This window comes from Pontivivens insulae, from assembly GCF_900302495.1.
Taxonomy (GTDB): domain Bacteria; phylum Pseudomonadota; class Alphaproteobacteria; order Rhodobacterales; family Rhodobacteraceae; genus Pontivivens; species Pontivivens insulae.
On record NZ_OMKW01000004.1, the window covers coordinates 56,277 to 282,926 of the forward strand.

A 226,650-nucleotide genomic window follows, 5' to 3' on the forward strand; every position below is an offset into this window, starting at 1 on the left:
TTTTGGCGGCGGCTCCCTTTGCCCTGCCACGTGCACAAGTCATCGAGCGTACTGCGGTCGTTGCCGCTGACCCCAGCATTGTATTCGATCTGATCGAGAGCTCTGCCGGATATCAGCGGTTCAATCCCTATCGGGATACCGATGCCGAATTGCAGATCACGCCTTTTGGGCCTGAGGCCGGCGTCGGGTCAGGCTTTGCCTTTGAAGGACGGGAAGGGACTGGGACACAGACCGTGACCGCCGTGACCCCGGACCGAGAAATTGTCCATCTGATCGACCTGGGCGCGATGGGGCAGCCCGTTCAAACTTTCACGCTGACCCCGGTTGCCGGAGGGACGGAGGTGCGTTGGGCGATCCGCTCGGAATTCGGACTGAACCCGATTGGTCGCGTGTTTGGCCTGTTTATGGACGGGATGCTGGGACCACGGCAGGAGGCGGGGCTGGAAAACCTTTCCGCAACGCTCACCCCTCAGGCATAATCAACTATAGGAAAAGGAATAAACTCATGCGCTACACCCTGTTTCTCTACAGCAATGAAGCTGACTTCGCCGATGTTTCCAAAGCCGATATGGACGAGAGCAAAGCCGCGTTCGGTGCCTATATCGGCGCATTGAAAGAGGCCGGCGTCTTTGTTGATACCGATTGGCTGCAACCCAGCATGACCGCGACGACGATCACGCTGAAAGGTGGTGAACGTCGGGTGCAGGACGGGCCTTATGCGGACACCAAGGATCAGTTGGGCGGCTATTTCGTGCTGGATGTCGCGGATCTGGATGCTGCACTCGACTGGGCGGCCAAGTGTCCGTCGGTTCACTATGGCTATGTCGAGGTGCGTCCGACGGCCTTTCCTGCATGACTGATGCGGCGGCCCGCGCGACAGAGGTGGCGCGGGCGTCTTATGGGCGGCTTGTTGCGTTGCTTGCAGCCCGAAGCGGCGACATTGCCGGGGCTGAGGATGCGCTGGGCGATGCGTTTGCGCGCGCGTTGCAACGGTGGCCTGAAGAGGGTGTTCCCGACCGGCCGGACGCCTGGCTGATGACCGTCGCGCGCAACAGGATGAAGGATCGGTGGAAAAGTGCAGCCGAGTGTCGCCGCGCGCCAGAAGCGGCTGCAGAGGACATCATGGCCGAAATCACAGCGATAGACCCGGAGGGCATTCCGGATGCGCGATTGCGTCTGATGTTTGTCTGCGCACATCCCGCGATAGACGCCAAGGTACGGACGCCGCTTATGTTGCAAGTCGTTCTGGGTCTGGACGTCGCCACAATCGGCCCTGCCTTTTTGGTTCCACCAGCCACATTGGCGCAACGCCTGGTGCGGGCGAAGCGCAAGGTGCGCGACGCGGCCATTCCGTTTTCCCTGCCCGGTCGGGAGCATATGCCAGAGCGGCTCGACGCGGTGCTTGAGGCGATCTATGGCGCGTTTTCTGTCGAAGCTGGTGAAGAGCTGCGGGAAGAGGCTGTCTATCTGTCGGACATGATGGCCGCGCTCATGCCTGAAAGCGCAGAGGTGTTGGGGCTGGGCGCGCTCTTGCTGTTTGCGTCTGCCCGCGATGCGGCGGCGCGGGTGGAGGGTCGGTTCGTGCCATTGGCAGAGCAGAACGTCGGTCTGTGGGACCGGATGCGCTTGCGACGTGCGGAGGTGATGCTTGCGCGCGCGGGGGCGATGGGGGATCTGGGACGGTTCCAATTGGAAGCTGCAATTCAGGCCGTGCATTGTGATCGGGCCAAGACGGGGGAGACCGACTGGCGCGCAATCGAGCATCTTTATGTGGGCCTGATGCAGACCGCACCGACCGTAGGCGCGGCGGTCGGGCAGGCCGCCGCGGTTGGCGAGGTGCATGGCCCCCGCGCCGGTTTGACCGCACTCGATCGGATCGAGGCAGACGCGCTTGCCGTGCACCAGCCCGGTTGGGCCGTGCGCGCGCATCTTCTGGCGCGGGATGGCCAGACGCGGGCGGCGGCGGCCGCTTATGATCGAGCGCTGGGCCTCAGCTCGGACGCGGCGGTTCGGGCGTGGCTTTCTGCGCGGCGCGATGCGCTTTCACCGCAACGGATTTGAGCGGAATTTGGCTCAACACTGGACCGGAGGGGTGTCGGGCGGCTATTCTGCACTCAACGGGACGCCATGATCCCGAACCATGAGGCCAGTTATGCAGTATCCCCAGCGGTTTTCAGACCTGCCGGAATACGCCTTTCCGCGTCTGCGCGCGCTGCTTGCGCCGTTGATTCCGGGTGGGGCGGAATTGCCGATGTCAATTGGTGAGCCAATGCACCCGTTGCCCGCGATGTTGGGTGAGGTGTTGGCCGCGAATGTCGGGGGCTATGCGAAATATCCCCCCAATGAGGGTCTTCCCGAGTTGCGTGCCGCGCAAGCGGCGTGGATCAAGCAGCGCTATGGTGTCGAGAAGGATCCCGAGACCGAAATTCTGCCGCTGAACGGGACACGCGAAGGTCTGTTTGCGGCCTGTGTCGCGCTGGTTGCGGAGCGCAAGAACGGGGACCGGCCGGTCGTGCTGCTGCCCAATCCGTTCTATCAGTGCTATGCCGTGGCGGCGCTGACAGCGGGGGCGGAGCCGGTCTATGTGCCGGCACTTGCCCAGAACGGCTTTCTGCCCGACTTTGCCAGTGTGCCTGCCGATCTTTTGGCACGGACGGCGGCTGTTTACATGTGCTCTCCCGCGAACCCGCAAGGCGCGGTTGCGGATCGTGCCTATTGGAGCGCATTGCTGGATCTGGCGGAGACGCATGATTTCCGGATCTTTGCGGATGAATGCTATTCGGAGATCTGGCGCGAAACGCCTCCGACCGGGGCGTTGGAGGCGCTGGGCCCGCATGATCCTGAACGGCTGATGGTGTTTCATTCCCTGTCGAAGCGCTCGAACCTGCCTGGACTGCGCTCCGGCTTCTGCGCAGGGGGGGCACGCAGTATCGCTGCGATGAAGCAGTTGCGGTCTTATGCAGGGGCACCCTTGCCCATTCCGGCCCAGAAGGCGGCCACGGCAATCTGGTCTGACGAAGCGCATGTTGAGGACAATCGGGCGCTGTACCGTGAGAAATTCGCGATTGCGGATGAGGTTCTGGGCAATACGCCGGGTTACACCAGCCCGGAGGCTGGGTTCTTCCTGTGGATCGCGGTGCGCCATGATGAGGAGATGACGCGGCGCCTGTGGACGGAGCATGGCGTGAAAGTGCTTCCGGGGCGCTATCTGAGCCGCAACACCGATACTCGCTTTGGCGGTGGAAACCCCGGTGCAGGGTATATCCGCGCGGCCTTGGTCGCGCCCGCCGATGATGTGCGGCGCGGGCTTGAGGCCATTCGGAACGAGATTGAGAGGGAGCGGCAGCCATGACGTTTTTCACAGAGTCCGCGCCGCGTGAGCCTTTGCTGGGCAAGACGGTTCATGCCTTTCTCAGCCGGATTGCTGGACGGGCCTTGGGGGCTGCGTTTCTGGCGCTTTCGGTTGTGCTGGCTGTCGTGCTCTATACCTGGTCACCGGATGATCCGAGCTTCCTGAACATCGTGGATCGCGCGCCGCAAAATGCGCTTGGCGCGTTCGGGGCCAATTTGGCGGGGCTGCTGATGCCCGCCATTGGTCTGGCTGCCTGGGTGCTGCCGATCAGTCTTTTGGTGTGGGGCGCGCGCCTGGTCTTGCGGCGCGGAGAGGAGCGGCTGTTTCTGCGCTTTTTGTTGTTGCCCTTTGCGCTGCTGGTCACGGCCGTCTTTGCGGCGGCGCATGTTCCCTTCGTCAGTTGGCTGCCCGACTACGGTCTTGGTGGCCGGGCGGGTGATGGGCTTGCGGGCTGGTTGCTGGGCCTTTTGCCTATGGCGCCCGGCACTGGGGTTCGGGCCATCGCCTTTGTGGGCATCGTGGCCTTTGTTCTGATCAATGCGCTGATGTTGGGGGTGTCGCGGGCAGAAGCGCGCCTTGTGCTGAGGGGCTTTGCGCGCGGATTGCGGCGGGTCTGGGTCGTCGCCCTTGCTATGCTTGCATGGCTTTGGTCCAAGCGTGGATCGGTCGTGCCCGCCCGGCGCGCGCGGGCGGATGACGCGGAACCTGCCGCGCCCGTGTCCCGTGTACGGCGCGAGCCGGGATTTGACGCCGGTACGGCGGACCCAGCGCCTGCCCAATCGTTTGGTGCAGATGATGGGGTTGCCGAAATCGATCACGATGCGGACGAGGAAGAAGCGCCTGCAAGTTCGCCGATGAGGTTGATGGAGCGGATCAATGCGGCCATGGCGCGAGACGCCGAGCCGCAGACCGCATCTGACGCCGATCTGTTGGACGAAGAGGATCAGCCCGAAGCGGTCACGACTTACTCCGCGCCGGACGCGGCGCGCACAGAGCCGGTATTCAAGCCGGTGGTGCAGCATCCGCCAAGCCGCCCGGTCGCCAAGTCCCAGCGGGCACAGGCCGAGGAGCAGCCGCGGTTCAAGCTGGACGACGAGGAAGACGGATATGAGCTTCCGCCGCTGTCGCTGTTGGAGAGCCCGCAGGGCCTTGTGCGCCACCAGTTGAGCGAAGAGGCGTTGGAACAGAACGCCCGTATGCTTGAAAGCGTATTGGATGATTATGGCATTCGCGGAGAGATCGTCTCTGTCCGGCCCGGCCCCGTTGTGACGATGTATGAACTGGAGCCAGCGCCGGGTCTGAAAGCATCCCGTGTGATCGGGTTGGCGGACGATATCGCACGTTCGATGTCGGCCCTTGCGGCACGTGTCTCGACCGTGCCGGGCCGCTCGATCATCGGAATCGAACTGCCCAATGAGAACCGCGAGAAGGTGTTGTTGCGCGAGATGCTGTCGGCGCGGGCCTATGGTGACAGCAATCACAAGCTGCCGCTGGCGCTCGGCAAGGATATCGGCGGGGAGCCGGTGATCGCGAACCTTGCCAAGATGCCCCACTTGCTGATCGCAGGGACGACCGGTTCGGGTAAGTCGGTGGCGATCAATACCATGATCCTGTCGCTGCTCTATCGTCTGACACCCGACGAGTGCCGCCTGATCATGATTGACCCCAAGATGCTGGAACTGAGCGTCTATGACGGCATCCCGCATTTGCTCTCGCCCGTTGTAACCGATCCGAAGAAAGCGGTGGTTGCACTGAAATGGACGGTTGCGGAAATGGAAGAGCGCTATCGCAAAATGTCCAAGATGGGTGTGCGCAACATCGACGGCTATAACAGCCGGGTCGAGGACGCCCTGTCGAAGGGAGAGAATTTCTCTCGCACGGTACAGACCGGTTTTGACGAGGATACCGGGGAGCCGATTTTCGAAACGGAGGAATTCGCCCCCGAAAAAATGCCCTTTATCGTGGTGATCGTCGACGAGATGGCGGACCTGATGATGGTTGCGGGCAAAGAGATCGAAGCGTGCATTCAGCGCCTTGCGCAGATGGCGCGGGCGTCAGGTATTCACCTGATCATGGCGACGCAGCGCCCGTCGGTCGACGTGATTACCGGCACGATCAAGGCCAATTTCCCGACGCGGATTTCGTTCCAGGTCACGTCGAAAATCGACAGTCGCACGATCCTGGGTGAGATGGGGGCCGAACAGCTGCTGGGCATGGGCGACATGCTCTATATGGCGGGTGGCGGTCGCGTGACCCGTGTACATGGCCCGTTCTGTTCGGACGAAGAAGTGGAGGAGGTCGTCAACCACCTCAAGGCGCTGGGCGCGCCCGAATATGTCTCGGGCGTTGTCGAGGGGCCGGATGACGGGGCCGAGGCGGATATTGACCTCGTGCTCGGTCTTGGCGGCAATACTGGTGGGGAAGACGCGCTCTACGACCAGGCTGTTGCCATCGTGGCGCGGGATCGGAAGTGTTCGACCAGCTACATCCAGCGCAAGCTTGCCATCGGCTATAACAAGGCCGCGCGCCTCGTTGAGCAGATGGAGGATAATGGTGTGGTCAGTCAGGCCAATAAGGTCGGCAAGCGCGATATTCTGGTGCCCGAGCCCGTGTCCCACGGATAGATCGGGCGTGGAGGTCGTATGCTGATTGAGGATCTTGGCCTGCTCATCGTGGCAATTGTGGTCTTTGCGTTGAACCTGTGGCTTTTGCGACGGGTGGCTCGGGATGAGGCCCAAGATGCGGCGGGTGCGGATCTGCCGCCATGGGAGCAGGTGATGGGCGTCACTGTGCTCGGAGGGTTGATCGCACCGGCCTATATCTGGATTGCGCGCGGAGCGGACCGACCGCGTGCGCGGAAGAATGCGCACTTGCGGATCGCGCTCTATGCGCAAGCGGCGTTGGCGGTGTTGGTTGCGGGTCTTGTCGGTTCGCTCATTCTTTATCCGTCCTGACGCGAAGCGGCGGTTTCTGCGTGAAACCCTCCTGCCAGTATTGGAACTGGATTTGCTGCTTTTCGCGCACTCTCGCCAAAGTGACATTGACCGTCTGGAACCAACCGCGGCGCATGCGCATATATATGCCATGAAACGAAGAACATTTATCGCGGGCTCTACGGCCCTGGCTGCACTGGGCCTCGCGTCGGCGGGTCACGCGCAGGGAGCTGAAGAGCTGGCCCGGATCGACACCTATCTGAATGCGATGCGCGAGGCGGGCGGCCGTTTCGTGCAGTTCAACAGCGATGGTAGCCGATCCGAGGGAGAGCTATGGATCCGCAAGCCGGGGCTGATGCGTTTCGAGTATGATGCGCCGCATTCCCATGTGGTGATTTCTGATGGCGTCTGGGTGGCTGTTGTCGACCGCCGATCCAATGACGATGCGAACCGCGTGCCGTTGAGCCGCACGCCGCTTAACCTTATCCTGCGGGACAATATCGACCTGCTGCGCACGGGGGCCGTTCAGCGGATCCGCAAGAGCGGGGCGGAGACGCGGTTAATCATGATTGATCCGGACGAGCCGGATTCTGGCACGTTGGAGATGGTGTTCACAGAGAACCCGCTGAGCCTGAGCCGCTGGATCACGACCAACCCGCAAGGTCAGCGGACGGAAATCCAGCTGACCGATTTGCAGGAAGGTGTTTCCATTCCGCGCGGCATGTTCTCAATCGAAGCGGCCCTGACCAACCGGGGCTAAGGAATCGGGGGTGCGCGGGTTGTCTCTCTGACCCGCGCGCGCCACAATGCAGCCCTGACGCGCCACCTGCCGCGAAAGGGCTGAAATGCAGCTCTACCTTCCTATTGCCGAAGTCTCGGTCAACATGTTCCTGCTGCTCGGGCTGGGCGGAGGTGTCGGTGTGTTGTCCGGCCTGTTCGGGGTCGGCGGCGGATTTTTGCTGACACCGCTTTTGATCTTTATCGGCATTCCGCCCGCGGTGGCGGTTGCAACTCAGGCCCCACAGATCGCGGGGCTTTCGCTGTCTGGGACGCTCGCGCATCTGCGACGGCGGACTGTCGACCTTCGCATGGGGACAGTGCTGTTGAGCGGGGGCCTGGTTGGATCCGCAACCGGTGTTTGGGTCTTCCGGTTGCTGACGGAGTTGGGGCAGGTCGATCTGCTGGTCTCGCTGGCTTACGTGATCTTTCTGGGCGTCGTGGGCGGCTTGATGTTCTGGGAGAGCGTCGGGGCGCTGCGGCGAAGCAAAGGTGGCACGGTTGTCGTCAAACCGCGAAAGCGGCATGGCTGGGTGCATGGATTGCCGCTGAAGATGCGGTTTCGGGCGTCGCATCTCTATATCTCTGCGATCCCTCCGTTTGTGATCGGGCTTTTGGTTGGGGTGTTGTCCGCAATCATGGGGGTTGGTGGCGGGTTCATCATCGTTCCCGCGATGATCTATATCCTTGGGATGCCAACGGCTGTCGTGATTGGGACGTCGCTGTTTCAGATCATTTTCGTGACCGGGTTCACGACCCTTCTGCACGCCACGCAGACTTACTCGGTGGATGCGGTGCTTGCCCTTTTGCTGTTGGTCGGTGGTGTTGTCGGCGCGCAGATCGGCGCCCAGATCGCGGTTAAGCTGCGAGCCGAACAGTTGCGCATCCTTTTGGCGGCCATGGTTCTGCTGGTCTGTGCAAAGTTGGGCTATGATCTGATTGTTGAGCCGTCAGAGCTTTACTCCCTCGGGCGGATCGCGCTGTGAGGGGGGTGCTTGCCGCTCTATTCTGGTTGTGCAGCCTGTTGCCGGTATTGGCGGAGCAGGTCATTGCAGACCTCAATCAAAATCAGGTTGCGATCACCGCGACATTTGATGGTTCGGAAATCTTCGTTTTCGGTGCTGTGCGGCGGGACGCGCCTGTGCCCGCTGGGGCGGGGCCCCTTCAGGTTCTGGTTTCCATCGTCGGCCCAGAGGGGCCGATTGATGTGCGGCGCAAGGAGCAGGTCGCCGGTATCTGGATCAACGCCGATACTGTCGAGATAGACAGCGCCCCCTATTTCTACGCAATGGCCACAACTGCGCCCTTGCGCGAGGTCATCAGCCATACAGAGCAGATGCGTCAGCGGATCGGGTTGGAGCATCTGGTCAAGCTGATCGACGCACCGGCCGACGTGGCCGATACCCCAGCCTTTCGCGAGGCGCTGATGCGCGTGCGCAGCCGCGAAGGGCTGTATGAGGAATTGGTTGGGGCTGTCACGTTGCGGGATGAGACCCTTTTCGACGTATCGGTGCGGTTGCCTGCAAACCTCGTGGAGGGTGATTACCGCGCGCGTGTCGTTCTGACCCGTGATTTGGAGGTCGTCGACAGTGTCGAGCAGACAATTGCTGTTCGGCGCAGTGGATTTGAGGATTGGGTGTATACGTTGGCCATGGACAAGCCGTTGATTTACGGTCTGCTTTCCTTGGCCATTGCTCTGTTTTTGGGGTGGGCCGCCGCGAGCGTGTTTCGATATGTACGCTCTTAGTTAGTGCAATATTGCACTTGATTGGTGCGATATCGTACCATATATCTCTTTCAGTCATCTGAAGGAGAAGCCCATGTCTATTTCACGTCGTCAGACCCTCGCCCTGTTGGGGGGAGGCGTTGTCATCGCTGCCGCCGGTGGTGCTGCTACATTTGCGGGAACCCGGACGCCACACCGGGCGCTCGCACCCTGGGCCGAGGCGGGTACCTATGGTGACGTGCGCCTGAATGCGCTGAGCCACGCGATCCTTGCGCCCAATCCCCACAATATGCAGCCTTGGGTGGTAGAGTTGGTTGGAGAGGACTCATTCCTCCTGCATGTCGATCGTAGCCGCCTGTTGCCGCAGACGGATCCTTTCAATCGGCAGATCACCATCGGTTTGGGATGCTTTCTGGCTCAGATGGAGATTGCGGCATCTCAGACAGGTCACGGGATCGAGTTGACGCCCTTCCCCGAGGGCACGCCGGAGGATTTGCTGGACGACCGGCCTGTCGCGCATGTGCGGTTCATCCCGGATGCTGTGGACCCCGATCCGCTCTTCGCTGCGATCCCGCACCGCCGCTCAACCAAAGAGCCGTTCGACATGACGCGCCCGGTGTCGGCATCCGATCTTTCGGGCCTGACCGGTGGTTTCGGAGCTGTGGACATCCGCGCAACAACAGCGTCCGACCGGGTTGCCGGTATTCGGGAACTGATGTGGGATGCCTGGCTGATCGAATATGAAACGCCAGCAACCTTGAAGGAAAGCGTTGACGTGATGCGTTTTGGCCGGGCTGAAATCAATGCCGCCCCGGATGGTATCGATTTGGGCGGAGCGTTTCTGGAAGGCCTGATGATGGCCGGGCTCCTGAATGCTGAACAATTGCTGGAGCCGGGCACGACGGCCTATTCCACGGGGATCACGATGTATCGCGAGATGCTCGATGCGACCCCCGCTGCCATCTGGCTGACCACGCCTGGAAATTCGCGGGTTGAACAATTGGCGGCTGGGCGTGCGTGGTTGCGCCTGAACCTTCAGGTGACGGCAGCTGGACTGGCGCTGCATCCGGTCAGTCAGGCGTTGCAGGAGTTTCCGGAAATGGCAGAACCCTATGCGCGTGCGCATGCGATGCTTGCACCAGACGGGGGGACCGTGCAGATGCTGGGGCGGATCGGTTTTGCCGATGCCGTACCGCTGACGCCACGCTGGAGCCTGCATGACAAACTCGTCACCTCCTGACCCGCAGGGTGTTGGACAGATCTTTGCGCTGTTCAACGAAATCGGGATCATCGGACAGTTGAGCCGCACTTTGTTCGAGGCGCGGCTCGAACCGGGTATGACGATCCACCAATTCTCGGTTCTGAACCATTTGATGCGGGTCGGTGAAGGCACGACGCCGCAGCGTATGGCTACAGCCTTTCAGGTTCCCAAGACCTCGATGAGCCACACGGTGGCTGGCTTGGTCAAACGCGGCTACGTCACGCTTGAACCCTCACCCACTGATGGGCGGTCGAAATGCGTATTCACCACCGAAGCGGGACGCGCGTGCCGCGACCGTGCGATCGCAGCCTTGGCGCCCGATATTGCAGAGCTTGCGCCGCAACTGCCCGAGGGGCTGGTCGAGGCACTGCTGCCGCACCTTGTCACCTTGCGCGAGGTGATGGACGCCGCGCGCGACTGAACGGAGCGCAGTTTCACGGCCAAAGCGTCGCGATTGTCTGAAAACGACCCGTGCCCGTCGAATTAGAACTTGCCCCTGCCTGCACCGCCGCGCTTGGCTGTGACAAGGACAGGGGAGTGCGATGGGTTATTCCGGTTTCAAGGTTTTCTGGGAAGGACTGCGCGGCAATACCGGGTGGAAACCCGTCTGGCGTGACCCGGCCCCGAAGCCGCATTACGATGTCATCATCATCGGCGGTGGCGGGCATGGGCTGACAACGGCCTATTACCTCGCCAAGAATCACGGCATCACCAATGTCGCCGTGCTGGAGCGCGGCTACCTTGGCGGCGGCAATGTCGGTCGCAACACCACGATTGTGAGGGCCAACTACCTCTTGCCGGGCAATTCGGAGTTCTATTCCCATTCGCTGAAATTGTGGGAGGGCATGGAGCAGGAGCTCAACTACAACACGATGATGTCGCAGCGGGGTGTCCTGAACCTTGCCCATTCGGATGGACAAATGGACGCCTTCGCACGGCGCGGGAACCAGATGTTGATTCAGGGTGACGACGCGGAGCTGTTGGACGCGGATGGCGTCAGGGCCCATGCGCCATTTCTGAATTTCAAAAGCCAGCGCTTTCCGATCCGTGGTGGCCTATTGCATCGGCGCGGTGGCACCGCACGGCATGATGCGGTGGCGTGGGGATACGCGCGTGGCGCGGACCGGATGGGCGTCGACCTGATCCAGAACTGCGAGGTGACCGGCTTCCGTATCGAGAATGGCAAAGTGCGCGGTGTTGAGACGTCTCGCGGCTATATCGGAGCGGGCAAGGTCGGGATGGCTGTCGCGGGGCGTACGGGGCAGGTGGCCGCGATGGCTGGGCTGCGACTGCCGATTGAGAGCCACGTCTTGCAGGCTTTCGTTAGTGAGGGCCTCAAGCCGATCATCCCTGGCGTCGTCACCTTTGGCATGGGCCATTTCTATATCAGCCAGTCGGATAAGGGCGGCTTGGTGTTTGGTGGCGATCTCGACTTCTACAACTCCTACGCGGCACGCGGAAACCTTCCGATGCTCGAACATGTGATGGAGGCGGGCATGGCGATGGTGCCCATGATCGGCAATGCGAGGATGCTCCGCGGTTGGGGCGGCATCATGGACATGAGCATGGATGGCTCCCCCATCATCGACCGGACGCCAATCGACGGGCTCTTTCTGAACGGGGGCTGGTGTTATGGCGGCTTCAAGGCGACCCCAGGATCTGGCTGGTGCTTTGCCCATCTGCTGGCAACCGGGGAGTACCACAAGGCTGCGACACGGTTCCGGCTCAATCGGTTTGAGACGGGCCATGTGCTCGATGAAGAGGGCACAGGCGCCCGTCCAAACAAGCATTGAGGGCGGGATCATGCGTATTTGCGGAACGATCAAGGTGAAGGTGCGTCATGCGGATTGAGTGCCCCCAGTGCGGCGCGCGGGATGTACGCGAGTTCACCTATTTGGGGGCTGCTGTCCTAGCGGATCGACCGGATGCCGATGCAACCACTGAGGCGTGGCAGGACTATGTGCATCTGCGCGACAATCCCGCCGGGCCGCACGATGAGCTGTGGCATCATGCGATGGGATGTTCTGCATGGTTGCGGGTGCGGCGGAACACCCTGACGCATGAGATCCTGACGGTCACGATGGCGCAGGAGGACCGGACATGAGGGTTCGCGAGGGCTCACGGATCGATGCCGAACGCGTCGTGCGCTTCAGCTTGAATGGCAAGGCGGTTGTTGGTCGGAAAGGCGACACGTTGGCCTCCGCCCTGCTGGCCAATGATCAGCGTCTCATGGGACGCTCGTTCAAATATCACCGGCCACGCGGCGTCGTCACCGCAGGGTCGGAAGAGCCGAATGCGCTGTTCGAGATCGGCACGGGTGCGGGGCAGGTTCCAAATGTGCGTGGAACCGTGCAGGAGATCTTTGATGGGATGGTGGCGCGGTCGCAGAATTGCTGGCCCTCGCTAGAGCGGGACGCCCTGGCGATCAACGATCTGATGTCGCGGTTCCTGAGTGCGGGGTTCTACTACAAAACCTTCATGTGGCCGCAAGCGTTCTGGGAAAAGCTCTATGAACCGATAATCCGGCGCGCGGCGGGGCTGGGGGCGCTGTCTGGTGACGAACCTGTCGGGGATTTTGACAAGGCGTGGGCGCATTGCGATCTGCTGATCATCGGCGGCGGTCCGGCGGGATTGATGGCAGCATTGACTGCGGGACGTACCGGTCAGCGTGTTCTTATCGCGGATGAGGATGTCAGGTTGGGCGGACGTCTCGATGCCGAGAGCTTTGAGCTTGGCGGGATGGCGTCAACCGATTGGGCGCGGGAAGCTGCTGCCGAACTGGACAGCTTACCCAATGTGCGCGTGATGACGCGCACCACCGTAACCGGCGCCTATGATGGCAGGACATTCGGTGCCTATGAGCGTGTCAGCGAACATCTCGCCAGCCCACCTGCGGGTGCGCCGGTTGGCACGTTTTGGCGGATCGTAGCCGATCGGACCCTTTTGGCTGGCGGCGCGCATGAGCGCATGATCGCGTTTCCAGACAATGATCGCCCCGGCATTATGCAGGCGAGCGCTGTGCGGTCCTACCTTCACCGCTATGGTGTCGCGCCGGGTCGCAAGGTCGCGGTCTTTACCAATAATGACGATGGCTGGCGAACGGTTGATGATCTGCAGGCGGCAGGTGTTGAGGTCTCTGCCCTCATCGACACCCGGCCTGATGTCGAGCCGGGCCGAGACGTGCGTACGGTGACCGGTGCGCAGGTGGTGGCAACGCGCGGGCGGCTGGGGCTGGAAAGCCTTGATATTAGCAAACCGGGCGGGGGGCGGCAGTTCATTTCGGCTGATTGCCTTGCCGTATCCGGGGGTTGGAACCCGTCCGTGCACCTGACCTGCCATATGAACGGACGCCCCATTTGGCGTGACGACATCGCTGCCTTTGTCCCAAAGCCCGGCGCGGTGCCTGGATTGGAAGCGATTGGTGCGGCAAATGGGGCGTTCTCAACCCACGAAGCTTTACGTGCGGGGGCTGACGCGGCTGGTGGTGGAGAAATACCGGCCGCCGAGGATGCGCCTGTCAATGTCACACCTTTCTGGCATGTAACTGGCGTGAAGGGTCGTCAGTGGCTCGACTTGCAAAACGACGTGACCGTGAAGGACATCAAGCTCGCGCATCAGGAGAACTTCCGTTCGGTCGAGCATATGAAGCGCTACACCACCTTGGGTATGGCCACCGATCAGGGCAAGCTTTCGAATATGGGCGGTCTGGCTGTCATGGCCGAGCTAACGGGCCAGCCGATCCCGAGCGTCGGAACGACCACATTCCGCCCGCCTTATACGCCCATTCCGGTTGCGGCCCTTGCGGGGCGCGCCCATCGGGCGCATTTCGCACCGGATCGCTATACGCCCTCTCATCAATTGAGCGAGGAACGTGGCGCATCTTATGTCGAGGCGGGCTTATGGCATCGTGCGGCTTGGTTCCCGCAAGGCAATGAGACGACGTGGAAGCAAAGTGCGGATCGCGAGGTGGGCTGGGTCCGCGGTGCGGTCGGTGTTTGCGATGTCACCACCCTTGGCAAGATCGATGTGCAGGGTCCGGGCGCGCGTGATCTGCTCGACCTGCTCTACACCGGCAAGATGTCGACATTGAAAGAGGGTCGGGTCAGATACGGGTTGATGCTGCGTGAAGACGGTTTTGTCATGGATGACGGCACCTGCGCGCGGCTTGGCCCTGATCACTATGTCATCACGACAACGACCGCGGCGGCGGGCGAGGTCATGGCCTATATGGACTTCTGCGCGCAGGTGCTGAAGCCTGATCTGCCCGTTCGCTTTATCTCTACGACCGAGCAATGGGCGCAATTCGCGGTTGCCGGGCCGCAATCGCGCGCGCTGCTGGAAGGGCTGCTCGATCAGGGCCTGAACGACGATGTGTTGCCGTTCATGGGCTATCTTCCGGTCCAGATTGGGGACGTTGCGGGTCGGCTGTTCCGTATCTCGTTTTCCGGTGAGCTGGCCTATGAGCTGGCCGTCCCGACCCGATATGGTGACGCTCTGATCCGGGTGCTGGAGGATCGGGCCAAGGCGCTGGGCGGCGGGCTTTACGGGATGGAGGCGCTGAACATCCTGCGGATCGAGAAAGGCTTTATCACCCATTCCGAGATCCATGGACGGGTGACGGCGGACGATATCGGGTTTGGCCGGATGGTCAGCCCTGCCAAGGATTGCATTGGAAAGGTCATGAGCCAGCGGCCCGGACTGCATGGCGCAGAACGCCAGCAATTGGTTGGGTTGCGCGCGAAGGATGGCGCCTTGAAGGCGGGGGCGCACATATTTGGGCAAGGAAAGCGGGCCTCTGCCGAAAATGATCAGGGCTACATAACCTCGGCCTGCACATCGCCCACGCTAGGGCATCTGGCGCTCGCATTCGTGGTGAACGGGCGCGCCCGGCACGGGGAGCAGGTCGTGGCGCATGATGGCCTTCATGGCACTGATATTGCCTGCGAGATTGTCGATCCGGTGTTCATGGATCCGGATGGGGAGAAAATGCGTGGTTGAATTGAGTGCCGTAAGCCCCTTTGCGGGTGCCGAGCTGCCTGTTTCCTGTGGCGGGATGCACCTTGCCGAAACGGAGATGCCAGTTCTGTTCAGCGTCGCGCCCTATCCGGGCCAGCGGACTGCGGTCGAGGGCGTGTTGGGTCAGTTGCCGATCGGACGCCGGAACGGCGATCTGATCTGGTCCGGTCTCGATCAGTGGTTCCTTTCGGCAGACCCCGAAGGACTCGACGGCATTGCTGCGGTGACGGATCAAAGCGATGCCTGGGCGATGCTGGACCTGACTGGAGAGGGATGGCGCGACGTGCTGGCGCGCCTATCGCCGCTTGATGCAGACAGGTTCGAAGCTCAACAGGTTGCCCGAACCGAAGTGGCGCACATGGCCGGTATCGTGATCGGACTGGAGGAGGGCGTCAGGCTGGGCATTCTGCGGTCATTCGCCCGCACACTGCATCACCATCTGGTCGACGCGATGCAATCGGTGACAGCGCAATCAGTTCTTTCTGAGTGATGGTACCGACACCCCGGCTCGAACGGGGGACCTCTTGATCCACAATCAAGCGCTCTAACCTACTGAGCTATGTCGGCACTGAGCCGCGTCCTACCGTTGGTGAAACATGATTGCAAGGGGTGATCTGGACAGGATGCGTGATGGGCGTTAGGGCAGCGGCAAAGGAGTGATCCCATGAGTATCAACCGCGAAAGCGACATCGCCGCAAATCTGCAAATCGGTCCGACGACATTGGGCATGGTGCGTCTCTATGTGGAGGCCGAGGGCGTCGACTTGCCGCTCGACTTCGACCCGGAGGAGGCCGAGGAGATCGCCGAGGAACTGCGCACGGCCGCGGCGCAGGCCCGGAAAATGTCTGCGGGCAAGGGCAAGAAGGGCACAAAGTAACGGTGTGCCATACGCCGCCGAGATGGTGAGGGACGGAACCGGAGGCGTGACCGCAAGCGAGCACGACACCGTGCTGCAAACCGGGCGTTGCGCGTGCCGCACACCTTTGGCGCATGCCACTATCGCACCTGCCGCCAATGGGCGGGAGGGGTCTGGATGGCCGTACAGTCTGCCGAACCTCCGCAAATCGACGGCCCGCTGACTGTTTGGCAGTCCGCGCATCATGGGGAAAGGGCCAGCTGCGCGACATGTGGCGGGGCAGTCTACTTCCGCTCCCGCCTCGGCTCTGGCCTCTTTGACGACCAGGACGGCTGGACAATGACCCGGCAGATCTGCGCGGAGGGCCGACCTGATCACTATGCCTTCGGCGCCCCTGCCCCCGCTTTCACCGGTTGGGGCACGATCTGGGCGATCCTGACCGGACGCCTGCCGCGCTGATCCGCGCCTTCTTCTTGGTCCAAATATCCTCGCCGAAGGCGCTCAGCCCAGATGACCTTCGGCCCTCGCCCAGTGAAGCGTCGCGTCGAGGCACGCGCCGATTGGCGCAAAGAGTTCATCCAGCTCGCCTTCCGTAATTGTCATGGGGGGGCAGAACACGAGGCTGTCGCCTGCCGCACGCAGGATTACGCCATGCTCTACAAGGCGGGTCGCGAGATGGGCGCCCACCTTCCCGGGCTGGCTGAACATTGCATTGCCGCCGGGGGTGAGCTCCAACGCGCCGAGCAGTCCGATCTGGCGCGCCTCACCCACCAAAGGATGGTCCTTGTGGGTCATCAGGTGGTTGCGGAAATGTGGCTCGATGGCCCGAACCTTCGCGGGGATGTCCTCACGCATATAGATATCGAGTGCGGCGGAACCCACGGCGCAGCCCATCGGATGGCCGCCATAGGTGAAGCCATGGCCGAATATGCCGATCTCGCCTGAATGATTCTCGATCACATCGGCCATCTCGGCATTGATCGCGACAGCCGACAGGGGCGCGTAGCCGCTGGTCAACTGCTTGGCCATAGAGATCGAGGTTGGCTGCATGTTCAGTCGCTGGTGTCCGAACCATTCGCCCGTGCGCCCGAAGCCGCAGATCACCTCATCCGCGATGCACAAGATGTCATAGCGGTTGAGCACAGGCATGATCGCCTCGAAATAGCCCTCTGGCGGAACGATCACTCCGCCCGCACCCATCACGGGTTCCGCGATAAAGGCGGCGATGGTGTCGGGGCCCTCGGCCTCGATCATCTGTTCGAGTTCAGTGGCGAGCCGCTTTGAGAACTCTAGCTCCGTCTCGCCTGCGTGCGCGCCGCGGAAGTGGTGTGGTGTCGCTGTGTGGTGAATGCGATCAACGGGCAGGTCGAAGCTTTTGTGATTGTAGGGCAGGCCGGTCAGCGATGCCGACACAATGCTGACACCGTGATACCCCTTCACCCGGCTGATGATCTTTTTCTTATCCGGGCGGCCAAGCGCGTTGTTGTAGTACCAAGCGAGCTTGATCTGGGTCTCGTTCGCCTCTGATCCGCTTGACTGATAGAAGACACGGGACATGCCCGGTGCGAGATCTTTGATCTTCTCGGCCAGCTCGATTGCAGGCTCGAAGGAACGGCCCGCGAAGAGGTGGTAGTAGGGCAGCTTGTCGAGCTGAGCCTTCGCAACCTCGACCAACTCGGCATTGTTGAAGCCGAGGCCGCAACACCACAGGCCAGCCATACCTTCAATGAAGCGCTTGCCTGTGTTGTCGTAGATGTAGACGCCCTCTCCCCGCTCAATGACGTGTGCGCCTTGTGCACGGTGGGTTACGGCATTCGTGTAGGGATGAAGCAAAGCTTCGACATCACGGGTCTGCATATTCGTGAGTTGTACGGTCATGATCGGCGCCTCCTTGATGCGAGAGCGTGACCGGCAGCGATGTTTCGGGCAACCCCGCTTATCGTGATGACCCCTATCACAGGAGCTTCACAGAGTGACGTTATGGCGGACCGCGCAACGAATTGACCTTTTGGTCCAGCCCGCGCACCATCACGGTCATAATTCAAAACAGTGAGGTCCATATGTCTTTGAAACCGATGCTTGCCGCGACAGTGGCCCTGTCTGCATTGACCACGGCGGCCTATGCCGACGGCCATGCGGCACCGCTTACCATGACGATCATTCACACCAATGACGTTCACAGCCGCATTGAGCCGATCAACCGCTTCGATTCGACCTGTTCCGCCGAAGATGATGCGGCAGGCGAGTGCTTTGGCGGCGTTGCACGCGTGGCGACCATGATCAACCAACTGCGCGGTGAGGCGACCAACCCTGTTGTGCTGGATGCGGGCGATCAATTCCAAGGCTCGATGTTCTACACGACCTATAAGGGGTCAGCAGCGGCTGAGTTCATGAATATGACCGGCTATGACGTCATGGCCGTGGGCAATCACGAATTTGACGATGGTCCGGCGAAACTGTCCGATTTTGCCGATATCGTCGATTTCCCCGTGATCTCTGGCAACATCAATGTCGGTCAGGAAGCCTCGCTCGAAGGCGATGTTGAGCCTTACGTGGTTCTCGATGTGGACGGGCAGCAGGTTGCTGTCGTTTCGGTTCTGGCGACGGATACGGCGGAAACCTCCTCGCCGGGTGACAACGTCATCTTCACGGATGAAATTGAGTATCTTCAGCAGGTTGTAAGTGAGCTGGAAGCAGAGGGGATCGACAAGATCATCGCGCTGACCCATGTCGGCTTCGCCGTCGATCAGCGCATTGCGGAGAATGTTGCGGGCCTTGATGCAATTGTCGGCGGCCATTCTCACACCTGGTTCTCGTCATCGTCCCCGGATGCGCCGGTGACCTATCCCTATTGGGCAAGCGGCCCTGAAGGTGCGCTTGTGCCGATTGTGCAGGCCTATGCCTATTCCAAATATGTGGGCCAGCTTGAGCTTACCTTTGATGCCGAAGGTAACGTCATCGATGCGGTTGGTGACACGATCCTTCTCGACGCATCTGTCGAAGCGGATCCGGCCATTGCGGCACGGGTTGCAGAGCTTGCCGGGCCTCTTGAAGAGATCCGTCAGCAGGTCGTTGCGTCAACCTCTGCTCCTATCGATGGGGATCGCTCTTCCTGCCGGGCTGGCGAGTGCGAAATGGGCGTTCTGGTCACTGATGCGATGTTGGATCGTGTTGCAGATCAAGGCGTTAGCATTGCCATTACAAATGGCGGCGGTTTGCGCGCATCCATCGATGCGGGTGAAATCACGATGGGTGAAGTCCTGACGGTTCTGCCGTTCCAGAACACTCTGGCGACCTTTGATGCGACGGGTGCGATGATCATTGAAGCCCTCGAAAACGGTGTCAGCCGTGTCGAAGATGGCGCGGGCCGCTTCCCGCAGGTTGCCGGTCTTCGCTACACTTGGAACGCTGCGAACGAGCCGGGAAGCCGCATCGTTTCGGTTGAGGTGGCTGACGGGGACGGTTGGGCCCCAATCGACCCTGATGCGACCTACGGCGTTGCCTCCAACAACTACATGCGGGGCGGTGGCGACGGATATTCTGTCTTTGAGAATGCCGAAAACGCATATGATTTCGGCCCGGGTCTTGAAGTGGTCGTCGCCGATTTCCTGGCTGAGTCGGGTGAATACACGCCTTCCTTGGCTGGCCGCGTGATCGCAGAGTAAGTCTGACCGCCCAGAATTGGGCAGATACAACCTATGGGAGCGCCGAACAAAACTCGGCGCTCTTTTTCGTTGTAAAACGCCTTAAAAATAAGGGATTCTCGTCGTTTTTTGTGGACTGTGACAAAAGACACCAATACGCAGAATAAGACGAAAAAAGGCATGGTCCGCCTAATTGAGAACATCAACTTTCTCTAAAAATGGATCCATCTGATAGGGCCTGTGGGGGCAAGCCTTTGAAATCGCAGTGAAAGCTGCGAGTCGTTTTTATTTGGGCTGCGGCTCATTTGTGAGGGAACAAAGACTATGGGCTACAAGTGGAATAGCTTCTCGGTCATCGACGAAAAACAAATCGGCGACGGCAATGTGAATGTGGGCGACAGCTTCGTTTACGGTGGCGCACACGCTGAGATGTATGTCTACGACAATGATCGCGGCCTTGCCGGTGATCGTGGTCGCGGCAACAATGAAAAGGGATCCGACTACCAGCCTGGTTGGATTCACCAGGATGGTGAATGGATCCAAGGCGGCAACATGTATTGGGAAGGTTACTTCACAATGCGTGGCTCGGACGGCCGCACCTACTACATGATTGAGATCGAGGGCACGTGCCTCGACAACTCTCAGGACTACTTTGCGTTCTATGGCGCTGTCCCCCCTCAGGGCGTGACGCTGACCGCGCAGTGCTACTATGGTGACTGCGGTTCCCTGTCCTATGCTTGCCTTGATGGCGGCGAAATCGGCTCCACTCCGGTTTCCCCCGAGGCAGCGAACGACTTCCTTGCTGTGCAGCAGGGTGAAGGTGTTGATGGCGCGGACATCAACATTCTGCTTAATGACGACTCCAACACTGGCGAAGCGCTGGTCGTTAAGGAAGTCGACGGTTCCGCTTCCGTCGTTGGCGTCTGGGTTGATCTGGACGACGGCGGCCGCATCATGATCGCAGCCGATGGTTCGGTCGACTTCGATGCAGCTGGCGACTTCGACTCGCTGGGCGAAGGTGAGACGGCGACCGTTTCCATCGACTACACCGTCATCAACTCTGACGGTCTGGAAGACACTGCAACGCTGACCATCGAAGTCACCGGCGTAAACGATGCGCCTGTAGCTGTTGATCAGGCTGTGCGCACTGACGAAGACTCTGCTGTTTCTGGTAACGTACTGACCGGCGCATTTGACGTGGATGGCGACGCTGTTTCGCTTGATGGTCTGTCCATTGGCGCAATTGGCGAGGAAATCGCCGTCACCACCGCAAGCGGATATACCGGCACAATCGTCGTGAACGCGGACGGCACCTTCACCTTCACTCCTGGTCCTGATGCGGACGACATGGAGACGGGTGAGATCGACACGTTCACCTTCGAGTTCACGGTCAAGTCCCAGAATGGCACGAAGGAAGTCGCGACCACGCGCACAATCGACTTCGAAACGGCTGCAGGCACTGCGACCCAGTCTGGTGGCCCAGGCAATCCTGGCAACGACAAGCCTGTCGGCAATGCAGGCGAGAACCCGAATGGTACGGGTCAGGCCGGCAACTCCGGCGCACAGGGTAATTCCAACGGCTTTGCAATTGATCCGGTTACGACGACCGGCGGCGGCGAGCTGAACGCTGGTGACGTGATCACCACCCAAATCGAGGGTGTCACGATCTCCGTCTGCGCAAATGGCAAAGGCGGTCGCTATGACGAGGCGATGATCTTCGACTCCGAGTCGCCCACCGGTGGTGACTGGGATCTCGCGACCTCCACGCAGGGCAACATCCTCATAATATCCGAGGATGGTCACTCCCACGACCCGGACGACAACGCGAAGGGTGGCGAAATCCACTTCACCTTCGACGAGCCGACCGATGTCGACAGCCTGACGTTGATCGACAACGAAGAAGGCACTTGGATTGGTTTCTATGACGCGCATTGGAACCAGATCGGCTCCAAGTGGGTCGGCGGAACCGGTGACAATTCTGTCAACAAGGTTTCCTTCGACGGCGTTAATTCGGACGACGTAAAGCACATGCTTGTCGTTCTGAAAGGCTCGGGCGCGATCGATGATCTGGTGATCTCTGACACGGAAGAAGTGCCTGATTACCTCTACGACACGGCGACCGTGACGGTCACCATCGAGGGCGTTTCCGACAACACTGCGCCGATCGTGGAAGCTCAGACGGCTATCACCGATGAAAACACAACTGTGTTCGGCGATCTGTTGGATGGTGCTACCGATGCGGAAGGCGACGATATTACTGTTGTCTCCACTGAATTCGGCGCGCCGGGCTCCTACTCTGTCACGACGGATGGCGGCAACACCGGCACTCTGACTGTCACGGCGGACGGAATGTTCTCGTTCGCGCCGGATGGTGTGGATCTTGACCTCGGCGAGACGGACACGATCACGTTCTCCTTCACGGCCTCCGATGGTGAGTTGACGTCGTCCGCGACTGCGACTGTGACCATCACGGGTTTGAATGCGGCACCGACTGTGGCCAACCAAGCGCTTAGCGTGAACGAAGCCAATGCGGCCGGCCTCTCGGCGACGGTTTCCGGTGGTCTTCTGGATGGTGCGGCTGACGCCGACGGTGATGTGATCTCGCTGGCCTCCGTCGATGTCGGTGCGATTGGTTCCACCGTTTCGGTCACGACGACCAACGGCGGTACTGGTGACCTGACGATCAACGCGGACGGCACCTTCACCTTTGTGTCGACCTCCGATGGTCTGAACACTGGCGACGAAGACACGCTGGTCATTAACTTCACTGGCGAAAGCTCTGGCGGTACCACTGTACAGTCTGCTTCCGGTCAGGTCGTGATCACGATCAACGGCGTGAATGTCGATCCGGTTGCTGTGGATGTTGCTGTCTCCGGCAACGAAGCGGACTTCGCAGGCAATGCCTCTGCAATCGAAGGTAACCTGCTCGCGGATGCATTCGATGCAGATGGCGACGCGATCAGCGTTGTTGCGACATCGCTCGGCACGGTTGGTGAAACGGTCTCCGTCACCACGATTGGCGGTAACACCGGTGAGCTGACGATCAACGCAGACGGCTCGTTCTCCTTCCTGTCCACCGACAATTCGCTGGACCTGGGTGAGACTGACACGATCGTATTCACCTACACGGCAGGATCCCCTGACGGTGACGCGACGCGGACTGACACGGCTCAAGCCACGATCACGATCAACGGTCTGAATGTTGCACCTACAGTCGAGAACCAGGCGGTCAGCGTTAACGAGGCAAATGATCAAGGCCAGCTCGCAGAAGTCTCCGGCTCCCTGCTTGCAGGTGCCGCGGACCTCGACGGCGAAGCAGTCTCTCTGCAGAGCGTCAGCGTTGGTACGATCGGTTCCACCGTTGCTGTGACCACGGACGGTGGCAACACCGGCGAACTGACAGTTAACGCGGATGGTACATTCACCTTCGTGTCCACCTCCGACAACCTCGACCTGGGCGAAACAGACACGCTCACCATCGACTTTGTTGGCGTATCGACCGGTGGTGTCACCGAGCAGACGGCGGGTGCGCAGGCTGTGATCACCATCAATGGTGTGAACGTGGCGCCGGTCTCTGTTGGTCAGAGCTATGTGATTTCCGAAGTGAACAACTCCGGCATCAACCCGACAGAAGCCAGCGGCAACTTGCTTGATGGTGCGACGGATGCAGACGGCGATGCTGTCTCCCTGTCCGGCGTCACTGCAGGCGGCGTTGCTGTCGCAATCGGCGTCGCGACGCTGATCGACACGGCTGAAGGTGCGCAGGTTGAGCTTCTGGTGCAGGCGAACGGTGACTTCACCGTCACGGCGCTTGATGACAGCATGGACATCGCTGAAAGCGACTCGGTGAGCTTCCAGTTCACTGTTGAAAGCACTGGCGGCACGACTGTTCAGCAATCGAACACTTCCGAGGTGAACATCAGCATCCTCGGCGTGAACGTGAAGCCTGTGGCCGGTCCTGTGGCCGTCGCAGTCTCTGAGCAGAACGATCAGGGTGAAGCGTCGAGCGTCACTGGCAACCTGCTTGCCGAGGCGAGCGATGCGGATGGTGACGCGGTCTCCCTCGCATCCTTCTCGGTCGCGGGTGTCGAAGGCACGTTCGGTGAGGCTATCGCAGTCGACACGGCATCTGGCGGCACCGGTACCCTGGTTGTGAACGCAGACGGTACGTTTGAGTACACTTCCACCAGCACTGGACTGGATCAGGGTGAGCCAGACTCGTTCGATTTCGACTTCACGGTCCAAAGCTCTGGTGGGTTCATCACGCAGACGGCGTCCTCTTCGGCAACTGTGAACATCTCTGGCGTGAACGTGGCTCCTGTCGCGATCAACCAGGCGTACACGATTGATGAAGACGCGACGGCGGTTGAAGCTCTGCTGGTCGGCGCAACGGATGCTGACGGTGATGCGGTCAGCTTCGTGTCTGCAAATAACGCGGATACGGGCGCTGCATTCAACATCACGACGTTGTCCTTCCTGCCGCAGCCGAACCCGGTCACAACGGATGGTGGGTTCAGCGGTACGCTGTTGGTTTCGCCGACCGGAGGCATCACCTTTATTCCGGGGCAGGATCTGATCGATGCTCTGAATGACGGTGACACCGACTCGTTCACCTTCAACTACACGGTTGCGTCCAATGGTGGCGTGGTCACGCAGCAGTCGCAGGCTTCTGCAACGATCACGATCAACGGCATCACCCCGAACCAGGCGCCGATTGCAGAGATGCAGACGGTCACCATATTCGAGGATGAGGTTGCGTCTGGCGATCTGAGCCTTGTGACTTCGGACGCTGATGGCGACGCGCTGAACTACACGCTGATTGATGGCAATGCGTTCACTGCGGGCCAGCCGATCACGCTGACCTCCGACACGAATGGTTGGGACGGTGAGCTGACGGTCAACGCAGATGGCACGTATAGCTTCACGCCGGGCGACAGCTTCCTGGGCCTCGACGATGGTCAGAGCGAAGAAGTCTCCTTCACCTACACTGTCTCGGACGGTGACCTGACGGCGAGCAACACTGTAACCATCACTGTTGATGGTAAGGATGACGATACCGGTGGTCCGGTCGTTGATCCGGACGATGGTGCTGACGTCAACGTCATCTACCTGTTCAGTGCATCTGCATCGATGTTCACACCGACCTTCGACTGTGACGATGATGGAACTGCTGACACGTCCTACTTCTCGGCCGCCGCCAAGGAGGCGAACGAGCTGCAAGCCAACATCGACATGATCTACGGTGGCTTCACCGGTCAGACAGTTGACGATGACTACTACAGCTACGGTGACTTCGCGGTTGAAGCGTCGGGGACGGATGGCATGAGCCAGCTTGCTGGCGCAGGTGATCTTGCGGCGGCACTGCAGACGATCTCGCTGGATACGACCAAAGAAACCCGTATCTACATCTTCACGGACAATGTTGAAGATGCGTTGGCTGCGGACGCTGCTGCGCAGGGTATCGTGGATGCATTCGCAGCTGCGGGCACTGCCCTGAGCATCGATGGTGTTGCCATCGGTATTCAAGAGACGCTGCAGCTGAGCCAGACGGTCGATGATCTCGAGCTGATCGACACCGATGCGCCTGCTGGCGGTATCGGCATCGGTATCGGCGGTGGTCTTGGTGGCGGTGGCCTCGGTATCGGCATCGATTTGACCGTGACCTCCGACTACGTGGACATCATCGCGCATTGTGATGACGACTACTCTGAAGATGAGACCAACCAGGTCATCGAAGACATCTTCTCGGTCAGCTGATCGAAACAGAATCTAAGACAGAAGGGGCGCCCATCGGGCGCCCCTTTTTTGTATCCGCTGAAAACATCGGGAAAATTTTTGGCAGAAGCTGTTGCAGCACGCAGTTGCTGCGTGCCGCAAATCTGCCGGTGATGGGAAGCCTATCGGCTGAAGAGTACAATCAAACCGATGCCCAATGCGGCGAGCAGAGCTGCAAAGGCAATCTTCCATGGGCTGTATGGGCGTTCGCCCGCTACTTGACCCGTCCGTGCGTTGACGACAAAGCGATAGCTCTTCCCCCGGAACTTATAGGCAGCGATCCAGACGGGAAGAAGGACGTGCTTGAACGTCACGTCAGAAACACGAAGCTGCATATCGTCGATGCGTTGACGATCCCCTCCGATATCCTGACGGATCAATTGCCTTACGCCATCTTCGATCTGTCTATCGGCTTCAATGCGCGCGCTTGGAAGATCTACGGAATAGCCCTCTGCGCGAAACCCGGCCAGAAATTCGGGCCGATATGGCTCTAGTGCACTGAGATCATATTGAGCGATCTTTCGTGCGTGATTTTCCGGCAGGGTCTTTGAGCCGATCACGAGAAGATCGTCGAAGAAATGGGAGATATGACCCTTTACGGGGCGCCACTTCACCACCGTCTCCGTCCGCTTGTTGTCGCCACTGCCCACGGTGCGGCGATGCTCTGTCCCGCGCTGACCGCGATAGGGCGTCTCTGTTTGCGCGTCGAACGTCCAGTAGGGCATGTAGATGCCCTGGAGCTTCTGGTTGGATCGCGCATACTTCTTTAGCGCATTCGGCGCGAACCAAAGACCCTTAAGCCACGTCTTCATCGCGTCGCTGCCATCTTGCTCTGACAGCGTGAAGGGAAGCACTCCGCGTGGTTTGATGTGCCGATGCGTGCCGGTATCTGTGACAACGGGCGAAGCGCAGAAGGGACATTCGGCCGCGTGTTCATCCGGATTGAACTCAACTTGAGCTCCACATGACGAGCACGAGATGACCTCCGTCTCTTCTATCGCAGCCTCAGGAACATCACCGGCGGCAGCCTCGGCATAGGGCAGTTCTTCCAGCGCGGAACGATCCCAAGGCGATGGCGGGCCCAAAGCGTCGGTGGCGCCACAATGATCACATTGCAGGAAGCGTTCGCCGGGCGCGTAGCGAAGATCGGAGCCACAGGTCCCGCAAGGGAACCTGTGCAATTCTGGTTCTGGCATTTGTCAACTTATCCGGCTGGGGGCGGCGGAGGAGGAGGGGGTGGCATTACGGTAAACAATTGAGCCAATTCTGTCACTTCGCCCGCAGGCTTCCAACCATCCTGCCCGGCGGTCCACACAAGAGTATCGCGGGTCAGACCGCCTTCTTGTGCCATACGGCCAAGGCGCGCCTTTGAAAACGGGCCTTGGGTCTGACCGTTCTCAGCAATATGCCAAACGTGCTCAACTGGAGGCGGAGGAGGTGCCATTGCCGCGGGCGCTGCTGCGGCTGGTGCGCTGCCCCATGGGCCCGACTGGGCCATGGACTGTGCCATACCCATGCCCATACCCATCCCAAGTCCGGCACCCATACCGCCACCTGGGTTCTTGGCAGCTTCTGCCATGGCCTCAGCGGCCTGGAACTGCGTGTAGCGGCCCAGGTCGCCAATGACGCCCATGGAGGTGCGCCGATCCATGGCCTGCTCTACCGCTTCGGGCAGGGAGATGTTCTCGATCATCAGCATCGGAATTTCGAGGCCGTATTCAGCGATCTCCGGCGCGATCTTCGCGGCGACGAATTTCGACAGATCCTCGGTGTTCGCAGCCATGTCGAGCACCGGAATACCCGAACCTGCAATCGCGGCAGAGAAGCGTGAAACGATGATATTGCGGATTTGATAGGTGATCTCGGCCGTCGTGAAATCCCCATCCGTGCCCACGATCTCCTGAATGAAGCGCGCGGGGTCCACAACGCGGATCGTATATGTTCCGAAGGCGCGCAGACGAACGGGGCCAAACTCCGGGTCACGGCACATGATCGGGTTCTTTGTGCCCCATTTGAGGTCGGTGAACCGGGTCGTGTTGACGAAGTAGATTTCCGACTTGAACGGGCTCTGGAACCCGTGGTCCCAGTGCTGGAGGCTCGTCATGATCGGCATGTTGTTGGTTTCGAGCATGTAAAGGCCCGGCGGAAACACGTCTGCCAACTGTCCTTCATGCACGAATACGGCGGCTTGCCCCTCACGCACGGTCAGCTTGGCGCCATACTTGATCGCGTGGCCTTCCCGCTCGAACCGGGAAACGATGGTGTCGCGGCTGTCATCCGTCCAATGGATGACGTCGATCAGCTCGCCGCGCAGAAAATCGAAAATCGGCATGGTTTTGCCTCCTTGAGCTGAGGGAGGGGGGCCTCCCTGACCCTCCCCCAACATGCGGGGGAGGGTGGGAACATGTTCAGATCTGTTCGCCTACCGGCTGAGCAACCGGGGTTGCCTTCGCGGCGGCGAGCGTGTCTTTCAGCTTTTGCTCCATCGCCTGAAGCTCGGTCTCTGCTGCGGCACGTTTTGCCTTACCCTCATCGGCAATCTGCAGGGACTCTTCGATTGTGGCGATCAGGCGCTGGTTGGCTTCCTTCACGGCCTCGATGTCGAAGACGCCGCGCTCCATCTCGGTGCGGATCTCGCGGTTCGCCTCCTGAAGGTTTTCAGCGTTCTGACGCAGAAGCTCGTTCGTCAGGTCATTTGCTTCGCGGACGACCGTTGCAGCTTCACGTGAGCGATGGATTGCAATGCCCTGAGCAAGCTGGTTCTCCCAAAGCGGGACCGTGTTAACGAGGGTTGAATTGATCTTCGTGACGAGGGACTTGTCGTTCTCCTGAACCAGTCTGATCGAAGGCAGGGATTGCATCGTGACCTGACGGGTCAGCTTCAGGTCGTGGACACGACGCTCCAGATCGTCGCGCGCGGCGCGCAGGTCGCGCAGCTCTTGCGCACGGATCACGCCCTGCTCCTCAGGCGCATCCTGAACTTCCTGCTCCTTTGCGGGAATGTCGACGGTGTCGAGTTCATTGATCTTCGCCTCACCAGCGGCAATGTACAGCGCCAGTTCGTCATAGAAATCGAGAGTCTTTTCATAGAGCAGATCGAGGGATTTGATGTCCTTGAGCAGCACTTGCTCATGATCCAGAAGCTCTTCCGAGATGCGGTCAATCTGCCCCTGCACCTCTTCAAATTTTGCAGTGAAATCTGCGAGCGGTGCGGCACGCCCCATCAGTTTCTGCCACCAGGTCCGCTCGGCAGAGGGATCCAGTTCAGCAGCGGAAAACCCGCGCAGGCTGGACACCATATCGCGCAAAGAGTTTCCGGCAGGACCGATATCCTTGTTGCGCACGCCTTGCAGCATTTGCTGGCTGATGACCTGAAGTTCGGACTGCGCGCCCGAACCGAAGCGAATGATCGACTGTGTGTCGGTCATGTCGAGTTCCGCCATGCGCTGTTCGATCGCTTCTTTCGGCAGGTTGTCCTGAATGGCCGGAACCTCTGCCGGGGCGGGTTCTGGCAGCAGAACCTCCGTCACTGCCTCCGCTTCCTTGAGGGCTTGTTCCGCTTTGGCGCGTCGCGTCTCAGACATTCAGTCACTCCATGTTGCGAGGGCGGACACCCTCTTGTTTCAGGCGGTCACTCAAGACCTCGATTTCGATATCGAGAGCAGAGCGGTCATTCAGGAGCAGGGCTTCATCCTGCGCCTGGAATTGTTGTTCGAGATCATCGAGCAAGGCCAGATATTTCTGTTTTGCCTGCTCATCCCGCGCACGGCCCCAAAGGTCTGCAAACTTGGTCGTGGCATCGCGGGTGCCGCGCAGATAGACGCCCAAGAACTTGCGGGCCCGCCCAAGATCGCGCGGATCTGCCTCAACTTTGCGGAACATGGCGCGCGCGGTGGCGGCAAATCCTTCAACGCGTGCCTGAACCTGACGATCCCCGGTGCGCTCAGCCTCTGAGATAATTTCGGCGAGAGTATCTTCGGCCCGGTCCACGGCGCCTGCGACGCGATCCCGCTCAAATTCGCTATGTTCGTCCAGTCCCTTGGCCTTCATCGGGTCCAGTCCAAAACTGATCAGATGGGCCGCGACGGCGAGTGCGCCGTAGAGCGCGCCCTGCACCATCCCCAGTGGCCATGAAAATGCAGCAGCGAGGCCTACGCCAACGCCGATGCCAAGACCACCGATGATCTTGCGCGGGATGCGCGGGGGGCGGGCTACTGTTCTGGCGTCATATGCTGCTTCCGCCTTGATCCCCTCGCGGGTCATCCAGATGCCGAACATGAGCATGCCAAAGGCGCCCAGCTCTCCGAGTATGGCGAGCGCGTCGCCAGAGCCGATCTGCAAAATGCCTGCAATCAGCAGGGGTATTGAAGCGGCACTGAGGAACCAAAGGCGTGCACGTCCCTGGCTAACGGCACGCCCTTCAAGGTTTGACCGCTTCTTACCGATGTTGAGGTTTAGATCGACCTCAACACGTCCGCGCGTGTCTCCCGCAGGGGTATCAGGGCTGAATTTCCCACCAAAGCGCTTGGCCATCAGAGAGTGGCCCCAAATGCATTGAAGGCCACCATGGCCACGATCACGATCAGAACCACACCTGCGATCCTGCGCGTTGTCTTGCTCTGCATGCCTACTCCCAATTTGGCGTCAAATAGAGAATAGGCAGTGCAGGGCGCTCACGCTAGGGTGAACACAACTCAATGTGGTTGATCGGTCCCCGCCATCTTGGCCTTTCGGTGCGCGCGGACCGCTTCCAACTTTCGCCGGTAGCCCGTCTGCAAGATTTGTACGACGAAGAGCGTCACAACCGAAAAGTAGAAGGTTGATTTGGACATCGGCACGACTTCATAGCCGAACAGTTTGAGATGTGCCTGATGCCCGCCCTCGCCAAGCAAGACCACACCGACGATCAGGAGGACCATCAGTCCAAGAACCTCATACATGCGGTTCTTCTCAATAAATTCAGAGACGGTGTCGGCCAAGAGCAGCATGCCAAGGCCAGAGACGAGGATCGCAGCCACAAGGATGATGAACACATCCGTAATCGCGATCGCCGACAGAATGGAATCGAAGCTGAAGATCAGGTTCATGAAGACGATCAACGCGATAACCGAGGCTGCCGATTTCCGGTTCTTGCTTTCCACCCCTTCGCCCAAATGATCCTTGGACAGAAGGTGCGCGATTTCCTTGACTGCGGTGTACATGATGAAGACACCACCAAACAGGAACACAAGGGTCGCGAAGTTGAATTCGCCCGTGACGATGCCTTCGAACTCCAGTGAGAAGAACGGATCGGTTAGAAGTGTCAACAATTGCAGCATCGCAAATAGCAGGACGATCCGAAGCACAACCGCCACGATGATCCCGATCCGCCGAACCCGCGCCTGCTGTGCGATGGGCGCTCGCTGTGATTCGATGGAGATATAGAGCAGATTGTCGAAGCCGAGGACGGCCTGCAGGAAGATCAACATGACCAGATTGCCAAGGTTTTCGAAGCTCAGCAGTTCCATTTCAGGACCTCCTCGGGATCTATTGAGACAAATGGCACACAGCAGCGTGTGATTCCTGCACTTAGCAGGCTGTAGAGGTGAGTAAACGCGGTTTCGTTGAAAGAATCCGCTTTTTCGGGTACGCTCTTATCAGGTTCGAAGGGTTCGGCGCGATGAAATGTGTCCCGCATGGCTTGCCGGACTCCTCCAACGGGAGGGCGCTGTTGCTCCCCGTGCGTTACTAAAGGACCGTCAGAAATGGCAAAAGGCACCGTCAAGTGGTTCAACTCTGAAAAGGGTTATGGCTTTATTCAGCCGGAAGATGGGGGCAAGGATATCTTCGTTCACATCTCCGCAGTTCAGCAAGCGGGGCTTCAGGGCCTCGAAGAAAACCAGCCGATCGAATACGAACTGATCGATGGCCGCGACGGTCGGATGAGTGCGGGTGAACTGAAAGTCTGAAAAGCGCCCTTGCGCCGGAATTCAATGACGGGATGCCTTAGTCAGGTGTCCCGTTTTTTGTTGCGGATCGACAAGCCGGCTCTCTTTGCGTGTTGAAGGAACATCCCAAGCGCGATCAATGTTAGCAGAGCGGACATCGCGAATGGTGCAGCAGGCAGGTAGACGGGGGCGTCTTGTGCGGTGAACACACGGAATAGCCAGGTCATCAAAAGCTGTGCGGTGATCGCGGCAAGGGCGTTCATAGAACTGATGACGCCTTGCAATTCCCCCTGTTGGTTTTCTTCAACCTCATTCGACATGATGCCCTGCAGGGCAGGCATAACCACCACACCCAGGGCGCTGAGCGGCAAAAGCATGAACAGGATTGGGGTGTTGGGCACCCAAATGATCAGCAAATAGACGACAATGTTCATCGCAAGGCCTGCTGCGGCAAGTGTTGCTGCGCTCAGCCGACTTAGGAATACCCGGATCAACACGCCCTGTACCAGCGCCGTGCTGAGGCCAAATACGGTCAGCGAGACGGAGACCAGCCACAGCGTCATGCCGAACTGTTCCTGTGTGAAATAGGCCCAGATCACCGGATAGACGTTTGATCCGATCTGGTAGAACAGCAATGCAAATATCAGTAGACCGATGCCGGGGAGGCGTTGGACAGCGAGAATGGCTGCAAACGGGTTCCCTTCCCGCCAACGGAACGGCCGGCGTTTTGACTCGGCAAGTGTTTCCGGCATGACGAAATATCCGAACGCGGCGTTCAGAAGTGCAAGTATTCCAGCCGCGAAGAACGGGGCCTGCGGGCCGAGCTGTCCGATCAGGCCGCCGAGCATCGGTCCTGCGACGAAGCCAATTCCGAAACCTGCACCAATCAGGCCAAAATTTGCAGCGCGCTGTTCCTTGGGTGAAATGTCAGCGATGAAGGCATAGGCGACCGAGAACGTGGCGCCCGCGATACCGGAAATCGTCCGCGCGATGAAGAGTAGCCAAAGCGCTCCGGCGAACCCCATCAGAATGTAGTCGACCCCCATCGCAATCAGGCTGATCAGAAGCACGCGGCGACGCCCGAACCGATCGGAGAGATTGCCCAAAGTGGGCGAAAACAAGAATTGCATAGCAGCATAAGTGAATGCCAATGCGCCGCCCCAGACCGCCGCCTGAGAGATGGAGCCGCCTTGTAGGCTGCGGATCAAATCCGGCATGACCGGCAGAATGATCCCGATCCCCATCGCATCGATGACGATCGTGACAAAGACAAATATGAAGGGCAGACGGGATGACATGGACGGCTTAACCTGCGAGACAGCATTTTTGCTCTAACGGATTTCCGCCATGACCGCACGACTTCTTCTGGGTCAGACCCTCGAATTCACAGCCAACCCGTTTCTGGAGGGGAAGGATTCGGCCCGGCATCGCGAGCGTGGCGGTATTCTCATTGAGCACGGCGTCATCGTCGCCGTCGATCAGGCGGAAACTTTGCGCTCCGACCACCCCGAGGCTGAGGTCGTTGATCACGGTATGGATCTCATCTTGCCCGGCTTCGTCGACGCCCATGTCCATTATCCGCAAACTGGCATTATCGCGAGCTGGGGTCGCAGGCTGATCGACTGGCTAAACACCTACACATTTCCCGAAGAATCCCGCTTTGGCGATCAGGACTACGCGGATCGCATGGCCGCGCTGTATCTCGATTTCAGCCTCGCCAATGGCATCACCACGGCCGCGAGTTACTGCACGATCCATCCTGAAAGTGTGGACGCGCTGATGGGGCAGGCTGCAAAACGCGGGATGCGGATGGTTGCGGGCAAGGTCATGATGGATCGAAACGCGCCGGACACACTGAGGGACGATGCGCAGACTGGGTATGACCAATCGAAGGCGCTCTTGCAGCGTTGGCACGGGCGCGACCGACTAAGCTATGCGATCACGCCCCGGTTTGCGCCAACGTCAACCCCGGCACAGTTGGAGGCCGCAGGCGCATTGTGGGCAGAGCACCCCGATTGCGCAATGCAGACCCATCTGTCTGAGCAGCATGAAGAGATCGCGCTTGTACGCGAACTCTTCCCGCAGGATCCAGATTATTTCGGTGTTTATGAGCGTTTCGGGCTGACCGGGCCGGGCGCGATCATGGGGCACGCGATCCATCTGCAGCCGCGTGAGATTGAGGCAATGGCGAGCACCGGTACAGGCGTCGCTCATTGCCCAACATCCAACGCGTTCATCGGCTCTGGCCCCCAATGTGATGTGCGCGGGCTGGTTGAACGGGGAATTCCCGTGGGGCTTGCAACCGATGTGGGGGGCGGGTCGAGTTTTTCGATGCTCCACACAATGGCAGCAGCGTATGAGATGGGCCAATTGCGCGGCGACAGCCTTCATGCGCGGGAATTGCTGTGGTTGGCCACTGGCGGCGCAGCGGAGGTTTTGCGCCTTGACGGCAAGGTCGGGCGTCTCGCGGCGGGAGTTGAAGCGGACCTGACTGTTATCGATCTTGCTTCAACGCCGATCATCGCGGAGCGCGCTTCGCGGGCCCGTGATATCTGGGATGCGCTGTTTGCGACGATCATGCTGGGGGATGATCGCGCCATCGCCCGGACCTATGTGGCCGGTAAGCCAGTGGAGCAGATGGGCTGAGACTCTGACTGCGCGGCGTATTGAACCTCTGCCCGGTCACGGCTACACCCAACGCGACGCCTGAAAGGGAATGATGATATGGCTATCGATACTGATACCGCGCGCCGGGTGGCGCATCTGGCCCGGATCCGGGTCGCGGAAGATGACCTGCCCGCGCTCGCGACCGAGCTGAGCTCTGTCCTGGCATTTATGGAGCAACTCTCGGAAGTCGATACGGACGGTGTTGAGCCAATGACCGCTGTCTCTCCGATGCCGTTGAAACGTCGTGACGATGTCATCACCGACGGTGATCGACAGCCCGACATTCTTGCCAATGCCCCCGACGCCCGTGAGGGCTTCATGGCTGTTCCCAAAGTGGTGGAGTGATCATGGCTCTCAACGAATTGACGATTGCCCAGGCCCGCGACCTTCTTGCGAAAGGTGAGGTTACGAGTGCTGACCTGACCGAAGCCTGTCTGACTGCGATTGAAAGTGCGACGACGCTGAACGCTGTAACCACGGTCACTGCAGACAAGGCGCGCGAGATGGCGAAGGCCGCGGATGCCCGCATCAGTGCCGGTGACGCGACCGCGATGACGGGCATTCCATTGGGCATCAAGGATCTGTTTGCGGTTGAAGATGTGCCGACACAAGCTGCATCCAACATCCTTGGCGGGTTCAAGCCCCGATATGAAAGCACGGTGACACGGAACCTTTGGGCATCTGGTGCTGTCATGCTCGGCAAGCTGAACATGGACGAGTTCGCCATGGGCTCATCGAACGAGAGCTCTGCCTATGGGCCTGCAATTTCCCCGTGGCGGGAGGATGGGTCTGACGCGGCAATCACACCTGGCGGTTCGTCTGGCGGGTCTGCGGCTGCGGTTGCTGCGGATCTCTGCCTTGCGGCCACAGGCACTGATACAGGCGGATCCATCCGCCAGCCTGCGGCTTTCACCGGAACGGTGGGACTGAAGCCAACTTATGGGCGGTGTTCGCGGTGGGGGATTGTCGCCTTTGCGTCCTCCCTCGATCAGGCCGGGCCGATGACGAAAACCGTGCGCGATGCGGCGATCATGCTCGGCGCGATGGCGGGCCATGACCCAATGGATTCAACGTCGGCGGATCTGCCGGTGCCAGATTTCGAAGCGGCACTGACCGGTGACATTCGCGGCAAGAAGATTGGCATCCCACGTGAGTATCGCGTCGAAGGCATGTCGGCTTCTGTCGACACGCTCTGGGCGGAGGGCACGGCCAAACTGCGCGACGCCGGTGCTGAGGTCGTGGATATCTCGCTGCCCCACACCAAACACGCACTGCCGACATACTATATCATCGCTCCGGCAGAGGCGTCGTCGAACCTGTCGCGCTATGACGGCGTGAAATACGGCCACCGGGCGACGCTGTCGGCGGGTGAGGGCATCAATGACATGTATGAAAAGACCCGCGCCGAAGGGTTCGGGCCGGAGGTTCAGCGCCGCGTCATGTTGGGCGCCTATGTGCTGAGCGCGGGGTATTATGACGCCTACTACAAGAAGGCGCAGCGCGTGCGCGCATTGATCAAGCAGGACTTTGAAGCGGTCTTTGCGGATGGTGTGGATGCTATCCTCGCACCCGCGACGCCGTCCCCGGCCTGGCAACTGGGTGCTATGAAGAGCGCGGATCCAGTTGAGATGTATCTGCAGGACGTCTTTACGGTCACGCTGAACCTGGCAGGTCTGCCCGGCATCTCGGTTCCTGCGGGTCTGTCGTCGAAGGGTCTGCCGCTTGGACTGCAACTGATCGGGCGTCCGTTCGAGGAGGCTGATCTGCTCAACACGGCCTATGCGCTAGAGCAAGCGACGGGTTTCTCCGCCAAGGCGGACAAGTGGTGGACTTGATATAAGCCACCCTCAATTGATTTTGACGGCGTGCCTGCGATCAGCGGCGCGCCGTTTGTGTATTTGAGGAAAGATACAGGCCTACCAATGTGGCGGCTTCTGATCGGCCAGCGGAGCTGCGGAGAGCTGATCTGCCTCTTGCTCGGCAGCGCGCTGCAACAATAGTGCCACCCGCCGTTCCAGCACATCGATACGGGCGGCTTGATCGGTTACGACCTTGTTGAGATCATCAACGGTTCTCATGGCCTCCGCCAGCGCCTCTTCCAGACGGGTCACATCGCTCATACGGGATTGGGCACCTGACGCCCGTTTAGAAACGCTTCGATATTGTCGAGTGCCATGTTGCCCATTGCCTCTCTCACCTCGAGCGTTGCCGATCCGAGATGGGGCAGAAGCGTCACGTTCTCTAGCGCACGCAGCTCGGCCGGAATATCCGGTTCGCCCTCATAGACATCGAGTCCTGCAGCAGCGATTGCACCAGATTGAAGCGCTGCGATGAGTTGTTTTTGGTCAACGACATCGCCACGCGCTGTGTTGATCAAAATGCCGGTCGGTTTCATCGCTTCAAAAACATCCCGATTGATCATGTGCCGCGTGGCTGCGCCGCCCGGTGCATGGACGGCTAGGACATCTGCCGTTTCCGCGAGAGTCTGGAGGTCAACGCGGTCCGCTAGAAAGTCGAGCGCCTTGTCGCCGCGCGCCGTGTAGCAAATCTTCATGCCAAAGCCGAAATGGGCCTTGCGCGCCATGGCTTGGCCGATCCGTCCCATACCCGCAATGCCCAGCGTTGCGCCCGTTACACCGCGGCCCAGCATCTGAGTGGGTGTCCACCCCGTCCAATCACCCGAGCGGGCAAGGCGTTCGCCCTCAGACGCGCGGCGCAGCACCATTAGCATGAGCGTCATCGCCAGATCGGCCGTCGCGTCGGTGAGGACACCGGGCGTGTTGGTGACTTCCACACCGGCAGCCCGCGCCGCCGCCGCGTCAATATGGTCGTACCCAACACCAAAATTCGCGATGATCTTGCAACGTGTCGGCTCGGCAAACATGTCAGACGAGAAGCGATCCCCTAAGGTGCAAAGGATCGCATCATAGGTCTGCAAGGCTTCGCTGCGCGCATCGCTGGTCAACGGCACGTCGCTGTCATGAATTGTGGCGCCAAGCGCATGTGCACGACGCATTACCGTCTCTGGCAGGCGTCGGGTAACAAGTATTTTCATCAGTGCATCCGCCCGCCCTTAGGCACTGGTCCGTCCGGCCCGATCAGCACGATTTCTCCGTCAGCATCAGGGAGGCCGAGCACCAGTACCTCGGACATGAAGGGTCCAATTTGGCGCGGGGGGAAGTTCACGACAGCCATCACCTGCTTTCCTACCAACGACTCAGGTGTGTAATGCGCCGTGATTTGAGCTGACGATTTCTTCACACCGATTTCGGCGCCGAAATCTATCCGAAGCTTGATCGCCGGCTTGCGGGCTTCGGGAAACGGGTCTGCTTCGACAATTTCGCCAACACGAATGTCGACCTTCAGGAAATCGTCGAAGCTGATCTGATCGCTCATTGACCGCCCATCTTCTTGAGTTCTTCAACAGAGGCCTGCATCCGGTCCATTACGATCCGGGCAGCCTTCGCATTCGCGCTCTGCGCTGCGGTTGCCAATTCACCCATATGGGCGGTGGCCTGTTCATAGGCTTTGGCCATCATTTCCTGCCGGGCCTGCGGATCCATGGTGGCGGAAGCTTGTGTCTGCGCCTCTGTCATCATGGTCTGGAAGACCTCAACCTGCTTGGTGAAGAGATCGCGGTAGCCCTCGGCAGCAGCCTGGGACGCGGCCTGCATGGCTTCCATGTTGCGCTGTTGCAAACCCATCATGTCTGACGGTGCCATTTGTGGCATCTTTTGCATCATGTCCTTGAAGGGCATGTCTTCCATCATCTTCATGAAGTTTGCGGGATCAAATGGATTGGTTGGGTCGGCCATGTCAGTCTCCTAAGCTCCTAGTTCGCGGGATCGATCGGCAGCAGCTTTGACGGCCCGGCGTAACAACGGCGGGAAGCCGTCTGCTTCGTTCATCAGCACCTGCAACGCGGCGGCTGTCGTTCCGCCTTTTGAGGTTACGTTGATACGAAGCTCGTCTGGCGATTCCGTAGCTTGCTCGGCCAGTTCGCCTGCACCCCCGACCGTCGCTTTGGCGAGCGCCATCGCCATTTCAGGTGGCAGCCCTTCTGCTTCCCCAGCGGCTGCCAATGTTTCGATCAAATGGAAAACATAGGCCGGGCCTGAACCGGATACCGCGGTGACGGCATCCATTTGTGTTTCATCTTCCAGGCGAACTGTCTGGCCGATCGCGCGAAGCAACTCGTCTGCCAGATCAAGTACGGTGGCATCGGCATTTGCGTTGCCGACCAAAGCCGTGATGCCACGACCGACAGCGGCGGGCGTGTTCGGCATGGCACGGACAATCACAGCCTTCGTGCCAAGCATCCTTTCAAAGAAGCTGATCGGTGTTCCTGCCGCAATCGACAGGAACATTGTGCCACCGGCTGCCATGTCGCCGATCTGTGGAAGGGCGTCCTCCATCATTTGCGGTTTAACCGCAAGCACACAGACCGCCGGATCACCGACAGAGTCCGGGTTCAAACGCAGCCCCTGGGTCGTCAATTCCTCCAGACGCCGAGACGGATAGGGATCGATGACGCTGACGGCATCCGGACGAACCCCCTTTGCCAGCCAGCCTTCGAGCATGGCAGATCCCATTTTCCCGCAGCCCAGCAAAACCAGGCCGCGCGCGTTGATGTCATCGACAGACATGTTTCCTCCGCAAGAAAGCTGCGCCCGGGTTCAATCCCAGGTCGGTTCAAGCCCGACCATACGCCTCTGTCATTGCGATGCCCAGCGCCTCTTGCGGGGTTCCGTCGCCGTGGACGGCAAGTTGGAATGCTGGATAGAAGCGCTCGCAAGCCTCGACCGCTGATGCAATCATTTCATCAATCTGCGCGCCAGAGGCGCTGGCCCCGCCAGCGAGGTTGAGGCCATAGCGGAAGACAATCATTTTTTGCTCTGGCCACGTGGTGAAGCTGCCGGACCAGATGCAGTCATTCGCACCGTCAATCGCCTCAAGCAGGGCCGCTCGTGCATCCGCCGCAACCTCGATATCAAAAGTGCAGACAAGGCGCAGGGTCTCGTCATAAGGACTCCACGCAAGGCTCAGTGAATATGTCTGCCACGTCCCCTCTATGCCCATGGCGATTTGGTTTTCCGCAACACGATCAAAATCCCATGCATTGTGCGACGCAAGTGTCTCCACAATGTCGATCGGGTCTGCATCCTCTGCGGTGAGATACTGCTCTAGCGTGTCCATGCCTGCGCTCCAATTCTGGATGCGCCCTTGCAAGGATGCCCCCGCAAGGGCTGGTGAGCTTGTATGTAGATCGCGGCACAGTGTCCGGGACCTACTACATATCGTGGGGCGCAATGGATGATCTGTAAAGGGACTTCACGCGCTATTCGCAATTTTAGAAATTCTGCTTCAGCACGCTTCGCATCGCATAAGTCACAGGCCGGTCTGCACTGCGACGCGGAAGACTTCGCGAAAGACCATGTCTGGATCGGTCAATGGCAAGGTGTGCCCGGCATCCTTGAGCCGTACGTGTTGACCGTGCGGGAGGGTGCGCGCCATCTCAGCCACCGCGGCGGCGGAGACTGTTCCACTGCGGTCCCCATGGAACAGGGTCGCCGGGACGTTCACCCGCTGCAGCAAGTCACGCCAATCGAAATTGGTCAGCCGCATATCGTTGCGGAATCCAACTGCATCTTGAGCGGCCATCATGCGGAAACTGTCTGCCAGTACGTCTGCCTGCTGGCGATCAGCAAAGGCGTCACGATCAAAAGCGCTATCGGAAAAGACCAGATCCGGCGTCACGCCGATGCCTTTACGCTGAATATGGCTTACCCCGAAGCGCACGATACGGTCCATCAGACCCGGCATCTGCTGGGCCGCCCACGCGTTCACCCTGTGTTTGCGCGGCATGTCGGCGGTCTGCGACCATGTTGTCATCGGTGGAGTTGTCGGTGCGCAGACAAGGCCCGCGACGCGGTCGGGGAAACTGGTGGCAAATTTGAAGCCGAAATAGGTGCCAATATCGTGGCTCAGCACAACGGCCTTTTGCCAGCCAAGCTGGTTCATCAATGCGTCCAGATGGTCACAGACCCGTTCTGCTGTTTGCTCCGGGCCTGTCCAAGCCGTAGCGCCATATCCCGGCCGCTCCGGCATCGCGATGTCCAGGTTCATGACGTCGGCGGCCCGCCGCGCCTGAACCGTTGCCGCTGCTCCAAACAACGCACCATGCAGCAACAGCACGGGCGTTCCGCCCCGCCGCCCATATCGATGAACGCTCACATTCACATCTGCGAGGGTCATCCGTTCCCGTGTTACACCCGGAACGCTGGCCTCAATCTGGGCCAACTCCACCTTGTCGACAGTCGCCTCGATCGCGGCAGCGCGTGAAATGGCCTGACCCTGGCTGCGGGCGTTGAGTTTTGCGAGAACCGATTTGATCTGCTGGCGGACGGTGCCCACCGAACGACCGTAATCTTGCGCAATCTGCTCTGCGCCATCACCAGCCAGCAGCCCGCGTAGCACGTCCCGTTCTGACGGGATCAGACCAAAGCTGCCCATCAACATGCTGAGCGTTCGCTCACGCCCCGGCGGGCCAACTTCATAGAGGGCGATTTCGGAGCGGTCGTTCATTGCGACTGCGACGAGGTCAATCAGTTGTCCCTCATCACCGGCGAGGCAAATCGGGGCAGGTGCACCGTGGCTCAGATCCGGGAGGTCGTAGATCTCATCATCAACCTTCATGCCCAGCAGGCTGTGTGCACGTTCGTCGAGCGCCAGAATCCGTCCGCCCCGGGACACTCGTAGGGTGGCCGGCTGCTCTCGCTGCACCTGAATCGGCTCCTTGCCGATCAGGTAGCCATCCAGCTTTCGCAGACTTTCAAGCAAGCGTGGGGTCCGCTCGTCATGCGTCATTGCGACAGCCGCTGCCTGAATCACGTTTCTATAGACTTGTGACATCCTAGGGTTCCAAGAAATCGGTCATGCGCGTCATGATAGCGAGTGGATTGCCTGAGTGCTGTGTCGGTCCGCACCAGTTCAAGGTGAAGCATAACAAACATACCCCATCGGCTTCAAATCAAGTGGTTGTGCCGATGATCAAGACCACTGACGCTTTGACAAATCCTTCAAACTCACCGATGCACGAAGGGGTAGCCGGAAGGATATGTCAGGACGCATGGGTAGGGTTAGGCGATCAACACGGGAAGATATGCGGCTTGACGACGCCGCCCGCGCGGGCTGGTTGTATTATGTCGCGGGAAAGACCCAGGACGAAATTGCCCGCCAGCTTGGCGTCTCACGCCAGACGGTTCAGCGGCTTGTGTCGGTTGCGATCAATCAGCGGCTTATCAAAGTGCGGATGGAGCATCCTATTGCGCGTTGTATGGAGCTTGGCCAGGCCATCCAGCAGAAATACGGGCTGGATGCGTGCGATGTCGTGCCCACGGACCCATCGGTGCCGAAGCGATTTCGAGGTGTTGCGCTCGCAGGAGCCGCGGAATTGGAACTGGCACTGCGTAAGCCAGAACCGATCATAGTTTCGATGGGGACGGGGCGGGTGTTGCGCGCGCTTGTGGAAGAGTTGCCAGAGCTGACCTGCCCTCAACACCGGATCGTGTCCCGTCTTGGCAATGTCATGAGCAATGGGTCGGCGACGCCGTTCAATGTTGTCGTCCGGCTTGCCGACAAGGTTGGGGCGCCGCACTGGCCTATGTCCCTACCGGTTCTGGCGGAAACGGCTGAGGAACGCAGGCTTTTGCATAGTATTGGCCCCATCAGGGCGACGCTGGACCTGTGTGCACGCGCTGATGTCAGTTTTGTTGGTATCGGTCAGATGAACGAGACTGCGCCTGCGCTGAAAGATGGATTTCTGACGGATCAGGAGCTTGATGCGTTGCGTGAAAACGGCGCGGTGGGGGAGATAACGAGTTTCGTCTACAACGCCCAGGGACAGCTTTTGACCGGGCCTCTGAACGCCCGCGTAGTGTCTGCGCCTTTGCCGTCACCTGAGGCGGGCCGGGTTATCGGTATCGGGACCGGCCTTGCCAAGATCGAGGCCATTCTGGGCGCGCTGCGCGGCCACCTCATTTCGGAATTCATCACGGACGAGGCAACCGCGCAGGCTGTACTGGACGCTTAATCGTTCCAGGCTTTGTCTTCTCCGCCCAAGCCACCGAGTTGCACCCGCGTTGGCAATCCGATCCGATCCAGAATCGTGAAGAACGGCTTTGGGTCGAGCTCTTCGACATTCTTCATCGTCTTCGCGTCCCACTCACCACTCGCAACGAGCATGGCAGCCGCTACGGGCGGGACGCCCGCCGTATATGAAATGCCCTGAGAGCCGACCTCAAGATAGGCTTCCTTGTGGTCGGCGACGTTGTAGACGAACATCTCGACAGGTGCGCCGTCCTTGGTGCCCTTTACCAAATCACCAATGCAGGTCTTGCCTGTGTAATCTGGTGCCAGGCTTGCAGGATCGGGCAAGCATGCCTTTACGACTTTCAACGGAACCACCTCCAGCCCTTCGGCTGTCGTCACGGGCTGTTCGGAGAGCAGGCCGATATTTTGCAGAACTGTGAAGACGTTGATGTAGTGATCGCCAAAACCCATCCAGAAGCGAACGTCGGCTTCGGGATAATTGGTCGCAAGCGAGTGTACTTCGTCATGGCCGGACATGTAGGATTGCGACGGGCCGACGACGGGCAGGTCCCAAACGCGGCCAACCTCGAACATCTTGTTTTCCTGCCAAGCGCCTTCCTGCCATGAGTAGACCGTCCCGGTGAATTCACGGAAGTTGATCTCAGGATCAAAGTTCGTCGCGAAATACTTCCCATGTGAGCCTGCATTGATATCGACGATATCAATCGAGTGGACCTCATCCATATGGTCGATGGCAAAGCGGGCATAGGCGTTCACAACGCCCGGATCGAAGCCCGCACCAAGGATCGCGGTGATCCCCTTCTCGGCGCACAGGTCCCGCTTTTTCCACTCGTAGTTGGCGTACCAAGGTGGCGTCTCGCAGATCTTGTCGGGTTCTTCGTGAATGGCGGTGTCGATATAGGCGGCACCCGTCTCGATACAGCCGTCGAGTACGTGCATATTTACGAACGCCGTGCCTACATTGATGACAATCTCAGAGCCGGTCTCACGGATGAGAGTGGCAACCGCCGCGCTGTCGGTCGCATCGACGCCGTGGCCCTTGAGGACACCTTCAACTTTCATCGCGCCCTTCTCATGGACAGACGCAATGATGTCGTCGCCTTTTGAGGCCGTCCGGCTGGCAATATTGATGTCGCCAAGCACATCGTTGTTTTGCGCGCATTTATGCGCGACGACCTGAGCGACGCCGCCGGCGCCAATGATGAGAACGTTCTTTTTCACTGCAACAGACCTCTTCGATTTGTGCTGGGAGATAGAATCACGACAGCGCGGCCGCAAAGTCGTCATAGCCGAAATCGCGAACCATGCGCACGCGGCCGTCCAATTCCTTTATGGCGATTGCGGGCATCTTCACGCCGTTGAACCAGTTTTTCTTGACCATCGTGTACCCGGCTGCGTTCTGGATCGAGAGCCGATCGCCGGCTGCCAGCGGGGCAGGGAAGCGAAATTCACCGAAGATATCACCGGCAAGACAGGACTTACCGCAAATCATCCACTCCTCTGGCCCGTCATTCGGGGTGACGGTCGCGCTTTCGCGGTAGATCAGTAGATCGAGCATGTGCGCTTCGATGGAACTGTCCACGATGGCAAGGTTCTTTCCGTTGTGAAGCGTGTCGAGCACGGTCAGTTCAAGCGTGGTGGAGTTGGTGATCGCCGCCTCGCCCGGTTCAAGATAGACCTGTACCTCATTGTCACCCGCGAAGCGTTTGAGCCGCTCAGCCAGCTGGTCCAGCGGGTAGCCTTCCCCCGTGAAATGGATGCCGCCGCCAAGGCTGATCCAGTCCATGCGACGGATAAGATGACCGAATTTCTGCTCGATTTGCCCGAGCATTTCATCGAAGCGCGCAAAGCTGCCATTCTCACAATTGTTGTGGAACATGAAGCCACTGATCAAATCGGCAACAGGCTCTATGTCCCTCGGATCCGCTTCACCAAGGCGAGAGAATGGACGCGATGGATCGGCAAGATCAAACTCGCTCGTCGATACGCCCGGATTGACGCGCAGCCCACGGATATGGCCTGACGTCTCTGCCTCGAACCGCCGCAACTGGTTGGCCGTGTTGAAAATGACCTTGTCTGAGTTTGCGAGCATTTCGGCGATTTCATCCGGTGCCCACGCGACCGAGTACGCGTGTGTTTCGCCAGGAAATTTCTCGCGTCCCAACTTCACCTCGAAGAGAGATGAGGAGGTCGTGCCGTCCATGTACTCGCTCATCAAGTCGAACACGGACCAAGTGGCAAAACACTTGAGAGCTAAGAGTGCCTTGGCGCCCGATTGCTCCCGCAAGGCCGCGATCTTCTCCAGGTTCGGGAGCAGCCGAGATTTGTCGATGAGGTAATAGGGCGTCTGCATCTGTCCGGCCTTCGGATGTCACTTTACTGTTGTTGGTCCACCTAGTGCGAAGCGTTGAGAAGAGCAACGGTCGCTACACGGCACGGATATGTCCTTTTGATGATTGCAACTGACGGCTCCGCACGGGAAGATTTGCAGTCGGTGCACATCGCGCCCAGCAATTTGAGGAATTCCGATGGCGCGCCTGGCCCCCTTCACAAAGTCATTTACGCAGCAGGAACCGCTTCCGCCCGCCGCGATTGAGGCTGCGGTTGCGGTGATGCAATCAGGTGCATTGCATAGATACGGCGCCAATCCATCCCGCGCCGCAGAGCTAGAGCGTGCTTACGCCCAGTGGCTGCCGGCGACCTTTTGCCTCGCAACCGCATCGGGAGGGCAGGCGATGCAGATTGCCCTGCGCGCCCTTGGCGTGAAACCGGGCGACAAGGTTCTAACCAATGCGTGGACCCTTGCACCCGTACCCGGAGCGATCGCATGTGTCGGGGGAGAGGCGGTTTTGGTTGAGACCACGGATGATCTCGTCATCGACCTGACGGATCTTGAACAAAAGATCCGTCACAGTGATGCAAAGATATTATTGCTGAGCCATATGCGCGGACACCTCGCCGATATGAATACGCTTATGGCAATCGCTGATGCACATGGTGTGAATGTTGTCGAGGATTGCGCGCATACGATGGGCGCCGCTTGGAATGGCAAACGATCCGGTACATTCGGTGAGATAGGCTGCTTCTCCACTCAGACTTACAAGCACATCAATTCCGGCGAGGGCGGTTTCCTGACGACCTCTGATCCTGTGATTGCCGCGCGTGCTACGGTCTTGTCGGGCAGCTATATGCTCTGGTCGCGACATGGGGCGGGGCCTGGGCCTGAGTCTTATGTTGATGCGGCGCTCGATATGCCGAATGGCTCCGCGCGGATGGATGAATTGCGCGCCGCCATCCTGCTGCCGCAAATCGCAACGCTAGACGAGAATTGCGACCGTTGGATCGAGCGTCATTCACTGGTGCGTGCGGGCCTGCTTGGGGTCGATGGTGTTGCCTTGCCAGCAGAACCTGATGGCGCGCGGCGGGTCGGTTCCTCCATACAGTTTCGTCTTCCTTCGCTCTCGGAAGACGGGTGTCGGGCCTTTATCGATGAATGTGCCGCCGTGGGCGTGGAGGTGAAGTGGTTTGGATCGGCGCAGCCGATGGGTTTCACATCCGCGCATAGCTCGTGGCGCTATCGTGGACGGGTGGATACGCTGCCAAACACCGATCGTGTGCTTGCGACACTGTTTGACATGCGGGTCCCGTTGACCTTTTCGCTTGACGATTGCCGCCAGCTTGGCGCGCTGCTGGCCGAATGTGCGCAGGTCGTGTTGAACCGATAACGCGCATCTTTTCTAGTTGTGCGCCGCTCCCGCCTGTTCTGTGTCATGGCCTTGAAGCCGATGATGCTTCAACCAGCGGCGGCGCAGCCAGACCACGCTGTAGGCCAGCAGCGCCAGCATGATCGCGAGGCCGAAAAAGTTGCTTAGGATGGTTGCGACTTGTGTCAGCTGATTGGCGAAGACAAATCCCAGCATGACATAGGCGACGGCCCATATCGCTGCGCCAAGTGTCGCCATGACGCTGAAATCGCGCCAATCCATGTTCCCGACACCGCACAGATAGCTCACATAAGGACACGTTGGGCTAAGCACAGTGTGACTCAATAAAACTGCAATGCGGCCCCGACGGTCGAGTAGAGCTTGGCCAGAGGCCAATGCGTCCGTCAGGCGTTCGCTACGTGACGCGGCCATTTGCAGACGCCTGCTGATGTGACTGGCGAGGTGGAACGCAGTCTGATCGCCAATCACAAAGGCGCAAAAGGCAACCACTAGAACCTGCCACAGCACCAAATCACCCGACGCGGCAAACGCACCAGACGCGAGCACCAGAACCGAGGACGGAAGCGGAATGGCCAGACAGGCCAGCATGACAATGATGAAGATCAATGCCAGACCATAGTCGGGCACGAGGCTGATTATTGTATCAGTCACCTCTTTGCGCCCTGTGCTCGGCTGCGCCTTCGCGCACGATCTCGGTCAGCTCTTCAAGGGTGATCCCCATCCGATCGGCAATTTCGCGCATCTGAAGGTTGCGTTCGCTCAGATCTGCGAGCCCCAGCAAGTCTGCGACGACAGGGCGGGGCAAATCGTAGGACATGACAACGTAACGGGGTGTCATCCAGCCTCGCAAATCCCGATCACGGTTCGCATCGTCCCTGAAATAGACAAGATCCGCGATCATCTGACCCGCAAAGAAGATCGCGGATACCGATGCGATGACGATGACAACGGCTGCCTGCCAATGAGACCGCAGGAACGGAAGAAGCTGGGGGCGCGACGGCACCTAGTGCGCCTCTGCCCAGTTGCTGCCGGTTCCGCCATCCACCGTGAGCGGTACATCGAGGTGCACCGCCGGAGAGGCTGCATTCTCCATGACGTCCCGCACGGTTTCGATCAGGTCATTCGCGGCGTCTTTCGGCACTTCAAACAACAGCTCGTCATGGACCTGCAACAACATCCGCCCTGGGAGCTTTGCAGCCTCAATAGCTGGCGGAACGCGGATCATGGCACGGCGAATAATATCGGCTGCCGTGCCTTGGATCGGCGCGTTGATTGCGGCGCGATTGGCAAAGCCTGCGCGTGGACCTTTCGCACCGATTTCCGGCGTATGTATGCGGCGGCCAAACAGCGTCTCGACGTATTTGTGCTCCTTGGCGAAAGCGACCGTCTCGTCCATGTATTGCCGAATGCCCGGGAACCGCTCGAAGTAGCGGTCGATGAAGGCCTTGGCGTCCTCGCGCGGGATCCGCAGGTTGTTGGCGAGGCCAAAGGCGGAGATCCCGTAGATCACACCGAAATTGATTGCCTTCGCCTGTCGCCGCACATCCGGTGTCATCTCATCGAGCGGAACGTCGAACATCTCGCTCGCGGTCATCGCGTGAATGTCGAGCCCGTCGCGGAACGCCTGCTTTAGTGCGGGAATGTCGGCAATATGGGCAAGGATGCGCAGTTCGATCTGACTGTAGTCGAGGGAGACGAGTGTGTTGCCCTCCTCGGGGATGAACGCCTCGCGGATGCGGCGACCTTCCTCGGTACGCACAGGAATGTTCTGCAAGTTTGGATCGGTGGAGGCGAGGCGGCCCGTATTTGCACCCGCAATCGAGTAGGACGTGTGCACACGTCCCGTCTCTGGATGAATATGCTCTTGCAGCGCGTCGGTGTAGGTTGATTTGAGCTTGGACAATTGCCGCCAATCAAGCACACGCGCAGGAAGGTCATGTCCCTGGGCTGCGAGGGTCTCAAGAACATCCGCGCCCGTGGAATAGGCGCCGGTTTTGCCCTTCTTTCCACCCTCCAGCCCCATCTCGTCAAAGAGAATTTCGCCCAGCTGCTTGGGCGAGCCGACATTGAATTTGCGGCCTGCAAGCTTCTGAATCTCGTCTTCGAGGCCGGCCATCTTCTGCGCAAAGCTGTTGGACATTCGGCTCAGATGGTCCCGGTTTACCTTGATCCCGTACCGTTCCATCTGCGCGAGAACGGGGACCAGGGGGCGCTCCATCGTCTCATACACAGTGGTTACATGCTCGGCGGCCAGACGTGGTTTCAGCGTTGTCCAAAGCCGCGCAGTGATGTCTGCGTCCTCGGCCGCATAGGGTGCGGCCTCATCGATTTTCACCTGGTCGAAAGTGATCTGCTTCTTACCGGACCCGATCAGATCTTTGATTGGGATGGGTTTATGATCGAGATAGCGTTCGCTGAGCGCATCCATTCCGTGCGTATGAAGCCCCGCATTCAGCGCGTAGGATATCAGCATCGTGTCATCGATGGGCGTGAGTGTGATCCCTTCATTGGCAAAGATCTTCAGATCATATTTCGCATTCTGAAGAATTTTCAGGATCGACGCGTCTTCCAGCATCGGCCTTAGCATTTCGAGCGCGCGGTCAAAGTCCATTTGGCCCTCAGCACGCTCGGCACCACCAAGCAGATCACCCGTCCCGTTCACATGGGCCAGCGGCACATAGCACGCACGTCCCGGATCGATAGCAAGACAGACGCCGACCAGACCAGCGCGCATCTCGTCAAGTCCAGTCGTTTCCGTATCCACGGAAACGTACCCACGCTCATAGGCGCGATCGATCCAGACCTGCAGCGCGGCCTCATCCCGCACGATCTCATAGGCGGAATGGTCCATCGTAGGCAAATCCGGCTCCTTGCCTGCCGTACTGCCTTTGGGAGTGTCGTCAATTGTTGGTGCGTCTGCCCCCAGCTTTTCCGCGACACGGTTGGTAATGGTGCGAAATTCCATCTCTGCCAAAAACGGAAGGACCTTCTCAGCCTCTAGCGGCTGCACTTCCATCGCATCGATGCCGACTTCTACCGGGACATTCTGTTCAAGTGTGACGAGTTGTTTCGAGATGCGGATCTGCTCTGCGTTTTCAATCAAAGACTGCCGTCGTTTGGGTTGCTTGATCTCTTCTGCGCGCTCCAGCAACGTTTCGACGTCACCGTATTCGTTGATGAGCAAGGCCGCTGTTTTGATTCCGATACCGGGCGCGCCGGGCACATTGTCGACACTGTCGCCTGCAAGCGCCTGAACATCGACGACCTTTTCGGGGCCTACGCCGAACTTCGCCTCAACTTCCTCCGGGCCGATGCGGACATTTTTCATACCGTCCATCATTTCAACGCCGCCGCCGACCAGCTGCATCAGATCCTTATCAGAAGAGATGATCGTGACCCGTGCGCCCGCATCGCGGGCCTGAACCGCGAAGGTTGCAATAAGATCATCCGCTTCCCAACCTTCCTGCTCAATGCAGCACAGTCCAAAAGCCCGCGTGGCTTCTCGCGTCAGCGGGATCTGAGGGCGCAGATCCTCAGGGAGAGGGGGGCGCTGGGCTTTGTATTGCGGATAAATGTCATTTCGGAAGGTTTTGGAGGAATGGTCAAAGATCACGGCAAGATGTGTGGGGGCATCGTCGCCGGTATTCCCCTCAACCATCTTCAGCAACATATTGCAAAAGCCAGAGACCGCACCGACCGGCAAACCGTCAGACTTGCGAGTGAGCGGGGGCAGGGCATGGAAGGCCCGGAAAATGAAGCCTGATCCGTCGATCAGATGAAGGTGATGCCCCTTGCCGATGCTCATATGTATGCCCTCCGGAATTGTAGAGCGAACTTAGGCCAGCGCGCCCAGATTGGCGAGGGCCGCTTACCTATTCTCTCGATCGTGCAGGTAGAAGGCGCGCAGGTTCTTGTCCGGCTCATCGGGAAACGGGTCTCCGGTGCTCAGCGCATCAATGCGGTCGACGCGAAACATGCGAAAGTCTCGGCGCAATTCACACCAACTGACGAGTGTCCAGGCACGTCCCCAGAACCATAGGCCCAGAGGTCTGATCTGGCGCTCGGTCGGCTTATCATCCTTGTCCCGATAGTGGAGAGTCAGGCGCAGTCGGGAGTCCGCTGCGATCTGTATCTCGTCGAGCATTCCGCGGGCCCGGCCTGTCTCCTCTCCCGCGCCGATCGCGTGGATATTTATTTGCCCGGCTTCGCCCTGTCGTGCCTCGGGCAAGACCGTCTCGATCTTGGCAAGCGCATCTTCTGCAGCCAAGCCGAGGGAGGTGCTGCCGAATGCGCGCGCCATGCGGATGCCCGCGACGAGCGCGTTCAGCTCTGCGCGTGAGAACATGAGCGGCGGCAGATCGTAGCCCTCGCGCATCATGTAGCCGACCCCGGCCTCGCCTTCTACAGGAACGCCGGACCCGATCAGATGTGCGATGTCGCGGTAGATCGTGCGTTCGGAAACCTCAAGCCTCTCTGCCAAGTCCCGCGCAAGGGTGAGCCGACCGCTCCTGAGGATCTGAACGATCTGAAAGAGACGGTCGGCCCGGCGCATCACGCAACTTTCGCTTCGAACAGGCCAATCGAATTGCCGTCCGGGTCTTGCGCATAGGCAAATCGGCCGACTGGCAGCGGGATTGGCTCTGAAACGACCTTGCCGCCCGCCTCCTGACACCGCGCCATGCTATCCTCCAGTGTGTCAGGAACAGCCAGATGGATCGTGGGTCCGTGCTCGCTCGGCGTTCCGGGATAGAGGTGTCCGGACACACCCGGCTGCATCGGATCTCCGAAATTTGCGATCATGTTGGGGCCGCCGTCTACGATACTCATCTCCACGTTGAAAACTTTAGAATAAAACGCGACGCCCGCGTCCAGATCGGTGACGGGGATCTCTGCCCAGACGACTGCATTTTGTGCTTGAGAGGTCATAGTGTTTTCCTTCGTATCATCGTTGCGATGAGAAGGGGATAGCAGGGGCCTCCTGACAGCATTGTGTCAGGAGGATTGCGGGGCGGTCGCGTTTTTTGTGTCTGCTTGCTTTTATGCTGTTGTCGATGCTCATCTTGATATCCGGGCGAGGGTTTGCATCGCTATTGCTTTGACGTGCATTTCATGCCGAAATACAATGTAAGCGTGTACATTGGGCTTGCTGTGTTCCTGCAAGCACCGGGGAGGGTGTGGACGAATGGCAGAATTTACGTTTTTCGCGAAGCCTGATGGCTCCAGCGCAAATAACTCATCACTCAATATTGACCCGCCAAAGGGCCAGACAACTGAAATTACGTTCCTCCCAAATACTAGCGCTCTGGGTGGAGGGGATGTGTTTCTGGACGATTTTGGGACAACTGATGGTGCTGGCGATATCATTGATGACGGAACCATCGATCCAAACACTCAGGTCTATATTAACGGCGACAGTTCGAATCTCTATACCTTCGAGGTTGAGTTTTCAGGTACGGTGAACGTTACAACAAAAGCGACAAATAACGGCATCGCTGGAGAGCAATTCACGATTATCACCATTGATCCAGGTGGATTAAACCTTCGCTTGGTGTTCTTTCCGAATGCAGAGTTCACACAAGCCCAGGCTGCTGCAATCAACAATGGCGCCTACGCGACAAACGCCGAGAACAACGCTCAGGTCGAAATCTGCTTTCGATCAGATATGCGTGTGATGACCAATACTGGATACCGCAAGATCGGATCAATTCGACCCGGCGATCTTGTCCAAACGATCCCTGACGGTGGGTTTAAGACGGTGCGTTGGGTGGGCGGCTTTCAAGTCACTGCTCTCGATGCACTGTTGAAGCCAGACCTCCGCCCTGTTCGCATTCACTGCTGCTCCGGCCCCCAATGTCAGTCCGGCCAGTTGGTCGTTTCGCAGCAGCATCGTATTGAACTAGCAGATCCATATCTTGAGCTGCTGTTCGGCATCCCTGAAGTGTTCGTACCAGCGCACTGGTTGTTGAGGTCTGGACACGCAACGCGCGTCGATGTCGTCGAGCCAATTGAATACGTTCACCTGCTTCTGGATAGCCACGAGGTTTTGTGTGTCGAGGGGTATGCTGCGGAGAGCCTATATTTCGGGAAAGTCTTAAAGGAGTCTCCTGATCCCGTCTTGGAGGTGTTTTCTGAGCAAGTGGCCGGGCATGGTGCTACCATTCCTAAAGCGGCAATTTTGTCGCGCTCCTACCTTCGCTATCCAGAGTTTGAGCTGCTGGTTCGGCGCTATCCCGAGGTTCTGGAACGTGCTTTGATGCCCAAGGTGCTCACCAAAGCTTAGCGATTATCCGCCGGGCCGCCCTCCAGCACGAACTTCTTGTCGCAATAGCCACACTCAACGAAGCCCTCATCTTCGGCAATCGTGTACCAAACACGTGGATGTCCCAGTGCGCCTTCTGCTCCGTCGCAGGCAATGCGGGTCTTGGTGACATACTCGGTTTCTGGGGCGGAGCGGGTCATATGAGCCTCTTGATGCTTGAGCGGGCGCGCGTCCGGCTTACGTAGCATTTTGGCGCACCGGTTGGCGCGCATAATAGGCATACCGCGCGCGTCGGCAAGGCAGCGCGTTCTTCGGAGGCATCATGTCATGGCAGAGAATGCGATCGAGCTTGTTGGATTGCGCAAGGTTTACCGCGCACAGGGAACAGGTGTTGAAAAGGTGGCGGTCAAGGACCTGCATCTGGGCATCCCGAAAGGATCGATCTTTGGTCTTCTTGGGCCGAACGGTGCGGGCAAATCAACGACAATCAACATCATGGCGGGGCTGGTCAACAAGACGGCCGGGACGGTCAAGATTTGGGGGTTCGATCAGGACAAGAACCCCCGTATGTCCCGAGCGTCCATCGGCGTCGTGCCGCAGGAACTCAACGTTGATCCGTTTTTCTCACCGCGCGCAGCTCTCGAAGTCCAGGCAGGTCTCTACGGCGTTCCGCCAGAGCATCGCAGGACGGAGATGATTCTCGAAAAGGTTGGCCTGCTAGACAAAGCAGAGGCCTATGCTCGCACCCTTTCAGGTGGCATGCGCAGGCGCCTGCTTGTTGCAAAGGCACTGGTACACGCGCCGCAGGTGCTTGTGCTTGATGAACCCACGGCAGGTGTCGATATCGAACTTAGGCAAATGCTCTGGGACTACGTTCGCGAGTTGAACGCAGCCGGAACGACGATCATTCTGACCACGCATTACCTCGAAGAAGCGCAAGAGATGTGTGACCGCATCGGGATCATTGCAGATGGCACACTGGTCGCGTGTGATGAGACCCCGAACCTTCTGGGCCGCCTCGACACAAAAACGCTCGTTGTAACGCCTGACACTGCGTCGACGCTGCCCGAGTTACCACCGCAAGTCGATGGAGAAACGCGCGAGGATGGCGCGCTGATCCTTCGCTATCCAAAATCCGTATACACCGCGATGGATCTGCTTGATCACCTGCGCGCGAAGGGTGTGACGATCCGCGACATGGCAACAGAAGAGCCAAACCTTGAAGACGTATTCCGCAACATCACGCAAGCTGCGTAAGCGGGCTTGAACAAACACTCGGGCTGGGGCCTGACAGGGAGATCTTAGATGGCAAATACCGAAACCAACCTCGCGCATTCCATTCCGTTTTTTGGCTGGATGTTGCGCGACATGAAAGCTGGCCATAAGGACGCGCCCTATTGGTTCCTTGCGGTCATGGTTTTGCTTTGGGCCGTTTCCTGCTTTGTGTTTGGTTTTGCAGCTCTCGTTGCTGGCGTGCTTGTCCTGACGCCGATCGTCTTGATTGGGTATGCTGCCATCATTTTTGCGATGGTTTCGCCAGAGAAGACGGCGGTATTCAGCGACGATTGATAGTCTGTGTTAGGCTTCGCGGGCAGGGGGTTATACCTTTGGCCGCGCCGCCTTTTCCGCAATCCCTGACTTGCCCGTCCTGCGGGCAAGCTCCGCTTCGACCTCGTCCCAACTTATGTCGCGGGCTGCGAGCATGACCATCAGGTGATAGACGACGTCGCCGGCCTCATAGACCAGGTTGTCACGATCATTCGTCGCGCAGGCAACGATGGCCTCTACGGCTTCCTCGCCAAATTTCTCTGCGCATTTGGCCGGGCCTTTCGACAGCATTCGAGCGGTGTGAGAGCTGTCTGGGTCGGCATCACGCCGGGCTTCAATCGTGGCGAATAAATCGTCCAGGATAGTCATGTCAGCCTCATAGGAATGCCAGCGGCGGCCATGTGGGCCTTCGCCTCTCCGATTGTGTATGTTCCAAAATGGAAGATCGACGCGGCGAGAACCGCGTTTGCGCCGCCCTCGGTCACACCTTCCACGAGGTGATCGAGTGTTCCGACACCGCCCGAGGCGATCACTGGCACATCGACAGCGTTTGAGATGGCACGGGTGAGCGGTAGGTTATATCCCGACTTGGTCCCATCCTTATCCATGGACGTGAGCAGGATCTCACCGGCACCGCGAGAGACCATATCCCGTGCAAACTCGACCGCGTCGATCCCTGTGGGACGCGTGCCGCCATGCGTGAAGATCTGCCACTCCCCCGGTGCCACGGTTTTGGCATCAACCGCGACAACAATGCATTGCGCGCCGAACTTGTTGGCGGCTTCGTTGATGCAGTCCGGGTTGGCAACGGCAGCAGAGTTGAAACTGACCTTGTCTGCCCCGGCCAATAGAAGTGCCCGTACATCGAGGGCAGAACGGACTCCCCCACCAACTGTCAGCGGCATGAAGCAGGCTTCGGCCGTGCGACGTACGACGTCAAACATGGTGCCACGATTCTCAAGCGTGGCAGCAATGTCGAGAAAACACAGTTCATCAGCACCCGCGGCGTCATATGCGATGGCAGCCTCAACCGGGTCGCCAGCATCAACGAGGCCTTTGAAGTTCACGCCCTTGACGACGCGTCCGTCCTTCACGTCGAGACACGGAATGATACGGGTTTTTAACATTTCGATGGTGTCCTGCTGACAACGACGACAGTCGTCGTCTTAGCGGTCGGAAGGAGGGAATTCAAATGGGTGAGGAAGTGATCCAACTGGTCTTTGGGGTCCTCGCAGGGGCAATGCTGATCGGCGCGGCTGCGTTTTCATAGATACTCACAGCTTGCCTCTTCTGAAAAAGATCAGCCCCTCAACAACTCCATCGCTTCAGCAATGTCCAATTTCCCATCGTAAATGGCCCTTCCAGAAATCGCACCATTCAGTGGCGCGCCTGTTTCCTTAAGCGCGGCGAGATCCTGAAGGGATGAGACGCCCCCGGATGCAATCACAGGAATTGATACCGCGCGGGCAAGGGCTGCTGTTGCAGCCACGTTTGGACCCTGCATGGCGCCGTCACGTTCGATGTCGGTGTAGATGATTGCCGCAACGCCGGCATCTTCAAACTGCCGGGCAAGATCCAAAACCGTAATGTCGGTCGTCTCAGCCCATCCTTCGACGGCGACCATTCCCTCGCGCGCATCGATACCTACGGCAACCTGGCCGGGGAAAAGACGGGCGGCTTCCCTGACAAGGTCCGGGTCACGTACCGCGACCGTGCCAAGGATGACCCGGCGCAGCCCCCGGCTCAGCCAGCTTTCAATGGTCGCGATGTCACGAATCCCCCCGCCGAGCTGTGCGGGCACATTGGTTGCGGCAAGGATACCTTCGACGGCCTCAGCATTTACGGGAGCACCGGCAAAGGCGCCATTGAGATCCACCAGATGCAACCATTCCGCGCCCTGCTCAACGAAAGAGGCTGCTTGCGCCGCCGGATTGTCGCTGAACACCGTGGCTTGAGACATTTCGCCCTTGAAGAGCCGTACGCACGCTCCGTCCTTAAGGTCGATGGCAGGGTAGAGGATCATGGTGCGGTCCTAACTGGCAATGGAATGCATTTGCGCCGGGCTTACCGCCGCGCGCGTTGAAATGCAAAACGGATAACTCACCCTGCGTAACGCTTGACCTAAAGCCAGTGCGTGATCGAACCTAAAGCAAATTCTGGGAGGAAAATTCATGAAACGCATTACGGCACTGGCACTGTCGCTGGCCTTTGCGCCGCTCTCCGCCATCGCTCAGGACGCAACCGGTTTGTGGCAATCGGCACCGTCCGAAGAGACTGGCGCTTACATCACCGTTCAAATTGGCGCCTGTCAGGGCGCACCTGAAGAGCGCTGCGGTGTGATCCGTGGTGTCTTCAACGCAGATGGGACGCCCGGCGCGCAGGACATCGTCGGCGAACCGATCATCTGGGGTATGGAGCCGGATGGCGCTGGCGCATGGTCCGGCGGCACAATCTGGGCTCCGGACCAGGACAAAACCTACAACTCAAAAATGGAGCTTTCGGGCGCCGATCTTGAAGTCTCCGGCTGCGTTTTGTTCATTTGCCGCGCACAAACGTGGACCCGCGTGAACTGACGCACGTTCGTATCTGCATGCATATCGATGCGCGTCGCGATCTGAAATCGCGGCGCGCTCTTTACTTTCAGGGAGCCCAGCGCAGAAAATTGCCAATGACAGTCAGGCCGGTCTTTTGGCTTTTTTCAGGATGGAACTGGGTTCCGACGATGTTGTCCCGTCCAACGCAGGCCGTCACGGGTTCGCCATAGTCGACTGTGGCAATCACGTCAGCTTCATCAGCGGGCGCCATGTGAAATGAATGAACGAAATAAGCATGCGCGCCCTGCTCGACGCCTTCAAAGAGGACGTGGGATCGGTTGAGCCGCAGCTCATTCCAGCCCATGTGCGGCACTTTCAATGTCTCGTCCGATGGGCGAAGGGCGGTCACGTCTCCGGCGATCCAATCGAGCCCCGATGTCTCCCCAAATTCGAGTCCGCGGGTTGCGAGCAGTTGCATGCCTACACAGATGCCCATGAATGGAGTTCCGGCCTGAACACGCTCACGCAGCGCGTCGACCATGCCGTCCACCGCCATCAGGCCCGCCTGACAATCCGCAAAGGCTCCGACGCCAGGAAGCACGATGCGTTCGGCCCCCGCCACAACGTCCGCATCCCCTGAGACAACGATTCGCGGACCGTTGATTTCACGGCTCATCCGCTCGAAGCTCTTTTGCGCTGAGTGGAGGTTGCCGGAGCCGTAGTCGACAATCACACAGGTCATAGCATGCCTTTGGTCGAGGGGATCGCATCCGCCTTGCGCGGATCTGTTTCCAGAGCGTCCCGCAAGGCCCGAGCGACCGCCTTGAATGCTGCCTCGGCAACATGGTGCGCGTTTATCCCGTCGATCCGCTCAACGTGCAGCGTGATGCCGCCATGAGTCGAAAACGCCTGGAAGAATTCGCGAACCAGTTCGGTATCGAATGTCTTTATCTGCGGCGCGGAAAAATCGACCTTCCACACGAGGTAGGGTCGAGCGCTCAGGTCGAGGGCGGCGCGCACCAAAGTATCGTCCATCGGCAATAGGCACGAGCCGTACCGAACTATGCCCCGCTTGTCCCCCATTGCGGCTGTCAGCGCTTGGCCAAGTGCAATGCCGACGTCTTCAACGGTGTGGTGATCATCAATGTGCAGATCGCCTTCGCAGCGCACTTTCATATCAATCAGCGCATGGCGTGCCAGTTGATCGAGCATATGATCGAAAAAACCAACGCCGGTTTGATTGTCATAGCTTCCGGTCCCGTCGAGATTGATCTCGACGCTAATATCGGTCTCAGCGGTCTTTCGCGTGATCTTTGCCGTGCGCATCTTCTAACCCCGTATCGTTCAACCCGCTTATAGGTCCTCTTCTAATGCTTGGTAAGGGCGCACGATCAATTCGCCTGTCGCAAGATCTGCGCCATCTGAAAAGAGGCCAACACAGGCATTGCAAATTAAATGAACGTGTGTTCATATTTGTCTAAGGCTGCAGTAAGGCGGCGATCAGGGAGATGAGAGATGTTCCATGCATCTATGAACTTCGCACTCGATGAGGAGATCGAGGCCCTGCGTGATATGGTTCATCGGTGGGCCCAGGATCGCGTTGCGCCAATGGCGGCTGAAATTGACCGCAAGAACGAGTTTCCCAATGAGCTTTGGACCGAAATGGGGGAGCTTGGTCTTCTAGGCATCACGGTTCCCGAAGAGGACGGGGGGGCTGGAATGGGATATCTCGCCCACTCCATCGCGGTTGAGGAGATGGCCCGCGCCAGCGCATCTGTTTCTCTCAGCTATGGTGCGCACTCGAATCTTTGCGTGAACCAGATCGCCCTGAATGGGAATGCTGACCAGAAGGCGAAATATCTGCCGAAACTCATTTCGGGGGAGCATGTCGGCTCGCTTGCCATGTCCGAAGCCGGCGCCGGCTCGGACGTTGTGTCGATGAGCTTGCGTGCCGAGAAGCGCAATGATCGCTTCGTGCTGAATGGAAACAAGTACTGGATCACCAACTCGCCGGATGCATCAACGCTCGTCGTATACGCCAAGACAGATCCTGCCGCGGGGCCGAAGGGCATCACTGCCTTCTTGATTGAGCGAGAAATGGCGGGCTTTGCCGTTGGGCCGCATTTCGACAAGCTCGGCATGCGCGGCTCCAATACGGCGGAGCTGATCTTCGAAGATGTCGAAGTGCCTTTCGAAAACATCCTGGGGGAAGAGGGGCGCGGCGTGAACGTTCTTATGTCCGGTTTGGATTATGAGCGTGTTGTGCTCTCCGGCATCGGTGTTGGGCTGATGCACGGTATTCTGGACCATATCATGCCCTATATGCATGAGCGTAAGCAGTTCGGGCAAAAGATCGGTGATTTCCAGCTGATGCAGGCCAAGATTGCGGACCTCTACACCGCAATGAACACCGCACGGGCTTACCTTTACGCTGTGGCGGCTGCGTGCGATCGCGGGCAGGTCACACGTCAGGATGCGGCGGCCTGCGTGCTTTATTGTTCAGAGCAGGCGATGCTGCAGGCCATTCAGGGCGTTCAGGCCATGGGTGGGGCTGGTTTTATGGCGGACAGCCCGCTCGCGCGCATTATGCGCGATGCCAAGCTGATGGAAATTGGCGCTGGCACGTCTGAAATTCGCCGGATGCTCTGTGGTCGCGAGCTGATGAAAGCGACGGCCTGATGAACTCAGCCTGCCTGATATTTCCAGAAGCCTTGGTAGACGGTTCCCGTGCCATTAGCTTTTGGGTGAGCAATTCTGGCTCGATCAGGCGGGTGGAGGATCCGGTATGAAGGACTTGATTTGGGTTTGCGGATTGATGGGACTTGCCGCAGCTGTTCCAGCAGCAGGGCAGGATTTTGCCTATTCAGACGACGCGACAGTCCAATGCCTCAACCAGGCGGAGGCGAATGCGACAACGCCACTCTATTGTATCGGAGCATCTGCCGATCAGTGCATCGACGACAATCCCCACGGAAGTTCGACAATCGGATTGGGCGTCTGCTTCTCGGAGGAGGCGGGTTTCTGGGACTCCGTTTTGAACGCCGAATATCAGCGCCTGCTTGGCGAAACGGCGGAATTTGAAAAAGCGAATGCAGATGCCGGTATCAATGCACCGCCGCTTGAACCCTCTTTGCGGGACATGCAGCGCCGCTGGATCGACTATCGTGACCAGCGTTGCACATTCGAGGCCGCGCAATGGGGCGGCGGCACCGGTATGGGACCGGCAACGGCGGAGTGCTTTATGCGCGCAACGGCAGAGCAGGCTCTCTATTTGCGCACCCAAATCGTGGAGACGTGGGAATGAACGGGCCCAAGGACACCCCAGGGCATCCGCTCAGCGTGGCGGTTGAGCGCGTACTGGCCGAACAGCGGAGTTTCGAGCAACAGCGCGCGACCCGGATGGGACGTGGTGTAGAGGCTGCAACAGCTCCGATCGGGGAGGTTGCCCGTCGCTTGATACCAGCGTCCGTCGTGCGAACCGCCCTCGATGGAGCTGACCGGGCGGCAGGCTATACCGTCCCGGAAGATATCAGTGGGCATGATGTGAACGATATTGCGGCCTGCGATGCGGCGGCGTTGCGTGCGCAGGGTTGGGCCATGGGGATGAATGCGGCAACCGGTGCGGGTGCTGGGCTGTTTGGGGTTGTCGGTCTTTCGGTTGATATTCCAGGGTCCATCGCCATTGCCGCTCGAAATGTACGCGCCACAGGGTTGGCCTATGGATTCACAGGTCAATCGGAAGAAGAGCGCATCTTCCGACTGGCAATTCTTGAACTGGCAGCAACAGGCGGGATGGAGGAGCGGGCGGCCTCTGTCGCGCGCGTCAACCGTCTTGCCCAGGCTTTGGGCCAAGCGGGTGGTGAGGCAACTCTTGAAGGTATTGACTGGGCGCTCGACAAGGTGGTGGAGCGGGCGACGCGTGCGCTCGGCATGAACCTGGCTCAGCGCAAGGCGGCACAGGTTGTCCCGATTTTGTCTGCGGCTCTTGGTGCCGCAGTCAATGCCAGCTTTCAGACGGATGTGGCCCGTGCGGCCCGCTACGCCTATCGTCAGCGCTGGTTAGCGACCCGCCAGATGCTGCCAGCGCCGGAGACGGCCGCATGAAGCTGATTGCGCTTTTCATGTTGATACCAATTGCGGCCTCCGCGACAGGCTGGGACGCAGAGCGCGCGCAGACGCATCTGTTAACCTGTTCCGGTCCGGGTATCGCGTGTGCTGTCGAAGGCGATGCGCGCTGCGTCGCGAGTGGCGGCGAAGATTGCACACGGTTCAACGCAGATGTTGCAGAGACCGCAATGCGCGTTGCCTACGCAGATTTTCTTGCGGTGTCCGAACGCGAGACAGTCTCGGAGGGGATGGCGGCCAATTCGACTATAGCGCAAATCGCACATGGGCAGGATGTCTGGGTGGCGGAACGTGATCGGCGTTGCTCTGAAGATCCGCTGTGCCTGACGGGCTACAACATTGAGCGTGCGGGATTTTTCCGCGATCAAATACAGGCACGTTGAGCATGAATTTACATCCTAACGACAGGCAGGAGTGGTCTCTATGACCGTGCTTTCGACAAGTGCCATCCCCGGCAGCGACGCGTTCGAAACGAACCGGACCGCTCATGCAGAAGCGGCTGCGCAGATCGCCGAAGCGGCGCGTGCTGCCGCCGCTGGTGGGGGCGAGCGTGCGCGCGAGCGGCACCTGTCCCGGGGAAAGATGCTGCCGCGCGACCGGGTCGCAAATCTGCTGGATCCGGGCACTCCGTTTCTGGAGGTCGGCGCAACGGCTGCCCATGGCATGTATGATGGCGCAGCGCCGTGTGCCGGCGTGATTGCAGGTGTCGGACAGGTCGAGGGCCGCCAGTGCATGATCCTGTGCAATGACGCCACGGTGAAGGGTGGTACCTACTACCCGATGACGGTGAAAAAGCACCTCCGCGCGCAGGAGATCGCGCAGGAGAACCGACTGCCCTGCATCTACCTCGTGGACAGTGGCGGGGCGAACCTGCCCAATCAAGACGAGGTGTTTCCCGACCGCGACCATTTCGGCCGCATCTTCTTCAATCAGGCGAATATGAGTGCAGAGGGCATTCCTCAGATCGCGGTTGTGATGGGAAGCTGTACCGCGGGCGGCGCCTACGTACCTGCGATGAGCGATGTCACGATCATCGTGAAGGAGCAGGGCACCATCTTTCTCGCCGGTCCCCCGCTGGTGAAGGCCGCGACGGGTGAGGTCGTGAGCGCAGAGGATCTCGGCGGCGGCGACGTTCATACGCGATTGAGCGGTGTGGCTGACTATCTGGCCGAGGACGACGCCCAGGCGCTCGCGCTTGCGCGGCAGGCGGTCAGCCATCTGAACACAGTGCCGCCGGTGACGGTCGAGTGGAAGGAGCCGCGCCCGCCCGCCCTCTCACCCGACACGATCACGGGCGTCGTGCCCGCCGATCTGCGCACTCCTTATGACATTCGCGAGGTTATCGCGCGCATCGTTGATGGTTCCGATTTCGACGAATTCAAACCGCGTTTCGGCAACACGCTCGTCACCGGCTTTGCGCACATCGAGGGCTGCCCGGTCGGCATTATCGCCAACAATGGCGTGCTGTTTTCCGAGGCGGCGCAGAAGGGTGCCCACTTCGTGGAGCTGTGCTCGCAGCGGAAGATTCCACTGATCTTCCTGCAAAACATCACCGGCTTCATGGTGGGCCGGAAGTATGAAAATGAGGGGATCGCGCGCCACGGTGCGAAGTTGGTGACGGCCGTGGCGACGACGAAGGTTCCCAAGATAACAGTGCTCGTCGGTGGCTCCTTCGGCGCTGGCAACTACGGCATGGCAGGCCGGGCATATTCGCCGCGCTTTCTTTGGACATGGCCCAACAGCCGTATCTCGGTCATGGGTGGTGAACAGGCTGCAGGTGTTTTGGCGACCGTTCGGCGCGACGGGATCGAGCGCAAAGGCGGCACATGGTCGGCGGAAGAAGAAGCCAAGTTCAAGCGCCCGACAATCGAGATGTTCGAGGAACAGAGCCACCCGCTCTACGCAAGCGCCCGCCTCTGGGATGACGGCGTGATCCCGCCGGAAAAGACCCGCGACGTGCTGGCACTGAGCCTGCGCGCATGCCTCAACGCGCCCATCGAGGAGACACGCTTCGGCGTGTTCCGGATGTGATGCGAAGTGCCCTCTCTGCTTTAGGAGAATATTTGCCATTCGGGAGCGTGATGCGGCGCGTGAATATTCCCGTGTACATGATTCACAACAGTCTCGATCCCGAAGACTACCTCTTTCTGTTTGATTTCGAGGTTTTTACGGATCGGGCGGGTCGTGGTTTCTTAACCCGTCCACGCCTTATGATTTGGGCGGGGCGAGACGACTTTGACAGGCATCGTTTTGCGCGACAATTCCGCGAGGTCTTTGTTACCGAGTTCGACAAAATGCGAGCCGAGTTGCGCAAGGCAAGGCGCTGGAAGCTGGACTCAAACTGGCTCGCTCCGGTCGCGCTGCTGGCGTATTGGATCCTCTACCTTGCACTTTCGCCGATCTCAAACCGCCGGATTGCAAGGCGTGAGTTGAAGTTGGAGAACGAGATAGAAGAAACGCAGGGCAAGGTGGATCACCTCCTCTCCGTGGCTGAAGTGCGGCTTCATGCAGAGCTCTTTGCCCACGCGCGGCGGAGCACCGATGGCGCCGGAGGTGATCATGTCGATCGCGAGGCTTGGCCGCTTCCCGCCTATGTGGGCGAGCACATCTATGACGAAAAGAGCGGAGCGTGGTGGTAGCAATGTTCTCTAAGATCCTCATCGCCAATCGGGGCGAGATTGCCTGTCGGGTCATGCAGACCGCTCGCCAACTCGGCGTGCGTACGGTCGCCGTCTATTCCGACGCAGACGCCACGGCCAAGCATGTGGCGATGGCTGACGAAGCCGTCCACATCGGCCCTGCGCCTGTGGCTGAAAGCTATCTCAAAGGCGACCGCATCATCGCCGCCGCGCTCGCCACGGGCGCGCAGGCCATCCATCCCGGCTATGGCTTCCTTTCCGAGAACCCGGATTTCGTCGGGGCGGTGGAAGCCGCAGGCCTCACTTTCATCGGCCCGTCCGCCCGTGCAATCCGCGCCATGGGCCTTAAGGACGCCGCCAAGGCGCTGATGGAGGAGGCGGGCGTGCCCGTCGTCCCCGGTTATCACGGGGCGGAGCAGGATCCGGCCTTCCTCGCCGCCGAGGCTGACAAGATCGGCTATCCTGTCCTCATCAAGGCTCGCGCGGGCGGCGGCGGCAAAGGGATGCGCAAGGTCGATGACCCCGCCCAGTTCCGCGCCGCGCTTGAAGGGGCGCAGCGTGAGGGTCAGGCGAGTTTCGGCGACGCAGCGGTGCTCATTGAAAAGTGGATCACTACGCCGCGCCATATCGAGATTCAGGTTTTCGGTGACGGCACCAACGCGATCCACCTTGGAGAGCGCGACTGCTCCTTACAACGTCGCCACCAAAAGGTGATTGAAGAAGCACCAGCGCCGGGCATGACCTCTGAGATGCGCGAAGTGATGGGGGCCGCAGCAGTCCGCGCGGCGGATGCCATCGGCTATTCCGGTGCTGGCACTATTGAATTTATTGTGGACGGCTCAAACGGCCTCGATCCTGAAAAGTTCTGGTTCATGGAAATGAACACGCGCCTTCAAGTCGAACATCCTGTCACTGAAGCGATTACCGGCATCGACCTTGTTGAATGGCAGCTTCGTGTAGCAAGCGGGGAACCTTTGCCCGCGACTCAAAGCGAGATTACGTTGACGGGGCATGCTTTCGAAGCGCGTCTTTATGCCGAGGACGCGACCAAGGGCTTCCTGCCGGCAACAGGGACGCTGACCGCACTTCGGTTCCCGAACGGCACCCGTGCCGATAGCGGGGTGCGCGCTGGCGATGCAATTACCCCCCATTATGACCCGATGATTGCGAAGCTGATCGTGCATGGTGCTTCGCGCGATATTGCGCTGGGCCAATTGCGGACAGCGCTTGAGGACACGATTGTCGCGGGGTCTGTCACGAACCTGCCGTTTCTCGTCGCGCTGACGCGCCATGCTGGCTTTGCTGCTGGGGACATGGACACCGGCCTGATCGAGCGTGATCAGGACGAGCTGACCAGAGTAGGCACACCGTCAATCGAACTGCAGGCGCTCGCCGCGGTTCTGGCTCTTGAGCTGCTCCCGTCGCAACCGCTTCAGGGCTTCACTCTTTGGACGAAACTTGCCCAGCGGGTTGAACTTGATTGTGGCTCGATCGATGTGACTGTCGCTTCACCGGGGTGTTACGAGTGCCGTACCTCGGACGAGCAGGTCGTCTTGAAAGATGTGGCGCTGGAGGGCTGTGCTGTTCACGTAAATGGGCGAAGGTTGCTCTATGCGCAGTCTGGTCCTGTTGTTACGCTGTTTGAGGGCGCAGTCGGCCATGTCTTCGAACGGCTTGATCCACTGACCGCCGCAGTCGAAGCCACCGGAGGCGGTGATCGACTGGTTGCGCCGATGCCGGGCCTCGTCAAGCTCGTAAACGCACAGGCGGGGGCTCATGTCACGCAAGGTGAGGCGCTGATCGTCATGGAAGCCATGAAGATGGAGCACACATTGACAGCTCCTCGTGACGGTATCGTTGCGGAGCTTGCTGTGAAGCAGGGTCAGCAAGTGGCGGACGGAGATGTTATGCTGGCTTTGGAGCCTTTGGCGGACGCATAGGCGTCTCAGTTGGGAAAGGGCCAGTCGATGCAGGATCATGTCACCGTTTTCGAGGTTGGCCCCCGCGACGGGCTTCAGAACGAAGCAAACCTCATACCAGCGCGGGACAAGATTTCGTTGACGGATATGCTCAGCGAAACTGGCCTTTCTCGGATCGAGGTCACCAGTTTTGTCAGCCCCAAATGGGTCCCTCAGATGGGTGATGCGGCAGAGGTTATGGCCGGTATTTCGCGTAAAGAGGGGGTGCGCTATGCGGTCTTGACCCCCAATCTGCGCGGATTGGAGGGCGCCATTGCGGCTAAAGCCAGCGAAGTTGCGATCTTTCTGTCGGCCTCGGAAGGGTTTTCTAAAGCGAACATCAACGCGACAATGGCGGAAAGTGTGATGCGGGCACGAGAGGTTGCATCTGCTGCAATGGACGCGAACATGCCTGTGCGCGGCTACGTTTCGTGTGTCACGGACTGCCCCTATGATGGCCCGACCCCGCCCCACAATGTTGCCTTCATGGCGGAGGCACTGCTTGCGATGGGATGCTATGAGGTGAGCCTTGGCGACACCATTGGCAAGGCTGTGCCGCGTTCGCTGACTTATATGTTGGATTCTGTACTCGCCGTAGCGCGCCCGGATCAGCTTGCAGGCCACTTCCACGATACGGACGGACACGCTCTCGCGAACGTCGAAGTGGCGCTCGACCACGGGCTGAGGGTTTTTGACAGTGCTGTCGGTGGTCTGGGCGGCTGTCCCTATGCCCCTGGTGCGGCCGGGAATGTTGCGACAGAGGCGCTTGTGGCCCGATTGCATGCGCTCGGCTACACTACAGGTATCGACTTGGCCAAACTGGAGGAGGCTGGCCGCTTCGCAATCGAACTGAGGGAAGGGAATTGACGATGAAATGGATTGTACTCACTGCAGCCATGACGGCCACGACACTTTCTGCACAAGAAATCGAACGGAGTGTTGCGTTCGAAGATGCGCTTGCCTTGTGGCTCTCTGATGACGATGCAGCCGCGATACCGACGCTCTCGGAACTTGCCCAGTCAGGTGACCAAGCAGCACAGCTTTTGCTTGGCACGATCGAACACATGGGCGAGGTGCAGACCAATTGGTCGCTGAACCTTGACCGCGCAGAACGCATCGCGACGTACCGTCAGCCTGAGGGAATCTCTGGACGTGGCTGGTTGCTTGATCTCGACACACCTCTCGCAGCTCTGATGCGCGATCTGGATGCTGTCGACACGTCCGTCTCAACCATCTTGGAACTTGAGCGAATGGGAGAGGGACGTCTGGCACGTGAGGGGCTGCGCCTGATGGCACGGCGTGAGCAATATTCCGATGCACGGGCTGTTGTGGAGGCATTGCCGCATTACGATCACATCGCAGCACCCCTTGTCACAAACATCGAGGTGACGCGACAGATTGCACCGCATGATCTCGTGTACGCCTGGTGCGATGCGACGTGCCCAGCTGTGGCGAGTTGTGCGCAAGTCGCTGCGGATATGTTGGACAGTCCGATCGATTCCTGGTCACTTGGCTCACCCGTTACTGCGCTGATTTCTGAGGAAGTCTGGCGGGCGAGCGCCAAGGGTCTTGCATCGGTTCCGCGCCTTGGTGATTTGCGCGATCCCGGTGTGGATGTGACGCAGGCCTGCATTGCTGAATGATGACCTTCACCACCCTCGATCTCTCGGTTGCCTCTGACGGTATAGCGACGCTTCGGCTCAATCGGCCGGAAAAGCATAATGCGCTGTCCGAACAGATGATCGGCGAACTGACTGAAGCGGCGAATGCGCTCAACGATGATGACGCTATTCGCGTCGTCATCTTGACGGGAGCAGGGCGCAGTTTTTGCGCCGGTGGTGATCTGGGGTGGATGAAGTCGCAATTTGCGGCGGACCGGGCAGGGCGTATGGCGTCCGCCCGGGCGCTTGCGGGGATGCTGCATACGCTCAATACCCTGCGCAAACCCTTGATTGGCCAGATCAACGGTGCGGCTTTCGGGGGTGGCGTTGGTATGGCGTCAGTGTGTGATGTTGCGATTGCCGCAGAGAGCGCGATGTTCGGTCTGACAGAAACCCGACTTGGGCTGATCCCGGCAACGATCTCCCCTTACGTTCTCGCCCGAATGGGGGAGGGAAAGGCACGCCGTGTCTTCATGTCGGCACGCCGATTTGGTGCTGACGAGGCGCGCGCCCTCGATCTGGTTGCGCGCGTGGTTCCTGATCAGGACTTAGAAGCAACCGTACGTGCGGAGGCTGAAGATTACCTCAAGGTCTCTCCCGCGGCTGTCGCATCCGCTAAGGCACTGGCGCGGCGATTGGGGCCGGCCATTGACGAGCACGTAATCGAAATGACGGCCAACGCATTGGCCGACACGTGGGAAAGCCCGGACGCGCAAGCGGGTATTTCCGCATTCTTTGATCGTGTTGATCCACCGTGGGTTCAGCAACCGGCATCTTGATTTCAACCGCAGCAGCTCCACCGTTTGAGCCGTTCCGGTTACTGAGAGAGAACGTCGAATGACAACGATCGTTATTGGCGCCGGGCTCGCTGGGTTGAGCCTTGCCATAGCACTTCAAGACGCAGGGCGGTCTGTTCGCGTGCTCGACAAAGGGCGCGGACCGGGCGGGCGCTGCTCGACCCGCAGATCGCCCGTAGGCCTATTTGATCACGGCGCACCGCTGTTGCACGATCTGCCCCAGGATTTGATCGAGAGATATTCACAGCATCTGAGTGTCAGCCGTGACGGGCATCTGCCGGTTCCGTCGATCAATGCGCTGCCAAAGGCGATGGCAGAGGGCCTCGATGTTCGTCTCGATTGCCGGGTGACTGGACTTTTCGAGACGTCTGGCCACTGGCGGGTAGAGACGGAGGATGGGACACATGAGGCCTCTACTGTTGCGCTGTGTCTGCCCGCACCCCAAGTCGCTCAGCTGTTGCCGCCCGATGTAGCTGAACACTTCGACGCCCCTCCAATGTCCCCGCAATGGTCGCTGATGTACTGCGCGCCTGCAATGGCGGACGGGCCAACTCGGCGTATGCTGACGGCGGGCCATAGTGCGACACGGCAAAATGACCTCGAACGACGCGACGCGTCGGGGGATGAACGCTGGGTTGTTCACGCTGATCTCGACTGGTCAGCCGCCAACGTGGATCTTGACCGGAACGCTGCTCAAGATGCACTGGTCAACGCATTGAGGTCCGAAATCGAATTGGCGGACCCGACACATGTCGCAATTCATCGCTGGCTTTACGCACGGACCATTCAGCCCATGGGTGCGCCCTATTTTTGGTCCGCAACAGGCGGGCTCGGCGCTGCCGGGGACTGGTGCATCGGGCCCAATGCGGGGGATGCGATCGCCAGCGGTCGGGCGCTGGCCGAGCGGATACTTGGCGCGAAAGAAGGTTGATTGTCATGGCGTGCATTTTGCGCCGCAATCGCCCTTGACGCCCCCCGACCCCTCGGCTATCCAGCGCCACGGTTTGGCTGGGTAGCTCAGCTGGTTAGAGCGCGCGACTCATAATCGCGAGGTCGGGAGTTCAAGTCTCCCCCCCGCCACCACCGAACCTCCTGAAAGACATGGCGCTGATTGGGATAGTGCACTTGCGCTCTCTCACGGTTTCCGTCATTTCGTTTCTATGATCCGAGCAGCAGTGACATCAGTGCGCCTTGCTGTCGCGACGCTTTATTGCCTCGCGACGATGCTGGTCGGGTTTGCGCACGCGGCACCGGTCACGCCTGATCAAGATCCTGCCAACTTTGTACTGCCTGGCACCTCACTCGCAGATTTTTGTGAGCCGTCGGGTGGGCATCACGCACCCTGGGCTGAGCATTGCGCGGCCTGCCAGATTGCCAAAGCCGCTGCGCTGCCCCCGGTCGGCACGGTTCCGGCAGCTGGTTTTGCAGGTTCTCTTGCATTGGAGACGGTGGCTGACAGCATCACCTGGGTGCAATTGCGCCCGTATCTGCACCAGTCACGCGCGCCACCGGTCACTCTTTGAACCCATTCAAGCATGCAAAACGCATGCGATACATTCCCTGTTTCAAAGAGTGCAAAAAATGATCCGCTATGCCTTGAGCGCTGCGTTTGCAGCCCTGTTCGCCCTTCCCGCCGCTGCGCATGATTTCACCACGGGTGATCTGACCGTCGAGCATCCCTATGCCCGCGCGACGACCAGCCAGGCGCAGATGGCCGGTGGTTTCATGACCATCACCAACAATGGCACCGAATCCGATCGCCTGATCGGCGTGGAAGGCGCATTTGCCCGCGATTTCCAGGTCCACCTGACGGAGGACAATGACGGCGTCATGCGCATGCGTGAGGTCGAGGCCGGTGTCGAAATCCCAGCGGGAGAAAGCGTTGAGCTGATGCGCGGCAGCTATCACGTGATGTTCATGGGCTTGGACAACGCATTGGCTGAGGGGGAGACCTACGACGCCACACTGATTTTCGAAAATGCCGGCGAGCTACCAATTACCTTCAAAGTCGAGGCTTTCAATTATCAGCCGGAACACTCAGACGGATCGATGGCGCATGGCGAGATGAGCCATGACAGCATGGGTCACGACGAAGACTCTGATAATCATGCCGGTCACGGCCATGGTCATTCCGGTCATGATTGACCGCTAGAACCAGTCGTTCGACAGAAAAAAGCGGGGCCCCGATTGTAGGCCCCGCTCTTCGTGCAATTATCCAAGATGGGCGCGCAGGATCCACGCGAACTTTTCGTGGACTTGCGCACGGCCGATCGCCAGGTCTTCAGTCAATGGATCGCCGTTGCTGGTCGCGGCCTCTGCCAGCTCTTTCAGAGCAGCGGAGATCGTTTCCTGCGACACCGCCATGTCCTCGACCATTTGCTCGGCAGAGACGACTGTCTTCGCCTCGCTGACCGTCGTGCGGTCGAGCGCCTCGGCATAGCTGCCCTCGGTAAACGCGCCCAACGCGCGGATCCGCTCCGCTACCTCGTCCTGCGCCGCGAAATGATCGTTGTAGATCTCCTCAAACAGCGCGTGGAGCGAGCCAAAGCTCATCCCGGTGACGTTCCAGTGAAAGAACTGCGCCTTCTTGGTCGTGACGGACAGGTCCGCCAGGGCTTGATGAAGCCCCTCGACAACTTCCGTTTTCTGGGTGGCGTTCAGATCGTGTGCTGTATCTTTCATACTCAAATCTCCCAATCAAAATCGGGTGGCCCAAAACGAGCCACCCGGTGTTTCGTGGGATCAACGATGTTGGGCGCGGAAGCGTTCCCGCTTCACTCTGCCGCGTCGAGATATTCTTCCAGCGGCGGGCATGAACAGACCAGGTTTCGGTCACCGTAAGCATTGTCGACCCGGTTTACGGGCGCCCAATACTTATCGACGCGGAACGCACCCGCCGGGAAGCAAGCCTGTTCTCGCGTATAGGGCCGGTCCCAATTGCCAACGAGATCCTCCATCGTGTGCGGAGCATTCGACAGCGGGTTGTTGTCACGATCCAAGGTGCCGTTTTCGATCAAGCGTGCCTCCTCACGGATCGAGAGCATCGCTTCGCAGAAGCGGTCCAATTCCGCCTTCGGCTCACTCTCTGTTGGCTCGATCATCAGGGTGCCCGCGACAGGCCAGCTCATCGTTGGGGCGTGGAACCCGCTGTCGATCAAGCGCTTCGCCACATCATCGACCGTGACGCCCGCTGCATCTTTGAGGGGGCGCGTGTCGATGATGCATTCATGCGCCACATTGCCTGACGTACCGCGATAAAGCACGTCATAGGCCCCTTCGAGCCGCTTCGCGATGTAGTTGGCGTTCAGGATTGCGATCTTGGTGGCCTGCGTCAGGCCCTCACCGCCCATCATCAGGCAATAGGCCCAGCTGATTGGCAGCAGCGACGGGGAGCCGAAGGTCGCAGCACTCACCGCGCCAGCGCCGCCCTCGTTCACATGACCGGGGAGGTAGGGTGCCAGATGCGCCCCCACGCCAATCGGTCCCATGCCGGGGCCGCCACCGCCATGCGGGATGCAGAAGGTCTTGTGCAGGTTGAGGTGGCTCACGTCAGCGCCAATTTTGCCCGGCTGACTGAGGCCGACCATCGCATTGAGGTTCGCCCCGTCGAGATAGACCTGCCCACCATGCGCGTGAGTGATCTCGCAAACCTCCGTCACAGTTTCCTCAAACACGCCGTGGGTCGAGGGATAGGTGATCATGCAGGCTGCCAGCTTGTCGCCCGCCGCCTCGGCTTTCGCGCGGAAATCCTCCACGTCGATATCACCCCGTTCGGTGCATTTCACCACAACGACCTTGTAGCCGACCATCTGGGCCGATGCGGGGTTGGTGCCATGTGCGTTGACCGGGATCAGGCAGATATTTCGCTCCGCCCCGCCATTGGCCGCGTGATAGGCGCGGATCGTCAGCAGACCGGCATACTCGCCCTGCGCGCCAGAGTTCGGCTGCATCGAGATCGCGTCATAGCCAGTAATCTGGCAGAGCTTGTCGGACAGGTCCTCCACCATCTCGGCATAACCGGCACGTTGATGCGCGGGGGCAAAGGGGTGGATGTCTGCGAACTCCGGCCAGCTGACGGCCATCATCTCTGCCGTTGCGTTCAGCTTCATGGTGCAGGAGCCGAGCGGGATCATTGCCCGATCAAGTGCCAGATCTCGATCCGCAAGACGACGCATGTAACGCGTCATCTCTGCCTCGGACCGGTTGTGATGGAAGGTGGGATGGGTGAGATACGCGCTCTGTCGGATCAGACCTTCGGGCAGCTCGTAGCCGGGCAGGGGGCCGCTATCGACCCCGCCCATGACCTTGAGCAGCGTGGTGATCTCCGCATTCCAGGTTGCTTCATCAAGCGCGATGCCGATGCGGGTATTGCCGACGCGGCGCAGGTTGATGCCGGCTTCCTCTGCGGCGTGCAGGATCGCATCGCGCGGCGCGCCGACCTCGACCGTAATCGTGTCGAAATAGGTGTCGTTGACGATGGTGTAGCCTGCTTCAGCCAGCGCCCGCTTCACGCGGACGGCCTTCTGGTGCACCTGTTCAGCAATCGCGCGCAGGCCCTTCGGTCCGTGGAACACGGCATACATCGACGCCATCACAGCCAGCAGCGCCTGCGCCGTACAGACGTTCGAGGTCGCCTTCTCCCGCCGGATATGTTGCTCGCGCGTTTGAAGGCTAAGGCGGTAAGCACGGTTGCCCCGCGCGTCGATGCTGACGCCGACGATACGCCCGGGCATGGAGCGCTTATAGGCATCGCGACACGCCATATAGGCCGCATGCGGACCACCGGCACCCAGCGGCACGCCGAAGCGCTGCGTGTTGCCAATGGCTATGTCCGCGCCCATCTCACCGGGCGATTTCAGCAGGCAAAGTGCAAGCGGATCTGCGGCGACTACGGCAAGCGCCTTCGCGTCATGCAGGGAGGCGATGACATCCGTGAAATCGTGGCAGTGCCCATAGGTGCCAGGATACTGGAAGATCGCGCCGAATACCGCGCTCGGGTCCAGATCGGCAAACGGATCGCCGACGATCACGTCCCAGCCCAACGGCTCGGCCCGCGTGCGGATCACATCGATGGTCTGCGGATGACAATCCTGATCCACGAAAAATGCCGTCGCTTTCGATTTCCCCGCGCGCTGGGCGAGCGCCATAGCCTCTGCTGCCGCCGTTGCCTCGTCCAGAAGGGACGCGTTCGCAATCTCCAACCCTGTCAGGTCCGCGATCATCGTCTGATAGTTCAGCAATGCCTCTAACCGGCCCTGGCTGATTTCGGGCTGATAGGGGGTATAGGCAGTGTACCAAGCGGGATTCTCGAAGATATTGCGCGCGATAACCGGAGGCGTGATCGTCCCGTGATAGCCCTGCCCGATCAAAGAGCGCATCACCATGTTTTTGTCCGCGACCTCACGCAGGCGGCGTAGGACTTTTTGCTCGCTCATCGCTTTTCCAAAAGACAGCGGTTCTTTCTGTCTGATGGTTTCAGGCACTGTGGCGTCGATCAAAGCGTCTAGGCTTTCGACGCCCAGCGTGTCGAGCATCGCCTGCATTTCCTCAGGCGAGGGGCCGATATGGCGGCGATTGGCGAAATCATAAGGGGCGTAATCAACGGGCGTGTAGGGCATGAGCGTGCTCCTGTGATGTGTCCTCCCCCGGAGCTGATCCGAGGTCATATCCTGCGGGTGACGCCCCGGACCGGATCCGGGGCGGCCATGTTCAGCACGGTCCCGGGACAAGTCCGGGACATCTCAACTAGCCGACCAGTTCCTTGTAGGCTGCCTCATCCATCAGGCCGTCCAGTTCGGACATGTCGGCCAACTTCATCCGAAAGAACCAGCCGTCGCCAAGAGGAGCGCTGTTGACCAGCGTCGGATCTTCCACGATCGCCTCGTTGATTGCGGTGATTGTTCCGTCGAGCGGCGCTTCAATGTCAGAGGCCGCCTTGACGCTTTCGATCACGACGACCTCATCGCCTTTTTCAACATCAGTGCCCGCTTCGGGCAGTTCGACGAAAACGAGATCGCCAAGCTGGCTTTGCGCATGCTCCGTGATGCCAACAATGACCTCGTCACCATCGACGCGCAGCCATTCATGCTCTTCGGTATATTTGACGGACATCTGATTTACCTCTTGTAGGTCTGTTGGACGAATGGCGTTTCCGCCACCGCGAGGGGGATAAACTTGCCGCGAAGTGCGGCGAAAACGGTGGTGCCTGGGGTGCTGAGCTCCGTCGGAAGATAGCCCATTGCGACAGGGCCGCCGACACTGGGACCAAACCCGCCAGAGGTAACGACGCCGATCTGCGGGCCCTCAATCTCGGCATGCAGTGTGACGCCCTGGCGTACGGGCGCGCGCCCTTCAGGGCGCAACCCAACCCGTTTGCGCGTGGGTCCGTCGGACAGTTGGCCTTGGATCACATCAGCGCCCGGGAATCCGCCATTCTCACGTCGGCGCTTTTGCATGGCCCAGATAAGATCAGCCTCAACCGGTGTGGTTTCCGTATCGATGTCGTTCCCGTAGAGACACAGCCCAGCTTCCAGCCGCAGGCTGTCACGCGCGCCCAGCCCGATTGGCTCCACACCATCCTGTTCCAATAAAGCTTCGGCAAGCGCGACGGCCTCCTCCTTGGGTACGGAAATCTCGAAGCCGTCCTCACCGGTATAGCCAGAGCGCGTCACGATACATGGCCCGTCAATCAGCGGCATAGTGCGTGCGTCCATGAATTTCATATCCCGCACTTCGCCGTTCAGTGTGGCCAGCGCTGCCTCAGCTGCGGGACCTTGCAGCGCAAGCAGCGCGCGGTCGAGCACCTCAACCTCCGTAGCGGCGGAAATATGGGGAATGTCGTGATCAGCCCGCGCCGCGTTGACGACGACATAGTGCCAGTCGCCCATATTCGCGAACATCAGATCGTCGAGGATCCCACCATTGGCGGCAGTCAGCAGACCATAGCGTTGCCGGCCGGGTTTCAGCTCGGCGACGTTGACGGGCATCAACGATTCGAGTGCCGTCACCCGATCCGCCGCCTTCAGGCGCAGCTGCGCCATATGGCTGACATCGAAAAGCCCGGCTAACGCTCGGGTGTGAAGGTGCTCCTTCATCACTCCCACTGGATATTGGACCGGCATTTCCCACCCTGCAAAGGGCACCATCTTGCCGCCAAGCTTGACGTGCAGATCGAACAGAGGCGTTCGCTTAAGGTCAGTCATGCCACCCTCCCGTCACGTCCGGAAAAATATCCTGCCGAAGACGAAGGCGAGCGGCGCAACTTGGCCGTATCTGCGCAAATGGAGCAGCCAAATCGGCCACATCTGAAGAAGGGTACGGCATAAAGTCTTAGCCCCGCAGCATCTGACCGCGCGATCATCGCGCAGCTTCAAATGCCCCCTCTGTCCTTTGGCCTGAGATCGTTATCCCGTCGGCGGATGCGCTCGCATCACTCTCCAGAGTCTGTGTTCCCCGTGCCGGTCCTGAGGCCTGAGAGTTTCCGGGGCGGTTGCTCCTTCGGCAGCGGCGGACCGCTTCTCCCGGCTGGGAATGTCTTTTCGATAGCGCGACCTGTCGCATCGGGCAAGGATTCTTAGTGCGCGCATGCAAAGGGCAGGGTATGCGCGGGGTCATGACAGAACTGACGATCAGCAAATTGGGGCACCGTGGCGACGGCATCGGTCGCGATGCAATCGGGACGGAACACTTTGTCCCTTTCACGTTACCGGGAGAGCGGGTTCTGGCCGATCCGCTTAGGGTGCTGGACCCAAGCGTTGCGCGGGTGACCCCGCCATGCCCGCAATTCGGGAGTTGTGGCGGCTGCGTTGTCCAACATGCGTCCGACGATTTCGTTGCCGATTGGAAGGTCGGGATCGTGCGCACAGCATTGGAGGCGCAAGGTTTGCCTGCGCCTATTGCCGGCATTGCGACTTCACCCGAAGCCAGCCGACGTCGTGCGACCTTCGCGGGACGTCGCACCAAAAAAACGGTTTCCATTGGCTTTCACGAGCGTGCTTCCGACAGGATTGTGCCAGTGACCGGATGCCGCACAGTCGCGCCAGCAGTTCTGGCGACCCTCCCAGCATTGGAGGCCCTTGTGCATGCGGGTGCCAGCCGCAAAGCCACTTTGCGTCTGACGGTCACGGCGAGTGAGGCCGGTCCAGATATTGCTGTGGAAGGCGGGAAACCCACCGATCCTGAGCTTGTCCAGACTCTGTTGGCAATTGCCTCGGATCACGATGTGGCGCGGTTGAGCTGGTCTGACGAAACCCTCGCGACATTCAGGTCGCCGACACAGACATTCGGGCCCGCACGCGTGGTCCCGCCAGCGGGTGCGTTTCTGCAGGCCACGGAGCATGGCCAAGCTGCGCTGATTGCTGCCGTTTCGGATGTGATTGGCGATGCGAACCGAGTTGTCGATTTGTTTGCGGGGTGTGGCACGTTCACCCTTCCGCTTGCAGTTGGTGCGGATGTTTTGGCGCTTGAGAGTGAAGCGCCAATGCTGGCAGCGCTCGATGCCGGGTGGAGAGGGACACCGGGCCTGCGCAAGATTGTCACCAAAACGCGTGACCTGTTTCGCAACCCGGTTCCGGGGGCGAATCTCAGGTCGTTCGACGCTGCAGTCATTGACCCACCGCGTGCCGGCGCGCTCGCACAGACGGAGGCCTTGGCCGAGAGTGGAATCCCCAAGGTCGCGGCGGTCTCATGCAATCCCGTAACCTTCGCGCGCGATGCGGCCGTTTTGGTCAACGCCGGATATAGTTTGGATCGAGTGCTTGTGATCGACCAGTTCCGCTGGGCGGCTCATGTCGAACTGGTTGCCGCCTTTAGCCGGTAAGCTGATCAACAAGATCGCTTAGGTCCGTCGCAACGATGTCCCAAGCATCTTCAGCCGCCAAATCGGTGTCTTGCCCCGAGCCATATTCGGTTGGGCGTGGGAAAAAGCCCGTTCGCAGGCCCGCTGCCCGAGCTGCGCATAAATCATCATTATGCGCCGCGATCATCATCACCTCTTCAGGAGCCAGACCGAAAGCTGCAACACTTTGCGTGTAGACGGTCGGTAGCGGCTTGTAGGCCCGCGCCAGCGGTGCACCGCCAATGAAATCCCAATGCATGCCATTGCGCCGTGCAATGCCCAGTATCATCGCGATTGATCCGTTCGAACATGGCGCAATCAGGTGTGTTTTGCGCAACTCCGCCAGTGCTGCAGGAGCCCCCTGCCAGCATGGCAAATTGGACCAGGCATTGTTGAGCCGGACCTGATCCTCATCTGGAAGGTCCAAATTTTGCTCGGCGAGAACCCGGCGCAAATTCTCCAAATGTAGCTCTTCGAGTGCAACATAGGGGCGGCGACCAGCACGCACGCGTTCCATGCCCGGCTGATACTGCGCTCGCCATGCTAGAGCGAACGCTTTCGCATCAACTTGAAGGCCGCGAGCGGCGAAAACCTGCTGGGCGACTGCGGAAACTCCACTTCGCCAGTCGCAAATCGTCCCGAAAATATCGAAAAGACAGGCTTTCACCACCATCTGCGTTCCCTCCTGTCAAACAGCGTGATAGCTCTGGGCAAACAAGCAGCCCCACTTGTCTCGGTCAATTCTTCATGTCGTGGGCCAGCTGAGGATATTAGAGAACGCATGTCGGCATACGACTTCGCCCTTCCGCTATTGCAACTGCCCAGAAATGCGAAGCGCGCGATTGTGCTTTCGCTCGATGCGTTGATTTGCATCTTTTCGGTGTGGTTCGCACTTTATCTGCGCCTTGGCGAACTGGTGACACTCAGCGGACCCTATCTGATACCGGTATTCGCCTCTCTCGTGATCGCCATCCCAATTTTTGTGCGCATGGGTTTGTATCGTGCGATTTACCGTTATTCTGGGATAAATTCGATTTTGATTATTGTGATGGCAACTGCGCTATACGGCGTGTTGTTCGCAACGATATTCACGGTCATCTCTGTGACCGGCGTCCCGCGAACGATTGGCATAATACAGCCCATCTTGGTGATGATCCTCGTCGTTGGGTCGAGGACCTTGGCGCGCCTGCTTCTCAACTCTTACGCCAATGCCGAAGCTTCAAAAGGTGTTCGTGTAAGAATCCTGATTTATGGTGCCGGTCAGACCGGGCGACAGCTTTCTGCGGCGCTGGCTATGGGGGGTGACGTGAAGGTCGTTGGTTTCGTCGACGACGATCCCCGGCTTACGGGCAGTACGATCGACAGACGTCCCATCTATTCTGCGGAAGACTTGCCTGATCTTGTTAAGTCTCTCGACATCGCGCACGTCGTGCTCGCGCTTCCTGACGCGACACGGGCGCAGATGCGCGCTGTTGTCGACAGGCTTCGCGATGCTCAGGTTAGCGTGCAAACATTGCCTGACATGGCCGCTATGGCGAGTGGGAAGGTCACACTCTCTGACGTGCGCCCGCTTTCGATTGACGATCTGCTAGGGCGGGACCCGGTCGCCCCCGATGTCTCTCTGATGCAGCAAACCATCAAGGGAAAATCTGTCGCGATCACGGGTGCCGGTGGTTCGATCGGGGCCGAGTTGTGCCGGCAGATTTGTACCCTTGAACCAGCACAGCTGATCCTGATCGAGCAGAGTGAATACAGTCTCTATGCAATCCATCAGGAGCTTGAGGCACACGCCACACGCACCGGGATTTCCCTTATACCGCTTCTTGGCTCCGTAACTGATGGCCAATTTTTGTCGCAGGTCTTCGCCCAACGAAGCGTGGACACGGTCTTTCACGCTGCCGCCTACAAACACGTACCGTTGGTCGAGCAAAACGTTGCAGCCGGAATTCGAAACAACGTTTGGGGCACGTGTGTTGCGGCAGAGGCTGCGGCTGCCGCAAATGTCTCGCAATTTGTGCTTGTCTCAACGGACAAAGCTGTGCGCCCCACGAATTTCATGGGGGCCAGCAAACGCTTGGCCGAATTGGTCCTGCAGGCCTTCGAGACCCGGTTTGAGAATACCCGTTTCTCCATGGTGCGTTTTGGTAACGTGCTGGGATCTTCCGGTTCAGTCGTGCCGCGTTTTCGCAAACAGATCGAAGAGGGGGGGCCTGTAACGCTGACCCATCCTGAGATCACGCGCTTTTTCATGTCGATTCCAGAGGCTGCACAACTGGTTGTCCAATCCAGCGCAATGGCGCGGGGGGGCGACGTATTCGTCCTGGATATGGGCGAAGCCGTGAAGATCCTCGATCTGGCCGAGCGCATGATCGAGCTTTCGGGCCTTACCATAAGGTCGGATGAGTTTCCCGAAGGTGACATTGAAATTCAGGTGACTGGCTTGCGCCCTGGTGAGAAACTCTACGAAGAGCTCCTGTTGGGCGACGATCCCCAACCAACCCGCCACGAACGGATCATGCGCGCACAAGATGCCTGTCTGAGTTGGGATGAGCTTGAGCCAAAGCTGAACGAGTTGGATCAGGCCCTTGCCGCAAATGACATTGAAACGGTCAGACGCCTTTTTGTGAGCCTACCTCTCAAATATGGTCCTAACGATCCAATTGCGGATCTCCTCTCAGCCGATCCTAAGCCTTGAGTACTGTCTGGGTCGGGTAGGGAATATCAATGCCGACGCTGTCAAAGCGCTCTTTGACCCGACGCTGAAGGTCTCCCTTCACCTCGAAATAATCAGCCCGCGCAACCCAAACCCGCACAGTGAACTCAACAGCACTGTCGGCGAGGCCCGTCACCAGCACCATGATCGGCCGATCATCATGGACGCGCATGTCATCGGCGATGACTTCCCGGATCGCAGCCTCCGCCTGCGCAAGATCTGTTCCATAGGAAACACCGAACAGCAGATCGACGCGCCGCGTCTCATGATGGCTGTAGTTTAGTATCGCACCCGACCACACATCTCCGTTGGGTACGAACACCTGAACATTGTCGGGGGTGGACAGCTCTGTCGCGAACAGCCCAATTTCCACGACGGTGCCAGAGCGTCCGCCGACCTCAACGAAATCGCCAATCTTGAACGGGCGGAACCCCAGCAGCATCAAGCCGGACGCCAGGCTCGACAATGTGCCCTGTAGGGCAAGGCCAATGGCCAGACCTGCGGCACCGATGACCGCAATCAAAGACGCGGTCTGGATGCCGAAGCGCGCAAGGATAAAGATCGCCGCGAAAACGAGGATCGTATATCGCGCCACCGTGCCCAGAAAGTTGAACAGGGTCTCGTCAAATCGTTCTGAGTTGCGTCCGATCCTGCGGACTTGCCGTTGCGCGATCCCTGCCACAACGACGGCAACCACCGCGATGACGCTGGCAACCAGCACGTCAAAGATAAGATCCAGCCACCAAGCCATCGCGCCACCTCCTGTCAGGTCTTCTGCTGCAGATACGCCGCAAAAGCGCATTTGCAAAGGGGCTGCTGCTGGTGCCTTCGCGTCCAAGCCGTTAGACGATGCGCATGAGTGATTTGTCCCCCTTGCTTTCTTCCATTTTCGGCTTTGACAGCTTTCGCCCCGGTCAAGCGGAGATCGTGACGGCGGTCGCCGCAGGTGAAGATGTGTTGGCGATCATGCCAACAGGGGGCGGCAAGTCGCTGTGCTATCAGCTGCCGGCACTGGCCCGTGATGGTGTCACCGTCGTGATTTCCCCGCTGATCGCTCTGATGCGCGATCAGGTACGCGCGCTAAAGGCCGCAGGCGTCTGCGCGGGGCACCTGACCTCGGCAAATACCGAGGAGGAGACCGAGGAGGTCTTTGATGCCATAGATCGCGGTGACTTGCGCCTGCTCTATATCGCGCCAGAGCGTCTCGCCTCTGGCGGGACCGAGCGGTTGCTGCGGCGGGCCGGCGTCATGATGATCGCGGTGGACGAGGCGCATTGCGTCAGCCAGTGGGGCCATGACTTCCGCCCCGACTACCTACGGATCGGCGAATTGCGCCGCGCGCTCGGCGTACAGACCACCGCCTTCACCGCTACAGCGGATGCGGAGACGCGGGCCGAGATTGTGGAGCGGCTGTTCGACGGGGCGCCACCGCGCACGTTCCTGCAAGGTTTCGATCGCCCCAACCTGTCGCTCGCCTTCCTCCCCAAGAACCAGCCACGGCGGCAGTTGCTGGACTTCGCCTTGGCGCGCAAGGGACGTTCCGGGATCATCTACGCCGCGTCGCGCAACAAGACGGAAGTTCTTGCGCAGGCGCTGCGCGAAGCGGGGATCGCCGCAATCTCCTATCACGCTGGCATGGATCCCGACGACCGGCGCGACGCCGAGGCACGTTTCCAGACCGAGGATGGGCTGGTGGTGGTTGCGACCATCGCCTTCGGCATGGGTGTCGATAAGCCTGATATCCGCTACGTGCTCCATGCAGATCTGCCCAAAAGCATCGAGAGCTACTATCAGGAGATTGGGCGTGCCGGGCGGGACGGCGATCCGGCGGAAACGCTAACCCTCTACGGCCCCGACGATATCCGCCTGCGTCGGGCCCAGATCGAGGAAGGGCTGGCTGCGCCCGATCGCAAGCAGGCCGACCATGCGCGCCTCAATACTCTGCTGGCATTGGCCGAGGCCCCTGTTTGCCGCCGCCAGACGCTTCTGGCCTATTTTGGGGAAACGCTGGCCGAGCCGTGCGGCAACTGCGACCTTTGCCTCGAAAAGCCTGAGACCTTCGACGCAACGGATGTAGCGCGCAAGGCGCTGTCGACTGTATTCCGGGCGGAGGAATGGTTCGGCGCGGGCCACCTGACCGACATTCTTCTGGGCGAGGAGACGGAGAAGGTACTGGCCCGTGGGCATGAGCGGCTCTCGACCTTTGGGATCGGGCGGGAGTTCAGCCGGAAACAGTGGCAAACGCTCTTCCGGCAACTGATGGCGCTCGACCTCGTGCGCCCCGACCCCACGCGACACAACGCGCTTAGGTTGACCGAGGCGGCCCGGCCCGTTTTGCGCGGCGAGCAGTCGCTGACACTGCGCAAAGACAGTCTTCAGCGGCGTGACCGCAAACGGCCAAGGGTTGAGGCTATTGTGCAGGAAGCCGACGAGCCGCTGCTCTGGGCGCTCAAATCCAAGAGACGTGAACTTGCTGAAGCAGCCAAGGCCCCGGCCTATGTGATCTTCCCGGACCGTACCCTTGTCGCCATGGTCGAGGCCAAGCCAAAGACGCTGGATGAGTTCGCTGCGCTTCCGGGCGTCGGGGCGAAGAAGCTGGAGAAATTCGGCCGCACGTTCCTCGAAGTTTTGACCGGAGAGATCGAGCCAGAGGCGCATCCCGCAAGGATGAGAGCGGCGGCAAAGGGCGCGGGCGAGTTGCTGGATCGCCTGCAGGCAGCCCAACTCTCCCTCACCTATGGCGTGGATGGCACCGAGAAGCCGCTGAGCGTCACAACCACTACCTTGGCCAAGATCGCCGAGGTCCGCCCGGCTAGCATCAGCGCCCTTGCCTCGATCAAGGGGATGGGTGACGCCAAGGCCGAACGGTTTGGCCCGGCCTTTCTGTCGCTGATTGCCGAAGAAGGCTGACCGCCCGTTGCAAGGCTGCGCCTCCGGCGGGGATATTTAACGAAAGTGAAAGAGGTGCCGTGGCACGACCGAACGACGGTACAGGCGGGGACGCCGATGACCGTGGAAGTGAAAGCCGCCCTGCGCGACCCGGCTTCGGGCGACGCGGGGCGGTGGCCCGGCTTCACTTCCTACAAATATCCCTGCCGGAGGCATCCGCCCTTACGGCAGATCCGAAGCTTGGACCTGAAGCGTTCCCGCCGGGGCAGAGGTCAGCTCGACCGGATCACCGGCGAGCCACGCAGAGGGGTCCCGCAGGATCACCGGCATTCTGTGATGATAATCGCGGACATCCGGGTTTGGCTCGCAGGTCAAAGTGGCGAAGTTGAGCACCTGCCGGCCGCCGGGTGCGTCCCAAATGTCGTATATTGCGGCAAAGCACAGCAGCCGCTTATCGATTGCGCCAATGCGCCATCGTTGCTTTTTCCGTTTCTCGCCCGTCCATTCGTACCAGCCGTCACAGGGCAGGATGCAGCGATTCTGTTGAATGCGCTCAAACGCGGTTTTCTCATGCAAGGTTTCAGAGCGGATGTTGATCAACGGTTCCAGCATGGGGCGTCCGCGGGCGTTGACCGCCCCCGTGGGGATCATGCCCCAGCGCGCGCTCTCTAGACGATCAGGCAAGACAATCCCGAGCATTTGGGCCGGGGCAAGATCGGGGCCCGTTGCGATTTCTGCCGCCGGTACCCCGAAGCATCGCGCAAGCGCCGCGCCATCCTTTTCCAGGAAAACGCGGCCCGGCATCCCGTCAGAGACCTGCTTCTGCAGCGATCTGGGCGCGGGATTTTCGCGCCCGCTCGGTCGCGGATTTCAACTGTCCACACGCCGCCATAATATCCTCGCCCCGCGGCCTGCGCACCGGAGACGCATAGCCGGCGGCATTGACGATATCGCCAAATGCCTTGATGCGCGCCTTTGTGGACCGCTCATAGGGGGAGCCTGGCCACGGATTGAACGGGATCAGGTTGATCTTCGCGGGGATGCCTTCGATCAGCTTCACCAGCCTGCGCGCATCCTCGTCGCTGTCGTTCACATCCTTGAGCATCACATATTCAAACGTGATCCGTTCGGAATTGCTGAGGCGCGGAAAATCGCGGCAGGCCTGCAAGAGCTCATCAATATTCCAACGTTTGTTGATCGGAACCAGCTTATCGCGGACGTCATTGGTGGTTGCATGGAAAGAGATGGCGAGCATGCAGCCGATCTCCTCCCCGGTTCGTGCAATCTCCGGCACCACGCCCGATGTTGAGAGCGTGATCCGCCGCCGGGATAGGGCGACCCCTTCAGGATCCATCGCAATCTTCATCGCATCACGGACCGCCTCGAAATTATAGAGCGGTTCGCCCATTCCCATCAGAACGATATTGGACAGCAGCCTCGGATCGTCGGGACCCTTTTCCCATTCCCCTAGATCATCACGCGCCAGCAACACCTGTCCGATGATCTCGGCCGGGGTCAGATTGCGCACGAGCTTTTGCGTTCCAGTGTGACAGAAGGAGCAAGTCAGCGTGCAGCCCACCTGCGAGGAAATGCACAATGTTCCGCGATCTGTTTCCGGAATATAGACAGCCTCGACCTCGTGCCCACCTTCGATTTTCAGGAGGTATTTGCGGGTGCCATCAGTTGAGACCTGCTTGGTCACGATGTCGGGCAGGGCAATCCGAAACCGCTCCGCCAACATCGCGCGGAAGGGCTTCGCAAGGTTGGTCATTTGCGAAAAGTCGTAGACGCCCTTGTTGTAAATCCAGCTCCAGATCTGGCCTACACGCATCTTGGCCTGCTTTTCCGGGGTGCCCGCCTCGATCAGGACGTCGCGCAGTTGCGCACGGGTCATGCCCACCAAATTCGGCAGGTTTGGTTCCAGCTTGCGCGGGATGGTCAGCATATCTTGCGTGATTGGGGCGGTCGGCTCAGTCATCATACACTCCAAAACGAGCACGCCTCCCCGGTGGAGGGGGAGGCGTCTTGTCCGGTGACATAGCAAATCATCACACCTCTTTCCAGATGTGCTCAGATGAAGCTGAAATCCGGGGCGTAACTGTGTAGTCCGTCAAAGTCTTCCTTCCCCACCGGGACGCCGTGATGACGCAAGATCGCGTAGGCACAGGTCATATGAAAGGTGAGGTTGGGCAGAATGTAGCGGATCATGAATCGGTCTGCTGGCAGTCGAATGGGGCTATCGCCTGCCATATCCTCCAGCACGCGTGTCGCGGCTTCTGAGAAATCACCTGGATGAAGGCTTTGAAGATGGTCTCGCGCAGTTGCGATGGCGGCGGCGGGTGCAGCGGTCTCATCCAATTCCGGGACGATGCGCCCGCACAGCGGAAATGCTCCACGCAGCGTGAATCCCGCCGCGATCTGCACCTGATCGCTGAAGCCGAACATATCCTTCGCCAAAGAGGCGTGGAGCGGGACGCCGTATTCGGCGCCCCGCTCCACAAACTGTTCAAGGCGATCAAGCAGCGCGACGGCGTCGACCACCGCGACTTGATACCAATCCATTACCGCGCGCTGACGAACATCTCGATGCCAACACGGGTGATGCCCGGTTCGCCATAGAAATAGTCAGCAGGGCGTCCAACGGCGAGAACATAGGTCCCCGGCTGAACACGCGCTGCAATCTGGGCATCAAGGGACTGCCCGTAATCGTCATTCTGGGTGATCATGCGCCCGAAATCATCGAACAGTGTCAGCATCGCATCTACACCGCCGGTGCCGATCCCTTCAATCAGGATCAGGCCGGGCTGATCGACCTGGAACTGATGCCAGATCAGATCGTCGTCGACACGGACATCGGCGCGCGCACGTGTTGAAATCAGGCCCAGATCCGTGACCGGATAGCTGCCGTCCAGCGGCGGGCTGGTCTCAGCATTGTTGTAGAGCGTCTCAAGATAGTCCTGCTCACTGAACGCATTCGCGGTGACCGTTACCGGGGCGCCCGGGTCAGACAGTGCGATCAGACCGATGCAGTATGTGCCTGCTTCGAGCGGCTGCACAAAGTCGAGGCGCGAGTTCAGCCCGTCATAGTCGTCATTCTCAGCCAGCATGTAGCCGGTATTGTCGAAGATCCGCAGGATCGGATCCGCGCTCTGGTTTTCGGCCGTGAAGCTGATCGAGGTCGGCTCGGACAAGTTGAAACGGTAGAACGGCGTGTCGCCGATGCTGGCTGTGGCCGCAACACCTGCTTCGAGGCCCTCGTTGAGATTCGTGCCACCGAAGCTGACCGCCTCGGTCTCTGGCAGACAAACAGCATCATAATCGTTGAAACCACCCGATGTGATCGGATCATGGACCGTCAGCCCGACCCGAACGTCGGCAGTCAGTGCAGCATCGTCATAGCTCCGTGTTGCAAGGCAATACGTGCCGGGATCGAGGCTGATCTCGCCACGGGAAGCGAGGAACCCGCCCCCATCATCGTCCGAAAGGATCACAACGCCGGATGCGTCGAGCAGATCGATGACAGTGTCGCCATCAGCGACCGGTGCGGCTTCGACGCGCACATCGCTGGCTGTGCTGACGTTGAAGATGGCCACATGCTCGCCACCGGCGGGCACTTGAGCGGTCATGTCGAACGGACCGAACCCCGACGCGATGTCAGAGGTTTCGTCGGATCCACCAATCCAGGTTCCGTTTGCAGCTGCACCACCGCAAAGATCCTGCGCCGCCGCCGGAAGGGCCGCTGCCGCTGTCATAAGCGCCGCGATGGCTGTTGTTTTGCTGAAAGACACGTTTTTCTCTCCTGGGTTCGGATTAGGGGCGATTAACCTTGGCACCTGCGCGTTGAGTTTTCCAGTGCGGCAGTAAATCCAATCAGAGAGATTGTATCTGTCGTTTGATTGCCGCGAGATGAGATGCCGACAACGCGCGCTTCTGCACCCCGGCGCATGGCTTGAACCAGTCGCTGATCATCGGCGGGGGAAGCGGACCATGCCCACTCGCCGTCTGTGCTGAAGTCGAAGCTCTCAGACCCGATCGTGACGTTGACGGTGCTGCCGCCACGGAATGGATAGCCGCCGGTGAAGCTGACCTCGTTGCTGACATTCGTGCCGGGTTGTTGGCGCACCATCAGGCGAATATCGCCACGGTTCACCGCAATTGCAGTTCCGTTCCGGGTCGCAGTAGATGCGGTGGGGGCCGATGCGATCCAGCACACCTTTTCGGCGCCGCTCCCATTTTCGAAAACGGACCAGAACCGCTCCCGCTCCACCCGCTCGACATTGTCCTGCGCCAAAACCGGTGCCACGCTCAGCAGTGTCGCGGCAACAAAGGCGGAGAAGTTCAGCTTAAACGACATTCCAAATGCTCCATTCCTCAAACTGTGTTCGGTCCACTCTGACGTTGAATCCGACTACTTTGGCGCAGGGTGCATCCATCGCTTGCCATCCCCGGGCCACACACGAATAATGTAGCTTGCGCGGGCGGTGCATGACCACCCCAAACAGACCAACCTTTTGAGCTTCGCCCTATCTGGGATGCGAAGGGATGACGAAGACCACTTGACCCGACAAACGCCGGATAATGCCCCATCCAAAGCGGATGAACTGGAAGCGCTGCCTGACAGCGAGCTGATGCAGCGCATTGCTGCTCGGGACAAGGCTGCATTTCAGGCCATTTTTCAGCGATTTGCGGGGCGGGTGAAGTCTTTCATGCTGCGGTATTCCATGCCCGATGATGAGGCCGAGGAGATCGCACAGGAGGTCATGGTTCAGGTCTGGCGCAAGGCCGAGAGCTTTGATCCAGCCAAGGCCGCGGCCTCCACCTGGATTTTCGCCATTGCCAGAAACCGGCGGATCGACCGCATCCGCCGCTCGGCACGGCGCGAACCAGATCTGAACGATCCGATGTTCCACCCTGATCCAGAGCCGGATGGCAGTGCAGCCGTTTCGGCACAGGAACGGCAGGACATCGTGCGAGAGGTGCTGGCCTCGCTGCCAGAGCCACAGCGCCTCGTCCTGCACGCCACCTTCTTCGAAGGGTTGAGCCAGGCGGAAATTGCCGAGCGTGAGGGCCTTCCGCTTGGGACCGTCAAATCCCGCGTGCGCCTTGCCTTCGGTCGAATGCGTGCGGGCCTGCCAGATCGCATTGCCGAGGAACTTGAGGATGACTGATCGCTCAGCCGAAGCCGTCGAACTTGTCGATGTCTGGCGTGGTGGCCTGCTGGAATCCGTTCACCGGGGCCATGCCATCATTATGCACGCGGACGGCAATGTTCTTGCAGAGTTCGGTAATGCGGATGCCACGATTTTCCCGCGGTCATCGTGCAAGATGCTGCAGGCTCTTCCTCTGCTTGAGAGTGGTGCCGCTGATCGCTTCGGGCTTGGCTCTGAACAGCTCGCACTCGCTTGCGCGTCGCATCAAGGTGCATTGTTACATACCGAACGCGTATCTGATTGGCTCGGCACACTTGATCTGGCTGAATCTGCTTTGCGGTGTGGGGCGCAGGCCCCCTCGGACCGGGCCGAGGCAGATCGGCTTCGTACGGCGGGCGAACGGCCTTGTCAGTTGCACAACAACTGTTCGGGCAAGCATGCCGGATTTCTGACCCTTTCAAAACATCTCTCAGGTGGTCCTGACTATCATGAGGTGGACCACCCCGTTCAGCAGGCGGTGAAGGATGCGTTTGAGGAGATGACGCAAGAAACGTCTCCGGGTTTTGGCATTGATGGTTGCTCCGCGCCGAACCATGCGACGTCACTTCGTGGCTTTGCCAGAGCGCTGGCGACGATGTCTGATCCCGCGCGCCTCTCGGGCAAACGCGGTGATGCGGCGACACGGCTCGTAGCTGCCATGCGTTCTCATCCCTTGCTCGTGGCGGGCGAAGGGCGGGCGTGCTCCGAATTGATGGCCGCGATGCCGGGCGCCGTTGCGCTGAAGACAGGTGCCGAGGCGGTCTTCGCCGCGATCCTCCCTGAACAAAAGCTTGGCATCGCTCTAAAGATCGAGGACGGCGCGACCCGCGCGTCGGAATCCGCAATTGCTGCGCTTCTTGTGCGGCTCGGTGTTGCTGATCCGGGCCATCCGCTTGTGGCGAAACGACTCAATCCGCCTCAGATGAATTGGAATGGCATCGTCACCGGACACATTTCGCCTGCTGAAACGCTGTGGCAGGACGGAAAAACACTGGCATAGCGCGATTGCGCCCAGTGCTGCGCATGCTAGGGTTGCAAAATGCCCCATTTCAGCGAGTTTTAGTCGCCTTTTCGCCGTATTAGAGGCAGATAGTTCCCAATCGAGCGAAAGTTTGGGACAGACACGTGAGCATAACGGCCTTCATCACGGAAGAACGCGGCGCCACGACCATGGAATGGGTCGCCCTGACGGCTGGCTTGCTCGTCGTTGGGTCTGCGGTTGTCTATGCAATCGAGACCGGGCTTGGCGACGCCGCACAGACAATGACAGCTGTCGTGGAAGAGACGGTCAATATTCCCGTCTCAACTGTTGGACCAACGATCAATGTTCGCATGAGCACTCCCGAATTCGACGGTGCTGCACCTGTCGAGAACGAGGCGAATGGTATTGAGTGGGCTGCCCCTCATGTCAGTGACAATCTGGGAATGACGCAAGTCACACCGTGGTCGGCAATTGCGTTATCTGCAGATGAAGTCGATCAGGGCCGTGCACGACTTGCGACACTCGAAGATGAAGAAGTCTTGAAATTGGTTCAGGACTACGGACCGCACGCGGGCGCATCTGTGACGTCAGACCCGTTGCATCGGGTCTTATGCGATAAATACCACATTGCTTTAAATGAGTCTGAGATTCGTGGTCTCAACATTACAGCAATTCAGTAATTCAGCGCTCAGTATTGCTAAGTAATTGCCACGATCTCGCCAGATTGAATGCGTAACGTCAGTCTAGGGGGCGAGTCGTATTTGGAGAGCTGAGAAATGTTGAAGCTGTTTCTGAAAGACGAGTCTGGCACTGTCACCGCCGACTATGTCGTACTTGCCGGCGCCGTCATTGCAATTGCTGTCGGTGTCGTTGCTGTCGTTGAGTCTGCTGTCTCCGGAACGGCAGACAATGTGAATACTTCGGTTCTAGCTGAGATTCAGCTGAACGGTGGCTCCAACGCGGCCGAGCCGTGGGAGCCGATCGCCCTGCATGGCGATTCCTTACAAGGGTATCGCGATTGGATGGGCAACTTTGAAGACGATCAGCTGATTGCGCACATGAACAATCAAGAGCAGTACAAGGATGTAGAGGCCGGTGCCGGCCATCCATACGAGACCTATCGTGACGAGTACTACGTCGCGCGGGACGAAGCGACATCACGCGGCTTGCTCTGATCCCGCCGCATGACGTCGGATTTCCCTTGTAATCGGGACGGGCGGCATTTTTGATGCAGCCAGTCCAAGAATTATAATGGGAGATCTCAATGAACCGCTTTTTGATCAGCACGGCTCTGGCCGCAGCAACTGCAACCGGCGCGCTTGCCGACGGTCACGCAACCACGGCCAATATCGGCGTGATCCTTGGCTTCACCGGCCCGATTGAATCGCTGACCCCTGACATGGGGGCATCCGCTGAGCTGGCCATTGCTGAAGCGAACGCTTCGGGCATGTTCCTCGATGGATCGGTAACGCTTGCTCCGGTGCGCGCGGACTCCACCTGTATCGACAGCGCGGCAGCGTCCGCTGCGGCAGAGCGTCTGGTGACTGGCGACAACGTGATCGGCATCATGGGAGCGGACTGTTCCGGCGTCACCGGTGCGGTGGCCTCGAACGTCGCCGTTCCGAATGGCGTCGTCATGGTCTCGCCGTCTGCGACCTCCCCGGCGTTGTCCACCATCGAAGACAATGACCTGTTCTTCCGCACGGCACCTTCCGACGCCCGTCAGGGTCAGGTCCTTGCAGACATCGTCACTGAGCGGGGCGTCGACAGCGTCGCAATCACTTACACCAACAACGACTACGGCCTTGGCCTCGCGGATGCCTTCCAGGCAGCGTTTGAGGCGGCTGGCGGCTCGGTTGAGATCGTCGCAGCCCACGAAGACGGCAAAGGCGATTACTCCGCAGAAGTCGGCGCACTTGCGGCCGCTGGTGCCGATGCACTCGCCGTGTTTGGCTATGTTGACCAGGGTGGCCGCGGCATCATCCAGTCGTCCCTCGACACCGGCGCGTTCGATACGTTCATCCTGGGCGACGGCATGATCGGTGACAGCCTAACCGAAACCTTCGGCGGCGACATCGACGGCACGTTCGGCACCGCACCCGGCTCCGACAGCGCAGGCTTCGCCTTCTTCGACGCGATGGCTAAGGCCAACGGCATCGAAGGTGACGGCCCCTACCGTGGTGAGAGCTATGATGCGGCAGCGCTGATGATCCTCGCCGCACAGGCAGGCGGTGCTGCAGACCGTGCGACGATCGCGGCCAACCTGATGGACGTGGCAAACGCACCAGGTGTTGAGGTTGGCCCGGGCCAGCTCGGCATGGCGCTGTCCATCCTCGCGAATGGTGGTGAGGTGAACTACACCGGCGCGACCGGCGTGGAACTGATCGGCCCGGGTGAGGCGGCTGGCTCCTACCGTGAGCTGGAAGTGATGGATGGTGCATTCTCCACTGTATCCGTCCGCTAAATTCACCTAAGGGACATGCAAATCGCGGCCCGGGGGTAACCTCGGGCCGCTTGTATACGGGGTGGCACATGATCCGGGTCGAAGACCTTCACATGCATTTCGGCGGCATCAAGGCCGTGAACGGCGCGAGCATCGAGATTGCCGAAGGCTCGATCACGGGCCTGATTGGCCCGAATGGCGCAGGAAAGACGACGCTCTTCAACGTGGTGGCCGGGCACTACACGCCGACTTCCGGTCATGTTTGGCTTGATGGTGAGGAGATTACGGGCCTTTCACCGCATGAGCTGTTTCACAAGGGACTTCTGCGCACTTTCCAGATCGCCCATGAATTTTCGACGCTGACCGTGCGGGACAATCTGATGATGGTGCCCGGCGATCAGGCGGGGGAGGGGCTGTGGTCTGCATGGTTCCGCTCGGCAGAGGTCAAACGGCAGGAGGCCGCCATCCGCGAAAAGGCCGACGAAGTCATCGATTTCCTCGAAATCCCCCATGTCGCTGACGAGCTTGCGGGCAACCTCTCAGGAGGTCAGAAGAAGCTGCTGGAGCTGGGCCGGACGATGATGGTGGACGCCAAGATCGTGTTTCTTGATGAGGTGGGCGCAGGCGTGAACCGGACGCTGCTCAACACCATCGGCGATGCCATTGTCCGCCTGAACCGCGAACGCGGCTACACATTCTGCATGATTGAGCACGACATGGATTTCATCTCCCGGCTCTGCGACCCGGTCATCGTTATGGCCGAAGGGCAAGTTCTGGCGCAGGGGAAGGTTGAAGACGTCAAAGCAGATGAGCGTGTGATCGAGGCCTATCTGGGCACCGGCCTGAAGAACAAGGAGGCGTCGGTATGAGCTTTCTGAACGCCTCTGCGATGACGGGCGGCTATGGCGCAGCCGACATTCTGCATTCATGCGACATCACAGTCGAACAAGGCCAGATCGCCGTGATTGTCGGCCCCAACGGCGCGGGCAAGTCCACGGCAATGAAGGCCGTGTTCGGCATGCTGCCGCTACGCGAAGGCTCCGTCACGTTGGACGGGCAGGACATCACAGGGCTGACACCGCAGGAACGCGTGGCCATGGGCATGGGGTTTGTGCCCCAGACCAACAACGTATTCGTCTCCATGACCGTGCAGGAAAACCTCGAGATGGGGGCCTACCTGCGCAGGGATGATTTCCGATCAACGATGGAACAGGTCTTCGACCTCTTCCCCATCCTGCGGGAGAAGCGCCGCCAACCGGCTGGCGAACTCTCTGGCGGCCAGCGTCAGCAGGTTGCCGTTGGGCGCGCATTGATGACGGAACCAAAGCTGTTGATGCTTGATGAGCCGACGGCGGGCGTCTCCCCCATCGTGATGGACGAGTTGTTCGACCGGATTATCGAGGTGGCCCGCACCGGCATCGCCATTCTGATGGTGGAGCAGAACGCGCGGCAGGCCCTCAACATCGCTGATCGTGGCTACGTTCTGGTGCAAGGCCGCAATGCCTATACCGACACGGGCGAGGCTCTCCTGGCCAACCCCGAAGTGCGCCGCACCTTCCTGGGAGGATGAGGATGTGCGTGAACCCCGGTCCAGACGGTTCAGCAAGGCGCCGATGCGGAAATATTCCGGCAAAGCGCCCGGTGGATGGGGGCGGGGTAGTCCAAACCGGACCTTTGCAATTTTCCTCGTCAGCTTCTTTGCCCTTATTGCTGCGGGCGTCTGGTGGAACGTGTCGCGGGTTGCAGCCAATCGTGAAGCCGCAGCAGCCGCTGCGCCACGCATGGAATGTACCTTCGCCCAATGGTGCGTGGACGGTGACTGCGCCCGGGCAGCCCCTCCCACACCCTTCCTCATCATCACGCAAGGCGCGTTCGGTCGCGCCTATTTGCGGATGGAGGATCGCGGTGGTCAGATCCGTGGCGTTTTCTCGGACGAGCGAGACCCGAGCTACTGGCGCCAATACGTTCAGTGGAGCCCGGATCGGGGAGAGATCACCGTGAACCTGACCGAAGCGCTCTCATTTGACTTCGTCTACGATCTTCAGGACGGGCAGGAGGCTGACATCGCCACTGCATCCGCGACCGGATCGGGACAGTGCATTTGGATCGTTGAAGAGGGATGAGGCATGAAGATGCAAAATAGAGCATCCAAAGTTCACTGTTCGGAATCGCAATTTCCGCGAGAGGATTTAGCAAAGCCAAAACGACCTTCCTATATGGGGCAGATCCACGGACAAGATTATTACCTTGAGTACGGAAGATCCGTGCCGAAGATTTTCGTCTTGATTTTTTTGTTGTTTATTTCACCGCCAGCATTGTCATCCGAGAGTAGTTTTTTTCGATGCAATTTTTCGCAGGAGTGTGGATCTGAAATAGGATGTCGTCCAGCCAGTATGAGTTTTGATTTTGCGATCAATGGAAGCACCGGGGAAGCTACGATGCTGGGAAATATTGGTAGTGTTTCGGTCGTCCCAGTGTTTGGTAGCTCTGCAATATCGTTTGTGCATATACTTGATACTGGCGCAGTCCAGACTACGACAATTTATCCAAACAACTCTGCGGTGCATAGTAGGCATACTATTTTCTTGAATGATCCAATTCCAAGTCAGTGGCACGGAACCTGTGAGTCCATAACATGACCGACATCCTCAACGCGCTCGTCCTCTTTGCGAACTTCGTCTTCATCCCCGGTCTTGCCTATGGCAGCCAATTGGCGCTCGGTGCGCTGGGTGTGACGCTGATTTACGCGGTCTTGCGGTTTTCCAACTTTGCACATGGCGACCTCATGGCATTTGGGACTGCCGCGGTGATCCTGTTTACGTGGTGGCTGCAAAGCCTCGGCGTCAGTGCGGGGCCCTTGCCAACCGCGCTGATCGCCCTGCCCATCGGCATCGCGGTTGCGGTCGCGATGAGCCTTCTGATGGATCGCACCGTCTACAGCTATTATCGTAAGGTGCGGGCCGCGCCGGTGGTCTTCGTGATCGCCTCTGTCGGCGTGATGTTTGTGCTCAACGGCCTGACGCGCCTCGTCATCGGACCGGATGATCAGCGCTTCGCGGATGGAGAGCGCTTCATCATCCGTGCACGTGACTTCAAGGAAATGACCGGGTTGGATGAGGGATTGGCCCTGCGGACAACGCAGGTTCTGACCGTCGTGGTCGCCATCATCATCGTGATTGCACTCTTCCGGTTCCTAAACCGCTCGCGAATGGGCAAGGCGATGCGCGCCTATTCGGACAATGAGGATCTGGCGCTGCTTTCCGGCATCGACCCGAAGAAGGTCGTGTTCTGGACCTGGGTGATTGCAGCCGGCCTCGCCACCGTGGCGGGCACGCTCTACGGCCTCGACAAAAGCTTCAAGCCCTTCACCTATTTCCAGCTTCTGCTGCCGATCTTCGCGGCGGCCATCGTCGGCGGCATCGGCAACCCGGTGGGGGCTATCGCGGGCGGCTTTGTCATCGCGTTCAGCGAGGTGACAGTGACCTATGCCTATAAGAAGTTCGCAGATTACCTGATCCCGGGATGGGAACCCGAGGGTCTGCTGCAATTGCTTTCAACCGATTACAAATTCGCCGTCAGCTTCGTCATCCTTGTCGTGGTGCTGCTGGTCCGGCCCACGGGTCTCTTCAAGGGGAAAGTGATATGAGCCAGACCCTTCGTATCATCGTTCTTTATGCCGCAATGCTCACGGCCATCGCATTGGTTGGTTTCGTGCAAAGCTGGCCGCTGGCCCTGTCGATCCTCAACCTGTGCCTGATCTCTGCCATCATGGCGCTGGGCGTTAACATGCAGTGGGGCTATGGCGGGCTGTTCAATGTCGGCATCATGGGCTTTGCTGCCCTTGGCGGCGTGGCGGGTGTTCTTGTCAGCCTGCAACCAAGGCCCGAGGCCTGGGCGGCGGGCGGGGCAGGCCTGTTCGCATCTCTTTTGGCGCTCGGCGTCACGATCGTTCTGGTCGCATGGCTTCGCCCCAGACTGCCCAAGCGCATCCGGGGTATCGCGACCTTTGCCATCGTCATTGCGGGCTATTTCACGATGCGCAGCTTCTTCGGCCCGGCCGTCGATGCGATTGAGGCGCAGGACCCGGCCCAATTCGGCAATATCGGCGGCGCAGGACTGCCCATCATTCTCAGCTGGATCGTGGGCGGCCTCTTTGCGGCTGGCGCGGCCTGGCTCATCGCACGCATCGCCCTTGGCCTGCGATCCGACTACCTGGCTATCGCGACACTCGGGATTTCAGAGATCGTTCTGGCAATCCTGAAGAATGAAGACTGGCTGGCGCGTGGGGTCAAGAATGCGGCGGGCCTCGATCGGCCTGTCCCTTATGAGGTCGATCTGCAGATCAACAAGACCTTCATGAACTTTGCCGACACGATCGGCATGGATCCGGTGACCGCGTCCACGGTGTTTGTGCGCCTGTGCTATGCTGGGCTGTTCCTCGCCGTGCTCGCAATCATCCTTTGGCTCGCCGAGCGGGCCCTCCATTCCCCGTGGGGGCGCATGATGCGTGCGATCCGCGACAACCGCGACGCGGCAGAGGCGATGGGCAAGGATGTCGTACGTCGCCACCGACAGATTTTCATCCTCGGCTCCGGTGTAGTTGGCGTTGCAGGGGCGATGCTTGTCACGCTCGACGGGCAGTTCACGCCGGGTACCTACAATCCCCTGCGCTTCACCTTCCTGATTTGGGTGATGGTGATCGTCGGTGGATCGGGCAACAACTGGGGCGCGATCCTTGGGGGCTTCCTGATCTGGTTCACCTGGGTTCAGGCTGAAAACTGGGCCCCGATGGGTATGGAACTGATCACGTCCGGCATGGCCGACGGCAATGCGCTCAAGAGCCATCTGCTGGACGCAGCACCGCATATGCGGCTGTTCATCATGGGGTTGGTACTGCTGCTGACGCTGCGCTTCTTCCCAAAGGGGCTGATACCGGAGCAAATCCGCCGCTAGCGTGCGGCGCGCGAAATGCGGGAAAGGCCCCTGCGCTACTGCCCCTGAAATTGGGCGGTGCGCTTTTCCTTTCTGGCTGAAAGCGCCTCTGCGTGATCTGCACTCTCAGCGCATGCTGTGACACGGGCCGCCGCATCATCGCGGTCGTTCACACTGCGCTTCATGCCACTCACAGAAAGAGGGGCGAGCGAGGCGACTTTGCAGCCGAGTTCGCGTACCGTCTGACCAAAGCTCTCAGCATCGGTACAGGCGGTCACCCAGCCCCCCAACGCCGGATCGGGCAGGGTAAAGGTCTCCGCCGCCAGCAACAGACGCTTGGCCACGGCTGGGCCAAAGGATCGTTCGATCCGGGCAATTGACGCGCCGGGATAGTGCACACCGATCATCGCCGCCGGAATTGCGAGGCGCGCGCCAGTCACGGCCACGCGCAAATCGCATGCAGCCGCAATATCGACAGCAGCACCCATCACGGCCCCGTTTAATCCGGCAACAACCGGCAGTCGCATCGCCTCAATTCGGGCGCTCAATTCAGCAAGCGGAATGTCGGGCCGCTCTCCAGCGGTCAACTCGCCAAAATCGGCACCGGCACTAAACACCTTGCCTTGGCCTGTCAGGATGCAGACCCGGACATTCGGATCGTTGTCGGCCTGGTTCAGCGCATCGCCAAGAGCCTGCATATCCGCGATGCGCAAGGCATTTCGTCGCTCCGGCGCGGCAAGCGTGATCGTAACGACTTGCCCGCTCTGGCTGACCTCAATCATGGGTCGAAGCTTGCAAACAGCGGGGCGTGATCTGACGGCTTTTCCCATCCGCGCGCATCACGCAGGATCTTTGATGAGCCGGGCACGTGGCCTGCGCCATCCGTCGCCCAGATGTGGTCCAACCTGCGGCCTTTATCTGCCGCCGACCAGTCCTTCGCGCGGTAGGACCACCACGAATAGAGCTTCCCCTCCGGTATGTCGGCGCGGGTCACATCCTCCCATCCGCCATCGATCATGACCTTTTCCAGTGCCTCAACCTCAACCGGTGTGTGGGAGACGACCTTGAGCAGCTGCTTATGCGACCAGACATCGTCTTCACGAGGTGCAATATTGAGATCGCCTACCAGAACAGATTTGGAAACATCTTCCTCACGGCCCCATTTCGCCATGTTAGCCAGAAATTCGAGCTTATGGGCAAATTTCGGATTCGTGTCCGGGTTCGCCTCGTCCCCACCGGCGGGGACATAGAAGTTATGAATCGTCAGTCCTGATTCGAGTCGCGCTGCACAATGGCGCGCATGGCCTGTGTCACAGAAGGTGCGCTTTCCCGCATCTTCCAGCGGCAAGCGCGACAGGATTGCGACGCCGTTATATCCCTTGTTTCCATCCGCGACGATGTGCGGATATCCCGCCTGTGCAAACAGCTCCATCGGGATCTTGTCTACGGGGGATTTCGTCTCTTGCAGGCACAGGACGTCTGGTGCCTCTTCTTCAAGTAATTTCAAGACGATAGGCGCGCGCAGACGCACTGAGTTGATATTCCAGGTGCAAAGTCGGATCGTCATGTCGGGCCTCTTCTCGCGCAGCTATCGTCTGTCTGTGATGAAGAAGCGCACACCGTAACGCAAGGCCCAGAAAGAGAAAGCGCCCGTTCGGTTATTCCTAACCGACGGGCGTCAATCCCTTAGGGGTCACCTTTGGAGGGGGATTCAGTGACCGGGGCATCACTTCAATGTGGGGGAGAAGTAATGCCCCTTCTTTATGTCCGAGCGAATTGCATTTTTCAACTCCAAACGTCACAAAGTGGCAATTTCATGTGAGTTTAAGGCAGTCGTGTTACAGTGTCAGGCGGTATCCACCAGATTCAGTAACAAGTAGCGACGCATTCTTTGGGTCAATCTCGATCTTTTGTCGCAACCGGTAGATGTGTGTTTCCAACGTATGCGTCGTCACCGCCGCGTTGTATCCCCAGACTTCGTTGAGCAGAACATCGCGGGCAACGACCGCATCATTGGCGCGGTAGAGGAACTTGAGGATGTTGGTTTCCTTTTCGGTCAACCGGATCTTCTTCTCATCCTCAGTGATCAGCATCTTGGCAGAGGGTTTGAACGTGTACTGGCCAATTGAGAATACGGCATCCTCGCTCTGCTCATGCTGGCGCAGTTGCGCGCGGATGCGGGCCAGCAAAACAGGGAACTTGAAGGGCTTCGTTACATAGTCATTCGCGCCGGAATCGAGGCCAAGAATTGTATCTGCGTCGGTCACGTGCCCGGTCAGCATCAGGATCGGACATTTGACGCCCTGTTTGCGCATCAGGCGGCACAGCTCGCGGCCGTCGAGATCCGGCAATCCCACATCGAGGATGACGAGGTCATAGATTGCCTGCTTTGCCTTCTCCATCGCTTCAGAGCCGTTCCCGGCTTCGAATACGTCGAATTCTTCGGTGAGGACGAGCTGGTCGGCCAGAACTTCGCGCAGATCTTCGTCATCATCCACAAGCAGGATTTTCTTCAGGCCACTCATCGCTATTTCCTCTCTGGGTTCGTTGTTGGGGATGAAGGTGCGGATGACGCCTCACCATCGCAAGGCAGTGAAACGTGGTTTCACGGATGCGTGTACGATGGCATGCTTTTGTTTCACATTTAGCGGGGCAATGCCTATATCCGGGCTACTGTTCGTCACCCGCGGAGCCCTCGAATGACCCTGACACCGACGCCGGAGGAGCTGTTTTCCCGCGCGCGAAACGAGTTGCGGATGGGCGTTCCCGTCCGCGTCGGGGATCATCTGATCGCCGCGGTCGAGACGTTGAGCCCGCAGCGGCTTGCCGATCTGCGGTCAGTCGGCGGCGAAGTCTCGATGGCGCTTACGCCCTGGCGCGCCCGCACTCTGAAAGTGACGGGCTACGACGGTGATGTTGTTCGCATTGCCGTCGCGCCCGATGCCGACTTCCGCTGGATGCTCGCCACAGCGGATCCCGCGACTGACCTTGCGAACCCGCTCAAGGGACCCTTCCGGGCATTGCGTGGGGGAGCGGCAGAAATCCATCGCATGGCCATCCAATTGTGCAAGGAGGCGCACCTGCTTCCCTCAGCACTCGTGGTCGGGCCCATTGCAGAACCCATGTCATCGGGCCTGGTTGACGTTCCGCTGGACGCGATCCTTCCTGCGGGCGCTACCTCGCCATTGGTTGCCGTATCGTCTGCGCGCGTGCCGCTGGAAATATCGGATGCGGGCCGCGTGCACGTTTTCCGCCCACGCGATGGTGGAGAGGAGCATTACGCAATTGAGGTTGGACAACCCGACCGATCTAAACCAGTCCTGTCGCGCCTGCACTCCGCCTGCTTCACCGGCGATCTGGCCGGATCGCTGAAATGCGATTGCGGCCCTCAATTGCGGGCCGCGCTCGATCAAATCGGGCAAGAGGGCGCCGGTGTCTTGCTCTATCTCAACCAAGAAGGCCGTGGCATCGGGCTCGCCAACAAAATGCGCGCCTATGCGCTGCAGGATCAGGGCTTCGATACGGTCGAGGCAAATCACCGGTTGGGGTTCGAGGATGACGAGCGCGATTTTCGCCTTGGAGCCCAAATCCTGAAACTGCTCGGTTTCAATTCGGTTCGGCTCATGACCAACAATCCAGCGAAGACGGCAATGATGGATGCCAGCGGTGTGAACGTCGCAGAGCGCGTGGCGCTTAAAGTTGGGGAAAATCCACAAAATGCCGCCTATCTCGCCACGAAGGCTGCAAAAAGCGGTCACCTTCTTTGAGGGCGAGATCGTCTGATCTCTTGGTCGGCCATTGGGGCGCACGCTTCATGGGCCGCAGTATGCCCTGTGCTGTGGGGCGGGGAGGGTTTGCAACGTCAAAGCGCGAGGGGGATGGCTGCACACCGATCGCGGAGCTGAGGCTTGCGCACGGATATTATCGTGCCGATCGGTTGCGGCGCCCCTTAACGCGGATACCGCTCGATCCCATCAGTGTGCGCGATCTTTGGTCTGATGATCCGAGCGATCCAAAATACAATCACCATGTCACGACGGCGCCCCAGTCATTCAGCTATGAGAGGTTGCGGCGGGGCGACCCGCTTTATGACATCGTGCTTGTGACGGACTGGAACTGGCCTGTTGCAAGCCCCGGCCTGGGCTCTGCAATCTTTGTGCATTGCTGGCGGCGGGCGCGGTTTCCGACAGAGGGCTGCATTGCCTTCAACCGTTCGGATCTGCTTTGGCTACTGGCGCATTGGCAGGCGGACAGCCGAATCCTTATTCAGCCATAGTCACGTGCGCCAAAGATAGCGGACCCAACCCGCACATGGGTGGCACCCAACTTAATAGCCTGTTCGAAATCACCGCTCATGCCCATGCTCAACCCGGTAAGTCCATTGCGCTCCGCCAACTTGGCGAGCAGCGCGAAATGCAGGCTGGGTGTTTCGTGGACAGGGGGGATGCACATCAGCCCCGCAACGGGCAAATCCATCGAACGCGCATTTTCCACCAGTGCGTCCAGTTCATCAGGTGCAATACCGGCTTTTTGGTCTTCCAGACCGGTATTCACCTGAATGAATAACTCGGGACAATGCCCGATCTCCTGCGCAATATCCGCAAACTTGCGTGCCAACTTCGGCCGATCCAGTGTGTGGATCGCATCGAATAATTGCATCGCCTGACGCGCTTTGTTGGATTGCAGCGGACCGATCAGGTGCAACTCAGTGTCTGGAAAGCTCTCGCGGAAACCGGGCCACTTGCCTGCTGCCTCCTGCACTTTGTTTTCACCATAGACCCGGTGACCCTCTTCAAGAACCGTTTGAACACGATCATTCGGCTGAACTTTTGACACCGCAATTAACGTGACGTCTGAAGTCGGGCGACCGCATTCAGCACAGGTCTTTCCAACTCGATCCGAGATTTCTGAAAGGGACATTTGCAATCCTCTCCGCTGAGCTTGCTCGCGGTTTAGGATGCAGGTGACGGTATTGCAACATGACCATCAAACGAAAAGAGCGGGCGCAAGGCCCGCTCTTCCGTAGTTCTATCCAATCCGAAGATTAGAAGGACATGGAGACGCCCACGCCGAACTCGTCGCGGTCCTGGGACACGCCGCCGACGAACACTTCCTGAGAGCCCGCTGCAACGTTCAGGGTCGCGCCGCCGCCGAGCGGCATGTTGTACCACACGCCGAAGCCATCGACGTCCTGGCTTACGCCAGCAGCAGTCGTACGCTCAGAGAAGTTCGCCATCGCGCCAACGGTACCTGCGCCAGCTGCGAAGGTCACGGAGACATCGATGTCTTCCTGATCGTTCGCGGTGCCAGTGTCTTCCTGCTCACGATACTGCAGAGCAACGTTTGCCGGGCCGATGGAGCCGCTCACGCCGATGCCGTATGCGTCGCGGGTGCCTGCTTCAGCGTAGCCTGCGCCGATCGTCCAGCCGCCAACAACGTAACGGATGCCGACTGCGCCGGTGTCGTTTGCGTTGGTGGACTGACCCTGGATGCCGTAGGACGCGTAGAAGGTCGCACCGCCGAAGGTCGGGGAGGTGTAGAGCACTTCATCCGAGCCGAGGCCGGTGTCGGTGCGGTCGTAGTCGCCGATGGATGCGTTAGCAGCAACACCGTATGCGCCGGAACCACCTGGGTTGTCTTCGAGGCCAGCGGTGGAAACGCCAGGCAGAGCTGCGTCCATGCCGTCGTCCGCATCACCGAACTCGATGCGGCCCCAGGAGCCTGCGAGGTAAACGGTCGGGGTCGTGTCGTCGTCGAGCTGACCGGACGCGCCGAACTGGAGACCAGCATCGGTGGTGCCGTTTGCAGCCCAGGAGATGTCGAAGTCGTGGATGAAGTAGGTGTCAGTGTTGCTGCCCTGGCTAACAGATGCAACGCCGAAGTCCGCGGAGCCGGAGAGCGTCAGCGGGGAAGCGTGGCCGTCTGCGAATGCAGCGCCTGCGAATGCGACGAGCGCCGTGGAGGCGATCAGAACGTTTTTCATGGGTTGTCCCTCATAAGGTATAAAGGTTACCGACACTCACACCCCTGTGAGCCGGATAAGGTGAAAATTGCGAAAGTGGCCTCTCAGGTCAAAGGGATTCGCAAAGACTTCATTTCAATCCAAGGTATTGATGCAGCTATGTCACAGTATGGCGCTCGGGCCCTATTAGACAGGTGTTGCGTTCCGCCACGGCAAAGCCCTTGTCGGTTTTGAGGCACCCCTATAATACTCGTCACAACTAAACATATGACGTGCGCACGAGCGCGCGACGCGCACGAGGGAGGGCTTTTGGTCCCATGCAGAAAAGCGTCAAGTATCTGATGGCCTTGGCCGCCGTCGCGGTGATCGCGGGCTGTGACACGCTAGCCTCGGGCGAAGCTCCGGGTGTCCCTGAGAGCGCTAATCCTGAGCGGGGTATCAACGTTGCCGAACTGCTTTCTGGCGAACTGGCGGAAAGCGCGGGCCCTCCGCTTAACGTGAATTCCTACATGTGGCGCGCTGCGCTCGACACCATTGATTTCCTGCCGATCGCGTCTAGCGATCCGTTTGGTGGCGTGATTACGACAGATTGGGGCACACCCAGTGGATCCGCGGCGGAACGATTCCGTGCGACAGTCTTTATCCAGTCGGCAGAGTTGAGTGCGGGGGCTCTGAATGTCTCCGTTTTCCGGCAGGTCAATGGCGGTCAGGGTTGGGTCGATGCACCCGTTTCCGCCTCCACCGTGCGACAGCTTGAGGACGCAGTTCTGCTCCGTGCGCGTGAGCTGCGGCGCGAGGCTGCGGCAGCCGCAGACAACTAAGCAACGAACTGGCCGGTCAGGATCGACTGATCTGCCCTAGACGAGAGTTGAGTTATGTCCCGATATAACGCGCGCGTGGTCGAGCCGAAGTGGCAGGCCGCGTGGAAGGAAGCTGGCGTATTCGAGGCCAGCGAGGACCGCGAAAAACCGAAATATTATGTGTTGGAGATGTTTCCCTATCCCTCGGGCAAGCTCCACATGGGACATGTGCGCAACTACACGATGGGCGACGTGGTTGCGCGCTATAAGCTGAGCACGGGCCACGCCGTTCTGCATCCGATGGGGTGGGATGCTTTCGGTCTGCCGGCCGAAAACGCCGCTATGGAGCGGAAGGTCCACCCTGGTGACTGGACGTATGAGAATATCGACGCGATGCGCGCGCAGTTCCAATCCCTTGGATTCTCGCTCGATTGGACCCGTGAGTTCGCGACCTGCGACCCGGAATATTACGGCCAGCAGCAGGCCCTGTTCCTCGACATGCTCGAAGCCGGGCTGATCACCCGCAAGAACGCGGTCGTCAACTGGGACCCGGTGGACATGACGGTTCTGGCCAATGAACAGGTCGAGGACGGCAAGGGCTGGCGCTCTGGCGCGATGGTTGAGCGTAAGGAGCTCACCCAATGGTTCTTCAAAATCTCCGATGAGGCCGACGAGCTGCTCACCGCAATCGACGGGCTGAAGGACTGGCCAGAGAAGGTCCGCCTGATGCAGTCCAACTGGATTGGCAAGTCGCGCGGTCTGCAATTCAGCTTTGACTTTGCCAGCGGCATGGACGGGTTCGAGCAGCTCGAAGTCTACACGACCCGCCCGGACACGCTGATGGGCGCAAGCTTCGCTGCGATCTCCCCCGATCATCCGCTCGCCAAGGCGCTGGAAGCGCAGCGCGATGACATCAAGGCCTTCAATGAAGAATGCCGCCGCACCGGCACCTCCGAGGAAGCGCTGGAAAAGGCGGAAAAGCGCGGCATCGACACCGGCTTGACCGTCACGCACCCGCTTGATCCTGAATGGGAACTTCCGGTCTGGATCGCGAATTTCATCCTGATGGACTACGGCACCGGCGCGATTTTCGGCTGCCCGGCACACGATCAGCGCGACCTCGACTTCGCCCGCAAATATGATTTGCCCGTGCAGGACGTCTACCTGCCTGCGGAGGGTGGCGAACCCGTTGAAAACGAAGCCTATGTCCCGCTCAAGACCGAGGCGGTCCGCTATGTCCGCCCGCTGGGCGCTGTGCGTACAATGACGGGTGAAGAGGCGGTCAACGAAGCGATCGACTATTGTGAGACGCAGGGCATCGGCCACGGTGTCACCAAGTTCCGCCTGCGCGATTGGGGCCTTTCCCGCCAGCGCTATTGGGGTTGTCCGATCCCGGTCGTCCATTGTGACGATTGTGGCGTGGTGCCGGAGAAAAAGGAAAACCTGCCCGTCGAATTGCCCAAGGATGTCACCTTCGACCGTCCGGGCAACGCGCTCGATTGGCACCCAACCTGGCGCGACACGGCTTGCCCGTCCTGTGGCAAGCCCGCCAAGCGCGAGACGGACACGATGGACACATTTGTCGATTCGTCCTGGTATTTCGCCCGCTTCACCGCCCCCCGCAACGAAACGCCGACCGATCTGGACGCGGCGAAATACTGGATGAATGTCGACCAGTATATTGGCGGGGTGGAGCACGCGATCCTGCACCTGCTCTATTCCCGCTTCTTCGCCCGCGCCATGGTCAAGACCGGCCACCTTCCCGAAAGCGCAGTGGAGCCGTTCGATGCGCTCTTCACGCAAGGCATGGTGACGCATGAGACCTATAATACGGTCGACGCCAATGGCCGTCCGGTGTGGCTGACGCCGGATGAGGTTGTCCGGGGTGAGGACGGCTCGGCCCGTACTGAAGATGGCACGGACGTGATCGTCGGTCCGGTCATCAAGATGTCGAAGTCCAAGAAAAACACCGTGGATCCGGTGGAGATCGTCGACAAATATGGCGCCGACACCGCCCGCTGGTTCGTCATGTCCGACAGCCCGCCAGAGCGGGACGTGGAGTGGACGGCCGCTGGTGCCGATGCGGCGTGGAAGCACCTTCAGCGCGTCTGGCGCCTTGTTGCGGAACTGGAAGAAGCGGCACCCGCTGTGGACGAAAAGGATGGCGAGGCTGCGATTGCCCTGCGCCGCCTCATGCACCGCACCATTGCCGATGTGACCCACTCGATTGAGACGTTCTCCTTCAACAAAGGCGTCGCGAAACTCTACGAACTGACCAATGCGATTGCGAAGGCAAAGGGCGGCGCAGACGTTTCCCGCGCAAAGCGTGATGCGCTGATCTGCCTGTCACAGCTGATGCAACCCATGACGCCCCACTTGGCGGAAGAGATTTGGTCTGCGCTGGATGGCGACGGCCTTGTGGTCAATCAGCCATGGCCCGTGGCTGATGAGGCCTATCTGGTTGAAGACACGGTCCTTTTGCCAATCCAGATCAACGGTAAGAAGAAGTCCGAGATCACAGTCGCCAAGGATGCAGCCAAGGCTGATATCGAGGCGCTCGTTCTGGCGGACGAAACCGTGCAAAAAGCGCTGGATGGTGGTAGCCCTAAGAAGCTGATCGTTGTCCCGGGTAGGATCGTCAATGTCGTCATCTGATCGTCGCAGCTTCCTCGCCGCAGTTCTCGCCACGCTTCCATTGGCCGCGTGCGGGTTCGAACCGCTCTATTCTCAGGGCGGGCGCGCCGTGGCGCTGCAAAATCAGATCGACGTTGATTTCATCTCGGGCCGTGCTGGCTACTTCATCAAACAGCGGCTTGAGCAGCGATTTGGCGCGCCCGACACCGGGGCGCGCTATGATCTGGCTATTCAATACTCGACTTCGGCCCGCGCGCTGACCATCACGACGGCGAACGACACGGTGCGTTTGTCTGTCGAGGGGACTGCGATCTTCACGCTGACCGATCGCACAACCGGTCAGGTTGTTGCGAATGACACCGTGACGGCGGATGCCAGCTATGCTGCGCCGACAAATGCGGGTGCGACGCTCAACACCTCCCCAGCTGCCACGCGCGTTTCGCAAGAAAATGCGCAAGAGCTCGTGGCCCAGGCGGTGGCCGAGGGGATTGCTGACCGGATCCTTCTGGCCTCTGACCAGTTCGCGTCGTGAAGCTTTCGGCCCGCGATGCGCCGGGTTTCATCGCGCGGCCCGACGTTTCGCGCAGCGGTATGCTGATCTTTGGCGCAGATGCCATGAAGGTTGCAGCCCGCCGTAAGGCCCTCACCGACGCTCTGATTGGCCCGGACGGTGTTGATGAAATGCGGTTTGACCGCATGACCGGCGCTGACCTGCGATCCGAACCGGCGCGGCTGCTGGATGCCATCAAGGCGCAGGGCTTCTTTCCCGGCCAACGTGCCGTGCTCGTCGAAGAGGCCACGGATGGGTTGGCCAAGACCTTCAGCGCGGCTCTCGACGAATGGCAACAGGGTGACGCGTTTATCATTGCAACGGCAGGTCAGCTGACCGCCCGCTCCGCCTTGCGCAAGCTTTTCGAGGGGGCACCTAACGCGCTGGCCCTCGCGCTTTATGACGATCCGCCGGGTCGGGCAGAGATTGAGGCCGCAATCGCATCTGCCGGGCTGACCAATGTCCCAACCCCAGCCTTTGACGCGCTCAGCGCAATGGGGCGCACGCTCGGGCCTGGCGACTTTGCGCAATTGCTCGAAAAGATCGCGCTCTACAAGCTGAACGATCCGGAACCGCTTACCGTGGCAGAGGTTGAGGGACTTGCCCCGCAGACAGCTGATGCGGCCATTGACGATCTGATCGCCGCGGTGGCGAACGGAGCTGTTCCAAAGGTCGGCGTTGCGATGATGCGGCTCGCGGGTCAGGGCGCCAACCCAACGACGCTTTGCATCGGGGCCACGCGCCATTTTCGGACATTGCATATGGCTGCCGCGATGGGCGGTGGCCGACCGGAAGAGGCTCTGGGCCGTATGCGTCCGCCGGTCTTCGGGCCCCGGCGGGACGCAATGGCCGCGCAGATCCGCGCCTGGGGGCCAGCGCGGCTGGAGGCCGCCCTGTCAGCCCTGATTGACACCGACTTGCAGTTGCGGTCTGCTTCACGCGCTCCGGCCCTGTCATTGCTGGAGCGCGCCTTCATCCGTGTCGCGATGATGCGCCCCCGGGGTTAGGCGGCCGCCCGAAAGGAAACGACATGGAATACACCCTCATCGGTCATCCGCACACCCGCGCCATGCGTGTCATGTGGATGCTTGAGGAAGTGGGCCAGCCCTACACGCTGATCCCCGCCAAACCGCACCAGGAGGCCGTTGTCAGCCGCTATCCCGTCGGCAAGGTCCCGGCCCTCGTCGTGGGCGAAACAGTGCTGACGGATTCCGCTGCAATCTGCACCTATCTTGCCGACCGGTTCGAGGCGATGACGCTGACGGCCGGCACGGTTGAGCGTGGGCAGCAGGACGCACATTTGCAGTTCATCCTCGATGAGCTCGACGGCACGCTGTGGCAAGCGTCAAAGCACAAGTTCGTGCTCCCCCCCGAATTGCGGGTCGAGGGGGTACACGCCACAGCACATCATGAGTGGAAGCGCGGCGTGAAAGAGTTGGAGCGTCGTTTGGGCGACCAACCCTTCCTGATGGGAGAGGCATTCACCGTGCCCGACCTGATCGCCGCCCATTGCCTGGTCTGGGCGATCTCCGCGAAATTCGATGTAGAGAGCGATCTGGTCATGGCCTATGGCAAGCGCTGCCGCTCTCGCCCGGCGTTCAAGGCCGCCCGTGCACGTGGCGCGGAAGAGATCGGGAAAATAACCTCCTGACAGGAAAAAGGGCGGCCCGAAAGCCGCCCCTTTCAATGCATCCTAGCGTGCGCCCGGCTCAGAAATCGTCCTGACCAGAGCCGAAGACCGCCTCCGCCGCGTCGCGCCGTGCGAAATAGGCTGCGAAGCTTTCAGAGTTCCACTCCATCAAGCCGCGCTGGTAGTTCAGGAAGCTCTCGTTGATCCGCGCGCCAAGCTCATCTTCCTCCGCCACGCTGCCGCGCACGCGATAGGCGATGTCGGCCAGCTGGTCGAACACATCGTCGGGAATGCGCGTCGGCTCTGTGCCGTATTCCATCAACATCTGGCTAAGCGCCTTGCCATTGCCCGCATAGTAGTCAGAGCAGGATTGCGAATTCTCGATATCCGCAGCCGTCTGAATGATCGCTTGATCGCGCGCATCCAGCCCGTTCCACATGTCGAGGTTCATGCCAAGGCCCGACACTGTGCCCGGCTCCTGAAACCCTGGGAAGATGTAGGTGGACAGCAGTTTGGGGAAGCCGAAGGCGAGGTCGTCATTCGGGCCGACCCATTCCAGCGCGTTGATGTCGCCGTTGAACAGCGCTTCCACGATTTGACCGCCGGGGGTGACGACCGTTTCCGCGCCCAGTTCGCGCAGCACCGCGGCGCCCAGGCCGGGAATACGCATCTTCAGATCGGCAATATCATCGATACTCTCGATGGCATTGTTGAACCAACCGCCCATCTGCACACCTGTGCCACCGCACGCGATGGTGCGCACGTTGTAGCGGCCCGAAAGCTCTTCCCACAGTTCCTGACCTCCGCCGAAACGCAGCCAGCCGTGGATCTCAGTCATCATCAGACCCAGCGGAACGGAGGTGAAGAAGTTGAAACCGCGGTGCTTGCCCTGAAAATAGTAATCGGCGGAGTGATAGAACTCCACATCACCGGCCCCGACCGCATCGTGGACATCAAACGCGCCCATCAGCGTACCAGCCGGGAAAACTTCTACCTGCAAGCGGCCATCGGACAGCTCACCGATGGTATCGGCCGTCCGCTGGGCGGAGCCAGAGAGAATCGCCAGATCCGCAGGCCAGGACGTGACCATGCGCATCTGACGCACACCTTGTGCATAGAGTGGTGCGGCAAGGGCTGCGGGGGCAGCGGCGGCGGCGCCAAGGGCCGCGCGGCGGGATATCGACGTGTGGGGCATCGCTATCTCCTTTCTGAATGTCATTGGATCAGGAGGGCACGTTGCGTGCGCGGTTTTCGGTGAAGGCAGCTTCGCTCACGCGGGTCCAATTCTGGACCGCTTCGGCAAACCGACCATAGGCGCGGAACGCCCTCCGGCCCTGACCACCCTCATCACCGAGGCTCTCATAGACGGCGCGTGACGCTTCCATCATCGCATCCCAAGTGCCTTGCGGCATTGCCTCGATTGCAGCACCTTGCGTCAACTTCAGCGCCTGATAAGCCAGCGCATTGCCTTGCATGGACTGTGCGTTGTTCAGATGCGTTTCCGCCTTTGCCGCGGCCTCAAGAACCGCGCGCGCGGCATCATCCAGACCGTCCCAGGTGGCTTTGCCAAAAGTCAGCGACATTGCACTGCTGGGCCGTGTCGGCGTGTTGGTGTACAGGCGTCCGGGCGCGTTGTCCCGGCTCTGATACTGGGCTGCAAGCGGCCCGGTTTCATAGATATCTGCTCCACCCGCGAACGGGCCGGACAGCGATGCGGCCTCAACTGCGGCTCCCAGCGCTGAATAGACCTGCCGGGCCAGTCCGCTGGCCGAAACGGTCTTGCCCGAAAGGGCATCGGCCGAATCGAGCGCTTCACCCGACCACAGCATCTCTCCACCCGAATCGCCGATCAGAAGGCTTTTCATGCCGTATTCTGCGGAAAGAGCATCCCAGCGTTCCTGCCCCGTGTCGGAGCGAATCCATGCCTCCAGCTCACGTTCCATCATGCCACCGGGAACCGAGCAGAACAGACCGAATGCAGGGTCGAGGTCGAACCAAAGATCCTCGTTGCCGGCCACACACCCGATGGAGCCGTCATTCAACGCAGCATTCAGATCACCGCCCGGAAGGGCCTGAATATCAAGCGTCAAAGCTCCATTGGTCAGGGCCGAAACACGTTCGGCCATTCGTGCCGCCATGTTTGCCCGCGCGTCTCCGTCGCCAAACGCTACGGCTGCTGTCAGCTGTTGCGTGCCCTGCGCAACCGCAGGCGCGGCGAGGGCCATGCCGCCCACACCCGCACCTGCGACGAGAAATCCCCGTCTATCCATTTAAGTGTCCTTCCCCAGACCTATTTTTCCCTGTCACTGCCTTGCGGCCACACCCCCAAACAGGTCGGAAGACCTTGGCGTTAAAATGACGAGGCCACAATTGTGGAAAATACTGAGACAATCTGCCCGCTTTGCCACCGTGTGATCCCGCCACATGCGCGGCAGAGCCGTCACCACCTTATCCCGCAATTGCGTGGCGGCAAGGGTGGTGAGACGGTGCTGCTTCACCAGATTTGCCATAACGAGATCCATTCGGTGCTCACCGAGACAGAGCTGGTCCGCGCATTCAATACGATTGACGCACTGCGTGCCCATCCGCAATTGGCCCGCTTTATCAAGTGGATCGCTAAGCGCGATCCGGCCTTTCATGGCCGGACCGTCGGAAATCACCGCAAGCGGCGACGCTAGGCACGTTCAGTCAATCAGGCCAATCGCCCGCCGGATTTCCTCATCGCGCAGGCTCACATCCTGCCCGGCAAATTTCGCACCAGCCGGACCGCAAAGCCACAGGATCGCTTCGGCGGGCCATTCAGGGGGAATGTGATCGGACCAGTCGAGTGTCGACACCGGGTTCACACCGCTCGCCTTGATCTCGCGCTGCATCTGCGTGGCAACGGTGCCGGGGGACAGGCCAACGCAGCGAATGCGCTCTCCTTCTTCCTTCGCGACGCATGCGGTCAGCATCTTTGCCGCGGCTTTCGACGCACAATAATGGGACCAGCCCTCCAGCGCACTGTTGGCTGCACCAGACGAGATATTGATGATCGTTCCGCCATCCGAAAGGACTGGCAGAACCGCTCGGATTCCGTTGAATGTGCCGGTCGCATTGATGTTGAAGGCTTGCGCCCAGTCTGCCGGATCGCTTTGGGCAATGCGGGCAATCGGCTCGATAACGCCTGCATTGTTTACCAGCACATCGACCGTGCCAAATGCCTCACGTGCTTGGGACACAAGCCCCGCGACCGAGCCATAGTCCGAGACATCGCACGTCACCGCGAGCGCGGCGCCACCGTCTTGCCGAATGGAGTCGGCGATTTGCCCGATGGCGCCTGCCGATCGGGCGGCAAGCACCACATTCGCGCCCTCACGCGCAAAGGCGCGTGCTGCGGCCTCTCCGATCCCGCGCGAGGCACCTGTGACAATGGCGGTCTTTCCGCGGACATGGTTCATGGCGTTTCTCCAATTCTGGCTTCGGGATCACTGCTTGGGGAAATAGTCCTGCAATCCACCTTCGCGCCGCACATCTGCCGTGCAGCAATGCAGGCCACCGCCAAACGCATAAGCGTCCCGCAGATCGACCGGCACGACCTCAAATCCCAATTTGTCGAGCTGATCAGCCTGATACACCTCGGACGCTTCTACACAGACTGTCTTGTCATCGAGGGCCAACACGTTCATCGACAGCCAGACGCTGGAATAGCACAGCGCAGGCGGCTGATTGTGCGCCGGTTGCGCCGCATCCACAATTTCCCAGCCATTGCGCTCGAAAAGTCCGCGCTGATCGTCGGGCAGACGGCGCTGCGGGTTGTTGAGGATCAGTCCCGGGCGCAGAGGCGTGAAGGTCGCGTCGATATGGATCGGATAGGGATCACCGGGGAAGTTCACCGTGTGCACGCGATGATCGGGGAAATGACGCTTGAGCCATTCGATCCCCTTCAGGTTCGTCGTGAACCCATGCTGCACGACAAGGTCCTTGCCAAAACGCAGCACATCCGCAGCATCGAACAGCGGTTCTTCCTCTGTCGTCACGAAATGTTTCTCAGCCGCCCATTTCAAGCGCTGCTCCACCCCGATCTTCTCGCTGAGGTAGTTGTCGTGATAATCCGCGTCCGTCAGCCGTGGCTTGGGCGCTGCTTCATGGCGGAAGCCCGGATCCTCGTCGAAATAGCGCTGCATGAGCGGGCGATAGCACAGATATTCGAACCAGCGACACCGATAGCTCATCGTCGCTTCGAGGATCTCCTTGCCGACCGTCAGCAGCACGTCGCGCGGCGGCATGCACCCAAACTGACTGTCCGTGTGGAAGTCTGGTGTCGTAACCGGCAACGAAAAATCGGTCGGCGTCGGTCGATCCACAATGATCCCGCGCCCCTCCAGCATCGCCGCGAAATTGTCGAGCAGTTCGTTGCCCTTGTCGATCATCTCCTGCGGACGCTTGCCATGCTGACCGCGCATGTCGCTATCCTCAGGAACCTTCGCTTCCAGCGCTGGCTCATTGGGCGGAATGTGACAATCAGTAGCGCGTCCCACGATGACGTGGCGAAGCGGATCCCATTCTGTCCAGCTTTCGACGATTGTTCCCATGACGGCCTCCCTATGCATTGCTCAGCGCGAGACAAGCACCGGCCAAGTCGCCTTGCAAGCCTATTCACTCACAGCCGTCATACCGTCGCGCTCACTTGGGCAATCTCTCAATCGTCCCCTCAATTGACAGCGCTTGGCGATAGCGATGCCGCCTTTTGTAAAGATACCGTGCAAACTGCGCCATGAAGGCCGTCTGAACCCCGGCATCAATGTCGACACGATCAGTCCACACTGCCGTCCCATCATCGCGGGGCTGCACGCTCAGGCGATGATCCCAGTGCCGTATGGCGCCGCCTGCCTCCCGACTTTGCAGCCAGCGCCCGGCCCGATCCATCTCGACCACTTCCATCCTGTGGCCCTTTATCTTCAGGACACCCCAAAAGGTGACATCCACGGTCATCGGCTTGCCGACTTCCACCACCGTGCCATCTGGCACGCCTTCGTAAACGGCAAGTCCACGCATGGCCGCCCGCATCTCGTCGAAATTCAGCGCGGCTGCAAATATCTCATCTGCTGACCCATCATAGACGGCTGATACGGTGACACGTCGCATGTGATCTCCTTTTAATTGCGGCAGTTCTATCACCTGTGTTGCAACGCACAACGACTGCGCGCCCTTGACCCGCCGTGCGGCGCACGCCAAGTCAGCGTGCATGACACAGAACCTCTCTGACCTCACCGAAAGCCTGATCGACGCGGCCCGCCGCGCGGGCGCTGATGCAGCCGATGCCATCGCCATCCGCGATGACAGCCAGTCCATCGAAGTGCTCAAGGGCAAGCTGGAACATGCCGAGCGCAGCGAAGGGACGGAGGCCGGTCTGCGCGTCTTCGTGGATGGCCGTCAGGCGAGTATCTCCGCATCCGATACGCGCCCGGCGATGATCGACACACTGGCCCAGCGGGCCGTCGCAATGGCGCGCATCGCGCCGGAAGATCCACACGCCATGATCGCCCCGGCAGAAATGCTGGCGCGAACGACAGAGGCGACTGCACTCGATCTCGTCGACACCGCACGCCCCGATCCAGCCGCGCTCGAAGCCATGGCCCTCGAAGCTGAGGAGGCGGCGCTGGCAGTGTCCGGCGTCGCGCAAACGCAGGCGTCTGGGGCCGCCGCATCTTATCGGGATATGCATCTTGCCACTTCGAACGGATTTTCCGGGGGCTATGCGCGTACGGGCTATTCACTCTCGACCGTGGCGATTTCTGGCGAAGGCCTGTCGATGGAGCGGGACTATTTCGGTGACAGCCGCACCCATCTCTCTGATCTGATGAGCGCGGGGGAGATTGGCCGCCGGGCTGGCGAACGCGCGGTTGAGCGGGCAGGGGCAACAAAGCCCCCCACGGGCCGCTATCCCGTCCTTTATGATGAGCGGGTCTCTGCCACGCTGATCGGACACCTCGTCGCCGCGTTCAACGGGGCATCGGTGGCGCGCGGGGCGAGCTGGCTGAAGGACGCCATGGGCGAACAAGTGCTGCCCAAGGGGCTAGATCTCATAGAGGATCCGCATCGGGCACGCACGACCGGGTCTCGCCCCTTCGACGCAGAAGGATTGGCCACGCGCCGCCACGTCTGGGTGCAGGACGGCCAATTGACGGGATGGACCCTCGATCTGGGCACCGCCAGCAAAATGGGGCTCGAAAGCACGGCCAGTGCAGCGCGCGGTTTGTCCGGCGGCCCATCGCCCTCGGTCGGCAATCTTGCATTGACCCAAGGCGGGCAAAGCCGTGAGCAGTTGTTGTCCGATATGGGAACGGGCCTCCTGATCACGTCGATGATCGGGTCTTCGATCAACTCGACCACTGGCGACTATTCTCGCGGCGCGTCTGGCTTTTGGGTCGAAAACGGGCAGATCAGCCACCCCGTGAATGAATGCACCGTTGCAGGCAACCTGCGCGATATGCTGATGACCATCCGTCCGGCCAATGACGCCCGCACCCACCTCAGCCGTGTGGTGCCGTCGCTCCTCGTCGAAGGGTTGACCATTGCAGGGGCATAAGGCGGACCGCCTCCTGCTCGAACAGGCGGCCCGTGATGCGGGCGCGCTGGCTTTGACCCATTTCGGCAATCGCCCGAAGCGCTGGTCGAAAGAGGATAATTCCCCCGTCAGCGAGGCTGATCTCGCCGTTGATGCACGTCTGCGCGATATTCTGCTCGCGGCGCGTCCCGACTATGGCTGGCTGTCCGAGGAAACGGCCGACACGCCCGACCGGCTGGCATGTGAGCAGGTCTTCATCGTGGATCCGATTGATGGCACGCGCGCGTTCCTGCGCGGGGAGCAGGGATGGTGCATCGCTCTTGCCGTCGCGACCGGTGGAAAGGTCACGGCCTCTGCGATCTATGCACCGGTGACGGATACGCTTTACAGTGCGGCCTTGGGCGATGGTGCCTACCGCGATGGCGCTGTGCTCTCAGGATCGGGCCGCACCTCCATTGAGGGGGCAAGCATTTCCATCCCACGAGACTATCTCGCCGCCAACCATTGGCCTGGAGGCGCGCCACCAGTAACCGCCGCACGCAGCGGTGCGCTCGCGCTCCGTCTTGCCCGCGCGGCCAGTGGAGAGGTGGACGGCTCCGTCTCTCTGCGTCCTGTCTGGGAGTGGGATAGCTCTGCGGGCACACTTCTGGCGATGGAGGCTGGCCTGTTGGCGACCCGCGAAGATGGTCAACCGACGGTGTTCAACTCGGCCACACCGCGCCATCAGGGCCTGATCGTTGCACCCCCACCCCTTCACGCCGCGCTCGTGGCCGCACGGTCGGGGTAATTCTGCGGTTTATCTGAGCCGGTTCCGACAGGTGACGGTGCAAAATTCGGTGCACGGGTTGTGCACACATTGTGCACGGGTGGTGTACGCCCCATCTTGACCTTGCGGGGCGGGCCGGTAGGTTGCGCCGCAACGTCGCCTTTAGCGGAGAATGACCATGACCCAGCGCCTTCACCTCGTCTTCGGAGGGGAGCTCGTGGACACGCAGACGACCCAGTTCGTCGATCCTGAGCAGATTGATATCGTTGGAATTTTCCCAAATTACGCAAAGGCTTACGCGGCGTGGAAAGACGCCGCCCACCGCACCGTCGACAGCGCGCAGACCCGCTATTTCATCGCCCATCTTCACCGCCTGCGCGACGAAGAGGCTGCTGCCTCCTCAACTGAAGAGCTGGGCTGACTTGGCACGGTCCGCGAAAGCAGGATTCCAAGGCTTTCTCCTGCGCGTTGCGGGTTGGATTGTGCTGCAATATCTGAGACTTGTGTGGAAAACGGCACGACTTGTCGTGACGGATCACAGCGGCCTGCGGGCGGATGCCGCCAACGCAAAGGTCGTCTATATCTGCCAACACGGACGGCTGTTGATCGTCACCGGCGACGCCCATTCCGGCATCCCGATCATTGGGATCGCGTCCCGCTCGGGCGATGGCGATTTTGCCCTGCAGTTCCTCGAGCCCTTCGGGTGCAAGGCAATCCGCGGATCATCAGGTGACCCGCGCAAGCCTGATAAGGACAAGGGCGGCCGGGCCGCATTGCGGGCTGCGCGGGACTATATGAAAAACAACGACAAAGCCGTTTTCGCATTGACGCCGGACGGCCCGAAAGGTCCGCGAGGGCGCTGTAAACCGGGGGCTGCTGTCATTGCGGCCTCGTCACAGACCCCGGTCATTGCGAGCGCGTTTTCTGCGCGCCACACCTTGCGGTTCAAGAGCTGGGATCACTTCATGATGCCGCTTCCTTTCTCACGCATACAGGTTGTCTGGTCCGCGCCACTGATGCCACCAGATCAGTCGGATCGGGAGGCGATTGGCCAGTTCAATCAGCAGATCGAAGAGCTTCTGATCGAAACAACGCGTGAGGCCGACAGGCTCGCCGGGCGCCCGGATCTATTTGAGCCAGCGGAGCCGGCATGATCTCCCCCGTGCTCAGTCTCTATATGCTGGCGACCCGGCTTGCGGGACCGTTTGCTGAGCGCAAGCTGGATCGCCGGCTGAGCATCGGCAAAGAGGATGCGGCCCGCCTGCCAGAGCGGCTTGGCGCACCTGGGGCGGCGCGTCCAGACGGCCCGCTTGTCTGGTTTCACGCGGCGTCCGTGGGCGAGTCCCTTGCCGTATTGGATTTGATCCGCCGCGTGCGCGAAGGCTGGCCGCAGTTAAATGTGATGATCACAACCGGAACGGTCACATCTGCAGAGATGATGGCAAACCGTCTGCCTCAAGGTGTGATCCATCAATATGCGCCGCTTGATGTAAAAAGCTCCGTCGACCGGTTTCTTGCCCATTGGTCGCCTGACCTTGTGATCTGGACCGAGAGCGAACTCTGGCCCCGAATGTTGCGGACTCTTTCGCGTCGGGGGGTGCCGCTTGTTCTGCTGAATGCTCGCATGTCCGCACGGTCTTTTGCCCGCTGGCGATGGATTCGCGGGACTGCACGACGCATTCTGTGCTGTTTTTCGGACATCATGGTGCAGGATCAGGATACGCTGACACGCTTGCAACGACTGGGTGCGCCGCAAGAGCGTATGGTCCTGACCGGGACGTTGAAGGACAGCGCGGCACCGCTGCCGCATGATGAAGGCACCCGGAAATCCTATGCCCAACTTCTGGGCGGCAGACCGGTCTGGGCGGCGGCTTCGACCCATCCGGGGGAAGAGAAACAGGTGGTTCTGGCGCATCAGGCCGCACGCCGTGCCTTGCCAGGACTTTTGCTGATCCTGGTTCCGCGCCATCCTGAGCGTGGCGCGGAGCTTGTTCGAGAGTTTCGCGGACAGGGGTGGAGTGTCGCGCATCACAGTGAAGGCGATCGCCCGGGCCCCGAAACCGGTATTCTGGTGGCCGATACGCTGGGGGAACTCGGGCTGTGGTATCGACTTGCGCCAGTCTCCTTTGTCGGCGGTTCGTTGACGGAGAATGGTGGCCACAACCCATACGAGCCCGCAGCCCTCGGCAGCGCAATCATTCATGGTCCGCATGTGGCCAACTTCCGCGACGCCTATAGTGCGCTCGGCCGTGTCGACGGCGCGCGCGAGGTCAACAACCCTGATGAGTTGTCCCACGTCGTCACCGTGCTGATGCAACCCGATGCGGCCGCTCGCATGGCGACCGCGGCGTGGACCATCGTTTCCGATGGGGCAGGCACGCTCGATGCTGTTTTGGAGCGGATGACCCCCCGTCTGGACGCATTGTCCAAATGATGCGCACGCCGAAATTCTGGTCGCGCCCTCCGGGTTGGCAATCTTTCCTGCTGTCTCCGCTCGCCATGATCTGGGGCATTGGGGCTGCACGCCGTCAGCGCGAGGGTCAGCCCCGCAAGGCTGATTGCCCTGTCCTGTGTGTTGGTAATCTGACGGTTGGTGGTACGGGTAAAAGCCCAACAGTTATCTTGCTGGTCGAAAAGCTGCGCGCACTGGGTGCCTCGCCCGTCATTCTGAGCCGTGGGCATGGCGGGTCTGTTGACGGCCCGCACGTTGTGACGGAGGCGGACACCGCTGCCAAGGTGGGGGATGAGCCGGTGATGTTGTCGGCCTTTGCGCCGGTCGTGGTCGCGCGTGACCGCGTTGACGGGGCGCGATGCGCCGTTGAGCAGGCCGGCGCTGACATCATCGTCATGGATGACGGATTTCAGGATCCCTCGCTGCACAAGGATCTGTCGCTGCTCGTGGTCGATGGGCAGATCGGTTTTGGGAATGGGAAGCTGCTGCCCGCGGGCCCGTTGCGTGAGAAAGTGGCGGACGGGCTTGTGCGCGCGGATCTGGCCCTGTTGATCGGTGGGCAGGCTGGTCGCGCGGCGTTGGGCGCACTGCCCGTCTCAACGGGAACGGTGGCACCTCTTGCGACCGGGATGCCATGGAAAGGCCTTCGCGTGATCGCCTTTGCGGGGATCGGACGGCCCGAGAAATTCTTCGATACGCTGAAAGAATTGGGGGCTACGATCGTCAGAACCCACGCTTTCGCGGATCATGAGCCCTACAATTCGACGATCCTTGACCGCATGCGCGGGGATGCCAAAGTTGCACGGGCGCAGCTAGTCACGACTGAAAAAGATGCCGCACGTCTGCCGCGCGGTTTTCTCAAATTCGTCCTTCCGGTGCCGGTCCGGCTGACGCTTGAGGATGGGGCGGCGCTGGACGCCGCCCTCACCGAACTTGTGGGCCAGATCACTCCGCAGTGATGCGGACTTCTTCCAATGGGTAGCCCAGATTGTCCTGGTCGGAATAGGCAACGTGGCAGTCGTGGCAGAAGGCCTGACTGATGCCCATCGCATTGCCGTTCGGCTGAACAGCGGAATAGACCCAATTGTCATATTCGTCTGCCGTGCCTTCGGCGACTTTCTCCATGATGAAGAGCGGTCCACGGCGCAGCCCACCATCGTCGTTGAAGCGGAAGCTCTCCTTAGCCAGGATCGAGCCTACGGGCATAACGACGCCTTCGAATGCGTATTCCATATAGGTCCCTGCGCCGATCTCATTGGCAAAGGTCATCAGGAAACGCTCCCCATGCGGGCCGGCAAGGCCCGGGCGCGTCGCTGTGGGCACCCAGTCCCGATAGACTGCGGCAACCGGGTTGTCGCCATTCTGGTATCCGGCAACCAGCGCACCCTCCAGGCATTCGTAGACTGCGGTGACTTCCTCACCGGTCAGATCCCAGGGGTCCTTGTCGATGGAACAGTCCTGCGCTGCAGCAGCCCCTGCGGAAAGAAGGAATGCTGCGATTGCTGTTGTCGTGGTGCGGGTCATGCGTTTTGTCCTTGCGCTCGTCACGGGATAAGATGCGGTAGACTGTCGCATCATATCCCGCTCGCAAGAAACTCATATCCGTACACGGATGCGTGAGCGCCCCTAGCGCAGGGCAGGCAGGTCCACGATCAGATCGTCGATGTCACCGCCCCGCTGGTCGAGCCAGCGCCCCACTGCCGCACGCTCTGACGCGAGGAGGGAGACGCCTTCGGCCACGATATCGACGAGCCGGTCTTCGCCGGAGCGGTCGGAGAACTGCCATTCGACCCGCACTGGTGGGCCGGACGGGACGTTCACCCGCGTTTCCACAACAATGCCACGGCGGCCAAGATCACGCGCATTCAGCACGTCGATGCTGCTGCCCTCGTAATCTTCGAACTGTGAGCCGTACTTGCCAGCCACATATTCTGAGAACGCGGTTTGAAACGCGGCGCGCTGCGCCTCGCTCGCCCCACGCCAAGGCGCGCCGAGCACATAGCGCGAGATGGCATCCATGTCCGCATAGCGGTCCATCAGGTTCAAAAAGACCTCCGGATCACCGGCAGCGGCCACAACCTCGGTCTGCACTTCTTCGACGATAGAGCGCGTCAACGCCTCCGCCTCGGTCGTGGTCAGCGCGGTTGCTTGAACTGGGGTGAGTAGAACGGAAATCAGCGCGACGGGGGCAATCTTGCGCAGCATATCGGGGGTCCTCAGTTTTCGTCGTAGAGATCAATGAACCCGTCATCGCGGGCTTCGGTTCCGCCCAACTGGGCGCGACGGTTCTGGATGTAGGTGTCGCGCAGGGCGGCGTAGCTGTCCTCGGTCTGATAGAGCAGACGGTCGATGACCGCGCGCTGCTCATCCCGCGTGGACAGTATGGTGATGCCCGTCGCAGCGAGGCGCGCCTCACCGGTATCCGGCTCCTCACCCGCGTTCAGCGGATCGCTTAGAGCGTCAATGACGGCGCCCGCGTGACTGCGCACGGTGCCCGGCCCTAGCAGGGGCAATTCCAGATAGGCGCCTTCGCCCGCCCCCCACAGCGCGAGCGTCTGGCCGAAATCGGCCTCCTCGCGGTCGAGCCCGGCTTCGGTTGCAATGTCGAGCAGACCACCCACGCCGAGGGTGCTGTTCAACGCGAAGCGGCCGAAATTGCTCATGAAGCCTTCCACGTCGGCTTGCAGCGCGTTGTTCACCATGTCCGAGGGCAGGGCGAGGTTGCCCGCGAAATTTTCGAGCCCAGTCTCAACCGGCGAAGGCAAAGCCCCAAAAGCATGGGCGAGCGGTGAGATGACAACCGTGTCGACGCCGCGGTTGATGTGGTGACTGACGCGGTTCACGCCCTCTAGCGGATCGGCCACAAGCGCGGTTTCGTTCTGTGCAGGCGCACAGGCCACAAGGGGCAGGATCAGTGTGAGGGCGATAGGGGCTTTCGCAATTCTCGACATGGGGGCTCTTTCGGTAGTGTCGTTGTGACCTCATGTAATGCGCGCCGTACGCGACGCCACGCTTTGCAGTGAGTCTTTCTCAATGATACTCTTGTTTATACAGGTTTAAGAGTGCGAAAGCCTACACTCCGACACAATTGCGTGCGAACAGCACGTAAACATCTGAGACGTTGAGCGAGCAGGATCATCGGCATGGCCGCAAAACCCCCAAACGGACGCAGCGAACTGCGCGCGGTTCTGCGGAAAAGCCGCGTTCTTTTCTGGACGGTCGCGCTGTTCAGCATCTTTTCGAATCTGCTGGTTCTGACAGGGCCAATCTTCATGTTGCAGGTCTATGATCGGGTGTTGTCGAGCCGGTCCGAGGCGACCTTGGTGGCGCTTTTTGCCCTTGTTGCAATGCTTTATGCAATTATGGGCATTCTGGACTATGCCCGTGGCCGAATCCTGGCGCGGGTCGGGGCACGCTTTCAATCGATGCTGGACGAGCGGGTCTTTGACGCGTTGTTGCGGCGATCCGTCGACCCGGCCTTCCGCAATCGACCCGCCACACATTTGCGCGATCTGGAATCGATCCAGCGGTTGCTGTCTTCTCCGGCGCTGCTGGCGATCAACGACCTGCCGTGGACGCCGATCTTTATCTTCGCGATCTTTCTGTTCCATCCGCTGATGGGATGGCTGGCGGTCGTGGGGGGATCGATTCTCATCATCGTCACCGTGCTCAATCAGCTGATGTCCAAATCCAAGCAGTTGAAAGGATTGCAGGCCACCGCAGCGGCAGAGAATTTTGCGGAAGCGGTGCGCCGCGATGCGGAGGTGGTGCAAAGCCTCGGCATGCGCCAATCGGTGCTGGCCCGGTGGCGTCAGCAACGCGACACCGCGCTCGATGAATCGATGGGTGCGGCGGACGTTTCGGGCACGTTCACCACATTCTCAAAGACGTTCCGGCTGTTCCTTCAATCGGGCATGCTGGCGCTTGCGGCCTATCTGGTGCTGCAAGGACTGCTGACGCCGGGTGCGATGATCGCAGGCTCAATCCTGATGGGACGGGCGCTTGCCCCCGTCGAACAGTCGATTGCCCAATGGTCGCTGGTGCAGCGTGCGCGGCAGGGTTGGCTCTCGCTTGCCGAACTGCTGGAGCGCACGCCTGAAGAAGAGGAAAAGACAGAGCTTCCCCGACCGAAGGCCCGGCTTGATGTGAAGGGGATCATAGCGGCCCCACCAGGTGAGCAGGTCCCCACCCTGAAATCCGTCAGCTTCCACATTGAACCCGGAATCGCCCTGGGTGTGATCGGTGCCAGTGCCAGCGGTAAGAGCACGTTGGCGCGCGTCATCACAGGCATCTGGCCGCCCGCACAGGGCAAGGTCCGCCTCGACGGTGCGGCGATTGATCAATACGAAACAGAGGTTCTGGGCCAGCATATCGGTTATCTGCCGCAGGACGTTAACCTCTTCGATGCCTCCGTTGCCGACAATGTCGCCCGGCTCAGCGCCCAACCCGACCCCGCAAAGGTTGTGGCGGCTGCCAAAAAGGCGGGTGCGCATGAAATGATCCTGAAACTGCCCGATGGCTATGACACGGTCATTCAGGGCGGCGGCGGACGCCTCTCGGGTGGTCAGCGTCAACGGCTGGGGCTGGCACGTGCCCTTTATGGCGATCCGGTCATTCTGGTGCTGGATGAACCGAACGCCAATCTGGATGTCGAAGGCTCAAACGCACTGAACGCAGCGGTCGAGCAGATGAAGAAAAACGGCGGCTCGGTCATCATCATGGCGCACCGGCCTGCGGCGATTGCACGGTGTGAGATGTTGCTGTTGCTCGATCAGGGCCAGGTCAAGGACTTCGGCCCACGTGACGATGTCCTGAAGAAAAATCTCAAGAACTACGATCAGGTCGCTGGTGGTCTGAAGGCCCCAGCCGAGGGGGCGGCGCTGCCAGCACAGGGCGCAGCCCCCGCCATCGCCGCGAAACCGCAGGATCAAAGACCCGCGCCACGCCCCGACGCACAACCTGCGGAACCCGCGCGGCGTGTGGTGCCGATGACGGCAACCAAACCTGGAAGTGGCAAGACAACCAGTCAGGCCATGACCCCTGTGGCGGCAAGCAGTGCTCCGGGCGTGGCGGCAAAGGCGACGGCTGGCACGCGACCGGCTGCGCCTTCCAAACCGGCCGAGCCCCCCGTTGCAAAGAGTGACGATCCGAAGACAAGTGAGCGTAAGTCATGAGTGAGCCAACAAAATGGAAAGCGGGACGTCCGATCCTGCTGGGTCTCGTGGCGCTGATCTGCCTTGTCGGCGGGCTGGGCTATTGGTCGGTTGCGACCAATATTTCAGGCGCCGTGATCGCATCGGGCCAGTTGGAGGTCGAATCCAACCGTCAGGTCGTACAGCATCTCGAAGGTGGGATGGTCGGGGCGATTTATGCGGATGACGGTGACTTTGTTGAGGCCGGCGCGGTTCTGATGCGCCTCGACGATACGATCCTGCGGTCGGAACTGACGATCATCGAAAGCCAGTATTACGAGCTGATCGCGCGCCGTGGCCGTCTGCGGGCGGAGAGCGAGGGGGAGAGCCAGATCCGCTTTGAGACTGAGCTGCTGATGCTCGCTCAGGAATATGACGAGATCGCTGAATTGATCGGGGGTCAGATCAGCCTGTTCAACGCACGTGCGCAAAGCATTGCGCAGCAGACCAATCAATTGCAGGAACGACAGACCCAGATTGAGGAGCTGATTGTCGGGCGCGAGGCACAGCTTGATGCGCTTAGCCGTCAGCGGGAATTGATCGCTTTGGAACTTGTCGATCAGCAAAGCCTGCTGGATCGCGGTCTGGCGCAGGCCTCTCGCGTGTTGGCCTTGCAGCGCGAAGAGGCGCAGCTTGAGGGGCAGGTGGGTGAGTTGACGGCGTCGATTGCGGAAAGCCGGGGGCGCATCGCAGAGCTTGAGATTGAGATCATCCGCCTGTCGTCGACGCGTCAGGAAGAAGCGATCACCGAATTGCGCGATCTCACCGCGCGTGAGGCAGAATTGCGGGAGCGGCGCCTTTCCGTGCTCGACACCATGGCGCGGCTGGAAATCCGTGCGCCGATGACCGGCCGGGTCTTTGGGCGCACAGTGCATGCCGTGAACTCTGTCATTCGTGCGGCGGAACCTGTGATGTTCATCGTGCCGGAAGACAGCCCGCTGGTCATAACCAGCCGGATCGAGACGATCAACATCGATCAGGTGACAGTCGGACAAGAGGCAGCGCTGCGCTTTTCTGCCTTTGACCAGCGCACGACACCGGAACTTTATGGTGTGGTGACGAATGTGTCTGCGGACGTGATCCTGGATGAGGCGACGGGGGCCCCTTACTATGAGGCGGAAATCCTGCCTTATGATGGGGAGATCGATAAGCTTGCCGGATTGGCGCTGGTGCCCGGCATGCCGGTGGATGCGTTCATCCAAACCGGCGAGCGAAGCCCGCTTACCTTCCTCACCAAACCGTTTACCGACTATTTCACACGCGCTTTCCGCGAGACCTGATCGGGTACAATTCAGCCCCTTCTGGGGCTGGACCGTCCGCGGGCGGGGCCATACGCTTCGCACAATTCAGTTGTGGAGAGGATGACCCATGCCCGGAACAATCGACGCGCGGCTTGCAGAACTTGAGATCACATTGCCCGAGGCACGCGCGCCCGCGGCCAATTACGTGCCCTTCGTGCGGACGGGAAACCTGCTCTATGTCTCCGGCCAGATTCCGGCGAATGAAGATGGCTCCCTGATCCTTGGCAAGCTGGGGGACGGGATGAGCATCGAGGATGCGCAGGGCGCGGCCCGGCGCTGCGGCCTCTTCCTGATCGCGCAGGCCAAAGCCGCCTGTGACGGCGACCTCGACAAGGTATCGCGTGTCGTGAAGCTGAACGGCTTCGTCAATTGCACCGGCGATTTTGCAGACCACCCCAAGGTCGTGAACGGCGCGTCCGACCTGATGGTTGAGGTGTTTGGGGAGCAGGGCCGCCATGCGCGCGCGGCTGTCGGCTCATCTTCCCTCCCGCTGAGTGTGGCGGTTGAGGTTGAGGCGGTGTTTGAGCTGGCCTGATGCTGCCCCGCGCCTTTCTCGACACGCCAATTGCCCATCGCGGTCTGCATGACCGCGCGCAGGGTCGCATCGAAAACTCCATGGCAGCCGTGAAGGCTGCCATCTCTGGCGGTTGGGGGATCGAGATCGACATCCAACCTGCCGGTGATGGCACGCCCATGGTGTTCCACGACTATGATCTGGAGCGGTTGACGGGGACTCGGGGCTTTATCTCGACCACTACGCCGCAGGCATTGGCGCAACTGCGCCTGACAGATTGCGATGAGGGCATTCCGACACTGGAGGCGGTGTTGGCAGAGGTTGGCGGTCGTGTGCCGCTTCTGATCGAGATCAAGGATCAGGACGGCACGCTTGGCCCCGCCGTGGGCGCGTTGGAGCAGCGGGTCTGCGCGCTGGTGAACACCTATACCGGCCCGGTCGCGCTGATGAGCTTCAATCCTAATTCGGTGCGTCAATGTCGCGGCCATGCGCCGGATATTCCGCGTGGGCTCGTCACGGATCCATTCACGAAAGAGGACTGGCCCATGGTGCCCGCGCCCCGTCGGGCAAAGCTGGCGCAGATGCCCGATCTTGACCCTGTGGGGGCAACGTTCATTTCGCACAATCGCTCTGATCTCGACAGTGCGGCCGTCGCGCGGGCGAAGGCACGTGGGCTTTCCATCCTGACCTGGACGATCCGAAGCGCGGAGCAGGAGGCTGAAGCGCGTCAAATTGTCGATAACGTCACTTTTGAAGGCTATGCGCCCCTTCAATCTGCCTGAAACGGTTGACCGTTGAAACCGATACACCATTTGGCCCCGGTGGAAGCTGGGGAGCTCAAATGTCCGACGAGACGACGATCGAAGTCAGTGTGATCAGCGACATATCCCAGATCGCGGCAGCGGACTGGGACGCCTGCGCCGCGCCGGAGGAGGCCGGCGGCGGGCGCCCGCTCGATCCCTTCACCACGCACCGGTTCCTGTCGGCGTTAGAGCGCTCCGGCTCGGTCGGTGACGGCACCGGATGGGTGTCGCGCCATCTGATCGCGAAATCGGATGGGCAGGTGCTTGGCGTGATGCCGCTCTATGCCAAGGGGCACAGTCAGGGCGAGTATATCTTCGATCACAACTGGGCCCATGCGTTTGAGCGGGCCGGCGGACGTTATTACCCGAAATTGCAGGCTGCGGTGCCGTTTACCCCTGCAACCGGACGGCGCTTCCTGACCCGCCCGGGGCGGGAGACGGTGGCCCTTCCCGCGCTTGTACAGGGGGCGGTTCAACTGGCCGATGAAAACCAGCTCTCGTCGCTCCACATCACGTTTTGTACGGAGTCGGAATGGAAGCTGGGTGCGCGCGTCGGGCTGCTCCAACGCACAGGGCAGCAGTTCCATTGGGAAAACAAAGGGTACAAAGATTTCGAGGGGTTTCTGGCCGATCTCAGTTCCCGCAAGCGTAAGACGATCCGACGCGAACGGCGTGGTGCGCAGCAATTTGGCGGGACGATTCATCAGTTTCAGGGGGACGACATCCAGCCTGAACACTGGGACGCTTTCTGGCAGTTCTATCAGGACACCGGCGCGCGCAAATGGGGCACTCCCTATCTGACCCGCGCCTTTTTTGAGGAGGCGCAGGCGCATCTGCGCGACGACCTTTTGCTTGTGTTATGTGAGCGGGAGGGGCGCTGGGTTGCGGGCGCGATGAATCTGATCGGGGCCGATACGCTCTACGGTCGGTATTGGGGATGTGTCGAGGATCATCCCTTCCTGCATTTCGAGGTGTGCTACTATCAGGCAATCGACTATGCGATTGCCAACGACATGATGCGCGTCGAAGCAGGGGCACAGGGGGAGCATAAGCTTGCCCGCGGATATGTGCCCACGCCAACATATTCCCTTCACTGGATTGCGGATCCGGGCTTTCGCACAGCGGTCGAAAGGTTTTTGGTGGCGGAGCGTGAAGCGGTCGGAGAGGAGATCGAAATCCTCAAGGAATACACCCCATTTCGCAAAACGAGAGAGGACAGCTGATGGCTGAGAAATTGAGCGGAGACGCACGCGACGCCGCATTGGCCGGGTTGTCCGGCTGGGATCTGGTCGATGGACGCGATGCGATCATCAAGACCTACAAGTTCAAGGACTTCTCCGAAGCCTTTGGCTGGATGACCCGTGCTGCAATGCTGGCCGATGCGATGGACCATCATCCAGAATGGTTCAATGTCTATAACAAGGTCGAAGTGACGTTGACGACCCACGATGTTGACGGGTTGAGCAATCTTGACGTGACGCTTGCCGGAAAGCTCGACGCCCTCTGAGCCGAATGCGGGGGCGGCACCGTGGACCGCCCCCGCAACCGGATCACATCTGAGCCAGCAGTGCTTCGCCCGCGCTCAGATCGCACTCACCCGGATTTGCATCGACGCCAACGGCTGCGACCTCACCGTCCTTGATGATGCAGGCATAGCGCTGCGAACGGTCGACAAAACCAACAGGCGGGGCCGAGAAGTTCATGCCAACGCCCTTGGTGAATTCGGACTCGGGATCGGCCAGGAACTCAATACCGGCACCCGATGCTCCAGTCGCATCGTCCCATGCCTTCATGACAAAAGGATCGTTGACAGAAACGCAGACCACACGGTCAGCTCCCTTTGCCTTGAACTGGTCTGCGGTGCGCATAAAGCTGGGAACATGTGCGGTCGTGCATGTGCCGGTGAAAGCCCCGGGCAGCGCGAACAAAACAACGGTCTGGCCATCGAAAATCTCGCTGGAGGGCACAGCCGCTGGCCCCTCGTCACCCATCTTCAGGAAGGTCGCGGATGGAACTTTGTCCCCTTTGGCAATGGTCATGTCGTCAACAGCCTTTCGGTTTGTTTGGTTTTGATGCAGGGAAGGTAGGGCGTGATGCAGGCAAAAACGATAGGAACCTGACGGAATGAGCGGATATGTCGTAATCGGGGCCGGACAGGCTGGCGCATCCATGGTTGCAAAGCTCCGCGCGCTCGATGACAGCACGCCGATCACACTGATTGGGGCAGAGCCTGTTCCACCGTATCAGCGCCCGCCGCTCTCTAAGAAATACCTGCTGGGCGAGATGGCATTGGAGCGCCTCTTCCTGCGGCCAGAGCAATTCTATGCGGATCAACGCATTGATCTGGTGACAGGCCGAACGGTGACGGCCATCGACCGGGCGGCGCGGAAGGTCACGCTCTCGGATGGGGCGGAGCTTGGCTATGACGCGCTCGCGCTTACGACGGGTTCTGTCCCGATCATGCTGCCTGCCGCGATCGGTGGCGATCTGGGAAATGTGTTCCCGGTCCGGGACCTGGCCCATGTCGATGCGATGGCCCCGGCCTTCACCGAGGGCGCACATGTTCTGATCGTGGGCGGCGGCTATATCGGGCTGGAGGCGGCAGCGGTTGCAGCGTCCAGAGGCTTGCAGGTGACATTGGTTGAGCAGGCCGACCGCATTCTGGCGCGGGTCGCCGCACCGGCGACGTCTGACTATTTCCGCGCGTTGCACAGCGATCATGGCGTGACGATCCTCGAAGGGACCGGTCTAACCCGCCTTATCGGCGAGGACGGTCAGGTCACTCAGGCCGAGCTGAGTGATGGCCGCCTCGTCGACATCGACTTTGCGCTTGTCGGTATCGGGATCCGACCAGCGACGTCTTTGGCCGAGGCGTCTGGTCTGACAATCGACAACGGAATTGCGGTGGATGCACAGGGGCGCACCTCGGATCCGGCGATCTTTGCCGCCGGTGATTGCGCCTCCTTCCCCTATCAGGGTGGGCGAATCCGGCTGGAATCCGTTCCCAATGCCATCGAGCAGGCCGAAGCAGCGGCAGAGGTGATGGTGGGCGGTTCGGCTGAGTATGTTGCAAAGCCTTGGTTCTGGTCGGACCAGTATGACGTGAAACTGCAGATCGCAGGGTTGAACACGGGCTATGACCAGACGGTCACTCGGCCCGGATCACGCCCCGGCGTACAGTCCGTCTGGTATTTCGCCGGCGATCAGCTCTTGGCAGTCGACGCGATGAACGCCCCTCGTGATTACATGGTCGGCAAACGTATGATCGAGGGCGGCATGCACCCGGCTGTCAGCGATGTAGCGGATCCGGAGGTAGATCTGATGGCGGTGCTCAAGGCTGGCTGAGGCCGAGGAACTGCACGCTGGTATCGCCGTAGGAGCGGCGCTCAAATTCGACGAATCCCTCTGGAACGTCCTGCGGCTGCGCCTCCTCCCACAAGATCAGCGCATCAGGGGCAATCCAGCCATTTGTTCGGGCGGAATGCAGCGCCGCTGCGCCCATATTGCGGCCATAGGGCGGGTCAAGAAAGATCAGGTCACACGGTGCATCCGCGGCGAACAGTTTGCGCGCGTCGCGGCGGATCATCCGGGTTTCCGCCGCCACATCGAGCGTGGCGATATTGCGCTTGAGCAGCGATTGCGCCTTCGCGCCATCATCCACGAATGTTGCATGCACTGCGCCGCGTGACAGCGCCTCCAGCCCCAATGCGCCAGTTCCCGCGAACAGGTCCAGGATACGGGCACCGTCTGGCAGGTCATAGCCACGCAGCACGTTGAACAGCGTCTCACGCACCCGATCCGTTGTCGGACGAAGCTGCGCCTTACCGTCCCCCGCCCCCAAGGCGGCAAGTGCACGTCCGCGAAAGCGGCCCCCGACGATCCTCACGCCTTCAGCTTCCGGCCATAGAGCTCAAGCCTGTGGTGAACGATTTCATATCCCAGCTCGCGGGCAATCTCGCGCTGCAATTCCTCGATCCGGGGGGAGGAAAATTCCACAACCGCGCCCGTATCGACGTCGATGAGGTGGTCGTGGTGATCACGATCCGCCTGCTCGAACCGCGCAGGGCCATCGCCAAAGGCGTGGCGATCAACGGTTCCCGTCTCCTCCAGCACTTTCAGCGTGCGATAGACCGTAGCCAGAGAGATGCGCGGATCGCGCTCCACCGCGCGTCGGTGGATCTCCGTCGCATCCGGGTGATCGTCATGCTCGGTCAGAATGCGCAGAATCACACGGCGCTGCGCGGTCAGGCGCAGCCCCGCCCGTTTCAGGCGACTTTCATAGGGCGTCAGATCACTCATCTTTCGCAATAAGGCTCAGATCTTTCTCAATAACAAGGGCGGGCGGCCTTAGTCTCCATCTGGCGAGGGCATCGCTTTCTTGCCATCGGTCACGCGATCCTCGTCGTCACCTGCGGCCGGAACCTCCTCGACAACAAGGGTCGGTTCAGGCAGGGGGGCCTCATCCTCAGATGCAGAGCGTAGGTGCAGGGGCGGCGCGTTGCCGTTCTTGTCCTCACCAAAATAGATCGTCTGGTGCGGGAACGGAATCTCGATACCGCGCTCGTCAAACAGACGCTTGATGATCTCGTTATAGGCGCGTCCGATCCCCCATTGTTGACCGGGAAGCGTCTTGATCCGCGCACGCAGGACGATGGCACTGTCGCCGAAGGTATTGAGGCCGAACCATTCGAACTCACCCAGAATGTTCATGCCAGCCTCACTGGCTTTCAACTCGTCAAACGCGTCGAACATGGCTTGCTTGCCCTCGGAAATATCCTCCCGATAGGCAACGCCCATGTCGCAGACGAAATAGGAAAACTCCCGCATGTAGTTCGAGACCAGATCGACGGACGAGAAGGGGATGATGTGGAACACACCGTGCAAATCGCGGATCGAGACAGAGCGCACGGTCAGCTTCTCAACCGCTCCGGTGATCCCACCGACAGAGATGACATCGCCCACATTGATTGCGTTTTCAAACTGGATGAAGACGCCCGTGATAACGTCCTGCACCATCTTCTGCGCGCCAAAGCCAATAGCCAGACCCAGCACACCGGCGGAGGCGATCAGAGGGCCGATGTTCAGTCCCAATTCGCTAAGCACGATCATCGCCGTGATGGCCAACAGAGCGATCGCAAACGCATTGCGCAAGAGGCTGAGCAAGGTCCGCTCTCGCGCTGTTGGGACCGAGCCGAAATTGGGGTTCAACCGGTATTCCACCCAGGAACTGAAGACGATCCAGATGGCGAGTGTGAAGATCACGATGATTGTCACCGTGGCCACAATCCCAAGCACCCGCAATCCACGGTCAGACGTGATCCAGCCACTGATATCGGCGATACCAGTCAGATCCAGCACAACGGCGATGACGCCAGCCACGACCAGCAATCTGATAATCATAAGCGCACGCGGGATAACCCCGTTCAGCCGTGCTTCGAGCAACGGGAACCGCTCGGTTGCGGAGTCGGGCAAAGAGATGCCTGAGCTGATCACGTCGCTCAGGATGCGAACGATCAGTGATGCAATGGCAGCAGCTGCAACGATGATACCGGTTGTCTGCAACAGCGGCAGCAGAACCCCAGCGGGGCGCGTCGCGACAACGGCCAGCAGGCCCAGAAGGTAGAGCAGGATTGGAATCCAAAGCAAGCCACCCACACGGTCGCGGAACCGTGTGCGGTTGTCCGGTTCATTAAACAGGTAATTGGTCGCGCGCTTGCGATAGCGCAGCAACATGAAGATCGCATAGAGCACCACGATGATGCTGAGCAACGTGCCAACCGCATTCCCTGTCAGGATCGAGACGCCGCGATTAATGATCGGGACTGCTAGCAGATGTCCGTACCCGACCACCATGATTGAGCGGACCAGCCAGCCTGACAAGATTGCCGCGGCATTGTCCGGCAGACGTGTCAGGCGAAGCGCGGGAACCCGCGGGGCGAGGATTGCCCGCGCCACGATCTTGCTGATCTGCACCACCACAAACGCATTGAGGTAGAGCGATTTGGTTACATCCAGCACCCCATCGCTCGACAGGTAAATCGTCGCCGCATAGCCCCCTGCGGCGGCGAGGGCGACGATCACCGCATCAATTGCAAGAGAGCCGAGGAGCAACAGCAATGTGATGGAAAAACCGTAATTCGTCGCGATCCGACCAATGCGGTCGTGCAAGCCACGGGCAAGGAATTTCAGCGACAGGTAAACGCCGTAGGTGACAACGATAACGATGCCGAGGGATTTCAGAACGTCCATCAGCAGGTTGCCATCGACAGCATTCGCCGCACGGGTAAAGACACGCGGCAACTGCGACAGGCCAATCCAATACCGCTCGACGGTTTCTGCCGTCTGCATCGCGACCTCCGAGGTGGTCAACGCGATAGAGCGACCGATGCTGATTGTCGTGGCCGGAGCGTCTTCCGCCGAATCGGTGGCATCCTCTGCGCCCTCCACAACCACACCGCCCAACCGTTGGGCCAACTCAGTGGCCACTTCCGGGTTGGACAGAAGCTCAACAATCGTATCAACGGCAGCGCCTGTCGTGTTTTCTTCTGCCGGTGCCGCGTCCTGTGCAAAGGCGGTCGTAATCGAAAAGCAGAGCGCGAAAATGCAGCCCAAAGCCCAGCGAAGAGCAATCATGCCTGTCTTCCTTTTGTCATCAGCGACAGTGTTTGCCTTCAGGCGCGTGCGAAGGTCAACCTGTCCATCTCTGATGATGGATACCAATTCGTGTCAATGCTGGTGTGCCGGTCGTCGAAGTCAATCAGATCGGCAAGATAACGCTCGCTCAGGACTTCGACCTGCCGATCAAAGCGGCGAATGTGCCCTTCTTTTTCCAATCCCGTGAATGCCTTTGAAACAGACACGTTCGTCAGGCCAAGGAAGTCGCCAATCTCTTGCTGGCTCAACGGCAGGCGAAACACGTCTCCCATCTCGGGGTTCGTGATCCGCAGTCGCGTCAGCAGGCTGAGAAGCAGGAAGGTCAGCCGCTCGCGCGCGTTCATTCGGCCATTCGCCCGCAACGTGTCGATCAAAACGGTCTGACTGCGTGCGGCGATGCTGAAGAACAGTGCGGCCAGACGCGGGGAACTGGTCAGGACGTCTTCCATGGCCGTGCGCGGGAAGGGGCACAGGACACAGGATGTACAACTGCGCAAGCTGGTCGTGGCCGCAGGATAGGCGATATCTGCCAGCCCGATCATGTCGCCAGGGTGGTGAATGTCGACGATCTGGCGCCGTCCATCGGGCAGATCCAGATAGGAGTACAGCCAGCCGGATTTCACGACGCAAAGCTCGCTCAGCGGATCGCCGCGCTCATAAAGATCCTTTTGCGGATCGACGCTGACCTCGGTTTCTTCCATCCGTGCAAGATGCCTGCGATCACCATCGCTCAGTGGAATGTAGTGAGACAGTTTTGCAACCAGACAGCTGTCTGAGACGGGCTTGGACATCGGGTCCTCCTTTCGGGCAGGACCGCTGCGCCGGATGCGTTGCGACCTGCCTGCGGACAACAGGTCCGCGACATCCTAACGCGCGAAGAGCCGTCCGCGTTCAGTCAGCAGCAGAACAATCAGCGTTCCGACCCCCGCACCAAGGAACCCGATGGCCATGGGAAGCGGTGTTCCGTCATAGGCTTGACCAATCAAAAACCCCAGACCGGCGCCGATCAGAACCGTAATCGCGCCGATCACTGACGAGGCAATTCCGGCCACCTCACCCAGGGGCTCCATCGCGATGGCATTGAAGTTGGCGAAGGTCATGCCGACGATGAACATGCTGCCGGCCAGCAGCACGATGAACGCGATCAGGGGCATGTCGGCCCCAAGCAGTACCATCGCCAATGACAGCGCGACATAGATGCAGACCGCGCCATGCGATAGGAACCGCATACCGAGCCGCCCCACCAAACGGGCGTTCACGAAGGACGAGATGGCGACTGCAAAAGCGATCATCGCGAAAATCGCCGGAAACCAGGGCCCAAGTCCGAAATGCTCTCCCAGAACCTGCTGGGCAGAATTTACAAAGCCGAACATCGCCCCCATGAACAGGCCAGAGCACAGCGCATAGCCCATCGCCTGCCCGTTGCGCAGAACCGTTGCAAAGCCGGTCGCAATGGGCCCAAGGCGCAGAGGGCGGCGATGCTCGGGTGCCAGCGTTTCTGGCAAAAGGCGCCAGCAGACAAGGCTCATCAGAACGCCATATCCGGCAAGCACTGCCAGTGTCGCCTGCCAGGGGGCCACGAAAAGGATCAGTTGGCCGATACTGGGCGCCAGAACAGGGGCGGCCATGAAGACCATCATTGCGATGGACATGACCTGCGCCATGTCCCGGCCCGTGTAGCAATCGCGCGCAACCGCATTCGCAATGGTCCGTGGTGCAGCGGAGCCCGCTCCCATAATCACACGTGCGATGAGCAGCGCCTCGAAACTTTGGGTCGAGAGCGAGATCAGCGCTCCGACAATGTAGATGAACAACCCGCCGAGCAGGATCGGTTTGCGCCCGAAGCGGTCCGCCAGCACACCCACGAAAAGCTGCGAGATACCAAACCCGAGCAGATAGCTGGAGATCACGGTCTGCGCGGTATTTGGATCGTCGAGATCAAATTCGCGTGCGAGATCGGGCAGCGCAGGCAGCATGATGTCGATCGCCATCGCGTTCAGTGCCATCAAAGCCGCGATGATAACAACGAAGCCGGTATATCCGAGCGGGGCGTGTGCGGGTGAAGGACGGGGCATGTCGGGCGCTTTCGAGAAATCTTCCCGATACCTGTCAGGCCAGACCGCCCGCGACCATAGTATTTTTATCTTCTGATAAAGAAAAATGTACCCTTTCACCCCGTGGGGTGAAGCACATAGTGCGCGGGCGGGGGCATAACAGCGTCAGAGCGTGCACAGGTCGCAGGGGCAACCACGTGCTGTTCTGACCAAATATGTTTGAAAATCAGGAGTTAGCATAATGCTCACCCGTTCCCTTATCGCCCTCTCTGCGTCTGCTGTCATCTTGTCCGGTTGCATGGGCAACACCGCTTCCAGCAACGCGACAGGCAATGCCGTTGTCCAAGCTGCCGCTGCTCAGGCACTTGCCCAAGGTGGCCTCTCTTCCAACACGGCGGCGAATGTTGCCGCGCTCAATGCAACCAATGCCATTGCAGCCGGTGCCGCAGCCCCGGTCGCCGCAAACGCCTTCACTGCAACCTATCAGGGCTATTCCTGTAGCGAGCTGAACACGCTGATCTCAACGCTTCAGCCGTCGCAGGCTGCATCCGGTCTGGCCGGCCTTGCCAGCGTTGCGGGCGTGTTTGGTCTGGGCGGTGGCCGTGGCGCACAGGCGGCAACGGTCCTGAACGCGCAGACGCAGGTCTCCCAGACACAGGCGGCACAGCTTCAGGCTGCGCAGGCCGTGGCAGCAGCCAAAGGCTGCTGATCAGGGAAAGGGCCGCCTGCATGCCCCCGCTGCGGCCCTTTTCTCTTCAATCGTCGAATGCGCCAACCTTCACCATCTGCCCGAACATCTCATTCATAGAGACGTCGAGTGGTCGATAGGTCAGGCCGAGAGAGCGCGTTGCCTTACTGTTGTCGGCACGCCATTTCACATTGACGTTTCGGCTCACGAATTTCCTCCTCAGCCCCCCCAACATCGGCCCAAGAAGCCAGACAAGCGATTTCGGCAGCGCCCGCGTCGGAAGCGGGTAGTGACTGCCGAATGTCGGCTGCAAGGTCTTTGCCATCTCAACCAGATCCGTTTCATGGCCAGAGATGATATTGCGGCCCTCTGCGGCCGGATCGAAGGCAGCATGAAGATGGGCATCGGCCAGATCACGGACATCCACGACGCCAAGACCGATACGCGGTGCCCCGGCTTTCATCGTTCCATTGCCCATCTGCTGCATGATGGAAAAGCTTTCCGATGTCGGCGCATTCTGTGTCGCGGGACCGATGACGAGGGACGGGTTCACCGCGACCATCTTCCACCGGGATTGAGCGTCGGCAATACGCCATGCTTCCCGCTCGGCCACGGTTTTTGAGAATGAATAGGGCTGATAGTCCAGCGAAGAGGTTGTGTTCCACACACTCTCATCAAGACGTCCACCGGGCGCATCCGCGCAATCGGCTGCATCGCCATAGATGGCAGCACACGAACTGGTCAGCACCACTTTCGATACCGTTTCGGTGTCGTTGACGCTTTGCAGGACGTTCCGCGTACCCTCCAGCGCGGGATCGACCAGATCGGCCTGGGGGTCATTCACATCCGTCTTGAATGGGGATGCTGTGTGAAACACGGTCGCGCAGCCTCGCATGGCGGGGCGGTAAGACCCCGGCTCTAGCAGGTCGGCCTTGAAAAGTTTGAGGCCACCGGGGCTGTTTTCGGCCATCGTGCGCAGATGTCCGACCTTCGCTTCATCTTTGGGATCGCGCACTGCGCCATGAACGGTTGCGCCACGCTCTAGCAATTTCTTGACGATCCAGCCGGCGACATAGCCGGATGCACCGGTTACCAACACCGGTGCGCTTGTGTTGACAAGATAAGGCATCATCACCTCGAAAAGATTTCATTCTGCTCCTTTCGAGGCCAACGCAAAACGGCCCCGCATGGTTCATGCAGGGCCGTCAAAAGTTTAAAATACTTTAAGAGATCAGTCTGGCTGACGGGTTTTGCGCAGATAGGGCAGGACCTTTTCGAAGGTGCCAAACTTCTCTGTCGCTTCCTCATCGCTCACGGCAGGCGTGATGATGACGTCTTCACCCTGGGACCAGTTCGCAGGTGTCGCGACCTTGTGGTTCGCGGTCAACTGGATGGAGTCGATGGCGCGCAAGATCTCGTCAAAGTTACGACCTGTGGTCATCGGATAGGTCAGGGACAGTTTGATCTTCTTGTCCGGCCCGACCACGAAGACCGAGCGGACGGTCGCGTTGCTTGCCGCAGTACGGCCTTCCGTTTCTGTCTCTTCCGCGGGCAACATGTCGAACGCTTTGGCCACCTTCATGTCGGGATCACCGATCATCGGATAGTCGACCGTGTTGCCCGAAACCGCCTCGATATCGGCCTTCCACTTCAGGTGGTCAGAGACCGGATCGACCGAGATGCCCACGACCTTGGTATTGCGCTTTTCGAAGGCGTCGATCATGCCCGCCATCGTGCCCAGCTCAGTCGTGCAGACCGGGGTGAAATCCTTCGGGTGGCTGAAAAGAACCGCATAGCCGTCACCGATCCACTCGTGGAAATTCATTTCCCCTTCAGTGGTCTCTGCCGTGAAATCCGGTGCGGTATCATTGATGCGAAGTGACATGTTCTGCCCTCCATTCCGATTGCGTTGATGTGCAGGTAAGGGGTTGAGGGCCGGTCCTTCAACCCCACCCGCCATCAGTTCCGTGGGATTGTCGGCGTCAAACCCTGAGCCCGCTGTGCGGCAATCCGCTGTGCCGTCGCCACAACTGTGGAATAGCGCTGCTGACCCGGCGGGTGTGTGGACAGGACCGAATTGGATCCGCGGAACCGCGAAAAGCTGGCCGCGCCGTCAACCGGGTCATAGCCTGCACGCTCGGCAATATAGGTGCCCAGCACGTCGGCCTCCAACTCGAACGACTGCGAATAGGCCCGCCCGCCGATCTGGGCGCCGATCTCTGCCGATTGCTGCTGATCGAGCCCGATGACGCCACCCAGAATTGCCCCGGCAAGTCCGCCCAGACCAACCTGGCTCTGCCGCCGCGCCAGGTGCCCTGCGATCTGGTGTCCGGCCTCATGCCCCATGATGAAGGCGATCTCGTTGTCGTTGCGGATGGTCCGCAACATTGCCTCGTTGAAGACGATCAGCGGACGACCGTCGCTGCCAATCGTCTGGAACGCATTCGGCGCGCCACCGCTTCGGTCGATCTGAAGCACGAAATCGCATCCGCGTGTCTGGCCGGTTTCCTGACGACAAACATCCTCAGCAATAGGCTCGATCCGCGTGGCCACGCGTTGCATCATTTGCTCTCCGGCCGAGACCGAGCGATTGGCCGCCGGTGCCGCGCTGTCGGGCAGATTTGCGACCGGCGCATCGGGCACTTCGAACGTTGTCGCGCAGCCGGCGAGGGCGATTGCAGCGGTGAGGGTTAGGGCAAGGCGCAAGGCAACCTCCTTTTCCTGTCTCTGATGCGCAGAGCGGCGCGGACACGGCTCCAGTCGCGTTGCGCTAAATCATGTCGCATGCGGGCAATAAGGCAAGTCTCACGCGCCGTCGCGTCCCTTGAAAACCGATTGCCGACCGCGAATGTCGAGCGCCTTCTCGGAAAGCGCTACCTTTCCGTTCTCGAAGGTCAGCGTGGTCGGGCGTCCGGTCTTCAGCTGCTTTTCGATCACAACCACGGAGTCGTAGAAGCGGATACTGCCGATCTGACGGGCCAGCTCGCTGAAGCCAAAGAGCTTGTCCTGATCGGTATACCAGGAATGCATCTTATCTATCAGCCGCTTAGCGTATTCAATAAAGCTCGCCTCATTGCGATACCCACCGCCAAAACCGGGCCAATAACTCGTGTGGCAATCCTCGACGATATAGAGGCTTCCGTCGCGCATATGGGGCCAGAAAAGTTCGAAACTCGCGATCTGATGGTGGTTAATATGGCTGCCGTCGTCAATGACGATATCAAACGGGCCGTGAGTTCGGGCGAGCTGCGCAACAAAGGCCGGGTCGGCCTGGTGGCCGATTTCAACTGTCGTACCGTCGATCTGCAGCTTGCGGCACGCTTCGTCAATGTCGACGAAAGTTAAGCTGCTGTCTTCATGGAAGAAATCGCGCCACATCGGCAGCGACCCTCCCTTGAACACACCGATTTCGAGGAAGGAGACGGGCGCGTCGCGATGGCCCGAAAGCTCACGATCGAAAATGTCGAAATAGTGCTGCCAGCGGGTCAGGGTCGGCAGGCCGGTGCGGGTCAGATAGTCGTCGAAATAGCTCATGCGCATCAGTCTAACCGATGGACCATGGCGTTAACATATCCCCCGAAAGCCGGTGCACAATCCGTACACCGTGCGTGCACATTGCGTATGCCAAGGCTTCCTTAACCTTTTGCGGGCACAAGGAGGTTTTAGGACTTTCACATGGCTGATTACACACCTCCACCAGAACGCAAACAAACACGGGAGGAGTTGCGCGCAGAGACGGAGTTGGTGCTCTGGTTGAGTGAGCAGACGATGGAGCTGAAACGGGCGGAGATGCTGCGCGAATGGGTTCCTGCGGATTGGGCCGATGTGGAGCGGAACGTGGAATGCCGCCCCGCGCGCACGCGGATCACGTTGCGGGTAGACGCGGATGTGGCGCGTTTCTTCCGCAAGATGGGGCCGGGCTATCAGGCGCGAATGAACGCGGTGCTGCGCACCTACTATCTGTCGCGCAAAGCAAAGCTGATCACGGGTCCGCTTGATGAGACGGTTCTGGGGCATCCGCTGTGATCGAAGCGCGGTTTGACCGCTCAATTTGGAGAGGGGGAGTGATGGCTGAATTCTGAGGGTTGATCGTCAGCGTGATTTTCAGTGGCGGGGGCGATCCCGTGATGGGTTCGGTTTGCGCATCGTCTGGGTCGGTCGTGGGCGCTTTATTTAGATTGGTAGGCATCCGGTCTCCTCCTGCGTGAAAGAGTGCGGGGGGAGTTGTGCCGAGGCTGAGAGTTATCTGGGTTGGGCTTTTATAGGCCCAAGGGCTCCTCTGGGACCGATGGTGTGCGGTACTACGACGCCACCGGATTGAGGCGAGGGCTGCTGCGCTGACCGTGCAACGCCCCGGCTGTGTGCCGATGGCGCAGGTTGAGGGCGTCATCTGATTGGCGCAACTGGCGAGGCATAGGAGAGAGCACTAGGGCGGGGCCGGTGTGCAGGTCGTCTTGGTTGAGGTTTCGGATCGTGACGCTCTGCTTTCGGCGGGTGTTTGGTGCGCTCGGGCCATGAGTTTGGTGTTCATCTGGAGTGGTGGTGCAGAGGCTCACGACGTTGAAGGAGCGCTCGCCGGGGCGTTGCGAACGCGCGGCGTGCCAGGCGGGTCTCGGATCAGGTGCGGGTGTAAGTGCGGTTCAGCGGCGCAATAGACGGGCAGCCCGGGACCGCGGCTTGGCGTTTGGATGGGTGGTGCTGAACACTCTATGCCCAGAACCGAAAGAAGGTGCGGCCTCTTGACGTGTCGTCGAAATGCGCCGCCGGGGGCAGGATGAAGGCGCTCCTCTACTCATAGCAGTTGCACGCTTGCGGCTCGCATGGGCAAGGCGCGGGAGCGGCCCCGGATCAGGTCCGGGGCGGGCGCTGGTTAGGAGCGGAACGGGAGGGCCGCGCCCGACCTCGGGTGGGCGTTTGGTCGGGTGGTTCGGGGCACTTTATCTCTCAAGCCCGAATGATGGTTCCGGTGTTTGAGGCGTTGCAAAAGCGCCGTTCCCGGGGGAGGGTTCGAGCCGTCTTGGAAACGTGCCAGTGGCACGTTTCAGGTGAGAACGCGCGCAGCGCCGGACGGGCGCTGGATCACGTCCGGGACAGTTGCTGATATATGTCGAAACCGTAGGGCCGCGCCCGACCTTGGGTGGGCGTTCGGAACATCTGGGCGGAGCACTTTATTTCTCAAGCCCGAATGACGGATCCGGTGTTTGAGGCGTTGCAAAAGCGCCCTCCCGGGGGGAGGTCGGGCGCTGCCCGGATGCTGGTCGCATTCGGGCTATTGGTTCGGACGACCCGGATCATTTGCGATTAGTCTGGTGTCGGAATGATCAGTTTGCTTGTGTATTGCGCGATGACAGGGCGCACACAAAACGAGAAAGTCTTTCAGATCCACTTCCCGCTCTTCGCCCTCGCCGAGTGCGGAATAGGGGAGCAAGTGATGAACATCGAGTCCCGAGGCCCAACGCTCCCTATGTTCTTCGGCGACATGCCAACCACATGCTTCGCAACGATATCCCCGCTCATTTAGTATGACCCTACGGTCTACCCGTCCCTCATAGGAAATGCTTTTCTTGGCTACCCGGGACTCAGTTCCATGTGGCGCGGTATCAGGAAGCCGGTGAGCGTCCATGTCTTCGACATAGTCATAGATGCGTTGCCGAAGCGCATCGGCGATAGGCCGACTTTCCAGATTAGACCGATACCAGTTCGACGAGGAGTTAAGGCCGTGAAAGATGTTCCGTTGTCCCATGCCAACCTTTCCCTTTGTCAAAGCGGACGGGATGGTGAAGTGTCTCTCATTCTCTGGAATCAAAACGGCTTTTCGGGACTGGGCTTGGTAGTTTGCCGAGTGGCCTAACTCACTCGTCAGTTCAGGATGCTCTTGAGGCGATCGGAATACCCGGGCATCGTCGTAGAACCCCACGATGACCATCTCGCTACCGTTCTTAGGCCGAGCACACCAGATGACGAGTACACCATCTATATAGTCCGCTGACGAAGTCGCGCCGAGATTTCCGATGTCGATAGATTGATCGCGGTTCGGGATGTGTCCCATGAAGCCGGTTGGCCAAGGCCACATATTCAATGCGACCATGTCCACGCCGTGCTTCAATGGGTAGCTTTGAGACGTATAGAATGGCTCATCAAGACTGCGATAGGTCGCGCGCCAAGATGGGCGGCATAGGAGAACTGGTTTCATTCACTTCAACCTATGCCAACTCCATACATTAGCCACTCACCGCACAAACTTCTTGAACTTCATCCGCTTGGGCTCAAGCGCATCGGCGCCCAGTCTCCGCTTCTTGTCTTCTTCATAGTCTTCGAAGTTGCCTTCGAACCACTCGACATGGGCTTCGCCCTCGAACGCGAGGATGTGTGTGCACAGGCGGTCGAGGAAGAAGCGGTCGTGGGAGATGACCACGGCGCAGCCTGCGAAATCGACGAGGGCGTCTTCGAGGGCGCGCAGGGTTTCGACGTCGAGGTCGTTGGTCGGTTCGTCGAGCAGCAGGACGTTGCCCGCTTCGCGCAGCAATTTGGCCATGTGAACGCGGTTTCGCTCACCCCCTGACAGGAGCGAGACCTTTTTCTGCTGGTCCCCGCCCTTGAAGTTGAAGGCGCCCACATAGGCGCGGGCGTTCATCTCGGCATCGCCGAGCTTGATGACGTCCTGACCGTCGGCGATCTCTTCCCACACGGTCTTGTCGTCTTCAAGCGCGTCGCGGGATTGATCGACATAGCTCAGCTTGACGGTATCGCCATATTCCACCGTGCCCTCATCAGGCTGCTCCTGCCCGGTGAGCATGCGGAAGAGCGTGGATTTACCCGCGCCGTTCGGGCCGATCACGCCGACAATGCCGCCGGGCGGCAGGGAGAAGGAGAGGCCGTCCACCAGCGTCTTGTCGCCGTAGGATTTCTTGAGGCCCTCGACCTCGATGACTTTCGCGCCAAGGCGCGGGCCGTTGGGGATGACGATCTGGGCGCGGCCGATCTTCTCCCGCTCGGACTGGTTGGCGAGGTCGTTATAGCGGTCGATCCGGGCTTTCTGCTTGGCCTGACGGGCCTTGGCACCCTGCCGCATCCACTCAAGCTCACGCTCAAGGGTTTTCTGGCGGGTCTTGTCCTCACGTGCTTCCTGTTCGAGGCGCTTGGCCTTCTGCTCGAGCCAGCTGGAATAGTTGCCCTCGTAGGGAATGCCGCGGCCGCGGTCGAGTTCGAGGATCCAGCCGGTGATGTCGTCGAGGAAGTAACGGTCGTGGGTGACGATCAGGATCGTGCCCTTGTAGTCGATCAGGTGGTTTTGCAGCCACGCGATCGTCTCGGCGTCGAGGTGGTTGGTCGGCTCGTCGAGCAGCAGCATGTCGGGCGCTTCGAGCAGCAGTTTGCAGAGTGCGACGCGGCGCGCCTCCCCGCCGGACAGGTTCTCGACCTTGGCGTCGTCGGGCGGGCAGCGCAGGGCCTCCATCGCGACGTCGATCTGGCTGTCGAGATCCCAGAGGTTCTGGGCGTCGATCTGGTCCTGAAGGGCCGTCATCTCGTCCATCGTCTCTTCGGAATAGTTCATGGCGAGTTCGTTGTAGCGGTCGAGGATCGCCTTCTTCTCCGCCACGCCGAGCATCACGTTGCCGCGCACGTCGAGTTCTGGGTCCAGCTTCGGCTCCTGCGGGAGGTAGCCGACCTTGGCCCCCTCGGCGGCCCAGGCCTCTCCCTGAAAGTCCTTGTCGAGACCGGCCATGATTTTCATCAGTGTGGATTTACCCGCGCCGTTGACGCCAACAACGCCGATCTTCACGCCGGGCAGGAAGGACAGGCGGATGTTCTCGAACGTCTTTTTGCCGCCGGGATAGGTCTTGGACACGCCGTCCATGTGGTAAACGTACTGATAGGCTGCCATGGGAATGCTCCGCGCAAGGGGACTGTCTGATTTGGGGGCAGATGTAAGGTTTTTGTGGCGGGGGGGCAATCGGCCAGAGGGGCATGTGTGCACTCTGGCAGGACCTGGTGCTCACGCCGGGCCTGTGTGCAAAGCGCGTCTGGCCTAGCCCTTTTGGAGGTAGTCGAAGGGGATGGTCAGCGTGTGGTGCACGCCTGACGTGGCCCAATCGGATTTAAGACGACCGCGCATCTGCGCGTTGACCGTCATTTCGATCAGTTTGGATCCGAAGCCCTTTGCCGTCGGCGCAGCCGCAACGGGCGGGCCGCCGTTTTCACCCCACTGGAAGGTCAACACCTCGGCCCCGTCATCATCCGAGAGAGCCCAGGTGACATCCAATTTGCCCTCCGATGCTGACAAAGCACCGTATTTTGCCGCGTTGGTTGCCAGTTCATGCAGCACGAGCGCGAGGCTCGAAGCCGTGCCCGGTTCGAGGGGGAGGGCGGGGCCTGCAAGCGTCACCGCATCTGCGCCGCGCATATGCGGCTCCAGAAGCGCTGCTGTCAGCGTCTGGAGCGTGACTTGCGACGTCTCAAGCTGTTCACCCGATATGGCCGGTTGGATCAGCGCATGGGCGGCGGAGAGAGCCTGAACACGACCGCGCAGTGCGGTAGCCATATCATCGGGTGTTGTGCTGTTGCGCGCGGTCATGGAGATCATGCCAGATACAACGGCGAACAGATTTTTTACGCGGTGGTTGAGCTCATGCGCGAGGAGCTTTTCCCGCTCTGCCGCTTCCTTTTGCGCGGTAATGTCGCGCACGGTGCCGATCAGACGGACTGGAATACCGTTTTCAAAGCTTGCCTGCCCCATCGCGTGCATCCAACGCATCTCACCACTGTCGGGGCGGTAAATGCGCATCTCAATGTCATGCTGCCCAGTTCCATCCGGGTCGAGAGAGGCGGCAACGTCCGCCTCCCACATCTGGAGGTCATCTGCGTGGATGGATTGCTGGACGGCTGCAAAGACATCCGCAACATCAGTCGCCACACCCCAGATTGCGTAGAGCTCTTGGTCCCATCGCGTCTGCTGGGTGCGCGGATCGAAATCATATGTTCCAACTTGTCCGGCATGTAGCGCGAGGCGGAACCTTTCCTCTGCCGCGGTGGCCCGTTCGGCGAGATCGGCGTTGCGTACGACCTCGTCGCGCAGCTTGATTTCCGTCTCGATCCCGGCGGCGATATCGGTAAGGGTCGCAAGCTCCGCCTCCGTCCAATCGCGCGGCTCTGACTGGATGGCGCAGAACGATCCCAATACCTGGCCGTCAGGGGCGTGCAGTGGCACGCCAAGATAAGCAATCACGCCAAGATCACGGATGGCCAGATTGTCCTGCACCAACGGATCCTCGCGGGCATCGTGCACGGTCAACGGGGCGTCGGAAGTAACGACATGCTGGCAGAAGGAATGGGTAAGCGGTGTCTCGCGTGCGGTCGCCGTAGGTTCTGGCAGGCCGGTTTGCGCCTTGAAAAACTGTCGCTGCCCATCGACGAGCGAGACGAGACCGACGGGCGTTCCCAGAAGCCGCGTCGCAAGGCGAACTGCGCGATCGAATGCCTCTTCCGGTGGGGAGTCCATCAACTGCGTTTTGGAGAGGGACGCCAATCGCGCAGCACCGTCCAAGCGGACGCGATGCTGAGAATAAGACGTGTTAACAGTGGATTGGCGTGATTCCATAGTGGACGTCACTTATCATACATTTGTGTCAGGTATCCTCAAAAGTGCAGTAGGTAGTTAAATTGAAATGAATTTCGCGAAAGCGGTGTATTGCCATTTCGTCCCTTGCGGCCGGACAGCCCGGCTGCATGCCAGAACAGGAAGATGACATGAGCCGTCTTGCCGAGCTTACTTCAACATTTCCGAGGACAGGTCGCATTGAGTGGATCGGCTTACGGGGGCATCGGAAGTCCGAAATGTCGGTCGCTCTTGAGGCTGAGGTCACGTTGGCTGGGCTGGCCGGCGATCATGCCCGGCCCGGCAAGCGTGCGCTGACGTTGATCCAGTCAGAACATCTTGGCGTGATCGCGGCATTGAGCGGGTTGGAACGGCTTGGGCCAGAGATCCTGCGCCGGAATGTCGTGGTGTCCAGCATCAATCTGACTGCGTTGAAGGGGTGCGAATTGCGGCTGGGGACGGCGACGATCCGTCTGACCACCGTATGCGCCCCGTGCAGTCGCATGGAAACGGCATTGGGTGAGGGCGGATATAACGCGATGCGCGGCCATGGCGGCTATTGCGCGGAGGTGTTGGTGCCGGGTCGTATCGCGATTGGCGATGCGCTTGATCCGGTGGTGGACGATCAGGACTTGGCAAAGCTGTGATGCATTTGCATTTTTGGCCGCGCACCGGACAGGTCGGTGCCGAAGTTCAAAGGACCACGCCCCATGCCCCGCCTCCCGCTTTTCCTGACCGTCTTTCTGATCTGTTCGCCGGCAGCCTTTGCCGACGGTCATCTGACCTCTGACCGAGAGGTGGGCTGTCTGGATGTGGTTGCCATCACATCGGACATGACACCGCCGGATTTGATGAATGGAGTTTATGCCTGTGTGGCTGAGGACGATTACGACCGCGCAATCGGGCTGTTTTTCACATCGCTGGCGCGCGCTCGTTTCGATGAGGAGCGGGTGGTGGATGAAAGCGCCCATGCTGCGCTGAGCGCGCTGCAGGGGACGGTGCGCAGCGCGCTCGACAGTGATCAGCAGGGGGCGTTGATGGCGTCTTATTCTGCCGCGCGGTCTGACCTCGCGACAGCCTGTGCTCCGATTGTCGCACTGGGGGTGCCTGCGCACGATCCGGCGTGGATGCTGGCCCATGGCGAGGCGCCCGAGCTGGGTCTGGTCGCGGATTTCGATGCTGACGCGGCGTGGGACATGGGCCTGCAGTTTCTCGTTTGCCCGCGTTGAACGGTTGACAGGTCAGGGCGCAGTTTCGACAAGGGCTGACGCGCCGTTCCGGGGGAGGTCTCGCTTGCGCCAGTTGCCACATGCCACACCCGGCTTGCGTGTCGGTCTGTTGGGCGGGTCTTTTGATCCGGCCCATACGGGACATGTGCACATCACGCATGAGGCCCTGCGACGGTTTGGGTTGGACCGCGTATGGTGGCTCGTAAGCCCCGGCAATCCGCTGAAGGCTGACGCCCCCGCAGCGCTGGAGCGCCGTTTGGCGGCGGCGCGGGCGATCATGCAGCATCCGCGGGTCGAGGTCACGGATGTCGAGGCGCGCCTTGGGACGCGTTACACCGCTCAGACCCTCCAACGGTTGTCGGTGCTTTATCCCGGCGTTCGGTTTGTGTGGCTGATGGGGGCCGATAACCTCGCGACCTTCCACAAGTGGCAGAATTGGCGGGGGATCATGCGCTCGGTTCCGGTGGGCGTGCTGGCGCGACCGGGGGAACAGGTGCGCGCGGGGCTGTCCCCGGCGGCCAAGGCCTTTGCCCATGCGCGTATCGAGGACAATCAGGCCGCGGGCCTCGCCATGATGGATGCGCCGGCCTGGGTCATGCGCACCGGACCGACGGTCGATCAAAGCTCGACCGCAATCCGGGCCAGTGGGGCGTGGCAGCGCTAGGCCGGTTGACGGCCGTAGTCGGCGTCAGAGACGTGTTCTTCCCAATCCGTACTTTCCCCGTCGCGCTCTTCCTGCATGGCGATATGGGTCATTGAGGTGTCGGGGCCTGCGCCGTGCCAATGGCGAATGCCGGGGGCGATATAGACTGTGTCACCGGGGCGGATCACCTGCGGTGCTTCCCCCTCTAACGCGACGAGGCCCTGACCGGCAGTGACGTAAAGCGTCTGACCCAGCGGATGCGTGTGCCAGGCTGTGCGCGCGCCGGGCGTAAAGGTGACGCTCAACGTGCGCAGTGCTGCCGGGGCAGGCGTCTCGATGATCGGGGTCATCCAGACCTGTCCGGTGAACCATTTCTCTGGTGCGGACCGGGTCGGTCGGTCGCCGTTGCGGTGGATCGTAAGGCTCATCAAACGCTCTTTCATCTGTCTGGAAAATATCCCCGCCGGAGGCATCCGGCCTTCGCCCTTACTTGGGAAGGCGGGCATGGCGGGCGCGGGCGCCCCGCTCGATCGCGGCAGAGGTCAGGCGATCGACATTCAGATCGTGGCGCAGAATCTCGAGCAGGCGCAGCTCCTCCATCTGGATGTCGCCATCGGCGGCGGCGACATCGCAGGCGAGCGCGTAGGCGGTTTCATTCAGCGTACCGGGCAGGCTTTCCCCGACGAGGCCGACAAGCGCGTCGATGCCATCTTCATCCTCGAAGAGATCGAAGACGATCTGGGCGACGGTGGGGACATGGGCGGGGTCATAGCCGTCGAATACCGGCAGGACCGAAATCATGCGGGAGATGCTGTCCATCTCCACATCCTCCAGCGTGCCATCGGCGGCAGAGGTTGCGATCATCGTTGCGACGAGCGCGTCTTGTGGCGTCAGTTGGGCGGACATTGGGTCTCTCCTCATACTCGGTTGGTCCCGATATATTGACGCGGGCCAGAGCGCTCAATAGGTGTGCGCGCATTCTCAACCGGAGACCTGACGATGACTGACATGCGCGACGAGGCAATGACCGCAAAAGCCTGGCCTTTCGAGGAGGCGCGCAAGCTCGTCAAACGGTTTGAGAAGCGGCCGCCCGCGAAGGGATATGCGCTGTTCGAGACGGGCTATGGTCCATCCGGCCTGCCCCATATCGGCACGTTCGGAGAGGTCGCGCGGACCACGATGGTGCGCAATGCGTTCGAGATGATCTCTGACATTCCCACCAAGCTGATCTGCTTTTCCGACGACATGGATGGGCTGCGTAAAGTTCCCACCAATGTACCGAACGGAGAGATGCTGGCGCAGGACCTGAACCTGCCTCTGACGCGGGTGCGTGATCCGTTTGGCACGCATGACAGCTTTGGCGCGCACAACAATGCGCGGCTGATGGCGTTCCTCGATTCCTATGGGTTCGAGTATGAGTTCGCCTCGTCCACCGACTATTACCTTTCTGGCAAGTTTGATGAGATGTTGCTGCGGGCCTTGGACCGCTTCGACAAGATCCTCGACATCATGTTGCCGACATTGGGTGAAGAGCGGCGCGCGACTTATTCACCCTTCCTGCCCGTCAGCCCGAAGACGGGCCATGTGCTTCAGGTGCCGACGCTGGAGCGCAATGTCGAAAAAGGCACGATTGTCTATCAGGAGCCGGACGGGGAGAAGGTCGAGATCCCGGTCACGGGCGGCCATGTCAAAATGCAGTGGAAACCTGATTGGGCGATGCGTTGGGCCGCGCTTGGCGTGGATTACGAGATGTCGGGCAAGGATCTGATCGACAGCGTCACCCAGGCCAGCAAGATTTGCCGTGCGCTGGGCGAGCCGGTGCCGGAGACGCTGACCTATGAGCTGTTCCTCGACAAAGAGGGGCAGAAAATCTCCAAGTCCAAGGGCAATGGTTTGAGCATGGAAGACTGGTTGACCTATGCGTCGCCGGAGTCGCTTTCGATGTTCATGTATCAAAAGCCCAAGACAGCGAAGCGTCTGCATTTTGATGTGATCCCCAAGGCCGAGGATGAGTACCACCAGCACCTGCGCGCCTATCCCGAGCAGGAGGCCAAGGCCAAGCTGGGCAATCCGGCCTTCCACATCCATGGCGCGGACGATGTGCCGGGCAGTGATATGGAGATCAGCTTTTCCATGCTGCTCAACCTCGCCAGTGCTGCGAGCGCCGAGGACAAGGACGTGCTGTGGGGCTTCATCCGCAAATATGCGCCAGACGCCACGGCGGACAGCCACCCCGGCCTTGATGCCGCGGCGGGCCATGCTGTGCGTTACTTCCAGGATTTCGTGAAGCCTGCGAAAGTCTATCGCGCGCCGACCGAGCAGGAGCGTGCCGCTCTGGCCGACCTGCGCGACCGGCTTGCCGCTTGGGACGGAGCAGTTGAGGCCGAGGCTTTGCAATCGGAAGTGTTTGCTGTCGGAAAGGCCCATGGGTTTGAGCCGCTGCGGGCGTGGTTCTCTGCCATTTATGAGGTGCTTCTTGGCGCAAGTCAGGGTCCGCGCTTTGGCGGGTTTGTGGCGCTCTATGGCCTCACCGAAACGGTTGCATTGATTGACAGCGCCCTTGCAGGCGACTTCGTCGCAGGCTGAGCAGGAGCCCACGCTTTACGCAAGCGCTTTCATTCCCTAAGACGGAATGGGGGCGCATCTGTCGAGGTGGGTCATGGCAGGGTATGCGTCAGCGCGCACGTTGAGCGAGCTGGAACGACAAAATCGTGTTCTGAAGAACGACTTCGTCGGACGAACCCTTGCGCTTGGAGCCCTGTTTTCGATTGTTGGTCTGCGGATTGGCCCGGCGGTGCCTTTGGCGGCAGCCATTTGTTACCTGTGCTCTGAAGCAGCGTCGTTCCGGTTTTTTGCGCGATACCCCACGGCCCCAACTGTCGTGACTTACAGCGGGCTTGTGATCAGTGGTGTAACCGGTGGAGCGTCAGTGGTCATCGCGATGATCGCCTTGTGGCGTTTCGGTGCGGACTATGAGCGCTATGTCGCAATCATTGGTCTGACTGGTGCATTGATGCATGTCATCCTTTTGCGGACGCCGCATATGCCGCTGGCCATCGCATCAGCCCTTCCTGTGATGCTCTCATTCTTCGTGCTTGTGGCGTTGTTCTACCAGGAGACGCAAGACGTCACTTTTCTGATGATCAGCACCTTCGGTGCAATCGTTCTGATCGTTTATTTTATCAACGGCATGCTGTCGTTGAACCGGATGCAGACAGAACTTTTGAACGCCCGCACGAAAGCGCTGGATGCCAGCGCGGGCAAGACCCGCTTTCTGGCGACGATGAGCCACGAGTTGCGGACACCGCTGAACGCGATCATGGGGGTCAGTCAGCTGCTGAGAACAGATCTTTCCAGCGCCGAGACGCCGCGCCGGATCGATGCGTTGGCGGAGTCGGCACTTTCAATGCGCGAGATTGTGGATGATGTGCTCGACATCCAATCAGTGGAAAATGGTCACATCGAGATCCGGCGGCGGCCGTCGCGCCTGGTGAAGCAGATACAGGCCATCGTGGATCTGCATCAGCCGCTGGCCCAGTCGCGGGGCTTGCATTTGAGCCTGCGGGTTCTGGATGGGGTGCCCGAGGTGGCGTCTTTTGATCCACTGCGCATGCGGCAGTGTCTGACCAACCTTCTAAACAATGCGCTGAAATATACTGAGGAAGGTTCAGTCCGTGTTGTTGTGATGCAGCCGGATACCGAGGATTGCCTGCATATTGAGGTCCGCGATACCGGGCCGGGTCTGCCCGCGGGGGTTCGCGAGCACCTGTTTGAATTGGGGCACAAGCCGACCGGCGGGGAACGTGTTGCGGGGGGTGCAGGCTTAGGGCTTTCGATCTCGCGCGGGATTGCGCGGGCGATGGGGGGGGATGTGAGCCTTTATCGGACTGGTCCGGCCGGGACGACATTCCGCCTTAGCTTCCCGGCCCCGTTGGCTGAGCTGCCGACATCCGGCTCCGCCCTCAAGCCATCTGCGGGAGAGATTGATCCGGCTGCTGTTGCGGCCCGGATCCTGGTCGTTGATGATGTAGAGACCAACCGTATGATCACCGAGGCGTTTCTGCGCGCTGAAGGCCACCAGACGGAGAGTGTGTCCGGTGGATATGCTGCGCTGGACAGGTTGGAGGCCGGGGGCTTCGATCTGGTCCTGCTCGATATGAACATGCCTGATCTGGATGGTTTGGAGACGTTTGCAAAGATCCGCGAGATCGACGTCGATCTGCCCGTGATCGCCCTGACTGCGGATGCCTTGCCAGAGGATCGCACACGCTATCTGGCGCATGGTCTGGACGGATATGTGCCCAAGCCCGTTGATCGGGTCGCGTTAATACAGGAGGTGCACGCGCATCTTCGAAATGCGCGTGCGGCCTGAGTGCAATCAGGTTGGGATGTCGCCCCAGATCGTCATCTGAACCGTGCCGCGCACGGATGTGTACCAGTTTAATCCAACCTGCGAGCCGTCGACGCCGTGTTGCAGGCTGACCGTCGGCAGGCGTCCATCATAGCCGTTGACGTCTGACAGCGGGGCGGGCGCACTAGCCGCCATGGCGCGGCCGCCAAAGGGCAGTCGCCCGCCGGTCTGTACATCCCAGCTGGTCTTGTTGAAGAACTCGTTGAAAGACACGACCACCGGTGACTGAGTGCGGATGGTGACTTCCTCGAACGCATTGTTCTGAAAGACGACATTGCGGAACTGGCTGCTGTCAAGCGAGCCCCAGGTCGTGTCGACCTTCTCGACCCGGAACATCTGGCCGCCGCCAATCGTCTTGAACGCATTGTCCGTCACGATATAGCCGTCGAGCCTGCGCGCCGTCGCGGTCGGGCGCACGACGAGATAGGCAAAATCATTTCCGACGCCTGACGCGGTAAAGATATTCCCGGTGATCGTGAGGTTGCCATAGGGCCGGTTCGACGTGCGGTTGGCGGTGTGTTCGTTGGTCAGTTCGACGAAGGCGTTGTCGATGTAGTTGCCCGTCAGTGTGGACTTCACACTTGCATTACAGAACACGATGCCAGCGGTGCGGGGCGCATTTCCGGCGACATCGTCGCCTTGCCAGAAGTGGTTCCCAACGATCAGGTGCCCACCCCCCGATAGCACGGCCCAATGCTTGAATTGCACAGCGCGGTTGTTGCGTAACTTGATGTCGTTCTTGTTGGTGTTCAGTGCGATGACCGTCCGGTCCACGACATTGTCGGGCATCTGGGATGACAGGAACTCGTTCCCTTCGATGGTCATGCCGTTACAGCCCTCGCCAATCGAGGTAATGCACCGGTCAGCCTGTTGCAGGAACCAGCAATCCTTGATGTGCCAGGCAATCCCATCGCGGGGCAACATGATCGCTGAGTTGCGCGCGCCGCCGTGGAACTCCACCTGATGAAAGACCTGGCGGCCCAGAAATTCCCACCCTGAATAGTCGAGCATGTAGCGGTCGCGGGTGAAGGTATAGCTTTGCGACGCGGCGACGGCGAAGAGCGGCTGGCTGAGCGTCAGTTCCCCTGCAGCGGTGTCCACTTCACGCACATAGACCTCTCGCCCGACGCCCGCGCCCGTGATCCGGCTGCCAACCTCAATCGTGGCAATGTTGGCGACGGATGTAAGCTTGAGATTATTCGACGTCGAGTAACTGGCTGTCGAGGTGGTCGTGGTTGTGTCCCAGGTCCCCGAACTGGATGTTTCGATACGGCCATTGCGGATCACTCGGCGGGAGTTGAGCCGGTCGCGATCAGCCACGATGGCCTGTACGTCGATCGGTCGTGTCAGCAAAATGCGGCGACCATTCAGATCGAGGCTGTCATGGTCGGTGAAGCCATAGAGCGCCTGTATGGCCCGCTCCAATGCGATCTGCTCATCCCCAAACGCATCCATATAGGTGTCGAAGCAGTAGTTTTCGGTGAAGGCGATCCGACCGGGCGAGGCGTTCGATATTGTGCCGGTAAAGCGCATATGCGCGTCCATCGTGATGGATTGTCCGATGAAGTAGGTGCCTTCCGACACCAGAACATCACGTCCATTCGCTGCAGCGTCCGCTTCGAGAAACGCGACGGAGTCGTCCGTGACACCATCGCCGACCGCGCCATAGTCGCGCACGTCAACCCAATCCATCAGCGTGCGGTGGAAGGCCTCTGTCGCATCTTCAATACGAATGGATTCGATGCGAACGACGGCCCCATTGTCGCCTGTGATATCGAGGCCGAAATGTCCGAATTGTGCCGTTGGTCCCCAGCCCATATCGACTCCGGACCGGTTCCCCGCACCCACAATTGCGGTGATCTCATACGGTACGCCGTAATTGGCCAGGAACGTCTCAGGACCGGTGGTCAGCACATTTGCAACCGCGCCACCGCCCGCCCCGCCGGCGTAAGCTGCAATACGGACATTGGGTCGGTTGCCCCCGACAAGTTTTACCCGCGCGCTGATCTTGAGATAGCAGCCGGGCGTGACCGGTGTTTCGGTAAAGGAGCGGAGGCGCTGAATGGTTTCAGTCTTGGTGATCTCCAGACAGTCACCGAAATCGGCATCCGCTGTGACAATGAAGGCATCCGCTGCGCCGAGATAACTCGCATCCCCCGGACGTCCGTCCACGCGCGACCAAGCCGACAGGCCGTCAGCGAATGCGGGGGGCATAAGGGTGATGCCGTCTGTAATGACTTTGTTCATGATCCAATCCTTTCGCGCGATCCGGCGCGCGGATGGATCCGAGTGGGTCAGGGAGCAGCCCGGCACAGGCAGGGAGAAATTCGGATCACAGCCCCGTGGCCGGATCGGGTCTGCTCTGAAAAAAGGCCACCGCATGCGCAGATGGCCCGGTTTTTCAGCGATACAGGTTGAGCCGTTAAGGATCAGTTAACTTACGTGCCGACGCCCGTGTTGGGCAAAAGCGTCACACCATTGATCTGCCAGCCCTCGTCAGTTTCGATCAGCGTGTATTCCGCAACATGGGTGCGCCCGCGCAGATCCTCAAAGATGACCCGCTGGATCCATGCGTCACCATCGGGTTCGCCCACCCCGAAGCGGCTGGCGGATGGACGCCATATCATCGGATAGCCGTTCATGACCATCTGCCCGAACCGGTCTGGTGTTCCGAAGAGGCCCTTGATGGTGGGGGAGGCGTAGGTGAACGCCTCCTCAAAATCGTCGCGTTGAAAGGCGTCGAGTTGGCTTTGGATGACTTCGCGGGCCGCAGCCTCATCCGCAGTGGCCTGAACCGGCCACATCAACGTCAGAAGGACAATTGCCCTCAATATCACTTGCATCACGAACCCTCCAAACAACCATTGCCCTTACTTACGGGACAGGATGCGAAAAGGTTTCAAATCGGCGCTGGTATTTTGCGAAGATGATCAACGGCGTGCCGATCCAGCATTATCCCGGAACGCTATCGGGCAATTCGACACGCAGACCGCGATTGGATCTCAGGCTGTCCTGCCAGGGTATGTCGACCGCACGGCATGCGACCTGAACACTGTCTTGCAGATCATTCAGGTTGAGCGGGGTCATCCACCGGGTGCCGCTGACGACACGTTGATCGTCAAGATAGATGATTGCGCCGTCCAGAAATCTGTTGCCGATGAAGTCAATTGCGAAACGTCCGCCGCAGACATGCGTCTGACCCTCGATATTCTCGAAGCCGACACGCGTGCCCATGCCCGCGTCGTTCATGCCGGTCGTTCCATAGGCCGTCCGCCCGAAACTGCTGACCGACAGAACATAGTCCTTTTGCATTACGGCCGTCGCATCGGGATTGGTGTGCGGTGCGGCGCAGCCCGAAAGGAAAAGCAGGGCTGCCGCGCAAATATTTCTGATCATGTGTGTCCCCTTGTAGGGGGGCACGATTTGCACAACTCGGCAGGCACCGACGGTGACAAAAGCTACATTCAACCCATAAATTTCATATCGGGACGGATCGCCGAATGCTGACGGATCAGAATTTCTTCTGGGTCTTGCCGTAGCGCACGCGGGTTCCGCCGCGACCAGCCGTCGATCGGCCCGATTTCTTATCGCGCTCGGCCACGGCCTTGGCGACCTCTGACTGTCGGGCCATTGGGTCATCTGCGATGGCAAGGTCGATGGCCTCAAGCCGCTTGACCTCGTCGCGGAGGCGGGCGGCTTCTTCGAATTCGAGGTTCTCTGCGGCCTTGATCATCTCCTTGCGCAGACCTTCCAGATGCGCGGCGAAATTGTCGCCATGCATGGGTTTGTCGATCTTGGTGGTGACGCGGCTCTGATCGGTGTCGCCCTTATAGAGCCCGGCCAGAATGTCTTCGACGTTCTTCTTGACCGTCTCAGGCGTGATGCCGTGTTCCTCATTATACGCCATCTGCTTTTCGCGGCGGCGGTTGGTTTCGCCCAAAGCCCGTTCCATCGAGCCTGTAATCCGGTCGGCATACATGATGACCCGCCCGTCCGCGTTGCGTGCGGCACGTCCGATGGTCTGGATCAGGGAGGTTTCTGATCGCAGGAAACCCTCTTTATCCGCATCGAGAATTGCGACGAGGCCGCATTCGGGGATGTCGAGCCCCTCCCGCAACAGGTTGATGCCCACCAGCACATCGAACACACCAAGGCGCAGGTCGCGCAGGATCTCGATCCGCTCGACCGTGTCGATGTCGGAGTGCATGTAGCGGACTTTGATCCCCTGTTCATGCAGGTACTCGGTCAGGTCCTCGGCCATGCGCTTGGTCAACACCGTCACGAGCACGCGGTAGTTGTCTGCAGCCACTTTGCGGATTTCGTCGAGCAGATCATCCACCTGCATCTCGACCGGACGGATCTCCACCGGAGGATCGAGAAGGCCCGTTGGCCGGATCACCTGCTCGGTAAAGACCCCGCCCGCCTGTTCCAGTTCCCAGGCGGACGGCGTCGCCGAAACGTAGATGGATTGGGGCCGCATCGCGTCCCATTCTTCGAACTTGAGCGGGCGGTTGTCCATGCAGGACGGCAGGCGGAAGCCATGCTCGGCGAGCGTGAACTTTCGCCGGTAATCGCCTTTGTACATGCCGCCGATCTGCGGAACGGAGACGTGGGACTCGTCCGCAAATACAATCGCATTGTCGGGGATGTATTCGAAGAGCGTTGGCGGTGGTTCGCCGGGCGCACGGCCTGTCAGGTAGCGCGAATAGTTTTCGATCCCGTTGCAGACGCCCGTGGCTTCAAGCATCTCGATATCGAAATTCGTGCGCTGTTCGAGGCGCTGCGCCTCAAGCAATTTGCCTTCGTTCACGAGCTGATCGAGGCGCTGCTTGAGCTCCTTCTTGATGGACTGTACGGCCTGCGCCATCGTCGGGCGCGGCGTAACGTAGTGGGAGTTTGCGTAGACGCGGACCTTCTCCATCACGCCCTGTTTCTGCCCGGTCAGCGGATCGAATTCGGTGATGCTCTCCAACTCCTCGCCAAAAAAGCTCAGCTTCCACGCCCGGTCGTCGAGGTGGGCGGGCCAGATTTCGAGGCTGTCGCCGCGGACACGGAACGAACCGCGCTGGAAGGCCTGATCGTTGCGGCGATATTGCTGGGCGACCAGATCGGCCATGACCTTGCGCTGATCATACTCTTTGCCAACCATCAGGTCTTGCGTCATCGCACCATAGGTCTCCACCGATCCGATGCCATAGATGCAGGAAACGGACGCCACGATGATCACGTCATCGCGTTCGAGCAGGGCGCGGGTGGCCGAGTGCCGCATCCGGTCAATCTGCTCGTTAATCTGGCTTTCTTTTTCGATATAAGTGTCTGACCGAGGGACGTAGGCCTCGGGCTGGTAGTAGTCATAGTAGCTGACGAAATACTCGACTGCGTTATCGGGGAAGAAGCCCTTAAACTCCCCATAGAGCTGAGCGGCGAGTGTCTTGTTGGGCGCGAGGATGATGGCGGGGCGCTGAGTTTCCTCAATCACCTTGGCCATGGTGAAGGTCTTACCCGTACCGGTTGCGCCCAGCAGGACCTGATCTTGCTCCCCGTCATTCACGCCGTCTGACAGTTCCCGAATAGCCGTTGGCTGATCGCCTGCGGGATTGAAATCCGTTTTCATGACGAAGCGTTTGCCGCCCTCAAGCTTTTCACGATCCGGTCGGACAACTTCGGGCAGGACAATGGCGTCGACAGTGGTGTTCATGTTTTCGTCCTACGCTGTTCCCATCCAACATAGTGATGTGGCCCGGGCATTCAAATGCGACACATACCTCTAAAATGCCGGACATCGAGTCTGCTGACATCCGTTGCCAGCGGCGATGGCTGATTTAAATCCTGTCGGGCAAGCAGCAATCCTTTGGCGGCGGGTGTGCCACCCACCCACCCACAACTCCGCACCCGTCGCCGGGGAACCCCCCTCCACTTTTTTTCGCTCGGCGGGAACTCGCCGACGCCCGGCTGCGTTAGTGCGGTACATTTGAAAATTTATTTTAATCAATGGAGTATGTTATGCGCCAAGCGATAAACGGTGTCTTCGTTTTAGGATTTGCCTTTGTAGCCCTGATCTTCGCAACCGCGCCTGAGCCGGCAGAAGGGGAGGTGGAGCGTTTGGCACATCACATGATTGGAAGTGTGCAAGGTGCGAGTGGTGCGTATTTCGACACGCTCTACGCGGCACGCAATGCAGCCGAACCGGCCGAAATTCGGGTCGCGTTGCTGGACTAATTTTAGCCAGACCTTTTCATGATGATCGCGTCGACGCATCCCTTGCGTCGGCGCTATTTTTTTATATACCCGGTCTTATTGGATCAGGAGTGCTCACCATGGTTGCCCGCATCTATCAGCCTGCAAAGACCGCTATGTCATCTGGTACTGCCGGAACACGTCAGTGGGTTCTCGATTTCGAGGCGGCTGAGGCAAAGCGAATTGATCCGCTGATGGGCTGGCAGGGGTCTGGTGATACTCAAGGGCAAGTGCGTTTGAAGTTCGCAGACAAGGATTCTGCTGTTGAATATGCACGACGTCACGGTATTCCGCATCAGGTGATCGAGCCCAAATCCCGCGCGGCCAACATCCGCGCGCGTGGCTATGGCGACAACTTTGCCCATGACCGTAAGGGCGCGTGGACGCACTGACCCCATTTAGGCCCCTTAGCTCAGCTGGATAGAGCAGGTGACTTCTAATCATCAGGTCGGGGGTTCGAATCCTCCAGGGGTCGCCATTTTTTCATGACACGGGCGCTGACATTCGAGGGCGCCAAGGTTCTGCGGCCGGATGGACTGACGGGCGGAAGCGTTTGTGTCGAGGGCGATCAGATCGTCGAGCGGGGCGGTCGCCAGGTTGATCTTTCCGGCTATCTTGTTCTGCCCGGAATCATTGATCTTCACGGTGATGGCTTTGAGCGTCACCTGGCGCCGCGCCGTGGTGCGCTTGCAAACCCCCTGGCCGGATTGGCGGCTTTGGATGCGGAACTGGGGGCCTGCGGTGTGACAACGGCTTGGCTTGCGCAGTTCTGGAGCTGGGAAGGCGGCATGCGTGCGCCAGCTTTTGCGCGCGAGATGGCCACGGCATTGCAGAACTATCCTGCGCTGGCGGATCTGAGGATGCAGCTTCGCCTTGAGACCCATCTGACGGACCAGATGGATGAGGTTGCAGAATTCGTACGGTCGAGCGGCATCGACTATGTGGTGTTCAACGACAATCTGCCGCATCGCGCCCTGGAGGCTGGAAAGGTGCCGCCAAGATTGACGGGTTCAGCCCTGAGGTCAGGGCGCTCACCTGAGCAGCATCTCGCCATCATGCAAGCTGCGCATGCGCGAGGCGCGGAGGTTCAGGCCGCGCTGGGGCGTTTTGTCTCCCAGTTACCAGGTGTGACGTTTGGCTCGCATGATGATGCGACGGCTGAGAGGCGGGCGTGTTTCGATGATCTGGGTGCGAAGATCGCAGAGTTTCCGATGGCGGCTGAGGCTGCTGTCGGCACGGTCGTGATGGGGGCACCCAATGTGGTGCGGGGCCGATCCCAGCACCGCAATCTGGCCGCGGCTGACGCGATCGCTTCGGGGGCGTGTCTGGCGCTTGCGTCGGATTATCACTATCCATCGCTTGCGCAGGCGGCCTTTAAGCTGATGTCGGGGGGAATGCGGCTGCCCGAGGCTTGGGCGCTTGTGTCTGCGGGACCGGCGCGCCTCATCGGGCTCGCCGACCGGGGCAGGATTGCCACCGGTGCCCGCGCCGATCTTGTGTTCGTGGAAGAAGATACCTTGCGTATTCGGGGCACTATGGCCGGGGGCCGCTGGACATGGCTTCAGGACGACATGATGCAGCGGCTTTTGACGGTGGATTGATCTGATGACCACAGCCTTGGTTCTGCTCACCTTCGCATTGACGCACCTCGCGGCTGTCGCAAGTCCGGGGCCGTCCTTCCTCCTCGTATTGCGGGAAGCTGCGGCAGGCGGCGCGCGCAGGGGATTGCTTGTTGCCTTCGGTCTTGGCCTTGGAACGCTGATCTGGGCCGTGGGGGCTTGGTTTGGTCTGGCCGCTCTCTTCGAAATAGCACCTTGGCTTTTGGTCGGTTTGCGCTGGGCGGGAGCGGCTTTTCTGCTCTACCTTTCCGTGATGCTGTGGCGGCATGCGCGCGCGCCGGTGCAGGAGGCGGAGGTGGGCGCTGCCGCGCTCTCAACATCGGCGATTCGGGTCGGTTTGTTAACGCAGTTGGCGAACCCGAAGGTTGCAGTGTTTTTCGGGTCCATCTTCGTTGTGATCGTGCCGCCGGAGCCGGGCGGCGGGATGCTTCTGGCGATCTTCGTGATCGTTTTTGCAAACGAGTTCCTGTGGTACGCGCTGGTTGCGCTGCTGATGGCGGCTGAGGGAGCGCGCAGGCGGTATCGGCGGGCCAAACCCTTGATCGACCGGATCACCGGGACCTTTCTGGGAGCGTTGGCGCTGCGCCTGCTGGCCAATTGAACAGGGGCTTGTCAGCCGCGTGCGCCCACGTCACGCTGGACGCAGCCGAACATTTCGGGGGGGAATATGCGCAAATTTCTGGTCGTGTTGGATGATAGTCCGGAATGCGTGAACGCAATCCGCTTTGCCGCCATGCGGGCCTGTAAGACCGGTGGCGGTGTGCAGATCCTGTCGGTCATTCAGCCAGAGGAGTTCCAGCATTGGATGGGCGTTGGCAATTTGATGCGCGCAGAGGCACGCGAGAAGATTGAGGAACGGTTTGCGTTTTTCCGCGAAAAGATGATGGAAAACGAGGGGATTACCCCTGAGCTAATCATCCGTGAGGGTGAAACGGCGAAGGAAGTTCTCGACCAGATCAAGAGCGATCCGGAGATCGGTGTGCTTGTTTTGGCCGCTGGCACCCAGGGTGACGGGCCGGGACCACTGGTCAGCCAGTTGGCTGGCCGCATGGCAGCCAATATGCCGGTGCCTGTGACAGTCGTGCCCGGTGAAATGACGTTGGAGCAAATCCGCGCCGTCTGTTGATGGGCAAACCTGTTCACGCTTAGGTGTCAGAACGTGTTTTGCCTGTTTAGCGGGTTCTCCCCAAGTGTCGGATCATCTGATCTAACTCGTGGAGTACCCCAATGGCCAAGATGCAAAGCCGCCGTGCGTTTCTTGCAAGCACGGCATCCGGGGCGGCACTGGCGCCTCTCGTCGCGACCCAAGCGACCGCCGAAGTCGACCCGATCATTTATGAAGTTCAGCGCTCTGACGCGGAATGGCGCGCTATATTGGAGCCTGAACCCTATCGCATTTTGCGAGAAGGCGGGACGGAGCCGCAATTTTCTTCACCGAAAGTCAGCGATTTTCGCGCTGGAACATTTCAGTGCGGTGGCTGCGATTTGACGGTCTACTCGTCTCAGTGGCGTGCTGTTGTCCAGAAAGGCTGGGTCTTCTTCGACCACAGTGAGCCGGACACCGTGCTGACCGGAATTGACGGCGCCGTCAGCGAATACGGGCAGATGTCCGCCGAAAACACCAACATCGAGGCGCATTGCCGCAGATGCGGCAGCCATCTGGGACATATCGTTCACATAGAAGGGCGCATTCGCCATTGTATCAATGGCTTCGCGCTCAACTTCACACCCGCCTAACGGTTGGGGAACTTCGGCGCGTGAGCTTGCTCATGCGCCGCTTTTTGGAATCATTCCAAATCAATCTTGAATGTTTCTGTCGGAATGGGCATTTTAACGAGCGAACCGTTATTCAGGAGACCCGTGCGATGTTTATCCAGACCGAGGCGACCCCGAACCCCGCGACCCTCAAGTTTCTGCCTGGTCAGGCTGTGATGAGCGCGGGCACCGCCGATTTTCCGAGTGCTGAGGCGGCAGAAGCCTCTCCGCTGGCAAAGCGCATCTTTGCGACTGAAGGCGTTGCAGGCGTCTTTTTCGGACCGGATTTCGTGACGATCACGAAGACCGACGCCGTCGCTTGGGAGCATATCAAACCCGCGTTGCTTGGCGCGATCATGGAGCATTTCCAGTCCGGCCAGCCTGTTATGGACGGCGATGCAGGAACTGTTGGCCATGCAGAGCATGATGGCGAAGACGGGGAGATTGTGGGCCAGATCAAGACGCTGCTCGACACCCGCGTACGCCCGGCCGTGGCGCAGGATGGTGGCGATATCACGTTCCACGGATTTGACCGCGGCGTTGTCTATCTGCACATGCAGGGCGCATGTGCCGGATGCCCATCCTCGACCATGACGCTCAAGCACGGAATCGAAAACCTGCTGCGTCACTACATCCCTGAAGTCACCGAAGTCCGCCCCGTGGGCGTCTGATCCGGTGATCCTTTGTTTTGATAGCTCGGCCGCGCATTGCGCGGCCGTTCTCGTCTCTGAAGGGGCAGTTCTTGCGCAAGCGCGTGAGGAAATGGCGCGCGGCCAGGCGGAGCGGTTGGTGCCTTTGCTCGAAGAGGTTCTGGGGAACGCAAAGGTTGGCTGGGGCGAGTTGACCGCGATTGGTGTTTGTGTCGGACCCGGCAACTTCACCGGTATTCGCATTGCGGTCGCCGCTGCGCGGGGGCTGTCGCTATCCGTTGGAGTCCCTGCGATCGGTATTCCGTTACTGGACACATTCGTTGCGCAAAGCGGCCCGGTTCTGGCATTGGCGGATGCTCGGCAAGATCGGGTTTATGCGCAGGTTTTCCGAAATGAGATCCCCCAAGCCGACATCGAACTGACAGACATGAAGAAATTGGCGCTGGCCGCGCCGCAACCTGATTGGACCGTCATCGGGCACCGGGCAGAAGAAGCGGCAGCGCTTTTGTCAGCACAGGCATGGGAGGCGCGGGAGCGGGTCGATCTGCTGCGCCTGGCGCATCTGGTTGAGATGCGTATCGCGGATGGACGATTGGAACGCGCCGCACCGCTTTATGTCAGGCCAGCGGATGCCGCACCCTCATCCGAGCCTGTGCCGGAGATGCTTGATTGATGGTGCCAGAGGATCTCGCGAAGCTGCATGCCGCATGTTTTGATGAGGCTCCGCGACCGTGGACAGCAGAAGAGTTTCGAGAGGTCTTGGCCTCACCTCGGCAATTTCTCGCCGGGGTACGTCGTGGTTTCGCCGTGGTTCAGGTGATAGCCGATCAGGCCGAACTGCTCACGATCGCTGTCGATCCGGCGGCACGCGGGCAGGGGATCGGAACCGAACTTATGACGTTGGTTTGCGAGATGGCGCAAGCGCGGGGCGCTGTTGAACTGTTTCTGGAAGTCGACGGAACGAACGCTGCGGCGCGGGCGCTCTATGCGAAGACCGGGTTCACGATTTCTGGCCAGCGGCGCAATTATTACCGGCGTAAGGATGGAACCGCGACGGATGCGTTGGTGATGGCGCGACCGCTCGTCACGCCACGTCAGGGCTGACCTTTCGCGGCTCTCCGCTAGGCTGGCGCAAAACGAGGGGGAGACGACGATATGCCCAACATCCTGAATGCTCGCGACATAGATTTCCTGATGGATGACGTGTTTGGTCTGGCCGATATTCTGTCCCATCCCCTCTATGCTGATCATGATCGCGAAGGCTGTGCGCAAATCCTGCAAACGGCGGAAAAGCTCGCCGAGGATCTGTTTCAGCCCTTTGCAGCCAAGGCGGATGCGAACGAGCCATGGCTTGAGGACGGCGTGGCGCATGTCATTCCCGAGACGGAGACGGCGTTGAAAGCCTATGCCGAGGCTGGCTTTCCAGCCGCAGGGTTTGCACAGGCTGATGGCGGCATGCAGCTGCCTTATATCGTCGGGCAGGCTGCGGCGGGGTGGTTCGTTGCGGCCAATTGCGGGTTTGCCGCCTATCCGTTCCTTTCCGCAGCGGCGGGCAATCTGCTGGCGGCCTATGGAACAGATGAGCAGAAGTCGAAATACCTCACACCGCTTGTCGAGGGGCGGGCCTTTGGCACGATGTGTCTGAGCGAACCGCATGCAGGGTCGAGTCTTGGCGACATTCGCACCCGTGCCGAGCGGCAGCAGGACGGCTCTTTCCGGTTGTTCGGCTCAAAGATGTGGATTTCTGGCGGGGATCACGAGATGGGGGAGAACATCTTTCATCTCGTTCTGGCGAAGATCCCCGGTGGGCCGGCAGGCACGAAGGGGATCAGCCTGTTCCTTGTGCCACGCAGACTTGAGGATGGATCGCGTAACGATGTCGCGACGGCAGGGCTCAATCACAAGATGGGATATCGCGGCACGACGAACTGTGCGCTCAACTTTGGCGAGCATGACGGTGCGGTGGGCTGGCTGGTTGGCGACGAAAATCGCGGCCTAAATGCGATGTTCCACATGATGAATGAAGCGCGCACCGGTGTTGGGCATGGCGCCGCCGTTATGGGTGTGTCCGGCTACTTGCATGCCCTTGCCTATGCGAAGGATCGCACACAAGGGCGCGCGGTGGATGAGCGTGACCCGACCTCGCCAATGATCCCGCTAATTGAACATGCTGATATACGGCGCCAGTTGATGCAAGCGCGCGCTTATGCTGAGGGGTCACTCGCTCTTTCAATGTATGCGGCGAGCCTCGTTGATCGGGAGCGGATGGACGACAAGACGGCCACCCAGTTGCTTGCCATCCTCACGCCGATCATCAAGAGCTGGCCTTCCGAATTCGCCTTGCGCGCCAACGATATCGCTATCCAGATCCATGGTGGGTACGGGTACACGCGGGATTATCCCGTGGAACGTCTTTACCGCGACAATCGTCTCAACCCGATCCACGAGGGGACTAAGGGCATTCAGGGAATGGATCTGCTCGGTCGCAAGGTTGTGCAGGATGGCGGTGCGCCGCTGCGTGCCCTCTCGGGCGAAATTGGCACCACGTTATCGGCAGCAGACGCTTTTCCCGAAGAACGGGATCAGTTGGCCGTGCTGTTAGAGCGTGTTGGCGAGGTGACGCTGGCGATGGCCAGTGCGGCTATGACTGACCCGAAAGCCTATCTGGCGAATGCGACCATCTATCTCGACATGCTTGGACATGTCGTTGTCGCATGGCTGTGGCTGCGACAGGCAATTGCGGTCCGCGATCATAGTGACACGGATTTTGCCGCAGGAAAGGTCACGACGATGCGGTATTTCTTTCGCTACGAATTGCCGGTGACCGGGCCGCAACTTGATCTGCTGGCAGAGTTGGACCGCACGTGTCTAGAGGCCGAGGCAACCCAGTTTTAGACTTGTGCGCTGCGGTGCAAGTTTTTGCGCCGCAATATAATTGCGGGAATCGACGCCTGAAGCGACGATCCCGAAATTTGGGGGGTGGATTCCAGCGCGGTCCACGTCCTACCCGCTATTGCGTATTGTGACAGTAATTTTGCCACGCTAACACTTCGCCAACGCGACCCCCTGACCGGAGGGCCCCATGGCTGACTTCCAGAAAATCCTGATTGCCAACCGCGGCGAGATTGCGATCCGCATCATGCGCGCCGCCAATGAAATGGGCAAAAAGACGGTGGCCGTCTTTGCCGAAGAGGACAAACTTGGCCTCCATCGGTTCAAGGCGGACGAGGCCTACCGCATCGGAGAGGGGCTGGGACCTGTCGCAGCCTATCTGAGCATTGATGAGATCATTCGCGTGGCAAAGCTGTCTGGCGCAGATGCGATCCACCCGGGATATGGCCTTCTGTCTGAGAACCCGGACTTCGTGGATGCCTGTGTGGCAAATGGGATCACCTTCATCGGACCGAAGGCGGAAACGATGCGCGCGTTGGGTGACAAGGCAAGCGCGCGCCGCGTGGCGATGGAGGCGGGGGTTCCCGTCGTTCCCGCCACAGAGGTTCTGCCGGATGATATGGATGAAGTACGCCGCATGGCGGACGAGGTCGGCTATCCCTTCATGTTGAAGGCCAGCTGGGGCGGCGGTGGCCGGGGGATGCGCCCGATCATGCACGCGGATGAGTTGGAGGACATGGTCCTTGCCGGCCGGCGGGAGGCTGAGGCAGCCTTCGGCAATGGTGAGGGCTATCTGGAAAAACTTGTCCAGCATGCCCGCCATGTCGAGGTCCAGATCCTCGGCGACAAGCACGGCAACATCTATCACCTTTATGAGCGGGACTGCTCTGTCCAACGCCGCAACCAAAAGGTCGTGGAGCGGGCACCTGCGCCCTACCTCTCCGCAACGCAGCGTGAGCAGCTGTGCGAGCTGGGCCGCAAAATCTGCGCCCATGTGAATTACGAGTGCGCGGGCACGGTCGAGTTCTTGATGGATATGGATTCGGGTGAATTCTACTTCATCGAGGTGAACCCCCGCGTGCAGGTTGAGCACACCGTGACCGAGGAAGTCACCGGCATCGACATTGTGCGTGCGCAAATCCTGATCGCCGAGGGCAAGAGCCTTACGGAAGCGACGGGTGTTGCGTCTCAATATGACGTAAAGCTCGACGGCCATGCGCTGCAATGTCGGGTTACGACCGAGGACCCGCAAAACAACTTCATTCCCGATTATGGCCGGATCACCACCTATCGTTCGGCCACCGGCATGGGCATCCGCTTGGATGGCGGTACGGCCTATTCCGGCGCTGTGATCACCCGCTATTACGACTCTCTGCTGACCAAGGTGACGGCCTGGGCGCCCACACCGGACGCGGCGATCCGGCGGATGGACCGCGCGTTGCGGGAGTTTCGTATTCGCGGGGTGGCCACGAACATCGCGTTTGTGGAGAATTTGCTCCAGCACCCGACTTTCCTGAACAACACCTATACGACGAAGTTCATCGACACGACGCCCGAGCTGTTCGAGTTTGAGCAGCGTCAGGACCGGGCGACGAAGATTCTGACGTATATCGCGGATATCACCGTCAACGGCCACCCGGACGTAGATGGACGGCCGAAACCGCCCGCGCATGCGCGTTTGCCAAAAGCACCGAAAGCCCCTGTTGATGCACCGCCCGCAGGTACGCGCCAGATCCTCGAAGCAGAAGGGGCAAAAGGCGTCGCGGACTGGATGCTGGCGCAGGATCGCCTGTTGCTCACTGATACGACCATGCGCGATGGCCACCAGTCGCTTCTGGCGACCCGCATGCGCTCGAATGACATGATCGCGATCGCGCCGACCTATGCGCACCAGCTTTCCGAGCTGTTCTCGGTTGAATGCTGGGGCGGCGCGACCTTCGATGTGGCCTACCGCTTCTTGCAGGAATGCCCTTGGCAGCGGTTGCGCGACATCCGCAAGAACATGCCCAACATCATGACGCAGATGCTGCTGCGTGCCTCAAACGGTGTGGGATACACGAACTACCCCGACAACGTTGTCCAAGCCTTCGTCAAGCAGGCCGCCGAGACCGGCGTGGACGTGTTCCGTGTGTTCGACAGCCTCAATTGGGTCGAGAACATGCGCGTCGCCATGGACGCCGTGATCGAGAGTGGGAAGGTCTGCGAAGGCACAATCTGCTACACAGGCGACATTCTCGACGCGGATCGCGCGAAGTATGACCTGAAATACTATGTCGAGATGGGCAAGGCGCTGCGCGATGGCGGGGCGCATGTGATCGGCCTTAAAGACATGGCGGGTCTGCTCAAGCCTGCGGCGGCGCGGGTGCTGGTGAAGGCGCTGAAGGAAGAGGTCGGGCTGCCGATCCACTTCCACACGCATGACACGTCTGGCATTTCTGGCGCGACCGTGCTGGCCGCTGCCGAAGCCGGTGTAGATGCGGCCGATGCGGCGATGGATGCGTTCTCCGGCCTCACCGCCCAGCCGCCCCTTGGCTCTATCGTTGAAGCGCTCGCCAACACCGATCGCGATACCGGGCTGGACCGCAAGGCGCTGCGCGAAATCTCCGAATATTGGGAGAATGTGCGCGATCAATATGCGGCCTTTGAGACGACCATGAAATCCGGCTCGTCCGAGGTTTGGCTGCATGAGATGCCCGGCGGACAGTTCACCAACCTCAAGGCGCAAGCGCGCAGCCTGGGGCTGGAGGACCGCTGGCACGAGATTGCTCAGGCCTATGCGGATGCCAACCAGATGTTCGGCGATATCGTGAAGGTTACGCCGTCCTCGAAGGTTGTCGGTGATATGGCGCTGATGATGGTCAGCCAGAACCTCACCCGCGCGCAGGTCGAAGATCCCAAGGTGGATGTGGCCTTCCCGGACTCGGTCGTGGACATGATGCGCGGAAATCTGGGCCAACCTCCCGGTGGCTGGCCCAAGAAGCTGCAAAAGAAGGTGCTGAAGGGGGAGAAAGCCTCAACCGAACGGCCCGGCGCGCATTTGCCTCCCGTCGATCTGGAAGCCACGCGTGCTGATCTGTCTGGCCAGTTGAACGGCTTTGCTGTCGATGACGAGGATCTTAACGGTTACCTGATGTATCCGAAAGTCTTCCTCGACTATATGGGCCGTCACCGGACCTATGGCCCGGTGCGTATCCTGCCGACGAATGTGTACTTCTATGGTATGGAGCCGGGTCAGGAAATTCAGCCTGAGCTTGATGCCGGCAAGACGCTCATCGTGCGCCTGCAGGCCATTGGCGAGACCACTGAAGATGGTGACGTGAAAGTCTTCTTCGAGCTGAACGGTCAGCCGCGCGTTATCCGCGTGGCAGATCGCAAGGCGGCCGCAAGTTCGGCGAAACGGCCAAAGGCAGAGCTTGGCAACGCCGACCATGTTGCAGCCCCCATGCCAGGCGTGATCGCGTCGGTGGCTGTCACCGTCGGTCAAAAGGTGACCGCGGGCGACATGCTGCTCACCATCGAGGCGATGAAGATGGAAACGGCGATCCATGCCGATCGCGACGGTGTCATCGCCCAGATCCACGCGCCAGCCAGCAGCCAGGTCGATGCCAAAGACCTGCTGATCGAGTTCGGCTGATCTGATCAGGCCCGCCCCCTTGACAGGGGCGGGCCGCATTCCCAATTCCCCTCATCCGGTAAGTGATCCACTCGCGGCGCGTCAATTTCGCGCGAAATAGGTGAATCACGACGTTCTGCCCTTGATTGATTGGGCCTGAACCCGAAATGTTATGAGAGGCACTATGTTGTGCCTGCCCGACGCGGGTGACGGCGTCGGCTGTATGAGAGGATTTGCGGTATGCCATCATTTTCTAACACCCTCGAAACCGCAATTCACGAAGCTCTGTCTCAGGCGAATGCGCGTAAGCATGAACTGGCAACGCTGGAGCATCTGCTGCTTGCTTTGATTGATGAGCCTGACGCGGCGCGCGTGATGACGGCCTGTTCGGTCGATCTGGAACGGCTGCGCACCACACTCGTGAATTTCCTGGATGAAGAGCTCGACGCCCTTGTCTCTGACATCGAAGGGTCGGAAGCTGCGCCGACAACCGGGTTCCAGCGTGTGATCCAACGCGCAGCGATCCATGTGCAAAGTTCTGGCCGGACGGAAGTGACCGGTGCCAACGTGCTGGTCGCGATCTTTGCTGAGCGTGAGAGCCACGCGGCCTATTTCCTGCAAGAGCAGGACATGACGCGTTATGATGCGGTCAACTATATCTCGCACGGTGTTGCCAAGGACCCCGCGCATTCTGACAGCCGCCCGGTTTTGGGTGCCGAAGACACGTCGGAGGAAGAGCAGCGTGGTGCAAACGGCCAGGGCGGTAAGGAAGAGACCGCGCTTGAGAAATACTGTGTCGATCTGAACGCGAAGGCCCGCCTTGGCGATGTCGATCCGCTGATCGGGCGTGCAGATGAGGTTGAGCGTTGCATTCAGGTGCTGTGCCGCCGTCGCAAGAACAACCCGCTCTTGGTCGGTGATCCCGGTGTCGGCAAGACGGCAATTGCTGAAGGTCTTGCGCGCAAGATTGTTGACGGCCAAACGCCGAAGGTTCTGGCGGATGCAACGATCTATTCGCTGGATATGGGCGCGCTGCTTGCGGGCACCCGCTATCGCGGTGATTTCGAGGAGCGGCTGAAGGCCGTGATGAAGGAGCTCGAGGATCACCCTGACGCGGTGCTCTTCATTGATGAGATTCACACCGTGATTGGTGCGGGCGCGACGTCGGGCGGCGCGATGGACGCCTCCAATCTGCTGAAGCCCGCGCTTCAGAATGGTGGCCTGCGCTGCATGGGATCCACGACCTATAAGGAATACCGTCAGCACTTCGAAAAGGATCGCGCCCTCTCCCGCCGGTTCCAGAAGATCGATGTGAAAGAGCCGACCGTTGATGATGCGGTGAAGATCCTGCGCGGTCTGAAGCCGATCTTCGAAGAGCATCACGAGATCCGCTACACCGCCGAGGCGATCAAGTCAGCTGTGGAACTCGCCGCGCGCTATATTCATGACCGCAAGCTGCCGGACAAAGCGATCGACGTGATCGACGAGGCGGGCGCGGCGCAACACCTGCTGCCCGACAGCAAGCGGCGCAAGACGATCACCGCCAAAGAGATTGAGGCTGTGGTCGCGAAAATTGCGCGCATCCCGCCGAAGAACGTCTCGAAAGATGACGCTGAGGTGCTCAAGGATCTGGAAGCCTCGCTCAAGCGGGTGGTGTTCGGACAGGATGCGGCGATCGAGGCACTCAGCTCTGCGATCAAGCTCAGCCGTGCGGGTTTGCGCGAGCCGGAAAAGCCCATCGGAAACTACCTGTTCGCGGGTCCAACCGGTGTCGGTAAGACTGAGGTGGCCAAGCAGCTTGCCGATACGCTTGGCGTGGAACTGCTGCGCTTCGACATGTCGGAATACATGGAGAAGCATGCCGTTTCGCGCCTGATCGGTGCGCCTCCGGGCTATGTCGGCTTCGACCAGGGCGGTTTGTTGACCGATGGCGTGGACCAGCATCCACATTGTGTTCTGCTGCTCGATGAGATCGAGAAAGCCCACCCCGACGTCTACAACATCCTGTTGCAGGTGATGGACCACGGTAAGCTCACCGACCACAACGGCCGCACGGTGGATTTCCGCAATGTCGTGTTGATCATGACATCGAATGCGGGGGCTTCCGAGCTTGCCAAAACCGCGATGGGCTTTGGCCGCGAGCGTCGCGAGGGCGAGGATACCGCTGCAATCGAACGGACGTTTACACCGGAATTCCGCAACCGTCTGGATGCGATCATTTCGTTTGGCGCTCTGCCGAAAGACGTCATTTTGCAGGTGGTCGAGAAGTTCGTGCTTCAGCTTGAGGCGCAGCTTATGGATCGCAACGTGACCATCGAATTGACCAAGCCTGCTGCCGAGTGGCTGGCCAACAAAGGTTATGATGACAAGATGGGCGCGCGTCCGCTGGGCCGCGTGATCCAGGAGCACATCAAGAAGCCATTGGCAGAGGAGTTGCTGTTCGGAAAGTTGGCCAAGGGTGGCGTTGTGCGCGTCTCCGTCCGCGATGGAGAACTGGTCCTCGACATGTCGGAGGATGGCAAGAGATTGTCATCTGATGATCGGCCACCGCTACTGACAGCGAAGTAATCTAAAAGGGCGTCCTGCGGGGCGCCCTTTTTGCATCAGCTATTGTGGTTCCCAAACGATGAAGGGCCACGGTCTTAGCGTTCAGTAAACTTCAACTCGATGCGGCGGTTGCGGGCCAATGCCTCTGCGCTGCGGCCTTCGTCCACGGGCTGGAATTCCCCAAATCCGGCCGCGGAGAGTCGCTGCGGGGCGATGCCCTCGACCTCGGCCAAGTAGCGCACGACGGATAGTGCCCGCGCTTGGCTGAGCTCCCAGTTGTCCGCATATGCAGAGGCGCGCCCAACCGGAATGCGGTCGGTATGCCCGTTGACCTGAAGGATCCAGTTAATGTCTTCGGGGATCTCATCCACGATCGACTGGATCACACGTGCGACCTGTGTGATCTGCTGGCGTCCGTCAAAACCAAGATCGGCGGAGCCGGGTTCAAAGAGCACCTCGGATGAGAAAACGAAGCGGTCCCCGACGACGCGTACCCCGTCTTGCCCCTCCAGAAGATCGCGCATTCGACCGAAGAATTCTGACCGATACGCGCGCAGCTGTTCAGCTTCGCTTTCGAGTGCCTCCGCCCTGCGGCGTTGCTCTGCCGCCACCTGTGCCAGCGCGGTATTGAGCTGACTGCCCAAAGCCTCGATCTGCACCTGATTGGCTTCATCACGTTCCGCGGCCTCGTCCAAGAGGGCCTGAAGCTGCGCCAACTGGCGGCGCAATGTCGCTGTCTGACTGTTGAGTAAGGCAATTTCGCGCCGGGCCTCGGCGCTCGCGGTGCGTTCTTCGCTCAGCAAGCGGTTCGCCTGTTGCAGCAGGCCGTTCTGGCGCTCCAACTCGCTCTGATCATCGGCACGCGCTTGCTCGGTCAGTGTGCGGGCCTGTTCGGCGGCGGCCAACAGGGTCAAAGTGTCTTCGGCTTCCTGCCGTGCTTGTTCAAGCGACAGAGTCATGGCCGTCAATTCCGCATCTGACTGGCGCAAGCGTTCCCGCAACCGCTCTGCGGCGGCGGCTTCGGCCAGCCGGGCGGCCTCCTCGTCGCTCAGAGACGTCTCGACGCCCGCGAGGCGCTCTCGCAGCTGGGCCACGGCGGCCTCTTCCCGCAGTCGGGCGGCCTCCTCGGCAGAGAGTTGTGCTTCGGTCTCCGCCAACTGGCTGGACAGTGTCAGGTTCACGCCTTCTTCTTCCGCGAGCGCGGCTGCCAGAGCCGCAAGATCGCTTTCCTGTGCTGCCGTCGTGGTCTGCAGTTCGGCGATCAATTGCTCCAACGCCTCCCGCTGTGCAGCGGCAAGGCGGGCGGCCTCGACACGTTCGTCAATCTCATCGCGCGCTTGTGCCAATGCCAGTTGCAGGGCTTCGGCGCGGCTGATCTCTCTGGCGTTTGCGTCCCGCAGTTGGGCGATCTCCTCTGCGGAGGCGGTCAGACGGTCCTGCTGTTCTGCGACCTGTTCCGTCAGCTCACCCGCCCGCGTGCGCGACGCGATCAATGCTGCATCAAGGTCGGAGTTTTGTGCGAGAAGGCTTGCGACCTGCTCCTCAAAGCTTGAAATGCGCCCCTGCGCATCCTCAACCTGCGCTTCCAGCGTCGCGATCATCAGCGCACGGCTTGCGGCGAGCTCTTCGGACTGATCCAGATCGCTGCTCAACTGCGAGACGTTCTCTTCCAGATCTGCGGTGAGGCGTTGTTCGATGCCCAAAGCCTCGGCCAAAGATGACAGCTCGACCGAAAGTTCTTCCAGTCTGCGATCCTGACCGGTGATGGTCTCTTGCAGCACAAATTGCATCACCATGAAGATCGTCAGAACGAACATCAAAACCAAGAGCAGAGCCGTCATCGCATCGACGAATCCGGGCCAAATATTGGCGGTGAACCGCTCCCCTGTCCGACGTTTGAGCGCCATCAGCTATCTCGCAGTGCCGCTGTCAGCGCAGCGATCTCAGCACGAATTTCCGTGACGCTGTCCTGACGGCCTGCGGCAAGCTCTTCCAGAAGGCGTAGCAATTGCCCGTCAATACTACGCAGGCGGGCACGCGTTTCTTCGTCCAGCGCGCCTGCGGATTGCGCCTGTGCTTCGACAGCGGCGATCAGGCGTTCTTGACCACCAGCGATCTGTTGCAGGGCTGGATCCGGGCCACGTTGGGTACCTGCGGCCAATCCCTCAACAACGCTGACAAGTTGAGCGAGGCGGGCATCGGTTTCTGCGCGCCGCTCTTCTGCGCGCTGCATGATCTCCGCGAGGTTGCCAAGATCGGCGCCCGCACCAGCGGCAACCGTCTCCCCTTCGGCATTCGTAACGCCAATCCGGGTGATGGAGCTGAGCCATTCTTCCAGTTCCATGTAGAACCGGTTTTGCCCGTGACCGGCAAAGAGTTCGAGCAGGCCCACGACCAACGATCCGGCCAAGCCCAGCAAGGACGACGCGAAGGCCGTGCCCATGCCGCCAAGCTGGCTCTCAAGACCGCTCATCAGGCGTTCGAAGACAGCGATACCTTCCTCCTCCCCTTGCGGGGCGAGGGACCGGATCGTCTCAACAACGGCGGGAACTGTCGTTGCAAGGCCGTAGAAGGTGCCGAGCAAGCCGAGGAAAATCAAAAGGTTGATGATGTAGCGCGTGATGTCACGGGCTTCATCCAGACGCGTCGCGACAGAGTCGAGGATGGATCGGGATGAATTCGCCGTCAGCCCACGCCGCGCCCGTTGATCCTTTAGCAAGGCTGCGAGCGAGGCAAGAAGGCGCGGCGACTGAACGAATTCATGGCCCGGTCGGTTCAGGGCGAAGCCTTCAATCCAATTTACCGAGCTTACAAGCTGCAAAGCCTGCCAGAAACAGGCCAAGACGCCGATCACGAAGACCAGCATGATGAAGCCATTCAGATAGATATTTGCGAGGAAGACCTGGGCGACCGAGCCGTAGACAAAAAAGCCCCCGATCCCAGTCAGCACCAGAACGAGCACCATCAGCAGGATCTGCCGGATCGGCTGGGAAAATTGAGGTTCCTTTTCGCCGTCGAGCATCATCTGCACGGGCTCCTTCCATTTGTCTTTCATCGGAGACTAACAGCCACGCGCTGCAAACCAACCGCCAAATCGCATGATCCGGGCCGCGCAGCTGCTTTCCTGCCAAGAGGCCGGGGCTTGCGCGTTTGAGTGCAATCGTGTGCAATGACGTTCAAGTCAAGTTTCCAGGGGGATTCCTGTGCGCAGAATCAGTTCTATCGCAGCGTTAGGTGCGCTTTCGGTCCTTTCGCCGCACGTGGCATCGGCCCAGACCGCATGTGAGGCATACACAATTCAGTCCGGCGACACTTTGCGTGCGATCGCAAATCGAGCGGGGGCAGGGTCCTTTCGCGAACTCTATGAACTGAACCGCGCGGTCATCGGTGACAACCCCAACCTGATTGAAGTCGGCGACGTGCTTGAAATGCTGTGTCCGACCTCCGCCGCCGCGACACCTGCTCCTGCTCCTGCACCCGCGCCGCAGCCCGAGCCTGAACCAGAGCCGGAGGAAGAACCGGAGGCGGTGGTTGTCGTTGCGCCGACACCGGAGCCTGAACCAGAGCCCGAGCCGGAACCGGCCTCGATTGAGCCGACTGATGAACCAGACATTCTGTTCGTGACCTATGATGGTAACGCACCCTATTCCGGTGCAAATCTGCCCGGCGGCGGCCTTGCCACGGAATTGCTGGAGACAGCTTACGGGCGCGCCCAACCTGGTGCGGTCGTGGATGTGACCATTGCGCAAGACCAACTGGCCTGGAACATTGGTCTTGGACGTGAGCTCTATGATGTTGGCTTCCCGTCGATCCGACCCAACTGCAACGTTATCGATACGCTGTCCATTGAGATGATCGAGCTTTGCGCGAAGTTCGCGTTCTCTGAGCCCTTCCATGAGATCGCAATGGAGGCTTACACGCTGAACGGAAGCCCGGTTGCTGGGGCTGCCACTGCTGATGACATTCGTGGAACCCGCATCTGCCGCCCGCGTGATTTGTTCACGTTCGATCTGGATGCTGAACGCCTGCCGGGCTCGTCAGGCCAATTGGTGCAGACGGCGACTGCGACGGAGTGCTTCGAGGCGCTGGCGGCAGGCGAAGTTGACATCGTCTCTGTCACGGCCGTCCAGGCGCGCGGAGGTCTGTCTGAGAGCGGTGTCGCCGGCCGTGTGACGGAAGTTCCGGCATTGGAGCGTGGTGTGACACTTCACGCCGTAGCCAATCAGTCAAATCCGCGCGGTGTGACTGCAATTTCGCGCCTCAACCGCGGATTGGCGGAGATGCGTGCAGACGGTGCGTGGTTCCGTATCGTATCGCGCCAGCTGTCAGGCAGCTAACCTTAGCGAAATTCTGACCCGATGCGCCCGGCGACCAGCCGGGCGACATGCTCCAGATCCTCATCAGCGATCTTCTGTGTTCGCAGCGCTTCTACCGTGCCGAAGAGGTAATCGGGGTTTGGACCCATTCCTCCCTCAGCGCCCGAAATGATATCTGCCTGTGCTTCAGCAGTCAGATCGCCGACATACTGGCTGTGTTCGCGGTCCATCACGTAGGTCACGGCTCGGACGATACGGCCATCGGTCAGGCGGACCGGTTGGACGGTCTCAAGGTAGGCACTGGTGACCAGTTCCCGCTCACGCAGGTAGGCCAGTGTTTGTGCTGCACTTTCATCCTCGGCCCGAAATGCAACGCCCAGGCAGTTGGTCCCGGCATGCTCTTCCAGTGCGAGCACAAGGCCGGGGTTTTCGGGCGTTCCACGATGTTCAACCGAACGCATACAGAAAGATCGCTTGAAATCCGAAAGCTCTGCAACCTGCCGCTCCGCATAGGCAAAGCCGGGTTTCCACATCAGTGAACCGTAACCAAATATCCACAAAGGGTCGATCATCGCGCGCTGTCTCCCATGATATGGCGTGCTATAGACCGATGCGAACAGCAGGGCGAGAGGGTATTGTGATGCGGGGCGTGAAGATTCTGGTTGGGCTTTTCGTGGTCGGCTGTCTGGCCTGGGCAGGCTATTGGTGGGTCAATGCAGGGATCCGCAGAACGGCTGTCGAGACTTGGTTTGAGCAGAGGCGGGCCGAGGGCTGGGTCGCAGATTACGAAGAACTCGTCATCACGGGATTTCCAAATCGGGTCGACACCAAGATCTCGGGCCTTGAACTTGCTGATCCGCGCAGCGGCTGGGCTTGGTCTGCGGATGAATTTCAACTGTTGACGCTCAGCTATCAGCCCTTCGCGATCATTGCGGTGTGGCCGGGTGAGCAGCGCTTCTCAACCCCCGGCGGCGGAACGATCTCCGCCGAAGGCCAGCGTTTGCGCGCCTCTCTTGCGGTGACGGCGAATGGTGCGTTTGAGCTTGTCCGCTCGCGCATGGAAGGTCGTGATATCGCGATCCGCTTGCCAGATGGGGAGACGCTGTTCGTCCCGATCCTCGATGCTGCAAGCGACGCACTTGATGCGGATGAGAGCGGTACCGTTCACCGGCTCGGCCTTAACCTTGAAAATGTGGAGCTGTCAGAGGGATTGAAGGCACGATTTGACGCGACGGGTCTGCTGCCGCCTGCAATTTCGGTCGTGCATTTCGACGCGACGGCGACCTTCGACGGTACGGTAAGTCTGCGCACAATCGAACGAGATGCGCCGGAGCTGGCCTCTATTCGCATTGATGATGCATCTGGTGCCTGGGGGGAACTCGACCTGCGCGCATTCGGAGACCTGACCGCCGACGCTCAGGGGCTCGCGGAAGGGGAACTGGACATCCGCGCCCGCAATTGGGAAGCGATGCTTGACCTTGCCGTTGCCAATGGTGCGTTGGATGAGGGAAGCGCGCGCGCAGCACGGTTCGGTCTCGGTCTGCTCGCCTCCAGCAGCGGGGATCGCAACAGCCTTGAGGCGCCCATCACGTTTCGGGACGGGCAAGCGCGATTGGGCCCGTTGCCGATTGGTTCGGCGCCATCGCTTCAGCGGCAATAGGCGTTGCGTCGCGGCGCCATGTCGAGGTGAAAGTGATCGGCATGGGCGTCATTTGCCCCCGGTCCAAGCACGGTTCCAAAGCGCGCGCACGCCGTGTCGAAGAGGTCACGCAACAGGGGCCCATCTTCCGGGTCGTCCCAGCCGTCCAGAACGTTGATGCGGCTATCATCTCCCAAGCGGAACGACGCTATGTCGATGGCGTTCCCCGTCGCGTGTTCTGACAGCCGATCTCCTCCGGCGATGCCACGGCAGACATATCCGCTGATCCCTGCCAGCCCGGTCAATGCCGGTCGCTGTGCGAAGAGGGGGTGCACATCGAACTCCAACCAGTCTGCAAACGTTGACGCAAGGGTGCAGTTTACCGTGGCTGCCGATGAAAGGCTTACCCCTGAAACAGAGGTCAACTGAACCGGAGCCTCGATGCCGCATCCTTCGCGCACTGCCGTGATCTCTGGCGCGATGCGTCCTTGCAGGCGTGGGTCATCGCACAGCTCTCCGATGATCGCCACACGGATTGGTCCGCTTTGTGATGGGCGCGGCTCGGGCAGCGGCGACGTCAGTGGAGCGCTTTGCGCCAAAGCTGCGCTGGCGCTGATCAACCATGCCAGCAGGGCAACTTTCACTCTGGCTTGATCCGCCCGAAATCGGGCGCGTCCGTATCCTGGCCGGCGTCCAGAATGCCACGCCGGATCGCACGCGTCCGCGTGAAATAGTCGTGGAGGTGATCGCCGTCCCCTTTGCGGATCGCGCGTTGCAGGGCAAACAGCTCCTCGGTGAAACGTCCTAAAATCTCCAGCGTGGCCGTTTCATTGTTCAAAAAGACATCACGCCACATCGTCGGGTCAGAGGCCGCAATCCGTGTGAAATCGCGGAAACCCGCTGCGGAATATTTGATGACTTCGGAGTTGGTCACGCGGCGCAGATCGTCAGCAACACCGACCATGGTGTAGGCTATGATATGTGGCACATGTGAGGTGACGGCGAGCACGCGATCATGGTGCTCAGCATCCATCGTCTCGACCTTCGCCCCCATCCCTTGCCAGAATGCGATATACCGCGACAGGTCCTCAGCATCTGTGTCCTCGGGGGGCGTGAGAAGGCAATAGCGGTTCTCATACAGTGTAGCAAAACCTGCCTCGGGGCCCGAATGCTCGGTCCCTGCAAGCGGGTGAGCCGGGATAAATACGACATTATCAGGCAAGTGCGGCGCGACCGCTTCAATCACCGCCGCTTTGACTGAGCCCACATCCGACAGGACTGCACCGGATTTCAGGTGGGGCGCGATGTCTTCTGCGACGGACGCCATTGCGCCAACTGGAACACATAGAATGACCAAATCTGCATCGGCTACGGCCTCTGCCGCGGTCTCAAAAACCTTATCTACCAGACCGATCCGAGCAGCTGTTTCGCGGGTTGCGGCACTGCGGGCGGTTCCTACGACCGTTTGCGCAAGCCCTCGGCGCTTGGCGGCAAGCGCAATTGATCCAGCGATCAGACCCAGCCCGATCAATGCAACCCGATTGTAAAGCGGTGCGCTCATCGCTCAGCCATGAATTGGGTCAGCGTGCGTGCAACGGCGCGCGTGGCACTTTCATCGCCAATCGTGATCCGCAGGCAGCCTGGCAAGTTGTAACCAGATACATCCCGCACAATCAGTCCTTTGGCCTTCAGCGCCATATCCGCAGCGTTTGCCGTGGCTTGATCGGCAAAGCGCACGCACAAAAAATTGCCGTGTGCAGGATCGCTTGGCAGTCCTGCCCGGGAAAGCTCACGCGCAAGCCATTCGCGCCAAATCTCATTCTGGATCACACAATGCTCGGTATATTCCACGTCGCGCACGGCAGCCTCGGCTGCGGCCAGCGCTGGCGAGGCAACATTAAACGGGCCGCGCACACGGTTGAGCACGTCAATAATCTCCGCCGAAGCATAGCCCCACCCCACCCGAAGGGAGCCGAGACCATAAACTTTCGAGAATGTTCTGGTCATGATCACGTTACGCGCCCCATCGACCAGAGCGATGCCCGGATCGTATCCCGGCTCGCGCACGAACTCAGCATAGGCGCCATCGAGGACCAGCACGACATGTGGCGGCAAGCTTCGTGCCAGACGGTCAATTTCGCTTTGCGCGATCAGGGTGCCGGTGGGGTTGTTCGGATTTGCCAGGAAGACAAGGCGCGTGCGCTCCGTCACCGCACCCAGAATAGCGTCTATATCGGTCTTGCGTTCGTCTTCGGGAACAACCACAGGCGTTGCACCGGCGATCCGGCCGTAGATCGAGTACATCGCAAAGCCATGTTCAGTGTGGATCAATTCCGTGCCGGGCCCGGCATAGGCCTGACAGATCAGGCTCAAAATCTCGTCTGATCCCGCGCCGCAAACAATGCGGTCTGCATCCAGCTTGTAGATATCCGCAATCGCGCGGCGCAATGCTGTTTGCCCACCATCGGGATAAGTCGCCAGATCCCCGGCAACCTCCTTGTAGGCTTCAACCGCATTCGGTGAGGGTCCAAGCGGGTTTTCGTTCGACGACAGTTTGATCGGGCGATTGGCACCCGTGCCATGGCCACCATCGCCGCCGACATAGGGCGTTACATCAAGAATTCCGGGCTGTGGCTGCGGCGCAGTCATGGGGCGTCACCTCGAACAATGGGTCGGTGCCCTGTCCTAGCCCGCAGCGTCAGCCATTTCCAGCGCTGACGCCTGCAAATGCCGCCGCAGGAAGGTCGCAGCCTGCGCAATCGCCTCATCAGCCTCAGGAATGCGGTGGTGGAAGTGATGCCAAGCATGTGGCGTGCGGGGCCAAAAGCGCAACTCAACATCCACACCACTGGCACTTAGCCGCGCTGACATTGCACGGGCGTCATCGGCCAGCATCTCAATTTCGCTCGCTTGGATCAGCACGGGGCAACAGCCAGCGAAGCTGCCATGGATCGGGGACGCGCGGGGGTCGTCGGGAGATTGCCCGTCCAGATACCCGGCGGAGGCCTCCACTACGCGTTCGTAGGGCAGCATCGGATCGCGCCTTGCGTTGCTGCTGTAAGTCTCACCGCCCAAGGACAGGTCTGCCCAGGGACTGAACGTCGCCGCAGCGGCTGGGTAAGGTAAATCCTCCGACCCGCACAGATGCAGCAGGGCCAACACCAGACCACCTCCTGCACTGTCGCCTGCAAAGGCGATGTCATGGGCGTGATAGCCGCTCTGCAGCAAGTGACGATAGGCAGCGGCACAATCTTCGATCGCGGCGGGGAAGGGGTGTTCGGGTGCCAGTCGATATTCCGGCAGGAAAACACGCACCCCGCACCGCCGCGCCAATTCGGCTGCGAGGGACCGATGGGTTGCAAGTCCGCCCGCACAATATGCGCCACCATGCAGAAAGAGGATAACCTGACCGCGCGGAGGCGTGCCATGGGTCAACCATTCCGCTTCGATCTTGCCCTCTGGCCCGGTTACCCATGCGGCATTGCGATGCGTTCCAGGAGGGACGTGCAGACTTCTCTCAGCCCGCCGCGCCATCGTCGCCCGCAACTCTCCAACATCCTGCACCTTGGCCAGCCACGGCTTTTCGAAGTTGCGCAGGATGAGGTTGAGTGCGGCCAGACGAAACGACATGGTTAATTGCCCCGTCGCCGCTCGATCGCATCCCAGATTTTCGCGGTGATGTTGGTTTCGTCGAAGCGTTCTAGTTCCTGAATACCGGTTGGGGACGTCACGTTAATCTCTGTCAGCCAATCACCGATCACGTCGATCCCAACAAAAATCTGCCCCTTTTCGCGCAATGTCGGGCCGATTGCTGCGCAGATCTCCCGATCCCGCTCCGTCAGTTCAACCTTCTCGGGGCGCCCGCCGACATGCATGTTGGAGCGTGTTTCACCTTCTGCCGGTACCCGGTTGATGGCACCGACCGGTTCGCCATCCACAAGTATGATCCGCTTGTCGCCGGCACTGACCGCTGGAAGGAACTTTTGCATGATCAACGGCTCACGATTGATCCCACCAAAAAGTTCGTGGAGCGAGGCAAGGTTGCTGTCACCCGGTTTCAGCCGAAACACCCCTGCGCCTCCGTTGCCGTAAAGCGGCTTCAGGATCACATCACCATGGGCCGCCCGGAACGCCTTCAGGGTCTCCAGATCACGGGCGATCAGCGTGGGTGGGGTCAGATCCGGGAATTGTAGGACGAGCAACTTCTCGGGATAGTTGCGCACCCAGGTCGGATCGTTGACGACGAGTGTTTCTGGATGGATGAAGTCCAGCAGATGTGTCGTCGTGATGTAGCCCATGTCAAACGGGGGATCCTGCCGCAGCCACACGACGTCGAACGCGCCCAAGTCACGCCGCTCCATTGGGCCTGCGTCAAAGTGATTGCCGATTTCCCTGCGTAAAGTAACGGCCTGCCCGCGCGCCATGACACGACCTTCTTCCCAACTCAGTTGATCGGGTGTGTAGTAAAAGAGGCTGTGCCCACGCGTTTGCGCCTCCTCCATGATCCGGAAAGAGCTGTCTGCGTTGATATCAACAGCGCCAAGCGGGTCCATTTGCATCGCGACGGAAAGGGATTTGGCCATATTGGGCCTCGCATTTGATCAGGCATTGGGTCCTGCGAGCAGGACGGTTCGCTTCAGCACCTGTGGCGGGGCGGCTACGCTTTCAATAGGCCGTCCCGCACGAAGACGTGCGCGTCTGCGGTTCAAATGCGGCGGCGTGGGTCATCCGCGAACAGCGCATGGCTGACCACTTCGCGCACCCCGGAAACCGACGCCGCGATCTGCGTGATCTTTCGCAACTCCGCCTCGCTCTGCGCGATGCCCATGATATGTGCCACGCTATTCACCACCTCGACATCGTAGTTCAGCAACGAAACATCAGGATCCTGTCCAACGAGCAGACGGATCGAGTTCGCGATGCGCACGTCGGTCGCGATTCCACTGATTGTGCGATCGGCGATTGAGATCTGGTTGGACACGTCGCGAACGTCGCGGACGCCCTGCGCGATCGCGCCTGCGCGTGCTTTCGCGGCCTCATTCGGCACGGCGCCGAGCAGGACGACACGCCCTTCCCAAACAGTCACCGAGACCTGCCGGGACAATTCCGCGCTTTCCTGAAAAAGCGCATCGTTGATCCGCAGGTCGATTTCGACATCTGTCGCCGCTTCGCCGGTCGAGCGGATCTGTGCGGAGGACAACGCGCCAGCGGCAACACCACCGACGAGAACGGGGCCACAGCCTGATGCGAGCAACGCACAGCATAGCGCGATTGTCGCAGTTGAGATTGGTTTGATCATGTCACACCTCTTTCGCCTCAAAAGGGCTGGGCATTCTCTATGATCTGGGTCGCGCCGTGCCTGTCGAGCAGAACGACGTCGAACCGAATGTCAGCATTGGTGCCCATGCCATGCATCAGCATATAGCTTTCCGCAGCACGCTCCAAGCGTGACCATTGCCTTGGCATCACGGAATGTGCGGCTTCTTCGAGACTGCGTCGGGCCTTAACCTCGACAAAGACGGTTGTTGGCCCCTTCGAGACGACGAGGTCGATATCACTTCCGCCATGATCCCGCGGCCCGCGCCATCGGCGGGCAATCACCCGATATCCACGGTTTTCATAAAGACGCGCAGCAGTGTCTTCGGCTGTCAGGCCGGTCTGATAGGCGCACTTGCCTCGGGTGGTCCGATGCGAAGGCTCCACGATCGGCTTTGGCTGGGGGCGGTCGAGCGCTGCAAAGAAATCCAGCTGTCTGCTGTGAAATGACATTTCGGTGCTCCCAACCTCAAACCTCCCTCAGCATTCAAGCAATATCCTAACATTTATCTAACGCGGCCGACCGCGAGCGCCATTTGATAGGCCACTTTGCGCGGGATGCCCGTCTCTTCCTGAATCTGCTGTGCTGCGTCTTTCGTTGAGAGCGTTTTCAGCAACTCTGCAAGCCGGGCCCGGATCGCCGCTTCGTCGACGTCCTGCGTGACGGGTGGACCGACGACGATCACAATTTCGCCTTTTGGCGGGCCCTCTGCGGCGAGTGTCTCTGCAAGCTCTTCCAATGATCCGCGTCGGACCTCCTCAAACTTTTTGGTCAATTCGCGGCAAATCGCGACCTGCCGCTTGCCGCCCAGCCGATCAGCCATTGCGCGCAAGGATGCGGCCAGCCGCTTCGGGCTCTCGTAGAACACCAATGTCGAGGGAACCGCGGCCAGGGCCTGCAAGAAACTGTCGCGAGCCCCGGTCTTGGTCGGTGCGAAGCCTGCGAAATAGAACTGATCCGTTGGGGGGCCTGCCACTGATAAGGCCGCGAGCAAGGCGGAAGCCCCCGGTGCGCTGCGCACGACATGGCCCGCTTCCCGGACGTCGCGCGCAAGGGCATAGCCGGGATCGGCAATCAGGGGTGTTCCCGCATCAGAGGCGTAGGCAACGCTTTTTCCCTCCCCAAGTGCCGCCAGAAGGCGCGGTCGTTGTGCCGCGCCGTTGTGGTCGTGATAGGGAATCATAGGCCGGCCGGCCACCGGCACCCCGTGGATCTCCATCAGCCGACGCAAGGTGCGCGTGTCCTCTGCCGCCAGAACATCGGCCTCGCGCAGGATATCGAGTGCGCGCAACGTGATGTCAGCCGCCGTTCCGATCGGGGTCGCGACGAGATAGAGGGCCGGTTCAAGCGCCATTTCGGCCTCCGAATGGTGGCAATTTTCTACTTTATCGGATCAACTGCTGTTCTATATCGTGCCGAGTAACAATCTTGCCATTCGGCATCGCATTTTAGCAGGATCGGAGACAGCATAATGCGTATTTTGTCCAGCAGCGCCACAACGTTCCTACGGGGGGTCGCCGCAACCATCGCGCTTACCGCCGTGGCGGCGTGTACCGCCCCCGTCGAGACAAGCACCGCCCCGGCGGCCCCCGTGGCCGAACCTGCCCCCGCCATCCTGGCGCCCGGTCAGATTGATCCGAACGGCCCGGTGAACGTGGCCCTGCTGATCCCGTCGGGCGGCGCGGACGCGGAACGCAACGCCCTTGCGCAAAGCCTTGAAAATGCAGCGCGGCTTGCAATCGCAGATGCGCCCGATGTGACCGTCAATTTGCGCACCTATTCAACTGCTGGAGATCCCGCGCGGGCGACACAGGCTGCAAGTCAAGCGATCGTCGAAGGTGCGGACGTCCTGGTCGGGCCTCTGTTCTCTGCATCGGTCGCGGCGGCAGGGCCAATTGCACAGGCCGCCGGCGTGCCCGTTCTCAGCTTCTCGAACAATTCCGCCGTCGCCGGCGCAAATGTCTATGTTCTGGGCAACACGTTTGAGAGCCGCGCCACGCGTCTCTTGTCTTATGCAGCTGCGAATGGTTTGCGCCGCACCGGCATCATTCACACGCAGGATGCGGAAGGAAATGCCGCACTCAATGCGGTGCGCACTGCCGCAAGCAGCACCGGGACGGATCTTGTGGCGACAAGTTCATACCCGCGCTCACGCGACGGTATCCCTGCGGCGGGACAGGCCTTCACCAATGCCATGACCTCAGCGGGCGTCAACAACCTCGTCATGTCGGATAGTGGCGCTGGTTTGGTCTATGCCTCCACATTCCTGCCGTTTCACGGGATGAATATGAGCGAAGTTCAGGTGATCGGCCTGCAAGACCTGTCTGACCGCGCCTTTGCATCCGAGCGGACATTGGAAGGGGCATGGTTCACAACACCGGATGCGGGACGTGCAGCCGCGTTCCAATCGCGCTATACCGCGCGCTATGGCACATCGCCCCACGCGCTTGCGCCGATCGCATATGATGGCATCGCGGTCGTAACAGCACTGATGCAACAGGCCCGTGCCACCGGAAATGTTGACGCATTCGCGGCAACGAATTTGACGAGCCCCAGTGGTTTTACCGGGGTAGAGGGCGCGTTCCGCCTCACGCCGGGGGGCGGCAATGAGCGCGCACTTGCAATTATGGAAGTGACCCGTGACGGACCCCAGCTTGTTGATCCCGCCCCAGGACGTTTCGGAGTCGCCGGTTTCTGACCCGGCCATGACAGATCCGTCGGCCAGCCGCTTTGTGCTGGACGACGGAGCCGCCAGCCGCAACGCGCTGCAACATGCGTTGGAGCAGGCTGTAGCCGAGTGTGATGGTGCCGACGCGATTCGGCAGGCGATCATCAAAACACTTGTGGCTGAACAGGAGGCTCGACGAGCCGAGATTGCCGCAGCACTTGCCGAGGCACCTCTTTGTGGCCCTCAGGCTGCGAGAGCCTATTCCCGACTTACGGATGTGATCGTCAGTGCAGCCCTTGATTCAGCGCTGCGCTGGCTTCATCCACGCCCCAATCCGACCGAGGGGGAGCGTATCGCCGTGCTAGCGGTCGGCGGTTTTGGCCGCGCCGAAATGGCCCCGTTCTCTGATGTCGATCTTCTGTTCCTGACGCCTTACAAGCAGACAGCGTGGGGTGAGAGCCTGATTGAGGCTGTGCTCTACATCCTTTGGGACTTGCGCCTGAAGGTCGGGCAGTCCGTGCGGACCGTGGATCAGTGCTTGCGACTGGGACGCGATGACATGACCATCCGGACCACGCTACTGGAGCGGCGTCATATCTGGGGCGATAGCGACCTGTCTGCCGAACTGGATCAACGCATTTGGAACGACCTCTTTCGTGACACCGGCCCCGAATTCGTCGAAGCGAAACTGGCAGAGCGGGAAGCTCGGCATGAACGTAATGGCGGCACCCGATATCTCGTCGAGCCAAATGTGAAAGAATCAAAAGGGGGGCTGCGTGATCTGCAGACCCTCTTCTGGATCGAGAAGTATCTTTACGATGTCGAGGATCCGAAGGTCCTCGTCGAAAAGGGTGTCTTTACCGAAGATGAGTTCGCGATCTTTTCCGCCGCCGAGAGCTTCCTTTGGTCGGTGCGGTGCCATCTCCATCTGACAGCCAATCGTGCTACGGAACATCTCAGCTTCGACATGCAGGTTGAGGTGGCGGCCGCGATGGGGTTCGTCGACGCTGACGGCCAGCGGGGTGTTGAGCGTTTCATGCAGGTCTACTTCCTGCACGCCCGCTCGGTCGGGGAACTCAGCCGAATTTTCCTGGTTTCACTGGAGGCCAAGCACATCAAGGCAAAGCCCGGCTTCGGTCAGGCGATCCGGAACATTTTCGGCCGGGAGCGCGACCGCACGCCAGAAGGGTTCGTGCTGGCAGATGGACGGTTGAACGTGGAGGACGAAGAGAAATTTCTCTCTGATCCCGTTAATCTCCTGCGCCTTTTCCAGATCGGGCTTGAGGCTGAAACGCTGATCCATCCCGCAGCGCTGCGCATGGCGACCGCCAATCTCGATCTGCTTGAACAGGTCCGGGAAGACGACCGTGCCAACCGCATCTTCCTCGATATCCTTTTGGGTAATACCAACCCGGAACGCGGTTTACGCCGAATGAACGAGACCGGCGTTCTGGGCGCATTCATCCCGGAATTCGGGCGCATCGTCGCGATGATGCAGTTCAACATGTATCACAGCTACACGGTGGATGAGCACACGATCACCTGTATCTCGGTCATGAGCCGGATCGAGCGGGGCAAGCTGGTCGATGAACTGCCCTACGCGACGGAAGTGATGGCAAAGGGCCTCAACCGCCGAGTGCTCTACGTCGCGATGCTGCTCCATGATATCGGCAAAGGGCGGCCAGAGGATCATTCGATTATCGGGGCAGAGCTGGCGGCGGAAATCTGTCCCCGTTTGGGGCTGAATGAGGCGGATACCGATCTGGTTGTCTGGCTTGTTCGCCACCACCTGTTGATGAGCGATACGGCACAAAAACGCGATATTTCCGATCCCCGAACCGTTTCTGACTTCGCAAAAATCGTCGGGTCGCAGGAGCGTCTGAAACTGCTGCTGGTGCTGACCGTCTGCGACATCCGCGGCGTTGGCCCGAACACGTGGAACAACTGGAAGGCCGTGCTGCTGCGCCAGCTCTTTTCGGCGACACAGGACTATCTGACCGACGGCATCGACAGCCCGACCCGCCATCAGCGGGAGGAGGAGGCGAAAGAGGCGCTCTCCGCAGCTCTTTCCGACATGTCGGCAGAGGCGCGCGCGGCCGAGTTGGATCGTCACTACACGCCGTATTGGCTTGGTCTACAAACGGAAAGCCATGTCGGTGTGGCGCGGATGATCGCGAATGTGAAGGACGACGCGATCGAAAGTGAATTCGTCGAAGAGCCGTCCCGCGACGCAACCCGCGTGACGTTCGTGAATGCGGATCATCCCGGCGTCTTTGCCCGCTTGGCCGGTGCACTTGCGCTTGTGGGCGCCAATGTTGTCGATGCGCGCACCTATACCACGTCCGACGGCTACGCGATTTCGGTGTTCTGGATTCAGGACATTGAGGGCAGCCCCTACGAATCTGCGCGCCTTCAACGTTTGCGCGCAACCGTGACGAAAACCCTGATGGGTGAAGTTGTGGCGCGCACCGCTCTCGACCCGAAAGATAAGATCAAACGGCGCGAGCGGGAGTTCATCGTTCCAACAAATATCAGCTTCGACAATGCCGGTTCCGATCTGTTCACGATCATCGAGGTTGATACACGCGACCGTCCCGGTTTGTTGCATGACCTCACCCGTGCTCTGGCCTCGGTTAACGTGAACATTTTCTCCGCCATCATCGCGACCTATGGCGAACAGGCAGTCGACACGTTCTATGTGAAGGATCTGTTCGGTATGAAGCTGAACTCACCCAACAAGCAAAGGCAGATCGAGAACGCGGTTCATGCTGCTGTGATGCGACGGCCAGAGGGGACGCGCTAGGCGCGCTTCGGCTTGGCTCAAATACCCCCGCCGGAGGCGAGCGACCGCTCCAACAGCGCGCACGGTCGCTTTTCTTCCCGTGACCCCGGCTGCGAACAGGGATAAGGCGGTGGCATGAAACCGATCCGCCTGCTTTCCGCATTTCTGACCGTTGGGGCCTGGACCCTGCTGAGCCGTATCCTCGGCTTTGCCCGCGATATCCTGATCGCGGCTTATCTCGGCGCTGGGCCAGTGGCGGAGGCATTTCTGGTCGCGTTCTCGCTGCCCAACATGTTCCGGCGTTTTTTTGCGGAGGGCGCGTTCAACACCGCCTTTGTCCCGATGTTCTCGAAACGGGTGGAGCAGGGCGAAGGGGCGCTCGGCTTTGCCCGGGACGCGTTCAGCGGTTTGGCAGGTGTGTTGATCGTCTTCACGCTGATCGCTCAGCTGGCCATGCCAGGACTTGTCTTGCTGATGGCCTCAGGCTTCGCTGAGGATCAACGCTTCGATCTGGCGGTGGAGATGGGGCGCATCGCATTTCCCTACATCCTGTTCATCTCTCTGGCGGCTCTGCTTTCTGGCGTGCTGAATGCGACGGGGCGTTTTGTGGCGGCTGCCGCTGCTCCGGTCGTCCTCAACATCATCCTCGTTGCGATGATGCTGGGCGCATCGGCGCTGGGCTATGATATCGGAATGGCCTTGGCTTGGGGGGTTCCGCTGGCGGGCATCGCGCAACTCGTCTTGCTGTGGAGTGCGGCTGCACGCGCGGGGTTCCGGCTGGTTCCCGCGCGGCCGAGGTTGACGCCGGAACTGCGTCGTTTAGCTGTGATCGCTTTTCCCGCGGCCCTTGCCGGTGGTGTCATGCAGATCAACCTGCTCGTCGGACGGCAGGTGGCCAGTTTTTTCGACGGCGCAGTCGCTTGGCTGAACTATGCTGATCGGCTCTATCAACTTCCCCTCGGCGTGGTTGGCATCGCAATCGGCGTCGTGCTATTGCCCGACCTTTCGCGCCGTTTGAGCGCCGGTGATGCTGTGGGCGGGCGCGAGGCGGTGAACCGCGCGGCAGAGTTCTCGCTGGCATTGAGCTTACCCGCTGCCGTCGCGCTGATCATCGTGCCATTGCCGATTGTGACCGTTCTGTTTGAGCGCGGGGCGTTTTCAGGGATCGACGCCGCCGCAACGGCTCAGGCGGTTGCTGTCTATGGGGCCGGGCTTCCGGCCTTTGTGCTGCTCAAGGTCGTGCAACCGATATTCTTCGCGCGTGAGGACACGAAAACCCCCTTCCGGCTCGCCGTCGTCGGTATGGTGGTGAATGTGGCCGTCGCCGTTGGGCTGGCGCCCGTGATGGGTTTTCTGGCAGCTGCCCTTGGCACCACGCTTGCAGCATGGGTCAATTTTGCGCTGCTCTGGCGGGCAGCCCGGCAGTTCGGAGACGCCGCGCGGCCAGATAGCCGACTGCGCCGGGCCTTCCCCCGCCTTGCGTTGGCTGCCTTTGGTATGGGGTTGGCGCTCTGGGCCAGTGTGAACTTGGCGGGTGATGCCTTTGTGCTTGCTGGCGTACGCTACATCGCTCTCGCCGGTTTGGTCGCTGGCGGCGCAACCACTTACGCGATCATTGCCGTCGCGACAGGAGCCGTGTCAAAATCCACTCTGCGTCAGGCAGTCAGACGCGGCTGACTTTCGCCGCGACGTGCTCTCTCCAGACGAGAAGCAGGGCCGCCCCTACGATTGTTGCCGCACCGATCAGGCTCAGCCCGCTTGGGATCACGCCGAAAAGGGCGAAATCCAGCAATGCCGCGAAGATCAGCGTTGTGTAGAAAAATGGCATGGCAAAGCTGGCCTCCCCCTTCATGGCCTGAAGAAAGCAAACCTGCGCGCTCACGACACAAAGCCCCAGACCTGCGAGGCCCAGCCATTGCAAGCTGCTTGGCGCATTCCAGACAAAGCTCGCAACGGTCAGGGCGATCACGCATCCGATGATATTGTTCACAATCAGGATCTGAAATGGTGCTTCCCGCGCGGTCAGACGCTTGATCGCGATCACTTCGGCGCCCATCAGCACGGCTCCGGCAAGCGCAATCAATGCGGCGGGTTGCATGGCATCTGTACCGGGACGGATCAACAAAAGCGCACCGGAAAAGGCGATCCCAGCGGCGGCAAACCGCCATTTGCCCACCCGCTCACCCAGCAAAGGGATGGCCAACAGCATCGCAATAATCGGATTGATGAAGGTGATCGCCGTCGCATCGGCCACCGGCATCAGGGCCACAGCAGCAAACAGACATGTCACGCCTCCCCAACCCAGAAAAACCCGCGTCACGTGAAGCGGCAGGTTCGGTTGAACGATCCTTGGTCGCAGTGCAACTGCCCCGATTGACAATGCGGCCAGCGCAAAGACGAAGCGTCCTGCACTGACCTGAAACGGGTGCAGTGCATCAGGTCCAGAGCCAAGCGCTTTCGCGATCAGCGAAGCGGCCCCCATGCAGGCGGCAGCGATCAGCATCATTGCGACCACGCGCAGGTTCATATCAATCGCTCCAGTGTTACGGATGTCGGCCGGTCATATCCCGGATGGGACGTGCGTGCGACCTCAACGAAGCCCAGCTTTTTGAAGGCGCGCTGGTTGTCAACGAGTTCTACACGGGTCTCCAGACGCAGAACCGGGCGATCAGCCAACTCAATAGCCCAGTCAATCAACCGCCGTGCAATACCCTGCCCTTGATGGCGAGGGTGAACGGCGAGCTTGCCCAGATAGGCGTGATCTGCCCTCCGGCTCAGGAACGCGCAGCCCACAACCATGTCTGCGTGTCGCGCGACCAGCAGCACTTGCTCCACGCGATGCAATGCAATGTCATGCACGCGCGTGCGATGCAGCGATGAGGGAGGATCTATCCGCCCATCCATCGGCGCGAAAGCTGTGTGCAAAAGGGCCAGCACGGCGGCGTCCTGCGCAAAGCTTGGCCCCGTGATTTCGATGCGAACTGTCATGGCTCTGCGCTCGCTCACATTCCGGTCGGGGTCAACCCTGTTGCAGCCGCAACAAAACGCCATATCGCTCGGGTCGTCTGGAAACATCCTTGCCATTGACTTGACGGCAGCGGCCCCGGATAAGCGGTACTTCCTTTGTGTCCCGGGTTCGTGCGCAATGGATCAAACCGAAACGACCCGACCTGTGATCCGATGTAAGGAGAATCGACGTGATCACGCCCGTTCTGCCAACCTATGCACGGGCACCGCTTTCCTTTGTGGAAGGTGAGGGCCCCTGGCTGATGACCGAAGACGGCACGCGCTATCTGGACATGGGGGCCGGCATTGCCGTTGCAGCCCTCGGCCACGCGCATCCCCGTCTCATCGCTGCATTGGATAAGCAGAGCCGACGACTCTGGCACACGTCGAACCTCTACGAGATCCCCAACCAGACCAAGCTGGCGGAAATGCTGGTCGAGCACACATTTGCCGACACGGTGTTCTTCACCAATTCGGGGACAGAGGCGACGGAAGCCGCCGTCAAAATGGCGCGGAAATATCATGCCGTTAAGGGCACCGGGCGCGATGAGATCATCACGTTCGATGGATCCTTCCACGGTCGGACCCTTGGCATGATCTCTGCTGCTGGGGCCGAAAAGCTGACCAACGGCTTCGGTCCGCTTCTGCCCGGATTTGTGCACGTTCCCTTCGGGGACCATGACGCGCTGAAGGCCGCGATCACGGATCGTACGGCTGCCATCATGATCGAGCCTGTTCAGGGCGAGGGCGGCATCGTCCCCGTACCGGACCAATGCCTGAAAGGGCTGCGCGATCTGTGCGATGAGCATGGGATCCTGCTGATCTATGACGAGATCCAGTGCGGTGTCGGGCGGACAGGCAAACTCTTCGCCTATGAATGGTCGGGTGCTGCACCTGATATTATGGCGGTGGCCAAGGGTATTGGCGGTGGGTTCCCACTGGGGGCCTGCCTTGCCACGCAAGAGGCCGCAACAGGCATGACGGCAGGCACCCACGGCACGACCTATGGTGGCAATCCGCTGGCCTGTGCGGTTGGCTGTGAAGTGATGTCCGTCATGACAGAGGACGGGTTCCTCGATCACGTCAACGAGGTTTCAGGGCATCTGCGTCAGGGGCTTGAAGGGCTGGTTGCATCACATCCGGATATTTTCGAGCTTGTGCGCGGCGCCGGTCTCATGATCGGGGTCAAGTGCAAGGTTCCAAATATGGACGTGGTCAATGCCGGCTATGACGCGCAGGTGCTCGTCATTCCTGGCGGGGACAACGTGATCCGTATCCTGCCGCCGCTGATCGTGACGCGCGAGAATATCGACGATGCTGTGCGCCGATTGGATCAGGCCGCAATAGCCCTCGAATCCAGATAACATCCCGGCCCGGTTGCAAGTCGACCGGGCCAGCGCACCTCTGCCCGCCACGTGCGCCAGAAGGAAAAAGCAAGATGACCCATTTCCTCGACCTCAACTCCGTGAACGAAACCGATCTGCGCGCGATGATTGATCAGGGGCGCCGCATCAAGGATGCGCGCGCGGGCCAGCCCAAGGGCGCGCTCGATGCCGAACAGCCGCTCAAGGATCATATGGTCGCGCTGATCTTCGAAAAGCCCTCCACCCGCACGCGCACCTCCTTCGATTTGGGTGTGCGCCAGATGGGCGGGCAAACGATGGTGCTGACCGGTTCTGAAATGCAGCTCGGCCATGGGGAGAGCATTGCCGACACCGCGCGCGTGCTCAGCCGATATGTCGACCTGATCATGATCCGCACCTTTGCCGAAGAGACGTTGCTGGAACTGGCGGAGTACGCCTCCGTCCCGGTGATCAATGGCCTGACCGACCGCACCCATCCCTGTCAGATCATGGCTGATGTGATGACCTTTGAGGAACATAAGGGCCCGATAAAGGGCAAGCGCGTCGTCTGGATGGGCGATGGCAACAATGTGTGCGCCTCCTTCCTGCACGCCGCAGGGCAGTTCGGCTTCGATTTCACCTTCTGTGGACCAGAGGTGCTCGACCCCGAAGCCGATGCCATCACCTTTGCCCGGTCAAAGGGCAGCGATGTGCGGATCGAGCGTGATGCGGAGACAGCAGCCGAAGGCGCGGACCTCATCGTCGCGGATACATGGCTTTCAATGCATGACGACGCCAGCGCACGCGACCGCCGCCACAATCTGCTCAAACCGTATCAAGTGAACGAGCGGCTGATGGCTCAGGCGCCAGATGCGCTTTTCATGCATTGCCTGCCAGCCCACCGGAACGAGGAAGTGACAGACGCTGTCATGGATGGACCACAATCGGTGATCTTTGATGAGGCTGAAAACCGCGTCCATGCCCAAAAAGCCGTCATGCGCTGGTGTCTCGACCGGCTTTGATCCCTGATTTCGGATTGGCCAAAATACCCCCGCCGGAGGCTTCGACATAAGCTGTCAAATGCCTCCGGTAATGGCAATTCACCAGATAAGAATTTCAGCGCGAGCGCACGAAACCCACAATGTCGTAAGTTTTTGCGATGATCGGCTCCGCGACGTTTGCAGCACGTTCGGCCCCTTCGCCCAGAATGCGATCAATTTCGGCCGGGTCGTCCATCAAACGGGACATTTCTGTCGAGATCGGTGCCAGTTTTTCGACGGCAAGCTCGGCCAGCGCGGGCTTGAACGTACCGAATTGCGCTCCGCCATATTCAGCGATCACCGCATCGCGGGTTGTCCCGGCCAGTGCCGCATAGATGTTCACGAGGTTGCGTGCCTCTGGCCGATCGGCAAGACCGTCCGTGGTTTCGGGCAGCGGCTCTGGATCGGTCTTGGCCTTGCGGATCTTCTTCGCAATCGTGTCCGCATCATCGGTGAGGTTGATGCGGCTCGCGTCTGAGGGATCGGATTTCGACATCTTCTTCGTGCCATCGCGCAGGGACATGACGCGGGTTGCCGCACCCTCGATGATCGGCTGCGTTTCAGGGAAGAACTCTACGCCGTAATCGTGGTTGAACTTCGCCGCGATGTCCCGTGTCAGCTCAACATGCTGTTTCTGATCCTCGCCCACGGGCACATGGGTCGCGTGATAGGCAAGGATGTCGGCCGCCATAAGTGAGGGGTAGGCATAGAGACCAAGCGAGGCTTTCTCGGCATTCTTGCCCGCCTTGTCCTTGAACTGGGTCATCCGGTTCATCCAGCCCATGCGCGCGACGCAGTTGAAGATCCAGCCAAGCTCTGTGTGTTGCGGCACCTGGCTTTGATTGAACAGGATCGACTTCGCGGGATCGAGGCCTGAGGCGATATAGGCCGCCGCAAGCTCCCGCGTGGCGTGGCGCAGTTTGGCGGGCTCCTGAAAGCTTGCCGTGATCGCGTGCAGATCGACGATACAGTAAATCGTCTCCATCCCCTCATCCTGCATTTGGACGAAGCGCTTCACAGCGCCCAGATAATTGCCCAGTTGCAGGTGATTTGTCGGCTGGATGCCGGAGAAGACGCGCGGCGTGAAGCTGGTCATTGCAAAACCCTCGGGATAGATCGGGGGCGTTATCCTATGTCTGACAGGATTTGCCAATGGCCCTCTATATCGACGCTGATGCCTGCCCGGTGAAAGAGGAGGCCAAGAAGGTCGCCCACCGCCACAAGATGAAGGTCTTTGTCGTGTCGAATGGTGGCATCCGGCCTGATCCGCATCCTGATGTGGAAACCGTCGTGGTCGAGGCCGGCCCCGATATCGCGGATAAATGGATCGCTGACCGCACGGGGCCGGGCGACATTTGTGTGACCTCTGACATTCCTCTCGCTGACGCGGTTCTCAAATCTGGCGCTATTGCCATTCAGCCTGATGGGGAAGTGTTCACAACCTCCTCCATCGGCAACCGGTTGGCTATGCGCGATCTGATGCAGGATTTGCGCGCTGCCGATCCGTTCCGGCAGGGCGGCGGCAAACCGTTCTCAAAGGCGGACCGATCTCGCTTCCTTGACCGCCTCGAAGCGTTGGCGCGCAAGGCAAGCCGCTAACGGCGCAGGGCGACGATAAAACAGGCCGTTCCGATCAGCGCAGCGGCAATAAGTGCAGACGTCAGCCCAACCGCATCTGCCAAGGCCCCCAGCAGCAGTGCGCCCAATGCCGTTGCGCCCAGCGCGGTCGTCGTCCAAAGGCTCATCACGCGACCGCGCATGTCATCGGTCAGCCGGATCTGCAAGGCGGACTGAATTCCCACGCCAATCAACGTGCCCGAAGCCCCCAGCCCGGCAAGGCAAAGCAGGGCAACCGGCCAGCTGCCGACGAGCCCTAGCGCGCCCGTCAGAGCGAGAGAGATGTATCCCGCCACGACTGAAAGGCGCGGCAGCCCGTCAAGTGCTCGGATCGGGTGCGTTGCCAGCCATACGGAGGCAATCAGCGCGCCAAACCCGGCGGCGGCGGTGAGCTGCCCCAACCCGTCTGCCCCGCGCGCAAAGCTGCCATCGGCGATCACCGGCAGAATCTCCTGCACCCCTCGACCAAAAACCGATGTGATGGTCGTCAGAGCGATGCCCATGAAGATCAGCCGGTCCTTGCCAACTTCCGCCAACCCGCCCTTGAAGGCGTCAACGAAGTTCTCGCGTCGCGCTTGGCGTGCTTTCTCGCGTGGATGGATCAGGGCCAGCGCCCAGAGCAAGGGTAGGAACGACACTGTGGTCACCAGCATTGTCACGCTCACGCCGTAGCGGGCGATCAGCGCACCTGCGATGAAGGGGCCCAGAAAGCGGGAGAGATTGAAGTTGATCGAGATGATCGGAACAGCTGCACCGATTTGATCCACTGGAACCAGTCGGGGTGCCAGTGTCATGCGCAAGGGGTGATGCATGGCCATGACAAGACCAAACAGCGTCGTGAAGGCCACCAGCACCCCTGGCGTAAGAAGTTCGCTGCGCTGCACAAGAAATAGGGCGGCGGACACCGCTGCAAGAGCTGCCTGAACCCAAATCGTGGCGCGGCGCGCATCCGTCCTGTCGGCAACCACACCCAGCAGTGGGCCGAGCAAAAGCGATGGCGCCATCAGCAGGAACGAGACAAGCCCGACAAAGCTTGCCAAGCCCGTCATCTCCCAGGCGAGCCATGCAAGCGAGATCCTTTGCAGCCACACCCCGTTGAGCGCAAAGAAATTGCCAATTGTGTAAATGCGGAAGTCACGGTGATGGAGAACGGTCTGGGCCATCCCCGAAGACATAGTTCAGTTGCTCCCGTTCGGCCATGCGCTGAATGCAGGGCGATACGGCGTTCAAAGCGCTTTGAATTGCGCAACCAATCCCTAACTCTTCCGTTGTGAGTGCAGCGATGGCGCGCAACGGGCGGGCCGGGCACCACTGGAAAGGAGATCGAAATGACCTTTGCACAAGAAGCGCCGAACCTGTTTGCCACTCTTGCGGCACGTGTCGGGACGATCATGAAAGACGCGCGGACCGATTTTTCAAACTGGCTGACCTACCGCGAAACAGTCGGTGAACTGGCTTGGCGTGATGAGCACCTTCTGGATGATCTGGGCATGGCGCCCGGCGATGTTCGTCCAGTCGCACGTGCGGCGAGCTATCGCTGACGCGGCGTTAACGTAACCGCTTACACATTTAGCCATGCAAATCATGCATGGCGGTTGGGCGGAAACGAAGATTGCGGGGGATGCTGCACTCCCTACATTGCACTGCAGCAAGACACTGTACGGGGGCCTCGAAACGGTCCCACAAACTGAAGGAACCGAAGACATGGCATTTGTAACTGCATCCGATATTCGTACCGAAAACCTGATCGCTCAGCGCGTTGTCGCGTTCTTCAACGACGCCCGCACCGCGTTCAACAAGCGCCGTATGTACAACCGGACTGTGTCCGAGCTGAACGCGCTGTCCTCGAACGAACTCAACGACCTCGGCCTGTCCCGCGCGGGCATCCGTGCCGCAGCTTACGAGGCGGTCTACGGCTAAGCCGATCCAACGAATACCCGCTGCTTTCCTCCCTAAGTTTCAGCGGGCCGCCCGACCTCTCCCTCCTCCCTGAGGGGTCTGGCATTCAAAGCGGCGATGCGGGTCCTCCCCCCGCATCGCCGTTTTCTTTTGCGCCCAGTTTCTGCATCATGCAGATCAACAGATGTAGAAGGGGACGGAGCAATCGCATCCGACGATCTCGAAACCTTGCGGACCTTGATCAAAAGTGTCGCGCAGGCCGACCCGACCATCGGGTCCGTACGGGAAGAACGGGCCTGGGGCCAACCCTCATTTCGGACACCACATAAGGGCATCGGAACCGCAGTGCGGCTTGGCCGCTCGAAGTCCGGTATCCCGCACCTCTATGTCCATTGTCAGACAACGCTGATTGCAGATTTCCGGGCGAAATGGGGCGACGACTTCGCATATGACGGCAACCGCGGGCTGGCTGTCACGGATCCGAATGATCCGCGCATCGCCGACTTCATTCACTCCGTCCTCAGCTATCGCTTGCGCTAGAACGGGACGTCGTCCCCCGCACTGCCTGCGCTCTTTACATAGCTGGCGAGCACTTTCTTCTCTCCGGCCTTTTCGAAGGCGATTGTCAGCTTGTCGCCTTCAAAGGCCGTGATCGCCCCATAGCCGAATTTCTGGTGGAACACGCGTTCGCCAATATCGAAGGCGGGTGTCGCCGCCGCATCGATGACCATATTGCGCGCTTCGGACGGTTGGCGGACCGAGCGTCGGGCAGAGTTGCGCTGCATCCGCGCCCATCCGGGAGAGTTGTAGACGTCGGCCTTGCTGGCCTTGTCCATCAAATCCGATGCGCCAATGGCCTGCTCGCGCGGGCTGGCAGAGGCTGCGGCCCCGAACCCGCCGCCATAAAGGCCCGGCGGCGTCAGCACCTCGACATGTTGTTCCGGCAGTTCGTCGATAAAGCGGGACGGCATGGCCGCATTCCACTGACCATAGGTCAGGCGGTTCGCGGCGAAGGTGATCGTGCAATGCCGCTCGGCGCGCGTGATGCCGACATAGGCGAGCCGCCGTTCCTCCTCCAAACCCTTGAGGCCACTTTCATCCATAGAACGTTGGGACGGGAACAGCCCGTCCTCCCAACCGGGCAGGAACACGACAGGAAATTCGAGGCCCTTGGCCGCGTGCAGCGTCATGATCGTAACCTTCTCCGCCGCGTCCTCTGTCTCGTTGGACATGACGAGGGCTACGTGCTCAAGGAAGCCTTGCAGATTTTCGAATTCCTCCAGCGCGCGGACAAGTTCCTTGAGGTTCTCCAACCGCCCAGGTGCCTCGGGCGTCTTATCGTTCTGCCAATGTGCGGTGTAGCCCGACTCATCTAGGATCACCTGCGCCAGTTCCACATGGCTGAGCGGGGCCTCAAGCCCCTCGGGCCGCTCCACCATCGGCTCATCCAGATCGATAACCGCATCGCTGTCCGGGCCGGGTTGTGTGCTCCACCGCATGATAGCGTTCCAGCGATCAATCCCGCGCAGCAATTCGGCGAGGTTCTTGGCACCCTTGCCCTTGATCGCGCCATCCGCGACCACGGTGCGGGCGGCGTCCATCATGCTGACGCCATTCTCACGCGCGAAGGCGTTGATGGTTTGTAGCGCCTTGTCACCAAGGCCGCGCTTGGGTGTGTTGATGATCCGCTCCAGCGCGAGGTCATCATCCTCCGACACGACAACCCGGAAATAGGCCATCGCGTCCCGGATCTCCATCCGCTCATAAAAGCGGGGGCCGCCGACCACGCGATAGGGCATGCCGATGGTCAGGAACCGGTCCTCGAAGGCCCGCATCTGGAACGAAGCACGCACCAGGATCGCTTGATCATTCAGCCCGATTGGGTCGAGACCTCGGGTGCCACGTTGATAACTCTCGATTTCCTCCCCGATCCAGCGGGCTTCCTCATCGCCATCCCAATGGCCGATCAGGCGGACCTTCTCGCCACCTTCCGCAGCCGTCCACAGGGTCTTGCCCAGCCGGTCGGCATTGCCTTTGATGACACCTGAGGCAGCGGCGAGGATATGCTCAGTCGAGCGGTAGTTCTGTTCCAGCCGGATGACGGCAGCGCCGGGGAAATCCTTCTCAAATCGCAGGATGTTGCCCACTTCCGCCCCGCGCCAGCCATAGATTGACTGATCGTCATCACCCACACAGCAGATATTCTTGTGCCCCTGCGCGAGTAGCCGCAGCCACAGATATTGCGCGACGTTCGTGTCCTGATACTCGTCAACAAGGATGTACTTGAACCAGCGCTGATACTTTTCGAGCACGTCCGGATGCGCTTTGAAAATCGACACTATGTGAAGCAGAAGATCGCCGAAATCTACTGCATTCAGCGTGATCAATCTCTTCTGGTAGTCGCGGTAAATGTCGACAACCTGACGTGTCGCGCCTGTCCCGCCTTCGCTTACGCGGGTAGTTACGTGGGGTAGGCAATGGACGATTTTATCCTCACTCGGCGGCACGTCATCAGGAAACCATCCACGATTTTTGTACCCGTCGATTATCGAAGCGAACCAACGCGGCGTCCACTTTTTCACATCAATATTTTCAGCTACTATGATCTGCTTGAGCAGTCTCAACTGATCATCCGTATCCAGAATCGTGAAGTTCGATTTCAGATCCACCAGTTCTGCATGACGGCGCAGCAGCTTGTTGCAAAGCGAGTGGAAGGTGCCCAGCCACGGCATCCCCTCTATGACACCGCCCACATGGCGACCGACCCGATCTTTCATCTCCCGCGCAGCCTTGTTGGTGAATGTCACCGCAAGGATTTCATTCGGTTGCGCCCGCCCTGAATTGAGCAGATGCGCGATCCGCGTGGTAAGCGCCTTGGTTTTCCCCGTTCCCGCACCGGCCAACATCAGAACAGGCCCGTCGAGCGTTTCCGCCGCCCGGCGCTGCTCGGGGTTCAGCTCATCAAGATAGGGCGCAGGGCGCGCGGCCATGGCACGGGCCGAAAGGCTTTCGCGCTCATAGCTCTCAAACGGATCATCGGACCAATCATTCATGGGGCGGGAGTGTAGCGCGCACATTCAGGAAGTTAAAGCTTCGTTCACGTCCTGTTCCATGCGGCGAAGCGTGCCGCTCAATCGTCCTGATATCGGCGATGGCAGGATGAACAGGTGTCCGACACCGCCTGAATCAACGGCTGAGCCTCTTCAAGCGTCGTCGCATCCGCCAAGGCCCGGCTGGAATTTTCGAATTCAACGGCGATGGCATTGAACGCGTCCCGCTCGACCGCGATCAATGGCAGCGCTTCGCTGTCACCCCCAAGCGACTCTTCGGGAAACCAGTCTTCAATCTCTGGCGCATGGGTCAGCAGGATGTCGACTGCGCGTGCTTGCAGCTCCGCGTCATAAGGCATCATCCCTCGGGTCATCATGCCAAGGCCGCGCATCGCCTCCCGCATTTCCTTCATCGCATCCATGCGTGTTTTCACGATTCCGGTCGCACCGCTATGGGCCTGCACTGGCGCGGCAGCGAGGGCGGCAATCATCGCATAATGTATCAGTCTCATGACCCGTTCTCCGTAAAGTGGCGCAAGCCTAGCACCTCGCCCCGGTCCGCGCCATTCAGACATCTTGACGTTTGCGTGCTGCGGCAGGACGGTTCGCCCATGGAAAATCTTGACGATCTCTACCCCTCCATCTCTGACCTTGCGGCCAAGGCACGAAAGCGCATCCCGCATTTCGCTTGGGAATATCTGGACAGCGGCACGACCGAAGAGGTCAGCATGCACACCAATCGCACGGCACTCGATGCGGTGAAGCTGACGCCCCGCTTCCTGAAAGGCGTCCAAAAGCCTGATCTGAGCACAACGCTCTTTGGTCAGCGTTATGAGGCCCCAATCGGAATGGCCCCGGTCGGCATGAGCGGCTTGATGTGGCCGGGCGCCGAAATGATGCTGGCCGACACCGCCCGGCGGGGCGGCGTGCCGTATTGCCTCTCGACTGTTGCGGCAAAAACACCGGAAGAGGTCGGCCCGGCCGCAGGCGATATGGGCTGGTTTCAGATGTACCCTCCCAAAGATGCCGAGGTGCGGCGCGATGTGCTGAAACGCGTCTGGGACAGCGGCATGCGCGTGCTGGTCCTGACAATAGATGTACCGTTTCCGTCTCGCAGAGAGCGTCAGCGCCGCTCTGGCCTCTCAATTCAGGCCGGTGTCAGCCGTCAAATGCTCGCCCATATCGCCGTGCGGCCCGGATGGGCGCTGGCCACAGCGCGGCACGGTAAGGCCACACTGGCGACCATCGCGAAATATTCCGAGGCCCAGGATCTGGAAGGCGTGCGCCGCTACTTCGTTGATCACTATAACCACAATCCGAGCTGGGATTACCTAAAGGCCCTGCGGGAGGAGTGGGACGGCGCACTTGTGATCAAAGGTGTTCTTGATCCCGTTGATGCGGAACAGGCCATCACACTCGGCGTTGACGGTATCTGGGTGTCGAACCACGGGGGGCGGCAATTCGACGCGGCCCCCACGGCCATCGACGTGCTACCCCAGATTGCGCAGACCGTTGCAGGGCGTGCTGCAATTATCTTTGACAGCGGCATCCGCACCGGCCTCGATATCCTGCGGGCCTTGTCCTGTGGGGCGGATTTCTGCTTTGCGGGGCGTCCGTTCCTCTACGGCGTGTCCGCAGCGGGTCAGGCCGGGGCGGATCAGGCGCTCCATATTTTCCGCGACGATCTGACGAACGGCATGCATCAACTCGGCACGCCGGATATTGTGAGCGTGCAGGCGCTGGAAAACGGGCGGCACCCCCGGTAAGCACCGGGTCGAGTTCGGTTTGGAGGTCTCGGAATGTCCCGTACAATCGCAATTGCCGCGTTGGGTGTCGTCGCTGTCGGTCTGGGGGTGACAGCAGGGGTCTTGCTGACGGGTGGAGACGACGAAATCCGGTTCGCACAATGCCGCGAATCCGTTGTTGTCGGGGGCGCCGACCAACTGGGCGGGCCGTTCACACTGGTCTCGGAAACTGGTGAGACGGTAACAGAAGCCGATGTGCTCGACGGTCCAACCCTCGTCTATTTTGGCTACACGTCCTGCCCCGATGTCTGCCCCATCGACCTGTTCCGCAATGGCGAAGTCGCTCATCTTCTTGATGAGCAGGGCGTGGCGATCACGCCGGTCTTCATCACCATCGACCCCGCGCGCGATACGCCACAGCAGGTGGCCGAATATACCGACTTCATGCATCCACGCATGCTGGGCTTGACGGGCAGTCAGGAACAAATCGACATCGCCGCGCGCGCCTACGGCGTCTACGCCGCCCGCGTGGGTGAGCCGGACGACCCCGATTACCTGATGGACCACTCCTCCTACAGCTACCTGATGTCGCCAGAGCATGGTTTTCTGGAGTTCTATTCCCGCCAGGCATCGGTTGAGCAGATGGTCGAGAACATTACCTGTTATGCAAACGCGATGTAGTCCCTTGATCCAGCCGCCAGACTGCTACGTACCGGGTATAACTGGATAATAAAGGCGGGAACTTATGGCTGACGCTGCGCTCGAAATTGGATCGGACCCAAATCTTCTGTTGCTCGATGATGATGAGCCGTTTCTGCGGCGTCTCTCTCGCGCGATGGAAAAGCGTGGTTTTGCGCCGAAGGAAGCGGGCAGCGTGGCTGAGGGGCTGGCGGCTGTAAAATCGAACCCGCCTGCCTATGCTGTCGTCGATCTGCGCCTCGAGGATGGCAATGGTCTGGAAGTAGTCGAGGCACTGCGCGAGGCACGGCCGGAAGCGCGGATCGTGGTGCTGACGGGCTATGGCGCGATCGCAACCGCTGTGGCGGCGGTAAAGATTGGCGCGACGGATTATCTGTCGAAACCCGCCGATGCGAATGATGTCACTGCGGCACTGCTCGCCAAAAAGGATGATCTGCCGCCCCCACCGGAAAATCCGATGAGCGCCGACCGCGTAAGGTGGGAGCATATTCAGCGCGTTTACGAGCTGTGCGACCGCAATGTCAGCGAGACGGCGCGCCGCTTGAACATGCACCGCCGCACGCTGCAGCGCATTCTGGCAAAACGCTCCCCCCGTTGACGTGAAGCGGACCTTGGGGCGACACTGCCCCTATGTCTGACGCGAAAACCGTTGAAACTGACGCCGACCCGCGCGCCTTTGTTGAGGGCGTATCCCCTTCCGTGCGTGCGGCTGATGGGTTGGTTTTGCTTGATAAATTTCAGGAATGGACCGGTTGGCCGCCCCGCATGTGGGGGGACAGCATCGTTGGCTTTGGAAAATACGAATACAACTATGCCAGCGGTCGAAGCGGCGTCTGGCCGCGCACCGGCTTCTCACCGCGCAAAGCGAATCTCAGCATCTATCTGATGCCGGGTGTGAAGAAATACGCCAACCAACTGGCTGCGCTTGGCCCTCACAAGCATTCTGTATCATGCCTCTATGTCACGCGTCTGGCCCGGATCGACCTCGATGTTCTGGGCTCTATCGTGCGGGCCTCTCTGGCCGATATGGACACGATTTACGGCCCCCAGCGGTAGCGCGGCTATCACGCCTCTTTCATGGGGTCATGGCCCCAGTTCATCAGCGAATAGCGCCAGCGCGATGTTTCAACGTTCCTATCCGGGCCGCCCTGGCTTAGGTGACGTTTGATGTATCCCACGACAGTCGCCATGTGATCCCACTGAGCGTCTGTAATGTCGTCCTTATTGGTGCGCTGGATGTCGACGATGCGTCGCCCCGATTTATGTCCGGTGCTTTCGCCGTCCTCCGTGTCGCCGACGGATTTGCTTTCATCCGTGTCCAGCCACTCCTCCAATTCTTTGGGCGCCATATTCACCAGATCGCGCCATTCCTCCCAGATCTGCTGATGCGATTTGCTGCTGCTCATCTGTCGGTCCTTTCCGTTGCGATGGGGCTGGAACGGGCAGGGCGGCTGACACGTTCCTGTCCTGCGCAGATTTGGCGCAGAGCAGTTTGAGGATTTTGACATGACCAAGAAGATTTTGATGGTGCTCACCTCCCACGATCAGATGGGCGACAGTGGCGAAAAGACGGGCTTCTGGCTCGAAGAATTTGCCGCGCCCTACTACGTGTTCCACGATGCCGGGCACGAAATCACGCTGGCGTCCCCCGAAGGCGGCAAACCGCCCGTTGATCCACGCAGCACCGGTGATGACAGCGAGACAGAGGCGACAAAGCGCTTCCGCGACGATGCCGCCGCAAATGAAGCGCTCGAGACGACGCACAAATTGTCTGATGTGAACGCAAAGGAGTATGACGCGATCTTCTATCCCGGCGGCCATGGCCCGCTTTGGGACCTTGTGGATGACCGCGATTCGATCCGCCTGATCGAGACGTTCTGGACAGACGGAAAGCCCGTGGGCGCGGTCTGCCATGCTCCAATCGTGTTCAAGCACACGATGGCAGACGGAAAACCGCTCGTAGCCGGGCGCAAAGTCACCGGTTTCACCAATGGTGAAGAAGACGCCGTCGGCCTCACCGATACCGTCCCCCATCTCGTCGAGGATACGTTGAAGGCGCTGGGCGGTGAGTATTCCAAGGCGGACGATTTCGCAGCCTATGTGCAGGTCGACGGTCATCTTGTAACGGGCCAGAACCCACCATCCTCGACCGCGACGGCAGAGGCCTTGCTGGACCGGCTGGCAGCCTGAGTGTGTCCGTGGCGCGCCACCCCGCGCGCCACGGCCCTTGCGTCAGGGTGAATGCGGGTCTATATGGCTTTCAACAGCGCAGGGCTGGGGTCCACACCCAATCCTCACCGAAACGATGCAACGGGCCGCTGGCCCGTTTTTTTGTGTCTGGAATGCAGATGACCGATTTGATCGCCAAGGCCGCGATGGACCGCAAACTTTTCGAGATCATCGCCCCCCATGTAGAGGCGATGGGCTTTGAGATCGTGCGCGTCCGCTTCATGGGCGGCAAGACCAAGACTGTGCAGATCATGGCCCAGCGTCCCGATGGCGGGATCGAGGTGGATCAATGTGCGGAAATCTCGAATACCGTCTCCGCCCTGCTCGACGTGGATGATCCCATCGAGGGCGAATACGCGCTTGAGGTGTCCTCTCCCGGCATCGACCGCCCGCTGACGCGCATGAAGGATTTCGACGATTGGGTGGGGTATACCGCCAAGCTCGAAACGGCAGAACTGATCGGTGGACGCAAGAACTTCAAGGGCGTGCTGCATGGCACGCAGGATGGCGAAGTGCTGATCGAAATTCAGGAGGGCATCGTCGGCCTCGAATTTGACTGGCTGGTGGATGCCAAGCTGGTGCTGACGGATGAACTGATCGCCGAAAGCCTGAAGGCGCGCAAAGAGACAGGCGCCATCGACGAGACGAAATTTGACGAGATCATCGAGGATAGCACCTCGAATCAGGAGGACTGACCCATGGCAACCGTAGCCGCGAACAAGCTGGAGCTGCTCCAGATCGCCGACGCCGTCGCGCGCGAGAAGATGATCGACCCCGGTCTGGTCATTGAAGCACTCGAAGAATCCTATGCCCGCGCGGCAAAGGCACGCTATGGCGCTGATTACGACATCCGCGCCCATATCGACCGCAAGTCCGGCGAGCTGACGATGGAGCGTGTGCGCACGGTTGTGGAAGAGGTCGAGGATCACTTCACCGAGGTCGATCTGGAAGATGGTCGTGAGATTGATCCCAATGCCGAGATCGGCACCGAGATCAGCGATCCGCTGCCGCATATGGATTTCTCCCGCATCGGCGCGCAGTCGGCCAAGCAGGTCATCATGCAGCGGGTGCGCGAGGCAGAGCGCGAGCGTCAGTACGAAGAGTTCAAGGACCGCAAGGGTCAGATCATCAACGGTCTGGTCAAGCGGACCGAATACGGCAACGTGATCGTGGATGTGGGCCGGGGTGAGGCGATGCTGCGCCGCGATCAGCTCATCCAACGCGAGGCGTTCCGCAATGGCGACCGCATCCGCGCCTATATCAAGGACGTGCGCCTCGAACAGCGCGGTCCCCAGATCTTCCTCAGCCGCACGGCGCCGGAATTCATGGCCGAGCTCTTCAAGATGGAAGTGCCCGAGATCTATGATGGCGTTATCGAGATCAAGGCCGTGGCCCGTGATCCGGGTTCGCGCGCCAAGATTGGCGTGATCTCCTACGATTCGGGCGTCGACCCGGTCGGGGCCTGTGTGGGTATGCGTGGCTCCCGTGTGCAGGCCGTGGTGAACGAGCTGAACGGCGAGAAGATCGACATTATCCCATGGAATGAGGATGCGCCGACCTTCCTGGTCAACGCTTTGCAGCCTGCTGAGGTCTCTAAGGTCGTCATGGATGATGATGCAGGCCGAATCGAGGTGGTTGTACCCGATGAGCAGCTGTCGCTCGCCATCGGCCGCCGCGGTCAGAACGTGCGCCTTGCCTCGCAGCTTACAGGTTGGGACATCGACATCCTGACCGAAGAGGCTGAGTCCGAGCGTCGTCAGGCTGAGTTTGCCGTCCGCTCCAAGCTCTTCATGGATGCTCTGGACGCAGATGAGATGGTCGCACAGCTCCTCGTGTCCGAAGGCTTCACCTCGCTTGAGGAAGTGGCCTATGTCGAGCTCGACGAACTGACCGTGATCGACGGTTTTGATGAGGAAACGGCCGAAGAGCTTCAGGCCCGTGCCCGCGAATCCCTCGACAAGATGCGTGCAATTGCTGAGGAGCGCGCGCGCGCCATGGGCGTCGAAGATGAGCTGATGAACTTCGAGGGGCTGACCCCGCAGATGATCGTCGCGCTCGCCAATGACGGTATCAAGACGCTTGAAGAATTCGCGCAATGCGCCGATTGGGAACTTGCCGGTGGCTATACGACAGGTGCCGATGGCAAGCGCGTGAAGGACGAAGGCCTGCTTGAGAAGTTCGACGTCTCCCTTGAAGAAGCACAGGAAATGGTGCTCACCGCCCGTGTGCTGCTCGGCTACATCACCGTTGAGGAGATGGTCGCCATGCAGCAGGCCAGCAATGAAGAGGCCGACGGCGAAGAAGGCGACGACGCTGAGGAGGCTGCGGAGGGCTGATGCCTTCCGCGCGTGGTGCCGCCCGTGACCCGTGGTGGACGCACAAAGGACCGCAGCGCCCCTGAACGGCGCTGCATTGCCACTGGTGAAAGCGGTGGAACGGCTCCGATGATCCGTTTCGTCGCCGGACCCGGTGGCGTCATCGTGCCAGATCTGGCCGAAAAGCTGCCTGGCCGCGGCATGTGGCTGACTGCGGGACCCGATCATTTCACCGCAGCCCGCAAGAAGCGGGCCTTTGCCCGTGGCGCCAAGGCGCCCGTAACCGTACCTGATGATCTGGAAGATCAGGTCGAAACGCTGCTCTTGCGCAGGGCTCAGGATATGCTGGCCCTTGCCCGCAAGGCAGGGCTTACCCATATGGGATTTGATACGGTGAAAGGGCGGCTCAAGGCCGGCCCAGTCGCCGCATTGATCGAGGCATCCGACGGGTCGGAGCCTCAGCGCGCCAAACTCAGGCCCATGGCAGGTGACGCGCCAGTGCTGAATGCGCTGGATCGGCAAGAATTGGGTTTGGCTTTCGGACGTGATAATGTGATACACGCCGCGTTGGACGCAGGCGGTCTCACCGATCAGGTTCTACGCGAGGTCTCGCGGCTTTCAGCCATGCGGGACTTGCAGGTCGTGGCTGGGGCCGATAAGCGTCCCGCGACGGAATGATGGATTTACGGCACGGCATGGGGCCGCGCCCAGAAGGTTAAGGTCAGTATGAGCGAGAACAACGGCAACAGCGGCGACAAGGGCAAGACGATCGGGACACGCGGTGGCGGGACCGAGACGAGCCGTGTCCGGCAGAGCTTTTCCCACGGGCGGTCCAAAACCGTCGTGGTGGAGAAGAAGCGCAAGCGTGTCGTCGCTCCCAAGCCCGGTTCCGCAGCCACCGGTGGCGTGCAGTCCGAGCGTGTGCGCGCTGCACAAGGTAGCGCCGCCAAGGGTCTTGGCGACAGCGAGATGGAGCGTCGCCGCAAGGCGCTGATGGCCGCAAAGGCCAACGAGGCTGAGCGGATCGCCCGCGAGAAAGAGGCCGAGGAACGCCGTAAGGCGGAGATGGATCGCCTGCGCGCCGAAAAGGATGAGGCCGCTCGCGCCGAGGCCGAGGAAGCAGCCCGCCTGAAGGCAGAGGCAGAGGCGAAAGCCATGCAGGAGGCTGAGGAAGCCAAGCGCAAGGCAGATGAGGAAGCCCGCCAGAAGGCCCGCCCGCGCGGTGCCAAGAAGGAAGATACGGCCCTCAGCCCCGCAGATGTGCCTGCACCGCCGAACGAGAATGAAGGCCCGCGCCGGTCCGCTCCGGGTGGTGCGCCCAAGCGTGACGATCGCCGGAACGAGCGTGAGAACAAGAAGTCCGGCGGTGGCGACAAGCGCCGCTCGGGCAAGCTCACCATCAATCAGGCGATGGGCGAGGGTGGACGCCAGAAATCTCTGGCCGCCATGCGCCGCCGTCAGGAACGCCAGGCCCGTAAGGGCGGTGGCGGTGGCTCGAATGAGCCCCGTGAAAAGGTCGTGCGCGACGTGAAGGTGCCTGAGGCGATCACGGTGGCAGAGCTTGCCAACCGGATGGCCGAACGTGTGGCAGATGTCGTGAAGTCGCTGATGCAGAACGGCATCATGGCGACCCAGAACCAGACCATCGACGCCGACACGGCTGAACTGCTGGTCGAGGAATTCGGCCACAAGGTCGTCCGTGTCTCCGACGCCGATGTCGAGGATGTGATCGCTCAGGTCGAGGACAAGGCCGAAGATCTCAGCCCGCGTGCGCCGGTCATCACGATCATGGGCCATGTTGACCACGGCAAGACCTCTCTGCTCGACGCGATCCGCAAGACCAACGTGGTCTCGGGTGAGGCGGGCGGCATCACGCAGCATATCGGTGCCTACCAGATCAACACCGAGGATGGCGCGAAGCTGACCTTCCTCGACACGCCGGGCCACGCGGCCTTCACCTCGATGCGCGCGCGCGGTGCCCAGGTGACGGATATCGTCATCCTTGTTGTGGCGGCCGACGACTCCGTCATGCCGCAGACCATTGAGGCGATCAATCACGCCAAGGCTGCCAAGGTCCCGATGATCGTCGCGATCAACAAGATCGACCGCCCCGGCGCTGATCCGCAAAAGGTGCGCACGCAGCTTCTCCAGCATGAGGTTGTGGTCGAAGCCATGTCTGGTGATGTGCTGGATGTTGAGGTCTCCGCCGTGAACGGCACCGGCCTCGATACGCTGGTGGAAAACATCGCCCTTCAGGCCGAACTGCTCGAACTCAAGGCCAACGCAGATCGCGAAGCCTCCGGCGCCGTGATCGAGGCGCAACTCGACGTGGGCCGCGGCCCGGTCGCAACCGTTCTCGTCCAGAACGGCACGCTCAAGCGCGGCGATATCTTCGTCGTGGGTGAGCAGTGGGGTAAGGTCCGCGCGCTGATCAATGATCAGGGTGAGCGGGTGAACGAGGCTGGTCCATCCGTCCCGGTCGAGGTGCTCGGCCTCAACGGTACGCCAGAGGCAGGCGACGTGCTCAACGTGGTCCCGGATGAGGCCCGCGCGCGGGAAATCTCCTCCTACCGCCAGCAACTCGCCAAGGACAAGCGCGCCGCAGCCGGTGCCGCAACCACGCTCGACCAGCTTCTGGCCAAGGCCAAGGCGGATGAGAATGTGGCCGAACTGCCCATCGTGGTGAAGGCCGACGTGCAGGGCTCTGCCGAGGCAATCGTTCAGGCGATGGAAAAGATTGGCAATGATGAGGTTCGCGTCCGCGTGCTGCACTCCGGCGTGGGTGCAATCACCGAAAGCGACGTAACCCTCGCTGAAGCTTCCGGCGCGCCAATTATCGGCTTCAACGTCCGGGCCAACGCGCCCGCGCGCGAAAGTGCGAACCAGAAGGGGCTGGAGATCCGCTATTATTCCATCATCTACGATCTGGTGGATGATGTGAAACAGGCGGCTTCGGGCCTGCTTTCCGCCGAGGTGCGCGAGAACTTCATCGGCTATGCCTCGATCAAGGAGGTCTTCAAGGTCTCCAATGTCGGTAAGGTCGCGGGCTGTGTCATCACCGAAGGTGTGGCGCGCCGTTCGGCGGGCGTCCGCCTGCTGCGCGACAACGTGGTGATCCACGAAGGCACGCTGAAAACGCTCAAGCGCTTCAAGGACGAGGTCAAGGAAGTGCAAGGCGGCCAGGAATGCGGCATGGCCTTTGAAAACTACGAAGACATCCGCGAAGGCGACGTCATCGAGATATTCGAAACCGAAGAAATCGAGCGCAACCTCTAAGGGGTTTCGCGAGAGTTGGAATAGAGAAAGCCCGCCAGAGATGGCGGGCTTTTCTCATAAGAAAGACCTTGGCCAGATGAGTCGTCAGAAAACCCCAGAAGAATGTCGCAAAGCCTTTCTTTTTGCGGCTTGTACTCAGTTGGGATTCTGCCTGCCGCCGGCCGATCAGGCGCAGTTGGTGCGTCGGACTGATTTAGGTCCGGAGGAATTTATCCGTTTAGCACTCGAGTTGGAGGGGCTAGAGCCCTTGCATCTTGAAAGCTACGAGCACTTCAGAACCCTAAGGGATCTCTACAAGACACACGTCGAAGACAACGCGACGGGGTGATTTCAGTTGGAAGCCCGGAATCAAGCCGAAGGCGCCGGGTAGCGCCCGCCGCCCCCCGGGTTGGCGCTTTTCTAGCGATACGCACAGAACATCCCATACACGGACTTGGCCACAATAAGCCGCGTCATAGTTCGGCTCCGCTGCCCACCCGCGGTCGGGCGCTGCCCGGATCGTCATTTTGCGTTTACGGCGAAACGCCCCGGACTCAATCCGGGCCCGCACGCAAAACAGTTGCCGAACGCCAGCCAACTTGACCCTCCCGCCGCCTTAGTGCTCAAGTAGCAAAAAGAGAGGGATCGCCATGAGAAACCTGCTGCTGGCTGCAACGACCTCCACCGCGCTTGCCGGGTGTGAAGTGCCAGTGATGATCGCAGCTGCCCAAAACCAGGGCGAGATGACCGGCATGTTTGAGATCACCTTCCCCGCCGTCTTGCTCACCCAACTGGAAACCGGTGAAGAAGAGTTGATGACCGGCCAGTTGATCGGTCACATCAGCGGCAGTTCCCGCTACGAACTGACGGGGCCGACCTGGGGCACATGCTCGGGCGGTCTGACGGCAGATGGCATCTCGACCATGACCTGCGAAAACGGCGTCGGTTGGACCATCGACCTCGGTGAGCAGGAAACCCGAATGTCCGGTATTGAAATACAGGCAGGTGAAGTGTTTGGCACGCAGTTTATCTCGGTCTTCGCCTGGGGCAACGATGCGAGCGAGGTCGCTGTTCGCGCAGCAATTGCCGATTACTCGTGAATGTTCATGCGCGGTCCATTAGTCGACCGACCAATGATGAATATACTTGCGGCCTTACGAGCCGAGATTGGGTAGCAACGGAGCTCGGCCTATTTGCACTGGCAATGGAGGATCCATCATGCGGATGACAGCACTAACCATTGCGCTCCTTGTTGTCTCACCTGCCGCGGCACAAGACCGCTATCTCGCGGTGATCCTCGGCACCGAGCATTTCGGCACCAGCACGCTCAACGACTTCAATCCGGGTCTCGGCATTGGCTGGCGCAGCGACGGCCCGTGGCAGTTTGAGCAATCGGTTGAGGGCGGTGTGTTCTGGAACTCCTACGAAGAAGTCTCGCCCTATCTGATCTACACACTTTCCGATGAGGTCGCGCGCCCGGCAGAGGATTGGTCGATCCGCCTCGGCGGGTTCGCGGGGATTGCCTATTACGACAGGCTCAGCCAGTTGCTCAGCGCGCCCAACATCGAAGGCTACATGCCGATTGCCGGACTGACCGCCATCGCCCGGTATCAGGAACAGACCGATTTTCGCTTCACACTTCTGCCCGCGGGGGCTGGGGTAGATGCCATCGTGAACTTTTCCGTTGCGCAGCGGTTCTGATCCAGCGTGACCCGGTCGACTCTTGTGCACCGCGTCGGTGTACGGGTTGTGCACAGGTTGTGTACGCTTTGTGCACACCGATTTTGACAGAATACGCCCGGCTTTTTGACCCGGCTCCGCGTTAAAATTGTTAACCCTGCACCACCAAAAGGGCGGGCAGGGTTAACCGCTCTAAACACTTTCTTAACCTTTTCAGGCGGCGTCCTCGCCCACGACGCCACGGGCGATCTGGTCGGCTTCAATGCTCTCGAACAAGGCTTTGAAATTGCCCTCTCCGAACCCATCATCGCCCTTGCGCTGGATGAATTCAAAGAAGATCGGGCCGATCACGGTTTTCGAAAAGATTTGAAGCAGGATGCGCGTTTCGCCGCCATCCACGACGCCTTCACCATCAATCAGGATGCCGTGTTTGGCAAGCTTATCAAGGGGTTCCTCATGCCCAACAACGCGCTCTGCGCTCATCTCATAATAGGTCGCGGGCGGTGGCGGCATGAAACGAATGCCATTGTCGTGGATCTGATCGACGGAGGCATAGAGATCCTCCGACCCAACCGCGATGTGCTGAATACCCTCGCCATTATAGCGCTTAAGGTATTCGACGATTTGCCCCTTCTCGCCCCGATCCTCATTGATCGGAATGCGGATTTTCCCGCAGGGGGACGTTAACGCCCTGCTAAGTAGCCCAGTGTATTTACCTTCAATGTCGAAGAATCGGATCTCACGAAAGTTGAACGTGTCGCAATAAAACTTAAACCACGTATCCATATTCCCCTTAACAACATTGTGCGTCAGGTGATCGAGATAGTGGAAGCCTACTCCGGTTGGTTTTGGGTCGCGCTCATCCAGCCAGTTGAAATCGGCGTCATAGGGGGACCGGCCCTGATCGTAATTGTCGATGAAATAGAGCAATGATCCGCCAATCCCGATGACGGCGGGTGCGTCGATGCTTTTGCCGGGGCCGGTATACTCGGTTGCGCCTGTGTCGAGCGCGCGTTTCAGCGCAACCTTTGCGTCAACAACCCGCCACGCCATCGCTGGGGCGCAGGGGCCGTGATCTTCGATAAAGCCAGCGGCATGGCTTTCCGGTTCGCGGTTGACGACATAGTTGATGTCACCCTGACGATAGACGGTGATGTCTTTCGTCTTGTGCTCGGCGACTGGCACGTAACCCATTGAGCGAAAAAGTGTATCCAGCTTCTCAGGCTCGGGGTGGGCGAACTCGACGAATTCGAAGCCGTCGGTTCCGGCTGGATTGCTGTCTGAAATCGTTGCTTTCGGTGCATCATGCGGGAACGGACCCATCTGAACCTCCAAATTAAAGTGCTGAGTTCAGAGTAGGCTGTTTGCAGTGCTTGCGCTGCGCAAAGGGATGGCGCATGTCGCAAAATTTCGCTAATTTCCCGCATCTATCCTAAATTGGTGCGGGAATTTAGCATGAACGCAAATTTGGATGCGAAAGATCTCGCTCTGCTGGAGCATTTGCAGCGCGATGGTCGTTTGACAGCGTCCGAGCTGGCAGATCGTATCCACCTTTCTCCATCGCAATGCGCCCGTCGACGGCAGCGGTTGGAGGATGAGGGCTATATCACGGCGTATCGCGCGGTCGTGGATTCGGCCCGGATCGGGGCAGCGGTGGAGAGCTTTGTGCAAGTGACCATGGCCGCGCATAGTCGAGAGAATGCTCAGGACTTTGTGCGTCTGGCGGAGCGGACGCCAGCGATTGTCAGCGTGTGGACGCTCACGGGCGAGGCCGATTATATGCTGCGCGTGTTCAGCGCCGATCTCGCCGCGCTGAACCGTTTGGTGCAAGACACTCTGCTGCCGCATCCCGCGGTTGCGCGGGTGCAAAGTCAGATCGTGATGGCTCGGCTGAAGGACAATGCGCCGATCAGCCCCTGAGGGTAATCTCAGCCTTTAGGTTGTCCATCAGCTTTCCTAGGAACTCTTGCGATTTTGGATCCTTGAGCGTTCCGTCCTCAGCAAAGGCATCATTGGCCCCGGCAATGGTGACTTCTGGTGCCAGCACGACATGGGCCGCATGCGGGGTCAGCGCGTGACGCAATGTGTATTGCGCCCGCTCACCTCCGGATCGGCCCGCTGCGCTGGACATGATCGCGACCGGCATACCCTTTAGCGGATTACCGCCGTCAACGATGCTCAGCCAATCGAGTGCGTTTTTCAGAAGGCCCGGAATCATCTTGTTGTATTCGGGGGTTGAGATGATCACCGCATCGGCCCCCCGCACGAGCTCGGTCAGACGTTGCACCGCATCCGGGCCACCTTCTTTGTTCAGATCGGTGTTGAGCAGAGGCAGATCCAGATCTGCCAACGTGAATTGCTGGGGTGCAAAGAGCCGGGCGGCCTCCTGAACCAGAAGTGTGTTGGACGCACCTTCGCGCAGGGAACCGGAGATGCCGACAAGATGGGTCATGAGACTGCCTCGATTGTATTGATGTCGAGCCTTACCTAACCCGCGTGGGAAACGGGGCAAGCGAAAGGTACATCTGGTGGGCCAACATCGGCCAAGCCCCAAGATCGGGCGCTTTGCTTGACTCACATCGCTTCCAGCCGGACCATCAATCACGCCGAGAATCGCGGGGGCAGCGTGCAGTTCACCAAACTCAGATTGCTGGGCTTCAAAAGCTTCGTCGATCCGACCGAGCTTGTGATTGCCGATGGGCTGACCGGTGTTGTCGGCCCCAATGGCTGTGGGAAGTCCAATCTGCTGGAAGCGCTACGCTGGGTGATGGGAGAGAACCGCCCGACCGCGATGCGCGGGGGCGGGATGGAGGACGTGATTTTTGCGGGGGCTTCGACCCGCCCGGCGCGCAATTTTGCCGAGGTCACACTGACCATCGACAATGATGAACGTCTTGCGCCCGCCGCGTTCAATGATGCGGACCGGCTGGAAATCGTACGCCGGATCACCCGCGATGCAGGTTCTGCCTTTAAGACGAACGGCAAGGACTCCCGCGCCCGTGATGTGCAGATGTTGTTCGCTGATGCGTCCACGGGCTCACATTCCCCGGCATTGGTCAGGCAAGGACAGATCAGTGAGCTGATCAACGCAAAGCCAAAGGCAAGGCGGCGCATTCTTGAAGAAGCGGCCGGAATTTCCGGCCTCTATCAAAGGCGGCATGAAGCGGAACTGAAGCTGAAGGCCACCTCCGCCAATCTGGAGCGGGTCGAGGATGTGTTGGGGCAGCTGTCCTCTCAACTGGCGACACTGGCGCGGCAGGCGCGCCAGGCCGAGCGCTATCGGGAAATTGCCGAGGAACTGCGTCGATCTGAGGCCCTGCTGCTCTATCGGCGTTGGCGCGAAGCGGATGAGGCGCGGCTGGCGGCCGATCAGGCCCTGACGGTTGCAAGCCGTTTGGCGGCAGAGGCGCAGGGCGCCGCGTCCAAGGCCCAAACCCTGCGGACTGAGGCGGCCGACAAACTGCCGCCCCTGCGTGAAGAGGAGGCGGTCGCAGGTGCCGTCTTGCAACGTCTCACTGTTGAGCGGGATCAGCTGAAAGATCGGGAACATCGTGCCCGCCGGGCCATCGAACGGCTGGAGCAGAATATCCGGACGCTGCGCGCGGATATGGAGCGGGAGGCGACGCTCAACACGGATGCGACCGAGACCATCGAACGCCTGGAATGGGAGCAGACGGCACTAAAACAAGCGAGCGCCGGGCAGGATGAAACCCTAGCCAATGCACAAGCGGCCGCAACTGATGCGGCCACGCATTTGCAGGCGGTCGAGGCGCGTCTGGATCAGGCGAGCGAAGATGCCGCACGGCTTGCAGCGCGCCATCAGGCCGCCGCCCGCCGGATCGCGGATGCAGAACAGGTGCTGGGCAAGCTCACCCGCGAGCGGGAAGAGGCTGAGCGCGCTTCGGCAGAGGTTGCAGGCAAACTCACAGCGGCACGGTCATTGCTGGAAGAGTCGAGATCCCGAGAGGACGACGCACGGCAGTTGGCGTCGGCCGCTGAGGCGGCGCTCGCGGATGCTGAGGTGGCCAGATCCGCTGCTCAATCCGCCGAAGCGGAGGCGCGGGCGACCTCATCAGCTGCGCAGGGGGAGCTGAAGGCGCTTCAAGGCGAGGTTGCCGCACTCTCTCGCCTTTTGGATCGGGAGCGCGGTGACGAGGATCAATTGCTCGATCAGATCCGGGTGGAGCCTGGGTATGAGGCGGCGCTGGGAGCCGCGCTGGGAGATGACTTGAAAGCGTCGGTCACGACGGATGGCACGGGATGGGCAGATGTGTCGGGGCGCGAGGATTTGGTGCCACCCGCTTTGCCGCAGGGGGCCGATCCGTTGGCTGCCCATGTTCAGGCCCCGGCATTGCTGGATGCTCGACTTGCTCGGATCGGTATTGTCGCTGCTGATCTTGCAGATAGTTTGCAGAGTCAATTACCGGCTGGTCATCGTCTGGTCTCACGAGAGGGCGATCTATGGCGTTGGGACGGCTTCCGCGTGTTGGCCGCCGACGCGCCGTCCGCGACGGCGCTGCGTTTGCAGCAAATGAACCGACTGGAGCGGCTGAAAGAGGCGCTGACGGCAGCGGAGGCGGTTGCACGGAATGCAGAGGCTGGTCATGCAACTGCGCGTGCAGAGTTGGAAGCCGCGACGTCGGCAGATGCTCAAGCGCGCACGTCGCGGAAACAGGCTGATGACGCGGCAACGCAGGCGGCACGTGCGCTGAACCGCGCCGAGGCCGAAACCTCAATGCTGGAAGGGCGGGCAGAGACCCTCTCCATGGCCGTTGAACGACGGAGCGAGGATGCGGTTGAGGCAGAGACCGCTCTGGCGGATGCGCGCAGCGGACAAGATGAGCTGGAGGATCTGGATACCGCGCGGGCGGCGGTCGAGGCGCAGAAGGGTGGCGTGGCGGATGCCCGCGCGGCACAGCTGGCGGCACGCAGCAAGGCGGATGAGGTGCGTCGTGAAGGCGCGGCCCGTGTCAAACGACTACAGGAATTGACCAAGGAAATCAGCGGCTGGCGGCACCGGCTGGACACGGCTGAGAAGCGAACCGGCGAACTCTCGAACCGTGCAGAGGCAGCAGAGGCGGACCTGAAATCCGCACGGACGCAGCCTGAGGAGATCGCGGAGAAGCGCGCGGGACTGGCGCGGGAGCTTGAGCGCGCGGAGGCCCGGCGGCGGGCCGCGGCGGATGCGCTCGCCGCAGGTGAAACCGTCGCCCGGCAGGCGGAGCAGGCGGAACGGGATGCCGAAAGAGCGGCCTCAGAGGCACGAGAAGGGCGCGCACGGGCGGATGCCCGCGCAGAGGCAGCGCAGGAAGCCGTTCAGGCCGCCGCGGATCGGATCGAAGAGGATTTGAACGTCGCGCCGCAGGTCTTGCTGGAGACGCTTGGGTCGGATCCCGATCAGATGCCCCCGGTCGAGATGATCGAGAATGATATTGCCCGTCTCAGGCGTCAGCGCGACGCGCTCGGAGCGGTGAACCTGCGCGCGGAAGAAGACAGCCGCGAGGTGCAGGAGGAACATGATGCATTGGCGTCCGAGAAGGAAGACCTCGATGCGGCGATCGCCAAGTTGGCCACAGGGATTGCCAATTTGAACGCAGAGGGCAGAGAGCGGCTGCTTAAAGCGTTTGATGAGGTCAACGAAAATTTTGGGCGGCTGTTTACCAGCCTGTTTGGGGGAGGGGAGGCCAGCCTTGAACTGGTCGAAAGTGATGATCCGCTTGAAGCGGGGCTTGAGATCATGTGTCAGCCACCGGGCAAGAAATTGTCGACGCTGTCCCTGTTGTCGGGCGGGGAACAGACGCTGACGGCGCTGTCCCTGATTTTCGCGGTATTTCTAGCGAATCCGTCGCCGATCTGTGTGCTGGATGAGGTCGATGCCCCGTTGGATGATGCGAATGTGACGCGGTTTTGCGATCTGCTCGATGAGATGACCCGGCAGACATCGACGCGATTCCTCATCATTACCCACCATGCTGTCACCATGGCACGTATGGACCGTCTGTTCGGTGTGACGATGGCAGAACAGGGGGTCAGTCAGTTGGTGTCCGTTGACCTGAGGCGGGCCGAGGCGCTGGTGAGCTGATAGTTGCCGCCTCCGGCGGGGATATTTTGACCAAGAAGAAGGTCAATCGTCGAGCAGGGGCCCAAGCGCGGCTTCGATCCTGTCCAGATCGTCGGTCGTCCAACTGCCGAAATTGCCCATCCATTGACCCGCCGCGGCAATACCATCGGGGTTCAGTGCACACCATTTTTCGCGTCCGCGACGCTCGGATGTGACCAGGCCCGCACGGGTGAGGATCTGCAAGTGCTTTGAGATCGCGGCAAGTGACATATCGAATGGCTCAGCAATCTCTCCCACAGACAGATCATGATCCAGCAGGCGGGACAGGATGGCGCGCCGGGTGGGATCGGCAAGAGCCGCGAAGACGAGATCAAGATCGGTCATGGCCGCCAACATGGGGCATCGGATGTGAATCATCAACCAATCGGTTGAAGGTCAATTGAAACCTGCAAATCTGGGCCATTCAAATGATCAACCGATAAGTTAAGTGAAAAAATCACGTTATATCAGGTGTTTGCGCACGTGTCCGGCCGTTGACACTGTTTGTGCTCGTCCCTATACCTCACACCGAGTTTTGCGGGATGGGTGCGCGCATGGTGGATCGACGGAAAGCCGAAGATCTGGATGCGCGGATTGCAGCGGCAAGGGCCGCGCATGCACCTGCCCCGGCTGAAGAGAGCAAGTACCATAAGGCCAACATGGCGTGGCAGATGGTAATTGAGTTGGTCGCCGGAATGGTGCTCGGCTTGGGAATAGGGTGGAGCCTGGACTGGCTCTTTGGCACGGTGCCGCTCTTCCTTGCGATCTTCGGCATATTGGGATTTGTCGCAGGCGTTCGCACGATGATGCGGACAGCCCAGCGGGTACAGGAACGCGCAGCCGCAAAGGCTGCTGAAGACAAGGCGCCTTCGGGCGACGCATAGAGAAGGACGAGGGCACGTGGCAGGCGCACCAGCAGATGGCGGGTTCAACATCCACCCGATGGATCAGTTCGTCGTAAAAGGTCTCTTTTCCGGTGAGGCGCCAAGCGGCCTTGCCGATATGTTTATGATCACGAACCAGACCCTCTGGCTGGCGATTTCGGTACTCTGCATCGTTGCTTTGCTCGTCTGGGGCAGCCGCGGCCGCGCGATGGTTCCGAGCCGCCTGCAGTCGGTGGGTGAGTTGATGTATGGCTTCATCCACAAAATGGTCGAGGATGTGGCGGGCAAGGATGCCATCCGCTTCTTCCCTTATGTAATGACGCTGTTCACATTCATTCTGTTTGCCAACCTCGTGGCGCTGATTCCGACAAGCTTTTCTGTCACGTCGCATATCGCTGTCACCGGCGTTCTGGCGATGATGGTCTTCCTCACTGTCACGATCCTTGGCTTCATCCTGAATGGTGCGGGCTTCCTGAAGCTCTTCTGGCCGTCGGATGCACCTGCTGCGCTGAAGCCGGTGCTGGCTGTGATCGAACTCATTTCCTATTTCGTGCGTCCTGTGTCCCACTCCATTCGTTTGGGTGCGAACCTCATGGCAGGCCACGCAGTTCTCAAGGTGTTTGCAGGTTTTGCGGGCGCCTTGGGCCTTGGGGCGGTCTTCCCGATCGCCGCAATTGTCGCAGTTTACGGGCTCGAGGTGCTCGTGGCGGTGATCCAGGCGTATGTCTTCACTATTCTGACATGCGTGTACCTCAAAGACGCGCTGCATCCGGGTCACTAAGACCGGTCAGCATCTAATTCGAGCCATTCCAACCAAGGAGCATCATCATGGAAGGCGATATCGCAGCAATGGGTCAGTTCATCGGCGCAGGCCTCGCATGCATCGGCATGGGCGGCGCAGGCATCGGTGTGGGCCACGTGGCCGGCAACTTCCTGGCGGGCGCACTGCGCAACCCGGCAGCTGCAGGCGAGCAGACCGCGACGCTGTTCATCGGCATTGCATTTGCAGAAGCACTGGGGATCTTCTCGTTCCTCGTCGCTCTGCTGCTGATGTTCGCTGTCTAAGCGAACCGACTGATATAGCGAACCGCCCGCGCCTGTGTGCTGCGGGCGGCTTGCCACCCAATTACGAATTTTTCCCGAACCCCCAGGGTTTGACTTGTTCTATCGAACCCGGGTTCGAAGACCGCTGATCGGAGTGAGACATGGCGACGACAACGGAGACCGCAGCAGAGTACGGCGCCTCTGGCATGCCGCAGCTCGAAATTGCGACGTTCCCTACCCAGATTTTCTGGCTGCTGGTTGCGCTGGTCATCCTCTACTTCGTGTTGAGCCGTGTCGCGCTGCCGCGCATCGGTTCCACGATTGAAGAGCGTCAGGACGCCATCGCAAACGATATCGAGCGTGCCGCAGATTACCGCCGCAAGGCCGATGAGGCCGAGGCTGCGTACAACCAGGCGCTGGCTGATGCCCGTGCCGAGGCAAATCGTATCGCGGATGAAACCCGCGCGGATGTGCAGAAGGAAGTCGATGCCGCGATGGCAGAGGCGGACGCGCAGATCGCCGCCCAGACAGCAGAGAGCGAAACCCGCATCGCTGCAATCCGGGATGAGGCGATGGCCGCGGTTGACACTGTTGCGAAGGATACGGCTGCCGCTCTCGTATCGAGCCTGACGCCCGACCTTGCCGATCAGGCCGCAATCGACGCTGCCGTTGCACAGCGCACCAAAGCGTAAGGAGCCGGACCGATGGATTTCCTCTACAACACCGACATCGTCGTTGCGATCGCCTTTGTTATCTTCATTGGCATTCTGCTCTATGTTGGCGTGCCCGGAATGGTCACGAAGCTGCTTGATGAGCGTGCTGAGAAGATCAAGGCCGATATTGCCGAAGCGCGCGAACTGCGTGAAGAAGCGCAGCAGCTTCTCGCCTCGTACGAGCGCAAGCAGAAAGAAGTTGAAGAGCTTTCTGCCGAGATCGTTTCCAAGGCACGCGAAGACGCGCAAGCGGCTGCGGCTCAGGCCAAGGTCGAGCTTGAACAGTCTATCGCCCGCCGCCTGGACAGCGCGAAGGACCAGATCGCGTCGGCTGAGAGTGCTGCGATGAAAGAGGTCAAGGACCGTGCCGTCGCTGTAGCCGTCGCGGCAGCGCGTGATGTGATCACCGACAAGATGGATGCCTCCCGCGCGAACGCGCTGATCGACGATGCGATTGGCGAGGTGGGCCAGAAGCTGCACTGACCAGCTTTTCTTAGGCAAGTTACTAGAGGCCCGGTTTCGACCGGGCCTTTTTCGTTGTGGCCTGAGGAACATTGTCGGGACAGATGAGTTATGTCCCTGATGCAAGATTTTGGTGTCAGTACATTTTGGTCTGGGAATTTTATTGATGCACAAGCGTAAGGTTTTGAACGAACTTGTTGAAGCGCCGTTCAAGATTGCGGCGGCTAATCTGGGTCTCGCCCATGATGTGATGCGGCGTCGCCCGGTTGATGAGGCAATGTCGACCTTTCTTCACCGGCTTCCTTTTGCGGATCAGGTATTCGGACAGAATGGTCCCGACGCCACGCCGGGCAATATGAAATCTGACGCAGCGAATATCAGGTCCAAGCCTGGTGTGGCCGGCACGGAAAACGCACCAAAGAACGCAGCAGCTTTCCCTGAAGATGCGCGGCCCGACGGCCCCAAGGTGCATCCTCAGGTCAAGTTGGCGCGGAAGGCAGAGCAAATCGTCGAAGAAAATACGGATCCGGAGCGCGGCAAGCCGATCTCGAACGCGTAGCACTATCGACCCGCGCTGTGATACTCAGAGTTGGGTCGCATATCGATTGCGCTGCTCATTCTGTTGGACATGTTGAAGAAACTCGCCACGGCGGCAATGTCCCAGATGTCCTTGTCCGTCCAGCCCGCATCGCGCAGGTGCTGGCGGTCGGCTTCCTCAATGCGGTAGCTCGCTTCTGTCATGGCGACTGCGAAATCGAGGGCGGCACGCTGCTTTGGGGATATATCGGCCACGCGATAATTCATGACCAGTGCTTCGCCGAGTTCCGGCAGACCAGACAGCTCGCGAACAGCGGCACCATGCGCGACGAGGCAGTAAAAGCACCGGTTCACTGCGCTGACGACCACGGCGATCATTTCCCGCTCTAGCTTCGTCAATCCGCTATCGCCCAGCATCAGGTCGTTATACATGGCGCTGAAGGCGTCGAGCTTCTCTGTATTATGCGCATAGGCGCGCAACACATTTGGGACGAGGCCGAGCTTCTCCTCACAGATTGCGAAGAATTTTGCCGTGCGCTCGGGCAGGGGATCCTGTTGATGCAGGTTGAGAGCGGTGGGGTGATCGGGCGTCATCGTGGATCCTCCTTGATGCGGTAATGGTAGCCGCCGATATCCTCGAAGCCCATGGCGGAATAGAGTGCCCGGGCCGGGCCGTTCGCTTCGGTCACGATGAGGGACAGCCAATCCGCCCCTTGGCCCGTCGCCCAATGGCCACAAGCGGCGACCATATCGCGGGCCAATCCGTTTCTGCGATACTCCGTCAGGATTTCCAGCGCATGAAACATGGCCAGCGATCCCCGCGCGCCAACATAGACTGCCCCGGCCGGACGGTCGCCAACACGACCCGCAATATAGGCTTTCGTGCACGCTGCCCGCGCCATCGTGCGCATACGGGCTGGTCCAATTCCACCGGCGGCCCAAATCTCCTCCATCCGCGCGATGGGTCCTTCCCCCACTATCGTCCGCGGCCCTGCGGGCAGCATGTTGGCCAATCTGTGTGTTGGGGCCACGAGCAGACGACACGGATCCTTTACGGCATATTCCGCGCGGCTCAACCTGGCTGCTAGATCCTCTTCTCCGGGCCGGATCATGACAAGGGGGCCTGCACCAGAGATATCCGGCGCGCCGCCCAGGGCGGAGGCACAGTTTACCCTGCTGCCGCCATCTGGCGCGTGCCGGTGCAGCCAGTCCCCATGTTGTTGGAAACTCTCGGGCGGCCACGTCGCATCGACCATGCGAATAACCTCTGTCGGCGTGGGCAACGGGGTGGAGTTAGGGGCGTTGGACGGTAACGTCATGTCGTCTTCCGACTTTCAGGGCGGCTGATCCCTTGGTAGAGACAATGTGTCGTCTCTTCCAGAGGCGGCGACGTTCTCGGGGCGGGGTGCAATTCCCCACCGGCGGTTATAGCCCGCGAGCGGCCTTGCATTGGCGAGGTGTCAGCAGATCTGGTGAAATTCCAGGGCCGACAGTGACAGTCTGGATGTGAGAGAACGGGAGCAGGTCGCACATGCGGCCCGCCTCCTATTGCCTCGGTGTTCGTGTCAACGTGGTGAAAGGAGCAAGACCCATGACACAAGAGACCCGTATCGCCTTTATCCGTGCCCGCTGGCACGCCAATATCGTGGACCGCGCCCATGAAGGGTTTCTGGCGGAGCTCGAACGACGCGGTCAGTCAATCGCTGTGGATGTATTCGATCTGCCCGGCGCGTTTGAGATCCCATTGCTGGCCCGCCGCTTGGCCGCATCAGGTCGCTATGCCGCCGTTGTCGGGGCTGCGTTTGTCGTGGATGGAGGCATCTATCGCCATGACTTCGTATCCAGCGCCGTGGTCGATGGCCTCATGCGCGCGCAGATGGATACGGATGTGCCGGTCCTGTCGGTCGTCCTGACGCCACATAATTTCCAGAACACGCCAGAGCATGTTGGCTTTTTCGAGACGCATTTCGTCGAGAAAGGTGCCGAAGCCGCGCGTGCGGCGCTCGCCGTGCTCAGCGCTGATGCGGCCTTAGCGGCGGTGGCTTGAAGTGAGTGGGCCGCTCATTTGAGCGGCCCACGCCTCCGGCGGAGGTATTTTGAGAGCAAAGTGACGGGCGCGCGGCACCCGACTCCACAGATCTTCCGAGCAAGGGACGATCAGTTCTGGCGCAGCAGGCGGGCCTTTTGGCGTTGCCAGTCCCGCTTCTTTTCAGTGTCGCGTTTGTCAGCGACCTTCTTACCTTTGGCCAGACCCAACAGGAGCTTGGCCATGCCGCGTTCGTTGAAATACATCTTGAGCGGTACGAGGGTCATCCCCTCCCGTCCGACGCCTTGCCACAACTTTGCCAACTCACGTTTGCTGACCAAAAGCTTGCGGTGGCGCCGTTCTTCATGGCCGAAGGTCTTTGCCTGCTTGAACGGGGCGACGTAGGAGTTGATCAGCCAAAGCTCCCCATTTTCCACGCTCGCATAGCTTTCAGCGATGTTCGCCCCGCCTTCGCGGAGCGACTTCACCTCTGATCCTTCCAGAACGATACCGCATTCGAGCGTATCCTCGACGGCATAGTTATAGCGTGCCTTGCGGTTCTCGGCGACGAGCTTGGAATTCGGGTCTGCGTTCTTTTTCTGTGCCATGAGCGGGATATAGGGCGGCGATCAGCCGTCTAACAGTCCTGCATGGATCATGGCCGCACGCATCTGTGCCTTGCCCACATCAGACATTTCGATCAGCGGCAGACGCACATCGGGCTCACAGCGCCCCAGAAGGCTGAGCGCATATTTCGCGGGTGCCGGGGACGGCTCGCAAAAAGCGGCGCGGATCAGGGGGAACAGTTTTTCGTTCAGCTCTCGCGCGGTGGCAAAGTCGCCGGCGAGGCAGGCTTCCTGCATCTGGGCGCTGAGGCGCGGTGCAATATTGCCAACCGTCGTAATGCATCCCTGGCCGCCATGGGCGTTGACGGCCAGCGCCGTCTCATCATTGCCGGAAAGCTGGATGAAATCAGGACCGATGGCCATGCGCTGGTCGGTGATGCGATCCACCTCTCCGGTCGCATCCTTGACGCCGACAACGCGCTCAAGCTTTGCGATTTCGGCCATGGTTTCCAGTCCCATGTCGATGATCGAGCGACCGGGGATGTTGTAGAGGATGATCGGCAGGGTGGAGGCATCGTGGATCGCGGTATAATGCGCGATCAGGCCCGCCTGATTTGGCTTGTTGTAATAGGGCGTCACGATCAGCAGCGCGTCGGCACCAACCTCGCCCGCGTGTTGGGCAAATTCGATGGCCTCCGTCGTGTTGTTCGATCCAGCGCCCGCGATCACCGGCACGCGGCCAGCGGTCTGCTCTACCACGATCTGCACGACCCGCATATGTTCCTCAGCGCTAAGGGTCGGGCTTTCGCCACCTGTGCCCACGGCCAGCAAGCCGTGGGAGCCTTCAGCGATCTGCCAATCCACCAGCTCACGCAATTTCTTCTCGTCCACCTCGCCACCGGAGAAGGGGGTGATGAGGGCAGGGATCGAACCTTTGAACATTTCGAGGCTCCGAGATTGGAAATTGGCGGGATCGCCGGGATGTGACTATCAAGGCGCGCCAACTAGGTTACAAAGTCAGTCGACGCGCTCTGCCGTGTTCTAGTGGTTTTACTGATTTTGTCGAGGTTCAAAGGTTCATGCTAATTCGATCAATTGCCCTGTCCGTTTGTCTGGGCGTTTTGCCTGCGGCGGCTCAGGTATCGTCCGGCGTCGGTCTGGTCATGGAGCAGGCGCTTGCTGCCGGGGCACAGGACAGCTGGGCCGATGCGCGGGTGCTCGCCTCCCGCACCGGGGAGCCTGTGGCGCTCGATGTGATCGAATGGAGCCGCCTGCGGGCAGGTGATGCGAACTGGCCCGACTATGTTGCCTTTACGCAGGCCAATGCAGATTGGCCGGGACTTGCGCGTCTGCGCCGGGCCGGAGAGCCGAAAATTCCCGCCAATGCCCGCCCGCAGGATGTTCTGAGCTTTATGGGAGACAGCGGACCGCAGACCGGGCCCGGCTTTGTGGCACATGCCAGCGCGCTCGCCGCTTTGGGTCGGACAGGGGAAGCGAATGCCGCGGCCGTCGCGGCCTGGCAGAATGAGGCACTGGGTGCGGAGGCGCAGGCCGCCCTGCTGGCACGCTTTGGAGGCGTACTTGCCCCCCATCACGAGACACGGCTCGACAACATGCTGTGGGCGGGTCGTGCTCAAGAGGCGCAGAGGATGTTTCCGCTTGTCTCCTCTGGTTGGCGTGCGTTGGCTGAGGCGCGCATCGCACTGCGGGCAGAGCGTGACGGGGTCAACGCGCTGATTGATGCGATTCCGGCGTCTCTGCAATCCAATGCGGGACTTGCCTATGATCGGTTCTACTGGCGGCGGGATCGGGGGCTGGCCACCGCGCTCGACCTTATCCTGAGTCAATCGACATCGGCTGCCGCATTGGGTCAGCCGGAGCGATGGGCCCGCGCGCGCCGGGATATGACACGTCAGGCGATGCGGCGGGGCGATGTTGCCCGCGCTTACCGTCTCTCCTCCAATCATTTCATCGAGCCGGGCACCGGATACGATTATGCCGATCTGGAATGGCTGTCGGGCTATTTGCAGCTTCGCAAGTTGCGCAACCCCGCAGCGGCCCTACCGCATTTCCAACGGTTTGCCGCTGTGGTGGATACGCCGATTTCGCTGGGGCGGGCCGGGTACTGGCTGGGCCGCACCTATGAGGCGCTAGGGCAAACTGGTAATGCAAGTGCGGCCTATGCGGATGCCGCAGAGCATCAGTCGAGCTTTTACGGACAACTGGCCGCCGCACGGATTGGCGCGGCACCTGACCCACTGCTCGCCGGGATCGAGACCGGCAATTGGCGCGGTGCGAGCTTTGCCAATGATCCACGCTTGCGCGCGGCGCAATTGCTGTTCGCAGCAGATGATTGGGTAAATGCGGAGCTTTTCATGAGCCGCATCGCAATTGACCTTGAAAATCGTGGGGAGCAGGGGCTGCTCGCGCGGGCGGCGCTCGAATTTGGGCGCGCGGACACTGCCGTTCGGCTGTCCAAGCAGGCGGCGCGTGAAGGGCTGGTATTTGCTGATACGGCCTATCCGCTGCTCGACGTGAGTTCCGTCAACACCTCTTTGCCGCTGGAGTTGATCATGTCACTCGCGCGCCAGGAGAGTGAGTTGAACCCACAGGCGATCAGCCGTGTCGGTGCGCGGGGTCTGATGCAATTGATGCCGGACACGGCACGGGAGGTCAGCCGCGACCTGGGCGTGCCCTACAGCTTTGACGGGCTGACGTCGAACCCGGCCTACAATATCCGTTTGGGCACGACCTATTTGGAAGGCCTGATGACCCAGTTCCGTGGATCCTATGTGATGTCCGCGGCGGGCTATAATGCGGGGCCAAGCCGTCCGATCAGCTGGTCCAGCCGATACGGAGATCCGCGCCCGCTGAATGTGGAGCAGGCCGTGGACTGGATTGAAGGTATCCCGTTCAACGAAACCCGGAATTACGTCATGCGCGTCATCGAGGGAATGCATGTCTACCGTCAACGGCTCAACGGTGGGGGTGTGCCACTTCGGATCAATCAGGATGTAACTGCCGGATAGGAAAGATTTGACAGGGCAGACGTTGGGCGGAATCCTTTGGTGGCAACCCTGAAGGAGGCCGCCCCATGCTCCGACTTGTTCCTGTTTTTGCCATTCTCGCCCTTGCTGCTTGTCAGCCCACCACGTCTGGTCAGGGGGCGGGGAGCAGTGCCACGACCGGCGGGTCCGCGCAGTTTGATTTCACCCCGCCCGAAGATCTGGCAGCACGCCTGCCGCGCATAGGGCGTCTTGGCTCCGTCACGGCCTATGGCAATCGCCTCGCCGCAAATATCAGCCGGAGTGAGGCTGCGAATGTGTGCAGCTGGGTGCGGGGAGAGAACTTTCCCCGACCTCAACAAACGATCGTAACCTATGCCAGTGAGGCGGAGGCCGCTTCCCCAACAGGGGGCAACCGGATGCCTAACGCGGGCAATGACACGTTCCGCCAAGGGGCATTCTATGCGCGGCGCGCGGCGAGTTCCGTGTTGGGTGCCGGTGCAGGCAGTGATGAGGCGCGCATCTTTGCCGACGCGTTGCGGGCAAATGCAAGTGCGGGCGCGGGGCTTGATGCAAGTCGGTTCGAACGCGGCTATAGCTTCACCCCGGATGTCGATGGGATGCTGGAAGATGCGTCTGCCTGGACCTTCTCATACCTTCTTGTTGCAGATGACCTTCCCCTGTCTCCTGCTGAGCGTGCGCAGGTGGAGGGCTGGCTCACCGATCTGACACGCACGTGGAGTGAGGGCAGCAGGTCATGGCGAAACCGCGACGGGTTGCGGGCGCGCTGGCTGAACGGACTGGCGGATGCCTCCTATGCGATGCTGAGCGGGGATGCGGAGCGCTTTGATGCGGCAGCACGTGAAATGCTGGCGGTCATCTCGGCGACACGTCTGGATGGCTCCAGTCGCTTTGGCGCGTCGCGCGGCAATCGTGCGCTCTACTATCAGGGCGTCTCCCTAGATATGGCACTTGAGACGGCGATCTTGCTGGAGGCGGTCGGTGCAGAGGGGCTTGATCTTATCCTGCCCACCGCGCGCCGCATGGCCGGGTTCTATGTCCGCGCATGGCAGGATGATGATGTGATCGCGCCTTATGCGGCGGAGCAGAATGCAGTTGTCACAGGGTCTGACTATCGGGTGCAGGAGCGGGACCGCGTTGTTGGAACGGCAGATCTGATGGTTGCGCTTGCACCCGGTGATCCAGCCATTGCTGCACTGCCGGGTATACGCCGGTCGGTGGTCCCCTGGCCGACGCACTATTCGACCATCTTCAATGCCACCTGTATCGGGGCGGCGCAGCGCTAGCGGACCCGTCGCTCCCGAAACAGGGTGTAGAGGCCCGCGCCGACGATGATCGCGGCTCCGAGACCTGTCAGCGGATCGAAGCTCTCGCGGAAGATGAAGAGCCCGATGAAGGTCGCAAAGACCAGCTGAAAGTAGGCAAATGGCTGGACCGCGCCGGCCTCTGCCGCTTCATAGGTCTTAATCAGCAGCCAATGCCCCCCTGCGCCGGTCAGGCAGAGCAGGCCCATCCAACCCCAATCTGCGGGGGCCATCGGCTGCCAATAGAAGGGGCCGATCAATGTGATGGCGACAGCGCCCGCGATCCCTGTCCAGAAAAAGGATGTGGCCGCCGTGTCGTCCCGCGCCGCCCGACGGGTGAGCAACCCGTAGAGAGCGAACATGAGCGCTGA

The 226,650-nt window shown here is 60.1% G+C and carries 225 protein-coding genes, 3 tRNA genes and 2 riboswitches (2 of these 230 running past the window's edge); of the genes, 131 read left to right on the top strand and 97 right to left on the bottom strand.

Annotation, left to right across the window (positions count from 1 at the left end; genetic code table 11):
• From POI8812_RS14335 to POI8812_RS14405, 15 genes are all read left to right on the top strand, one after another.
• A protein-coding gene (locus tag POI8812_RS14335) for an SRPBCC family protein (RefSeq protein WP_162844971.1) crosses the window boundary here: on the top strand, positions 1-479 show its 3' portion. It extends 46 nt beyond the left edge of the window; only the last 479 of its 525 coding nucleotides appear in the window; its start codon lies beyond the left edge, outside the window; its stop codon occupies positions 477-479.
• 26 nt (positions 480-505) lie between these two features.
• Positions 506-856: a YciI family protein gene (locus POI8812_RS14340; RefSeq protein WP_108783303.1), complete on the top strand. Its 351-nt coding sequence runs from the start codon at positions 506-508 to the stop codon at positions 854-856.
• Positions 853-2,061 carry an RNA polymerase sigma factor gene (locus POI8812_RS14345; protein WP_108783304.1) on the top strand — a complete coding sequence of 403 codons (1,209 nt, stop codon included), beginning with the start codon at positions 853-855 and terminating at the stop codon, positions 2,059-2,061. The genes POI8812_RS14340 and POI8812_RS14345 overlap by 4 nt, the downstream gene beginning before the upstream one ends.
• Positions 2,062-2,152: 91 nt before the next feature.
• The gene (locus tag POI8812_RS14350) at positions 2,153-3,352 is read left to right on the top strand and encodes an aminotransferase class I/II-fold pyridoxal phosphate-dependent enzyme (protein WP_108783305.1); all 1,200 of its coding nucleotides are present in this window, start codon (positions 2,153-2,155) and stop codon (positions 3,350-3,352) included.
• Positions 3,349-5,976 (top strand): FtsK/SpoIIIE family DNA translocase, encoded by a 2,628-nt coding sequence (locus tag POI8812_RS14355; RefSeq protein WP_108783306.1) that lies wholly within the window; start codon positions 3,349-3,351, stop codon positions 5,974-5,976. The genes POI8812_RS14350 and POI8812_RS14355 overlap by 4 nt, the downstream gene beginning before the upstream one ends.
• A gap of 18 nt (positions 5,977-5,994) precedes the next feature.
• The gene (locus POI8812_RS14360) at positions 5,995-6,306 is read left to right on the top strand and encodes a hypothetical protein (protein WP_108783307.1); all 312 of its coding nucleotides are present in this window, start codon (positions 5,995-5,997) and stop codon (positions 6,304-6,306) included.
• 130 nt (positions 6,307-6,436) lie between these two features.
• Entirely contained in the window at positions 6,437-7,045 is a 609-nt protein-coding gene (locus POI8812_RS14365; protein ID WP_162844972.1) for a LolA family protein, read from the top strand.
• Between the two features lie 85 nt (positions 7,046-7,130).
• Positions 7,131-8,048, top strand: a complete 918-nt coding sequence (locus POI8812_RS14370; protein ID WP_108783309.1) for a sulfite exporter TauE/SafE family protein — start codon at positions 7,131-7,133, stop codon at positions 8,046-8,048.
• A complete protein-coding gene (locus tag POI8812_RS14375; RefSeq protein ID WP_245895435.1) occupies positions 8,045-8,809 on the top strand; it encodes a TIGR02186 family protein in 765 nt (254 codons plus the stop codon). The genes POI8812_RS14370 and POI8812_RS14375 overlap by 4 nt, the downstream gene beginning before the upstream one ends.
• 73 nt (positions 8,810-8,882) lie before the next feature.
• A complete protein-coding gene (locus tag POI8812_RS14380; protein WP_108783311.1) occupies positions 8,883-10,028 on the top strand; it encodes an Acg family FMN-binding oxidoreductase in 1,146 nt (381 codons plus the stop codon).
• Positions 10,006-10,470 carry a MarR family winged helix-turn-helix transcriptional regulator gene (locus tag POI8812_RS14385; protein ID WP_108783312.1) on the top strand — a complete coding sequence of 155 codons (465 nt, stop codon included), beginning with the start codon at positions 10,006-10,008 and terminating at the stop codon, positions 10,468-10,470. Before POI8812_RS14380 ends, POI8812_RS14385 begins: the two co-directional genes overlap by 23 nt.
• 121 nt (positions 10,471-10,591) lie before the next feature.
• A complete protein-coding gene (locus POI8812_RS14390; RefSeq protein WP_108783313.1) occupies positions 10,592-11,842 on the top strand; it encodes a sarcosine oxidase subunit beta family protein in 1,251 nt (416 codons plus the stop codon).
• A gap of 47 nt (positions 11,843-11,889) precedes the next feature.
• Positions 11,890-12,153, top strand: coding sequence for a sarcosine oxidase subunit delta (locus tag POI8812_RS14395; RefSeq protein WP_108783314.1), 264 nt, complete (start codon positions 11,890-11,892; stop codon positions 12,151-12,153).
• Positions 12,150-15,047 carry a sarcosine oxidase subunit alpha family protein gene (locus POI8812_RS14400; RefSeq protein ID WP_108783315.1) on the top strand — a complete coding sequence of 966 codons (2,898 nt, stop codon included), beginning with the start codon at positions 12,150-12,152 and terminating at the stop codon, positions 15,045-15,047. Before POI8812_RS14395 ends, POI8812_RS14400 begins: the two co-directional genes overlap by 4 nt.
• Positions 15,040-15,555, top strand: a complete 516-nt coding sequence (locus tag POI8812_RS14405; protein ID WP_162844973.1) for a sarcosine oxidase subunit gamma — start codon at positions 15,040-15,042, stop codon at positions 15,553-15,555. The genes POI8812_RS14400 and POI8812_RS14405 overlap by 8 nt, the downstream gene beginning before the upstream one ends.
• Here the strand turns inward: POI8812_RS14405 and POI8812_RS14410 are convergent.
• Positions 15,556-15,632: transfer RNA gene (locus tag POI8812_RS14410), tRNA-His, on the bottom strand.
• Positions 15,633-15,729: 97 nt separating this feature from the next.
• Here POI8812_RS14410 and POI8812_RS14415 point away from each other — a divergent pair.
• Positions 15,730-15,942: a DUF6324 family protein gene (locus POI8812_RS14415; protein WP_108783317.1), complete on the top strand. Its 213-nt coding sequence runs from the start codon at positions 15,730-15,732 to the stop codon at positions 15,940-15,942.
• Between the two features lie 156 nt (positions 15,943-16,098).
• Positions 16,099-16,380: a GFA family protein gene (locus POI8812_RS14420; protein WP_108783318.1), complete on the top strand. Its 282-nt coding sequence runs from the start codon at positions 16,099-16,101 to the stop codon at positions 16,378-16,380.
• A gap of 42 nt (positions 16,381-16,422) precedes the next feature.
• Here the strand turns inward: POI8812_RS14420 and POI8812_RS14425 are convergent, their stop codons facing one another.
• On the bottom strand, positions 16,423-17,799 hold the full coding sequence (locus POI8812_RS14425; RefSeq protein ID WP_108783319.1) for an aminotransferase: 1,377 nt from the start codon (positions 17,797-17,799) through the stop codon (positions 16,423-16,425).
• Between the two features lie 182 nt (positions 17,800-17,981).
• Here POI8812_RS14425 and POI8812_RS14430 point away from each other — a divergent pair, with 182 nt between their 5' ends.
• Both POI8812_RS14430 and POI8812_RS14435 read left to right on the top strand, forming a co-directional pair.
• Positions 17,982-19,586, top strand: a complete 1,605-nt coding sequence (locus POI8812_RS14430) for a bifunctional metallophosphatase/5'-nucleotidase (RefSeq protein WP_108783320.1) — start codon at positions 17,982-17,984, stop codon at positions 19,584-19,586.
• 303 nt (positions 19,587-19,889) lie between these two features.
• Positions 19,890-25,322, top strand: coding sequence for a beta strand repeat-containing protein (locus tag POI8812_RS14435; RefSeq protein ID WP_108783321.1), 5,433 nt, complete (start codon positions 19,890-19,892; stop codon positions 25,320-25,322).
• Positions 25,323-25,462: 140 nt separating this feature from the next.
• On the opposite strand, the gene POI8812_RS14440 is transcribed toward POI8812_RS14435, so the two are convergent.
• The 5 genes from POI8812_RS14440 to POI8812_RS14460 all read right to left on the bottom strand — a co-directional run bounded on the left by POI8812_RS14440 (position 25,463) and on the right by POI8812_RS14460 (position 30,847).
• Positions 25,463-26,536, bottom strand: a complete 1,074-nt coding sequence (locus POI8812_RS14440) for a TFIIB-type zinc ribbon-containing protein (protein WP_108783322.1) — start codon at positions 26,534-26,536, stop codon at positions 25,463-25,465.
• A gap of 8 nt (positions 26,537-26,544) precedes the next feature.
• Positions 26,545-27,672 carry an SPFH domain-containing protein gene (locus POI8812_RS14445; RefSeq protein WP_108783323.1) on the bottom strand — a complete coding sequence of 376 codons (1,128 nt, stop codon included), beginning with the start codon at positions 27,670-27,672 and terminating at the stop codon, positions 26,545-26,547.
• 76 nt (positions 27,673-27,748) lie between these two features.
• On the bottom strand, positions 27,749-28,924 hold the full coding sequence (locus POI8812_RS14450) for a toxic anion resistance protein (RefSeq protein ID WP_108783324.1): 1,176 nt from the start codon (positions 28,922-28,924) through the stop codon (positions 27,749-27,751).
• A gap of 4 nt (positions 28,925-28,928) precedes the next feature.
• Entirely contained in the window at positions 28,929-29,873 is a 945-nt protein-coding gene (locus POI8812_RS14455) for a 5-bromo-4-chloroindolyl phosphate hydrolysis family protein (protein ID WP_108783325.1), read from the bottom strand.
• Positions 29,874-30,034: 161 nt separating this feature from the next.
• The gene (locus POI8812_RS14460; protein WP_108783326.1) at positions 30,035-30,847 is read right to left on the bottom strand and encodes a TerC family protein; all 813 of its coding nucleotides are present in this window, start codon (positions 30,845-30,847) and stop codon (positions 30,035-30,037) included.
• A gap of 237 nt (positions 30,848-31,084) precedes the next feature.
• Here POI8812_RS14460 and POI8812_RS14465 point away from each other — a divergent pair, with 237 nt between their 5' ends.
• Complete coding sequence (locus POI8812_RS14465) at positions 31,085-31,288, top strand: cold-shock protein (RefSeq protein ID WP_108783327.1); 204 nt, start codon at positions 31,085-31,087, stop codon at positions 31,286-31,288.
• 41 nt (positions 31,289-31,329) lie between these two features.
• Here POI8812_RS14465 and POI8812_RS14470 read toward each other — a convergent pair whose 3' ends face one another.
• Positions 31,330-32,565 (bottom strand): TCR/Tet family MFS transporter, encoded by a 1,236-nt coding sequence (locus POI8812_RS14470; protein WP_108783328.1) that lies wholly within the window; start codon positions 32,563-32,565, stop codon positions 31,330-31,332.
• Positions 32,566-32,614: 49 nt separating this feature from the next.
• On the opposite strand from POI8812_RS14470, the gene guaD reads away from it, so the two are divergent.
• The 3 genes from guaD (at position 32,615) to gatA (ending at position 35,769) form a co-directional block, all read left to right on the top strand.
• Positions 32,615-33,913 (top strand): guanine deaminase, encoded by a 1,299-nt coding sequence (guaD, locus tag POI8812_RS14475; protein ID WP_108783329.1) that lies wholly within the window; start codon positions 32,615-32,617, stop codon positions 33,911-33,913.
• A 78-nt stretch (positions 33,914-33,991) separates the two neighbouring features.
• On the top strand, positions 33,992-34,279 hold the full coding sequence (gene gatC, locus POI8812_RS14480) for an Asp-tRNA(Asn)/Glu-tRNA(Gln) amidotransferase subunit GatC (RefSeq protein WP_108783330.1): 288 nt from the start codon (positions 33,992-33,994) through the stop codon (positions 34,277-34,279).
• A complete protein-coding gene (gene gatA / locus POI8812_RS14485) occupies positions 34,279-35,769 on the top strand; it encodes an Asp-tRNA(Asn)/Glu-tRNA(Gln) amidotransferase subunit GatA (RefSeq protein ID WP_108783763.1) in 1,491 nt (496 codons plus the stop codon). The genes gatC and gatA overlap by 1 nt, the downstream gene beginning before the upstream one ends.
• Positions 35,770-35,850: 81 nt before the next feature.
• Here the strand turns inward: gatA and POI8812_RS14490 are convergent, their stop codons facing one another.
• From POI8812_RS14490 to POI8812_RS14520, 7 genes are all read right to left on the bottom strand, one after another.
• Positions 35,851-36,054 carry a SlyX family protein gene (locus tag POI8812_RS14490; protein WP_108783331.1) on the bottom strand — a complete coding sequence of 68 codons (204 nt, stop codon included), beginning with the start codon at positions 36,052-36,054 and terminating at the stop codon, positions 35,851-35,853.
• On the bottom strand, positions 36,051-36,989 hold the full coding sequence (locus POI8812_RS14495; protein WP_108783332.1) for a 2-hydroxyacid dehydrogenase: 939 nt from the start codon (positions 36,987-36,989) through the stop codon (positions 36,051-36,053). Before POI8812_RS14495 ends, POI8812_RS14490 begins: the two co-directional genes overlap by 4 nt.
• Positions 36,989-37,330: a tRNA-binding protein gene (locus POI8812_RS14500; protein ID WP_108783333.1), complete on the bottom strand. Its 342-nt coding sequence runs from the start codon at positions 37,328-37,330 to the stop codon at positions 36,989-36,991. The genes POI8812_RS14495 and POI8812_RS14500 overlap by 1 nt, the downstream gene beginning before the upstream one ends.
• Complete coding sequence (locus POI8812_RS14505) at positions 37,327-37,749, bottom strand: phasin family protein (protein WP_108783334.1); 423 nt, start codon at positions 37,747-37,749, stop codon at positions 37,327-37,329. The genes POI8812_RS14500 and POI8812_RS14505 overlap by 4 nt, the downstream gene beginning before the upstream one ends.
• A gap of 9 nt (positions 37,750-37,758) precedes the next feature.
• Positions 37,759-38,580 (bottom strand): pyrroline-5-carboxylate reductase, encoded by an 822-nt coding sequence (proC, locus tag POI8812_RS14510; protein WP_108783335.1) that lies wholly within the window; start codon positions 38,578-38,580, stop codon positions 37,759-37,761.
• 46 nt (positions 38,581-38,626) lie between these two features.
• Positions 38,627-39,130, bottom strand: coding sequence for a type III secretion system chaperone family protein (locus POI8812_RS14515; RefSeq protein ID WP_108783336.1), 504 nt, complete (start codon positions 39,128-39,130; stop codon positions 38,627-38,629).
• A 192-nt stretch (positions 39,131-39,322) separates the two neighbouring features.
• Positions 39,323-40,846 carry a bifunctional helix-turn-helix transcriptional regulator/alpha/beta hydrolase gene (locus POI8812_RS14520; RefSeq protein WP_108783337.1) on the bottom strand — a complete coding sequence of 508 codons (1,524 nt, stop codon included), beginning with the start codon at positions 40,844-40,846 and terminating at the stop codon, positions 39,323-39,325.
• Positions 40,847-41,096: 250 nt separating this feature from the next.
• Here POI8812_RS14520 and POI8812_RS14525 point away from each other — a divergent pair, with 250 nt between their 5' ends.
• On the top strand, positions 41,097-42,026 hold the full coding sequence (locus tag POI8812_RS14525) for a sugar-binding transcriptional regulator (protein ID WP_108783338.1): 930 nt from the start codon (positions 41,097-41,099) through the stop codon (positions 42,024-42,026).
• Here the strand turns inward: POI8812_RS14525 and POI8812_RS14530 are convergent.
• Together POI8812_RS14530 and POI8812_RS14535 are read right to left on the bottom strand one after the other, a co-directional pair.
• Positions 42,023-43,267: a saccharopine dehydrogenase family protein gene (locus tag POI8812_RS14530; RefSeq protein WP_108783339.1), complete on the bottom strand. Its 1,245-nt coding sequence runs from the start codon at positions 43,265-43,267 to the stop codon at positions 42,023-42,025. The genes POI8812_RS14525 and POI8812_RS14530 overlap by 4 nt on opposite strands.
• 37 nt (positions 43,268-43,304) lie before the next feature.
• The gene (locus POI8812_RS14535) at positions 43,305-44,399 is read right to left on the bottom strand and encodes a carboxynorspermidine decarboxylase (protein ID WP_108783340.1); all 1,095 of its coding nucleotides are present in this window, start codon (positions 44,397-44,399) and stop codon (positions 43,305-43,307) included.
• 175 nt (positions 44,400-44,574) lie between these two features.
• Here POI8812_RS14535 and POI8812_RS14540 point away from each other — a divergent pair, with 175 nt between their 5' ends.
• Positions 44,575-45,771 (top strand): DegT/DnrJ/EryC1/StrS family aminotransferase, encoded by a 1,197-nt coding sequence (locus POI8812_RS14540; protein WP_108783341.1) that lies wholly within the window; start codon positions 44,575-44,577, stop codon positions 45,769-45,771.
• Between the two features lie 12 nt (positions 45,772-45,783).
• Here the strand turns inward: POI8812_RS14540 and POI8812_RS14545 are convergent, their stop codons facing one another.
• The 5 genes from POI8812_RS14545 to POI8812_RS14565 form a co-directional block, all read right to left on the bottom strand.
• The gene (locus POI8812_RS14545) at positions 45,784-46,422 is read right to left on the bottom strand and encodes a DedA family protein (protein WP_116203161.1); all 639 of its coding nucleotides are present in this window, start codon (positions 46,420-46,422) and stop codon (positions 45,784-45,786) included.
• Positions 46,415-46,774, bottom strand: a complete 360-nt coding sequence (locus POI8812_RS14550) for a hypothetical protein (RefSeq protein ID WP_108783343.1) — start codon at positions 46,772-46,774, stop codon at positions 46,415-46,417. Before POI8812_RS14550 ends, POI8812_RS14545 begins: the two co-directional genes overlap by 8 nt.
• Positions 46,775-49,576 carry a DNA polymerase I gene (gene polA, locus POI8812_RS14555; RefSeq protein ID WP_108783344.1) on the bottom strand — a complete coding sequence of 934 codons (2,802 nt, stop codon included), beginning with the start codon at positions 49,574-49,576 and terminating at the stop codon, positions 46,775-46,777. It abuts the gene before it with no gap.
• 63 nt (positions 49,577-49,639) lie between these two features.
• Positions 49,640-50,323, bottom strand: a complete 684-nt coding sequence (locus POI8812_RS14560) for a helix-turn-helix transcriptional regulator (RefSeq protein ID WP_108783345.1) — start codon at positions 50,321-50,323, stop codon at positions 49,640-49,642.
• On the bottom strand, positions 50,323-50,697 hold the full coding sequence (locus POI8812_RS14565; protein ID WP_108783346.1) for a VOC family protein: 375 nt from the start codon (positions 50,695-50,697) through the stop codon (positions 50,323-50,325). The genes POI8812_RS14560 and POI8812_RS14565 overlap by 1 nt, the downstream gene beginning before the upstream one ends.
• Before the next feature lie 256 nt (positions 50,698-50,953).
• On the opposite strand from POI8812_RS14565, the gene POI8812_RS14570 reads away from it, so the two are divergent.
• Entirely contained in the window at positions 50,954-52,051 is a 1,098-nt protein-coding gene (locus POI8812_RS14570) for a Hint domain-containing protein (protein ID WP_108783347.1), read from the top strand.
• Here the strand turns inward: POI8812_RS14570 and POI8812_RS14575 are convergent.
• On the bottom strand, positions 52,048-52,230 hold the full coding sequence (locus POI8812_RS14575) for a zinc-finger domain-containing protein (protein ID WP_108783348.1): 183 nt from the start codon (positions 52,228-52,230) through the stop codon (positions 52,048-52,050). The genes POI8812_RS14570 and POI8812_RS14575 overlap by 4 nt on opposite strands.
• A 127-nt stretch (positions 52,231-52,357) precedes the next feature.
• On the opposite strand from POI8812_RS14575, the gene POI8812_RS14580 reads away from it, so the two are divergent.
• Both POI8812_RS14580 and POI8812_RS14585 read left to right on the top strand, forming a co-directional pair.
• The gene (locus tag POI8812_RS14580) at positions 52,358-53,287 is read left to right on the top strand and encodes an ABC transporter ATP-binding protein (protein WP_108783349.1); all 930 of its coding nucleotides are present in this window, start codon (positions 52,358-52,360) and stop codon (positions 53,285-53,287) included.
• 48 nt (positions 53,288-53,335) lie between these two features.
• Positions 53,336-53,599 carry a hypothetical protein gene (locus tag POI8812_RS14585; RefSeq protein WP_108783350.1) on the top strand — a complete coding sequence of 88 codons (264 nt, stop codon included), beginning with the start codon at positions 53,336-53,338 and terminating at the stop codon, positions 53,597-53,599.
• A gap of 30 nt (positions 53,600-53,629) precedes the next feature.
• On the opposite strand, the gene POI8812_RS14590 is transcribed toward POI8812_RS14585, so the two are convergent.
• The 3 genes from POI8812_RS14590 to hisA form a co-directional block, all read right to left on the bottom strand.
• Positions 53,630-53,947, bottom strand: coding sequence for a phosphoribosyl-ATP diphosphatase (locus POI8812_RS14590; RefSeq protein ID WP_108783351.1), 318 nt, complete (start codon positions 53,945-53,947; stop codon positions 53,630-53,632).
• Entirely contained in the window at positions 53,944-54,705 is a 762-nt protein-coding gene (gene hisF, locus POI8812_RS14595) for an imidazole glycerol phosphate synthase subunit HisF (RefSeq protein ID WP_108783352.1), read from the bottom strand. Before hisF ends, POI8812_RS14590 begins: the two co-directional genes overlap by 4 nt.
• Before the next feature lie 173 nt (positions 54,706-54,878).
• Positions 54,879-55,601, bottom strand: coding sequence for a 1-(5-phosphoribosyl)-5-[(5-phosphoribosylamino)methylideneamino]imidazole-4-carboxamide isomerase (hisA, locus tag POI8812_RS14600; RefSeq protein ID WP_108783353.1), 723 nt, complete (start codon positions 55,599-55,601; stop codon positions 54,879-54,881).
• A 148-nt stretch (positions 55,602-55,749) separates the two neighbouring features.
• On the opposite strand from hisA, the gene POI8812_RS14605 reads away from it, so the two are divergent.
• Positions 55,750-56,151 carry a DUF2147 domain-containing protein gene (locus POI8812_RS14605; protein ID WP_108783354.1) on the top strand — a complete coding sequence of 134 codons (402 nt, stop codon included), beginning with the start codon at positions 55,750-55,752 and terminating at the stop codon, positions 56,149-56,151.
• A 67-nt stretch (positions 56,152-56,218) separates the two neighbouring features.
• Here the strand turns inward: POI8812_RS14605 and hisH are convergent, their stop codons facing one another.
• Both hisH and hisB read right to left on the bottom strand, forming a co-directional pair.
• The gene (hisH, locus tag POI8812_RS14610; protein WP_108783355.1) at positions 56,219-56,854 is read right to left on the bottom strand and encodes an imidazole glycerol phosphate synthase subunit HisH; all 636 of its coding nucleotides are present in this window, start codon (positions 56,852-56,854) and stop codon (positions 56,219-56,221) included.
• On the bottom strand, positions 56,851-57,438 hold the full coding sequence (gene hisB / locus POI8812_RS14615; RefSeq protein ID WP_108783356.1) for an imidazoleglycerol-phosphate dehydratase HisB: 588 nt from the start codon (positions 57,436-57,438) through the stop codon (positions 56,851-56,853). Before hisB ends, hisH begins: the two co-directional genes overlap by 4 nt.
• A gap of 189 nt (positions 57,439-57,627) precedes the next feature.
• On the opposite strand from hisB, the gene POI8812_RS14620 reads away from it, so the two are divergent.
• The 14 genes from POI8812_RS14620 (at position 57,628) to POI8812_RS14685 (ending at position 69,437) form a co-directional block, all read left to right on the top strand.
• Positions 57,628-58,791 carry an isovaleryl-CoA dehydrogenase gene (locus tag POI8812_RS14620; protein WP_108783357.1) on the top strand — a complete coding sequence of 388 codons (1,164 nt, stop codon included), beginning with the start codon at positions 57,628-57,630 and terminating at the stop codon, positions 58,789-58,791.
• A gap of 106 nt (positions 58,792-58,897) precedes the next feature.
• Positions 58,898-59,416: a lysozyme inhibitor LprI family protein gene (locus POI8812_RS14625; RefSeq protein WP_108783358.1), complete on the top strand. Its 519-nt coding sequence runs from the start codon at positions 58,898-58,900 to the stop codon at positions 59,414-59,416.
• On the top strand, positions 59,413-60,216 hold the full coding sequence (locus POI8812_RS14630; protein ID WP_162844974.1) for an EcsC family protein: 804 nt from the start codon (positions 59,413-59,415) through the stop codon (positions 60,214-60,216). The genes POI8812_RS14625 and POI8812_RS14630 overlap by 4 nt, the downstream gene beginning before the upstream one ends.
• The gene (locus POI8812_RS14635; RefSeq protein ID WP_108783360.1) at positions 60,213-60,620 is read left to right on the top strand and encodes a hypothetical protein; all 408 of its coding nucleotides are present in this window, start codon (positions 60,213-60,215) and stop codon (positions 60,618-60,620) included. Before POI8812_RS14630 ends, POI8812_RS14635 begins: the two co-directional genes overlap by 4 nt.
• Before the next feature lie 40 nt (positions 60,621-60,660).
• Positions 60,661-62,268, top strand: a complete 1,608-nt coding sequence (locus tag POI8812_RS14640) for a carboxyl transferase domain-containing protein (RefSeq protein ID WP_108783361.1) — start codon at positions 60,661-60,663, stop codon at positions 62,266-62,268.
• A gap of 47 nt (positions 62,269-62,315) precedes the next feature.
• On the top strand, positions 62,316-62,876 hold the full coding sequence (locus tag POI8812_RS14645; RefSeq protein ID WP_147298296.1) for a hypothetical protein: 561 nt from the start codon (positions 62,316-62,318) through the stop codon (positions 62,874-62,876).
• Between the two features lie 2 nt (positions 62,877-62,878).
• A complete protein-coding gene (locus POI8812_RS14650) occupies positions 62,879-64,816 on the top strand; it encodes an acetyl/propionyl/methylcrotonyl-CoA carboxylase subunit alpha (protein ID WP_108783363.1) in 1,938 nt (645 codons plus the stop codon).
• A 27-nt stretch (positions 64,817-64,843) separates the two neighbouring features.
• Positions 64,844-65,701, top strand: a complete 858-nt coding sequence (locus POI8812_RS14655; protein ID WP_108783364.1) for a hydroxymethylglutaryl-CoA lyase — start codon at positions 64,844-64,846, stop codon at positions 65,699-65,701.
• Between the two features lie 2 nt (positions 65,702-65,703).
• Positions 65,704-66,477 carry a hypothetical protein gene (locus POI8812_RS14660; protein ID WP_108783365.1) on the top strand — a complete coding sequence of 258 codons (774 nt, stop codon included), beginning with the start codon at positions 65,704-65,706 and terminating at the stop codon, positions 66,475-66,477.
• Complete coding sequence (locus tag POI8812_RS14665) at positions 66,477-67,274, top strand: crotonase/enoyl-CoA hydratase family protein (RefSeq protein ID WP_108783764.1); 798 nt, start codon at positions 66,477-66,479, stop codon at positions 67,272-67,274. The genes POI8812_RS14660 and POI8812_RS14665 overlap by 1 nt, the downstream gene beginning before the upstream one ends.
• A 58-nt stretch (positions 67,275-67,332) precedes the next feature.
• Positions 67,333-68,223: an NAD(P)/FAD-dependent oxidoreductase gene (locus POI8812_RS14670; protein WP_108783366.1), complete on the top strand. Its 891-nt coding sequence runs from the start codon at positions 67,333-67,335 to the stop codon at positions 68,221-68,223.
• Between the two features lie 75 nt (positions 68,224-68,298).
• A tRNA-Met gene (locus POI8812_RS14675) sits at positions 68,299-68,375 on the top strand.
• Positions 68,376-68,476: 101 nt separating this feature from the next.
• A complete protein-coding gene (locus POI8812_RS14680) occupies positions 68,477-68,815 on the top strand; it encodes a hypothetical protein (RefSeq protein ID WP_108783367.1) in 339 nt (112 codons plus the stop codon).
• A gap of 58 nt (positions 68,816-68,873) precedes the next feature.
• Entirely contained in the window at positions 68,874-69,437 is a 564-nt protein-coding gene (locus POI8812_RS14685) for a copper chaperone PCu(A)C (protein ID WP_108783368.1), read from the top strand.
• A 66-nt stretch (positions 69,438-69,503) separates the two neighbouring features.
• Here POI8812_RS14685 and POI8812_RS14690 read toward each other — a convergent pair whose 3' ends face one another.
• The 4 genes from POI8812_RS14690 to gcvT form a co-directional block, all read right to left on the bottom strand.
• The gene (locus POI8812_RS14690) at positions 69,504-69,974 is read right to left on the bottom strand and encodes a Dps family protein (RefSeq protein WP_108783369.1); all 471 of its coding nucleotides are present in this window, start codon (positions 69,972-69,974) and stop codon (positions 69,504-69,506) included.
• Positions 69,975-70,066: 92 nt separating this feature from the next.
• The gene (gene gcvP, locus POI8812_RS14695; protein WP_108783370.1) at positions 70,067-72,910 is read right to left on the bottom strand and encodes an aminomethyl-transferring glycine dehydrogenase; all 2,844 of its coding nucleotides are present in this window, start codon (positions 72,908-72,910) and stop codon (positions 70,067-70,069) included.
• Between the two features lie 127 nt (positions 72,911-73,037).
• The gene (gene gcvH, locus POI8812_RS14700; RefSeq protein WP_108783371.1) at positions 73,038-73,403 is read right to left on the bottom strand and encodes a glycine cleavage system protein GcvH; all 366 of its coding nucleotides are present in this window, start codon (positions 73,401-73,403) and stop codon (positions 73,038-73,040) included.
• A gap of 5 nt (positions 73,404-73,408) precedes the next feature.
• Positions 73,409-74,494 carry a glycine cleavage system aminomethyltransferase GcvT gene (gene gcvT / locus POI8812_RS14705; RefSeq protein ID WP_108783372.1) on the bottom strand — a complete coding sequence of 362 codons (1,086 nt, stop codon included), beginning with the start codon at positions 74,492-74,494 and terminating at the stop codon, positions 73,409-73,411.
• Between the two features lie 246 nt (positions 74,495-74,740).
• A riboswitch (glycine riboswitch) is annotated at positions 74,741-74,825 on the bottom strand.
• Positions 74,826-74,904: 79 nt separating this feature from the next.
• On the opposite strand from gcvT, the gene POI8812_RS14710 reads away from it, so the two are divergent.
• The gene (locus tag POI8812_RS14710) at positions 74,905-76,110 is read left to right on the top strand and encodes a class I SAM-dependent RNA methyltransferase (protein ID WP_108783765.1); all 1,206 of its coding nucleotides are present in this window, start codon (positions 74,905-74,907) and stop codon (positions 76,108-76,110) included.
• On the opposite strand, the gene POI8812_RS14715 is transcribed toward POI8812_RS14710, so the two are convergent.
• Entirely contained in the window at positions 76,100-76,801 is a 702-nt protein-coding gene (locus tag POI8812_RS14715) for a haloacid dehalogenase type II (protein WP_108783373.1), read from the bottom strand. The two genes, POI8812_RS14710 and POI8812_RS14715, sit on opposite strands and share 11 nt — an antisense overlap.
• A 108-nt stretch (positions 76,802-76,909) precedes the next feature.
• Between POI8812_RS14715 and POI8812_RS14720 the strand changes: the two genes are divergently transcribed.
• A complete protein-coding gene (locus POI8812_RS14720) occupies positions 76,910-78,823 on the top strand; it encodes a polysaccharide biosynthesis protein (RefSeq protein ID WP_108783374.1) in 1,914 nt (637 codons plus the stop codon).
• Here POI8812_RS14720 and POI8812_RS14725 read toward each other — a convergent pair.
• Positions 78,813-79,592: a mechanosensitive ion channel family protein gene (locus tag POI8812_RS14725; protein WP_108783766.1), complete on the bottom strand. Its 780-nt coding sequence runs from the start codon at positions 79,590-79,592 to the stop codon at positions 78,813-78,815. The two genes, POI8812_RS14720 and POI8812_RS14725, sit on opposite strands and share 11 nt — an antisense overlap.
• A gap of 104 nt (positions 79,593-79,696) precedes the next feature.
• Here POI8812_RS14725 and recQ point away from each other — a divergent pair, with 104 nt between their 5' ends.
• Positions 79,697-81,751 (top strand): DNA helicase RecQ, encoded by a 2,055-nt coding sequence (recQ, locus tag POI8812_RS14730; RefSeq protein WP_108783375.1) that lies wholly within the window; start codon positions 79,697-79,699, stop codon positions 81,749-81,751.
• Positions 81,752-81,952: 201 nt separating this feature from the next.
• Here recQ and POI8812_RS14735 read toward each other — a convergent pair whose 3' ends face one another.
• The 5 genes from POI8812_RS14735 to POI8812_RS14755 all read right to left on the bottom strand — a co-directional run bounded on the left by POI8812_RS14735 (position 81,953) and on the right by POI8812_RS14755 (position 86,084).
• Positions 81,953-82,534, bottom strand: a complete 582-nt coding sequence (locus POI8812_RS14735; RefSeq protein ID WP_108783376.1) for an SOS response-associated peptidase — start codon at positions 82,532-82,534, stop codon at positions 81,953-81,955.
• Positions 82,535-82,538: 4 nt separating this feature from the next.
• Complete coding sequence (gene rlmN / locus POI8812_RS14740; protein WP_108783767.1) at positions 82,539-83,708, bottom strand: dual-specificity RNA methyltransferase RlmN; 1,170 nt, start codon at positions 83,706-83,708, stop codon at positions 82,539-82,541.
• A 92-nt stretch (positions 83,709-83,800) separates the two neighbouring features.
• On the bottom strand, positions 83,801-84,292 hold the full coding sequence (locus POI8812_RS14745) for a DUF1993 family protein (RefSeq protein ID WP_108783377.1): 492 nt from the start codon (positions 84,290-84,292) through the stop codon (positions 83,801-83,803).
• A complete protein-coding gene (locus POI8812_RS14750; protein ID WP_108783378.1) occupies positions 84,292-85,518 on the bottom strand; it encodes an ABC transporter substrate-binding protein in 1,227 nt (408 codons plus the stop codon). The genes POI8812_RS14745 and POI8812_RS14750 overlap by 1 nt, the downstream gene beginning before the upstream one ends.
• 32 nt (positions 85,519-85,550) lie before the next feature.
• The gene (locus POI8812_RS14755; RefSeq protein ID WP_108783379.1) at positions 85,551-86,084 is read right to left on the bottom strand and encodes an invasion associated locus B family protein; all 534 of its coding nucleotides are present in this window, start codon (positions 86,082-86,084) and stop codon (positions 85,551-85,553) included.
• Between the two features lie 202 nt (positions 86,085-86,286).
• On the opposite strand from POI8812_RS14755, the gene POI8812_RS14760 reads away from it, so the two are divergent.
• The 10 genes from POI8812_RS14760 to POI8812_RS14805 all read left to right on the top strand — a co-directional run bounded on the left by POI8812_RS14760 (position 86,287) and on the right by POI8812_RS14805 (position 95,297).
• The gene (locus POI8812_RS14760; protein WP_211310411.1) at positions 86,287-86,898 is read left to right on the top strand and encodes a sigma-70 family RNA polymerase sigma factor; all 612 of its coding nucleotides are present in this window, start codon (positions 86,287-86,289) and stop codon (positions 86,896-86,898) included.
• Positions 86,891-87,919: an asparaginase gene (locus tag POI8812_RS14765; RefSeq protein ID WP_108783381.1), complete on the top strand. Its 1,029-nt coding sequence runs from the start codon at positions 86,891-86,893 to the stop codon at positions 87,917-87,919. The genes POI8812_RS14760 and POI8812_RS14765 overlap by 8 nt, the downstream gene beginning before the upstream one ends.
• Positions 87,920-88,044: 125 nt before the next feature.
• On the top strand, positions 88,045-88,581 hold the full coding sequence (locus tag POI8812_RS14770) for a hypothetical protein (protein WP_108783382.1): 537 nt from the start codon (positions 88,045-88,047) through the stop codon (positions 88,579-88,581).
• A 96-nt stretch (positions 88,582-88,677) separates the two neighbouring features.
• Positions 88,678-89,076, top strand: a complete 399-nt coding sequence (locus POI8812_RS14775) for a hypothetical protein (protein WP_108783383.1) — start codon at positions 88,678-88,680, stop codon at positions 89,074-89,076.
• Positions 89,077-89,165: 89 nt separating this feature from the next.
• Positions 89,166-90,365, top strand: a complete 1,200-nt coding sequence (locus POI8812_RS14780; protein ID WP_108783384.1) for an ABC transporter substrate-binding protein — start codon at positions 89,166-89,168, stop codon at positions 90,363-90,365.
• Positions 90,366-90,433: 68 nt separating this feature from the next.
• Complete coding sequence (locus POI8812_RS14785; RefSeq protein ID WP_108783385.1) at positions 90,434-91,213, top strand: ABC transporter ATP-binding protein; 780 nt, start codon at positions 90,434-90,436, stop codon at positions 91,211-91,213.
• Complete coding sequence (locus POI8812_RS14790; protein ID WP_108783386.1) at positions 91,210-91,914, top strand: ABC transporter ATP-binding protein; 705 nt, start codon at positions 91,210-91,212, stop codon at positions 91,912-91,914. The genes POI8812_RS14785 and POI8812_RS14790 overlap by 4 nt, the downstream gene beginning before the upstream one ends.
• Positions 91,915-91,918: 4 nt before the next feature.
• Entirely contained in the window at positions 91,919-92,467 is a 549-nt protein-coding gene (locus tag POI8812_RS14795) for a hypothetical protein (RefSeq protein ID WP_146186180.1), read from the top strand.
• A gap of 512 nt (positions 92,468-92,979) precedes the next feature.
• Positions 92,980-93,990 (top strand): branched-chain amino acid ABC transporter permease, encoded by a 1,011-nt coding sequence (locus tag POI8812_RS14800; protein WP_108783388.1) that lies wholly within the window; start codon positions 92,980-92,982, stop codon positions 93,988-93,990.
• Entirely contained in the window at positions 93,987-95,297 is a 1,311-nt protein-coding gene (locus POI8812_RS14805; RefSeq protein ID WP_108783389.1) for a branched-chain amino acid ABC transporter permease, read from the top strand. Before POI8812_RS14800 ends, POI8812_RS14805 begins: the two co-directional genes overlap by 4 nt.
• Positions 95,298-95,332: 35 nt before the next feature.
• Here POI8812_RS14805 and POI8812_RS14810 read toward each other — a convergent pair whose 3' ends face one another.
• The 3 genes from POI8812_RS14810 to POI8812_RS14820 all read right to left on the bottom strand — a co-directional run bounded on the left by POI8812_RS14810 (position 95,333) and on the right by POI8812_RS14820 (position 97,801).
• Positions 95,333-96,058, bottom strand: coding sequence for an enoyl-CoA hydratase/isomerase family protein (locus POI8812_RS14810; protein WP_162844975.1), 726 nt, complete (start codon positions 96,056-96,058; stop codon positions 95,333-95,335).
• Complete coding sequence (locus POI8812_RS14815; protein WP_108783391.1) at positions 96,055-96,843, bottom strand: exodeoxyribonuclease III; 789 nt, start codon at positions 96,841-96,843, stop codon at positions 96,055-96,057. Before POI8812_RS14815 ends, POI8812_RS14810 begins: the two co-directional genes overlap by 4 nt.
• Before the next feature lie 271 nt (positions 96,844-97,114).
• The gene (locus POI8812_RS14820) at positions 97,115-97,801 is read right to left on the bottom strand and encodes a response regulator transcription factor (RefSeq protein WP_108783392.1); all 687 of its coding nucleotides are present in this window, start codon (positions 97,799-97,801) and stop codon (positions 97,115-97,117) included.
• 174 nt (positions 97,802-97,975) lie between these two features.
• On the opposite strand from POI8812_RS14820, the gene ribA reads away from it, so the two are divergent.
• A complete protein-coding gene (ribA, locus tag POI8812_RS14825) occupies positions 97,976-99,043 on the top strand; it encodes a GTP cyclohydrolase II (RefSeq protein ID WP_108783393.1) in 1,068 nt (355 codons plus the stop codon).
• A 47-nt stretch (positions 99,044-99,090) separates the two neighbouring features.
• Positions 99,091-99,552 carry a L,D-transpeptidase family protein gene (locus POI8812_RS14830; protein WP_108783768.1) on the top strand — a complete coding sequence of 154 codons (462 nt, stop codon included), beginning with the start codon at positions 99,091-99,093 and terminating at the stop codon, positions 99,550-99,552.
• On the opposite strand, the gene POI8812_RS14835 is transcribed toward POI8812_RS14830, so the two are convergent.
• Together POI8812_RS14835 and POI8812_RS14840 are read right to left on the bottom strand one after the other, a co-directional pair.
• Positions 99,543-100,196 (bottom strand): YggS family pyridoxal phosphate-dependent enzyme, encoded by a 654-nt coding sequence (locus tag POI8812_RS14835; protein WP_108783394.1) that lies wholly within the window; start codon positions 100,194-100,196, stop codon positions 99,543-99,545. The two genes, POI8812_RS14830 and POI8812_RS14835, sit on opposite strands and share 10 nt — an antisense overlap.
• Before the next feature lie 124 nt (positions 100,197-100,320).
• Positions 100,321-101,295, bottom strand: coding sequence for a porin (locus POI8812_RS14840; RefSeq protein WP_146186181.1), 975 nt, complete (start codon positions 101,293-101,295; stop codon positions 100,321-100,323).
• A gap of 260 nt (positions 101,296-101,555) precedes the next feature.
• Between POI8812_RS14840 and POI8812_RS14845 the strand changes: the two genes are divergently transcribed.
• From POI8812_RS14845 to POI8812_RS14865, 5 genes are read left to right on the top strand one after another with little or no spacing between them, the layout of a single operon-like run.
• Positions 101,556-102,059, top strand: a complete 504-nt coding sequence (locus POI8812_RS14845) for a DUF3576 domain-containing protein (protein ID WP_108783396.1) — start codon at positions 101,556-101,558, stop codon at positions 102,057-102,059.
• A gap of 54 nt (positions 102,060-102,113) precedes the next feature.
• Positions 102,114-104,693, top strand: a complete 2,580-nt coding sequence (gene leuS, locus POI8812_RS14850) for a leucine--tRNA ligase (RefSeq protein WP_108783397.1) — start codon at positions 102,114-102,116, stop codon at positions 104,691-104,693.
• On the top strand, positions 104,680-105,204 hold the full coding sequence (locus tag POI8812_RS14855) for a hypothetical protein (protein ID WP_108783398.1): 525 nt from the start codon (positions 104,680-104,682) through the stop codon (positions 105,202-105,204). The genes leuS and POI8812_RS14855 overlap by 14 nt, the downstream gene beginning before the upstream one ends.
• Positions 105,201-106,229: a DNA polymerase III subunit delta gene (gene holA, locus POI8812_RS14860; protein ID WP_108783399.1), complete on the top strand. Its 1,029-nt coding sequence runs from the start codon at positions 105,201-105,203 to the stop codon at positions 106,227-106,229. Before POI8812_RS14855 ends, holA begins: the two co-directional genes overlap by 4 nt.
• Positions 106,230-106,252: 23 nt before the next feature.
• Complete coding sequence (locus POI8812_RS14865) at positions 106,253-106,873, top strand: glutathione S-transferase family protein (protein WP_108783400.1); 621 nt, start codon at positions 106,253-106,255, stop codon at positions 106,871-106,873.
• Between the two features lie 58 nt (positions 106,874-106,931).
• On the opposite strand, the gene POI8812_RS14870 is transcribed toward POI8812_RS14865, so the two are convergent.
• Both POI8812_RS14870 and POI8812_RS14875 read right to left on the bottom strand, forming a co-directional pair.
• Complete coding sequence (locus tag POI8812_RS14870; protein ID WP_245895436.1) at positions 106,932-108,047, bottom strand: TRAP transporter substrate-binding protein; 1,116 nt, start codon at positions 108,045-108,047, stop codon at positions 106,932-106,934.
• Positions 108,048-108,075: 28 nt separating this feature from the next.
• Positions 108,076-109,122, bottom strand: coding sequence for a type 2 periplasmic-binding domain-containing protein (locus POI8812_RS14875; RefSeq protein ID WP_108783402.1), 1,047 nt, complete (start codon positions 109,120-109,122; stop codon positions 108,076-108,078).
• Positions 109,123-109,224: 102 nt separating this feature from the next.
• Between POI8812_RS14875 and POI8812_RS14880 the strand changes: the two genes are divergently transcribed.
• A complete protein-coding gene (locus tag POI8812_RS14880) occupies positions 109,225-109,530 on the top strand; it encodes an HNH endonuclease (protein ID WP_108783403.1) in 306 nt (101 codons plus the stop codon).
• A 6-nt stretch (positions 109,531-109,536) separates the two neighbouring features.
• Here the strand turns inward: POI8812_RS14880 and POI8812_RS14885 are convergent, their stop codons facing one another.
• The 3 genes from POI8812_RS14885 to POI8812_RS14895 all read right to left on the bottom strand — a co-directional run bounded on the left by POI8812_RS14885 (position 109,537) and on the right by POI8812_RS14895 (position 111,979).
• The gene (locus POI8812_RS14885; RefSeq protein ID WP_108783404.1) at positions 109,537-110,292 is read right to left on the bottom strand and encodes an SDR family oxidoreductase; all 756 of its coding nucleotides are present in this window, start codon (positions 110,290-110,292) and stop codon (positions 109,537-109,539) included.
• A gap of 27 nt (positions 110,293-110,319) precedes the next feature.
• Complete coding sequence (locus POI8812_RS14890) at positions 110,320-111,426, bottom strand: serine/threonine protein kinase (RefSeq protein ID WP_108783405.1); 1,107 nt, start codon at positions 111,424-111,426, stop codon at positions 110,320-110,322.
• A gap of 91 nt (positions 111,427-111,517) precedes the next feature.
• Positions 111,518-111,979, bottom strand: a complete 462-nt coding sequence (locus tag POI8812_RS14895) for an SRPBCC family protein (protein WP_162844976.1) — start codon at positions 111,977-111,979, stop codon at positions 111,518-111,520.
• A gap of 100 nt (positions 111,980-112,079) precedes the next feature.
• On the opposite strand from POI8812_RS14895, the gene POI8812_RS14900 reads away from it, so the two are divergent.
• The 6 genes from POI8812_RS14900 to lpxK all read left to right on the top strand — a co-directional run bounded on the left by POI8812_RS14900 (position 112,080) and on the right by lpxK (position 117,579).
• Complete coding sequence (locus tag POI8812_RS14900; RefSeq protein ID WP_108783406.1) at positions 112,080-113,423, top strand: TldD/PmbA family protein; 1,344 nt, start codon at positions 112,080-112,082, stop codon at positions 113,421-113,423.
• Positions 113,410-114,189 (top strand): 3'(2'),5'-bisphosphate nucleotidase CysQ, encoded by a 780-nt coding sequence (locus tag POI8812_RS14905; RefSeq protein ID WP_245895437.1) that lies wholly within the window; start codon positions 113,410-113,412, stop codon positions 114,187-114,189. The genes POI8812_RS14900 and POI8812_RS14905 overlap by 14 nt, the downstream gene beginning before the upstream one ends.
• A gap of 157 nt (positions 114,190-114,346) precedes the next feature.
• A complete protein-coding gene (locus POI8812_RS14910; RefSeq protein ID WP_108783407.1) occupies positions 114,347-114,589 on the top strand; it encodes a DUF4170 domain-containing protein in 243 nt (80 codons plus the stop codon).
• A gap of 106 nt (positions 114,590-114,695) precedes the next feature.
• The gene (locus POI8812_RS14915) at positions 114,696-115,322 is read left to right on the top strand and encodes a lysophospholipid acyltransferase family protein (protein ID WP_162844977.1); all 627 of its coding nucleotides are present in this window, start codon (positions 114,696-114,698) and stop codon (positions 115,320-115,322) included.
• Positions 115,319-116,602 carry a 3-deoxy-D-manno-octulosonic acid transferase gene (locus POI8812_RS14920; RefSeq protein ID WP_245895438.1) on the top strand — a complete coding sequence of 428 codons (1,284 nt, stop codon included), beginning with the start codon at positions 115,319-115,321 and terminating at the stop codon, positions 116,600-116,602. Before POI8812_RS14915 ends, POI8812_RS14920 begins: the two co-directional genes overlap by 4 nt.
• Positions 116,599-117,579, top strand: coding sequence for a tetraacyldisaccharide 4'-kinase (lpxK, locus tag POI8812_RS14925; protein ID WP_108783409.1), 981 nt, complete (start codon positions 116,599-116,601; stop codon positions 117,577-117,579). The genes POI8812_RS14920 and lpxK overlap by 4 nt, the downstream gene beginning before the upstream one ends.
• On the opposite strand, the gene POI8812_RS14930 is transcribed toward lpxK, so the two are convergent.
• The 3 genes from POI8812_RS14930 to POI8812_RS14940 all read right to left on the bottom strand — a co-directional run bounded on the left by POI8812_RS14930 (position 117,566) and on the right by POI8812_RS14940 (position 119,571).
• Positions 117,566-118,144 (bottom strand): recombinase, encoded by a 579-nt coding sequence (locus POI8812_RS14930; RefSeq protein WP_108783410.1) that lies wholly within the window; start codon positions 118,142-118,144, stop codon positions 117,566-117,568. The genes lpxK and POI8812_RS14930 overlap by 14 nt on opposite strands.
• A gap of 102 nt (positions 118,145-118,246) precedes the next feature.
• A complete protein-coding gene (locus POI8812_RS14935; protein WP_108783411.1) occupies positions 118,247-118,825 on the bottom strand; it encodes an MlaC/ttg2D family ABC transporter substrate-binding protein in 579 nt (192 codons plus the stop codon).
• Between the two features lie 11 nt (positions 118,826-118,836).
• Entirely contained in the window at positions 118,837-119,571 is a 735-nt protein-coding gene (locus tag POI8812_RS14940; RefSeq protein WP_108783412.1) for an MlaA family lipoprotein, read from the bottom strand.
• A gap of 192 nt (positions 119,572-119,763) precedes the next feature.
• Between POI8812_RS14940 and POI8812_RS14945 the strand changes: the two genes are divergently transcribed.
• From POI8812_RS14945 to POI8812_RS14970, 6 genes are all read left to right on the top strand, one after another.
• Positions 119,764-121,794 carry a type I secretion system permease/ATPase gene (locus POI8812_RS14945; RefSeq protein ID WP_108783413.1) on the top strand — a complete coding sequence of 677 codons (2,031 nt, stop codon included), beginning with the start codon at positions 119,764-119,766 and terminating at the stop codon, positions 121,792-121,794.
• Positions 121,791-123,092 carry an HlyD family type I secretion periplasmic adaptor subunit gene (locus tag POI8812_RS14950; protein ID WP_108783414.1) on the top strand — a complete coding sequence of 434 codons (1,302 nt, stop codon included), beginning with the start codon at positions 121,791-121,793 and terminating at the stop codon, positions 123,090-123,092. Before POI8812_RS14945 ends, POI8812_RS14950 begins: the two co-directional genes overlap by 4 nt.
• Positions 123,093-123,180: 88 nt before the next feature.
• Positions 123,181-123,648 (top strand): RidA family protein, encoded by a 468-nt coding sequence (locus POI8812_RS14955; protein ID WP_108783415.1) that lies wholly within the window; start codon positions 123,181-123,183, stop codon positions 123,646-123,648.
• Positions 123,648-124,409, top strand: coding sequence for a glycerophosphodiester phosphodiesterase family protein (locus POI8812_RS14960; RefSeq protein WP_108783416.1), 762 nt, complete (start codon positions 123,648-123,650; stop codon positions 124,407-124,409). The genes POI8812_RS14955 and POI8812_RS14960 overlap by 1 nt, the downstream gene beginning before the upstream one ends.
• 59 nt (positions 124,410-124,468) lie before the next feature.
• Positions 124,469-125,653, top strand: a complete 1,185-nt coding sequence (locus tag POI8812_RS14965; protein ID WP_108783417.1) for a GNAT family N-acetyltransferase — start codon at positions 124,469-124,471, stop codon at positions 125,651-125,653.
• Entirely contained in the window at positions 125,653-125,937 is a 285-nt protein-coding gene (locus POI8812_RS14970) for a 4a-hydroxytetrahydrobiopterin dehydratase (RefSeq protein ID WP_108783418.1), read from the top strand. The genes POI8812_RS14965 and POI8812_RS14970 overlap by 1 nt, the downstream gene beginning before the upstream one ends.
• A gap of 43 nt (positions 125,938-125,980) precedes the next feature.
• Here POI8812_RS14970 and POI8812_RS14975 read toward each other — a convergent pair whose 3' ends face one another.
• Positions 125,981-126,469: a peroxiredoxin gene (locus POI8812_RS14975; protein ID WP_108783419.1), complete on the bottom strand. Its 489-nt coding sequence runs from the start codon at positions 126,467-126,469 to the stop codon at positions 125,981-125,983.
• An 85-nt stretch (positions 126,470-126,554) separates the two neighbouring features.
• On the opposite strand from POI8812_RS14975, the gene POI8812_RS14980 reads away from it, so the two are divergent.
• Entirely contained in the window at positions 126,555-127,775 is a 1,221-nt protein-coding gene (locus tag POI8812_RS14980; protein WP_108783420.1) for an NAD(P)/FAD-dependent oxidoreductase, read from the top strand.
• Here POI8812_RS14980 and rsmD read toward each other — a convergent pair.
• The 5 genes from rsmD to POI8812_RS15005 all read right to left on the bottom strand — a co-directional run bounded on the left by rsmD (position 127,762) and on the right by POI8812_RS15005 (position 133,159).
• Positions 127,762-128,316: a 16S rRNA (guanine(966)-N(2))-methyltransferase RsmD gene (rsmD, locus tag POI8812_RS14985; RefSeq protein WP_108783421.1), complete on the bottom strand. Its 555-nt coding sequence runs from the start codon at positions 128,314-128,316 to the stop codon at positions 127,762-127,764. The genes POI8812_RS14980 and rsmD overlap by 14 nt on opposite strands.
• Positions 128,313-128,729, bottom strand: a complete 417-nt coding sequence (locus tag POI8812_RS14990) for a Fur family transcriptional regulator (RefSeq protein ID WP_108783422.1) — start codon at positions 128,727-128,729, stop codon at positions 128,313-128,315. Before POI8812_RS14990 ends, rsmD begins: the two co-directional genes overlap by 4 nt.
• Before the next feature lie 48 nt (positions 128,730-128,777).
• Positions 128,778-131,063: a mechanosensitive ion channel domain-containing protein gene (locus POI8812_RS14995; RefSeq protein ID WP_108783423.1), complete on the bottom strand. Its 2,286-nt coding sequence runs from the start codon at positions 131,061-131,063 to the stop codon at positions 128,778-128,780.
• A gap of 38 nt (positions 131,064-131,101) precedes the next feature.
• Positions 131,102-131,875: a Crp/Fnr family transcriptional regulator gene (locus tag POI8812_RS15000; RefSeq protein ID WP_108783424.1), complete on the bottom strand. Its 774-nt coding sequence runs from the start codon at positions 131,873-131,875 to the stop codon at positions 131,102-131,104.
• Positions 131,876-131,950: 75 nt separating this feature from the next.
• The gene (locus POI8812_RS15005; protein ID WP_108783425.1) at positions 131,951-133,159 is read right to left on the bottom strand and encodes a multidrug effflux MFS transporter; all 1,209 of its coding nucleotides are present in this window, start codon (positions 133,157-133,159) and stop codon (positions 131,951-131,953) included.
• A gap of 220 nt (positions 133,160-133,379) precedes the next feature.
• On the opposite strand from POI8812_RS15005, the gene POI8812_RS15010 reads away from it, so the two are divergent.
• Positions 133,380-133,847 carry a hypothetical protein gene (locus tag POI8812_RS15010; RefSeq protein WP_108783426.1) on the top strand — a complete coding sequence of 156 codons (468 nt, stop codon included), beginning with the start codon at positions 133,380-133,382 and terminating at the stop codon, positions 133,845-133,847.
• A gap of 46 nt (positions 133,848-133,893) precedes the next feature.
• Here the strand turns inward: POI8812_RS15010 and POI8812_RS15015 are convergent, their stop codons facing one another.
• From POI8812_RS15015 to POI8812_RS15030, 4 genes are all read right to left on the bottom strand, one after another.
• On the bottom strand, positions 133,894-134,955 hold the full coding sequence (locus tag POI8812_RS15015) for an NAD-dependent epimerase/dehydratase family protein (protein ID WP_211310412.1): 1,062 nt from the start codon (positions 134,953-134,955) through the stop codon (positions 133,894-133,896).
• 102 nt (positions 134,956-135,057) lie between these two features.
• On the bottom strand, positions 135,058-135,711 hold the full coding sequence (locus tag POI8812_RS15020) for a peroxiredoxin (RefSeq protein ID WP_108783428.1): 654 nt from the start codon (positions 135,709-135,711) through the stop codon (positions 135,058-135,060).
• Positions 135,712-135,785: 74 nt separating this feature from the next.
• Positions 135,786-136,532: a M48 family metalloprotease gene (locus POI8812_RS15025; protein WP_108783429.1), complete on the bottom strand. Its 747-nt coding sequence runs from the start codon at positions 136,530-136,532 to the stop codon at positions 135,786-135,788.
• A 99-nt stretch (positions 136,533-136,631) separates the two neighbouring features.
• Positions 136,632-137,360 carry a class I SAM-dependent methyltransferase gene (locus POI8812_RS15030; RefSeq protein ID WP_245895439.1) on the bottom strand — a complete coding sequence of 243 codons (729 nt, stop codon included), beginning with the start codon at positions 137,358-137,360 and terminating at the stop codon, positions 136,632-136,634.
• A gap of 141 nt (positions 137,361-137,501) precedes the next feature.
• Between POI8812_RS15030 and POI8812_RS15035 the strand changes: the two genes are divergently transcribed.
• Positions 137,502-137,852 carry a BrnA antitoxin family protein gene (locus tag POI8812_RS15035; RefSeq protein ID WP_211310413.1) on the top strand — a complete coding sequence of 117 codons (351 nt, stop codon included), beginning with the start codon at positions 137,502-137,504 and terminating at the stop codon, positions 137,850-137,852.
• A 1,243-nt stretch (positions 137,853-139,095) separates the two neighbouring features.
• Here the strand turns inward: POI8812_RS15035 and POI8812_RS15040 are convergent.
• The 3 genes from POI8812_RS15040 to POI8812_RS15050 all read right to left on the bottom strand — a co-directional run bounded on the left by POI8812_RS15040 (position 139,096) and on the right by POI8812_RS15050 (position 143,325).
• Complete coding sequence (locus POI8812_RS15040; protein WP_146186182.1) at positions 139,096-140,019, bottom strand: HNH endonuclease; 924 nt, start codon at positions 140,017-140,019, stop codon at positions 139,096-139,098.
• Between the two features lie 36 nt (positions 140,020-140,055).
• Entirely contained in the window at positions 140,056-141,711 is a 1,656-nt protein-coding gene (gene ettA / locus POI8812_RS15045; RefSeq protein ID WP_108783432.1) for an energy-dependent translational throttle protein EttA, read from the bottom strand.
• Between the two features lie 144 nt (positions 141,712-141,855).
• The gene (locus tag POI8812_RS15050) at positions 141,856-143,325 is read right to left on the bottom strand and encodes a GAF domain-containing protein (protein ID WP_181377207.1); all 1,470 of its coding nucleotides are present in this window, start codon (positions 143,323-143,325) and stop codon (positions 141,856-141,858) included.
• A gap of 248 nt (positions 143,326-143,573) precedes the next feature.
• On the opposite strand from POI8812_RS15050, the gene POI8812_RS15055 reads away from it, so the two are divergent.
• From POI8812_RS15055 to POI8812_RS15065, 3 genes are all read left to right on the top strand, one after another.
• Positions 143,574-144,068: an MOSC domain-containing protein gene (locus tag POI8812_RS15055; protein WP_108783773.1), complete on the top strand. Its 495-nt coding sequence runs from the start codon at positions 143,574-143,576 to the stop codon at positions 144,066-144,068.
• A 63-nt stretch (positions 144,069-144,131) separates the two neighbouring features.
• On the top strand, positions 144,132-144,650 hold the full coding sequence (locus POI8812_RS15060) for a hypothetical protein (RefSeq protein ID WP_108783434.1): 519 nt from the start codon (positions 144,132-144,134) through the stop codon (positions 144,648-144,650).
• A gap of 64 nt (positions 144,651-144,714) precedes the next feature.
• A complete protein-coding gene (locus tag POI8812_RS15065) occupies positions 144,715-145,314 on the top strand; it encodes a nicotinate-nucleotide adenylyltransferase (RefSeq protein WP_245895440.1) in 600 nt (199 codons plus the stop codon).
• Here POI8812_RS15065 and POI8812_RS15070 read toward each other — a convergent pair.
• Together POI8812_RS15070 and POI8812_RS15075 are read right to left on the bottom strand one after the other, a co-directional pair.
• Complete coding sequence (locus tag POI8812_RS15070) at positions 145,311-145,721, bottom strand: (R)-mandelonitrile lyase (protein WP_108783436.1); 411 nt, start codon at positions 145,719-145,721, stop codon at positions 145,311-145,313. The genes POI8812_RS15065 and POI8812_RS15070 overlap by 4 nt on opposite strands.
• Positions 145,722-145,779: 58 nt before the next feature.
• The gene (locus tag POI8812_RS15075) at positions 145,780-146,199 is read right to left on the bottom strand and encodes a tellurite resistance TerB family protein (RefSeq protein WP_245895441.1); all 420 of its coding nucleotides are present in this window, start codon (positions 146,197-146,199) and stop codon (positions 145,780-145,782) included.
• 93 nt (positions 146,200-146,292) lie between these two features.
• On the opposite strand from POI8812_RS15075, the gene POI8812_RS15080 reads away from it, so the two are divergent.
• On the top strand, positions 146,293-147,879 hold the full coding sequence (locus tag POI8812_RS15080) for a lysine--tRNA ligase (protein WP_108783438.1): 1,587 nt from the start codon (positions 146,293-146,295) through the stop codon (positions 147,877-147,879).
• Between the two features lie 73 nt (positions 147,880-147,952).
• A complete protein-coding gene (locus tag POI8812_RS15085) occupies positions 147,953-149,665 on the top strand; it encodes a response regulator (RefSeq protein WP_162844978.1) in 1,713 nt (570 codons plus the stop codon).
• A gap of 6 nt (positions 149,666-149,671) precedes the next feature.
• On the opposite strand, the gene POI8812_RS15090 is transcribed toward POI8812_RS15085, so the two are convergent.
• From POI8812_RS15090 to uvrB, 4 genes are all read right to left on the bottom strand, one after another.
• Complete coding sequence (locus POI8812_RS15090; protein ID WP_162844979.1) at positions 149,672-151,951, bottom strand: glycosyl hydrolase family 28-related protein; 2,280 nt, start codon at positions 151,949-151,951, stop codon at positions 149,672-149,674.
• Between the two features lie 191 nt (positions 151,952-152,142).
• Positions 152,143-152,547: a DUF4864 domain-containing protein gene (locus tag POI8812_RS15095; RefSeq protein ID WP_108783441.1), complete on the bottom strand. Its 405-nt coding sequence runs from the start codon at positions 152,545-152,547 to the stop codon at positions 152,143-152,145.
• A 109-nt stretch (positions 152,548-152,656) separates the two neighbouring features.
• The gene (locus POI8812_RS15100; protein WP_108783442.1) at positions 152,657-153,100 is read right to left on the bottom strand and encodes a hypothetical protein; all 444 of its coding nucleotides are present in this window, start codon (positions 153,098-153,100) and stop codon (positions 152,657-152,659) included.
• A 115-nt stretch (positions 153,101-153,215) separates the two neighbouring features.
• Positions 153,216-155,402: an excinuclease ABC subunit UvrB gene (gene uvrB / locus POI8812_RS15105; protein WP_108783443.1), complete on the bottom strand. Its 2,187-nt coding sequence runs from the start codon at positions 155,400-155,402 to the stop codon at positions 153,216-153,218.
• Positions 155,403-155,707: 305 nt separating this feature from the next.
• Here uvrB and POI8812_RS15110 point away from each other — a divergent pair, with 305 nt between their 5' ends.
• From POI8812_RS15110 to clpA, 13 genes are all read left to right on the top strand, one after another.
• Positions 155,708-155,923 carry a hypothetical protein gene (locus tag POI8812_RS15110; protein WP_146186183.1) on the top strand — a complete coding sequence of 72 codons (216 nt, stop codon included), beginning with the start codon at positions 155,708-155,710 and terminating at the stop codon, positions 155,921-155,923.
• A 98-nt stretch (positions 155,924-156,021) separates the two neighbouring features.
• A complete protein-coding gene (locus tag POI8812_RS15115) occupies positions 156,022-156,333 on the top strand; it encodes an ETC complex I subunit (protein ID WP_108783445.1) in 312 nt (103 codons plus the stop codon).
• Positions 156,334-156,342: 9 nt separating this feature from the next.
• Positions 156,343-156,419, top strand: a tRNA-Arg gene (locus tag POI8812_RS15120).
• Between the two features lie 7 nt (positions 156,420-156,426).
• The gene (locus tag POI8812_RS15125) at positions 156,427-157,542 is read left to right on the top strand and encodes an alpha-D-ribose 1-methylphosphonate 5-triphosphate diphosphatase (protein ID WP_108783446.1); all 1,116 of its coding nucleotides are present in this window, start codon (positions 156,427-156,429) and stop codon (positions 157,540-157,542) included.
• Positions 157,543-157,546: 4 nt separating this feature from the next.
• Positions 157,547-158,161, top strand: a complete 615-nt coding sequence (locus POI8812_RS15130) for a LysE family translocator (protein ID WP_108783447.1) — start codon at positions 157,547-157,549, stop codon at positions 158,159-158,161.
• Positions 158,162-158,227: 66 nt separating this feature from the next.
• Positions 158,228-158,686, top strand: a complete 459-nt coding sequence (locus tag POI8812_RS15135; RefSeq protein ID WP_108783448.1) for a universal stress protein — start codon at positions 158,228-158,230, stop codon at positions 158,684-158,686.
• A 101-nt stretch (positions 158,687-158,787) separates the two neighbouring features.
• On the top strand, positions 158,788-159,297 hold the full coding sequence (locus tag POI8812_RS15140; RefSeq protein WP_108783449.1) for a peptide-methionine (R)-S-oxide reductase: 510 nt from the start codon (positions 158,788-158,790) through the stop codon (positions 159,295-159,297).
• A 128-nt stretch (positions 159,298-159,425) separates the two neighbouring features.
• Positions 159,426-159,986, top strand: coding sequence for a NifU family protein (locus POI8812_RS15145; protein WP_108783774.1), 561 nt, complete (start codon positions 159,426-159,428; stop codon positions 159,984-159,986).
• Positions 159,987-159,990: 4 nt separating this feature from the next.
• The gene (gene tsaB, locus POI8812_RS15150) at positions 159,991-160,638 is read left to right on the top strand and encodes a tRNA (adenosine(37)-N6)-threonylcarbamoyltransferase complex dimerization subunit type 1 TsaB (protein ID WP_245895442.1); all 648 of its coding nucleotides are present in this window, start codon (positions 159,991-159,993) and stop codon (positions 160,636-160,638) included.
• On the top strand, positions 160,638-161,069 hold the full coding sequence (rimI, locus tag POI8812_RS15155) for a ribosomal protein S18-alanine N-acetyltransferase (RefSeq protein ID WP_108783451.1): 432 nt from the start codon (positions 160,638-160,640) through the stop codon (positions 161,067-161,069). The genes tsaB and rimI overlap by 1 nt, the downstream gene beginning before the upstream one ends.
• Positions 161,070-161,120: 51 nt before the next feature.
• Positions 161,121-162,860 carry an acyl-CoA dehydrogenase gene (locus tag POI8812_RS15160; protein WP_108783452.1) on the top strand — a complete coding sequence of 580 codons (1,740 nt, stop codon included), beginning with the start codon at positions 161,121-161,123 and terminating at the stop codon, positions 162,858-162,860.
• Positions 162,861-163,047: 187 nt separating this feature from the next.
• Entirely contained in the window at positions 163,048-166,491 is a 3,444-nt protein-coding gene (gene pyc, locus POI8812_RS15165) for a pyruvate carboxylase (protein WP_108783453.1), read from the top strand.
• 219 nt (positions 166,492-166,710) lie between these two features.
• Positions 166,711-169,038 carry an ATP-dependent Clp protease ATP-binding subunit ClpA gene (gene clpA / locus POI8812_RS15170; protein ID WP_108783454.1) on the top strand — a complete coding sequence of 776 codons (2,328 nt, stop codon included), beginning with the start codon at positions 166,711-166,713 and terminating at the stop codon, positions 169,036-169,038.
• A gap of 74 nt (positions 169,039-169,112) precedes the next feature.
• On the opposite strand, the gene POI8812_RS15175 is transcribed toward clpA, so the two are convergent.
• Together POI8812_RS15175 and POI8812_RS15180 are read right to left on the bottom strand one after the other, a co-directional pair.
• Positions 169,113-170,924 carry a peptidoglycan -binding protein gene (locus POI8812_RS15175; RefSeq protein WP_108783455.1) on the bottom strand — a complete coding sequence of 604 codons (1,812 nt, stop codon included), beginning with the start codon at positions 170,922-170,924 and terminating at the stop codon, positions 169,113-169,115.
• The gene (locus POI8812_RS15180; RefSeq protein WP_108783775.1) at positions 170,924-172,042 is read right to left on the bottom strand and encodes a biopolymer transporter ExbB; all 1,119 of its coding nucleotides are present in this window, start codon (positions 172,040-172,042) and stop codon (positions 170,924-170,926) included. The genes POI8812_RS15175 and POI8812_RS15180 overlap by 1 nt, the downstream gene beginning before the upstream one ends.
• A 178-nt stretch (positions 172,043-172,220) precedes the next feature.
• On the opposite strand from POI8812_RS15180, the gene POI8812_RS15185 reads away from it, so the two are divergent.
• Entirely contained in the window at positions 172,221-173,354 is a 1,134-nt protein-coding gene (locus tag POI8812_RS15185) for a LysM peptidoglycan-binding domain-containing protein (RefSeq protein ID WP_108783456.1), read from the top strand.
• Between the two features lie 2 nt (positions 173,355-173,356).
• Here the strand turns inward: POI8812_RS15185 and POI8812_RS15190 are convergent, their stop codons facing one another.
• Positions 173,357-173,905 carry a gamma-glutamylcyclotransferase gene (locus POI8812_RS15190; protein ID WP_245895443.1) on the bottom strand — a complete coding sequence of 183 codons (549 nt, stop codon included), beginning with the start codon at positions 173,903-173,905 and terminating at the stop codon, positions 173,357-173,359.
• A 68-nt stretch (positions 173,906-173,973) separates the two neighbouring features.
• On the opposite strand from POI8812_RS15190, the gene POI8812_RS15195 reads away from it, so the two are divergent.
• Entirely contained in the window at positions 173,974-174,993 is a 1,020-nt protein-coding gene (locus tag POI8812_RS15195; protein WP_162844980.1) for a DUF2125 domain-containing protein, read from the top strand.
• On the opposite strand, the gene POI8812_RS15200 is transcribed toward POI8812_RS15195, so the two are convergent.
• The 8 genes from POI8812_RS15200 to rsmI form a co-directional block, all read right to left on the bottom strand.
• Positions 174,981-175,616 carry an extensin-like domain-containing protein gene (locus tag POI8812_RS15200; RefSeq protein ID WP_108783458.1) on the bottom strand — a complete coding sequence of 212 codons (636 nt, stop codon included), beginning with the start codon at positions 175,614-175,616 and terminating at the stop codon, positions 174,981-174,983. The genes POI8812_RS15195 and POI8812_RS15200 overlap by 13 nt on opposite strands.
• Complete coding sequence (locus POI8812_RS15205) at positions 175,613-176,533, bottom strand: prephenate/arogenate dehydrogenase family protein (protein WP_108783459.1); 921 nt, start codon at positions 176,531-176,533, stop codon at positions 175,613-175,615. The genes POI8812_RS15200 and POI8812_RS15205 overlap by 4 nt, the downstream gene beginning before the upstream one ends.
• Complete coding sequence (gene hisC / locus POI8812_RS15210; protein ID WP_108783460.1) at positions 176,530-177,621, bottom strand: histidinol-phosphate transaminase; 1,092 nt, start codon at positions 177,619-177,621, stop codon at positions 176,530-176,532. The genes POI8812_RS15205 and hisC overlap by 4 nt, the downstream gene beginning before the upstream one ends.
• A gap of 36 nt (positions 177,622-177,657) precedes the next feature.
• Positions 177,658-178,602 (bottom strand): alpha/beta hydrolase, encoded by a 945-nt coding sequence (locus tag POI8812_RS15215; RefSeq protein WP_108783461.1) that lies wholly within the window; start codon positions 178,600-178,602, stop codon positions 177,658-177,660.
• A gap of 2 nt (positions 178,603-178,604) precedes the next feature.
• Positions 178,605-179,555, bottom strand: a complete 951-nt coding sequence (gene gshB / locus POI8812_RS15220; protein WP_108783462.1) for a glutathione synthase — start codon at positions 179,553-179,555, stop codon at positions 178,605-178,607.
• A gap of 122 nt (positions 179,556-179,677) precedes the next feature.
• On the bottom strand, positions 179,678-180,271 hold the full coding sequence (locus POI8812_RS15225; protein WP_108783463.1) for a BON domain-containing protein: 594 nt from the start codon (positions 180,269-180,271) through the stop codon (positions 179,678-179,680).
• A 17-nt stretch (positions 180,272-180,288) separates the two neighbouring features.
• Complete coding sequence (locus POI8812_RS15230) at positions 180,289-180,741, bottom strand: YraN family protein (protein WP_108783464.1); 453 nt, start codon at positions 180,739-180,741, stop codon at positions 180,289-180,291.
• Between the two features lie 53 nt (positions 180,742-180,794).
• Entirely contained in the window at positions 180,795-181,643 is an 849-nt protein-coding gene (gene rsmI, locus POI8812_RS15235; RefSeq protein ID WP_108783465.1) for a 16S rRNA (cytidine(1402)-2'-O)-methyltransferase, read from the bottom strand.
• 117 nt (positions 181,644-181,760) lie between these two features.
• Between rsmI and POI8812_RS15240 the strand changes: the two genes are divergently transcribed.
• The 3 genes from POI8812_RS15240 (at position 181,761) to murJ (ending at position 187,416) form a co-directional block, all read left to right on the top strand.
• Complete coding sequence (locus POI8812_RS15240; RefSeq protein WP_108783466.1) at positions 181,761-182,987, top strand: penicillin-binding protein activator; 1,227 nt, start codon at positions 181,761-181,763, stop codon at positions 182,985-182,987.
• A gap of 7 nt (positions 182,988-182,994) precedes the next feature.
• Positions 182,995-185,760 carry a [protein-PII] uridylyltransferase gene (locus tag POI8812_RS15245; protein WP_108783467.1) on the top strand — a complete coding sequence of 922 codons (2,766 nt, stop codon included), beginning with the start codon at positions 182,995-182,997 and terminating at the stop codon, positions 185,758-185,760.
• 114 nt (positions 185,761-185,874) lie between these two features.
• Complete coding sequence (gene murJ, locus POI8812_RS15250; protein WP_108783468.1) at positions 185,875-187,416, top strand: murein biosynthesis integral membrane protein MurJ; 1,542 nt, start codon at positions 185,875-185,877, stop codon at positions 187,414-187,416.
• On the opposite strand, the gene POI8812_RS15255 is transcribed toward murJ, so the two are convergent.
• Both POI8812_RS15255 and POI8812_RS15260 read right to left on the bottom strand, forming a co-directional pair.
• Positions 187,403-188,266 carry a DMT family transporter gene (locus tag POI8812_RS15255; protein ID WP_108783469.1) on the bottom strand — a complete coding sequence of 288 codons (864 nt, stop codon included), beginning with the start codon at positions 188,264-188,266 and terminating at the stop codon, positions 187,403-187,405. The genes murJ and POI8812_RS15255 overlap by 14 nt on opposite strands.
• The gene (locus tag POI8812_RS15260) at positions 188,263-188,727 is read right to left on the bottom strand and encodes a GNAT family N-acetyltransferase (protein ID WP_108783470.1); all 465 of its coding nucleotides are present in this window, start codon (positions 188,725-188,727) and stop codon (positions 188,263-188,265) included. The genes POI8812_RS15255 and POI8812_RS15260 overlap by 4 nt, the downstream gene beginning before the upstream one ends.
• A 209-nt stretch (positions 188,728-188,936) precedes the next feature.
• Between POI8812_RS15260 and POI8812_RS15265 the strand changes: the two genes are divergently transcribed.
• Together POI8812_RS15265 and argF are read left to right on the top strand one after the other, a co-directional pair.
• On the top strand, positions 188,937-190,109 hold the full coding sequence (locus tag POI8812_RS15265; RefSeq protein WP_108783471.1) for an aspartate aminotransferase family protein: 1,173 nt from the start codon (positions 188,937-188,939) through the stop codon (positions 190,107-190,109).
• A 74-nt stretch (positions 190,110-190,183) separates the two neighbouring features.
• Positions 190,184-191,110, top strand: a complete 927-nt coding sequence (gene argF / locus POI8812_RS15270; RefSeq protein WP_108783472.1) for an ornithine carbamoyltransferase — start codon at positions 190,184-190,186, stop codon at positions 191,108-191,110.
• 94 nt (positions 191,111-191,204) lie between these two features.
• Here the strand turns inward: argF and trpS are convergent, their stop codons facing one another.
• A complete protein-coding gene (trpS, locus tag POI8812_RS15275) occupies positions 191,205-192,224 on the bottom strand; it encodes a tryptophan--tRNA ligase (protein ID WP_108783473.1) in 1,020 nt (339 codons plus the stop codon).
• A 56-nt stretch (positions 192,225-192,280) separates the two neighbouring features.
• Between trpS and POI8812_RS15280 the strand changes: the two genes are divergently transcribed.
• Positions 192,281-192,727 (top strand): YaiI/YqxD family protein, encoded by a 447-nt coding sequence (locus POI8812_RS15280; RefSeq protein WP_108783474.1) that lies wholly within the window; start codon positions 192,281-192,283, stop codon positions 192,725-192,727.
• On the opposite strand, the gene POI8812_RS15285 is transcribed toward POI8812_RS15280, so the two are convergent.
• A complete protein-coding gene (locus tag POI8812_RS15285) occupies positions 192,724-193,908 on the bottom strand; it encodes an MFS transporter (RefSeq protein WP_162844981.1) in 1,185 nt (394 codons plus the stop codon). The genes POI8812_RS15280 and POI8812_RS15285 overlap by 4 nt on opposite strands.
• Before the next feature lie 165 nt (positions 193,909-194,073).
• Here POI8812_RS15285 and POI8812_RS15290 point away from each other — a divergent pair, with 165 nt between their 5' ends.
• From POI8812_RS15290 to POI8812_RS15300, 3 genes are all read left to right on the top strand, one after another.
• A complete protein-coding gene (locus tag POI8812_RS15290; RefSeq protein WP_211310414.1) occupies positions 194,074-194,286 on the top strand; it encodes a DUF1127 domain-containing protein in 213 nt (70 codons plus the stop codon).
• A 163-nt stretch (positions 194,287-194,449) separates the two neighbouring features.
• On the top strand, positions 194,450-194,665 hold the full coding sequence (locus POI8812_RS15295; RefSeq protein WP_108783778.1) for a DUF1127 domain-containing protein: 216 nt from the start codon (positions 194,450-194,452) through the stop codon (positions 194,663-194,665).
• Between the two features lie 216 nt (positions 194,666-194,881).
• Entirely contained in the window at positions 194,882-195,184 is a 303-nt protein-coding gene (locus tag POI8812_RS15300) for a DUF1801 domain-containing protein (RefSeq protein WP_146186184.1), read from the top strand.
• On the opposite strand, the gene POI8812_RS15305 is transcribed toward POI8812_RS15300, so the two are convergent.
• Positions 195,181-197,697, bottom strand: coding sequence for an ATP-dependent helicase (locus POI8812_RS15305; protein ID WP_108783477.1), 2,517 nt, complete (start codon positions 197,695-197,697; stop codon positions 195,181-195,183). The genes POI8812_RS15300 and POI8812_RS15305 overlap by 4 nt on opposite strands.
• Before the next feature lie 77 nt (positions 197,698-197,774).
• The gene (locus POI8812_RS15310) at positions 197,775-198,206 is read right to left on the bottom strand and encodes a c-type cytochrome (protein ID WP_108783478.1); all 432 of its coding nucleotides are present in this window, start codon (positions 198,204-198,206) and stop codon (positions 197,775-197,777) included.
• A gap of 99 nt (positions 198,207-198,305) precedes the next feature.
• Here POI8812_RS15310 and POI8812_RS15315 point away from each other — a divergent pair, with 99 nt between their 5' ends.
• From POI8812_RS15315 to POI8812_RS15330, 4 genes are all read left to right on the top strand, one after another.
• Positions 198,306-199,460 (top strand): alpha-hydroxy acid oxidase, encoded by a 1,155-nt coding sequence (locus POI8812_RS15315; RefSeq protein ID WP_108783479.1) that lies wholly within the window; start codon positions 198,306-198,308, stop codon positions 199,458-199,460.
• 33 nt (positions 199,461-199,493) lie between these two features.
• A complete protein-coding gene (locus POI8812_RS15320) occupies positions 199,494-200,120 on the top strand; it encodes an SCO family protein (RefSeq protein WP_108783480.1) in 627 nt (208 codons plus the stop codon).
• A gap of 64 nt (positions 200,121-200,184) precedes the next feature.
• Positions 200,185-200,736: an ActR/PrrA/RegA family redox response regulator transcription factor gene (locus POI8812_RS15325; protein WP_108783481.1), complete on the top strand. Its 552-nt coding sequence runs from the start codon at positions 200,185-200,187 to the stop codon at positions 200,734-200,736.
• Positions 200,737-200,768: 32 nt separating this feature from the next.
• Positions 200,769-201,194, top strand: coding sequence for a DUF1801 domain-containing protein (locus tag POI8812_RS15330; RefSeq protein ID WP_108783482.1), 426 nt, complete (start codon positions 200,769-200,771; stop codon positions 201,192-201,194).
• Between the two features lie 8 nt (positions 201,195-201,202).
• Here POI8812_RS15330 and POI8812_RS15335 read toward each other — a convergent pair whose 3' ends face one another.
• Positions 201,203-201,544: a DUF3140 domain-containing protein gene (locus tag POI8812_RS15335; RefSeq protein WP_108783483.1), complete on the bottom strand. Its 342-nt coding sequence runs from the start codon at positions 201,542-201,544 to the stop codon at positions 201,203-201,205.
• A gap of 100 nt (positions 201,545-201,644) precedes the next feature.
• Here POI8812_RS15335 and POI8812_RS15340 point away from each other — a divergent pair, with 100 nt between their 5' ends.
• The 8 genes from POI8812_RS15340 (at position 201,645) to POI8812_RS15375 (ending at position 209,638) form a co-directional block, all read left to right on the top strand.
• Positions 201,645-202,328, top strand: a complete 684-nt coding sequence (locus POI8812_RS15340) for a type 1 glutamine amidotransferase domain-containing protein (protein WP_108783484.1) — start codon at positions 201,645-201,647, stop codon at positions 202,326-202,328.
• Between the two features lie 158 nt (positions 202,329-202,486).
• Positions 202,487-203,062 (top strand): ribosome maturation factor RimP, encoded by a 576-nt coding sequence (gene rimP / locus POI8812_RS15345; RefSeq protein ID WP_108783779.1) that lies wholly within the window; start codon positions 202,487-202,489, stop codon positions 203,060-203,062.
• A gap of 3 nt (positions 203,063-203,065) precedes the next feature.
• Positions 203,066-204,703 (top strand): transcription termination factor NusA, encoded by a 1,638-nt coding sequence (nusA, locus tag POI8812_RS15350; protein WP_108783485.1) that lies wholly within the window; start codon positions 203,066-203,068, stop codon positions 204,701-204,703.
• A gap of 24 nt (positions 204,704-204,727) precedes the next feature.
• Positions 204,728-205,360 carry an RNA-binding protein gene (locus tag POI8812_RS15355; protein WP_108783780.1) on the top strand — a complete coding sequence of 211 codons (633 nt, stop codon included), beginning with the start codon at positions 204,728-204,730 and terminating at the stop codon, positions 205,358-205,360.
• 48 nt (positions 205,361-205,408) lie between these two features.
• Complete coding sequence (gene infB, locus POI8812_RS15360) at positions 205,409-207,958, top strand: translation initiation factor IF-2 (protein WP_108783486.1); 2,550 nt, start codon at positions 205,409-205,411, stop codon at positions 207,956-207,958.
• Between the two features lie 40 nt (positions 207,959-207,998).
• Positions 207,999-208,286 carry a hypothetical protein gene (locus tag POI8812_RS15365; RefSeq protein WP_108783487.1) on the top strand — a complete coding sequence of 96 codons (288 nt, stop codon included), beginning with the start codon at positions 207,999-208,001 and terminating at the stop codon, positions 208,284-208,286.
• Positions 208,287-208,587: 301 nt separating this feature from the next.
• On the top strand, positions 208,588-209,037 hold the full coding sequence (locus POI8812_RS15370) for a hypothetical protein (RefSeq protein ID WP_108783488.1): 450 nt from the start codon (positions 208,588-208,590) through the stop codon (positions 209,035-209,037).
• Positions 209,038-209,155: 118 nt separating this feature from the next.
• Positions 209,156-209,638 (top strand): hypothetical protein, encoded by a 483-nt coding sequence (locus tag POI8812_RS15375; protein WP_108783489.1) that lies wholly within the window; start codon positions 209,156-209,158, stop codon positions 209,636-209,638.
• Between the two features lie 192 nt (positions 209,639-209,830).
• Here POI8812_RS15375 and hppD read toward each other — a convergent pair whose 3' ends face one another.
• On the bottom strand, positions 209,831-210,940 hold the full coding sequence (gene hppD, locus POI8812_RS15380; RefSeq protein ID WP_108783490.1) for a 4-hydroxyphenylpyruvate dioxygenase: 1,110 nt from the start codon (positions 210,938-210,940) through the stop codon (positions 209,831-209,833).
• 132 nt (positions 210,941-211,072) lie between these two features.
• Here hppD and POI8812_RS15385 point away from each other — a divergent pair, with 132 nt between their 5' ends.
• On the top strand, positions 211,073-211,537 hold the full coding sequence (locus POI8812_RS15385) for an Lrp/AsnC family transcriptional regulator (protein WP_108783491.1): 465 nt from the start codon (positions 211,073-211,075) through the stop codon (positions 211,535-211,537).
• On the opposite strand, the gene POI8812_RS15390 is transcribed toward POI8812_RS15385, so the two are convergent.
• Positions 211,527-212,069: an NADPH-dependent FMN reductase gene (locus tag POI8812_RS15390; protein ID WP_108783492.1), complete on the bottom strand. Its 543-nt coding sequence runs from the start codon at positions 212,067-212,069 to the stop codon at positions 211,527-211,529. The two genes, POI8812_RS15385 and POI8812_RS15390, sit on opposite strands and share 11 nt — an antisense overlap.
• 174 nt (positions 212,070-212,243) lie before the next feature.
• On the opposite strand from POI8812_RS15390, the gene smc reads away from it, so the two are divergent.
• Positions 212,244-215,699 (top strand): chromosome segregation protein SMC, encoded by a 3,456-nt coding sequence (gene smc, locus POI8812_RS15395; RefSeq protein WP_108783493.1) that lies wholly within the window; start codon positions 212,244-212,246, stop codon positions 215,697-215,699.
• A 42-nt stretch (positions 215,700-215,741) separates the two neighbouring features.
• Here the strand turns inward: smc and POI8812_RS15400 are convergent, their stop codons facing one another.
• Positions 215,742-216,062: an ArsR/SmtB family transcription factor gene (locus POI8812_RS15400; RefSeq protein ID WP_108783781.1), complete on the bottom strand. Its 321-nt coding sequence runs from the start codon at positions 216,060-216,062 to the stop codon at positions 215,742-215,744.
• Positions 216,063-216,271: 209 nt separating this feature from the next.
• On the opposite strand from POI8812_RS15400, the gene POI8812_RS15405 reads away from it, so the two are divergent.
• From POI8812_RS15405 to POI8812_RS15430, 6 genes are all read left to right on the top strand, one after another.
• Complete coding sequence (locus POI8812_RS15405; RefSeq protein ID WP_108783494.1) at positions 216,272-216,601, top strand: AtpZ/AtpI family protein; 330 nt, start codon at positions 216,272-216,274, stop codon at positions 216,599-216,601.
• A gap of 58 nt (positions 216,602-216,659) precedes the next feature.
• Positions 216,660-217,382 (top strand): F0F1 ATP synthase subunit A, encoded by a 723-nt coding sequence (locus tag POI8812_RS15410; RefSeq protein ID WP_108783782.1) that lies wholly within the window; start codon positions 216,660-216,662, stop codon positions 217,380-217,382.
• Positions 217,383-217,429: 47 nt separating this feature from the next.
• Positions 217,430-217,666 (top strand): F0F1 ATP synthase subunit C, encoded by a 237-nt coding sequence (locus tag POI8812_RS15415; RefSeq protein WP_108783495.1) that lies wholly within the window; start codon positions 217,430-217,432, stop codon positions 217,664-217,666.
• A gap of 140 nt (positions 217,667-217,806) precedes the next feature.
• Positions 217,807-218,337 (top strand): F0F1 ATP synthase subunit B', encoded by a 531-nt coding sequence (locus POI8812_RS15420; protein ID WP_108783496.1) that lies wholly within the window; start codon positions 217,807-217,809, stop codon positions 218,335-218,337.
• A 12-nt stretch (positions 218,338-218,349) separates the two neighbouring features.
• A complete protein-coding gene (locus POI8812_RS15425) occupies positions 218,350-218,841 on the top strand; it encodes a F0F1 ATP synthase subunit B family protein (RefSeq protein WP_108783497.1) in 492 nt (163 codons plus the stop codon).
• Between the two features lie 145 nt (positions 218,842-218,986).
• The gene (locus POI8812_RS15430; RefSeq protein ID WP_108783498.1) at positions 218,987-219,379 is read left to right on the top strand and encodes a hypothetical protein; all 393 of its coding nucleotides are present in this window, start codon (positions 218,987-218,989) and stop codon (positions 219,377-219,379) included.
• Between the two features lie 2 nt (positions 219,380-219,381).
• On the opposite strand, the gene POI8812_RS15435 is transcribed toward POI8812_RS15430, so the two are convergent.
• Together POI8812_RS15435 and POI8812_RS15440 are read right to left on the bottom strand one after the other, a co-directional pair.
• Positions 219,382-219,951 (bottom strand): peroxidase-related enzyme, encoded by a 570-nt coding sequence (locus tag POI8812_RS15435; RefSeq protein WP_108783499.1) that lies wholly within the window; start codon positions 219,949-219,951, stop codon positions 219,382-219,384.
• Positions 219,948-220,676 carry a GNAT family N-acetyltransferase gene (locus POI8812_RS15440; RefSeq protein WP_108783500.1) on the bottom strand — a complete coding sequence of 243 codons (729 nt, stop codon included), beginning with the start codon at positions 220,674-220,676 and terminating at the stop codon, positions 219,948-219,950. The genes POI8812_RS15435 and POI8812_RS15440 overlap by 4 nt, the downstream gene beginning before the upstream one ends.
• Before the next feature lie 68 nt (positions 220,677-220,744).
• A riboswitch (FMN riboswitch) is annotated at positions 220,745-220,877 on the top strand.
• 71 nt (positions 220,878-220,948) lie between these two features.
• Between POI8812_RS15440 and POI8812_RS15445 the strand changes: the two genes are divergently transcribed.
• The gene (locus POI8812_RS15445) at positions 220,949-221,404 is read left to right on the top strand and encodes a 6,7-dimethyl-8-ribityllumazine synthase (protein ID WP_108783501.1); all 456 of its coding nucleotides are present in this window, start codon (positions 220,949-220,951) and stop codon (positions 221,402-221,404) included.
• A gap of 110 nt (positions 221,405-221,514) precedes the next feature.
• Here the strand turns inward: POI8812_RS15445 and smpB are convergent, their stop codons facing one another.
• Both smpB and dapA read right to left on the bottom strand, forming a co-directional pair.
• Positions 221,515-221,991: an SsrA-binding protein SmpB gene (gene smpB, locus POI8812_RS15450; protein ID WP_108783502.1), complete on the bottom strand. Its 477-nt coding sequence runs from the start codon at positions 221,989-221,991 to the stop codon at positions 221,515-221,517.
• Positions 221,992-222,012: 21 nt separating this feature from the next.
• Complete coding sequence (gene dapA / locus POI8812_RS15455) at positions 222,013-222,891, bottom strand: 4-hydroxy-tetrahydrodipicolinate synthase (RefSeq protein WP_108783503.1); 879 nt, start codon at positions 222,889-222,891, stop codon at positions 222,013-222,015.
• Positions 222,892-223,028: 137 nt separating this feature from the next.
• Here dapA and POI8812_RS15460 point away from each other — a divergent pair, with 137 nt between their 5' ends.
• Positions 223,029-224,978 (top strand): lytic transglycosylase domain-containing protein, encoded by a 1,950-nt coding sequence (locus POI8812_RS15460; protein WP_108783504.1) that lies wholly within the window; start codon positions 223,029-223,031, stop codon positions 224,976-224,978.
• A gap of 65 nt (positions 224,979-225,043) precedes the next feature.
• On the top strand, positions 225,044-226,261 hold the full coding sequence (locus POI8812_RS15465; RefSeq protein ID WP_108783505.1) for an alginate lyase family protein: 1,218 nt from the start codon (positions 225,044-225,046) through the stop codon (positions 226,259-226,261).
• On the opposite strand, the gene POI8812_RS15470 is transcribed toward POI8812_RS15465, so the two are convergent.
• Positions 226,258-226,650 carry the 3' portion of a DMT family transporter gene (locus POI8812_RS15470; protein ID WP_108783506.1) on the bottom strand. Its footprint extends 474 nt past the window's final position, so the window shows 393 of its 867 coding nt (coding positions 475-867); its start codon lies off the right edge, out of view; the stop codon is at positions 226,258-226,260. The two genes, POI8812_RS15465 and POI8812_RS15470, sit on opposite strands and share 4 nt — an antisense overlap.

Coding starts and splice junctions, on each gene's coding strand:
- POI8812_RS14340 (WP_108783303.1), top strand. CDS start 506: ATGCGCTACACCCTGTTTCTCTACAGCAATGAAGCTGACTTCGCCGAT.
- POI8812_RS14345 (WP_108783304.1), top strand. CDS start 853: ATGACTGATGCGGCGGCCCGCGCGACAGAGGTGGCGCGGGCGTCTTAT.
- POI8812_RS14350 (WP_108783305.1), top strand. CDS start 2,153: ATGCAGTATCCCCAGCGGTTTTCAGACCTGCCGGAATACGCCTTTCCG.
- POI8812_RS14355 (WP_108783306.1), top strand. CDS start 3,349: ATGACGTTTTTCACAGAGTCCGCGCCGCGTGAGCCTTTGCTGGGCAAG.
- POI8812_RS14360 (WP_108783307.1), top strand. CDS start 5,995: ATGCTGATTGAGGATCTTGGCCTGCTCATCGTGGCAATTGTGGTCTTT.
- POI8812_RS14365 (WP_162844972.1), top strand. CDS start 6,437: ATGAAACGAAGAACATTTATCGCGGGCTCTACGGCCCTGGCTGCACTG.
- POI8812_RS14370 (WP_108783309.1), top strand. CDS start 7,131: ATGCAGCTCTACCTTCCTATTGCCGAAGTCTCGGTCAACATGTTCCTG.
- POI8812_RS14380 (WP_108783311.1), top strand. CDS start 8,883: ATGTCTATTTCACGTCGTCAGACCCTCGCCCTGTTGGGGGGAGGCGTT.
- POI8812_RS14385 (WP_108783312.1), top strand. CDS start 10,006: ATGACAAACTCGTCACCTCCTGACCCGCAGGGTGTTGGACAGATCTTT.
- POI8812_RS14390 (WP_108783313.1), top strand. CDS start 10,592: ATGGGTTATTCCGGTTTCAAGGTTTTCTGGGAAGGACTGCGCGGCAAT.
- POI8812_RS14395 (WP_108783314.1), top strand. CDS start 11,890: ATGCGGATTGAGTGCCCCCAGTGCGGCGCGCGGGATGTACGCGAGTTC.
- POI8812_RS14400 (WP_108783315.1), top strand. CDS start 12,150: ATGAGGGTTCGCGAGGGCTCACGGATCGATGCCGAACGCGTCGTGCGC.
- POI8812_RS14415 (WP_108783317.1), top strand. CDS start 15,730: ATGAGTATCAACCGCGAAAGCGACATCGCCGCAAATCTGCAAATCGGT.
- POI8812_RS14420 (WP_108783318.1), top strand. CDS start 16,099: ATGGCCGTACAGTCTGCCGAACCTCCGCAAATCGACGGCCCGCTGACT.
- POI8812_RS14425 (WP_108783319.1), bottom strand. CDS start 17,799: ATGACCGTACAACTCACGAATATGCAGACCCGTGATGTCGAAGCTTTG.
- POI8812_RS14430 (WP_108783320.1), top strand. CDS start 17,982: ATGTCTTTGAAACCGATGCTTGCCGCGACAGTGGCCCTGTCTGCATTG.
- POI8812_RS14435 (WP_108783321.1), top strand. CDS start 19,890: ATGGGCTACAAGTGGAATAGCTTCTCGGTCATCGACGAAAAACAAATC.
- POI8812_RS14440 (WP_108783322.1), bottom strand. CDS start 26,536: ATGCCAGAACCAGAATTGCACAGGTTCCCTTGCGGGACCTGTGGCTCC.
- POI8812_RS14445 (WP_108783323.1), bottom strand. CDS start 27,672: ATGCCGATTTTCGATTTTCTGCGCGGCGAGCTGATCGACGTCATCCAT.
- POI8812_RS14450 (WP_108783324.1), bottom strand. CDS start 28,924: ATGTCTGAGACGCGACGCGCCAAAGCGGAACAAGCCCTCAAGGAAGCG.
- POI8812_RS14455 (WP_108783325.1), bottom strand. CDS start 29,873: ATGGCCAAGCGCTTTGGTGGGAAATTCAGCCCTGATACCCCTGCGGGA.
- POI8812_RS14460 (WP_108783326.1), bottom strand. CDS start 30,847: ATGGAACTGCTGAGCTTCGAAAACCTTGGCAATCTGGTCATGTTGATC.
- POI8812_RS14465 (WP_108783327.1), top strand. CDS start 31,085: ATGGCAAAAGGCACCGTCAAGTGGTTCAACTCTGAAAAGGGTTATGGC.
- POI8812_RS14470 (WP_108783328.1), bottom strand. CDS start 32,565: ATGTCATCCCGTCTGCCCTTCATATTTGTCTTTGTCACGATCGTCATC.
- guaD (WP_108783329.1), top strand. CDS start 32,615: ATGACCGCACGACTTCTTCTGGGTCAGACCCTCGAATTCACAGCCAAC.
- gatC (WP_108783330.1), top strand. CDS start 33,992: ATGGCTATCGATACTGATACCGCGCGCCGGGTGGCGCATCTGGCCCGG.
- POI8812_RS14490 (WP_108783331.1), bottom strand. CDS start 36,054: ATGAGCGATGTGACCCGTCTGGAAGAGGCGCTGGCGGAGGCCATGAGA.
- POI8812_RS14495 (WP_108783332.1), bottom strand. CDS start 36,989: ATGAAAATACTTGTTACCCGACGCCTGCCAGAGACGGTAATGCGTCGT.
- POI8812_RS14500 (WP_108783333.1), bottom strand. CDS start 37,330: ATGAGCGATCAGATCAGCTTCGACGATTTCCTGAAGGTCGACATTCGT.
- POI8812_RS14505 (WP_108783334.1), bottom strand. CDS start 37,749: ATGGCCGACCCAACCAATCCATTTGATCCCGCAAACTTCATGAAGATG.
- proC (WP_108783335.1), bottom strand. CDS start 38,580: ATGTCTGTCGATGACATCAACGCGCGCGGCCTGGTTTTGCTGGGCTGC.
- POI8812_RS14515 (WP_108783336.1), bottom strand. CDS start 39,130: ATGGACACGCTAGAGCAGTATCTCACCGCAGAGGATGCAGACCCGATC.
- POI8812_RS14520 (WP_108783337.1), bottom strand. CDS start 40,846: ATGTCACAAGTCTATAGAAACGTGATTCAGGCAGCGGCTGTCGCAATG.
- POI8812_RS14525 (WP_108783338.1), top strand. CDS start 41,097: ATGCGGCTTGACGACGCCGCCCGCGCGGGCTGGTTGTATTATGTCGCG.
- POI8812_RS14535 (WP_108783340.1), bottom strand. CDS start 44,399: ATGCAGACGCCCTATTACCTCATCGACAAATCTCGGCTGCTCCCGAAC.
- POI8812_RS14540 (WP_108783341.1), top strand. CDS start 44,575: ATGGCGCGCCTGGCCCCCTTCACAAAGTCATTTACGCAGCAGGAACCG.
- polA (WP_108783344.1), bottom strand. CDS start 49,576: ATGAGCATCGGCAAGGGGCATCACCTTCATCTGATCGACGGATCAGGC.
- POI8812_RS14560 (WP_108783345.1), bottom strand. CDS start 50,323: ATGCGCCGGGCCGACCGTCTCTTTCAGATCGTTCAGATCCTCAGGAGC.
- POI8812_RS14565 (WP_108783346.1), bottom strand. CDS start 50,697: ATGACCTCTCAAGCACAAAATGCAGTCGTCTGGGCAGAGATCCCCGTC.
- POI8812_RS14570 (WP_108783347.1), top strand. CDS start 50,954: ATGGCAGAATTTACGTTTTTCGCGAAGCCTGATGGCTCCAGCGCAAAT.
- POI8812_RS14575 (WP_108783348.1), bottom strand. CDS start 52,230: ATGACCCGCTCCGCCCCAGAAACCGAGTATGTCACCAAGACCCGCATT.
- POI8812_RS14580 (WP_108783349.1), top strand. CDS start 52,358: ATGGCAGAGAATGCGATCGAGCTTGTTGGATTGCGCAAGGTTTACCGC.
- POI8812_RS14585 (WP_108783350.1), top strand. CDS start 53,336: ATGGCAAATACCGAAACCAACCTCGCGCATTCCATTCCGTTTTTTGGC.
- POI8812_RS14590 (WP_108783351.1), bottom strand. CDS start 53,947: ATGACTATCCTGGACGATTTATTCGCCACGATTGAAGCCCGGCGTGAT.
- hisF (WP_108783352.1), bottom strand. CDS start 54,705: ATGTTAAAAACCCGTATCATTCCGTGTCTCGACGTGAAGGACGGACGC.
- hisA (WP_108783353.1), bottom strand. CDS start 55,601: ATGATCCTCTACCCTGCCATCGACCTTAAGGACGGAGCGTGCGTACGG.
- POI8812_RS14605 (WP_108783354.1), top strand. CDS start 55,750: ATGAAACGCATTACGGCACTGGCACTGTCGCTGGCCTTTGCGCCGCTC.
- hisH (WP_108783355.1), bottom strand. CDS start 56,854: ATGACCTGTGTGATTGTCGACTACGGCTCCGGCAACCTCCACTCAGCG.
- hisB (WP_108783356.1), bottom strand. CDS start 57,438: ATGCGCACGGCAAAGATCACGCGAAAGACCGCTGAGACCGATATTAGC.
- POI8812_RS14620 (WP_108783357.1), top strand. CDS start 57,628: ATGTTCCATGCATCTATGAACTTCGCACTCGATGAGGAGATCGAGGCC.
- POI8812_RS14625 (WP_108783358.1), top strand. CDS start 58,898: ATGAAGGACTTGATTTGGGTTTGCGGATTGATGGGACTTGCCGCAGCT.
- POI8812_RS14630 (WP_162844974.1), top strand. CDS start 59,413: ATGAACGGGCCCAAGGACACCCCAGGGCATCCGCTCAGCGTGGCGGTT.
- POI8812_RS14635 (WP_108783360.1), top strand. CDS start 60,213: ATGAAGCTGATTGCGCTTTTCATGTTGATACCAATTGCGGCCTCCGCG.
- POI8812_RS14640 (WP_108783361.1), top strand. CDS start 60,661: ATGACCGTGCTTTCGACAAGTGCCATCCCCGGCAGCGACGCGTTCGAA.
- POI8812_RS14650 (WP_108783363.1), top strand. CDS start 62,879: ATGTTCTCTAAGATCCTCATCGCCAATCGGGGCGAGATTGCCTGTCGG.
- POI8812_RS14655 (WP_108783364.1), top strand. CDS start 64,844: ATGCAGGATCATGTCACCGTTTTCGAGGTTGGCCCCCGCGACGGGCTT.
- POI8812_RS14660 (WP_108783365.1), top strand. CDS start 65,704: ATGAAATGGATTGTACTCACTGCAGCCATGACGGCCACGACACTTTCT.
- POI8812_RS14665 (WP_108783764.1), top strand. CDS start 66,477: ATGACCTTCACCACCCTCGATCTCTCGGTTGCCTCTGACGGTATAGCG.
- POI8812_RS14670 (WP_108783366.1), top strand. CDS start 67,333: ATGACAACGATCGTTATTGGCGCCGGGCTCGCTGGGTTGAGCCTTGCC.
- POI8812_RS14685 (WP_108783368.1), top strand. CDS start 68,874: ATGATCCGCTATGCCTTGAGCGCTGCGTTTGCAGCCCTGTTCGCCCTT.
- POI8812_RS14690 (WP_108783369.1), bottom strand. CDS start 69,974: ATGAAAGATACAGCACACGATCTGAACGCCACCCAGAAAACGGAAGTT.
- gcvP (WP_108783370.1), bottom strand. CDS start 72,910: ATGCCCTACACGCCCGTTGATTACGCCCCTTATGATTTCGCCAATCGC.
- gcvH (WP_108783371.1), bottom strand. CDS start 73,403: ATGTCCGTCAAATATACCGAAGAGCATGAATGGCTGCGCGTCGATGGT.
- gcvT (WP_108783372.1), bottom strand. CDS start 74,494: ATGACTGACCTTAAGCGAACGCCTCTGTTCGATCTGCACGTCAAGCTT.
- POI8812_RS14710 (WP_108783765.1), top strand. CDS start 74,905: ATGACAGAACTGACGATCAGCAAATTGGGGCACCGTGGCGACGGCATC.
- POI8812_RS14715 (WP_108783373.1), bottom strand. CDS start 76,801: ATGGTGGTGAAAGCCTGTCTTTTCGATATTTTCGGGACGATTTGCGAC.
- POI8812_RS14720 (WP_108783374.1), top strand. CDS start 76,910: ATGTCGGCATACGACTTCGCCCTTCCGCTATTGCAACTGCCCAGAAAT.
- POI8812_RS14725 (WP_108783766.1), bottom strand. CDS start 79,592: ATGGCTTGGTGGCTGGATCTTATCTTTGACGTGCTGGTTGCCAGCGTC.
- recQ (WP_108783375.1), top strand. CDS start 79,697: ATGAGTGATTTGTCCCCCTTGCTTTCTTCCATTTTCGGCTTTGACAGC.
- POI8812_RS14735 (WP_108783376.1), bottom strand. CDS start 82,534: ATGCCGGGCCGCGTTTTCCTGGAAAAGGATGGCGCGGCGCTTGCGCGA.
- rlmN (WP_108783767.1), bottom strand. CDS start 83,708: ATGACTGAGCCGACCGCCCCAATCACGCAAGATATGCTGACCATCCCG.
- POI8812_RS14745 (WP_108783377.1), bottom strand. CDS start 84,292: ATGGATTGGTATCAAGTCGCGGTGGTCGACGCCGTCGCGCTGCTTGAT.
- POI8812_RS14755 (WP_108783379.1), bottom strand. CDS start 86,084: ATGTCGTTTAAGCTGAACTTCTCCGCCTTTGTTGCCGCGACACTGCTG.
- POI8812_RS14765 (WP_108783381.1), top strand. CDS start 86,891: ATGACTGATCGCTCAGCCGAAGCCGTCGAACTTGTCGATGTCTGGCGT.
- POI8812_RS14775 (WP_108783383.1), top strand. CDS start 88,678: ATGTTGAAGCTGTTTCTGAAAGACGAGTCTGGCACTGTCACCGCCGAC.
- POI8812_RS14780 (WP_108783384.1), top strand. CDS start 89,166: ATGAACCGCTTTTTGATCAGCACGGCTCTGGCCGCAGCAACTGCAACC.
- POI8812_RS14785 (WP_108783385.1), top strand. CDS start 90,434: ATGATCCGGGTCGAAGACCTTCACATGCATTTCGGCGGCATCAAGGCC.
- POI8812_RS14790 (WP_108783386.1), top strand. CDS start 91,210: ATGAGCTTTCTGAACGCCTCTGCGATGACGGGCGGCTATGGCGCAGCC.
- POI8812_RS14800 (WP_108783388.1), top strand. CDS start 92,980: ATGACCGACATCCTCAACGCGCTCGTCCTCTTTGCGAACTTCGTCTTC.
- POI8812_RS14805 (WP_108783389.1), top strand. CDS start 93,987: ATGAGCCAGACCCTTCGTATCATCGTTCTTTATGCCGCAATGCTCACG.
- POI8812_RS14810 (WP_162844975.1), bottom strand. CDS start 96,058: ATGATTGAGGTCAGCCAGAGCGGGCAAGTCGTTACGATCACGCTTGCC.
- POI8812_RS14815 (WP_108783391.1), bottom strand. CDS start 96,843: ATGACGATCCGACTTTGCACCTGGAATATCAACTCAGTGCGTCTGCGC.
- POI8812_RS14820 (WP_108783392.1), bottom strand. CDS start 97,801: ATGAGTGGCCTGAAGAAAATCCTGCTTGTGGATGATGACGAAGATCTG.
- ribA (WP_108783393.1), top strand. CDS start 97,976: ATGACCCTGACACCGACGCCGGAGGAGCTGTTTTCCCGCGCGCGAAAC.
- POI8812_RS14830 (WP_108783768.1), top strand. CDS start 99,091: ATGGGCCGCAGTATGCCCTGTGCTGTGGGGCGGGGAGGGTTTGCAACG.
- POI8812_RS14835 (WP_108783394.1), bottom strand. CDS start 100,196: ATGTCCCTTTCAGAAATCTCGGATCGAGTTGGAAAGACCTGTGCTGAA.
- POI8812_RS14845 (WP_108783396.1), top strand. CDS start 101,556: ATGCAGAAAAGCGTCAAGTATCTGATGGCCTTGGCCGCCGTCGCGGTG.
- leuS (WP_108783397.1), top strand. CDS start 102,114: ATGTCCCGATATAACGCGCGCGTGGTCGAGCCGAAGTGGCAGGCCGCG.
- POI8812_RS14855 (WP_108783398.1), top strand. CDS start 104,680: ATGTCGTCATCTGATCGTCGCAGCTTCCTCGCCGCAGTTCTCGCCACG.
- POI8812_RS14865 (WP_108783400.1), top strand. CDS start 106,253: ATGGAATACACCCTCATCGGTCATCCGCACACCCGCGCCATGCGTGTC.
- POI8812_RS14870 (WP_245895436.1), bottom strand. CDS start 108,047: ATGCCCCACACGTCGATATCCCGCCGCGCGGCCCTTGGCGCCGCCGCC.
- POI8812_RS14875 (WP_108783402.1), bottom strand. CDS start 109,122: ATGGATAGACGGGGATTTCTCGTCGCAGGTGCGGGTGTGGGCGGCATG.
- POI8812_RS14885 (WP_108783404.1), bottom strand. CDS start 110,292: ATGAACCATGTCCGCGGAAAGACCGCCATTGTCACAGGTGCCTCGCGC.
- POI8812_RS14890 (WP_108783405.1), bottom strand. CDS start 111,426: ATGGGAACAATCGTCGAAAGCTGGACAGAATGGGATCCGCTTCGCCAC.
- POI8812_RS14895 (WP_162844976.1), bottom strand. CDS start 111,979: ATGCGACGTGTCACCGTATCAGCCGTCTATGATGGGTCAGCAGATGAG.
- POI8812_RS14900 (WP_108783406.1), top strand. CDS start 112,080: ATGACACAGAACCTCTCTGACCTCACCGAAAGCCTGATCGACGCGGCC.
- POI8812_RS14910 (WP_108783407.1), top strand. CDS start 114,347: ATGACCCAGCGCCTTCACCTCGTCTTCGGAGGGGAGCTCGTGGACACG.
- POI8812_RS14920 (WP_245895438.1), top strand. CDS start 115,319: ATGATCTCCCCCGTGCTCAGTCTCTATATGCTGGCGACCCGGCTTGCG.
- lpxK (WP_108783409.1), top strand. CDS start 116,599: ATGATGCGCACGCCGAAATTCTGGTCGCGCCCTCCGGGTTGGCAATCT.
- POI8812_RS14930 (WP_108783410.1), bottom strand. CDS start 118,144: ATGACCCGCACCACGACAACAGCAATCGCAGCATTCCTTCTTTCCGCA.
- POI8812_RS14935 (WP_108783411.1), bottom strand. CDS start 118,825: ATGCTGCGCAAGATTGCCCCCGTCGCGCTGATTTCCGTTCTACTCACC.
- POI8812_RS14940 (WP_108783412.1), bottom strand. CDS start 119,571: ATGTCGAGAATTGCGAAAGCCCCTATCGCCCTCACACTGATCCTGCCC.
- POI8812_RS14945 (WP_108783413.1), top strand. CDS start 119,764: ATGGCCGCAAAACCCCCAAACGGACGCAGCGAACTGCGCGCGGTTCTG.
- POI8812_RS14950 (WP_108783414.1), top strand. CDS start 121,791: ATGAGTGAGCCAACAAAATGGAAAGCGGGACGTCCGATCCTGCTGGGT.
- POI8812_RS14955 (WP_108783415.1), top strand. CDS start 123,181: ATGCCCGGAACAATCGACGCGCGGCTTGCAGAACTTGAGATCACATTG.
- POI8812_RS14960 (WP_108783416.1), top strand. CDS start 123,648: ATGCTGCCCCGCGCCTTTCTCGACACGCCAATTGCCCATCGCGGTCTG.
- POI8812_RS14965 (WP_108783417.1), top strand. CDS start 124,469: ATGTCCGACGAGACGACGATCGAAGTCAGTGTGATCAGCGACATATCC.
- POI8812_RS14970 (WP_108783418.1), top strand. CDS start 125,653: ATGGCTGAGAAATTGAGCGGAGACGCACGCGACGCCGCATTGGCCGGG.
- POI8812_RS14975 (WP_108783419.1), bottom strand. CDS start 126,469: ATGACCATTGCCAAAGGGGACAAAGTTCCATCCGCGACCTTCCTGAAG.
- POI8812_RS14980 (WP_108783420.1), top strand. CDS start 126,555: ATGAGCGGATATGTCGTAATCGGGGCCGGACAGGCTGGCGCATCCATG.
- POI8812_RS14990 (WP_108783422.1), bottom strand. CDS start 128,729: ATGAGTGATCTGACGCCCTATGAAAGTCGCCTGAAACGGGCGGGGCTG.
- POI8812_RS14995 (WP_108783423.1), bottom strand. CDS start 131,063: ATGATTGCTCTTCGCTGGGCTTTGGGCTGCATTTTCGCGCTCTGCTTT.
- POI8812_RS15000 (WP_108783424.1), bottom strand. CDS start 131,875: ATGTCCAAGCCCGTCTCAGACAGCTGTCTGGTTGCAAAACTGTCTCAC.
- POI8812_RS15005 (WP_108783425.1), bottom strand. CDS start 133,159: ATGCCCCGTCCTTCACCCGCACACGCCCCGCTCGGATATACCGGCTTC.
- POI8812_RS15010 (WP_108783426.1), top strand. CDS start 133,380: ATGCTCACCCGTTCCCTTATCGCCCTCTCTGCGTCTGCTGTCATCTTG.
- POI8812_RS15015 (WP_211310412.1), bottom strand. CDS start 134,955: ATGCCTTATCTTGTCAACACAAGCGCACCGGTGTTGGTAACCGGTGCA.
- POI8812_RS15020 (WP_108783428.1), bottom strand. CDS start 135,711: ATGTCACTTCGCATCAATGATACCGCACCGGATTTCACGGCAGAGACC.
- POI8812_RS15030 (WP_245895439.1), bottom strand. CDS start 137,360: ATGAGCTATTTCGACGACTATCTGACCCGCACCGGCCTGCCGACCCTG.
- POI8812_RS15035 (WP_211310413.1), top strand. CDS start 137,502: ATGGCTGATTACACACCTCCACCAGAACGCAAACAAACACGGGAGGAG.
- POI8812_RS15040 (WP_146186182.1), bottom strand. CDS start 140,019: ATGAAACCAGTTCTCCTATGCCGCCCATCTTGGCGCGCGACCTATCGC.
- ettA (WP_108783432.1), bottom strand. CDS start 141,711: ATGGCAGCCTATCAGTACGTTTACCACATGGACGGCGTGTCCAAGACC.
- POI8812_RS15050 (WP_181377207.1), bottom strand. CDS start 143,325: ATGGACTCCCCACCGGAAGAGGCATTCGATCGCGCAGTTCGCCTTGCG.
- POI8812_RS15055 (WP_108783773.1), top strand. CDS start 143,574: ATGAGCCGTCTTGCCGAGCTTACTTCAACATTTCCGAGGACAGGTCGC.
- POI8812_RS15060 (WP_108783434.1), top strand. CDS start 144,132: ATGCCCCGCCTCCCGCTTTTCCTGACCGTCTTTCTGATCTGTTCGCCG.
- POI8812_RS15070 (WP_108783436.1), bottom strand. CDS start 145,721: ATGAGCCTTACGATCCACCGCAACGGCGACCGACCGACCCGGTCCGCA.
- POI8812_RS15075 (WP_245895441.1), bottom strand. CDS start 146,199: ATGTCCGCCCAACTGACGCCACAAGACGCGCTCGTCGCAACGATGATC.
- POI8812_RS15080 (WP_108783438.1), top strand. CDS start 146,293: ATGACTGACATGCGCGACGAGGCAATGACCGCAAAAGCCTGGCCTTTC.
- POI8812_RS15085 (WP_162844978.1), top strand. CDS start 147,953: ATGGCAGGGTATGCGTCAGCGCGCACGTTGAGCGAGCTGGAACGACAA.
- POI8812_RS15090 (WP_162844979.1), bottom strand. CDS start 151,951: ATGAACAAAGTCATTACAGACGGCATCACCCTTATGCCCCCCGCATTC.
- POI8812_RS15095 (WP_108783441.1), bottom strand. CDS start 152,547: ATGCAAGTGATATTGAGGGCAATTGTCCTTCTGACGTTGATGTGGCCG.
- POI8812_RS15100 (WP_108783442.1), bottom strand. CDS start 153,100: ATGATCAGAAATATTTGCGCGGCAGCCCTGCTTTTCCTTTCGGGCTGC.
- uvrB (WP_108783443.1), bottom strand. CDS start 155,402: ATGAACACCACTGTCGACGCCATTGTCCTGCCCGAAGTTGTCCGACCG.
- POI8812_RS15110 (WP_146186183.1), top strand. CDS start 155,708: ATGCGCCAAGCGATAAACGGTGTCTTCGTTTTAGGATTTGCCTTTGTA.
- POI8812_RS15115 (WP_108783445.1), top strand. CDS start 156,022: ATGGTTGCCCGCATCTATCAGCCTGCAAAGACCGCTATGTCATCTGGT.
- POI8812_RS15125 (WP_108783446.1), top strand. CDS start 156,427: ATGACACGGGCGCTGACATTCGAGGGCGCCAAGGTTCTGCGGCCGGAT.
- POI8812_RS15130 (WP_108783447.1), top strand. CDS start 157,547: ATGACCACAGCCTTGGTTCTGCTCACCTTCGCATTGACGCACCTCGCG.
- POI8812_RS15135 (WP_108783448.1), top strand. CDS start 158,228: ATGCGCAAATTTCTGGTCGTGTTGGATGATAGTCCGGAATGCGTGAAC.
- POI8812_RS15140 (WP_108783449.1), top strand. CDS start 158,788: ATGGCCAAGATGCAAAGCCGCCGTGCGTTTCTTGCAAGCACGGCATCC.
- POI8812_RS15145 (WP_108783774.1), top strand. CDS start 159,426: ATGTTTATCCAGACCGAGGCGACCCCGAACCCCGCGACCCTCAAGTTT.
- rimI (WP_108783451.1), top strand. CDS start 160,638: ATGGTGCCAGAGGATCTCGCGAAGCTGCATGCCGCATGTTTTGATGAG.
- POI8812_RS15160 (WP_108783452.1), top strand. CDS start 161,121: ATGCCCAACATCCTGAATGCTCGCGACATAGATTTCCTGATGGATGAC.
- pyc (WP_108783453.1), top strand. CDS start 163,048: ATGGCTGACTTCCAGAAAATCCTGATTGCCAACCGCGGCGAGATTGCG.
- clpA (WP_108783454.1), top strand. CDS start 166,711: ATGCCATCATTTTCTAACACCCTCGAAACCGCAATTCACGAAGCTCTG.
- POI8812_RS15175 (WP_108783455.1), bottom strand. CDS start 170,924: ATGGCGCTCAAACGTCGGACAGGGGAGCGGTTCACCGCCAATATTTGG.
- POI8812_RS15180 (WP_108783775.1), bottom strand. CDS start 172,042: ATGATGCTCGACGGCGAAAAGGAACCTCAATTTTCCCAGCCGATCCGG.
- POI8812_RS15190 (WP_245895443.1), bottom strand. CDS start 173,905: ATGATCGACCCTTTGTGGATATTTGGTTACGGTTCACTGATGTGGAAA.
- POI8812_RS15195 (WP_162844980.1), top strand. CDS start 173,974: ATGCGGGGCGTGAAGATTCTGGTTGGGCTTTTCGTGGTCGGCTGTCTG.
- POI8812_RS15205 (WP_108783459.1), bottom strand. CDS start 176,533: ATGAGCGCACCGCTTTACAATCGGGTTGCATTGATCGGGCTGGGTCTG.
- hisC (WP_108783460.1), bottom strand. CDS start 177,621: ATGACTGCGCCGCAGCCACAGCCCGGAATTCTTGATGTAACGCCCTAT.
- POI8812_RS15215 (WP_108783461.1), bottom strand. CDS start 178,602: ATGTCGTTTCGTCTGGCCGCACTCAACCTCATCCTGCGCAACTTCGAA.
- gshB (WP_108783462.1), bottom strand. CDS start 179,555: ATGGCCAAATCCCTTTCCGTCGCGATGCAAATGGACCCGCTTGGCGCT.
- POI8812_RS15225 (WP_108783463.1), bottom strand. CDS start 180,271: ATGATCAAACCAATCTCAACTGCGACAATCGCGCTATGCTGTGCGTTG.
- POI8812_RS15230 (WP_108783464.1), bottom strand. CDS start 180,741: ATGTCATTTCACAGCAGACAGCTGGATTTCTTTGCAGCGCTCGACCGC.
- rsmI (WP_108783465.1), bottom strand. CDS start 181,643: ATGGCGCTTGAACCGGCCCTCTATCTCGTCGCGACCCCGATCGGAACG.
- POI8812_RS15240 (WP_108783466.1), top strand. CDS start 181,761: ATGCGTATTTTGTCCAGCAGCGCCACAACGTTCCTACGGGGGGTCGCC.
- POI8812_RS15245 (WP_108783467.1), top strand. CDS start 182,995: ATGACAGATCCGTCGGCCAGCCGCTTTGTGCTGGACGACGGAGCCGCC.
- murJ (WP_108783468.1), top strand. CDS start 185,875: ATGAAACCGATCCGCCTGCTTTCCGCATTTCTGACCGTTGGGGCCTGG.
- POI8812_RS15255 (WP_108783469.1), bottom strand. CDS start 188,266: ATGAACCTGCGCGTGGTCGCAATGATGCTGATCGCTGCCGCCTGCATG.
- POI8812_RS15260 (WP_108783470.1), bottom strand. CDS start 188,727: ATGACAGTTCGCATCGAAATCACGGGGCCAAGCTTTGCGCAGGACGCC.
- argF (WP_108783472.1), top strand. CDS start 190,184: ATGACCCATTTCCTCGACCTCAACTCCGTGAACGAAACCGATCTGCGC.
- trpS (WP_108783473.1), bottom strand. CDS start 192,224: ATGACCAGCTTCACGCCGCGCGTCTTCTCCGGCATCCAGCCGACAAAT.
- POI8812_RS15280 (WP_108783474.1), top strand. CDS start 192,281: ATGGCCCTCTATATCGACGCTGATGCCTGCCCGGTGAAAGAGGAGGCC.
- POI8812_RS15285 (WP_162844981.1), bottom strand. CDS start 193,908: ATGGCCCAGACCGTTCTCCATCACCGTGACTTCCGCATTTACACAATT.
- POI8812_RS15290 (WP_211310414.1), top strand. CDS start 194,074: ATGACCTTTGCACAAGAAGCGCCGAACCTGTTTGCCACTCTTGCGGCA.
- POI8812_RS15295 (WP_108783778.1), top strand. CDS start 194,450: ATGGCATTTGTAACTGCATCCGATATTCGTACCGAAAACCTGATCGCT.
- POI8812_RS15305 (WP_108783477.1), bottom strand. CDS start 197,697: ATGAATGATTGGTCCGATGATCCGTTTGAGAGCTATGAGCGCGAAAGC.
- POI8812_RS15310 (WP_108783478.1), bottom strand. CDS start 198,206: ATGAGACTGATACATTATGCGATGATTGCCGCCCTCGCTGCCGCGCCA.
- POI8812_RS15315 (WP_108783479.1), top strand. CDS start 198,306: ATGGAAAATCTTGACGATCTCTACCCCTCCATCTCTGACCTTGCGGCC.
- POI8812_RS15320 (WP_108783480.1), top strand. CDS start 199,494: ATGTCCCGTACAATCGCAATTGCCGCGTTGGGTGTCGTCGCTGTCGGT.
- POI8812_RS15325 (WP_108783481.1), top strand. CDS start 200,185: ATGGCTGACGCTGCGCTCGAAATTGGATCGGACCCAAATCTTCTGTTG.
- POI8812_RS15330 (WP_108783482.1), top strand. CDS start 200,769: ATGTCTGACGCGAAAACCGTTGAAACTGACGCCGACCCGCGCGCCTTT.
- POI8812_RS15335 (WP_108783483.1), bottom strand. CDS start 201,544: ATGAGCAGCAGCAAATCGCATCAGCAGATCTGGGAGGAATGGCGCGAT.
- POI8812_RS15340 (WP_108783484.1), top strand. CDS start 201,645: ATGACCAAGAAGATTTTGATGGTGCTCACCTCCCACGATCAGATGGGC.
- rimP (WP_108783779.1), top strand. CDS start 202,487: ATGACCGATTTGATCGCCAAGGCCGCGATGGACCGCAAACTTTTCGAG.
- nusA (WP_108783485.1), top strand. CDS start 203,066: ATGGCAACCGTAGCCGCGAACAAGCTGGAGCTGCTCCAGATCGCCGAC.
- infB (WP_108783486.1), top strand. CDS start 205,409: ATGAGCGAGAACAACGGCAACAGCGGCGACAAGGGCAAGACGATCGGG.
- POI8812_RS15365 (WP_108783487.1), top strand. CDS start 207,999: ATGGCGGGCTTTTCTCATAAGAAAGACCTTGGCCAGATGAGTCGTCAG.
- POI8812_RS15370 (WP_108783488.1), top strand. CDS start 208,588: ATGAGAAACCTGCTGCTGGCTGCAACGACCTCCACCGCGCTTGCCGGG.
- POI8812_RS15375 (WP_108783489.1), top strand. CDS start 209,156: ATGCGGATGACAGCACTAACCATTGCGCTCCTTGTTGTCTCACCTGCC.
- hppD (WP_108783490.1), bottom strand. CDS start 210,940: ATGGGTCCGTTCCCGCATGATGCACCGAAAGCAACGATTTCAGACAGC.
- POI8812_RS15385 (WP_108783491.1), top strand. CDS start 211,073: ATGAACGCAAATTTGGATGCGAAAGATCTCGCTCTGCTGGAGCATTTG.
- POI8812_RS15390 (WP_108783492.1), bottom strand. CDS start 212,069: ATGACCCATCTTGTCGGCATCTCCGGTTCCCTGCGCGAAGGTGCGTCC.
- POI8812_RS15400 (WP_108783781.1), bottom strand. CDS start 216,062: ATGACCGATCTTGATCTCGTCTTCGCGGCTCTTGCCGATCCCACCCGG.
- POI8812_RS15405 (WP_108783494.1), top strand. CDS start 216,272: ATGGTGGATCGACGGAAAGCCGAAGATCTGGATGCGCGGATTGCAGCG.
- POI8812_RS15410 (WP_108783782.1), top strand. CDS start 216,660: ATGGATCAGTTCGTCGTAAAAGGTCTCTTTTCCGGTGAGGCGCCAAGC.
- POI8812_RS15415 (WP_108783495.1), top strand. CDS start 217,430: ATGGAAGGCGATATCGCAGCAATGGGTCAGTTCATCGGCGCAGGCCTC.
- POI8812_RS15420 (WP_108783496.1), top strand. CDS start 217,807: ATGGCGACGACAACGGAGACCGCAGCAGAGTACGGCGCCTCTGGCATG.
- POI8812_RS15425 (WP_108783497.1), top strand. CDS start 218,350: ATGGATTTCCTCTACAACACCGACATCGTCGTTGCGATCGCCTTTGTT.
- POI8812_RS15430 (WP_108783498.1), top strand. CDS start 218,987: ATGCACAAGCGTAAGGTTTTGAACGAACTTGTTGAAGCGCCGTTCAAG.
- POI8812_RS15435 (WP_108783499.1), bottom strand. CDS start 219,951: ATGACGCCCGATCACCCCACCGCTCTCAACCTGCATCAACAGGATCCC.
- POI8812_RS15440 (WP_108783500.1), bottom strand. CDS start 220,676: ATGACGTTACCGTCCAACGCCCCTAACTCCACCCCGTTGCCCACGCCG.
- POI8812_RS15445 (WP_108783501.1), top strand. CDS start 220,949: ATGACACAAGAGACCCGTATCGCCTTTATCCGTGCCCGCTGGCACGCC.
- smpB (WP_108783502.1), bottom strand. CDS start 221,991: ATGGCACAGAAAAAGAACGCAGACCCGAATTCCAAGCTCGTCGCCGAG.
- dapA (WP_108783503.1), bottom strand. CDS start 222,891: ATGTTCAAAGGTTCGATCCCTGCCCTCATCACCCCCTTCTCCGGTGGC.
- POI8812_RS15460 (WP_108783504.1), top strand. CDS start 223,029: ATGCTAATTCGATCAATTGCCCTGTCCGTTTGTCTGGGCGTTTTGCCT.
- POI8812_RS15465 (WP_108783505.1), top strand. CDS start 225,044: ATGCTCCGACTTGTTCCTGTTTTTGCCATTCTCGCCCTTGCTGCTTGT.